Genomic DNA, 227,557 nt, shown 5'->3' with positions numbered 1-227,557 from the left:
GGTCAACTCGGGGAAAAATTCATGCTCACTGGCCAGGTGATGGTGGAAGGTGTCATGCACCAGACGGAACACATCCAGCCCGCCGATGGCCTTGATCGCGTCCACCGCCGTGCGTTTACGGCGCAGCGAGCACTCTTCGAAACCCAGCGGTTCGATAAACCCGAGAATCCCGTGATCGCGCAGGATCGGCGCCAGCTGACTCAACGCCGTGCGCAGGCCTGAAGCGCGCTCGGCTTCGGTACGCGGGTCGGCACGGTCGTTCAACGGGCACATGACCAGCCCTTGCGCGCCGCAGTCCCGGGCATAGGCAGCGAGTTTCGAGGCCTGCTCCCGGCGCTCGTCGTTCCACACATCAAACGGATACAGCGCGTTGATCGAGAGCACGGTGATGCCTTTGGCCGCGCACAGCTCACGCACACGCTCGGGCGCGGTGCCGTCTTCGATTTCGACACCTTTGAGGTCGTTGCGGATCTCGATGGCGTCGGCCTTGAGTGTCACCGCCAACTCGATGAACGCAGGCAGGGACAAACGTGGGGCGACCATACGGTTCAGGGCGAAACGCAGGGGTTTGCTCATTATTGTTGTTCTCCGCACAAGTGAATTATTTGGCTGTCGGCATACTGAATTCAGGGCCCTTGGCGATGCTGTCGGGCCAGCGTTGCATCACGCTTTTGTAGCGACTGTAGAAGCGCATGCCTTCTTCGCCGTAGGCATGGTGGTCGCCGAACAGCGAGCGTTTCCAGCCACCGAATGAGTGCCAGGCCATGGGCACCGGAATCGGCACGTTGATGCCGACCATGCCGACCTTGATGGTGCGGGCGAAGGCTCGGGCAATGCCGCCGTCGCTGGTGAAGCAGGACACACCGTTGCCGAATTCGTGGGCGTTGATCAGCTCCACCGCGCTGGCGAAGTCCGGCACACGCACGATGCCCAGCACCGGACCGAAGATTTCCTGTCGGTAGATGCTCATCTCGGTCGTGACCTTGTCGAACAGCGTCGCGCCAACGAAGAAACCATTCTCGGCGCCCGGCACCTTGAAATGACGACCATCGACAATCAGCTGCGCACCTTGAGCCACACCCTGGTCAATGAAGCCTTCGACCTTGGCCTTGTGCTCGGCCGTCACCAACGGCCCCATGTCGCTGTCGCTCTGCATGCCGTTGCCGACCTTCAGTTGATCGATGCGCGGCAGCAACTTGGCGATCAAGCGGTCGCCGACATCACCCACCGCCACGGCAATCGAAATCGCCATGCAGCGTTCACCGGCCGAGCCGTACGCCGCGCCGATCAAGGCATCCGCCGCTTGATCCAGATCCGCATCGGGCATGACGATCATGTGGTTCTTCGCCCCGCCCAGGGCCTGCACGCGCTTGCCCCGGGAGGTGGCTTGCTGATGGATGTACTCGGCAATCGGCGTCGAGCCGACAAAGGAAATCGCTTCGATGTCCGGGTGTTGCAGCAGCGCATCGACCGCAGCCTTGTCGCCCTGCACCACGTTGAACACTCCATCTGGCAACCCGGCTTCGGTGAGCAAACGGGCCATCAGCAAACTGGCGGACGGATCGCGTTCGGACGGCTTGAGGATGAAGCAGTTACCGGTGACCAGCGCCAGCGGGATCATCCACAGCGGCACCATCACCGGGAAGTTGAACGGCGTAACCCCGGCACAAACACCCAGCGGCTGGCGCAGGTTCCAGTTGTCGATGCCGCCGCCGATGTTGTCGCTGAATTCGGTTTTCAACAGGTTCGGCGCACCGCAGGCGTATTCGACGATTTCGATGCCACGGGTGACTTCGCCCTTGGCGTCGGAAAACACCTTGCCGTGTTCGCGGCTGATGATTTCTGCCAGTTCATCGTGATGGCGGTCGAGCAATTCCTTGAACTTGAACATCACCCGCGAACGGCGCAGGGACGATTGCTCGGACCAGGCTGGAAAGGCTTTCAGGGCCGATGCTACAGCCTCGTCCACGGTGTTCTCGCTGGCCAGCCCGACCCGTGCCTGCACGCTGCCGGTGGCCGGGTTGAAGACATTGCTGAACCGCTCACTGCCGGTGTCTTGCACCTGACCGTCTATGTAATGGCCAATTACCGGGGCGTCGCTCATCGTTATTGTTCTCCGTGCAGATAGTGGAATTCAGACGTTGGAATTCAGAGATCCAGCAGCCAGCTGTGCTGCGGATCGTTATGGAACTGCCAGACGCGTTTCGGGCCGGCCATCACGTTCAGGTAATACGACTCGTAGCCGTACGGCACACTGACCGGGTGATAACCCTTGGGCACGACCACCAGGTCGCTGTTTTCCACAGCCATGGCCTGATCGATGCTGCGATCGTCGGTGTACACCCGCTGGAACACGAAGCCCTGGGGCGGGTTGATCTGGTGGTAATAGGTTTCTTCGAGAAAGCTCTGGTGCGGCAGGTCGTCGGTGTCGTGCTTGTGCGGTGGATAGCTCGAGGAGTGTCCGGACGGTGTGCGCACTTCGACCACCAGCAGTGAATGGGCGGGCTCGGTGTCCGGCAGGATGTCACAGACGTAACGGGTGTTGGCGCCCTTGCCCCGCACGCTGCGCTTCATCGTGTCGGGTTTGATCAAACGTGGGCCGAGGGTTTCGCTGGTCGAACCAGGTGCAGCGCACACGGCGATTTGCACATCACTCAGGGCGACCACCTGGGCTTGACTGCCGGGCGGCAAGTACGCGGCGAACGGAGACTTGTCTTCGAACACCGACTGCCGATCGCCAATGTTGTCCCAGTCGAACGCGCCCTGCCCCGGCGCTTCGCCCTTGATGCTGACCCGACCACTGAGCAGCACCAGGCACAGTTCTTTATCACCCGCAGAGACCGGCAGTGTTTCGCCCAGGCTCAAGCGGTAGGCGGCGAAGCCAACGTATTCCAGCTCACCGTTACCCAACTCGACCATGGTGCGGCCGCGGGCGTTGCTTTTGACCAGCAGGCTCATGACGCGATCCTCTCGTCGAGCAACGCACGCAAGGTGTCGTAGCCTTTTTTCGCGTAGACATAACTTGGCGCCACCGCCGGGTCCTGCTCGGCTTCGACCACCAGCCAGCCGTGGTAATCGGCGGCCAGCAGCACGTCGAGCAATGAGCCGAAGTCGATATCACCATCGCCGGGCACGGTGAAGGTGCCGTTGATGATGCAGTCCGGGAAGCTCCACAGGTTGTTGCGCGCCAGGTGCACCACCGGTTTGCGCACGTCCTTGAAGTGCACGTGGCAGATGCGTTCGATGTGTTTGCGCAGCACCTGCAAGGGTTCGCCGCCGCCCATGTAGCAATGGCCCGAATCGAACAGCAGGCCGACTTCGCTGCCGGTCAGGGCCATCAACTTGTCGATGTCCGCCGGGGATTCGACGTAGGCGCCCATGTGGTGGTGATAGGCCAGGCGCACACCCTGGGACAGGGTGAAGCGCGCCAGTTCGGTGAGCTTGTCGGCGTACTCCTGCCAGGCCTGTTCGGTGTGCAAGCGCGGGCGTTCGACCAGAGGAATGCGCTGGCCCTGGATGGAGTCCGCGACCTCGCCATAGACCAGCACCTTGGCGCCGTTCTTCGCCAGCAGCTCGACATGGCTGCCGATGGCGTCGATTTCCTCGGCCACGGAACGCCGTGCCAGACGGCTGGAATACCAGCCGGACACCAACGCCAGGTCATAGGGCCGCAGCACGTCGCCGACGCCTTTGGCGTCCTTGGGGAATTTGCCGTTGAGTTCAAAACCTTCGTAACCGATTTCCTTGCCTTCGCCGAGGGCGGTGCTCAATGGCGTCTCGCCACCGAGGGACGGCAGGTCGTCGTTGCTCCAGGAGATCGGGTTGATGCCAATTCGGATAGCGGGCATGGCTGCACCTTTTATTGTTTTACACACATCAGTAAGAACGACACGGAACCCTGTGGGAGCGGGCTTGCTCGCGAAAGCGGTGTGTCAGGCGACATCAACGTTGACTGTCAGGCCCCCTTCGCGAGCAAGCCCGCTCCCACATTTGAACTGCGGTGTCACGTCATGCGCGGGCCCTGCGCCAGGCATCGATCAATTCGACAAAGGTGCCCTGCACCTGACGAATCAGCGCCTCATCGTCGATTTCCCCGGCCAACCACGCACGGCTCGGCTCCTGGAAAATCGTCCGACCCACGGCGAATCCGCGGCAGGTCTGGCTCTGGCTGGCCTGTTGAAAGCCTTCGGCCAACGCTGATGCCGGGGCGTTCAAGCCCAGCAGCACCACGCCTCGGCAGTACGGATCGCGTTCCTGGATCAGTTCGTCGAGTTGCTGCCACTCCTCGGCGCTTTGCGCTTCGATCTTCCACCACGCCGGGTAGATGCCCAGGTTGTAGAGGCGCTTGAGGGCGCGATACAGCACGTCCGGGTGGGCCGAGGGGTGATCCTTGGGCGGGATGATTTCCAGCAACAGTTCATGACCGCTGACCTGGGACGCCTGATACAAACCCTTGATCTGCGCTTCCTGTTCCAAGCGCAGCAACGGCTCGTCGTCGGGATGAAATTGCACCAGGCACTTGATGATCTGCTCTTGCGGCCAGGCGATCAGGTTGCTGCCGATGGAGCGACCGTGTTCGAAGGCCAATGGCCGCGAACCCTGGACTTCCACCGGCCGCGCCACCCACCAGCCGCGACCGGTGGCGGCGTTCAGTGAGTCCTGGCCGAAACGTTGATCGGCCAGCAGCCCGACATCGGCGTCGATGCCTTGCTCGCGCAAATCGGCTTCGACCCGCTCCACGGCCTGGATAAAAAGTTGCTTGAGTTCGCAGATGACGTTGAGGTCACGGCCGCCCTTTTGCGCCAGTTCCACCAGTTGCCAACGATGGTCGAAGGCAAAGATGAACAGTTGCTTCCACTGTTTGCGCGGCACGCTGACCTGATGCAGCCGCTGCAACACCGCGTCCTGGTCCGGCCGGGTAATCGGCACCGGGCTGTTGAACAGGTAATCCAGTTCGGCGCGGGTCGGCATCGCCGGGGCGCAGGCATGGCGCGACACCACCAGGCCGCCGCAGGCATTGGCCAACTGGCAGCAGCGCTCATCGCTGGCGTCCTCCAGCCAACCACTGAGGAAGCCCGACATGAAGGCATCGCCGGCCCCCAGCACGTTAAGCACTTCCACACGCACGCCCGGATAAATCGCACCGTCTTCAAGACGGGTCGGGATCTCTCCATGAATCACCGTGCAGCCTTGCGGGCCGAGCTTGACCACCAGGGTCGCCGCGCTCAGGCGCCGGACATTGCGCAGCGCAGTGAGCAAATCCTCGGCACCACCGGCCATCAGGAACTCTTCTTCAGTGCCGACGATCAGGTCGAAACGCGGAAGGATTTTCTGCACATGCTGGCTGACGTTCTGGTCGGCGACGAAACGGGTCTCACCGTCCGCCTTGCCGGCCAAACCCCAGAGCACCGGGCGGTAGTCGATGTCCAGCACCCGTTTGACGTTGTGCTTCTGTGCATAGTCCAGGGCCTGGATGCTCGACTTGTACACACCGTCGGTGGAGAAATGCGTGCCGGTGATCAGCAAGGCTTTACTGGAAGCGATGAAGGCTTCGCTGATGTCTTCGGCCCGCAGTGCCATGTCGGCGCAGTTTTCACGGTAGAAGACCAAAGGAAAGGTTTCACGGTCCTTGAGACCCAGCAGGACCATGGCGGTCAGGCGCTCCGGATCGACCTTGATGCCACTGACATCGCAGCCTTCACGGGTCAGGGACTCAACGAGGAAGCGCCCCATATGGTCGTCCCCTACCCGGCTCAGCATCGCCGACTTCAGACCCAACCGCGCGGTGCCGAAGGCGATGTTGGCGGACGAGCCGCCGAGGTATTTGGCAAAGCTGCTTACATCCTCCAGCCGCGCCCCGACTTGCTGCGCATAGAGGTCGACGCCTAGGCGCCCCAGGCAAATCAGATCCAATTGACGCCCACTGGCAAAACGAGTCTGGCCCATGCTGGCTCCTGTTATTTTTATCAGCCTGCGTTCGGGGCGATGGCCGTACCGAACACTCTTGGTGGATGCAGACTAAAACGACCGGGACCGAACAATCAATAATTATTCCAAATATTTTTACATGGAATATTTTTTCCAATAAGCTTTGGCACATGCGTTCCAGAAGCAGTGCATCGTTTCAGCAAGCTTCACACTGCTGCAAGCTCAAGATTTTATTCGGGCCTACCCTGTAGACTGCGCACAGCCAACCTATTGTCAGGGGACGAGTTGAAAAATCGTCCCTATAAGAACAAGCCAGAAGGATTTCCTCATGTCCCGCACCGATCAGCCGGCTACGACCGAGAGCACGCCCGACAGCGATCTCACCAGCCCCCCGATCAATGCCGAGCGTCTGCTGCAGCTGATCACCGATGAATACGAAAGCCTGCCGCGCCAGCTCAAACGCATCGCCAGCTACATGAGCCAGCAGAGCGACCGGATCATGGTCGACCGCATCAGCGACATCGCTCGCGAGTGCGAAGTGCACCCGTCGGCCATCGTGCGGTTTTCCCAGCGTTTCGGCTTCAGCGGCTTCAGCGAAATGCAGGCGCTGTTTCGCGAGGCCTACACCCACAAGACCACGCCGGTGCAGAACTACCAGCAGCGCATTCGCAGCATGATCGCCAACAAGTCGCAGAAGGCCAGCGGCGGCGACCTGGCGCGCGAATGCATCAATGCCACCCTGTCGGGCATCGAACGGCTGGGGCTGGAACTCGATGACCAGGCCTTCGACAAGGCCGTGGATCTGGTGGTCAACGCTGACAACATCTACGTGGTCGGCGTGCGCCGCTCGTTCGCGGTGGCCGACTACCTGGTCTACAACCTGCAACACACCAACAAGCGCATCCACCTGGTATCGGGGCTCGGCGGCAGTTACCGCGAGCAGATGCGCAGCGTGCGCGCCAATGACCTGGTGATCGCCATCAGCTTCACGCCGTACGGCAAGGAAACCCAGCACTGCCTGCGCATCGCCCAGCATCATCAGGCGAAAACCCTGATCATCACCGACAGTAACCTTTCACCTTTGGCCAAGCGCGCCAACACCGTGCTGCTGGTCAACGAAGGCAGCTCGTTTGCCTTCCGCTCGTTGAGTGCGACCTTGTGCCTGTGTCAGGCGCTGTTTATCGCCGTGGCTTATCGACTGGAATTGAAAGTCGATGAGATTCACGAGCAGGTCGGGTTCGAAGACTGACCGAGACAATGGCGTTACGGCGCCGCGCGCAGCGAAGAACTCTCACGTTTGCACGCGAGCGCTCAGCGGCCGCATGTAAATATTTATTCCATAATTGATGAAAAGGAATTTTTATTCTATAAACGGGTTTCCTGAAAACAAAAACCAAAGGATCCTGTCATGCGCGAACTCGGAATCGGACTTATCGGCACGGGTTTCATGGGGCGTGCCCATGCCCTGGCCTTTCGCAACGTCAGCGCAGCATTCGAACTGCCCTTCACGCTTCGCCTCGCCGCCCTGGCCGACGCCGATCCCGTTCGTGCCCAGGCATGCGCCACTGCCTGGGGCTTTGAGCAGGCCTATGGCGACTGGCAGCAATTGATCGACGACCCCAAGGTCAACCTGATCGCCATCACCACACCCAACCACCTGCACTACCCGATGGCCATGGCCGCGCTTGCCGCTGGCAAACCGGTGTACTGCGAAAAACCGCTGGCGGTGAACCTCGAACAGGCCAACGCCATGCACCTGGCGGCCAAGGATGCGGGCGTGGTCACCCGTGTCGGCTACAACTACCAGCACAACCCGATCATCGGCCTGGCGCGGGAGTTGATTCAGAGCGGCAAACTCGGTGAGATCATCAGCTTTCAAGGCGAATTCAGCGAAGACTTCATGGCCGATCCAGCGTCCCCCTGGTCGTGGCGCTGTGAGGCCGAACATGCCGGTGGCGCGCTGGCGGACCTGGGCAGCCACTTGCTGGGCATGGCGCGCTATCTGCTCGGCAATGTCGAAGCGGTGTGCGCCGATTCCCAGACCGTGCACCGCCAGCGCCCGGCCACAGCCGGTAGCCAGGAACAACGCACAATTGCCGTCGACGACCAGGCCCATGCGTTACTGCGCTTTGCCAGCGGCGCGCGTGGCACCTTCAGCAGCAGTTGGCTCAAGCACGGCTACAAGAATCACCTGAGTTTCGAGATCAGTGGCACCCAAGGGACCCTGTCATTCGATCAGGAGCGCTTGAATGAGTTACGCCTGTGCCGTGTCGGCCAGGACGGCTTCCAGCGCTTACTGGCCGGGCCGAACCTGCCCGGATATGCAGCGTTCAGTCCCGCGCCGGGGCATCAGCTGGGCTACAACGAGTTGAAGACGCTGGAAGTGCAGGAGTTGATCATGGCCTTGGCCGGCCAAGGACAAGCCGGCACCGACTTCGAGCAAGCCCTCGAAGTGGAGCGGCTGGCGACGGCGATTCGATTGGCTGCGCGGGAACAGCGCTGGGTCAATATCAGCGAGGTCTGATCGCCGATAAGGCTGCCGCCAATAGGCGGTAGCAGGACGGACGCCGGGCGAATGTCGGTGGAGCCTGGACCTGTTCACAGCTGATCCCTGCGAAATTCGATTCCGTCGGTGGCAGCCGCAAGCACCGGGGTATCACCGGCCGGGGCCACGCGTTGCGCTTCACCGCGGGAGAGCGTGGCCGGATAAGGACGCCAAGGTGATCAAGTTCATGGTCAATATCGCAGGACTTGCAACCAGTCTTCAGCCAATCGTTCCTGGGACTGGAAAGTGTTGCGGCGCTTGCTTGTGTGATGATGGATCTCAGCGATTATCGCGCTCTTCACGGCACGGCATTGGGAACTCTACAAGCAGTATTGAGCGGACGTTTCGATAAAAACGATTTCGTGTTGCTGCAAGTGCTGAAGCCTTAAGCCTGGTCCAATCATCCCCATTGGCCGCCAGTGTTCGTTAGTTGGTGTTCAACGCGGTGAACAATCAAACCGAGGCTTTTAAATCCACGCCCAGTGCCTGGGCAAATGCCTTCACCAAGGGGCTGCGCACAGTGTTATGGCGCAGGATCAGACTGAACGGCGTGACGATGTTGATCAGGTCCGGGCGCACCGCGCGAAACTCTCCCCGCGCCACCATCGGTGCGGCGTAATGCTGGGGCAGGAACCCCAGGAAACGACCCGTCTTGATCAGCAGCGCAACGGCCTCCACCTGGGTTGCCGAGGCGGAAAAGCTGTCGTAGTGGGCAAATTTCAGTTTGTCGCGATGAATCGCGTAGCGATGGTTGATGCACTCGTAATCCTTGAGCACATTACCACCCATGTCCGCGTCCGCCATGGAGAACAGCGGGTGGCCGAGCGCGCAATAAACCTCCGAGCGTTCTTCGTATAGCTCGTAGTAATCGAACTCTTCGCGTTTTTGATAAACCGGTACAATTCCCGCCACCAACCGCCCCTCGACGACACCTCTTTCAACCTCATCAAGTTGCGTGGCCTGAAGTTGAAATCTAACCTTGGGTGATTGTTCGTTTATACGTCTTAGCGCGGCAACTAACGGCGAATTGGCGTCAGAGATTGTGTTATCAATAACCCCCACGCCAAGATCACCGACAAGTTCGTTTTGCGCTGAACTAAGGCGATCGCGAAAGTTGTCGACCGAGGCAAACAAGTCTATCGACGCCTGATACACCAGACGCCCCTCTTCCGTCAGGTGAAAGCCCTCTCGCCCCCGCGTGCAAAGGCGCATGCCGATACGGATTTCCAGGTCGGAAATCTGTTTGCTGATGGCTGCCAGCCCCACATTCAGCTCATTTTGCGCGGCACTGAAGCCACCAGCCTCGACCACGGCCTTGAACACTTTGAGCAGTTTGAAGTCCAGCCCACTGAGGGCTAACGGTGCCCGCTGCAGCGTTTTCGGCGGCGGGTTTCCGGAATTGGAAAGTGGGGTTTCCATAATGCTTATTTACCTCTGGCGCCCTATTCAACAATCTGTGCCCAACAACAAAAACATAGCTGGCCTAATAATAATGAACACAGAAAACCAGGCTTGGCAACCGCCAATAAATCCCGAACATCAGTGCCAAACCACTGATCTCAAAACATTAAAAGCTGACACTTCGATCAGCTCTCGCAACGATGCAACTGCCCTCTTGAAAACTGCTCTGGCCTGATTTCGTTCGCTGACTTTTTAGCGACGTTGCGGCCCGGCATACCCATTTCAGTTCGCGTTACCGACGAGGAAAACAACAATGTCTCAAACCACCGACCGTCTCTGGGGTGCTCGCTTCAAAAGCGGCCCCTCCGAAGCTTTGGCGGCCCTGTCCCGTTGCCCTGAGCGCTACTTCCGGCTCACCCCGTACGACCTCGCCGGCTCCAAGGCCCATGCCCGGGAACTGCAGCGCGCCGGACTGCTGAGCGAGCAAGAAACCCAGACCATGCTCGACGCCCTTGAGCGTATCGGCGCAGATTTCCGCGCCGGCAGCATCGCCCCGACCCTGGACGACGAAGACGTCCACACCTTCATCGAGCGCCTGCTGACCGAACGCCTTGGCACCCTCGGTGGCAAGCTGCGCGCCGGTCGTTCGCGCAACGACCAGACCGCCAACGACCTGCGGCTGTTCCTGCGTGACCACGTGCGCACCCTGGCCGTTGAAGTGCTGGGCTTGCAGCAGGCGCTGGTGGACCAGGCCGAGCAACACATCGAGAGCATCTGCCCCGGCTTCACCCACCTGCAGCAGGCACAACCGATCGTGTTTGCTCATCACCTGCTGGCCCACGCCCAGTCGATGCTGCGCGACGTGCAGCGCCTGGTGGACTGGGACACGCGTACTTCGCTGTCGCCACTCGGTGCGGCGGCCATGGCTGGCTCGGCTATCGCTCGTTTACCTCAGCAATCGGCAAAAGAAATGGGCTACAGCGGTGTTTGCGAAAACTCCATCGACGCCGTGGCCAGCCGCGATCACGTCGCCGAGTTCCTGTTCATCGCCAGCATGCTCGGCATCAACATCTCGCGCCTCGCCGAAGAGTTCTGCCTGTGGTCGTCGCGGCAATTCCGCTGGGTCGCGCTGGACGATGCCTACGCCACCGGCAGTTCGATCATGCCGCAGAAAAAGAATCCGGACATCGCCGAACTGGCGCGGGGCAAGGCGGGTCGCTTGATCGGCAACCTGACCGGCCTGTTATCCACCCTCAAATCCCTGCCGCTGTCCTACAACCGCGACTTGAGCGAAGACAAGAACGGCGTGCTCGACAGCGTCGACACCCTGCTGCTGGTGCTGCCGGCCATGGCCGGAATGGTCGCGACCATGACGGTCAACGTCGAAGAGCTGCGTCGCCAGGCACCGCTGGGCTTCACCCTCGCCACCGAAGTCGCCGACTGGCTGGCGGTGCGCGGCGTGCCGTTCAAGGAAGCTCACGAAATCACCGGTGCGTTGGTCCAGGCCTGCGAGAAACACGACATCGAATTGTGGGAAGCCTCCCCGGCGCTGCTGGCGGAAATCGACCCACGCCTCACACCAGAAGTACGCGCAAGCCTGACCCTCGAAGCCGCCATCGCCGCCCGCAGCGGCTGGGGCGGGACTGCGCCACAACAGGTGCGCGAACAGATCGGCCGCCTGAAAACCGCCCTCGCCGCCCAGCAGTTATGGACCGAGGACTATCAGGGCTTTCGCCTCTGACTCTATGTGGGAGCGGGCTTGCTCGCGAAGAGGGAGTGTCAGTCCCCATCAATGTTGAATAACACACCGCATTCGCGAGCAAGCCCGCTCCCACAGGGATTGTGTTTGACCTGAAATACCAGCATTCGGAGAACCAACATGAGCCAGACACAGGCAGAACGACTCCAGGCGGAGCGCAAACTGGCGGAAAACCAGTTCGACATCACCCAGTACGATCATGTACCGCGGCGTTACTACGGACGGATTTTCTTCGCCACGGTGATCGTCATCGCGATCATCGGCCTGGTGCGCGCCTTCGCCGAAGGCAAGATCGAATGGTCGTACATCGGCCAGTTCCTCACCTCCCAGGCGATCATGTGGGGCTTGCTCAACACCATCGTCATGGCGGTGCTGGCGATGGCGCTGGGCATCGTGTTCGGCGTGATAACCGCGATCATGCGCATGTCGGCCAACCCGATCCTGCGCTATGTGGCGCTGATCTACACCTGGCTGTTTCGCGGTACGCCGCTGATTCTGCAACTGCTGTTGTGGTTCAACCTGGCGCTGATCTTCCCCACCATCGGCATCCCCGGCCTGTTCGAAATGGACACCGTGAGCCTGATGACCCCATTCGTCGCGGCCCTGCTTGGCTTGAGCATCAACCAGGGTGCCTACACCGCCGAAGTGGTGCGAGCCGGCCTGCTCTCGGTGGACACCGGGCAGTATGAAGCCGCCAAGTCGATCGGCATGCCGCGCCTGCAGGCGCTGCGCCGGATCATTCTGCCCCAGGCCATGCGCATCATCATTCCGCCGGTGGGCAACGAGTTCATCGGCATGGTGAAAATGACCTCGCTGGCGAGCGTCATCCAGTACTCGGAACTGCTCTACAACGCGCAGAACATCTACTACGCCAACGCCCGCGTGATGGAGCTGCTGATCGTCGCCGGTATCTGGTACCTGGCCACCGTCACCGTCCTGTCCTTTGGTCAAAGCCGTCTGGAGCGTCGTTTCGCCCGCGGCGCCGGCAAGCGTTCCTGAGGAGCCGCACATGAGAAGCATCGTCAAGGCCGTGAGCCTGAACAAGTACTACGACCATTTCCACGCGCTCAAGGACATCAACATCGAGGTCGAGCAAGGCGAAGTGCTGTGCATCATCGGCCCGTCCGGCTCCGGCAAGAGCACCTTGCTGCGCTGCGTCAACCAGCTGGAAAAGATCGACAAGGGCGGCCTGTGGGTCGACGGCGAACTGGTGGGTTACCGCATCGCCGGCAACAAACTGCACGAACTCAACGAGTCGCAGATCGCCCGTCAGCGCCTGGCGACCGGCATGGTGTTCCAGCGCTTCAACCTGTTCCCGCACATGACTGTGCTGCAAAACATCATCGAAGGGCCGTGTCAGGTGCTCAAGCGCTCGCCCAAAGAGGCGCACGAAGAAGCCCTGGAATTGCTCGCCCGCGTCGGCCTGGCCGACAAACGCAACAGCTACCCCATCGAACTGTCGGGTGGTCAGCAACAACGCGTCGCCATTGCTCGTGCATTGGCCATGCGCCCCAAGCTGATGCTGTTCGATGAACCCACTTCGGCACTCGACCCGGAACTGGTCGGTGAGGTGCTGTCGGTGATGCGCGATCTGGCGCAGACCGGCATGACCATGATCGTCGTCACCCATGAACTGGGCTTCGCTCGCGAGGTTTCCAACCGCATGGTGTTCATGGACGAAGGACAGATCGTGGAGGCTGGAAGCCCCGAAGAAATACTAATAAGTCCGCAAAACCCACGCACCCAAAGCTTCATTTCTGCCGTTCGAACCTAAGGGCCTGGCTCGCAAATCAAGAGCTGCCTCACAACACTCATAAGAGAACGACCATGAAGAACTTCGTTATTCCAGCTGTACTCGCCGGCGTTATGGCATCCGGCTTCACCTTCGCTGCCGAATTGCCGGCCAGCATCAAGACCAAGGGCGAGGTCGTTGTGGCGATCATGCCGAACTACCCGCCGATGGACTTCAAGGACCCGGCCACCAACACCCTCACCGGCCTCGACGTTGACCTGGGCAACGCCTTGGCCGAACGCCTGGGCGTGAAGATCAAATGGCAGGAAACCGGTTTCGAGCAAATGATCAACGCGCTGACCACCGACCGCGTCGACATGGTGATGTCGGGCATGACCGACACCGCCGAGCGTCAGGCCAGTGTGACCTTCGTCGACTACTTCACCAGCGGTCCGCAGTTCTACACCTTGCAGAAAAACAAGGACACCAACGAGATCATCGACCTGTGCGGCAAGAAAGTCGGCACCAGCCGACGTACCACCTTCCCGGCGGAAATCGCCGAGTGGAGCAAGGCCAACTGCGAAGCCGCCGGCAAGCCTGCGATCAACGTGATCGGCACCGAAGGCTCGGCCGATGCCCGTGCGCAACTGCGCCAGAGCCGCATCGACGCGGCCATGCAGGGCAGCGAAACCCTGCCGTACCTCAAGACCCAGGAAAAGGACATGTACAAAACCGTGGGCCTGCCGATTTCCAAGCAGTTCACCGGGCTGGGCGTGAGCAAGAAAAAGCCTGAGCTGAGTGAAGCGGTGAAAGTGGCGATGCAGAGCATGGTCGATGACGGCAGCTACCAGGCGATCCTGAAGAAGTGGGATCTGGAACTGGGTGCGATCAAGACGGTGACGGTTAACGCCGGGAAGTAAGTTCGCAAGGATAAATGCAATACCTGTGGGAGCGGGCTTGCCCGCGAAGGGGCCATCACATTCAACATTGATGTCGCCTGCGAGTCCGCCATCGCGAGCAAGCTCGCTCCCACAAGGTCTTGTGATTGTTTATAGATCGTCGGAGCACTAACGATGTCCTCCTCCCCCCAACCCACCTGGCCCGGCCGGCACAAAGCCTGCTTGGCCCTGGCCTTCGACCTCGACGGCCCCACCGGCGATGCCATGCTCAACGGCTCGATCTGGCGCAAGCCCGAGTATTTCGGCTTCGGCGGTTATGGCCCGTACCGGGCGCTGCCGCGGATTCTCGATCTGCTCGACGAATTCCGTCTGCCGACGACGTTCTTTGTCCCGGCCTGGGTCGTGGAGAACTGGCCGAAACAGTGTCAGGCGATTGTCGAGCGCGGGCATGAGGTGGCGTATCACGGCTACAAACACGAATCCTTCTACGCCCTGACGCTGGAACAGCAAAAGGACGTGATGAGGCGGTCCCGCGAGGTGTTCTGGAAGCACCTGCACATCCGCGCCGAAGGTTTCCGCACGCCGTCCGGCGACTGGCGGGCCGAAACCCCGGCGATGCTGGTGGAGGCCGGCGTGACTTACTCCAGCAGCATGCGCGGCGATGACCGGCCGTACCTGGTGAATGTACCGGGGCACGCCACGCCGCTGGTGGAAATCCCCGGTCGCTGGGAAATGGACGACTACGCCTCCATCGCCTATACCCGCGCACCGGACTTCCCTTCGGGGCTGGACCGCACCGCCAGCTACGCCCTGACCCTGGACAACTGGTGCCGCGAATACGACGGCGCCATGGATGAAGGGCTGTGCCTGACCACCCTGTTCCACCCCAAGATCACCGGCAAACCAGGACGCATCCTGTTGCTGGAAAAACTCTTCGAACACATGCGCCAACGCGACGACGTCTGGTTCGCCACCTGCCGCGACGTCGCCCAGTGGTGGCTGAAGGAACATCACCATGGTTGATTCCACTGTCTGGCCCAAGGGCTACCGCTGCGCCGTGGTACTGACCGTCGACTACAACGACATCCACGGCATTCTCACCCAGGCCCCGCAAGTTGCCGGACGCGACAAGACCCTGTCGGTCTGGCGCTACGGCACCCAACGCGGCGTGGAGCGTTTGCTCGCTCTGTTCAAGGAGCTCGGTGTTTCCAGCAGCTGGTTCGTACCCGGTATCGTCGCCGAGGAAAACCCCGAGCATATTCGTGCGATCCAGGCGGGCGGGCATGAGATTGCCTGCGCCGGGTATCACCATCAGAACTACGACACCCTCGACCTCGCCGCGCAGAGCGCCGACATCGCCAAAGGATGCGCGGCATTGACGGCGCTGACCGGTCAGCGTCCCACCGGTTTGCGCATCCCCGCCGGCAACGGTGCACCGGGCTTCATCGAGGCGTTGAGGGATCAAGGCATGCGCTGGTCGTCGTCCTGGCGTGGTGATGACTTGCCGTTCGCTCACCCGACCGCGCCCGACGTGATCGAGTTGCCCCTGCATTACGAGCTGGAGGACGAACCCTACTTCGCCTTCAATCTCAGCCCGGCGGTGCCGCCGGCGCAATCGCGGATCGCATCCTACAGCCACACCCTGGGCAACCTGCAAATGGACTTCGCCGGGTTTCATCGCTTCGGCCTGTGCTACGTGTTGCGCCTGCATCCGGAAATCATCGCTACGCCGGGACGGATTGGTGTGTTGCGTGAGTTGCTTGAGGGGATTTTGCAGCACGATGACGTATGGATCGCTACCGGTGCTGACGTCGCCCAGTGGTGGGCGGAATCCGCAACGCCGATCACCGAAGATCATCCGGCGTCGGTGTATGAGCGGCATTATCGGGACTACGTGCTATGACAGAACGCATGCAACGACTGGCGAAATTTTGCGTGGATACGCAGTTCGCGGACCTGCCGCCCGCACTGGTGGAACAAGCCAGGCGCCACATCCTCGATACTTTCGGCGCGACCCTCGCCGGGGCAGACAGCGAAGTCGCGAAAACGGCACGGCAGGTATTCGAAGACGAAACGGGCGACACCCTGGTCTGGAGCACTCGCCAGCGGGTCGGCGCCGCTCAGGCAGCCATGCTCAACGGCATCGCCGCCCATGCCCTGGAACTGGACGACACCGGTGGCTGCGACCACTCCGGCGCCGTAGTGCTGCCGGCGGTCATGGCGGCGGTGTCGATGGCCGGTCAACCGGTGAGCGGCCGCGAGTTCATCACGGCCGTGGTGATCGGTTACGAAGTCGGGCGCCGGGTGCTCGAAGCCTGCGGCGGCTACTCAGCCCATAACGGCGCTGGCTGGCACTCCACGGCGACCTGCGGGGTGTTCGGCGCGGCAGCCGCCAGTGCACGGATTTTTCGATTGAATGCCGGGCAAACCTTGTCGGCACTGGGCATCGCCGGCAGCTTCAGCGGTGGCTTGTGGGCTTTCATCCACGACGGCTCGCAAAGTAAAAAACTGCACAGTGGCCGGGCCGCCGAAGGGGGGTTGCTGGCGGCGCGGTTTGCGCAGCAAGGCATCAGTGGTCCAACAAAGTTGTTCGAAGATGTCTGGGGCGGCTTTTTGCAGACACTTGCCAGCGCCACCTCAACCCCCGAAGCACTGGATGCCGATCTCGGTGCCGTATGGAAACTCGCCCGCTGCTCGATCAAGCCCTACGCCTCGTGTCGCGGCACGCATTCGGCCATCGATGCGTTGGGGCTTTTGCTCGACCAATTGAATGTGCCAGTCGATCAGGTCGAAGACATACAGGTTTCGCTGTGCAGTTTTCTCAAGGACATGTGTGGCGGCCAGGATGTCGGCACCCTCGCGGCGGCGCAGATGAGCCTGGCGTATGCACTGGCGGCACGGCTGGTACATGGCCATTGTCGATTGCAGGCCTATGACGATGAAGCGCGCAACGATCCACGCATCATCCAGTGGATGTCACGCATTCGCCTTGAAGTGGACCCGCTACTGTCCGAGGATGGCGAGCCCGTGGTGACACTGCGGACCGTGGACGGTCGGCAAGCGAGCCTGTGCGTTGAAGTGCCATTGGGCGCGCCGGGTAATCCGCTGAGTGATGAGCTGCTTGCGGAGAAGTTTTTCAGTTTGGCAACGCGGGTCATGTCCCGGGAGCGGGTTGAGGAACTGCTCGGGCAGTTGTGGCGGATTGAAGAACTGGAATCGGTTCGCTCGCTGGATCGGTGGCTGGCTTGAGTATTGCGTTGCTTGTGCCGGCCTCTTCGCGAGCAAGCCCGCTCCCACAGGGGAATGCATTCCAAATGTGGGAGCGGGCTTGCTCGCGAATGGCCGCGACTCGGTACATCGACGAACACCAACCATCTGAATAAGGACATTTGCACCACCGTGGCCACTTACTCGCTCGTTATCCGCCGCTTGATGATCGTCTCACTGACCATCGTGGTCAGCCGCGCCATCACCAGCCCCTTGCTCACGCTGTTCCTGAGCAACAAGCTGGGCCTCAACCAACAGGACGTTGGCTTGCTGCTCGGTATCGCGGTGTTCATCGCCACCCTGCTGGCTCTTTACGGCGGCTATATCATCGACCGCCTGGAAAAGCGCCGGCTGCTGATCCTGGCAATGCTCTCCAGCGCCATCGGCTTCGTGCTGCTGACCTTTGCCGAAAACCTCTACCTGACCACCGCCACCCTGGTGATCACCGAGACCGCGTCAGCGCTGTTCCTCATCGGCTCCAAAGCGATCCTCAGCGAAAACCTGCCCATGGGCCAGCGGGCCAAGGCGTTTTCCCTGCGCTACACGCTGACCAACATCGGCTATGCCACAGGCCCCATGCTCGGCGTGGTGATTGCCGGGGTCTATCCGATCGCACCGTTCCTGATTGCCGGTGGCATTGCGTTCTTCAGCATTTTCCTGATGATAGGCATTCCCAGGGATTCGGCGCAGACACCCGCCATTGGGCAGCCCCCGAGTTTCCTGAAAACCCTGGTCACCCTGAAAAACGACCGCACCCTGATCATGTTCACTTGCGGCTGCCTGCTCAGCACCGTGGTGCACGGGCGTTTCACCCTCTACTTGTCGCAATACCTGCTGGTGACCCACGATTCCAAACGCGCCCTGGAAATCATGGCCGCCCTGCTCGCCTGCAACGCCATCAGCGTGATCCTGCTGCAGTACCAGATCGGCCGGTTCCTCAATCGCGAGAAGCTGCGCTACTGGATTGCCGCGGGCACCAGCCTGTTCATCCTTGGCCTGATCGGCTTCAGCCTGGCCGACAGCATGGTGAGTTGGTGCGTGGCGATGTTCATCTTCACCCTCGGTGAAATGATCATTTACCCGGCCGAATTCCTCTTCGTCGACACCCTGGCCCCGGAAGAGCTGCGCGGCAGCTATTACGGAGCCCAGAACCTGGCGGCCCTCGGTGGCGCCCTGAGCCCGGTGATTTGTGGCTATCTATTGATGCACACTCCCGCGCCCACGATGTTCCATGCCTTGAGCGCACTGACCGCGATGGGTGGGTTCCTGTGCTTCATGAGCGGTCGTCGGGTGGCTATGGTGCAAAAATAATGCACTGGAACTGCATTGATATGAACCTTTCAGCGGCACGAGCGGGTGAACGACAGCGAACCCTGCGCGGATCACGCGCAGACCGTCAGTCCCGCCTTGGGCACCGGGTTAATACATGCACCACGCCATCCGCCAGCACCATCACCCCCGGCACACCCGCCGCACGCAAGGCCTGTTCGTCCAGTCGGGTTACATCACGCAACTGGACCCGCACTCGCGTTATCGCAATGCGCTGTTGCGACGCCAGGTTATCCAGCCCACCCAGCGCGGCGACCACGCTCGACGGCAGGTCCGTAGAAAGCCTGGCAGCCACCTTCGGCTCATCCACCAGCAGATCCGGGGTCAATGCCTTCCAGAACGCCCGTTGCATTTTCTCGAACATGTTCAGTTCTCCAACACCTGTGAAGTTTCGACCATCGCCTGCTGCTGCGAAGACAAGGCCTCGCGGACCTGCTCAGCGCTCTCCAGCCCGAGTATCTGATGCGCGACGGCCTGACAGTCGCTGAGCTCGACCTCGCGAATCGCGGCCTTGATCGCCGGAATCAGCGGCACGCTGACCGACAGTTCATCCACCCCAAGCCCCAGCAACAGCGGCACCGCCAGAGTCTCCGAAGCCAGCGCGCCACACACCCCGACCCACTTGCCATGGGCATGGGCGGCCTTCACGGTGCTGGCGATCAGACGCAGCACCGCGGGGTGAAAACTGTCGGCCTGGCTGGCCAGACGTGGGTGATCGCGGTCCATGGCCAGGGTGTATTGGGTCAGGTCGTTGGTGCCGATGGAGAAGAAGTCCACCTCGGGGGCAAACAGGTCCGCCATCAGTGCCGCGGACGGGACTTCGATCATGATGCCCAGTTTCGGCAGCGACTTGAGCCCGAGCGCCAGCGCCTCTTCTTCCAGCATCTGCCGCGCCAGACGCAGCTCCGACAACTGGCTGACCATCGGCAGCATGATGTGCAGACGGGCCAGACCGGCGCTGCTCAGAATTGCCCGGAACTGCTCGCGCAACAGCTGCGGACGCTCCAGGCACAAGCGAATTCCGCGCATGCCCAGAAACGGATTGGCCTCGCTGTCCATTGGCACGTAAGCCAGCGGTTTGTCGCCGCCCACATCCAGTGTGCGCACCACCAGATTGCGCTCTGGCCCAAGGGCCCGGGCAATGGCGCTGTAAGTGACCGCTTGCTCGTCATGGCTGGGCGCGCTGTTGCGCTCCAGATAAAGAAACTCCGAACGCAGCAGACCGACACCCTCGCCGCCTAGCGCCATCGCCTGTTCGACCTCAAGCAGCGAGGCAACGTTGGCCGTCACCTCGAAGTGATGACCGTCACGGGTACAGGCCGCCAGCGAAGCCTGCTCGAGTTCGCGCTGATGCCGTTGCCGTTGCTGCTGACGTTTGCCGCGCAGCTGTTCGATAGCCGCCAGTTCAGGGTCCAGGTGCAACTCACCCTTGTCCGCATCGAGCAGCACTCGGGTTCCGCTGGCCAGCGACAGCACCTGCACTGGTAAACCACACACCGCTGGCAAACCCAAGGCCTGGGCGAGTATCGCCACATGGCTGGTGGCACCGCCGCCCACGGTGGCGAAACCCAACACCTTGTCGGTATCCAGGGCAGCGGTCTGCGACGGTGTCAGTTGTTCGGCAATCAAAATCGCCTGATCCGGCAACTCCCAGATACCGTCCGGCACCCCGAGAATCAGCTTGAGCACGCGCTGGCCGACATCCATCAGGTCCAACGCGCGCTCGGCCAACAAGGTGTTGCCCAGCGACTTGAACAGCGCAGCGGTGGCTTCGGTAGCACTGTTCCAGGCAAACGCCGCGCTCTTGCCCTCGGCAATCAGGGCCTGGGCTAGCTCCAGCAGACTCGGGTCTTCCAGTAACTCCTGATGTGCCTTGAAGATATCCTCCTGCGCCTGACCTTTCGCGTTGTCGCGCAAGTGTTGCAGTGCCTGCGTCGCGCGGGTCAGCGCATGCTCCAGCGATTCTCGCTCCACGCGTTGATCCGCGGCAAACTCGGGCACCTCCAGGGTGCGCTCAGCCACCTGCACCACCTGCCCAAAGGCCGAACCCGCCGAAGCACAGACACCGCGCAACAGCTTCGTCGACACCTCCGGCGCCTGAACCACCGGTGCTACGACCGCTACCGCAGTCACGGCCTCACCGCAGCCATCCGCCAGTAGTTGGGCCAACGTGCTGATTGCCAATTCGGCATCTGCGCCCACCGCACTGACCTGCAGCGCATCGCCGTGAACCGTCTGCAACGCCATGATCGCCACCAGGGACTTGGCGTTGGCGCTGTCCTGCTGCTTGTGCAGGCAAATGCTTGCCGCAAAACCTTTCGCCGCCTGCGCAAAGATCGCCGCCGGCCGCGCGTGCAGACCATTGGCGTTGGGCAGGTGGACCGGTTTGGAGAACAGCGCTTCGCCCTCCTCCTGCGCAACGCTGGAACGCGGATCGCCGAGGCTCAGGCGCAACACGGGCTGGGCACACGCCACCAGGCCATTGTCAGGTGTCAGCAGGCTGAAGGGCTCGCCACTGACCAACAGCATCAAGGTCAACAGGCTGCGGGCATGCAGGGCTACATAGTCGGCATCGAACTCGATCAACGGCTGTCCGGCCTCGACACGCTGGCCCTGCTCGACCAAGGCGCTAAACCCCTTACCCGCCAGGTTCACGGTGTCCAGACCAATGTGCAGCAACACCTGTACGCCATTGTCATCGGTGATGCTGATCGCATGGCCACTGTGTTGAAGGTTGCTGATCACGCCGGCCAACGGCGCGCAAAGGGTCTGCGAGGTCGGATCGATGCACAGGCCGTCGCCGATCACCCGGCTGGCGAACACCGGATCCGGCACGTGATCAAGTGGCACCAGCACCCCGGACAGCGGCGCCAGCAATTGCAATGGTTGGGTTATGGTCATGACTTCACCTGCGGTTTTGTTCTTTGAAGTGCCGATGGAGCGCGAGCTCCTACAGCATCGCTTATTTCCACCAGTACTCGACTTGCAATCCGACGTTCGCACCATGCAGCGCCGTGCCGAACGCGCCGGTATCGGACAACGCTGAACCTTGTGCCAGTTCATTGGCCGCACGCTTGGCCGCTTCGTTCCAGCTGGCATAGGTGTAGTACAAACGCACTTCGGGACGTTCCCAGAACCCCGGGCCTTTTGGCGACCAGGTCGGGACAAAGGAGAATTTACTCAACTTGCGCGTACCGCCTGGGGCCTCGACCTGATCGTGTCCCAGCTCAGTCACCAACTTGAATTGGTCGGTGATCGCGTAAGCCGGGCGAACGCCCAGGGAAATCCAGTTCTGGCCGTTACCGTCCGGGCGGATATCCTTCTGATAGACCGCTTCGACCTGACCACCAAAACGCGGTGTCACTTGCCAGTCGAAGAACTCCACCAGCCGGTAGCTCCTGTTGCTGTCGTCCAGGCCCACATCGCCGGTGTAACCCAACCCGGTGCCAGGCCCTTCGCCGTATTGCAGCGCCAGTTTGTTCTTACCGCCGAGGAAGTTTTTCTGCACATGCTGGGCGGTGATGGCCCAACCTGCGTGTGCATCGCTGCGGTCAGGCTTTTCGATGTAACTGAGGCCAAACTCCAGTTCACCGCCGGGGTTGGTCTGAAAACCTGCGACGTTGAAATCCTGCCGGGTGACATAATCCTTCTGGTACAGGTTGTCCTTGCGCGAAAAGGCGTAGCTGTATTTCAGGTCGCCGATCTTCACATCCTCGATACCACCACCCGTGGCGCTCTGGTTCCAGTAGTAGAAGTCGGAAATATGGATGTCGTTTCGTTTGTAGTAACGCCGCCCGGCCCACAACGAACCACCATTGAGACTCGGCAAGTTCGACCATTGTGCGTACATCTGCGGCATGCGCACCGAGCCGTTATCACCGTTGAACGTCAGGTCTTTGTCGTACTGGTTGTACAACGAAGCCATGCCGTCGACGCTCAGCACCGAGCCGTCGTCCAGGGTGTACACGTCCTGACGCAACTCCAGCTCGGCGTACTGCTCGCATTCGTTGCCCAAGCGGTATTTCGACTGGGCACCCTGCAGTTGAAAACACTGCTGGGAACCGCTGTTGACCGAAGTCCCGACGCCGCTACGCAAGTAACCGGCGAACTCCAAAGCCTGGGCCGAGAACGGCAACATCAGGCATGCGCACGATGCTGCAAGTTTGCGATTTATTGTTGTTTTCAAGAGGCATCTCATTATTTTTATTGTGCTCATCCGGTAAAATCTGCGCGCAAGAAACCCCACGCAGTGCTCTGCGCGTTGTTTGAAGAGCGTGTTTTTTAGTGGTCGGTCAGGTGCAAGACGAACGATTCGTATGGCCGCAGGAACAGCTGTCGACTACGAGTCTCACAATCCGGGAAGTTGCTGATCACCAGGCGTTGCAACATGCAGTCGGTGATTACCCGCTCCGGCAACTCGACTTCACACGCCGTGCCATAGAAGTTATTCACCACCAGCAGACGCTCGCCTTCGCCTTCACGCAGGTACACCCAGACCTGCGGGTGCGTGGGCAGGAGCTGGCGATACACGCCGTCCTGAATCAGCGGTTCGCTGTGACGCAGGGCAATCAACTGGCGATAGTGGTGCAGCACCGAAGTCGTGTCGTCGAGTTGGTTTTCGACGTTGATCTGCATGGCGTTGGCCGGCACGCCGATCCAGGGTTCGGCACTGCTGAAACCGGCATTGGGTTGCATGTTCCAGTGCATCGGGGTGCGACTGTTGTCGCGGGATTTCTGCATGATCGCGCTCATGCTCGATGCCTCGGACTCCCCGGCATCACGCTTGAGCCGGAAGATGTTCAGCGTCTCGACATCGCGGTACTGCTCGATGCTCTCAAAGCCCGGGTTGGTCATGCCCAACTCTTCACCCTGATAGATGAACGGCGTGCCCTGAAGAAAATGTAGCGCGGTGCCGAGCATCTTCGCCGACACCACGCGGTGTTCGCCGTCATCACCAAACCGCGAAACCACTCGCGGCTGATCGTGGTTACACCAGAACAGTGCATTCCAGCCGCCACCGGCCTGCATGCCGGTCTGCCAGTCGGAAAGGATGCGCTTGAGTTCAAGGAAGTCGAAGTCAGCGCGAACCCACTTCTGCAGGTTCGGGTAATCAACCTTCAGGTGATGAAAGTTGAAGGTCATCGACAGTTCTTTCGAGTCCGCTCGCGAGTAACGAATGCAATGTTCCAGGCTGGTGGAAGACATCTCGCCGACGTTGATCAGGTCATGGCCTTCGAAGACTTCGCGGTGCATTTCCTGCAAGTAGTCGTGCACGTTCGGGCCGTCGGTGTAGAAACGCCGACCGTCGCTGTTGTCCTCGGGAAAGTCTGCCGGTTTCGAGATCAGGTTGATCACGTCCAGACGGAAACCGCCGACGCCCTTGTCACGCCAGAAGCGCATCATCTTGAAGACTTCAGCGCGCACCTGCGGATTATCCCAGTTCAGGTCGGCCTGAGTGTGGTCGAACAGGTGCAGGTAGTACTGGCCGGTTTGCGCCTCGAACTCCCAGGCCGAACCACCGAACTTGGATTCCCAGTTGTTCGGCTGATCGCGCCAGATATAGAAATCGCGGTACGGGTTATCGAGACTGCTGCGGGCCTGCTGGAACCACTGGTGTTCGATGGAAGTGTGATTGACCACGATATCGAGCATCAACTTGATACCGCGTTTGCCGGCCTCGGCGATCAGCAACTCGCAGTCAGCCATGGTCCCGTAGCTCGGGTCGATGGCGTAGTAGTCGCTGATGTCGTAGCCATTGTCGCGCTGGGGCGAACGCAGGAACGGGGTGATCCACAGACAATCGACACCCAGCCATTGCAGGTAATCGAGCTTGGCCACCACCCCGAGCAGATCGCCCGTGGGGTTGCCGGCGTGGCTGTGAAAACTCTTCGGGTAGATCTGGTAGATCACCGAACGCTGCCAGTCTTGCATGGCGTATTCCTTTAATGAGTTTTGCTGTGTCTGGTCTGGCGTCTTCGTCGGATCGCCGCCCGGAGCAAGCCCGCTCCCACAGGGGTACGCATTGAAAAATGTGGGAGCGGGCTTGCCCGCGAATGGATCTATCAGGCGACTCGATATCCAGGCCGGACAATTTTCATGCTCAAGCCACAGGTCAAAACGAACGGCACGACCATGGCGATGACCATCCCGACCACGAACATCGGAATGAACTGCGGGATGATCGAGATGAAACCGGGCAAGCCACCGACACCGATCGCCGAGGCCTGAATCTTGTTCAGCGACAGGAACATGCAGCCCGCCGCCGAGCCGATCAACGCTGCGTAGAACGGAAACTTGTAGCGCAGGTTGACGCCGAACATGGCCGGTTCGGTGATGCCGAAATAGGCGGAAATCGCTGAGGTCGAGGCCATGCTTTTATCCCGCGCACTGCGGGTCATGTAGAACACCCCGAGTGCCGCGCTGCCTTGTGCGAGGTTGGACATGACGATCATCGGCCAGATGAAGGTGCCGCCCTGGGTGGAGATAAGCTGCAAATCGACCGCAAGAAACATGTGGTGCATGCCGGTAATCACCAGCGGCGCATACAGCAGACCGAAAATCGCCCCGCCGACCATCGGCGCCAGGTCAAACAAGGTCACCACGCCTTCGGTGATCAGAATCCCCAGGTGACGGGTCACCGGACCAATCACGGCCAGCGCCAACACCCCGGTCACGACGATCGTGGTAATCGGCACCACCAGCAGTTGAATGGCATTGGGTACCCGCGCCCGCAGCCATTTTTCAATGACGCTCATGACGTAGGCGGCCAGCAGGATCGGCAGAATCTGTCCTTGGTAGCCGACCTTCTCGATCTTGAACCAGCCAAAAATATCGAAATACGGCAGGCTCTGGCCGTCCAGCCCGGCCACCGCCTTGCCGTAGTTCCAGGCGTTGAGCAGGTCCGGGTGAACCAGCATCAGACCCAGCACGATGCCAAGGATTTCACTGCCGCCAAAACGCTTGGCTGCCGACCAGCCGACCAGCGCCGGGAGGAACACGAACGAGGTGTTGGCCATCAGATTGATCAAGCTCCAGACACCGTCCAGCGTCGGGTAGGCCTCAAGCAGGGTCTTGCCGGCAATGAACATGCCTTTGGCGCCGATCAGGTTGTTCACCCCCATCAGCAGGCCGGCAATGATCAGCGCCGGCAGAATCGGCATGAACACATCGGAGAACACCCGCACCAGACGCTGCATGGCATTGGTTTTATCGACGCCCTTTTGTTTCACGTCGGCGATGGTCGACGCAGCAAGCCCTGTCTGCTCGCGCAGCGCGGCGTAAACCTTCTCGACTTCGCCGGGACCGATGACCACCTGAAACAGGCCGCCGGTGAAGAACGAGCCTTTGACCAGGTCGATCTGATTCAGCGTCGTACTGTCGACCCGCTGTGGGTCTTTGAGGGCCAGGCGCAGACGCGTGACGCAATGTGCGGCCTGTTCAAGGTTGTCAGCGCCACCGAGGCTATGAAGCAGCTCGCTGGCGATAGTCGCGTAGTCATGGCTCATGCTTTTCATCCACTGTGTTTTTGTTGTTTGGCAGCACACCGAAGCGAAAAATACTCGTCTGTACGAGTTAAAGCAACAACTCGTACAGACGAGTTTGGGTTTATTTATCGATGACCCACCCAGCGGCGATATTTGCGACAGCCACGACCGCCCCGCCATTTGTGCAATAGACAAACCCTCACGCGTTCCCTAAGGTTCCTCCCTTGAGCACAACGCAGCCATTCCCATGAGCAAATACAGCCAGATCTACAGCGATCTGCTTACCAGCATCACCACCGAACGACTGGAACGCGGCGCCCGACTGCCTTCCGAAACCGAATTGATGGAGAGTTACCGGGCCAGTCGCGGTACTGTGCGCCAAGCCATAGAACTGCTTCAGGAACGCGGCTTCGCGCAAAAAATTCACGGTAAAGGCACCTTCGTGCTGTCGCCCAATCCGATCGAATTCCAGCTCGGCGGTATCGTCAGTTTCCAGGAAACCCACCCAAGGCTGGGCAATGATGTCAGCACCGAGGTGGTGGCGTTCGAGCAGTTCCCCCTGCAAGGTGCCTTGCGTGAACACCTGAAAGCCGAAGAAGGCAGCCTGATCACGCGGATCAAACGCGTGCGTCGAATCGATGGCAAACGGGTCATCCTCGACATCAACCACTTCGTCGCCGATCTTATTCCGGGGCTGAATTGCGAGATTGCCGAGCATTCGATCTATGCCTTCATCGAACAGACGCTGCAACTGCAAATCAGCTATGCCCAGCGCACCATCGAAGCCGTACCGCGAGGCAAGGACGACCAGCAGCACCTTGATCTTGAGGGGCAGAGCCATGTGATTGTGGTCAGCAACCAGACCTTTTTGCAGGACGGCCGGCAGTTCGAGTACACCGAGTCGCGGCATACCCTGGACAAGTTTTACTTTTCGGATGTGGCCAGGCGATGAAGGACTATCAACCTGCCTGCTGCAGAACAAGGTCAAGTCTTACCTTGATGTGGGTTATGACATAAAAGTTGATAAAGGAAACTTCAGTAAGCCGTGCGGTTACGATAGGGATGTTTATAACGGGTTGTTTACCCTGGTCCTGTACTCATAAGCCTTCGATCCACCCTGCCCCCGGTCGTTTCAATGCCCGCGAATGTAGTGTTCCAGTTGCCGGATCAGCTCGGCCTGCTCGACGATGGCTTCTTTGACCAGATCACCAATCGACAACAGGCCAATCAGTTGGTCGCCCTCCACCACCGGTAGATGGCGCAGATGACTGTCGGTCATGACCGCCATGCAACGCTCGATGCTCTGCTGACTGTCTGCTGTCACGACGGGCGCACTCATGATGGCCCGGACCGGCGTACCGACCGAAGAGCGCCCCTGTAGAACGACCTTGCGCGCATAGTCGCGTTCGCTGATAACGCCGACCACCTGCCCCTCCTCTATGACGGGTAGAGCACCGACATTTTTTTCCGCCATCATCTTCAACGCTTCAAGCACCATCTGGTCTGGCGCGATGCTATGCACCCGCCGGTTCTGCACGGCCTTGAGCTTCAGCAGTTGTGCGGCTGTTTTCATACGAACCCCCGATACTGTTTGTCATTGATCATCGACTCCGCCGGAGCCGGGCATACATCATTGATTGAATGAGCGCTCAGACCCCGGCGAAATCCATGTGGTCAGGCCACCGCGACCTCCACCTGGCCTTCGTTCAGCCGCACCGGCCAGACCCGCAGGCGCTGCTGCGGATACTCCAGGCAACTGCCGTCCTCAAGGCGGAAATGCTGTTTGTAGAGTGGCGAGGCAATCACCAGATCGCCCTTGATGCTGCCGATCAGACCGCGACCGATGACATTCGCCCCGGATTGCGGGTCATGATTATCGATGGCATAGAGGGTCTTGCCTTCGGCAGCCGGCAGGTAGAACAGCGCCACTTGTGCACCGTCGAGCCAGACGACGACGCCGGAGTTACTCACCAGATCCTCCTGGCTGCACACCGCTTGCCAGGCATCGGGATTGACCAGGGAGGAACTGGAATAGGCGCGCTGGGTATCGGACTGGCTCATCAGGCAATCTCCTCGATGACAGGGATAAGGTGGAGTTCAGCGGCCATGATCGGCCGGCGCTGACCGCGTTCCTGGACAAAGTGAATGTCCGGGTCCGGGCGTTGATCGTTGACGAAGGTGCGGAAGCGCTTGAGTTTTTCCGGGTCTTTCAGGGCATTGGCCCATTCGCATTCGTAGCGGTTGACCACCAATTGCATCTGCGATTCGAGCTCAAGGCCAAGCCCCAGGCTGTCGTTGATGACCACGTCCTTGAGGTAATCCAGGCCGCCCTCCAGGCTTTCACGCCAGACCGAGGTGCGCTGCAATTTGTCGGCGGTGCGGATGTAGAACATCAGGAACCGATCGATGTAACGGATCAGGGTGGCGTCATCGAGGTCGGTGGCGAACAACTCGGCGTGGCGCGGGCGCATGCCGCCGTTACCGCACACATAGAGGTTCCAGCCTTTCTCGGTGGCGATTACGCCAACGTCCTTGCTCTGCGCCTCGGCGCACTCACGGGTGCAACCGGAGACCGCGAACTTGAGCTTGTGCGGCGAGCGCAGGCCTTTGTAGCGATCCTCGAGGGTCAGGGCCATTTTCACGCTGTCCTGCACGCCATAACGGCACCAAGTGCTGCCGACACAGGACTTCACCGTGCGGGTCGATTTGCCGTAGGCGTGCCCGGTTTCGAAACCGGCCTCGATCAACTCGGACCAGATGTCCGGCAATTGATGCAATTGAGCACCGAACAGGTCGATGCGCTGCCCGCCGGTGATTTTGCTGTAGAGGTCGTATTTCTTCGCCACCACGCCAATCGCGATCAGCTTGTCGGCTGTGATCTCCCCCCCGGCGATGCGTGGCACCACCGAATAGGTGCCGTTTTTCTGCATGTTGGCCATGAAGGTGTCATTGGTGTCCTGCAACGGCACCAGCGACGTGTCCATGATCGGCTGGTTCCAGCACGAGGCGAGAATCGAGCCCACCGCCGGTTTGCAAACGTCGCAACCGGTATGACCACGGCCGTGCTTGGCCAACAGTTCTTCGAAGGTGATCACCCCTTCTACCCGCACCAGCGCATAAAGCTCCTGACGGGTGTAGGCGAAGTGTTCGCACAGGCTTTTATCGACACTGACGCCACGGGCAATCAACTCATGCTCGAAGACTTGCTTGAGCAGGCCCGCGCAACCGCCGCAGCCGGTGCAGGCCTTGGTCTGCGACTTGAGTTGGCCCAGGTCGGTGCAGCCGCCGTCGATGGCCGAACAAATGGAGCCCTTGGTGACGTTATGACATGAGCACACCGTGGCCGACTCGGGCAGCGCACCCGGGCCCAGGGTCGGCGCGCCTTCGGAGGACGGCAGAATCAGGCTGGCGGGTTCTGCCGGCAAGGCGATGCCGTTCTGCATGTATTGCAGCAAGGTGTCGTAATAGCTGTTGTCACCCACCAGCACTGCACCGAGGACGTGCTTGCCACTTGCATCCACCACCAGGCGCCGATAGCTGGCGCTGGTTTCGTCGATGAATTGATAGCTGCGCGCGCCCGGGGTGTTGCCGTGGGCGTCGCCGATGGAGCCGACATCCACCCCCAGCAGCTTGAGCTTGGTCGACATGTCGGCACCGGTGAACGGCTCGGCGACTTCGTTGCACAGACGGGCCGCGACGCTGCGTGCCATCTGGTAGCCCGGCGCGACCAGGCCGAACAGGCTGCCGTTCCATGAAGCGCATTCACCGATGGCGTAGATGTTCGGGTCGCAACTCAGGCACGTGTCGTCGATCACCACGCCACCGCGCGGACCGATCTCCAGCGCGCATTGACGAGCCAGCGCGTCTTGAGCGCGGATACCGGCGGAAAACACGATCAGGTCGGTTTCGAGGAATTCGTCATTGGCGAAGTTCATGCGATAGCGGTACTGCTCGCCCGCGCTGATCGATTGAGTGGCGCGGGACAGGTGTACACCGACGCCCAATCGTTCGATCTGCGCCTTGAGCGCCTGGCCACCGAGGTCATCGAGTTGTACCGGCATCAAGCGCGGCGCGAATTCCACCACGTGGGCTTCAAGGCCCAGGCTCTTCAACGCGTTCGCGGCCTCCAGACCCAGCAAGCCACCACCAACCACCACGCCGCGCCGGGCATTGGTCGCCGCAGCCCGAATGGCATCGAGGTCTTCCAGGGTGCGATAGACCAGGCGCGACTGACCTTCGGCGCCTTCGATTGGCGGAACAAACGGATAAGAACCGGTGGCCAGAACCAATTTGTCATACGTGACGCAACCTTGCGAAGTGACCACCTGGCGACGGACACGGTCGATTTCCAATACCGGCACACCCAGATGCAGCGTAACGCCGGGCGTCTGGTAAAGCGACGCATCGGACAGCGCCAGCGACTCGGCATCACGACCGGAGAAGTACTCGGAAAGGTGCACACGGTCATAGGCGCGCATCGGCTCCTCACTGAAGACGTGCAGCCGGTAATGGTCAAGCGCTCCCCGCTCGATCAGCTGTTCGACACAATGATGTCCGACCATGCCATTACCGATCACGATCAGCGTTTGCATCTTGTTCAACGTGGCAACATTGGAATTCATAGAAAGCACCCAGCCCCAGCCAATCACGGTTTTAAAAGCAAAAAAAACGCCTGAAACCTTTCGGTTCCAGGCGTCTTTGCCTGTTCTTTTGCGGTGTTGAAACCAGACGTCTATGCCTGATCCACCGATGCTGCCCACGACCTGTCCGGCCAATCGATCGTCGTTGACCGAGGGGGCTGTCCACACGAATGCTCTCCAGGTGGACCTGATGACAGCCTTGCAGCCTTTGTGCCAGTCAGCCACAGAGAGACTTCAACTATCTGGAAACACTGACTCTTGAGCCAGGGGGGATTGTCACGGCGACTGCCGTCCAGGCGCGTTTCGGTAAGTGTGAGCCGACTTCCAGGGAAGGTGAATGGTCAAGGGCAACCATTCGAGACGCTGGAGCGACCGCAGGCGAAAACGCTTTGCGGCGCTTCCGACTGGTGCGTTGTTACGCATGGCGCTTTATAAAAGTGCATGTACATCGGTGATGCCGAGCGCGTGGCGCAAGCGGGTTGCGTTCGTCATGCTGACTCCAATGTCGCGACACTTGCCATTCGGCGATAAACACCAGGAACGCGCCTACACTGAGATGAAGAACGATTGAGAGGACATGGAGCTCCACACATGCGCACTAGCGCCCTTGTGATACTCCTTATCAGCTATGCCGTGCTGATGGTGGTTTTTTTCAAGCTGAATGCTCGAAACAATCGACGCCGCAGAGAAAGTCTTTACGAAGCCTTTGAAACTACAATGCGAGAGCATGGGATCAAGTCTTTCGAGATTCTCAAGGAAAGTATTTATATCGGTAACAACTTTCGGCCATCAGAACTGTACCGGGTATTGCTAGACAATTCCGGGCGCTACTTTCTTTACTTGCACGCCAGCAACGCGCAGCCAATTTTAACGCCGCTGACCGAGGAGCGAGCGTTACAGGCTGCACAGGGTGAGATCGGAATTCAGGCATAGACCATCGCAACCGCCGCCACCAGGGACCATGCAGAGGTGGCGGGTGCCCGGCCCAGCGCCGGGCTTTTTGCTACCTGCTACGCTTTTCTTAGACACAGGAGAAGCGGCCATGCCCCTACCAGACGATCCTACCCCCGCCCTACTCAGCCGACTCAATCAGAACATCATGGCCTTGGGTTGCGCCATCGAAGAAATAGGCATCTGGATCAAACAACGCGGAGCCACGGAAGTGTCCGTAAGTATTGAGGATCATCTGGCCGTGATCACCGCAAATGCGGACTTCATAGCTGAAACCATTGCCGAACTGATTGCCAGGTGTGAGCCTGAAGAAGAGGAAGATCCCGAAGACTGAGCCCTCAGCATCGCCATGGTGGCAACTGTCGTCCGATGGGCGCCGCGTTCCCCCGAACCTCTTCATACCAACAGTCACCTCTGGGGAGAGTGTGTGTAACGCAACTGGCGAGGCGAACCAATAAAACCTAGGTCACCTTCAAACGTGCCTTACGCCCTCCATCAGAATTCCACAGTCCACCTACTAGCTTGCCGGCGAACGGCGAATAGTCACCGGCACCACTGCTTCTCACAAGGTATCCCGTCGTAGTCGCCGTCCATTTCCATTCCTGGGCAATTTTGCAGAAAGTTTTTAGCCTCTGCGCACGAGGTCATCTGCGAGCAATATTTGCGCCCATCGCATTTGACTGGAGCCGAGACAGGCTTCGGCGCAGTCACGACCGTAGCGGTGACTTGGGGACTCGATAGCCGAGCCTCAGCCCAGGACTGTAATTCAGGGGAAAGCTTCCAAGCCAACAGACCAACAACAAGCACAATCAAAATCAGTTTCATCTTGATCCATCCATGATGAGAGACCGTTTGTGTTCTCACGTTGCCTGCTTTCCAGCGTAACTCACTAATCCACATACAGCCTGCCGGTGGGAGGCGGCCAACTGCTACGCAGGTTGGAAGGAAGAAGAGATGCCAGGCTTTCGCGAAGTGCGAGCGCTGTCGCTGCCTTTGTACGAGAAAGCCGGAAAAGATGGGCAGAAAATCGCGGGGCATGCGAGCGAAGGCATGACCAAAAACTACCAACGAGACCACGAGGAAATCATCTGGTCAGAGGCGATTTCGGACCTGAATATCAGCGAAATCACCGGGTATTTTTGCGCAAGCCTGAAACGAGAAAGGGGATCAAGCCGCTAAGTGCTTGATCCCCCTTACGAAATATGGCGGGACGGAGTGATTCGAACACTCGACCCCTAGCACCCCATGCACGCAGGCCCCATGCAAGCCCCTTTGTAATGGCCGTTTTTACTGGCGCTCGCTGCAATCGAATGCCTACAAGAGCTTACAAGTGCGTGGGAAAGTCACGCAAAAGTCACGCACGCCTTATTGGCCCATCCCCGGCGTTCTGCCGACCGTCCCCCTATAAATTGTAGAGCTTATGTAACCGCTTTGTACCGCGTATGATACGCACGTGCCAGAAACAGGCCCAATATTAAGCATGGAACACAATCGACAATGACGTCTCTCGCCGAACCGACCAGCACGCTATTAACCCTAAACACCCACAGTACGAAATACCGGCCGGACATTGATGGCCTGCGCGCAATCGCCGTCCTGTCCGTGGTCGGCTTTCACGCCTTCCCGGAATGGGTGACTGGCGGCTTCATCGGCGTAGATATTTTCTTCGTGATTTCCGGGTATCTGATCACCACGATCCTGCTCGAAGGCCTGGCACGCGGGAAGTTCAGCATTCCGGATTTCTACGTTCGGCGCGTCAACCGCATATTCCCGGCCTTGCTTACGGTGATGATCGCCAGCTATGCGTTCGGCTGGGTGACACTGTTCCCCGACGAGTTCCAGCAGCTCGGCAAACACATTGCTGGCGGCTCTGCCTTTATATCCAACCTGGTTCTGTGGAACGAAAGCGGGTACTTCGACACGTCCGCCGAGATAAAGCCGTTCCTGCATCTATGGTCATTGGGCATTGAAGAGCAGTACTACATCTTCTGGCCGGTGATCATGTGGGCCGCTTGGAAAAAACAGTTAAACCTGCTGACCATCGCGGTGTTGTTGCTCGGCGCTTCGTTCGCCCTGAACATGGAGTACATCAAGGAAGACCCTACGTTCACCTTCTACATGCCCCAGACTCGTTGCTGGGAACTGTTGATCGGCTCCGTGCTGGCCTACCTGTCACTCTATAAAATCTCGGCCTTTGATAAAGCCTTTGCAGCGACAGACCGATTTTTAGCCGCGATCATTCACAAGCCGGTACCGGTAGAGAGCGGCCAAATAATCAGAAACGTCCTGTCGTTTATCGGGCTGGGGTTCATTGCCTACGGCCTGGCAACCATCACCAAGGATGATCAATTTCCCGGGTGGCGCGCAATTTTCCCAACAGTCGGTACCGCGCTGATCATCGCCGCTGGCTCGCGGTCTTGGCTCAATCGCTCGATACTTTCCAACAAGCCGATGGTGTGGGTCGGTCTGATCAGCTTCCCGCTGTACCTGTGGCACTGGCCTCTTTTGACATTCGCCCGCATCATTCAGAGCGATGTACCATCCCAAGAAATCAGAATTGCGGCCGTGCTCTCCGCTTTCATTTTAGCTTGGCTGACATATCGCTTTCTTGAGCGCCCTTTACGAAACAACCAAAGTAAATTCAAAACTCCTATTCTTGTCATCCTGATGGCAAGCATCGGCGGTGTGGGTTTTGCAACTTTCAATCTGGGTGGGCTGCCTGACCGCGAGGCAGTCAAAAGCGCGGAAGAGTTCAATAGCCAATTTGTAGGGCCGATATGGAAATTCACCAAAAACGACATGTGTATCAATCGATACCAGTTTAAAGAAGCAGAATCATATGGCTGGTGGTTTTGCATTACAAATAGAGATGAAAAACCAACCTTGCTCTTATTGGGCAACAGCTACGCAAACCATTTGTATCCTGGGCTTGCGACGGAAAACAAAATAAATAATCAGACCATTCTTTCTATTGGTGCCTGCACCCCGAACCAGGGCATTCCATCTGATGAAAATACAGCAACAACGATAAGTCCGTGTTCTGGTTATCGGGCTTACCATCAGAAACTCCTGATCAACAGCATCATTGAAAAAGACAAAACAATAAAATACGCAATTCTAGACGGTCTCGATCCAAAACCGGAAGAAAATGCAATTAAAACAATTGAAGAGCGGATAAGCTATCTTGAAGCCAACGGAATTCAAGTCATACTTTTTGTTCCTCACATCACAACAACCCATGACCTAAAAAGCTGTTTTTCTCGTCCACTTAAAAGTGGACCAGCCTCTTGCGACGTTAGTCCACAAGCAAGGGAAACAGCACTCAATGACTTCAAGCCATTAGTCGATAAAATTTCAAGCAAACACCCAACCGTACGGGTTTTTGATCAGAATGAATTATTTTGCAACTTCCTTGGCTGTTCTCTTACAAAAAATGGGATGCCTCTATTTAGAGATGAATATAGTCATTACTCCGAGTACGCGAGTACAGAACTAGCAAAATTGTTTGTGAAGTGGGCAGAGAAAAACGTACCGGGGATTCTAGAAAAATAATCAAGCAAGCTGCCAAGGCGATCAACCCGTAATCGCCAGTTGTATTTTATTGTTCGCGGAGTGAAATGTAGGCCTGCTCACAGGTCAGTCCCCGGGCTCGGGCTTGGTCAGCCATTGCAGCCAGGTCGCCCGTTCGCGGGTCAGCGCGTTTGAACACGTCGGCAAGCACAGCGGCGGCGCGGGCAGCTGCCTTGCTTGCGGCGGCAGTGCAGGAATTGGCGCTGGCTTCACTGGTTGCGAGTCGACGGGCAAGGTTGTCGGCGGCGAGCTGCACACCGTCAGCAGAAGCGCGAGCGGCAGCAGCATCAGCCGTTGCTTGATCGATGATGCGTTGCCCATCTTGAACTGCCTTGTTGATTGACTGTTGGCAGGCCTGCTCTTTAGCTCGCTCGGCGTCCTCATTGAGCGCTCTCGCCTCGCCGAGCACGTTCTTCAGCTTGATTTCGGCTTCATGACCGGCAGAAATCAGCTGTGGATTCAACCGGTTTTCCTGAACAAGTGGATTTAATGGGTTATGTCCGGCACGACAAAGTGTGCCGGCCACTTCCACCACCGGTGTTTACTTTTTAATGGACACAATCGTGGCTTTGTTGCCGTCTAGCCGAAAGGAGAACGTCACGCGGTCTCCAGCTGTCAGTCCTGCCAGCTGATCTTCCGTTACGGAAAAGGCCATGGTCATCGGTGGCCATTGCACAGCTGGAACAGCGCCGTGAGAGATGGTCACCGTATGCTTCGTAGTATCGATAGCCTTGATCGTTCCGTCGGAGGTGGCCACTGGAGCCTGCTTTGTTTCTTGCTTCATCTGCATGCCCTCCATACCGTCCATTTTCATGCCCGGCATGTCTTCTGCCTGGGCGGAAAAAGACAGCATAACTACGGTGCTAACAGCTGCAATCAGGGTCAGTTTCATACGACTTTTCCTTGAGGTGTGGTGGGTACAAATTGGAGGTGCCGACGGCGCATCAATCGATAGGCTGCCGGAATGACAAACAGGGACAGCAAGGGAGCGGTGATCATGCCGCCAACCATGGGCGCGGCAATGCGGCTCATGACTTCGCTGCCGGTGCCGTTGCCCAATAGGATGGGTAGCAGACCGGCAATGATCACGGCCACGGTCATGGCCTTGGGTCGAACGCGCTGCACAGCGCCTTCACGAATGGCCGCCATCAGCCCACGCTCAGTGCAGTCACCGAGGTCTTCACGTTCGGCCCAAGCATTCTTCAGGTAGAGCAGCATGATCACACCGAACTCGGCAGAAACCCCGGCCAAGGCGATAAAGCCGACCCCGGTGGCGACCGACAGGTTGAAGCCCAACAGATAGAGAAACCATGCCCCCCCAGTCAGTGCGAATGGCAGAGTGGCCATGATCAGCAAGGCCTCATCGAAGCGGGCAAAAGTCAGGTAGAGCAACACGAAGATGATCAACAGCGTGGCCGGCACCACCAGCTTGAGTCGCGCATTGGCTCTTTCGAGAAATTCGAACTGCCCTGAGTAGCTCAGGCTCATACCGGGCTGCAACTTGACCTGATCGCTGACGACCCGGCGTAGATCGGCGACCACCGAGGCAATGTCCCGGCCACGCACGTCGATGTATACCCAACCAGAGGGCCGTGCGTTCTCGCTTTTGAGCATCGGTGGGCCGTCGCTGACCTTGACCTTCGCCACAGTGCCAAGGGTGATCTGGCTACCCAGTGGGGTGTAGATCGGCAATTGCTCCAGGGCGCCGAGCGAGTCGCGCCACTCCCGTGGGTAACGTACGTTGATTGGGAAACGTGCGAGCCCTTCAATGGTCTCGCCGACGTTTTCACCGCCGATAGCACCGGCCACGATGGACTGCACATCAGCGATGTTCAGCCCGTAACGAGCGGCGGACTTGCGGTCGATATCCACGTCGATATAGCGGCCGCCGGTCAATCGCTCGGCCAGCGCCGAACTGACACCAGGCACGTCCTTGGCTACTCGCTCGACCGCCTGGGTGACCGCATCGATTTCCGCCAGATTGGTGCCGGCAACCTTCACGCCAATTGGGCTCTTTATACCCGTCGCCAGCATGTCGATACGGTTGCGAATCGGCGGTATCCAGATGTTTGTCAAACCGGGTACGCGCACCACGCGATCCAGTTCCTCCACCAACTTTTCCTGAGTCATGCCTGGACGCCATTGCTCGTGTGGCTTGAACTGGATCGCGGTTTCGAACATCTCCAGCGGTGCCGGATCGGTGGCGGTTTCGGCACGACCGGCTTTACCGAAGACATGTTCGACCTCTGGCACGGTCTTGATCAGGCGGTCAGTCTGTTGCAGCAGTTGCGCCGCTTTCTGCGCAGACAATCCTGGCAGAGCTGAAGGCATATAGAGCAGGTCGCCCTCGTCCAACGGGGGGAGAAACTCGCCACCCAAACGCGACATTGGCCATAACGCACTGACAAAAACCAACAGCGCCACCAGCAACGTGATCTTTGGTCGACGCAAGACTGCGTCCAGGGCTGGTTGGTAAATTCGAATCAACCACCGGTTCAACGGGTTCTGTTGTTCACTGGGAATTCGCCCCCGAATCCAGTAACCCATCAGCACTGGCACCAACGTCACTGACAATCCCGCCGCTGCGGCCATGGCGTAGGTCTTGGTGAAAGCCAATGGGCCGAACAGTCGCCCCTCTTGTGCTTCCAGGGTGAACACCGGTATGAACGACAGGGTGATGATCAACAGACAGAAAAACAGCGCTGGTCCCACTTCAGCCGCGGCTTCAGTCATCACATGCCAATGATGTTCACCCTTCAGCTCCTCTCCAGGATTGGCCACGTGCCACGCTTCAATCTTTTTGTGGGCGTTCTCGATCATCACCACGGCGGCATCGACCATGGCGCCGATGGCGATGGCGATTCCACCCAAGGACATGATGTTGGCGTTGATGCCTTGGTAGCGCATGACGATGAATGCAATCAGCACCCCCACCGGCAGAGAGATGATCGCCACCAGCGATGAGCGCAAATGCCAGAGAAAGACCCCGCAGACCAAGGCAACGACGATGAACTCCTCGATGAGCTTGTGGCTGAGATTTTCCACCGCACGATCGATCAGCTTGCTGCGATCGTAGGTGGTGACGATTTCCACCCCGGCCGGCAAGCTGCTTTTCAGTTCGTCGAGTTTGGTCTTGACCGCTGCAATGGTCTCGCGGGCATTCTTGCCACTGCGCAAAATCACCACGCCACCGACCGTCTCGCCTTCGCCGTCGAGCTCGGTGATGCCACGGCGCATTTCCGGTCCTGATTGAATCGTGGCGACATCGCCAAGGGTCACCGGCACACCACCCGCACCCAACTTGAGCGGGATCGCCCGAAAGTCATTGAGTGTCTTCAAGTAACCGGAAGCCCGCACGATGAACTCGGTCTCTGCCATCTCCAGCACCGCCCCACCGGTTTCCTGATTGGCCTTGCCGATAGCCTCGGTCACCTCAGCCTGAGTGATACCGAGACTGGCGAGTTTCAGCGGATCAAGCTGCACCTGGTACTGCTTGACCATCCCGCCGACCGTCGCCACTTCCGCAACGTTGGGCAGCGTCTTGAGTTCAAACTTGAGAAACCAGTCCTGAAGCGCGCGTAGTTGCGCCAGATCGTGTCCACCACTGCGATCCACCAGTGCGTATTGATAGATCCAGCCCACTCCCGTCGCATCCGGCCCCAACGCTGGCTTGGCGCTGGCCGGCAACCGACTTTGTATTTGGCTCAGGTACTCCAGCACCCGCGAGCGAGCCCAATACAAGTCAGTGCCGTCTTCAAACAGCACGTAGACAAAGCTGTCACCGAAGAAGGAATAACCACGCACGGTCTTGGCGCCCGGCACCGAGAGCATGGTGGTGGCCAACGGATAGGTCACCTGATTCTCGACAATCTGCGGCGCTTGTCCTGCATAAGGGGTGCGGATAATCACCTGCACATCGGAAAGGTCTGGCAGTGCATCAATGGGCGTGCTCTGCACCGACCAGATACCCCAAGCCGTGACGAACAATGTCGCCAGTAGCACCAGGAATCGGTTGGCCACCGACCAACGAATCAGGGCGGCAATCATGGCTGGCCCCCCGATTTATCCAGGCGCTCGACACGCAAGCCATCGTCGGTCTGGCTCACCGCGACCCGAACCTTGTCACCCGCCTTGAGGCCCTGCATCAGCGCCGGACTGGCAAGTGGGAACGTCATCGTCATGCCAGGCATGCCCAGCGTCTTGAAGGGACCGTGGGCGAGCGTGACGTCTTTGTCGTTGATCTCAACGATCTGCCCATCCGCTTCATGAAAACTGGCGGCGGCCGCACTGGGTGGTGACTCTTCCTCCGAGCTTGCAACGATGCCCTTGAGACTGGCCTCCGAGTCGAGCAGGAACTGACCAGACGTAACCACCTTCTGACCTTCGCCCAGACCTTTCAAAATCGCCGTCTTGCCATCGCTTTCCTGCCCGGGTTGCACCTCCACTGGGCGGTAGTGGCCCGCATCTTCGGCGAGCATCACCAGGGCACGTCGGCCAGTGCGAATCACCGCTTCGCTTGGCACCCACAATACACTTTGCTCAGCTGTACGATTCAGGCGGACCTGCGCCGTCAAACCTGGTCTCAGGCTCCTCCCGTCCGAATTGGGCAGTTCCACCCGCACGCGAAGCGTGCGACTGTCCGGATTGGTTTCAGGCAAAATCGCGTTGACCTTGCCACTGAGCGTTGCCCCTGGAAAGGCTGGCAGGCGCGCTTCGACTGCCTGCCCCACAGTGATGGCTCCGGCATCCGATTCCGGAACGGCCACGGCGAGCCAGACACTGCTCAAGCCATTGACGCGTGCCAGAGTCTCGCCAGCCGCCACGGTCATACCCGCACGTACGTTCAGCTCTTGCAGCACGCCGCTGATGGGACTGGTGAGGGTCAGGTTCGGCTGGACTTTGCCACTGCGCTCTAGCTGGGTGATCAGCGTAGCCGGCATCCCTGTGAGCCGCAGTCGCTGACGGGCCGCCGCCAGCAGGTCGGCATCCCCATTGCGCTTGAGGGCAAGAAACTCTGTCTGGGCGGCCGCCCACTCCGGCACCAGGATTTCCGCCAATGCCGCGTTGGCTTTGAGCACATCACCGGGTGCATGGGCATAGACCCGCTCCACAAAGCCCGGGGTGCGTGCCTGGATCACAGCGACATCACGTTCGTTGAACGCCAGGACACCGGTTACTTCGAGGCTGGACTCAAAGACGCCACGAGTGACAGTCGCAAAACGCAGACCGAGATTCTGGGTCAGACTCGGATCGATACTGACGGTCGCGCGATCCCCGACGCCACTGGCGTATTGGGGGACCAGTTGCATGTCCATGAAGGGGGACTTACCCGGTTTATCGAACTTTTGCTGCGGGTACATGGGGTCGTACCAATACAGAGCCTTGCGTTCATCCGGTGAATTAAGGCTCTGCTCCGAAGCGGTACCTGGTACTCCGTTCATGCGCTGGGGAGCGAACCAGTAACCACCGGCTACACCCAATGCCAGCGAGATGCCTGCCAGCCATGCCCCGTTCCATTTTTCAAGGTTCATTGGCTGGACTCCCCATAGGCAAAAAACAGACGCGCACTGGTCAGTGCTCGCTGTTCTTCCACGTCGATCTGTTTGAGTCGGGCTTCGATGAGTTCACGTCGGGCGGCAACAACGGCGTTTAAATCGCCTTTGCCGGCACGGTAACTGGCCATGCTGAGTTCGACCTTTTCCCTGGCCAGTGGCAACAGGCTTTCCTGGTTCCGGCTTACCGCACGACTCAGGCGCTCATAGTCAGCCAGTTCGTTTTCCAGTTGCTGAGTGTGCTCGCGTGACAGGGCAACGCGCTCAGCCTCAAGCTGACTGAGTTCGGCCTGTTTGGCTGCGATTTTGGGGTTTTGCCGGGCGTCAGGAAACAGCGGCAAGTCCCAGGAAAATTGCACGCTGACCATATCGCCAAACTCACGACCACGGCGCTGGTAATCCAGTTCCCAGCTCCAGTCCGACTGCTTCTGCGACACGGCTTCACGAACCTTGGCTTGCGCTTCGCGGGTCATCGGCGCAAACGCTGCCAACTCGGGGTGGTGTTGCAGTTTATGGGCGTAGCTTGAGGGATCGACAGACCACTCCGGCAAGCTGCCCACAGGCTTGTCATTGGCGGCAGAGCCAATCCAGCGTTTGAGGGCCGCTCGGGCCTGCACGCGCTGGCGAACCAGATCGTCCTGTTGCTCCGCCAGTCGGGCCGCTTCTTGCTTGGGCGTCACCGCATCGGCGGGTTGAGCACGGCCACCGGCAATCTGGGCGCGGACGGTATCGGTCAGCAGGCGGTTTTCTTTGTAGAAGTCCTGGAACAGCGCATCTTTGCGCTCAACCGAGTAGCTGCTGATCCAGGCCACCGCCGTGGACTGGCGTACCTTCAGGCGTTCGACCCGACGCTCTGCCGCAGCTCGATCAACGGCCGCATCGGCGACCTCAATACGCGCTTTGCGCTTGTCACTGTTGGGCATCTCTTGCCTGACCCCGACCATTTGCATGGTCATGAAGTCCTGGTCAATGCTCCAGCGATCCGGGCCGCCGATGGGGTAGTTCTGCACACCTGCCAGCAACTTGGGGTCAGGTAATTCACCCGCTGGAATAGCCGCACTGCTGGCAGCCTGAATTTTGGCGTCTTGTGCGGTCAGCGACGGTGCATTGTTTTCAGCCAGCCGCAACGCTTCATCGAGTGTCAATGCGGCAGCGAAGCCCGGCAATGCCAGTACGCTTGCCGCCAGACCGGCCACGAGGGACCAACCTGTGCAATAGCACTTGGAGTTCATGTTTACGATTCCTGTGATCATCCACTGCACGCGTCAAAAGACATGCGCGCAGCCAGTCCATCCCGCTAATGCGGAATGAGGCTCAATGTTGGACAGGAATCAAACGCGAGGCGGTCGCCATACCCCGGACGAGGTCTGTACGGGTAGGGAATCGCTGAAGAAGGAAAGCACTACGGGGTTGAACACGGTTACAGGGGGCTTGAGGATCGAGACTTGCAGCATGCCGCCCGTCTTGCATTCCTGGCCCGGCTTACAAGGTTTGCCGTGCTCGGAAGGGCTTTTCATATCGTTGCAGCAATCCATCCCCATGTCGTCCATCATCGCCATGCCCATCGTCTGCATTGGGCAAGGCTCTGTCGGTGCCTGAACGCCCGCCATCCCGCTGAGGGGAAGCGTCAAGCTGATCATGAAGATGATACAAAACCGCAGATAGCGTTTCATGGGCTGGAGTGTAGTCGCTGCAAATGGCTCTTACAATTGAATGCATGGTCTCAACGGCCTGCCGACGGCCCTGATTCGGGCGATATCACCGTATCTGAATTAAGCCAGCATTATCGCTAACATATGATTTATGCAGCATTGAGCGTGAAGGCGGTATTGGCCGTTTGCAACTCATAGCGGCAGGTTCCAACCGGCCAAAAACAGTCATTCACTAAGTGCGTGACGTGGCAATGCAACCGAAATCAAAGCTGCAAGCAGCACGAAGGCACTCGATATCCACAAACACGCCCCCAGCCCATACACCTGATAAATCCAGCCGGACAGCACCGTGCCCATCAACCGTCCCATGGCGTTGGACATGTAATAAAAACCCACATCCAGCGACACACCATCCTCCTTGGCGTAGGACACGATCAAGTAGCTGTGCAACGACGAATTCACCGCGAACAGCACGCCAAAAACCATCAATCCACCCAACAGCACCACCTGTTGTGACAGCCCGGTGTTCAGCCCGAGAGCAATTGCCGCAGGCAGACCGGCCAGTGCCAGCGCCCAGAGAAATGCCGCACGACCGTCTGGTACATGCCCACGTTTCTTTCCTGTGATGTTGGGCGCGAAGGACTGCACGATGCCGTAGCCAATCACCCAGGCTGCCAGGAAGCCACCCACCTTCCAGAAGTCCCAACCGAAGACACTACTCAGGTACACCGGCAAGGCCACCACAAACCAGACATCGCGGGCGCCGAACAGGAACATTCGCGCCGCTGAGAGGATATTGATTGCCCGGCTTTTGGACAGGATGTCGCGAAACTTCGGCTTGGCTTTCGCTTTGCCCAGGTCCTTCTTCAACAGGATCAAGCTGCTGATCCAGATCAGCGCCAGGACAGCCGCCATGGCTAGCAAGGCGCCTTTGAAACCAATCAAGGCCAGTAAGACTCCGCCAAGAAAGAAGCCGACGCCCTTGAGTGCGTTCTTCGAGCCGGTGAGGATCGCCACCCACATGTAGAGTTTGCCCTGCTGCCCATCGGGGACCAGGAGCTTGATCGAGCTTTTGGCACTCATCTTGTTCAGATCTTTGGCGATCCCGGACAACGCCTGAGCGCCCATCACCCACGGGATGGTCAACAAGGCCGAGGGCACCGTCAGCATCAACAGCGCCGCGACCTGCATACCCAGCCCGATGTTCATGGTTCGGTTCAGACCCAGCCGAGCGCCGAGGTAGCCACCCACCAGGTTGGTGATCACACCAAAGAGTTCGTAGAACAGAAACAACGTCGCGATTTGCAGTGGGCTGTAGCCCAACGCGTGAAAGTGCAGCACCACCAACATGCGCAAGGCGCCATCGGTGAGGGTGAAGGCCCAGTAGTTGCCCGTCACGAACAGGTACTGCCGCACTTGCGGCGCGAGGGCTGACAACGCTTTCATGACCGCTCCTTAGACTGCCAGACCAACCATTCTGGCCAGTTCGACGGTGCGGTTGGCATAGCCCCACTCGTTGTCGTACCAGGCATAGAGTTTGACCTGGGTGCCGTTGATGACCATGGTCGACAGCGCATCGATGATCGATGAGCGCGGGTCGGTGCGGTAGTCAATGGACACCAGCGGACGCTCCTCGAAACCAAGGATGTCTTTCAGCTCGTTCTCGGAAGCGTCCTTGAGGAACTGATTGACCTCTTCAACAGTAGTGGCACGCTCGACTTCAAAGACACAGTCAGTCAGCGAGGCGTTGGCCAATGGCACGCGCACGGCGTGACCATTCAGGCGTCCACGCAGCTCCGGGAAGATTTCGGCGATAGCCGTGGCCGAGCCGGTACTGGTTGGAATCAGGCTCATGCCTGAAGCACGTGCACGGCGCAGATCCTTGTGCGGCTGATCGAGGATGCTTTGGGTGTTGGTCAGGTCGTGGATGGTGGTGATTGAACCGTGGCGAATACCCAGCTTTTCGTGGATGACTTTCACCACTGGCGCGAGGCAATTGGTGGTGCAGGAGGCGGCAGTGACGATGCGGTGCTGCGCAGGGTCGAAAAGGTGCTGGTTAACGCCCATCACCACGTTCAAAGCGCCTTTCTCCTTGACCGGCGCACAGACCACCACACGTTTCACGCCTTGGTCCAAGTAAGCCTGAAGCACCGCGACGGTTTTCATCTTGCCGCTGGCTTCAATCACCAGATCGCAGCCCGACCAATCGGTATCGGCAATCGCCTTGTTGGCCGTGACTTTGATCCGCTTGCTGTCGATGACGACGCTATCGCCTTCGGCGCTGGCTTCGTTGTTCCAGCGGCCATGCACCGAGTCGAAGTTGATCAAGTGCGCATGTGTTGCCGCGTCACCCGCTGGATCGTTGATCTGCACGAATTCGAACTCTGGCCAGCTCCAGGCCGCTCGCAGAGCGAGGCGACCGATCCGGCCAAAACCATTGATGCCAACTTTGATAGTCATGTTGTTGTGCTCTGTCTCTGTTGTCAGTGGGCGTTCGACTGGGTGTCAAACTGACCGATGTATTCGATATGGGCAGTTTTCCATTCATCAAACTGAGCCTGAAATTGCCTTTCGTCTTCCGCCTGTGCAGCGCCAATCTTGCCTACCGGGGCTACGCGTTGACGAGCGTCTGGTTTGAAGAGCCGAGCCCGGAAACTTGGGAGATATGTAGCGGCCGCATACGTAGCCTCTTTCTCAAGAGTACCGCTTTTGAGTGGCTGTCCGGGTTCGGGATTGGAGAGAAGCCGCTTCCATTTCACAGACTCGGCACACTCCTTGTGCATTGAAAGGAGGATATCTATGTGATTTTCGTACACTTCAACTTCATACGCTGCTTGTTCCAGCGCTTCCATCTTTGCGTACGCTTGAATCGCCCCGGAAATATAGAGGTGCAGTCGTTCGCGACAGGCGCATGTTTTTTCGACGATTGAGAGCTCATCATGAACTTCAAGACTCCGGGATAGCCATTGGCGGTAGCGGCCCCTGCTGGTACTGGCCGGTTGCTCGACGCCTACGGTGGTGACCCTGCAGGACGGCACCCAGTATCTGACCAGGGACATGCCGAAAACCAAGACCAAGGACGGTTCCTTCGAGTTCGAGGATATTTCCGGGGGCGAGGGTAAAGGTCAAGGCTGACGAAGTGAGCACGATTCGTCAGGAAGACTGAAGACTGAAGACTGCGTTATCGTTCATCGCGGACAAGCCCGCTCCACACAAGGTTGGCGCATATCCTGTGGGAGTGGGCTTGCTCGCGATGAGGCCCTGCAGAAGCCGCATCACACTCAGGCGATAACGATCCCGCCGCTGGACAGACTGTCCAGCCCCACGCCAACCAGCGTCACCGAATCATTGCCAAACGTCAGCACGGTATCCTGCCCCACCACCGTGGCATGGGTCCGGAAGTCGTCGTTCGGCGTCACGCCCTGAACCCCGAGAAACACCAGTTTGTCGTTCGCCTGATACCCAACCACCCGGTCCTGGCCGAACGCGCCGCTGAACAGGAACGTATCGATCCCGCCCCCTGACTCCAGCAGGTCGTTGCCTGCCCCGCCGACAAACACGTCGTTGCCCTTGCCACCGATCAGATGATCGTTGCCGTCCAGGCCAAACAACCAATCACCAACAGCCTGTGCCTTTAGCGTATCGGCCCCTGCACCGCCCTTCACCGTTGAGGCGTACTGAGTCAGTTGATTGCCGATCGCGAGGCCATTGGCGGTCACGCTGTGGGTCACGTCATCCTTGAACAGTCCCCACAGGAAACCCGGCTCTTCGGTCACGATGCTACCGATGTCGCGGGTGATGCTGATGCCGCCATTGGCGTCGCGGATGTACAGGTTACCGGCGCCGTCATTGGCAAAATCGAAATTCTTCACCGACTGCTGCAAATCGAACACGTTATTGCCCTTGCCGCCCAGCAGGATGTTGTAGCCGCCGCTGTCTCGAAAGGTGTCGTTGCCGTCACCGCCGTCCAGATAGTCATTGCCCTTGCCGCCCTGAATCAGGTCGCTGCCGTCACTGCCAATGATGAAGGTACTGCCCTTGTGGGTTTCAGCATTGCGGTTCAGGTCCTGGACCCAGGTGTTGGCGCGTGCCGGGTCCGAAAGATTGGCAACGATGATCGTCGAGTCTTTGCTGGTGAGGTCGTAGAACTTCGACTCCAGCACCCGGGTCATGCCGTCGCCGTAAGCGGTGGGCAGGTGCGAAATCCAGGTCGGGATGTTGAGGATGGAAAATGGCAGCAGGTTCCACGCCGTCGACGCGTAGTGGTCGTTGAAGCTGACGATGTTGTTGGTCGCCGAGTCTTGATGGGCATCGTGCACGCCGACCGATGCCAGGTTGAACGATGAGCCGTCGAGCGCACGGAACACCGGATCGTTTTCATAGCCGATATTCAGCACTTTATCGGTGGTGCTTTGGGTCGGTGAGGCATAAGCGACGTAATTCGAGTCCTTGAAGAAACCGCCCCATTTATCGTTGCTCAAATCCGCCAGGCTGTTGACTGCCAGCCCGCCGAGGCTGTGCCCGCTGACCAGTACGTCCTTGCCTGACAGGCCGTTGGCGCTGGCAAACGCGGCAACGTCGCCGAACAGTTTTGCGAAGGCCTCGCCTGCGTAGTTTTTCGCATAATCCTGGGGACCCAATGCCGCCAGCAGGTCATTGATCACATCGCCGATGGAGTCGCTGATCTGGCTTTCCCGAGGGCCGCTGGTGCCGCGAAAGGCGATGCCGATTTCCGTGAGATGACCCTGTGCATCGTACTTGCCGAGGATCTCCACCTGAGCGCTGGTGTACCCGGCCTTTTCACCAAAGAAGGTTCCGCGCGCATCCGTCTTGCCGTCATAGCCCAGTTGCGTGGCGGTGATGGGGGTCCAGCCGGCCTTCTGCACCGCATCCAGTGCGGCCTTTTCGGAATCGGGGTTCCAGGGAATGCCGGGAATCACACCTTGGGAATCGGTGCCGCCAATCAGCGCCGTGACCAGGGTTGCCGGCAAACCTGCGCCGAATCCGTTGTGCTGGTAACCGGTGGCAAAGCCGTTATCGAGGTTGTGATAGGAATACAGCGTGATTGCCATTGCGTCGGTAAACAACGCTTTGGCGTCTGCTGTGCCGAGGTTTTTGTAGTCGTATACACCCATGGGTATTGCCTCTCTCTCTTTGTTGGAATTGTCAGAGATAGCTCACTACCAGGACGCCTCGATCACGAGGTGCCCCGGAGCATCCAGTGCAGTTGTTTGAACCCGTTACGCAAACACGAACCCGGAAGCCGAAAGGTTATCCAGCCCGACGCCTACCAGGGTCACGGAAAAGTCGCCGACCTTGTTGTGCTCTCTCTTCCTTCAAGTCAGAACTGCCAGGCCAGGGTCAGGCCCACACCGTGGTCCTTATCCTTTGAGCCAAGCAGTCCGTTGTAGTCCAGGCTCAAGCGGGTATCGCGTCCCAGCGCCAGACCGGCCCGGGCGCCGACCAACGCAGCATTGCGATCCAGCGACACGCTCTGCACGGTGAAACCGCTGTTGCCATTGGCGAAAGCCAGGTGGCTTTCGGAACTTGTATTGCTCAGGTTGTGCTGCCAGCCAAGCGTGGCCGCCAGTTCCAGTTGTTTGTCCTCGGACATCGCAAAGACCTTGCTGGCCCGCACGCCGAGCGTCGACAGCAGCGCATCGCGATTGTCCTCGCCGCCCTTCAGCGCGGCGGCATCGCCCTTCTCGGTGAAGCTGTCGCTGTGCAAGTGCACGTAGGCCAGATTGGCGAACGGCTCCAGCGCCAAGGGTTGCAGATCGAGGCGATACGCTGCTTCGGTGAACAGCTGCGCGGTGGTCGCATCGCGTTTGGATTTCTGCTGGCCGCTGACCGCGCCCAATTGCAGGTCGCGTTTGACGTCGATGCGATGCCAGCTATAAGCGCCACCGACGCTCAGGCGCAGGGCATCGATTTCATGCCCCAGATATGCACCCAGGTGATAGCTGTCGACCGAGGCCGACGAATGTGTCCCATCGCCCATACTCAATGAGCTGTCGCTATAGCCAGTAACAAAACCGAGCCGGGTATCTTCAGCGACCAAGCCGTCGACACCGGCCAGCAAACCGCCGATGGAGCGAGTGGAATCGGCATTGTCATGCCCACCGTCACTCTTGCCCCAGGCGCCGAGCACCTTGAGCCAGGCGTTGCTGCGATCATCGGTCGGTGCGCCGGCATCGAACAGATCGCGCTCACGCAGACGCTCGCCCACCGCATCGCGCAGGTAACGGCTGTCGTTGATCAGCAGCGTGCCGATCGCCGGGTGAATCTCGCCGGACAATTGCTGGAAGGCTTGTTGCGCGACGGCTGCGGTTGGCGACAGCAGCAAGGTTTCGTACAGCGGATTGCCCGCGCCCAAATGCTCGGCAGCCGCGCCGACGGCACGCTGGTTCGGCGTCAGGCCGACACTGGCGAACGACGCGGCACTGCGTTCCACCGCCAGTTGAATACCGTTCGCCGAATAGTCGAGGGTACCGCCGAGGAACACATAATTGGGCACCACCTCACCGAAGCGCCCTTCGATGCCAGCAGCCGCCTGCAGGATGTTGTACTGGATGCCGAGCAGGGATTTCGCCTCGCTGGTGGTCAGCAGCGTCGGGCTGTTTTCCAGCGCCAAGCTGACGGTGGCGCCTTCAATCACTGCTTTACCGCCCGCAATGATCTGATCGCTGCTGGTTGGCGATAGCTCGATCGCATAGGTCGAACCGGGTTCGAAGGTCACGTCACCGACCACATTCAAGATGCCGATGGAGTTGCCCGGCGCCACGGTACCGCCGCTTTTCGCGGTCAGCGCGCCGATCCGGCCGGAACCTCCGAGGGTGCCGCGGTCATTGACGGTAACGGCCGACGTCAGCGAACCGTAGACCGCCAGCAGACCGCCATTGACCGCGGTCGCGCCACGATAGGTGTTGTCACCGGTGAGAATCAGGCGACCGGCGCCGGATTTGATCAGGCTGCCCTGATAAAGCCGGTTGGCTGCCGCTGCATCACGGGCCATGCCGACCGCGTAGTCGGACTGCTCCTGCTGACTGGCACCCGCCGCAACGCCATGCTGCCAACCCTTGTCTTGCAGGGTTTGCTGCCAGGCGTTGTGTTCGGCGAGGTCTTCGCTCTGCCGCTGAATCAGCGCCTTGTCAGAGATGTCATTGCTCCAGACATCGCTCTGCCCCGCCCCCAGGTTGGCGTCAAACGTCGCGAGCAATTGCCCCGGCCCGCGCATCGCCCGCGCCAGGTTGGCCACACCCCAGCCGATCTGCCCGCCCGGCGCATCAGTGACCGAACCGTCGAGCTGGGTGGCGGTGGTCAGCAACACTTCGAGTGCCTGCTGATTGCTCATATACGGGTAGCGTTCCATCACCAGTGCCAGCGCGCCAGTGGCATGCGGTGCCGCCATCGAGGTGCCGGACTTGATCGCGTAACCGCCGCCGGGAATGGTGCTGTCGATCTTCGCCCCCGGTGTGGTGATGCACCAGTATTTGGCGATGCCGCACTGGTTGTACTTCTGCTGATTGCTTTGGTCCAGCCCCGACACCGCCAGCCAATGGCCCTCGAGATCCGGCTGAAAGTACGGCAGCGCCGAACGCACGCTGGCGTTCGGGTAGCCACTGTTACCAGCGCTGAACACGTTGATCACGCCACGGCGGGACACATCGGCAGCGGCATCGAGCCAGGTGCCTTTATTCCAGTGTTGGGCGTAGGCGTTGTGCAGATCGGCCAGTGTCCGGTAGCTGACGTCAGGCGGCTGACTGCCCCAACTGTTGTTGATCGCCCGCACGCCGGCATCCGCCAGGGCGTTGTACACCGCGCTGAAGTAGCGCGGATCGGGGTTGGGGCCGAACAGGAAACTGTCGTTCTTGTTGGTGTTGCCGACATGGATTTGTGCGTTGTACGCCACCCCGTGCATGCCGGAACCGTCGCGGGAGGCGCCCATGGTGCCGACCACGTGGGTGCCGTGGGAGTCGTTGTTGGCGTTGAGCGAACCGTCGACGTTGAACGCTGAGCCATCAACATACGTGCCGCTGGCCATGACCGCGCGATATCGGTCGGTGGCGAATTCGGGATGGGTGGAATCGAAGCCGGAATCAAGGGCGCCGATCTTCACGTTTTTACCGGTGATACCGGCCGCATAGGCTTGATCGACTTGCATCCGACCCAGGCCCCAGTCGCGCTGAAACTCGGCGCTGCGCCAACTGACGGGATCGCCGAGGGTGCCGGAGTCCAGCCAGGCCGCGGCGGCCGGTTCCGAGCCTGCGCTAATCAAAAGCAATACCATGCCGACCGGGGCCGGTTTGATGCGTACGTCCATGTTGAACACTCACTTTTTTGTTTTTGTGTAGGTTCTGCGCTGTTACCGAGTCCTCGGCCCCTGGCCAAACGCCTCGTCCACCCGAGCCAGATCCTGCTCGCTCAAGGTGCCCGCGTAGTAATGCAACTTGGTCCAGGCCATCAGATAGTCGTAGCGGGTCTGGGCCAGGTCCCGGCGGGTGGTGAACAATTGTTGTTCGGCGTTCAGCGCATCGAGGTTGACCCGCTCACCGCCCAGGATGCTTTGCTTGGTCGACACCACCAGCGCTTCAGCGGAAGTCAGGGCTTTTTGATAGGCCCGCAGCTTGCTCACCCCCGACAGGCAGGCGCTGAACTGCCGACGTAGCTCGATCAGGGTTTCCCGGGTCTTGCCGTCCAGTTCGTACTCGGCCTGTTCCATCGCACGGCTGGCCTGACGGGTCGAGGCCGAGACCCCGCCGCCGGCATACAACGGCACATTGACTTCGATGCCGATGGTGTTGGTGTCGTAACGCTGGTTGTAGGTGTTGCCGCTTTCGGATTCGTTCTGGCGCACCGTGGCGTAGGCGCTGACCTTGGGCAGGTGCCCGGCGCGGTTGCGTTCGACTTCGTGGCGCGCCACCTCCAGCGCCTGACGCTGGGAGGCCAGGTTCGGGTTGTTGGCCACCGCCATCTCGTGCCAGGTGTCGTAATTGGCCGGTTGCAGGGTGAAGGTCTGAAAGTTCTGATCCAGCGGCGCCAGATCGGCGATGTCGATAGTCGGCACGCCGACGAGCGCACCCAGTTCGCGCAAGGACGCATCCTGTTCGTTACGCGCCTCGATTTCCTCGGCAGTCGCCAGTTCATAACGCGACTCGGCTTCAAGTATGTCGGTACGCGTGCCTTCGCCTTGGCGAAACATCTGTTCATTCTGCTGGAACTGTTGCTCGAAGGCTTTTTTCTTGGCCAGGGCAATATCGATCTGGTCCTGGGCGAACAGGGCCTTGGTGTAGTTCTCCAGCACCCGAACCAGCAACTCCTGGCTTTTGCCGCGAAAGTTTTCATCGGCGAACAACGCCTGCGCCACGCCCTTGCGATAAGCGGCGTAGGCCTCGTAGTCGAGCAACGGTTGTTGCAAGGTCAGGCTTGAACCGTAACTGCTGTAGTGGCGGTCATCGGTCTGGTTTTGCCGGTGCTCGTTCAAGTAGGTGGCCTTGGAAGAGTTGCGGCCCTTGTTGTAGTTGTAACCCAGCCTCGGCAACAGCCCGGCGCGGCCGATGGCGCGGTTTTCCAGGCCGGCGTCGCGTTCCTTGATCGCGCCGAGGAATACCGGGTCGTTGCGCAAAGCCTGTTCGTAAATCTCGAACGGCCCCGTGGCCGCTACTGCCGGGTTGCCCGCCAGCAGCAGGAGTGTCGCCCCAAGCATGGAAAACTTATTCATACAACCGAACATCCTTATTCCTCGGTCAACGCGGAGCCTGCCCGGTCGAGCAGCGGTTTGAACAAATAGTTGAGGAGTGAACGTTCACCGGTGCGCACAAACATTTCCGCCGGCATGCCGGGTTTGATCACCAGACCGTTGAGCTTTTCCATGGCCTGATCGCTGACGCTGCTGCGCAGCACGTAATACGGTGCGCCGGTTTTCTCGTCGAGCATCTGGTCGGCGGAGATCAGGCTGACTTCGCCCGGTACTCGCGGGGTGCGGCTCTGGTTGAACGCGGTGAACAGGATGTCCACCGGCAAGTGCGTGCCAACCTTGTCGACCAGGTTGATCGGCAAGTGCCCTTCCACTTCCAGGCGCGTGCCCTGGGGCACGATCTCCAGCAGAGTTTCGCCCTGGCGCACCACCGCGCCGACCGTGTGAACCCCAAGATTGACCGCGACACCATCGGCCGTGGCGAGGATCTCGCTGTGTTGCAGGTCGAATCCGGCGGAGGTCAGTTGTTCCTCCAGGGTCACGCTTTTGAGCTGTGCATCGGCCAGTTGGGTACGGACTTCCTTCTGATACTCCTCGATGTGTTGTTGCAACTTCAGGTGCGATTCGAGGATGCCCTGCTCCACGCGTCCGCTTTCGCCGGTGTTTTCTGCCAATTGTTGTTGAACTTGCGACAGCTGCCGCTGGTACTCCATCAGCCGGTTGCGCGGGATGTAGCCATTGTCCGCCAAGGGCTGGAGATTGCTCAGCTGTTGTTGCAGCGAGTTGGCCTGGGCGCTCAGGTCGGTACGGGCGCGGCGCATGCCGGCCAATTGCGCGCCGGCGCCTTCGATGCTGGCACGCAGGGCCGCTTGTTCGCGGGAGAAAGCATCGCGGCGGCTGCTGAACAACTGGCGCTGGCCTTCCAGCACCAACGCCAGGCGCGGGTCGGGATCGTTGCTCAGCTCGGTGGGGAAACTCACTTGTTTCAGGTTGTCCCGTTCGCTCCGCCAACGCGCCAGGCTGGCCCAGGCCATGCGGTATTGCGCTTGCAGGGATTGCACGTCGGCGGCGACCTGGGTCCGGTCGAGCTGGAACAGCGGCTGGCCCTGTTTCACCACCTGACCTTCGCGCACCAGAATCTGACTAACGACGCCGCTGCTCATCGATTGCACTGCCTTGCGCTTGCCCGACACCACCACCGTGCCTTGCACCGCAATGCCCTGATCGAGCGGCGCCAGACTGGCCCAGGCGAAGAAACTGCCAGCGCCGACGATCGCCAGAATCCAGCCCAGCCGGGCAAAGTAACGTGCGTCGCGCTCAGGACGTTCCGCGAGGTAATCGTGTTCCATCGTGGCTTCATTTTGACTACTCATGTGTGCGCGGCTCATACACCCGAGTTCCTTGTCGTGGGCTGATACTGCCGGCTCATGCTGAGCCCGCCCGGTGTCTGTGGAGCTTTTTCACGTTGCTGTTCCTGGGCGGCGGAAAGTGCCTTGAGTACCTCCTGGCTCGGGCCGAATGCCTGCAAGCGGCCGTCATTGAGCACCAGCAGCTTGTCGGCCTGGGCCAGCGCGCAGGAGCGATGGGTGACCAGAATCACGCTGGTGCCCTGGGCCTTCATTTGTGCGATCGCACCGGCCAGGGCCGCTTCGCCCACGGTGTCGAGGTTGGAGTTCGGTTCATCCAGCACCACCAGGCTCGGTTGGCCATACAGCGCACGGGCCAGCGCCACGCGTTGTTTCTGCCCACCGGACAAACCACTGCCGTCCTCGCCGAGTACGGTGTCGTAGCCCTGGGGCAAACGCAGGATCAGTTCATGCACGCCGGCCTGCTGCGCAGCTTCAACGACTTTATGTGCATCGGCTTCGCGGAACCGCGCGATGTTTTGCGCGATGCTGCCGCTGAACAATTCGATGTCCTGTGGCAGGTACCCGATGTAGGGACCGAGGTCGTCGCGGTTCCAGCGATGGATATCCGCACCGTCGAGCCGCACCGTACCGCCGAGGGTCGGCCAGACACCGACCAGCACCCGGGCCAATGTCGACTTGCCGCAACCCGAAGCGCCGAGCACGCCCAGCACCTCCCCCGCAGCAAGGCTGAAATTGACCATATGCAAGGTTGCCGCACGTTGCCCCGGAGGACCGGCGCTGACTTGTTCGAAGCTGATCTGGCCCTTCGGGGCAGGCAGCGCCATGGCTTCGTCACTCGGTGGAAACGCTTGCAACAAGGCATCGAGACGGCGGTAAGCGAGCTTGGCGCCGCTCCACTGTTTCCACACGGCGATCAACTGATCGATGGGGCTCAGGACGCGGCCCATCAGGATGGAACCTGCGATCATCATCCCGGCAGTCATGTCGCCCTTGATCACCAGCAAGGCGCCAAGGCCCAGTACCAGGGATTGCAGACACAGGCGCAGGGTTTTGCTCAAGGAGCTGATAACGGCACCAGTGTCACTGGCCTGGTTCTGCAGGCCGAGGAAACCTGAATGCACCTGGAACCAGCGGTTGCGCAAAGCCCCCAGCATGCCCATGGCCTGGATGGTTTCGGCGTTATGCAGGTGACTGGTGGCCAGTTGGCTGGACTTCTGGGAAAAACCCGCCGCTTCGCCCAAGGGATTTTTGGTCATCGCCTCATTGAGCCAGGCCAGCCCGATCAGCAGCACCGCACCCGCCGTGGCAAAGATCCCGAGCCAGACGTTGAACAGATAGATCACGAACAGGTAGACCGGAAACCAAGGCGCATCGAAGAAGGCAAACAACGCCGGGCCGGTGACAAACTGACGAATGTGCGTCAGGTCGCCCAATGCCTGCCCGGCGTTACCCTCGCCCTTGAACAGATTACGTTCGAAAGCCGCCTGATAGACCCGCAGGTTGAAGCGCCGCTCCAACTGACTGCCAATACGGATGACGATAAAGCTGCGAATAACTTCCAGCAAACCGATAAAGGCAAAGAACCCGACAACCATCAGCGACAACATGGCCAATGTCGTTTCATTTTGCGAAGACAAGACCCGATCATAGACCTGGAGCATGTAAATAGAGGGCACTAGCATCAGAATATTGATCAGTGCGGTGAAACTGGCGACGCTAATCAAAATACCCTTGTAATCACCCAGCGCTCGAACTAGAGGTGCAGCAGGAGTGGTCTTCGCCATCTTCATTAAACTTCCTTGAGTTGATTACTCACAGGCACAACCCATTACGCCATTCGTTAAACGAACAGACCCGCTTTTTAGATAGAGGCATTGGGCCGCCAACTTGACCTGATGCTTTTACTCTGGCGCTCGCTGCAGCGACACATTGAATCCAACAGGCAATGTCAGCTTATAAAACTCACTCTTCTGTCGACTGAAAAATGCTGTTTTCGAACCTTCATGGTTGGTCAACGCAATCCCGTCCGGCTCGGGAAACCAGCCGGAGGGAGCCTGACCCAGCCAGCGCACCATACAATCGAGTTGCCCGCCCAGCGTCTGGTCCAGTTTCAATTCAATCAGGCAACCATTTGGCTGTCGGTCCTGCAACAACGCGGACGAGCCTTCCCGGACTTGCCATTTTCCGGCGAGTTCCGACGGGTCCGCTAATTTCAGGCTGTTTGCCATGTTGACATCTCCAAAAAACATCATCAGCGTCGCCGATAGCCATACGCTTTTTTTGCAGGTAAAGACGCGTTGCGTCATAGGACGTTTTACTCCCCACCGTAGCTTTGTTCGCCGCGAGGACAGAGGGCGGCGCATGAAGCGCCGTCCTCCTTTCTCACGTCACATCACGCCACGATGTCCGAGTACGCCGCCTGGCCCACGGTGCTGACCAGGAAGTCAGCCACGCCATGCCCGGAGAAGTCCACCGACAACAGGCTGTTACCGCCCGAATTGCTCAACACCGCATCGCCTGCCGCACCGGTGAATGCACTGACAACGTGCAGGCCTGCGCCGTTGGTGATGCCGGTCACGTCGATCTTGTCCAGGCCGCTGACAAAATCGAGTATCTGGTCTACCGCACCGGGTTTCGAGTCGCTGCTGGCCGCGAACACGAAAGTGTCCGAGCCGACGCCGCCCCACAATTTGTCCGCACCACCAGCGCCGTAAAGGATGTCGTTGCCGGCACCGCCCTTCAGCTCGTTGGACACGTTGTTGCCGATCAGCAGGTCGCTGCCCGAACCGCCGATAGCGTTCTCGACAGTGACGCCCTTGGCAATGGAGACGTTACCCACCATGCCACCAACGTCGGAGAACGAGGCCTCATTGAGGTTGATCTTCTGGTTCTGGGTGAAACCGGAGAAATCCAGAGTGTCCTTGCCGCTCGCATCCCACACCGAGAACACCACTTTATCCGACGATGAAGACGCGCCGAGGAAGTCGCGTCCGGCGTTGGAATTGAAGCCGTAGGTGGTGTCGCCGGTACGGAGCGTGGTGTTGGCGCCATAGAGCTTCTGAATGGCTGCGATATCGTCCATCAGCGGGCCGGACGAATAGGCTTCGACGCCACCCTTGCTGAAGTTCTGGCTGGTATTACTTTCACTCCAGTAGCTCATGACGCTGTAGCCGCGGGTGTCTTGCCCGTAGGACGCGTCGTTGTAGGTCTGCGCGCCTTCGCCGGCGTTGTAGTCGCCAGGGTGGGCCAGGCCCAGGGAGTGACCGATTTCGTGGGTCAGGGTTTGCCGGCCATAGTTATTCAGGTCCGGGGTCTTGTTGGGCGTGTAGCTGCTGTTGATCAGGTACCAGGAAGTTCCGTCATAACCGGCGCCCGTGCCAGGCAGGTAAGCAAACGCCGCTGCGCCATCCTGGCCGCCGCTGTAGTTACCGAAGGTCATGTGACCGTCGCCGCCGGCAGTCTTGTCAGTGAAGGTGACATTGGCCACGTCGGCCCAGGATTGCATGGCGAGCACAGCCTGGGCTTTTTGTTGCGCGCTGAACTGACTGAACCCGGTAATCCCGTGCTTGTACAGGGTGCTCGACGAGGCCGAGGTCAGGAACGTATAGGTGAGTTCGATTTTGCCGCTGCCGTCCTTGTCCTGGTAGGCAGCACCGTCGCGCAGCAATTGGGTGGCGGCCTGGTCAACGGAGAACGAGGGTTTGCCATTGACCGTGAGGTTGCCACCCCGATCATATTGATGGCTGAAGCTATTGATCTGGTTGAATGCAGAACTGGCTACAGCCAATGCTTGCAATGGCTGGAATGCCTGTTCGGCGGAATCAATAGCGTGGACTTTTACTTTCGACATAAACACACTTCCTTGTTTAGCTATGGAACAGTTTTTGTCAGATCGCGACAATCTCTGGCGAGATCGCCCTATCACTCGCCCATTGAAGGCGAAAGAAAACTGACACAATTCGAAATCAAACGTCTACTACTTTTTTGACGTCAAATTGTGTTACCCAAGCAAATGCCCGAAAACAATAGGTGTGCTGTAGTCGCTGTTATCTAAAAAATAGGCGGACCGGAATAATTGTCTGACAATCGACAATTTAATTATTAAATAATGGTAAGTTTATTTTGTAGACTCCTTCACACTTCTCACGTTTATTCATAGATGTGCCCGCACACTCTTTTCATTGGATTAAACGTTTAGTGAGTTATCTCGGCGGTGTTCTATCCAACGCCTTGCGAACCCCTCATTTCGCCTTGGATGTGGCGGGTTTTGCGCACTGCCTTACACTGCATTACACCCAATGCGCACCAAGTCGCACGCGGCGAAGACTGTAGCGACTAGTCCTCGAACATGGAACGACGTTAGCCGCCCGATTGGCTCACTGCCAAAACGGGCAAAAAGCCGCTTCTCAAGATCGGCGTGCGCTCTTCCTGGATCTTTTCCTCAGGATTCAACGGTTTTTGCCCTCAATGGCTATTGACGGTTTATGAGCTTACGCACACCCGATGGATTTTCCCGCCGTCAAGACGCAGCCCCTTTGAGGAGTGAAGGAGAGTCGAGTTACGCTTTTCAGTTTGTGCTCCCTCAAGCCCAGATGCTGCTCATCCACGAAACAAATTGGATAAAATGCGTCTTCCTTCGAATTGCCATAGATGCCCGAGCACGGTGACCCGTACGCGGTAGAGATCGTTATTCTTCCGATACTCACGGGTCGCCCCCTAAGAGGTAACCTTCAACATTTTCTAGGGATAGGGCTTCGAGCAGCACTTGCTCCAGGATGGCAAAAAAACATTTGATGTGAGCCTGCTTTAATGCCTGTGGCCGGGTCACCAGATAGACCTCCATATCTGGAAGGTGGAGATCCGGGAACAACCCGATCAGATCCTTCGCCAATATACGGGGCAGTACAGCCACCCCCATACCTCGCCTCACCGATTCGAGCTGCACGGCGAACGAGTTCACGCTGATCTGCGCGCGGTCCAGACCACCGGCCTTTGCCGCACGCATTTGCGGCAACATGTCCAGCGGGGGAAGCAAGGCAACATTGACCGCCGTGGCCTGGGTCACCCCTGGAAACCGCTTCAGATAATCTGCATCAGCGAAGACACCGTAGGCGAGCCGGCCTATTGGTCGATAAATCAGCGAGGGCTCACCCAGATGAGCTGTACGTACAGCAATGTCTGCCACGCCGCGGACGATCTTGTGAAAGTCGGCTGTTACCATCAGCTCCACCGAGCAACGCGGGTGCAGAGAAGTGAAGCGACTCGCGGCCTCCAGCACACAAGACGAGAACCCCTCTCCTGCACTGACCAGGACACTGCCAGACAGCTCTGTGTGTAGCTCGGATATGCCAGCAGTGGTTTGACGCCTCAAGCCAGCTTCCGCAGCCAGGGCAACTTCCACGAGGGATTGGCCCCGTGAGGTCAACCAGCATCCTTCAACGCCCCGCTCGACGAGTGGCTCGCCCAGTGCGACCTCAAGTTGGGTCAGGCGGCGGGACACGGTAGACGCCGCGATACCCAGCAACTGGCCAGCTTGGAGGAAGCTGCCACGCCGCGAGACTGCCAACAGCAGACGAAGATCGTCCCAATTTGCTTGCAACGCCATGCGTCCTGTCCTCCCTGGTCTGCATATGTGCAAATCCATTATGCAGTAGTCGCTGTTTTTCGGGGGAGGCCTCAAAGGTATATCTACAGGCCCTCGAAACGAATGGAATGGATTGTATGACTACTGGCCCCAACGACTATGCGGAACGCGCCTCAAGAGCCTTCAATCGCCGTGATGTGGAGGCGATGCTTGCGTTGGTTTGCGAAGACTTCATCTACCTCGATGGTATGGGGATTCAAACCGGTCGCGAATCCATGCGCAAACGAGAGACTGCGCTGTTCTATGCGTTCCCTGATGCCCAAGTGACCTTCACCCCATTCATGGTCGCTGGCGATCTTTTGGCGCTAACTGCCAAACTGACTGGCACCTTCGCCGCCCCCTTGGTGCTGCCAGGCCGGGTGATTGCACCTCATGGACGCCACATTACCGTGCACTACGCCGCACACTTCACCTTCAGAAACGGACTGGCCATCCGTGAAGAGGCCTTCTTCGACAGTGCGGTGTTGATGCCGTTAGCCGAACAGGGTGAGGGTTGAGCCATGCGCAGCGCATTTGTTACTGGAGCAACCGGCTTGCTGGGCAACAACCTGGTGCGTGAATTGGTCGCTCGTGGCTACACGGTCAAAGGCCTGGTCCGCTCAAGAGCCAAAGGTGAACAGCAGTTCAACAATCTGCCGGGTGTGGAGCTGGTCGTGGGTGACATGGCCGATGTCGACGCATTCGCAGCATCGCTGCAAGGTTGCGATACGGTGTTTCACACCGCGGCGTTCTTTCGCGACAACTACAAGGGTGGCAGGCACTGGAAAGAACTCGAAAAGATCAATGTGTCTGGTACGCGGCGCCTGCTTAACCAGGCCTACCGCGCCGGTATACGACGGTTCGTCCATACGTCTTCCATTGCCGTGCTCGACGGCGCACCTGGTATGTCCATCGATGAGACATGCCTGCGGGCCGACGCCGACGCGGATGACTACTACCGCAGCAAGATCCTCGCCGACCGTGTCGTCTTGTCGTTCCTGGAAGCACATCCCGAGATGCATGCCTGCATGGTCCTGCCCGGTTGGATGTGGGGCCCTGCCGACATTGGCCCGACCTCCTCGGGACAATTGGTCAACGATGTCGTGAACGGCAAGTTGCCCGGGCTGATCCCTGGCACCTTCTCCGTTGTCGATGCCCGTGATGTGGCAGGGGCGCTGATTGCTGCCGCCCAACAGGGCCGACGAGGTGAGCGCTATCTCGCGGCGGGTCGGCATATGACGATGCGTCAGCTGGTCCCTGTTCTAGGACGTATCGCGGGCGTCAAGACGCCCGTTCGACAACTACCGCTGCCCGTTCTATACACCTTGGCAACTGTGCAGGAGATCTATGCGCGCCTGACCGGCAAGCCCATTCTGCTGAGCATGGCCACCTTGCGCCTGTTGATACGAGAAGAGGACCGCACCTGTTTCAACCACCGCAAGAGTGAACAGGAGCTTGGCCTGAGTTTCCGGGCGCTAGAGCTGACAATCACTGACACCGTGGCGTGGTACCGCGATCACGGCTGGTTTGAAAAGCACAGTGCGCGCGCCTCGAAGAAAAAAAGCTCATCGGTCATGGTCGACAACTGACTTTCGCAGACGGGATTACCATCCAGTCCCAAAGCCGATAATCTCGAGCCTCATTGTGCGGTTTTATGCGGGTACGCGAGGCGTACCTTGAGCTCCCGAAACCGCACTTGCTGGTCATTTACCACACACCAGAACAAGGACGTAAAATGGTGAACAGGGAAATCATCCTGATGCGTCACGGCCAGCCAAAACTGGCCGCAACCGACAAAATCTCAGCGCTCGAGATGAATGACTGGATCGAGCAATACGACCGATCCGAAATTACCCACCACCCGGTCCCGCATGCCAGTATGCAACTCGCCGCAACCGCCACGGTGATTGTTTCAAGCAGCGCGCCTCGTGCGCTGACCTCCGTCCAGGCGCTCGGCCTGAAGCCTGCACTGGTAGACGCACTTTTCTGCGAAGCACAACTACCTTGTGGTCATTGGAAACTGCCACGGCTATCGCCGTTTACCTGGGCATTTATCCTTCGAGTCTTATGGTTGTGCGGTTACTCACGCAACGTCGAATCCGCCGGCACCGCGAGGATGCGCGCCAGCACGGCAGCCAAACGATTACAGTCCCTTGCCAGCGATGGACCGGTTCTGCTGCTCGGTCATGGCTTTATGAATCGAATGATCGCCAATCAACTGGTGGCAGACGGATGGGCTCGCCAAAAACGTAACGGCAGCCAGTATTGGAGTGCGACCGTGTATCAGTACGACGGTGTGTAAGAGGCGCCAACTGGTCGGCAGAGATGCCTGCTAAATGTAGCATCGATGACGTGCGCCGGTACCGGCGCTTGGATATCGTAAGGGGCAGCGCGGTCGTTAGTGTTCATTGATAATCGGCACGCTGCAGCTGCATTAAGGGACGATTCATTCAAGGGAGAGAAGTCGTGTCAGCCACATCTGGGAACAGCAACATTTTTCGACTGGCAACCGCCCAGGCATTGGCGGGTGGTAACTCAGTCATCGTCTATGCAACCGGCGCTATCGTGGGAGACATGCTTGCACCGGATAAAGCATTGGCGACGCTGCCTATCTCCATTTTTGTCGTGGGCATGGCGAGCTGCACGCTACCTGCCGGTGCCATTGCGCAGCGCTATGGGCGCAGTCTCGTGTTTATGCTGGGAGCCTTGTGCGGCATCCTGATGGGAGTGCTGGCTGCGATTGGCATTTATTTGTCTTCCTTCTTCATTTTCTGTACTGCGATGCTATTTGGTGGCGCTTATGCCGCTGTGGTGCTGACGTTTCGTTTCGCCGCCGCAGAATGCGTTCCAGAAAACAGGCAGCCCTGGGCGCTTTCAATCGTCATGGCTGCCGGGCTAGTGGCGGGTGTACTAGGCCCACAGACGGTCACCTATACGATGGACCTATGGGAGTCACACCTGTTTATCGCCACTTACGTTGCGGCCGCATTAATGGCAGTGGTTTCGGCGGCGGTGCTACTAGGTATCAATTTGCCACGCCATGAGGCGGCTGTTCGTACTCCAGGTCGCCCGCTTGCGGTGATTGTTCGGCAGCCTCGACTCATCAACGCCATGCTCTGTGGCGTCATAACTTACACCTTGATGAATTTCCTGATGACTTCGGCCCCACTAGCGATGAAGCATGAGGATCTTTCACTGGAATCATCGAATCTGGCATTGCAGTGGCACGTAATTGCAATGTACGCACCCAGTTTTTTCACTGGAAATCTGATCCACCGTTTTGGGGCAAACCGCGTTGTGTTGATGGGGTTGATGTTAACCGGCACTTCTGTTGCTGTCGGGCTTGCCGGTGTGCAGTCCTACCACTTTTATCTATGTTTAGTGCTTCTAGGGATTGGTTGGAATTTCGGTTTTGTCGGCGCCTCTGCGCTCGTCCTTCAGAGCCATAAAACAAGCGAAAGAAACAGTGTCCAGGCGCTCAATGATTTCATTGTCTTTGGCGCCATGGTACTCGGCTCGTTTGCATCGGGAGGTATATTGAATCGATACGGTTGGACCGTTATCTGTGCGCTTGCCTTTGTACCTGTGCTGGTTGCCATAGCGACGTTGATGTTGAGCGAGCATCGCGTCAGGTATTCAACTCAGGAACGCACAAGCTAGTTCCGCGGGACTGGCTTAGCCTCCGGACCATGATTCGATTCACGCTGGATAACCGGTTTTGCGCAGTGGCGATGGCGAGCGCACCTTGTTCAACTTGCTGACGCCTCCTTTGTGTGAGGGTGTGGAATGAAAAAGCCCGGCACTAGGCCGGGCTCTCTGTAGATGGGCCAAATCCCTTTGGCTGACTGCATCATGCTGGGTGGATGTGACGAGGGTGTGACAGGGCATATATGAAAAGCCCGGCGAGGGTGTGATCAAGCGCATATTGCACCCCTGATGATTCTGTCTAGCCGATTGCAGGCTGCTGCCAAACGATCTAACGGTCGATGCTGGATAAAGCATAGACTGAAAAGTAACCTTCTCCGCCAAGGTCAAGGGTAAGGTGATCTAGCGTGCAATCGTTACACGCTCCTGATTTTACGCGCTATAGCATGAGTCTCTTGGTTGGCTCCTGTTGAGGGTAGCCACCATGCTTTCCAGTCTAGAGCTTCGATACCTGGTCGAGAGAAGCTTTCTCCCGATGTATTGCGCATGCTCAGTTTCATCTGACAACTGTCTTACTGTTCGTATCTACAGTCCAGAGACTGGCCGGATAGACCTTTTCTCTACCGGCATCTCCTGTTCCGAGCTCAACAGCAATCGTGCAATAGAGTGTATGCTCGCCAACCTGCGCAATGATCTCAACGCACATACCGAGCAACTTTCGCTCGTGCGTAATCATTGAGCCCCAGAACCCCGACTTGATCGCTACCTGAACTTGCCTGGTTTTTTTTGGAGAGCTTGCGAGCTCAGCAACGCTTGTGGCCAGGGTTGGCGCCGCGTCTTTTTACTTAGACAACTCCTCGGCGTCGGCAACCATGGTCAAGTATGTTTTAGCAGCTGCAGCAAACCTTCCACATCAGCTAGCGCTGGAGCATGGGCTCCGGCATGGCGGCAAGATATGGATGCGCAAGCCGCTGAAAATTGCAGGCGCTCTCTCAAGTCCACGATCCCCAGCAACTGCGCAGCCAGCCAACCAGCCATACAAGCGTCTCCTGCTCCAACCGTGTCTTCCACCTTCACGGCAATCGCCGGCTGATCGAGTTGGCTGTCCGGGGTGTGGAGAATCATCCCGTGTTCTCCTCGGGTAAAAAGGATCTGCGCCTGAGGATTAAGAGCGCGAAGTTCATCCATTGCCTGGTGTTCTGTCAGCCCTGGATAAATTTGCCGAAGGTCTTCATCGGAAAGCTTAATCATGTCAGCAAGGGTGGTCATCGTAGGGAAGGTCTGCTCCCGATAATGGCTATCCATTAAATTGCGCCAGTTCGGATCATAGCTAATCCGTTTACCGGCTTTTTTGGCCTGCTGAGCAATTTTAACCAGCTTGTCTGCGAGTGGCTGTCGAGCCAAACTGATGCAGCTGAAATGACACAGCTCTGCTTGGTTGATCCATCCTTCGGGCATCAGATCCGGATCAAAAAACAGATCGGCATCTCCAGCAAAAAAGTATCTTGGAGGACGGCTCGATGGAACGATGGCAACCAAAGGATCTCGGTCTACCCGTTGGATAAACCTCATATCCATTGCTGCTGCTTCCGACTGCGAAACTATCTCGTCACCCAGTGAATCCATGCTCACCGACCCGGCAAAAGCACTGCTGACACCCAAGCGACTTAGCGCTCGTGCAACGTTCCAGGGAGCACCACCCGGGTAGCCCTTCCACTGTCCAGGAGTGCCTTGGACAAGATCGGTCAGGGCTTCGCCAAACACTATTGCGCGAGGCAATACCATCGTCATTTCCTCAATATTTTGTCAAAGGGAACTGCTGGCTGATCAGCTTCGACCGGCAATCACTTACTCAATGCGCTTCGATGAACGGCAGGGTTTGTTGAAGTTAGAGAAGTTCTCATAGCCAACCGCAAAGCAGATGTTGGCCGGACGCGTTCAAGTATTAAAACCAGGTTTCCATTTGTATACCGTATTGCCATACACCTCCGGCTTTGAAGTCCGTCATGCCAAAGGAGTCTGTGGTACTGAATCCGTCCAGATCCGAAGACCAGTTCATGAAGCTTGCGAACACTCGCAATTCGGGACGGGTAAGAAGATCTCCAACCTCGGGTTTGAATGTCGGGGCGACAGTGAATTTCCAAAAGTTACCGTCGACCGCATTACGTTGTAGATAGCCCTTCGGGTCGAGGTTCATGGTTTGCCAGCTTATTTCGTAGGCCATCTCGAAATTGCTGTTGATTTCATTGGCTAAACGCACGTTCAGGGTCAGCCAGCGGTAGTCGTCACCCTTGACGTATCTATCCTTGCTCTGTTCGGCCAGCAAGCTGGGCCCGATGCGCCAGTCAGGCGCAAGGGGTGTCTCACCGTAAAGTGCCAGACGCAGAGCGCGGGCATCGTCGATGAGTTCGCCATCCGAGCCGATGTTCTTGACCTCGGCTCCCAGACCTTGCCCATAGAGCAGCGCCGTTTTGAAGAAGCCTTCCCTGCCGAAAAAGTTTTTCTGGTGATTGGCCAGCATGCTGTGCAAGCCGGAATCCGCAGGTGTCAAACCCGCTGCATTGGTTCGGGTAGCGAAATCGTTTTTCTTTGCGCCGATGGCATTGAACATCCACTGCCACTGACCATCCTCGAAGAACTGGTTGGAGGTCAGGATGTAGCTTTCCACATCGGCACTAAGATCGCCTTGACTGAAATCCCCGTAGTTACGCCCGATCAAAGAGTAGTTCGAACGCCAATTCTTGTTCATCTGCATATCGTAGATTCCACCCCCGGTGCCGGCCAGATAGACAACGTCCGAGTCCAGCCAGTGGATATCGAAATTATCTCTATCGAATCGCTTGCCTGCCCACAGGGTGGCGTTCTCGAACACTGAATTGCCCTTGAACGCAGCCAGATGGTCAAGCGCTGTGAATACCTGGCGCACGTTCAGTTTGCTTTCGTCGGCCGTCCAGTCATTGGAACTTTCCACACCGTCGGCGATGGAGACCGTGAATTTGGAACGGGTGCCGTTTTGCGCATAGATTTCTTTCGACAGGTCTATACGCATGTAGGTGTCGTCCTCGTTACCGAGTCGCCCGACTGCACCACCGACTGAACCGGCAGGGGTTTCATAAGGGCCGCCACGACCACCCCCCAGCCGATCGTTGATCAGCAATCCGGAGCGGGCGTAGCCGTTGAAGCTGAACCCATCAGTGAGGTGTCCGGTACTGCCCTCTTTCTCCAGGCTTTGCTGACGGGCCTCGAGTTTTGCCAGTCGGGTATCCAAAGCGGGCGCCGAAATTACTGCCGCAGTAGACGCGGCGGGCTGCAAGGGAGCAGTGGCGAGTTTGATCTGCTGCAATTCCCTGGCGAGTGCCTGGGTTTGCTGTTCGGCTGCGGCCGCACGCTTCTCCGCGGCGCTGGCACGGGCTTCAAACGCGACCATGCGTTCTTCCAGAGTCGCGGCCTGAGAGGTTACCGCCGAGGTGCCGAGCACGCCTGCGAGTAGCCAGCTTGATGCTTTCTGCATGTGGATTTCCTGTTTTGTTTTTATTGTTTTGTTCCCGCGACCGGCGATTTTTCATGAGTTGCGAATTGTCGCAATCGACGAAAAAAAAGATGCCTCATCGCAAATACGCTGATACATTTGGCGATGTTAACGTTAACTTTTCTAAAAACAAAAATAAAGAGGGCTTTATGAAACTGCTCAAATCTCTCCTTCCAGCAGCACTACTCACCCTCTGCACCGGGCTTCCGTCCATCTCGAGTGCAGCCGATTTGACGATCTCCTGCGGTGCCGTGGGTGCGGAATTACAACTCTGCAAGGAGGCTGTCGAGGCATGGTCGAAACAGACCGGCAACCACGTCGAGGTGGTTTCCACGCCTAACTCGGCGACCGAGAGGTTGTCGTTCTACCAACAGATCCTCAGTGCGCAGTCCTCCGACATCGACATCATTCAGATCGATATGGTGTGGCCAGGGATGCTGGCCAAACATCTGCTGGATCTGCGCGAGGCGCTTCCCGCCAACGCGACCCAAGGCTACTTCCAGGCACAGGTCGATAACGCCACGGTGAGCGGACGGCTGGTGACGATGCCGTGGTTCACCGACTCAGGCCTGCTGTATTACCGCAAGGACTTGCTCGAGAAGTACAACCAGCAGGTTCCCCAGACGTGGGAGGAAATGACCGCTACCGCCAGGAATATTCAACAGGCCGAGCGAGCTGCCGGGAATCCCAATGCGTGGGGTTACATCTTTCAGGGGCGCGCCTACGAGGGCCTGACGTGTAATGCACTGGAGTGGATCAGCAGCCAACCGGAAGGCGGACTGGTCAATCCACGAGGTGACATCGTGGTCAACAGCCAGGCTTCAAGAACGGCTTTGACCCTGGCGAAAAGTTGGGTAGGAGACATCTCCCCGCGGGGCGTACTCAATTACACCGAGGAAGAAGGCCGGGGTGTATTCCAATCGGGAAATGCGCTGTTCATGCGTAACTGGCCTTATGTCTGGGCTTTGGTACAAAGCCAGGACAGTGCCGTAAAAGACAAAGTCGGGGTCGCTCCCCTGCCCCGCGGCGGCGAGACCGGCAGCCATGCCTCCACCCTCGGTGGCTGGGGCCTGGCGGTATCGCGTTACAGCGCCCATCCAAAACTTGCCGCAGAACTGGTGAGCTACTTGACCCGTGCCCAAGAGCAAAAACATCGTGCCCTGATAGGCGCCTACAACCCGGTTATCGAGTCGCTGTATCAAGACCCCGAACTGCTCGCGGCAATGCCTTATTACGCTCAGCTGCACAGCATTCTCAACGATGGGGTGATGCGTCCCGCCTCCATCACTGCCGATCGCTATCCACGTGTCTCCAATGCGTTCTTCGATCGAGTGCATGGCGTGCTGGCGGGCGAGTTGCCTGTCGATCAGGCGCTGGCCGAACTGGAAAGCGAACTCACGCGCATCAAACGCCGGAACTGGTAAGCCACAAGGAAGGAAATCACCATGTCTGTCTCTACTACTGCCCCCTGTGACGAGCTCCTGCTCACCAGGGAAACGCCTGTGCAGCGTCGTCGAGTACGCGCCGCCTGGCTGTTTTTGACACCGATGTTGCTGTGTCTGGCCCTGGTGGCGGCCTGGCCGCTACTGCGGACATTCTGGTTCAGCCTGACCGATGCCAACCTGGCGGACACCAGTGGCGGATCCTTCGTAGGCTTGAGCAATTATCTGTTCCACAACGGTTCCACCTGGTCGGGCATCCTGGTCGATCCACAATGGTGGAACGCTGTGCGCAACACGTTGCATTTCACCGTGGTGTCGGTGGGACTGGAAGTCGTCCTGGGGCTGCTGGTGGCGTTGCTGCTGAACATCAAGTTCACAGGCCGTTCCCTTGTGCGTGCAATGATTCTGATTCCCTGGGCGATTCCGACCATTGTCTCGGCAAAGATCTGGTCATGGATGCTTAACGACCAGTTCGGCATCATCAATCACATGATGCTGAGCCTCGGCCTGATTGACGCGCCCCTGGCCTGGACGGCCGATGCGGACCTGTCGATGTGGGCGGTGATCCTCGTCGACGTCTGGAAGACCGTGCCGTTTGTCACGCTGCTGATGCTGGCGGCCTTGCAGATGTTGCCGAGCGATTGCTACGAAGCCGCGAGGGTCGATGGCATTCATCCGCTGAAAGTGTTCTGGCGTGTCACCCTTCCCCTGCTGATGCCTGCACTGCTGGTGGCGGCGATCTTCCGCATCCTCGACTCGCTGCGGGTATTCGACGTGATCTATGTGCTGACCTCGAACTCGTCGAGCACCATGAGCATGTCGGTGTATGCCCGCCAGCACCTGGTGGAGTTCCAGGACGTCGGTTACGGCAGCGCGGCCTCGACGCTGCTGTTTCTGGTGGTTGCGGTCATCGCCATGCTTTATCTCTACCTCGGACGCCGTCAACTGGAGGTCCGGTCATGAACCTGCGCCTACTGAAAAAAGCACTGCTGCGCCTCGGGTTCTGGTGCCTGATCGGGGTATTGCTGCTGTATGCGGTTTTCCCTTTCTACTACGCCATCGTGACGTCACTGAAGCCATCCAGCGCCTTGTTCGAGGTGAGCTACTGGATCGAAAGCCCCGACTTCTCCAATTACGCGGCGGTACTCCACCAAGCCTCATTCCTGCGGGCTATCGGTAATTCGCTGGTGGTGGCGCTGTGTGTGGTGACGCTGGCGCTGTTCCTTAGCCTGACCGCCGCCTATGCCTTGGGCCGGGTGAAGTTCCGAGGACGTGGCACGGTGTTGATGATGGTTCTTGGCGTGTCGATGTTTCCCCAGGTCGCCGTGCTGTCTGGCCTGTTCGAAGTGATCCGCGCCCTGGGCCTGTACAACACGTCCTGGGCGTTGATCCTGAGCTACACGATTTTCACCCTGCCCTTCACCGTCTGGGTGCTGACCACGTTCATGGGGCAACTGCCCCATGAACTGGAAGAAGCGGCAATCATGGATGGCGCGTCCCCCTGGGTCACGCTGACCCGAGTGCTGTTGCCGCTGCTCTGGCCCGCGCTGGTCACCACTGGCTTATTGGCCTTCATCGCCGCGTGGAACGAGTTCCTGTTTGCCCTGACCTTCACCCTCACCGACACGCAACGCACGGTGCCGGTCGCCATCGCCTTGATTTCCGGCGGGAGTCCTCATGAGCTGCCTTGGGGGCTGTTGATGGCCGCATCGGTGGTGGTCACCGTCCCACTGGTGATTCTGGTGCTGATCTTCCAGCGCCGAATCGTTTCCGGTCTCACTGCCGGCGCGTTAAAGGGTTGATGCCCGACAACTACAAGGAACAGCATCGTGATCAAATTGAAACTGGACAACGTGAACAAACAATTGGGCGGCGCGCGGATTCTTCGCGACGTCAGCCTGGAGATCGCTGCAGGTGAATTCGTGGTGTTCGTTGGCCCTTCGGGCTGCGGCAAGTCGACCCTGCTGCGACTGATCGCCGGACTGGATTCGATCTGCGGCGGCGACCTGCTGATCGACGGGCGACGGGTCAACGACCTGGAGCCGCGCGAGCGTGGCGTCGGCATGGTGTTTCAGTCTTATGCGCTGTACCCGCACATGAGCGTCTACGACAACATCAGCTTTGGTCTCAAACTGGCCAAGACTGAAAAGAGCAGCCTGCGTGAGCGCGTGCTGAAAACAGCGCAAATCCTTCAATTGGACAAACTGCTGCAACGCAAGCCAAAGGAACTGTCTGGAGGGCAGCGTCAGCGTGTGGCAATGGGCAGAGCCATGGCGCGTGAGCCGGACATTTTGTTGTTCGATGAGCCGCTCTCCAATCTGGATGCATCCTTGCGGGTGCAGATGCGCAACGAAATCGCCCGGCTGCATGATCGACTGGGCTCGACCATGATCTACGTCACTCACGATCAAGTGGAAGCGATGACCCTGGCCGACAAAATTGTTGTGCTTAATGGCGGTCGCGTAGAGCAGGTCGGCTCACCGCGTGAACTCTATGAGCGCCCGGCGAGCCGCTTTGTCGCCGGTTTTCTCGGTTCGCCCAGAATGAACTTTCTGGCGGCACGCCTGCATGCCCCGGGTGAAACCAGCCTGGTCGATACCCCCGTCCTGGGTATGACCTCCCTGCCCTTCGACAGCTCGAACCTGGCGGCGGACGCCCCGCTGAGTCTGGGAATTCGCCCGGAACACATGTCGCTCAAGGTGGCGCAGGGAACTGCCGGCGTCGTCGTGACCGGGGTCGAATACCTGGGCAGTGAAACCTATGTGCACCTGGATACAGGTCAGGACGAGCCACTGATCTGTCGTTGTGAAGTCAACGCCGGATGGCAGGCAGGCGATCGGGTCGAACTGCAGCTGGACATCGACAACCTGCACCTGTTTGACGCCGACGGCGCGACCTTGAGGCGCCACCCACAAGCCTTTGAAACCCTGCCGGATGACGTCTCTCTACGCTCAGTCCGAGCACGCGCCCTATGACCTTATCTTTGAATACCATGAGCGATCCAATGTCTTCTTCCCTTGACCTTGCGCAGCGCGCACTGGGTGACGGCCTGTCTCGCGTCATCCAGGATTACCGACCCGGTTATCATATTTCCCCGCCGGCAGGCTGGATGAACGACCCTAACGGGGTAGTGTACTTTCGTGGCGAATATCACGTTTTCTATCAGCATTACCCCTTCGACGCGAAATGGGGCCCGATGTATTGGGGCCACGCCAAGAGTGCCGATCTGGTTCATTGGCAGCACCTGCCCATTGCGCTGGCACCCGGCGATGACTTCGACCGTGACGGATGTTTTTCCGGTAGCGCAGTGGTGTGTGGCGATACCCTGGCACTGATCTACACCGGGCACACCTGGCTGGGGGACGTGGGTGACGAACGCTCGATCCGCCAAGTCCAGTGTCTGGCCACCAGCACCGACGGCATCCGGTTCGTCAAGCATGGCGCCGTCATCGACACCGCGCCGCAAGACACGATCATGCACTTTCGTGACCCCAAGGTATGGCAAGAGGATGACTGCTGGTACCTGATTGCCGGCGCACGTCTGGGCGATGTGCCGTTGCTCCCGCTGTACCGTTCCACGGATCTGCACGCCTGGGAGTTCCTCGATTATGTGTCCAGCGGCAGTGAGGGCGATGGCTATATGTGGGAGTGCCCGGATCTGTTCCGACTGAACGGGCGCGATGTGCTGCTGTACTCCCCCCAAGGCATGCAACCCGAGGGTTACGAACGGCTCAACAAGTACCAGACCGGTTATCGAGTGGGCCGACTCGACAGCGAATGGCACTTCACGGGCGGGCCCTTTATCGAGCTGGATAACGGCCACGATTTCTATGCCGCGCAAACGCTACTGGCCGCCGACGGTCGGCGCCTTGTGTGGGCGTGGCTCGACATGTGGGAAAGCCCGATGCCGAGCCAGGCCCATCACTGGTGCGGCATGCTCGGGTTGCCGCGCGAACTTGAACTGCATGCAGATCGCCTTTGCGTGTATCCGGCACGGGAGCTCACCGCTCTGCGCAAGGCGCCATTGCCGGGCACGTCCTGGTGGGATGGATCGGGAGCCCGATGGGTGCGGGAAGTGAATGGCGACAGGCTCGAAATCCATGTGCATCTGGATTTGCTCGGCTGCACCGACGGCCACCTGGGAATCGCCTTGCGTTGCAGCGATGATGGTCAGGAAGAAACCCTGCTCTACTACGATGCATCGCTGCAGCGTCTGGTGCTTGACCGCAGCCGCTCGGGTGCACAAGTCACCGGTCAGCGCAGCGTGGCGATAGACCCGACACAAGAGCGACTGGAACTGCGTGTGTTTCTCGATCGCTCGTCCATCGAGGTGTTCGACGAGAACGGGCGCTTCAGCCTCAGCAGTCGCCTCTATCCGCGGCCCGACAGTCTGGGCGTGAAGCTGTTTGCCAGCGGGAGTGGCGGGCGTGTCTCGATTCCCAAGGCATGGCCTCTCGGCGCTGGATGGCTATGAGCAGCGTCATTCGAGTCGCGAGAAGCCCGGGCCCTGTGTCATGATTCTGCGTCAACCTGACCGGGCTCGCCTCGCATGACTTCAGTGAAAGACGTTGCACAGCTGGCCGGCGTGTCCCTGATGACGGTTTCTCGAGCGCTCAACACTCCGGAAAAACTGAGCCCCGAAACCCTTCTGCGGGTGCGTCGCGCCATCGATGAACTGCAATTCGTACCGAGCCTGTCGGCGCGCAAGATGCGCGGCGACAACCTCCAGTCGCGAACCATCGGTGTATTCGCGCTGGACACCGCGACCACACCGTTCGCCGTCGAGTTGCTGCTGTCCATCGAACAGACCGCGCAGCAAGCCGGCTGGAATGTGTTCATCCTTAACCTGTTGAGCAACCCGCCCACCGACCAGAACATCGACCTGATGTTGTCGCACCGCCCCGACGGGTTGATCTTCAGCGCCATGGGGTTTCGCCAGGTATGCATTCCCGAACGATTGAAGAGCAAACCCCTGGTACTCGCCAATTGCCTGGCCGATGACAGTCGCCTGGTGAGTTATGTGCCAGACGACGAAGCGGGGCAGTATCGAGCCGTACATCACGCGTTGAGCCAGGGCTATCGGCGCCCTCTGTGTATCAATCTGCCAAAACAGAGTCTGGCCTGGAACCTGCGACAAAAAGGCATGCAACGTGCCTGTCAGGCATTCGGGCTGTTGCCTGACGCACACCTGCAATACGACCTTTCCGATCATGACGCCTATGGTGAAACCGCAGCCATCCTCGACCGGCACATCATTGAGGGTCGTCCCCAATTCGACATTCTGATCTGTGGCAACGACCGCATTGCCTTTTGTGCCTATCAGCTGTTGTTGGGCCGTGGCCTGAAAATTCCCGACGATGTCGCCGTGCTCGGCTACGACAACATGATCGGTATGGCTGAGCTGTTCATCCCGCCGCTGACCACGGTGCAACTGCCGTACTACGAGATCGGTCGCAAGGCTGCCCGGCACCTGATCGAGACCCTCGACGTATCGGGAGCCCAGCCAGTTGATTGTCCATTGGTGGTCAGGGCATCGCTATAAGATCTAGTTAGTTCGGTGATAGCGCGCCCGCTTGCATTCGATTTGCCACTGGCCTGTCACCGACCGCTTATGGCCCAAAGTGTGCTGCATTCCCTGCACTCCAAGCCTACCCATCCGCTTTTCCTCTGACTTTCGACGCATTACCTACAGTTCTATGTGCACTCGCGGAATCGAACTAATCAAGGCGCAGCTAAGAGCTAGTCTTGATATCTGTGATATGTGGTCGACGGTTTCCTCATATGCTAACTCGGTTAAGCGAGCGATTAGCGTGCTCGGAGACCGCCAGTTGATGGTATTGATGGGCTGAAAGGCTTTTTTCCAGCACAAAAACAAACGCCCCGAACATGTCGGGGCGTTTGTTGGCGCCTTCGCTAGAGTGTTTTCACACAGCCTTCGAAGGGCCTTTTGTACTCAAACCACTATCACTTGCTCAACCAGGACTCGGCGATGTCGGAGCCATACGGCTATTGCACGCGCATACGCTTTATATCCCTCTGAAGCGGCTCACCAAACAGACGGCTGTACTCACGACTGAACTGCGAAGAGCTTTCATCTCCGACCAGACCGCCGGCGCTACTCGCATCTACATTTTGACTTAGCATCATCTGCCGTGCGGCTTGCAGCCTGAGCTGCTTCTGATATTGCAAAGGGCTCATCCCGGTTACCGCACGGAAGTGCTGCCGGAATGTAGACGGGCTCATGTAAACGGTAGCTGCCAAGTCATCCATGCGAAGCGCCTGACTGAAATTGAGCTTAAGCCAGGCGACCGCTTTGGTTATGTGTTGACTTGGGGAGCCAGCGCTGACGACGTGGAGCAGTTGCGGCCCATGGGCTCCACTTAGCAGGCGAACGACTATCTCTTCTTTGATCAAGGGCGCAATGGCAGCGATCAAAGCCGGTTCATCGAGTAGCCCAACCAGCCGCTCAAGAGCGTCCAGCACATTCACTTCCAGTGTCTGCACAGTGACAGGCCTAAACCCATCATCCTTCATACGTTGAGATAGCTGCAGACGCTCGGCTACCTGCATAACCATAGCGCTGTCGAAGGTCAGCATCATGCCTAAAAACGGGTGCGTAAAGCTGGCTTGGGTAACATTCGCTACCACGGGAAGGTCTACGCTCGTGACCATCGATTGCCCAGGGGCATAAGTGAGCACCTCCTCACCCACCATGACTTGCTTGCAGCCTTGCAAGCATAAGCCGATACCCAAGCCATAAATGCAGTGCAAAGGTACTGTAACCACATTGCGGCGATGAAGGCTTAGGCCCGGAATGGCTGTTTGGTGGTCGCAATCGGTGCGCACAATTTGGCTCACCGACTGCTTTTAAGTGGCCGAGAAGGGCCGCTTCAGTCGGTTTCAGCCGGTCGTAGAAGGCAGAAGTCGGCCAAAAGCAGCCCTTGGGCGAACGATAAGTCCATCAATTTCTGCATTAACTAAAGTTCGGCTCGGTCAACACATTGAGCCCTGACTGGCGCAATCGCATGCGAAAAAGATAATCACGAAGATTTGATGTTTTTTTCAGCCATTGCGCACTTTCGGGCACGCGTTCCAAATAATCGAGCATAGGCGTCAGGATCGCGTCCGCCATGCTGTAGTCCGCCCCGCAGAAAAATTGCTGCCCGTCCAATTGCTTCGCCAGCAGCCCAAGTGTCTGGATAGCCATGGGCTCGGCGATAGCCACGGCGTCTCTATCGATTGAGCCTGACGGCTGCGCAGGTGAAACCAGCAGTAAAAGATAACGACGTATCAGTCGATCATCGGCATACATCGCCAAGGTAGCGGACCACTGATCGACCTTCACCTTCTGGGCCAAGTCAGCGGGCCTTGGAGAAGTATGCGCAAAGGCTTCATCCAGGTAGCGGCAAATGGTGGTTGTTTCAATTACGCTCCGCTCTCCATGCAGCAATACCGGGACCTTGCCAAAAGGATGCAGCGCCATGTGTTCAGGGCTGTGGAACCTGATCGTATTACCATCCACGTGCATCCCGTGTGTGTAATCCAGCGCTTTCTCTTCGCAGTAAAGTCTGACACTACGTACGAAGGTGCTAAATCCAGGTCCCAGTATGTGCAATCTCATGTGTAGCTCCTTGAGGGAAGAGTCGCCAATTCTGGTCGGTATGACTTTATGTTCAAGAACATAAAGTCCCGTTTTGTCATACTCCATCTCACGCTTTACTGAGGAGAAGACGAATGCCCTGGCCTGTTACACAGCGCGCAACCACTCGACAGATGATTCTAGATAGCGCCGCGCGACTCTTCGCACTGGAGGGTTTCGAAAAAGTCAGTATCGACTCAATTATGGAGAGTGCAGGATTGACCCGGGGGGCCTTCTATAGTCACTTCGCATCCAAAACGGAGCTATACACCGAAGCTATTAGAAATGCCGCGAACGCGGGGGGCGCGATACTCGAAGAGGCTGGTAAAGATGGTTTGCAGCAGGTAGTGAAAGACTATCTCCGCATGGACCATCGGGATGCAAGCCGCATGCATTGTCCGTTAGCCTTCATGGTCAATGATGCTGCTCAGCAGGACGGAGCCATCCAGGAGAGCTACACCCAAGTGCTCGCAGCTTTCATCACACGTCTAGAGTCCGGGCTGAAAACGACGACAGAGACGAATACACGCCAGCATGCTCTGCAAATTGCCGTAGGGATGATCGGTGGCTTGGCACTGGCTCGAGCTGTGGCCGATGACCAATTGGCACAAGAGATTCTCACAGCCTGTCAACAGGGATGTTTGCAACTCGTTGAGCCATGACATGCCATAACAAACAACGAAACAACCGCGTTGGTCGTTTTCCGCCCTTCGCGACAGGCAACAATCAGGTGATAGCTGCCTTTAATACCGGCGGCTCTCGGCCAGAGGTGGTCTGTTACGTATCCGCGCGGATCGCCCCGATACCGCAGCAGCCGATCATAAAAAAGAACCGAAAACGCGCAAATTGCGTCCTTGATATCCATTGAAGATTCCACCCAGAGCCAGTCATTTTGTAGGGGTAAAAAACTCAATAAATAAAAAGGGGTCGCGAGATAAAATCTCGCAACCCCTTGAATTATATGGTCGGGACGGAGTGATTCGAACACTCGACCCCTAGCACCCCATGCTGGGGCCTGTACGTCGCTAACTTATTGATTTAATACGGATATAACCCGTTTAATGGGTGGCAAAACACCAGCTTTTTTGTGCTTATGCAAACGATAAACCGGGGCCTCTAGGGGAGGTTTTGCGCAACCTTTCCTATCACCCTCGGCGTCCTACCGACGAACACCCTAGCTCATTTTGACTGAGCGTCTTATGGTTATATTTCTACTGTGTCACGCACTCAGGAGAAGATCATGCCTAAATCCGGCGGAACCAAAATCGCATCGGGCGGAGCTGGAAAAGTTGGCGGCGGAGCTAAAGCCCCCATCATCCCAAATCTACCCAGCACCACCGGAAAACCTTCTGGTCCAGGCCGCGGGAATGCGCCTCCGAAGGCCCATTAATTGCAATGTCTGCCGGCGCCTAATCCTTGGGCGCCGGCAGTAGGTTATTTTTGTAGGAGCCGAGCTGATCGCGATCCCCCTCGCCACATATGATGTGCTCTCCGCGCCACTGATACAGACCTTTGGAACCCCCAATTGCAACTGACCGAGTCAGTTAACGCCCTGCGACATCAACAAGGGGGCTGTTACCGGGTGGTGCCGGTCGTGCCAGTAGTTCCGCTGGTACCTGAAGTGCCGCCGGGGCCCGGGGTGGCGTCGTTGCCACCACTACCGCCGCCGCTGGAGATGGCGACACCAGCAGCGATAACACCGGCGCTAATTGCCAGGCCAGTGCCAACCGTTACGCCACCGACGAGTGGAGTCGACAGCGTCAGGCTTGAGGTAGCGCTAGGCACTGCGGCGCTGGCCGCAGGGGCGGTCTCAGCAGCCATCAGAGGCAGGCTGATGGAGGTCGCGAGGACTAAGGCCAGGAGCTGTTTCACGATCATGCTCCTTTGAAAGGATAATCCCTGAGGGCGGTTAGGGATTAAGGGTATTGCAGTAAGTATAGTGTGTTGGAAGCAGGCGGAGCTAAAACCCCTGACCTCATAAATGGACCCAGCGCCACAGGGAAAAATCTGGCGGCGCCCGCAGCAATTGGCCTCCAAAAAGCAAGTAATTGCAATGTCTGCCTGCACCTAATCCTTGGGCGCCGGTCGCTTAGACCCCTACTATGTCAAGGTGATCAAGAAGCCGACGTAAGCAATTGATCTACAAGGAATATATGGCGTTTTTAATGGACCGCAAAACCGCAACATCACCCTATAAAAATCAATAACTTAGCGTTGTACATTCCTACAGTACCGCCCCCATCCGAGGCGTCCTGCCGCCCCTCACCCCCATACAATTCACCAGCGATTCGCTCCTGCTACGCTGAAGACTCCACGGAGGATTCACGATGCCCAATTCTGATCTGCTCCCTTCCCTGTTGTTCAAACTCAACGAAAATCAGCTCGCGCTGGAGGCCGCCATCCTGGAGCTTTCAAACTGGGTAGAACAGCGCGGATCGGCGGATGTTGCCGACAACGTGCGTGGCGCCCTGGGAGCCATCGACAAGAATGAAGAATTCATCAAGATGACGCTTGCGGTCCTGATGACGCCGGAATGACAGCTATCGGCCAATGTTGATTGATCGAGGAAGCTTCGCGAATGCGGACAGGTGAACTGGCATCTATAGGCTCGACTGGCCTGTAAGGCCCGGTCTAGGCATGTCGAGGTCATTTTGATATCATTTTTCTTTTCCTCGTACCTACAAGGATGTTCTTTGTGCCTAAGTTTTTTTATTCGGACTGCGTGATTTCCGACCTCCGCCGGATTGCGCCAGGTAGAGATGTTTTCATGGCGTCCATTGATGGACGTCAAAGCGAGCGTCTGACTATGGAACCTGAGGTTTATCAGTATCTGACCGGGATCGGCAAGGGTACAAAAAACCGCGTATGGTTTTTCGCGCCGGGATTCAAAAAAGTGCTGATGATTACCGGCATGGAAAATGCCGCCGGCGAGCGGCAAGTCATGAAAGAAAAGCTATCTCACAAATTGTATAACCTGACGATTCGCCCGGCCTGTGCGGGTTTCCTGTTCTGGTTTTTAGCCTGGGTAGTATTAGTCATTCCCGTCGCGCTATACGCGTACAAAAAAGCTACTCTTTCGTACAAAGGCCCCGGTGAGTTCATCTATAACGTAATTAATCCGATTGGTATTTATGGCGGTATCGCGCTGGCACTCGGACTAAGCTTTGCAGCTTGGCATTTTTATAAAAAATTGGCCAACCTGGACGCCTGGCAATCAGGTGAAACCACTTCCTACACCAAGGCTGTCAAGCCGGCGTTCGGTTCGGGATTGGCGGCGTCGAAGAAATAGTCATCAATGAGCAGCGGAAGACGCGACATTTAATTATGACGTCAACACGGGGATAGACGGGGACAGGCCCTTGAATTCAAGGGCCCAGTCCAAAGGATTCCCCGCTACACTCCGTCATTCCCCGATAAATTGGCCCAGCCACCTCCGGCGACCTGCTGACTGCAAATCCCTTACGGCACATCCTTGAAGAACACATGGCGGCCAAATTTCAGCGTCTGCTTCGCTCCCACAGCCCAGGCTGGAGGCTTCGGCATGGTGGTAGCGTAGTAGTGCGTGGCGCCACCGGTGGGATCGGGCACCTTGCCATCGATCACCTGGTCAGCGGCAATCCGCGCTTGAGCCAACTCGCGAAACGGGATCACCTTCGCGCCACCCAGGTAAGGGAAGTTCGCGTCATTCTTGTTCCAGCAGCTGAACTGGTAGGGCTTTTGGCACACACCGGCATAGCTCTCTCCCCACCACGACTTGGACTTGCCGTCGTTCACCCGGTTACGAATGGTCCATGCCACGGCGATCTGCCCGGCCAAACTTTCGCCGCGCGCCTCACCCCACAGCGTGCGAGCGAGGATGTCGCGTTCTTTTTCCGTGACGGTCATACGTTTTCTCCAGATGCAAAAACGCCGGCTTTGGCGCCGGCGTTCGGAAGGATCTGCAGCAGTTGCTGCGATGTGATTGGCATAAATTCTCCTGAAATGGGGCGGGCCGCCTAGGCTGACTCAGGCGTCATGGGCGGCGGTGAACTCAGGTAGCATCTTCAGATGCGAGTAAGCCTGCATAATGGGATTTTCGCCCTCCAAGTCGTAATCACATGCATACGATTCCACCTTAAACGGTGCAAGCATGTCGCCTGCTAAATAATGCACTCCAAATTCAATCCGATCTTTTCCTGGCTGGATGGTAGGCATAAAAACCTTGACATACGCCGAAGAAATCTCAACACCGTTAGATTGTGTTGCAACTCTTAAAGCCATACTTTTCCACCCTCAACTTACTTGGATGCTGAAGCACCAAAACCATTATCAATATAAACAGTCCATCTACCCGCCGAGTTAATGATCCCTGCCGGCAAAATATCCGCCGTGTCGCTGGCATTTCGTATGACTATCGGATTAAGAAAGTTTGTAACACGAACATCGAACGAATTTCCTTCATAGTAATCTCCCGCACCCAGAAACAACTTAACCGGCGCCAAGTTCGAGGCCACCTTCACATGATTAATGCACTTCGGAAGTGCAAGATTGGCGTTATCGGCAAAGCCCGTACCATCTTTCCGGAAGGTTGCTCTACGATCTCCTGTGCCTGTGCGCACCTTCAGACAGGTTACCCCTATGTCTACAGCACTAGTGGGGCCAAGGTGACTACCAAAAATGTAATAAGATACGGCGGTGCCGTTAGAGTCGAAATTAAAACTGCCGCTGTCTTGAAAGGTAAGGATATCTAAATTAGTTCCGGTGGTGTTGCTTCTCATCTGGTTGCCCAAGGGCGCACCACTGCCCTCAGAGTTCATGATTGGGCCAAAAAATTGGGAGTTCCTCTCCTTGATCTCCAGCTTGTCCAATGGAATCCGATTCAGATAATAGGTGTTGCTGGCGCAGTTGGCAGAGGACTTGATCCAACGACCAAGGATAGGGGAGTTCTCAAAACGCATGTTAGAGAACGAGTTGTTCTGCATGAACTCCAAGTCAATAGCGTGGCTATCAGCCTCTTCAATATTGATATGAGCAACAATGTTTCCGTTGAAGGGATCGGTCTGACCAGTACCCTTGCGGGTTTTGAGAAATGTCTGCCCACGAAATTCTCTGGCCGAGACCCAATTACCATTAATAAAGCCTTGCGGTCCATCTGGCATGTCGAAGCTCACACCATAACGTGTGTATCGTGCTCGTCCGATATGTACGGCGCAGAAATAAACTCCGTAAGAGGTTTTGCTGAATAACTGGACGCCTACCTTAAAACCAGTGGTATCCCCCAGGTCAACAATGTTGTTATTGCTATCAACTATATTAACCGCGGCTCCGGTAAGGTCTTCCCAGCTGGCGGGTTTGGCGGCAGCACCGGTTGTGATGCTGTGGAAGTAAAATCTACTGTATTGGCAGTTTTCAACAAGCACTCCATCCGGAGTCACCCCGCCACTGACCCGGACAAACTCAGCATAGGATTCGAGTTGAATCTTTGTCTTGCCAATGATGGATATATCCCGAAAGCGGAATTTTCCCCACTTGATAACTGCATGCGTGCCTGTGGGAACAGAGGCGAACATAGCATTGAGGGCCGCATCCCAGATCCATGTCTCAGAGTCATCTGGATCCGGTTTCTCCGTTACCAGGTGCGCGTACTCCCAAGGGCTGATAGGGAGGGTATCGAGCATGCCTTGTACATTTTCGATCTTCTTTCTTAGCTGCTTCCTGCTATAACCTGGCAACTCAGCACCATCGGGCGCAGATAATTCCTGCCTCAGCACATCATCCCCAAGCAACACGAACGCATCGGTCTCGGTCGCCCAGTCGCCTGTTGTGGTGTATGGCACCGACGCCAAGGATGATAGGCGGAAGGGCTGGCCATCCTTCATGACGTATTGGCTGTATCGCTCAATCAGAAGACCCTGGCCGTAGGTGCCGACCAGCGTAAATCCGCTGGACTCCAAGAAGCGATCGAATTGTTCGCTGCGCACTGCCTGCTCTTCGCCAAACTCAGTTTCGCGGCGCACCTGATCTGCGTTGTACTCAACCTCCATTCCCTTCCACGACTTACGGGGCACGCCCTTGCGATCTAGGTAGGACGGATCACTCCCATTGACCAGGTGATCCAGATTCCGGGCGTTATCGGACAAGTCTTTTGGTGAAGTTGAGCCAGTCGCGTTGCCGGTGTTGTAGGCCATGGTTATGTTGCTCGCAGAGTACGCCAACGGCGCCGCAAAGGAGGCGGTGCCGAGAGCGCTGAGTTTTAATAATTGCCGGCGATTAACCATGACGACCAAACCTAGAAACGGGGAAGGCCGGCAGTATACCGGTGGGATGTCGTGTGTTTGTGAAGGCCAGAGCTGGCCGGCACTGAGCGTTACTCGTCGAAATGGCGAGGCCATTCCTGATTCATGGCCCTGTCGAAGATGCTGGAATAGAGAACGTACTCTGGAGCAATCATCGCCCACTCTGGGTCTATGAGGGGCCGTTTGAGTAGCCAGAGTTCCGCGGTAAATCGCCAATGATCAACGCCCACCAACACTGGCCCGCGGTATATATCGTTGAAGTTTGCCTGGTAGTTTTCGAGCCCCAGCGGTGATTTGAGTGGACACTCAAATGGCAGCGTTCCGGAAATCAGAACATGCTCAAACCAGCCTTCAAACAATTGCGCCTCGGATGCACTGAGCAACCAGGTGACAGAAGTTCTGGTCGGCACATTCTGATAGGCGCGGCGCCGGATTTTCCTTCCGGTCACCAGTGGCGTACTGACCATCGGACTGACAGGATCAAAGCCATACCCCTCCCTCAACGGGAGCGGCAGACCTTCCGGGTATTGGATCATGTGTCGTCCTTACGGTGCCGTAGCGCTGTCGTAGGTGTAAACGCGATCGTCGTAGGGCATCCCCTTCAACGCCACGTTGCCGTTGGATGGAGATGAGCTATTCACCAGGACCGGATAAGCCCACTTGCTTGCCGGGCCAATTAGCAGCTGCGGCAGCTCCAGGGTCATGCTGGTGTCCGGTTCGAAGTCGAGATCGACGATTTGTAGGTGGTATTCGTCAATTGCGGTGACCGGAAATGGGCCAGAGAGAGAGCCATCAGGACGGCTAATGCCGACCCGGTAGGCCTCGGGCGCTGACCAGTCGATAGGCTCGGTCGATTCCAGCAGGAAACCACCATCAACTGCCGTGACGCTGCGCAACTGAGCGCTTTGGCACAGACCAGGGGTGTCGCTGGCCACGGCACAGAAGCTCAGGTAGCCCGAGTTCATGCCTGCCAACTCGGTTTCCCAGCTATAGGTGTCCTGACGAAACAGCTGGTGCCCGCGACGCCGCATGCCGAACCGGTACGCTCGGTCGCGATCGCCGACACCGGAAAGCTTGATCTTCTCCACTTTCAGGCCTGCATCGCCCGGCCATCGGCACGGCACCGTTTCCCATGCCCACGTCAGGTTCGAGTAATACTCAACGTCGACCCCGTCGAAGTCGTTGATCGATGGCAGCGGGCCGTCGATCTTTAGGGGCTTTGTCATGTTCTGCGGTGAGTAGGTCTGTGTCTTTGGCCCGTACGTGATATCGAATGCCGCGCGCGGCTCGTCACGCACCAGACTGACCAATCCGTTTTTGATGGTCAGCTCGGCATAACCGCACGCCAGCGCATCGTTGATCCGGTCCTTGGCCGTGCTGGTGTCGTCGATGACCTCGTCGTAGTACTGACCGGCGGCCTCAAAGACCGTGTGCAGGCGATCCCACTCCGGAAGATCGATATCGGCATCGGTGTAGCCGAGTGACTTCAGCACGTTCAGGCACCAAGGGGCGATGCCTCTGGTGGGTGTCGGCGCAGTCCAGGCGCCTCCTGTGTAGACCGGAAGAACCCGGCACCCAATCAGATTGACCTGGCTTTCCGATTGCGCGGACAACCTGTCTCCACCGCGGATCTGAAGGGCAATCGTGGTCATCCCTGGGTAACTTGAGGGTCGGTTCTGGCGCAGACCTCGCAAGCCGTACCAGGACATATCATCATTGACCTCAGACGAGTTTTCGCCACCAACCTTGGAATGGCGCTTAATTCTGGCTTCTGGGCGCATCGGGTACGGCAGCGCATGCCGGAAAGTGAAGCCGAGCGAGTCGCGCGTATTCCCGGATAGTGCCTGTGGCAGCACCGTCCAGGCCCCCGCTACATCCATGTCTCGATACTCAAAATCGTGCCCAGTCGGGACTGTGTAGGTATCACCTTTTCGTCCAAGGCCAATGATTCCGTTTTGAGCAAACACCGTGTACTCAATGTGCGTGACCAGCTCACCTTTCGGGCTGCAAGCGAACGGCCCTCGGTAACCGCCTTCGAGGTTGGAAGGGTCGAGAATGACCATGCCGCTGACTGTTTCGTTGAACACAAACCCCGGCCAGCTTGCATCGACTGCCCCGGAAGACGTCAGCCTATCCACGACCATAAGATCGGCACTAAAGGCTGTGATTCGATACCGCAGGCCACGAGGACCGATCGTTGAAAAACTGGCACCGATAGCCAGACCGCTTACTGGCGACCCTCCGTCGTAGTTGATGGTCATCTCTGCCAGCTGCTCAGGCGTTCCGGGATCTGCGGCCGTGCCGATGGTATTGGTCGGGCTGGAACCGAGCACGTCGGAGCCGCCGGACGACACAAGGGTCAGGCCGGAGAAGGCGCCGATCTCGGTTATCAGCAGTCGACCCGATGAGGCGCTGGCCAGAAATGGAGCCGAGCCCTTCGCGGTGTTTACAGCAGACACCAAGCCGGCCAGGTCGGTAGTGGCCACGCTCAGCGCGACGGAATACGGAGTTGTCCCGAGTGTGACGGTAAAGGTCAGCGGCGTGACGTCGTAGTCGTAGCGCGCCGGGACACTCGAACCGAGAATAGTCGAGGCCGTTCCGGCAGTTGGCGGAATAGCGGCCGCATACGGCGTATAGGAGTTGACGACGTAAAGACCGGCATTGTCTCCGCTGATCTCGATCAGTTGACCGGGATATGGGGCCAGCATTTCCAGGGGGCCGCGAACGATGTCACGGCCAGCGCCGCCATCGACCACGTTGTACAGGTACGGCGACAGCACTCGGACTATCAATCCAGTTGACCAGTCAGCAGGGAATGAGCCGGCGCCAGACGGGATGGCGATAGTCACGCCATTGAACTGATAGGCCGACGCACTCGATGAAGGCGTTAGCGGATTGGCGATGGTCAGGTCCAGGCCTGCCGAGCCGCTTGAACTTGAGCCAACCTCCGGGACGTTGTACCAGAGCATTGACGCCGTGTGGCCTGTTACGTCGGCGCCAGGCGGGAAAATTGTGTAGTTGGCATCAGCCCCGAGTGAAATAATGGGCGTCTCACCCACCGAAATATCGCTTGGCTCAACCCATACGCTGCCAGCTGTGATGTACAGCAGCATTTCTACCCACTGCTCGCGTGGATCGGCGAAAAATGTACGCGGCTCAGCTAGGTAGGACGGGTACAGCTTCTGCAGGCCGGCCAGGCTTCTGATCGGATCGCCGAGCTTGACCTTGTTGCCCTTAGCGCTGGCTTCGTCGAGTGGGTTGCCCTGAACCATGCCAGAATTAGACGGCATGCCGGGCATCTTCGGCGCCATAATCTTGCTGACGACCACAGCTGCAGCAAGAATCATCAAGCCATAGCCAATGGTCTCTAGACCCTTCGGCTCATGCCAAAACTGGACGTGATCGGACGGCTTGAATTTGACCTTATGCCAAAGCGTCGGGCAGATCAGTTCGTCGTTGATCGCTACGCTGATTGGCTGCACGTCCGACCGCTGGTACTCAGTCGTCTGCTGCTGAATCCACCCCTCAATCGTCATCCGCTCGCGGGTGGCGAAAGTGGCCAGCGGTGCCGTGTTGGCCAGCTTATTCGCGAAAAATTCTATCATCGGTAATACACCACTCGTTGAAAGCACGACTCGAAGTCGCGCACGGGGCGAATGCGGGGGCCGCCTGGGTTGGTGTCGAGCACTTTCAACTGACCATCCAAGTGAACGACCACGCCGACGTGCGCCATCAGCTCGCCCGCGAAGACGGCCGCAATGGCTCCAGGCTCTGGCGAGCACTCTTCCATGCCGGTCTTGAGCTCCAGATAGGCCCGAGTGTTTTCGCGCAGACGGCCCCGCCCTACGCCGCCCAGCGAGGGAAGCAATGGCAGACCAAACACTTCATGCCGAACGGCAATGACCAGTCCATAGCAGTCGTAAGCCAGCGGACCGCGCGCGCCATCCTTGTAGGGAGCTGACTGGTACTTGCTGAGCGGGCTCATATGTAGAGCAACCCAGGGGCGACACTGGTGGTCAGTTGCTCGCGCGGGAACGCTGTGCCGAGCAGGTCGAACAAGCCGCAAGTCAATGTCGCTGTGACCCCTTCGTACTGACGACTCAGTAGCGACATGCGGTAGTGCTCAGCCGGATAGGTCAGGTCGTTTTCCAGGTATCGACGACATGTCAACACAACCCGAGCATTCGCCGCCTTGGCCTTCTCGATCTGGATCTGCACCGCGCCTGACGTGTTGTCCAGGGCGATGATCAGGTTCTGGAAGGCGCTGTTGTCCTGATTGGGCAACCCCTGCTCGTAGGCCATGGCGGTGAAGACGAGCGTCCGTGAATCCTCGGTACCGCAGACGCGATCCTCGTAGCCGTCACAGATCAGGATCGGGGCTGGCCAGATATCGCAGGTCGCCTCGATGGTGTTGATCGGTAACGGCCCGCCGGAGGCGTAGCAGATGGCAATAGGGTTGCTCATTCAATCCTCCTTAAGTTCCCTGCGAGCTAAGTCCGTACTTCGCGCGCATGGCGTCGTGCAGCTCGCCTTCACCGAAAATGTTCGCGACGGCGACCTGAATAAACTCCTGGTTATCCTGCGTGCGCCTAGTAACCTGCCCAGCTTTGCTGGCATCCTCGACCAGTTGAACCGTTATCGGTCTTTCCGAGGCGGTGACGTTGCCGCCGCCTCCCGATGCAGCCGAACTTCCACCACCAGAACCGATGATCGCTGGCCTGCCGTTGCTTAGCGCCTCCAATGTGCCCACGCCAATGCGTGCCGTCGCCTCTGCGTCGAACACGTATTCTCCGCGGTGAACCGGTCCGGCAATTTCATCTTTTGGGCCGACACCAGTGAATCCGCCTTCCATGAAGCCAACGCCAGCCATGGCGGTCATACCAACTGCTGCGGCAAGCGGGCCGGTAATTGAGAGCGCCGTAGCCATCGCGGCCGGGGCGAGAGCAGGCCCCACAATTGGAATGGCGGCCGTCGAGGCAAATGCGGCCAACCCTGCCTGCAAAGACGTCGCCGACGCGTTCGCCCCCATTACGCCAGCCGCACTGGCTTGGGTGGTTTTACCCACCAACATTTGCACGCCTTGGTAGATCAGCCACTGGGCTGCCATATCGCTCAATGCGTTGAGCATCGACTGGGCGAAGTTACCGACCATGTCGCCAAGAGCATCGTCGGCATCTTTGGCACCGCTGGCGACATCGGAGAAGAACGTCCCTAATTCACTGGTCGCGCTCCCCAAAGCCTCGCCCGTCAAGTCGGCTGCGTTCTGCGAATAGTTCTGGGCCGCATCGGCGTAGTTGGCCCAGGCCTCATGCACACCGTTGATCCAATCCGCTTGGTATTCATCGATCTTGGCGTAGTAGTTTTCCTGAGCAGAAAGGCGCTTGGCCAACTCGTCCTGCAGCACGATTGTTTCGCTGGCATATAGCTCTGGACTGATCTGCCCGGTATTGCGCTGCTCATTCAGACTGGCCACGTCGGCGGCGTATTTCTGCCGAAGGGCAAGGTCGGCTCTCATGCGATCCCGGGCTTTCTCGCCCAAGCCGATCCCTGCAAGCTCTTGATCGAATCCGTTCTGAGTGGTCTGCGTACCAGTGGCCTGGGCATTCTTGAATGCGGTCAGCTTCAAGTCGTCTTCGTTGGCCTTCTTGATTTTGTTCAGAGCGTCCAGCTCTGCGGCCATGCCCATCAGGCGCTTCTTCTGGGCGTCGCTCAACTTACCGAGCTTCCCCTCCTGAAGCTCAAACGAGAGCTTCTGAACCTCGGTCGCGTCCTTCTGCTTGTCACCCGTGGTGTTGATCAGTTCGATCTGGCGCTTGTAGCCCTCCTCGGTGGACTCGAAAGCCTTGAGCTGCTGCTTGGTGGCCGACTCCGCCGTGCTGGTGTTCTTTTTGAGCGCCTTCGCGGCAGCATCGTCGGCGGCCTTTTGCGAATCCTTGGCAGCAGCAGCCGAGCGGATGGCAACAATCATCCCCTCGGTGAGGTCGGTGTTGTCGGCAATGAATCTGTTGGCGGCTTCAAGGGCTGTTTTGTCCTTGGCTACGCCGAGCTGCTTTTGCAACTGCTCAAGGTATTTCTGGCCTACCTGGTCGGCAGCAGCTATCGCAGCGTTGTTTTTGCCGCGCGCAGTGGTGTTGGCATCCGTCTCTGCGGTCAATTCGGCAAGCGTCTGCCGCTGCTTGTCGAGGATTACGGACAGGTCCGACACTTTGATCTGCCCTGTCTCAATCGACTGAGCCATCTCTTCAGTGACGCCGGGAATCAGCCGGACCTGGTCCGCAACCGACTTCCAATCTACAACCTGTCCTTTGGCAGAGTCAGCAACAGCTCTGTTGACGATGTCCATCGCCGACTGAAACTCAGCGGATAGCGGAACGATGCCCGCCATGAACGCTGAAGCCCCTGCCAGCCCAGCGTTCGCCAGGCTCGCCTGGAACTCGAAAGCGATTGAGCTCGCAGCCCCGGCAAGATCCTGCTCTGTGTCCGTAATTGAGGCGCGCAACTCGCGCAACGTCACCGACTGGGTGGCGCGATTGAGCTTATTGAAGCGCTCAGCCAATTTGTCGAGTGGGTCGTTCAGATCACCCAGCTTTTCCTCAAGAACGCTGGTGTTGTCTCGTAAAGTGATGAACGCAGTAGCAGCTCCAATCGCCAGAGCTGCCACACCGACTGGCCCACCGAGCATCCCGAGTAGGCCGACACCTGCACGACTCACACCAGCCTGAGCGGCCGCCACTGCATTCGTGGCTCTGGTCTCAACCATGCGAGCCTCAGCAAGCTGCAGCGACATCTGCGTCTGCACCGCAGTGCCGCGCGCAGCCACCGCCTCTTTCTGAGCCAGAAAGACAGTGGTCTGGGCTTTTTGCTGTTCAGCCTGAGCCGCGAGCAAAACAGCGGTCGCCTGGGCCTTTCGAGCCACCACGTCCGTATATGCGGAATAGGCGGCCTTGGCAGCAGAGGCTGCAGCACTTGCCCCATAGCGTGCGAGCGCGGCTATGGCGGTGACAATGGCAACATCTGCTAGGGTTTCGAAGTTGTCGCCCAGAGCGCCAATCCCTTTCCCCAGCACCCCAGTGAAATCGGTAGTCTCATTCAGTCGGCCGACATAAACCCCGAACGCGTTCGACAGGTTCTGCAAGGCGTCGCGAACCGCGACGCTCATGCTGTCGGCCAGAACGCCGTTTGCCTCGGCGGACGCTTGCAAGCCTTCGGTCAGTACGTCAAGGCTGAGCTTGCCCTGTGCCCCAAGGCTGCGAATTTCCTCCGCAGTGTTGCCTGTTGACTGGGCAATCGTATCGACCACTGTCGGCATCGCCGCGAGAATAGACTGCCATCCGTCAGCCTCAACCTTCCCAGTTTGGAGTGCCTTCGAGTAAGCATCGATTGCCGAACTGGCCTTGTCTGCCGAGGCAGAGTTTGTAACCAGCAAAAAGCTGAAGCTATCCATCACATCCAGCGCTTGGCTGGTGTTATAGCCCATCGACTCCAGGCTGTCGGCCGTCCGGATGTATAGCTCTTGGGCCTCGCTGAGTGGACGGTACGTCCGCTTTGCCGTCTCCAGCAGACGCTGCTGCACCAGGTCATATTCGCCAACGCTGCTGGTGGCCATGCCAATGCGATCAGACATTTGGCCGTAGGAGTCAGCAGTCTCGATGATCTTGCTAATGGATGCTGCGCCGATGGCGGCAGCGAGCGCGGTCTTGATCAGGCTAGCAGCACTTTGCGCACTATCGCCGGCACGGTCGAAGGCCTCATCGACACGCCCCAAGCTTTTATCGATCTTCCCCGACGCCTGAGCGACGCTGGAATCCGCACGGGCCATTTCCTGGCGGAGCTGGGCCGTGGTCGCCTCGATGCGGACCAGCATCCCCTGTACGTCGGTATCGGCCATGGTTTTCTCCGGGCATAAAAAAACCAGCGCATGGCTGGGGTCAATCAGTTGCTATTGCGGGGTAAGGCCTGGCCCATCATCCGGTTCGGCGGCTCGCCAAGGCTTGGCGAATCTTGGCCGCTACAGTCGACGGCTTGGGCTTCTCTTTGTTCGCACCAGTTTTGCTGCCAAATGGATTGGTCATTTGCACCCATTCAATCCGGGCGTCTATGGCCATGAACAGCTCCGGCAGCGGTGTGCCCCAGGCGATCTCAGGTGACCAACCAAGCCAGCCGGTGGCGATCGAATAAAGCCAATCAACATAGCTGCCGTCCTCGACAGCGTTTAACCCTCCGCCACCGCCGGCTTTCCCGCGGCAGCACCTTTCGGGTTGTAAAGCGCAGTCAGATAGCCGTTGAGCTGAACAGATACATCCAACACCCCCGCTTGCCAAACTTTCTCGGCTACCACATCTGCGTCCTTGCCTTTTAGCCCGGCGCCAGCAATAAGGATTGCTGCACAGCCGTCGATACTCAGGGCATTGATAGCCTGCGAAGCCCCGCGCAGGCCGCCGAACCGGGCTTCGATAGCGCGTACCGCCGCCAGCGTGGGCACCAGTTCATAGTCTTCGCCGTCGAGCGAAATAGTGGTGGTGCCGAACAGAGTTTTACTCATCGTTCAATTCCTGGAGAGACAGGGCCGGAGCCCCGCCAGATTAAGGCGCGACTGCGACCGGGGGAATTTCGAGGATCTCGGAGTTGATGCCAACGGTGACGTTGCGACGAACGACGTTGTCCGCAGTGCCGGCAGCGACCGTGTTGTTCATTACCTTGCCGCGCATGTAAAACGTGGTCGGGGTAATGACCGGAGTCGCGCCAGGGTCACCATCGTTGAGGGTGATTTTGATGTTGTAGTCGCCGGTAGTTCGATCTTTGTGTGCAACTTTGAGCGCGGCTTGGCCGGCATCGCCATTGTCCAGCCCCACAGTCAAGGTCAGGTCGCCAGCATCGGCCAAGCCCTTGAACTTACGGACACGACCGTCGCTAAGAGACGAGAAAGTTACAGAGCTGAACGTATCGCCGAATTCGCCCAGGTCTTCGATTTCACCCACTTCGACATAGGTGTCCGCCTTGAAGTCGGCTTCGGTGTCGGCGCCGGTCTTCCCGCCGAGCGAGAATCGGCAGCCGGCGGCTGTATTGAGGTTGTCTTCGGCCATGGGGGTTCCTCCAAAGGCACATTGGATAAAGCCGCTGGGCGGCGTTGTTTGGGTTCAGTGGGTGGTGATAACGCGGACCGTGATCGATCCCTGATACGTGACGCCGTCAGCATCGCGCTGGGCGTCGGCCTGCTCGACCCTGACCGAGACAGCGCGGCCAACCGTCAAAGGCAATTTGCGCTCGTCCAGGGCAGCAACAATCTCTCCAATGATGCGCTTCACTTCGGCCTGGCCATGAGCATCGGACCAGACAGACAAATAGATCAGGCGCTGCTCGCGCTTCCTGCCAGCGATGGGTGAGCTATTGGTAGAAATTTCCCGATCAAACGAGACATACGGCATGGGCGTATCCATTGGCGCGCCGTCGTAAACCTGACACGAAACTTCGGCCTCCAACCGCGCGAACAACGCTTCCTGCAATGCAACAGATGGATCAGCCATTGCTCCCCCCTTCACTCGCCTTGCGCAGTGCATGAGCAACAGCCGCGCGGATGTTCGCCAGCACAAAATCCCGATTCACATCTTTTGATGGGCGCAGCCAGGGGTGAGCCGGTCGGGCCGGGATATCCGGGTACTTGCCAAAGAAGGTGGTTCCGTCCGACTTGTTCTTGGTGTCCCTGGCGCGCAAAGCATTGCGGCGCCCAGACAGCTTCGATTTGTCGCGGTTGTTGGTGTGTTCACCACCTACCGCGTTTCGATCCGCTCGCCGGTAGAGGGTGCCGCTGTAGCCTTTCGTCCCGTACTCGAGGAAGCGCAGGTAGAAAAAACGCTGGGTGTCGCGCTTTCCGCGGATGCCGATCTCCGCATTCAGACCACTCTTGGAAACAAACACCCTCAGGGCGGCAGAGGCGGCGCCGGTATCCGTGGGGATCAGTTGCCTCATCGTGGCCAAGATCCGGTCAGCGCTCTCCTTCATCACGCCAACGAGCTCGTTGTCCATCGTGGCGTGGATGTTGCGCAAGGTCCGTCGCAACTTGAAGTCGCCGAACATGCGGGAGCGCCGCGCAGCCATGGTCTACTCCTTGGCCTTCGCCGGTTTTTCGGCAGCAGGAGCGACCTCAGCGACTGGTTCCACCAGGCCGCGCTTGACCAGGTCGGCGCCGAGCTTGGCATCTACCGTGAATTCTTCACCTTTCTCCCGGTCGCCGGTGGCACCGGACAGATTGCCCTGGGCAATGACTTTCATGATTCACCTCTATGGATTGGGTACGTTTGAACACAGCAGTCGAAGCATGGTGCTCTCGTTGTCGAGCAGCGAGGCCTCGATCAGGTAGGTGGTGGTGAAACCGCCGACTACCTCCACAAGGCGGCAGCCGGCGACCACATCCCGCCGCGGACGGACACGGATCTCGGCGGTGACAATGGCCGTCACCTGCTCAGCCACCGGCGCGATACGCCCGGTGGGCAGTGTGATCTCTGCCCACAGCTTGCCGATCTCTGCCCAGGTCACATTGAAACCGCCGGAACCGTTGGGGACGCGCACCTGCGTCTGAAGCGCGCAACGGTGACGCATTGGGCCGGCTCTCATACATTCACCCAGCGATGAGGTTTCCAGAGCGCATTGGTTGCCATTGGCAGCTCCGCGGTGATGGTCCCGATCACCACAGTTTCACGGCTGCTGTACCAGTGACCGATCAGCAACAGTGCCCCCTGCTTGATCGCCTTGGTCATCAACAGCGCGTTGCCGACGGGATCTGGCAAAGCTTCGCTAGGGTCGATCAGCGTGCGATTGGTCCAGGTCTCGAATGCGCTGAGGGCTGCCTCCGTGTAGCCCTCAATCAACGAATCTTCATCGTCATGGTCGACCCGTAAGTGAGCCTTGACGATGGGCAGATCAAGCACTGGTAGGTACCAATGCCTGGAGCGCTGCCTTATTGGCACCGGCGTCGAAGTCGATACCCTTGGCGGTAAGCCATTCCTTCAGCTTGGGCACCAACATTTTGAGCGGATCAGTTTCGGTACCGCCTTCGTCATCGAGCAACGTTGCGTACCCCAAGTGCTCAACGGCGACCAGCGCGCAGCGATCAGAAACCTCCTGCTCGCCGACTTCGATTTGAATGACTTCGTTGCCGTCAACCGCAAAGGGGAATGGCTTGGTCACATTGATTGTTGGCATGTTGCTCTCCTGCGGGCCGGGCGCCCGAAGACGCCCGCCACGATTACGCAGCGCTGAGGGTCAGAACCTTCACGGCTTGGGAGTCGACCAGCATGCCGCCGACGCGTTTGGTGGTGTAGAAGCCGACGTAGGGCTTGTTGGTATAGGGGTCGCGCAGCACGCGGGTGCCGATGCGATCCACGATGGTGTATGCACGCTTGAAGTCGCCGAATGCGATGGCGTTGGCATCGGCCGCGACATCCGGCATGTCCTCGTTCTCGGTGATGCCATAGCCCAGCAGAGTCGATGGAACGCCAGCCTCCAGGCCTGGGCGCCACAGATAGTTCCCCTCGCTGTCTTTGAGCTTGCGCACATAAGCCACGGTCAGATTGCCCATCATGAATGTGCCGTTGGCGCGATAGCCGGCTTTGAGCGCATGAATCAGATCAATCAGCTTGTCGCCGGTGATACCGCCGGCCACACCGGTGATCAGCTTCTGCAAAGTGCCGAAAGCGCGAGCATCATCGGCAGTGGTCAGCATCGGGTAGGCCAGGAAACCTTTCGGCTTATTGATGCCGTCGCCGGAGGTGAAGGCGCTGCCTTCTTTTTCCGTAAACTCGCGCGCCGCTTCGGTGTTCAGCCAGCCCTCGGCATCGAAGAACATATCGTCCAGGCTGGTTTGGGTTGCCTGCGGGTTGCAGTAAATCTCCCCCATGAATGCCGAGATCTGACCGAGAGTCGGGGTTCCGGTCGCCGGGCGAGCAGCAGTCTCGCCAACCCAGCCAGAGCCTGCGCCACCAAGACTCACCAGACGCTTATAGTCCGGGGAGCCGACGGTGATTTGGTTGCACACCTGGCGCATCGGCGAAGTGTCCTTCAGCAGCTCGATAATGCTGCGATCCAGCTCTTCAGGAACCGCGTAGCCGCCATCGGCCTCAGTACCGATTTGCAGCGCCTTGGCTTGCAGATCGCCCAAGCCGGTATCGATACCCTTGCGCACAAACTGCATAAACGCTGTCTTGTGTTCGCTGGCCGCCTTCGTGCCGGTACCGTCAGGCCGCTTGAGGCCAGCCAGTTCCTTTTCCAGAGCGGATTTCAGCTCGTCCAATTCACTCAGCTTTTCGTTGAGCGTATCGACCTGGCCGGACAGCTTGCCCTTTTCTTCTTCCAAGCCGTCAATGCGCTTGTCGTTGATCTTTTTGAACTCGTCGAACTTCTTGCCAAAGGCGTCAACGACGTCTTCGATATCTTTCTTTTCAACAGCCATGAGAGGCTCCTTACATTCGGTCAATCAGGGATTTGAGGGATTGCAGTGCGTCGTCGGCATCCGCCTCTCGCGGTAATACTGCGCCGTAGCCTTTAGCCATGAAGGCCTTAGCCTGGGAGCCAGAAAACCCAACCTCTCGAAGGGCTCGCTCCACTTTGCTCGGTGGCGGTGTTTCACCGCGTGCCAGCAGAGATTTCACGTCAGTGATCCGGGCTTCATCGTTTGCCGGGAAGGTGACCAGGGAGACTTCCCACAGGTCGATTGCCTTCAGCAGCCAGATGCCCTTTTCCTTGTCGTATTCGTAATCGTCGAGCATGTAGCCGATGGACATGCCGGTCAGGCTGCCGGCCTTCATGTGTCCGTGGGCACGCTTGGCCAATGGGTCTGCGTCGATCAGCAATTGGCCTTTGACGTACAAACCGACATCGTCCTCGCGCATCTCGGTGTAAATTCCGATCGGCTCGCTCATGTTGTGTTGCCACAACATCGCCGGTAGACGCCCCTTCTCTTTCCACTTGGCTAGGCTGACTGCGAATGCACCGCGGATGACCACGTCGCCGTAGCTGTCTTCGACACCGAACACGGAGCCATAGCCTTCGAACTCGCCGCTGTCGCTGACCGATTTAATGGTGAGCGGCAGGTCAAGACGCTGTTTTGTCTGCATCGCCGGCAGCCTCTGGGTTGGTGGTCATGTTCATAGGGGTGAGGTAGATGTCGCCACCTTCACGGGGGTTTTCGTCCTCGAGTTCGCGGCAGTCGTTGGGGCTCAAGATCCCCCACTGAATACCCTTGCCGTAGGACTCATACCGCCCTTTCAGATCGCCACGCATCAAGGCGCCTGCGTTGAATTTGGCGTAGTGGGTCAGGCGGTCTTTCTCGCTGAGCAGGCCGACCTGAATGCGGTGCTCGATGCGGGTCATGATCGGAACCAGCGAGTAGTTCACGAAGCTCATGCCCATGTGCTCGATGTTGTTGAGCGTCATCTTTTCCATGCTGGCCACCAGGTGCGGCGGCACACGGAACAAACCGCAGATCTGCGCCTCGGTCAGCTTTTTCGATTCGATGAACTGGGTGTCTTGGGCGTTGAGGCTGATGGGCTTCCAGTCGAGTCCCATCTCCAGAATCATGGGTTTATAGGCGTTTGCCACCCCCATGTGCTCACCTTGGAACTCCGTCTTAAGCCGACCGAATGCTTCGTCGGTAAGCTGCTGCTCGGTTCGCAGAACACCGCTGGTTACGGCGCCGTTGGTGAATAGCTTCGCGGCATGCGCATCCATCGCCTGGCCCAGGCCAAGCGCCTGACGGGCATAAGCAATCGGATTCAGCCCGTTGAGCCCGTCCAGGGTGAACAGCCGGACATGCCAGATCTCATCTTGTGTGAGCGTCCGCTCGCCGGATTTGAAGTTGACCTTGTACTCAACAGACCAGTCATCCTTGAGTTTTGGCGTGACGATGTCCGGGCTGAGTGGAAGAAGCTCGACCACGTTTCCCAGCGCCATCACCTTGTATGCGTAGAAGTTGCCACGCAGACACAGGCACGCGACCAGCATTTCCCAGAACTCTTGGGCCGTCATGTAGCTGTTTGGGGCCATGGTAATCAGCGGATACAGCCGGTGAGCCGTAGCAGGCAATCGAACCCGGCCTGTCTGCTTCAATAGCCGGCAGGGAAGCATCCCCATCGACTCGGCCAGCACCCGCACGCAGTTGAATACAACCAACTGCTGCATGGCGCTGGTGGTGGTCACACGCTGGCCGGCATTAGTTTCATACCCAGCACCCAGGGCCTGGGCGAGTTTCTCCGGCGTATCGATGACCTGAACGCCCCCTTTTCTTCCAAGGAGTGCACGGAGCATCAGCGGCCACCTCGCACTATCGAGACAACGGACAAGGCAATCAGTAACGATCCACAGACAGTCAATGCCAATGGCTCACCCATCCAAGCCCAAAGGCCGCGAGTCAGCAGCCCAAGCCCAAGCACACCGACGAGATCGGGCAAAGCCTCTTTCAGCGCCTCCAGCTTCGGCGCCTTGGTTTCATCGGTCATAGGGTTCGAATTCCGTGTTTAGAGATGTGGTCAGAAAGGCTCTCCGCCGTCTTCTCCGTGGCGTTGGCTGCACCAACGGCCATGGCCATGGCGACAGCACCGTCAATGCGGCCGGTCTTTTTGCGTTTAGAAAAGATCCGGTTTTCTTGGGCGTCAGCCTCCATCACTGCTGATGCCACGTTCCAGGTAAGGCAGGGGTTCTCAAGAACCTGTATTTGCCCGGTGAGGATCAGGTCCTCGACCAGGTCAATGGAGTGAGTCATCCAAAGGTTGGATTCTCGAGCCGGCCGGAAGCCTTGGCCGTGCGGCACCAGGTTCAATTCAATGCCCTGAGCCTCAAGCTCAACTTCCAAATAAGTCATGTGATACGGGTCAAAGGCCAAGGCCTTGATGTCGTACTTCGCGGCCAACTCCCCCAACCGCTTGGCGACAAACGCGTAATTGATCGCCTTCCCCGGTGGCGCATGGATATGCCCATCCTCAAGCCAGATGTCATAAGGCACACCGTCAATCGCGGCACGATCAAGTAGGGTGTCTTTAGGCGTCCAGAATTCCGAAATGGACTTACCCAGCTCAGGAAAGTAGAGATTCAACGCGGTCAGATCTCGCTTGCCAGACAAGTCGAGTCCGCCGTAGCAGGACTGGCCGGCCAACTTCTCGGGGTCAAACTTGGCGCAACACGAAAGCCAGACGTCGATATCGACCCAAGGGTTTGCCGCATCCACCCACTGGCAGAAGTTCAGGCGGCGAACCGTGCTCGCCTTGGCCGGCATGCCTTTAGCGTCGGTGACCTGCTCGCGCAAATACTTCGGCTGGAAGGTGTGGCCAAGTGAAGGGTTGGCCTTACCCCAGCACTTCTCATCCTTGAATGGGTCATCCCCTTTATCCAAGGAGCAAATGAACGCAAAGAAACCATCGTTGAAGTGGCGGTGCCGCTTGGTCACCCCCTTTGAGCCAGACTCACAAACGTTTACGCCGAGCTGGTGATAGCTGTAGCAGACCGAATTTCGGTCGTGGCCGCTGTTGGTGATCATCAGGATCAACGCCTGACGCCGCCCCTTGGTACCGGCCCGCATGAACTCAACGGTCTTGTTGTTCTTGTGCTCGTGAACTTCGTCGATCAGCGCGCAGTGTGGACGCGGGCCAGACTGCCCGTCGTCGGAACTGATCGGCCTGAAGAACGAACCGGTTGCGAGGTAAGCGAGGTTCCAGACCTTCTCATCGCGACCAGACTTCTTGATTTTCTTCATCAATGATGGCGACTGATCGACCATCGCGACCGCATCGCGGAACAGGATCATTGCCTGGTCACGCTTTGTTGCCGCGGCGTAGACCTCGGCTCGCGCCTCACCATCAGAGGTCAGGCAGTACAGACCAATACCGGCCGCCAGGGGCGACTTGCCTGAGCCCTTGCCCGACTCAATGTAGACCGTACGGAAACGGCGAAAACCATCGGGGGCCATCCAGCCGAAGATCGATCCAACAATAAACGCCTGCCAAGGCAGGAGAACAAAGGGCAAGCCTTCATGCTCGCCACCATTGAGCTTGAGTACCGTCTTGAAGTAACGGATAGCGCGGTTGGCTTTCTCCAGATCCCAAGTCAGACCACGCTTCGGACCGTCTTCAAGGTCACGAAGATGGCGACCGCATGCATTTCGAATATCGGGGCCGGCCAAAACTTTGCCGGTATAAACCTCTTGAGCCCAGGCCGTTACTGGGTCGACCGCATAGGAAACCTTCTTGACCTCAATTGAAGAACTCGTCTTCCGGGTCTTTGCTTGGAGGTTCGCCAATGGCCTGGACCTTGGATCGGGCGGCGGGTGTCATGCCGAAATGGGTAAGGTAAGAGAGCAGCCGGCGGTCGGCGTCAGCCGCCATCGCCACAGCCGGATGCGCTTTGATCAGCCCGGCGTCGGTCGAATAGGTATGGCCTGCTACTGATATAACCTTGGTGAGGCGGCGAACTTCAGCGGCGACTTCGCACAGGCGTTCGAGGGTTTGAAGATCGGCTTCGGTGAGCACGCCCATCGACGCGGCAAGTGGGCAGAAGATTTTCCAGACTGCTTTTCCTTCGGCGGTCATGCTCGTTGGCGGCGTCTGATAAGACGCGACAGGCAGCTGCGGTTCGCGCTTGTTGTCCCTGGTCGGGCGCGCGGTGCCGGTGACCTTTTTCTGGGTCGAGGGGACCGGAGTTCTACCCTTCAAAAAAAGTCTCCAATTCTGGTTTTTTGCGTAAAGAGGGTCGAGGGCGGTCCTATGTGGTGGATTCCCGAACTTTTGACCCTCCCCCTAGGGGCAGTGGCGTGCCACACCGAATCGAAGCGAAACTGATGGAAATATTCTCATTTTCGCCGGTTCCAGTGGTGATTCGGGTCGATTGGCAGCCCGTTGACGTCGCAGCCGACCACGACGCCGGACTTTTCCTCGCGCTGCTTGGCACTGTCGTGGCAGAGCTTGCAGAGGCTCTGCAAGTTGGTCGCATCGAAGAAGAGAGTCACGTCGCCTCGATGGGGCTTAACGTGGTCAGCGATGCCGGCGGCAACCGTTCGGCCTTGCGAGGCGCAGCGACGACACAGCGGCTCGTCCTGTAGCTGCTTCCACCGGAGCCGGAACCACTCCTTCGTCTTGTAGAGGTGATGCCAAGGTGACGTGTTGGCCATCGCGGATTACTTACTCAGCTTTGGCTGCAGCACTACTCGAGCAATCATCACCAGGAGGCCGAGCACACCATAGGCGATCGGCGGCAAGACCACCTGTAGCGATGGCATTAGCTGTTCAGCCACACCCAATGCTGCGATAGCACCGCCAGCTTGAACGCTGGTCATGTTCAGCGCTTGTTTCCAGTTGTCGATCAGTTGCATGGGTGTCCCCTTATGAATTCTGTTGCGGATGTACTGCGTCGGTGACCGTCTTGCGCAGGTCGGTCAGGTCTGTAGCCAACTCGGCCAGATCCTTGTCGCGACGCTTCTCGGCCCACTTGAACCAGGCGCGCACCAATACCCATGCAGGCAGGCCGCAAACAAAGATGATTCCGCCCAGGGCGATAACCCCAACGTCGTCATTCGCCCATGAGCCAAGGCCCAGCCACCGGATGACGAAGGCGCCGCCGCAGATGCTGGATACCGATGTACTGATCATTGCGACGACGAACTCGCGCACGGTCTTCGGCAGCGTCATCGCCATAACGACGACGGCGGCCAAGACAGCCAAGAAGCCGAAGGCCCCCAGCTTGTACAGCGCGATACCGCCAGCGGCAGTGAGTGGACCGGGCTCGGACATAGATTGATATCTCATGGCGCCTCGGTATCTCGGCGTTGTGATTGGTCCGGCGCTCCATGCTGTCCTCTTCCGCTCGGAGAAAAGATGATTGCGTGGGCGCCAGATACGGAAAGGCCCCGCACGATGGCGAGGCCTGGAAATTAGCTAATGTCTTAGTCTGAACACGACAGCAATTGCCGAGGGAAGACATGAGCGAAGAAAAATTCACGCTGGATCAGGAAGATTTCATTAGATGCTTTATCAATGGCTGGATCGTGGATGCCCGGGATGGGGGGCTTATAGTTGGTCGCAGCCATGAAGACGGGCACATAGTGATGATGCAAGGTACGAGCACTTTCGGCAAGTTCGAGCAAATCGGCTTCGTCGAGGGAGGTGAGTACATAATGAGCACGGATGCCACGGAAGCGCACTACGACCGGCTGAAAGAGATTAACGAAGACAACAGCCCTTGCGGTGACGAAATCAGCGTCTCGTCAGATAGCCAGATCATCAACACGAGAGCTGAGCCGCACGATAAATTTCTCGTCATCCAGCGCCAATACATCATCAACATTAATTCTACGAGAAGACACTTCAAGGAATTGGAAGATCTAAATAGGCCTCACCGGTATCACCGCGGGCGAATTCTTTCAGACGAAGTCATCGAGGCAATCACTGAGCCTGGATTCGTAAAGTACTAAGACCCCAGATCACCAGGCGGTCAGCTAATTGCGGCGAGCTTCTGTCGCTGTAACTCGCAGATCAGCTTCAGATGGTCCTGAAGAATCACTGCTGTCAAACCGACCGATTCGCTCGCCGCCTGTGCGGTGCTGGAGATCGCCGATTCCAGCGGATCAATGGAGTAACCAGTCGCAACTCCGCACTGCAACTCCTCTCTGCAATCTCGAGCTTCAGCGCCGGGTGCAGCGATATCGGTCTTCATCGCCTCTACGGCTTGATTGCGAGCATCTGCGTCACCGGTATACCCGCCGCCCGTAAAGTCTTTCAGTTCGCCAGTACGGAGCATGCATCCTCTCCTTCCCAATCAGTGGAGCCGAAAACGAAAAGCCCCGCACGATGGCGAGGCCTTGGAATAGAAAGCAAAAAGCCCAGCGGATGACTGGGCTTTGTGTATCGTCTCTCATAACGCGCAAGATCGACATGATGGGCTTAAATTACGATCATTTCGCCACCACGTCAAGCAGCATCAATGAAGATTTCTTCCCGGTCGAATATCTCAGTCGCATGGATGACTGCGGCCTCTTCCAACGACTCAAGGCGCTTTGCGATGCCGGTCTTCCAGCGCCGACGTGTCGACTCTGGCTTGCCCTCCATGTCCCAGGTGTTCATGTCGTAGAACTCGGCCGGCAGGACGATCATGTCGGTGGAGCGCTTGTCGGTCTGGACACCCTTCAGCTTGGGAATGGCCCACGCAGTGAGCGCCTTATAGATGAACAGTTGCGGTGCAGGGGAAACCATACGAGCAACCAGGCGGCCGATAGCGGCAACCTTGTTCGCCTTGTGTGTGGAGTATTTGGCGACCAGCACATCCCACTGAGCTGGCTCAAGCTGACGGTGCAGGAGCGCGTAGAGGCAGCAGTCATAGTCGAATTTGTCACGCACGGACAAGGTACTACCCGTACCGCCAGAGCGAAGGTCAGCGTCGATCAGCTTCTGCCACGACTGCTTGGTGCTGTTGTCGATGTTGTCGGCTGCCAGTACTCGGACCAGCGTGCCCATTACGTCCTTATAAATACCCATGTCTCAATCCCCCTTATAAGACGAGCCACCCGGGCCACGCCGATTGATGTCCTGGTACTGCGCAACGGCTCCATCTACTGCCGGCGCTGCCTTCAAGCTGTGACGCTCCCGGCGCAGCAGCATGCCCAACTGCACCACCAACTCTTCGATCGGCAGCGGCTCCAGGGTGATGGCGTGCACCTGGCCCGAAGCGTGGCAGCCGATGCAATCTAACTTGTGAAACAGGCCTTGGATGACTCCCTTCCCGGCGCACGATGGGCAGTCGGTGAGCGGGATCAGGCGACGCGCAAAGGCGGGGCCGTGGGTCTTTTTATCCATTTTTAAACCTCGCCTATGGTTGTTTCTTGAATGGCCTCGCAGCCCCTGTGTTCCGTGGCTTGCAGCGCATTACCAGAATCTTCAAATCTAAAGCCGGTCAATCCGTGAATGACTGCAAACCCTTTCTGATCTAGATGCGCGTGCCATTGCTCCAGCGCATCACGCTTGCGAGCCATGACGTCGGACTGTATGTACACCTTCACGTTGTGGCCCATCGCGTGGTTGATCAGCAGCTCACCGATCAGGTGGTCAACGCCGAGGTCTGCCCAACCGGTGCGGGCCACCTTGCGCAGGTCGTGACTGGTCCACTCGCCTTTGCCCAGCCGACGGAACACGGCGCAGCCCTGAGCCTCACCGAGTGCCTTGCCATTGCGCGCAGGGAACAGGAACTGGCCGTCATAGCCTCGGGCATACTGACCGTTGCGGTACTTGATCAGCAGCGCGCAGGCCTGCTCGGTCAGGGGCAGGTGATGCTCGACGCCGGTCTTGGTGTGCTCGGCCGGGATGAACCACTCGCGCTCGGCCAGGCTGATGTGCGACCAACGCGCCATGCGGGTTTCGCCGATCCGCGTGCCGTGGCACAGCATCATCAGGGCCAGCATCGAATCCAGCGGCGCAGCGGGCATGACCTCGGTCAAATGCGCCAGCAGGCCTTCCAGTTGAACGCCACGCAGACGGGACGGCTTGATCCCGACCTTCGCTTTGGAGAAGTCGTTGAACTTGATCGCCGTCATTGGGTTGGCCGTGATTAGGCCCAACTTGAAGGCCTGACGGAAAGCCAGGGCCAGCAACTGGAACACCGAGCGCACGTAGTCGATGGAAATGCTTTCTTGCAGCGGCCACATCAGCTCGCTATCGAGCGCGGCCTTGTCGATGCCGGCCAGCGGCAGTTCACCGAGACGCGGGATCAGGTGGCATTTGATCATCGAGGCGCCGGTCTTTTTGCGTTTGCTGGACAGGTTCCGGTCTCGCGCCATGCGCTCGGCGTACCAGGTCATCAACTCGCCGGTCGAGACCCACTTCGACAGGTTCGAGCCGGTACCGGCCTCCAGTCGCAAGCGAATCGCCGGCAACGCGGCAATGACCTGCTTCGTGTTGAGGTCGGGGAAGCTGCCGATGAGATTCCACTTGCCCTTCACCACCAAATACCAAGACGCCCGGGCGCGGGCCTGAGTGAAACGCAGGTACAGGCCGCGATTCTCGATGTCGCGCAGGTCCCGGACATCGCCGGCGGCCTGCCGCTTGATCTCGGCATCGGTGATCTTTACTGCCGCTGAACTCATGCCGCCACCACAGTTGGTGCCATGCGCAGATAAGCGCGAATCTGCTCCATCGCGTCGAAGTGGCCACGACACACTACCGCGAGATAACCCTGCTCGTTGAGTTTGCGGATACGTTCGTGCTGGCTGGCCGAGATCGCGGCGTCGTTCGGTGGCGTGGCCTTGAACTCGATGTACAAGCCAAAATAGCCGCCGCGCGCCATGGTCAGCACCAGATCAGGAATGCCGGCCTTCACGCCCTGGGCTTTCAACTTGCCGGCGACCGCCTTGACGCGGTGCCCACCGTTGGGGACGTGATACATCAACTCGAACACCGCGGGGTACCGCAACTCCAGTTCGCGCATCAATGCGGCCTGTTCCCGCCCTTCCCGGTCGACTGGCTTGGCGCGCACGGCCCTTTGCTTGAACAGTTTGGGTTTGGCGGGAGTCATACTTTTTCTCCAGTAGATCGGTCGATCACTTCAAAGGTCGTAGGCCACAACCGTGCACCGTAGGTTTTTGCCATTTGGACGCATCTGAAAATGGCGACAGCTCGGTCTGGCTCGTAGGTGAGATCCCACTTGTAACCGCAGCAGTGCACGGCGTAGCGGTAGTCGTCTGGGTTGGTTTGTTCGAGGTACGGATCAAGCATGGTGAGCGCTCCCTACGACACGGGCTGAAGGCTTCAAACCGAACCGGCGCAGGAGCTGCTCACGGGCAGACTGGCCGTCTGTGGATATCCCCATCCTCGAAACCTGCGCCTGGGCAACCCGCTCGGTCAGTTCGGAAGCCCACTCAACCGCTGACTTGTTTCCGTCATGACCAATGCCAACGGCGATGTCCTCCAGAGGGAGGCCCTGCACCAATCGGCGAATCGTGATGTCGTAAGCGCGGTCAAAGACCTTGCTGGCTTTCTCAGGGATCTGGTCACACAGGTTGTGGATTTCACACTGAAGCGCGGCGTGTCTGATGGCGGGATGGGACCAGGTACGCTCACCAAATCGGCTCGGATGGGAATTCTCCAACGCCTCACGAAAGGCCCGGTCGTGCGACGGAATACCCAACATCTCCGGTGTCGGCTGGCACAGCTTGATGAACTTGCCGACACTCGGCATGAAGTCCGTTCCCAGCGATCTGCAACGTTCAATACCGAACCGGATCTGCTCAAGCTGGCTGATCCCCTCGACGATGAAGGCCTTGGTCCAACTGCGCTTGGCGGTATTCAAAGCGGAATCCGTCGGCCAGGCCTGTTTCCACGCCGGAAAGATCGCCTGCAGCTCCTTGAAAAGGGCGTTGACGACATCAATCGTTCCGGGCGGCAACGTCTTCGGGATAACGGGCATGGCTGGGGGCTGATAACTGCCAACAGCGGCGCGCAGGTCTGTGGTGGCGCCTGCTGCTTTCATGAGTTGGGCCGCACTCCTCAGCGGCTGTGACTTGTTCACAGGACACCGTCCAAGTCGTCCGCCCAGTCACGGCTGTCGAAGTCAGGAGATGCCGCCGAGCGCTGAGGGAACTGCTTCACATTCGAAGCCGCTGCCCGCGCCTTGTCGTTGTTCACCCACTTGACCAGCATGCCCACCCATTCAGCCTGGGTGTTGACCTGGTGCTGAGGTTCGTAGTGACCAGTGAATGCGACGCGAACTTGCTCAGTGAACAGGTCAAGCGACAACCCGCGGTGCAAGGCGTAGGTTTTCAGCAGTGTTTCATCCGGCATCCAGTCGAGAGTCATTTCGCTTGGCATGCGAGGATCGACGGGCTCCTGCGCAGAGAGAGGTTCTTTATTCTTCTCTACATCTTCTTTAGGTAACGCACCGCTAACGCTCGCAGCGTTACTTTTACCGTTACTTGCTTTGTGATTTGCCACCCGCTTTGCTGTGAGAAGCCTGTTTTTAGCAGTCTTCCCGTTATGACGCTCGAAATGTGGAAGGCTGATCACGCCGTCGAGTTCGATCATCCAAGCGACCGATTTCATGTGCTCGCAGAAACCGATAACGCCTACGAGACGATCCAGTAACTTTTTGCTAACGCTTGGAGCGTTACCGTTTTCGGTTTGTTGGTCGAACCAACCCCACACACGCATCAGCTTTCCGACGACAGCGTCAGGGTCGATATCGGCCAGGTCTGCGATCTGGCAGACCTCAGGTTTATCCAGGGTGGTGAGTTCGAATTTAATCCAGTCGCCGGCCATTACGCAGCCTCCTGCAAAAGTTCAGCAAGGCGGGTAAGGCCTTTCGGGGTGACCATAGGGTCGAAGGCAGCTCGCTCTACTCCGGTTTCCGGATCAGGCTTCAGGGCTGTTACTTTGTGCGTCATGTGGCCGGAGGTAATGCGCGGCTGGAAGGCAACCCAGCGTTTGCCCCCGTGGCGCCGGAAGATCCAGCGGTGCTGCTCAAGCCAGCCAAACAGGCGAGACGGAGCCATACCGAGCTGTTTGGCGGCATCAGTGATGCAGATTGCGCCACCAGCTGCAGCGAGCCGCTTGATGGCAGCGACCTTCGGGGCCTGGTCGGAAATCAAACGCTGAAGCTCACCGTTCTTATCTGCCAAATCAGCAGCAAGACGCAGGGCTTCGGGAAGAGACTGCGGAATCGTGACAACCTGTCGTGACACGTTTTCAAGCTCGCTCAAACGTGTCACGACACGATGGCGAAGGGGGATGCTGTATCCGGTAAGCTGGGTTTCAGTCAGGACACGGTCAAGGTGAAATTCGGCGGTGTAACCCCGGCTGTCCTTGACCTCGTGGAGATGGCGCAGATCTGCGCCATCATCTGACAGCGCCTTGCGCATCACGCGGATGTCACGGATGACGTCCTTGTGCTGCTTGCCAGTGAGATCGGCGATCTCACTGCTCGACATGGTGACCGTATTGCTTGGAGCGACGATCGTGTTCATAATGGCCCCTCAAGTGTTTGTGTTGTGAAGAAGCCGGTCTAGCCACCGGCTTTTTTGTGTCTGCGATTCAGGCGATTACTTTTCAGCAGACGCGACCAATCCCGCCGACTGAGCTACCGCTCTCAGCGTTCAATGTCCCCACACGTCCTGATGTATTACCGTCCATTCCATTTCCTCTAATGATCTTCCTGGTTTAAGCGACCTAGCTGATAGCTATGGCTTCATTGCAATCGGCCCCCGCCGATGTATTGCTTTTGCTGAGCTTTTCTACTGGATGCATCAACAGCTAAATCCAGAGTGCTGCTCTAAGGACGCCGCCGGCGGATAATTTCCCCAGGCTTTCGAATCAAGGCTCAGACTTTTTCAGTGACTGCGAAGGAAAAGGGCGTACTTCTTCGGCGACGTAGGCCCCGTCTAACTTTCTGGTCACGTAAATATCGCGACCAACGCGCAAGGCTTTGTTCAGGGCACCTTGACTCATGCCTAGCAGCGCTGCGGCCTTGGTTTGGCCATGTTCGATAGAAAACTCATTCAAAGTGATGCGGCACATCGCCTTATCTCCACGGGCATGTATGGCGCGATAATATCTCCCATGGAGATATTTAGCAACTCCATTGGAGATGGTGGATTATTGCCACGGGGAATATTCTTTGCGAATGACTACAGAACGACGACCGCTTGAAGACTGGGAAAAGGCTGAATGTGCAGCTCTGAAGGCTGAACTACAGGCTTTCAATGCACGATCGCCGAAAGAAAAGAGGCTCACCCAAGAAGAGGTTGCGCATAGCTTGCGCATGAGCCAAGGAACGCTCAGCAGCCACCTGAACGGTCATCGAGCAATCAACCTCGAAATGGCCTCCCAAATGGCTCGGCTTCTCGATATCCCTGTCGAGCGCTTTAGCAAGCGGCTGGCCAGCGAGATCGGCGAACTGAGCAATGTTCCGAGGACAAATGCAGCCGTCCGTTCAACCGAAGGCGCGGCCAGCAAAGTAATGGAGATGCTTCGCAAGCACTCTGGAAAGAAGCTCGATGAGAGTGCGCAATCCAAGATCATGAGAGCAGTCACAGAGACCCTGCATGATGTGGACAGGAACAATGTTATCCAGGCTGACTTCTCTGGATTGCGTCCCCGCAACAGTGAAATCCTTATCCCTCAGTACGACATACGCGCGGCCATGGGCGATGGCCAGGTGCCGGCTGACTACAATGAGGCGATCCGAAACCTGGTTGTGAGAGAAGATCTACTCCGGGAGAAAGGAGTCTCCTATACCTCGAACTCGGCCTTGGCGATGGTGACCGGCTGGGGACAGAGCATGGAAGGCACAATTGAGGACAAGGATCCTGTAATAGTTGATCGCGGCGTAACCGAATATATTGGCGAGGGCGTCTACCTGCTGACTTGGCACGGCGAGCTTTTCATCAAGCGTATTCAGCGGAAGGACGAAGACCACTTGTGGTTAATCTCCGATAACAAAAATTACGAAAAGCAGAGCGCCAGGCTGGATGATGTGACCATAAAGGCCAAGGTGCTGATGGTATGGAATGCCAGAAAGGTTTGAATAGCTGAAATCGAAAGCCCGCCACCGAGCGGGCTTTTTTGTGTCTGTCAGTAAGGTGGTTCGTCATCTATCACGCACAGCTCGCCATGCTCCTCTACTGCCGGGTCCTCTTCGTCGAGAGCCTCCCATCTAAGCGTCACCGAATCATCATCATTGAAGGTCATCTCCAGGACCACCGTTTCGGATAGCAGGCCCATCACCTCTTCCCACTCCCTTTCCCCGTCTGTATCAAGGCGATGGATTGTGACCCAACGCTGCTGCTGAGCAACGGGATGATTGATCATCGCGGACACCCGCAGGCCAAGGCGCTCAAGCCCTATCATCTCCTGACGCACCTTTTCAACGATCTTCTTCGGCTTTGCCATGCAACCCCTAAACTGTATATCCATCCAGTTGTTTTTAGATCATAGCCGAGCAGTTTGGAAAAGTTAACCCCTCGTTCCTCGACCAGATTCGCGACCTGCTGGAAATAAATATCTCCACTGGAGTTGACTTAAATATTTCCATGGGAGATATTTGTGCCATCGCCGGATAACTACCGGTCACGACAAGCCGGAGACTCGCCGGCTACCACGCCAGGGGGGAATCCCGGGCCCAGCCCCCGACAAGGGGATCGACTGGCTCATTAATGAGATCGCTCTTTAGAACCGAATTTTTCACTGATGCACCTGGTAGTCCGGGTGCATTGGGAAAACAACCGGGAGTCAAAACGATGGAAACAGAAATCGTAAATGGCACATGGAAGGGTCACCTCGGTCGTGGCCTGGCACCACGAGAGCTTCAGTTTCTTCTCTGGGTTGCCCTCGGGCTCACCGCGAAGGAAATCGCACGGGAAGTGGGTATTTCGCCGGCCACCGTAGCGAAACGCCTTACCAACGCAATGTTCAAGCTCGGCGTCACCCGCCGCGCCGCCTTGGTGGCCGAAGCGATGCGCCGCCAGATCATTTCGCCAATGTGCTTCGTACTGGCTGCGCTGATCGCCATGCACGCAATGCTCGATGGCGACTCAATGCGCCGTGACCGCCGCGTCCCTGAGCGCCGCATCGCCCAGATCAGGACGACAAAGCGCGCCGAGGCATACGACTACCACGCATAAGCATCACTGAAGCACCTTCTCGCGAGGGTGCTTTGGGATGACAAAGAAGGAGAATCGCTATGCAGCAGCAAGCACGCAGTTCCGAGGAACTGCAGCGAGTGGAATCACCATCACTGACCTCTCGGATAGAGGCCGCTCTTATGACGCTGGCTCAGCAAGGCGAGCCAGGTCTTCGGACGAAGATGACGCTAATGCACCCAAGCACTGAACTTGATAAGGACAGCTGCTTGAAGTACTCAACGATCGTGCTTAGTCGGACAATAGCTGCTTCATTACAAGCTTTGCCTCTTCAGGATTTTGAGACGACTTCGAAAGAGTTAGCTGAATATCTCGCTTCAGAATTCGAATGTCCGTGACCCCATACCAGAAGCCATCCACCAACTCGATTGCGTCACCGACTTTGATCGGCTGATCAGTCTCGTGGTGCGTTGGATTCATGTCGTCGGAGTCATGCTTGAACTTCAGTTTGAACTTGCGCATTCGCCGTAAGCCCTCCTTTGCAGGCTGTGTTGTGTGAGAGCGCTCAGCCTAGCGCAAAGCCCGTCACCTGGGCAGTGGTGAGCTGGCCGCTGGCCACCCTACCCCAGCGAGGCAATCTCTGATGAAGCACGCAACAGCAATCGCCCAACTCGAAATCCACGCTTCCAACTGCGAGAACAATGCCGCGATTCAGGAGGCCGAAGGCCAATTCGAAGACGCGGCGAACAACCGCACCAACGCTGCCGACTACCGCCAGGCGATCGAAGCGCTCCAGGCTGGATAAGCATCACTTCTGCCCATTCACTGAGTGGGTAGCGGGATGCGGATGACTCTGCACCGCGCAACGCGGCCCCCTGCATATCAACCAACCCAGCACGGAGGATTGGCAGCCATGTAACCGACAGATATCGAAGCCCGCCCAATGGCGGCACCTGCGATCACGTAGGGAGGTCTTCGTGACGCAAACAAAAGCCCGGTTCCGATCGGGCTTTTTTACGCCTGCCTTTATCCGCCAGCACTCTCCCCTGCGCCCAGCGGCAGCCAGCAGGAGGCCCGAGTGCTGACGAATAAACGCAACCCCACAGCAAGGAATCGCCATGCATCAATTACTTCAGCAGCGAGTCGACGGGGTTGCCGCCCTGCGTGCTCGTGCAAGCATTGCCACCGCCGCGTTCTACGCCCTGATTGGCAAGGAGCAGCCTGTGCAAGAAATTCGCTACCAGGTCGTCACCAAGGGCAACGCCTATCACATTGTCGAGCGTTCCACCGGCTTGACCAAAGGCTTTCGCTGGACGTGGAAAAAAGCCATCAACTTTGCTCAGGTTTTGGAAGCGCGCGCCGATGGCATCAAGTTCCCGGGGCAGCCGTGAGACGAATCAGCAACCAGGTGCGCCAGCGACGACGACAGACATGGCTGGATCTACCGGCCCACGGAATTGAAGAGGCAGGCCATAGCCAAGAGCAACGCGGATATTCAGCGGGACAAGCGCGCCAAGGAGAGAGCTTTGCTGGACCGGATCGGCGCCGAGAAACGGTCGCTGATTGTGTCGAAAGCGCTGGATGATGCGCTCCGGGTGTTGGGCGAGCGGCACGACTTCGAGGAATGGCAGGAGACGGTGTCCACGCTCCTCATCAACCTTGCAGCTGCGCCCGCCGAAGATTCCGCCCGCTTCGCCATCATGTCGCGACACAAATTCACGATCAGTGAAAACGTGTCGCGCAAACTTGAGCTCGCCTACAACCGCGAAGCCTTGCGCATCTGTCACGAAAATTGAGCTCGCCCTGCAAGAAATTTTTCTCTTGCAGCGACAATTCTTTCGATCAGCGCGGGGGTCTGAGTATTGCCGCACTCATCAACAAGGATAAGGGTGAAAGAGCACTTACAGCCAATGTCGTTTCCGTCTTCCTCCATCCACGCCCGGATTTCGTCAGCCGTGTATAGCCGGCCGTGACGCTCAGCGTGCGAGTCTCTTGTAGTCGGTGAAAGTGCAGACATGTGCATGAACCGATGCGAAATCTGGAGCCTCTGGCAGTCCTTCTCGTCCATCTCCAGACGGATCAACCTCATTTTTTGTAGCGCGGAGTCGCTCACTTGTTTGGACATTGCTCTGCCCCCCCTGAAAAACCGTCATAAAACAACATCCACCCACAAACTTCCACTGTCGCATCCGGTCACGGAGGGCGGCGCCTACCCGAGGTAACCGCTACGCCAATTGCAACAGATACCGCCGAGTTCCTTGAATAACTGAACGGCGGCTCATTCGCCAAGCTGACACTCGGCACCTTCGATCCAAAATGAAAAATAGGTAACCCGTCCGATACAGCGGGTTACCCCTTCAACCGGATGGCTCACCTATATTTGTTGCATCCGGCCGCGGAGGACTACTCCATCTTGATTGATGGTCGATCGGCGCAACTCTGGATCGTTTGCATCAAGGCAGCGGAATTGCAGCTCGGCATTGGCGTAGCGACCGTATCCCGAATCTCGCGATGCCTCTTTCACTGGCATCAGCTGCTTCCCTTTGCTGTCACAGAAAGCATTGGCTTCCTGGTACAGCTCGGCCTTTACGGCTCCGCCGCCAAAGGTAGTGAAGCTGCCATCCTTCGCAATCATGTATGTGTCTCGCCCCATCGGCACAACACTTGGTCCTGAACAACCGGTTATGAACAGGGCAATCGTTGAAACCAGTAACAGCCGCATTTGCGCGCTCCATGCATGAGTGATGGCGAATCATATGGCTATCACCTTGTCGCTTCACCATTTTTCATATTGCCGCATCCGGTCACGGAGGGCGGCGCCTGTGACTGGAGATAACCCAATGAGCATTCCCGCAAATGCTTTGAGCGACGAAGAGTGCCTGCACTATGCCGCGCTTGATCCGGCGGCCGCCGCCGAACTGACTCGCCGCTTCACAGCGCAAAGCATCGATCCAAGCGCCGAGCGCGAAGAGTTGCGCGAAGACATCCGCCGCCTCGAAAGCCAGGCGAGCGATGACGAAGACGAGTTGGCGAATCTTCGGGATGACGCGGGCGAGGCCTGCACCTGGATCAAGCGAGCGATGGACCCGGACGACCGGGAGCTTTCACTGAATGCGCTACTTCAAAAAGCGCTCGACTGCCTGGAGTAAAGCCATGAGCACATTTGCCGTATTCGGAATGAATGAGCACTTCGCCCGCGAAGAGGCGAAGCGCAAGGTTCGGGACTTCAAGATCGAGAAAGGTCAGCGGATCGAGCTTTCAATGAGCCAGTGGCTCCAGGCTGTCGAAGAGCGCGTGATCAAGATCATGGACGGCAAGCGGGTCGCCCAACTCAGCAGCATGTTTGATGCCCCCCAGTACGCCGCCGAGTATGCGGAGCGCATCCGCAAGCTTGGTCGATGCCGCGACGTGATTATCAGGGCGAAGATCAAGCTGCCGCAGAACGATGCGAAGCGGAAGTCGGCGACCAAGCTTTCGTGGATGGACTACTCGCCTGAGTCAACAGCGGCCGCCTGACCCATCCTCACCGATTGTACTAAGAGCGTAAGAGCAGCTCATTTTTTTGCGGGCAGTGGCGGCGGTGGAGGTGAGGAAGGTCTTTGGGATACCACGACTTTTTTCGATGAGCCGTCATTTGCGACCTTAACCTTATCTCCTCCACGGACATTCCCTTCTCTAAACTTGTCACTCATGGTCTTTGGCTCCATTGGCTCTTAGGGATCAACTCAATAACAATACTGCCGAATGGCTTGCAGAGATAGACAAAAGGAACCTCATAAAGAAATTCCGAATCGCTGTACCTATACACTTTCACGTCTGCAAGCACCACCTCGTGACACGACGGATTCTCAGCGAAGGAAATCACCTGCCCTTCGTAAGTTAGATCATCAGGCTTATCTCGTATGTAGATCCAATCTACATCTTTACCACCCATGAAATATGAAAAAAGGTTCTCATCACCGAATTTTGTTGAAACTCCCAACCGTCTTGCGACCCTGTTGAAAACCTTATGGTTTACACAGAAGGATGAAACAAGTGCTACCGGAAAGGCAAATGCTGTTGCCCAGAACACTTCGCTTGCGTTTACCCCGGTCTCGGCCTTTAAAGCAGCCTGCCATATGCCTAGCCAGCTCCACTGCGCCGGAAAGCCTTCCGCGCGCACCAAATCAACAACAAGGTAAAAAGCTTGTAATCCGACATATGACAAAACCCCTAGTACAAGGGAATACAAGCCAAACTTAAAAGAGTCCCACTTGGCATGAAAAGTTATTTTGTCACTGATAATTGCCGCAATAATCCCCGGAAGCATTATCACAATTAACGTAACTACAAGCTGACTCATATCCACTTCCATAAAAATGGTCGTTCCAGTTTATTTATTCGATCACAGTAGTGCACCAGCACAAATTGAGCCAGATAGTCCAAAAACTTTTTTATCTGCCCCCTCTTATACCTCCCCTGCACCGCCCGGGCATGCCCCGGCATAGGACGCCCCATGCCCACAGAAAACAAACCGGCCGAGCCGTTTCAGCGCGAAGACCGCTACATCGTCATCAAGCGCAGCGATGTCGCCAACTTTTGGCGTGACGATGTGCGGGAACAGTTTATGGCAGCTCTTGAGCGCCTGAACGAACATCACGTACGCATCCCGCAACGGCAGTACGTGGTGATCGAAAGCGACTGGCCCGAGTACGAGCCGGTCTGGCAGATGATCGAGCGACGCATGACTGGGCAGCCGCCAGTGACAGCAGTAGAGGAACTGGATGCGGTTCCGCACTGGCGCGACAAGCATGCCCTGGCCATCAAAGAACGTGACGCCCTGCAGCAGCGCCTGAACGCAGCCGATCAGCGGATTGATGACTGCGCCGGTACCTGCGAGTGGAGTCGGGAAGACGACAGCGGCATCTGGAATAGCGGCTGCGGCGTGACCTGGTCATTCCATGATGACGGTCCGGAAGAGAATGGCATGCACTTCTGCCACTCCTGCGGGAAGGCGCTGATTGTTGAAGCCGCTGACGCAGACTCGGTAGAAGCTGGCGACTGGCACATGAACCCATGCAAGCAAGGTCACCGGGATGTCGGCGCTGCTGGTGGCGTAGCGCACTGCTACACCTGCGACGAGAAGATCACGGCGGCCACCACTCAGGAAGCGTTTGAACTCTGGAACGCAACTCATCCAGCCGGTGCACAGTCAGCCGAATCCCGATAGGAGTACATCTGTACTCCACCCCATCTGTAACTCCCCCCCCCCTTCAAAGTCAGCCGCTATAGCGGCAAGGACGAAGTCATGCCTGAAGAAATAGTTTTGATCCAGTCCGTCCCTGTTGTGCGTGAGCCAGATGGCTGGTGGCATCACCCCGATCTGCCGATGTTCGAGGAAGACCAAGGCGAAGAATCGCGGCAGTGGGTCAAGGCTCAAGGCCTGACCATTGTGACCGCCGAAATGGAATACGAGGTCGATACCGACGACGACCCGTATTTCGAACAAGGAGAAGGCTCCTGCGCGCACTGGGAGCCGAGCAAACCCGACGGTGATGGCTGGTTTGTACTCGCGATCTCAGATACCGATGACGGCCCAGTCTGCTGGTGGGCTCGCCGCGAGGTCACGCCATGATTTTCGCCCCGCTCTACATGCTCTGGCTCATCTACAAGGGGCCGCGTCGGTAAGGGTTCACCCCGCCAGTCCCCTCAGGGGAGAAAGCGTGTACGCAACTGGCGAGGTGAACCAATAAACCGTAGCTCACCTTCAACGTGCCCTTCACACCCTCCATCTGAAATTTACGTAACCACCCACTGCCGCCCCGGGCGGCTTGGAGCACCCAATGAGAAAAGAACTGATCAAGATCAGTGAGTTTCAGCGCCGGCGCTGGGGCGAGAACGGTACACCACAATGCCCCCAGGCGATTCGCAACCACATCCGTAACGGCGTTGTACCGGGCGAGCAGATCGGAAAACTCTGGTACGTTGACTGGACCGCATTCACCCGCTCGGACGGCAACGACCTGGTGGCGATGGTATTGAAAGGAGCTGCATGATGGCACCACGGCCGCGCAATACTGCGAACAAAAGCCTTCCGCAGAACCTGTACTTCGATGCGCGGCGCTCGACCTATCGCTACCGCCGGCCTACCGACGGGAAGTGGTTCCAGTTTGGTACCGACCGCATCAAGGCCATCGACGCTGCGAAACAGTTGAACCTGGAGTTTATGCGTGGTGCCGACCTGGTCGGTGCTGTGCTGAACAACTCTGCTGAATCGTTTGCCGGCTTCCTCGATACCTACGAGCGCGAAGTGCTGCCGCCGCGAGAACTGGCCAAGGGCACGCTGAACCTGTACGCGGTGCACTTCCGGCGCTTTCGCAAGCAGTTCGAGGGCAAGGCCGTCGACCAGATCACGATCCGCATGGTCGCGGAGATGCTGGATGCCCTCACCCCTCGGACGGCAAACCAATGCCGGGCGCTGCTGATCGATATTTTGAATCACGCTGCCGCCAAAGGCCTGTGCCCGGACAACCCGGCGGCCAGCACAATCAACCGCATTGAGAAGAAACAGCGCAAACGCCATACCGTCGAAGGCTTGAAAGCCATCCGGGAGAAATCGCCAGCCTGGCTAAAAAATGCGATTGACCTCGCCCTGATCACTGCCCAGCGCCGGACGGACATTCTGGACATGCGCTTCGACGGCGTTCGGGAGGGGTTCCTGTACTTGGTACAGAAGAAGACGGCAAAGGCCAGTGACGCGGCGTGGATCCGCTTCCGGGTGACACCTGAGTTGCAAGCCGTGATTAGCCGATGCCGTGACGACACTGCTTCGCCGTACCTGGTGCACCGCAAGCCTGATCGCCTGAAACAGAAACAGGCACAGACCAAGGACCACTGGACGAAGATTGAAGAGCGGTATTTGACGCGAGCATTCAAGGATGCCAGGGAGGCGGCAAACTGCTACGCGGGATGGAAGGAAGAAGAGATGCCGGGCTTCCACGAAGTGCGAGCGCTATCGCTGCACCTGTACAAGAAAGCCGGAAAGGACGGGCAGAAAATCGCAGGTCATGCGAGCGAAGGCATGACCAAAAACTACCAGCGGGACCACGAGGAAATCGTCTGGTCTGAGGCAATTCCAGACCTGAATATCAGCGAAATCACCGGGTAGTTTTGCGCCAGTTTTGCGCGGGTTTTGCGCAGGCACAAAAAAGCCGATCTATCTGATCGGCTTAAGTGTCTGATTTTACTCAGTAAATATGGTCGGGACGGAGTGATTCGAACACTCGACCCCTAGCACCCCATGCTAGTGCGCTACCGGACTGCGCTACGCCCCGACTAGGCGTGAAACCTGTTCCTCATCTCGAGGAACGCTCAAGAATATATCGCAAGCTTTTGAAAACTGGAAGTATTTAAAAGCGAGAATTTATTTCTTGAGTACCACCAGAACATCTTCCAGCTCGGCGATCATCTGGCGGATCATTTGCTTGTATTGGGTGGTGTCGTCTTTGGCTTCATCACCGGACAAGCGCAGGCGCGCTCCGCCGATGGTGAACCCCTGATCGTAAAGAAGCGCGCGGATCTGCCGGATCATCAGCACGTCCTGGCGCTGATAATACCGGCGGTTTCCGCGGCGTTTGACAGGGTTGAGTTGAGGAAACTCCTGCTCCCAGTAGCGCAGCACGTGTGGTTTTACCGCACACAGCTCGCTGACTTCACCAATGGTGAAGTAGCGTTTGCCCGGGATGACGGGGAGCTCGTCGTTATGACTTGGTTCCAGCATAAGCCTCAACTCGGGCCTTCAACTTCTGCCCTGGACGAAAGGTGACCACACGGCGAGCCGTGATCGGGATTTCTTCCCCCGTTTTCGGATTGCGGCCAGGCCGCTGGCGTTTGTCCCGAAGGTCGAAATTGCCGAAACCGGACAATTTGACTTGTTCGTTGTCTTCGAGAGCGTGCCTGATTTCTTCAAAAAACAGTTCGACCAATTCCTTGGCCTCCCGTTTGTTCAGGCCCAGCTCTTCATACAGACGTTCCGCCATCTCAGCTTTCGTCAGAGCCCCCATACGTCACTTCCTTAACGTGGCGTTCAACCTTTGTTCGAGCGAGGTGAGGATGTTTTGCGTTGCGGTATTCACCTCATCGTCATTAAGAGTGCGCGATGGATGCTGCCAGGTCAAGCCGACTGCGAGGCTTTTTCTATCAGGATCAATGCCTTTACCCTGATACACGTCAAATAGCCTGAGGTCTGTCAGCCATTCGCCTGCATTTTCACGGATTACGTCCAGTACAGCCGTGGCTGCAACGTCTTTGTGAGCAATCAGCGCAAGGTCACGACGCACTTCAGGAAAGCGCGATAACTCGTGGAATTTTGGCATTTTGCCCGACGCCACTTCCGCCAGAACCAACTCGAAGACGAAGACCGGACGGTCGAGACCGAGAGTTTTCGACAATTCAGGGTGGATCGCGCCAATGAAGCCGACCAGGCGACCGTCACGCTCGATGCGCGCGGTTTGACCCGGGTGCAGCGCTGGGTGTTTGCCCGGCACGAAAGTGAACGCATCCAGGGCACCGGCAAAACCCAGAACCGCTTCCACGTCAGCCTTGACGTCGAAGAAGTCGACGGTATCGCGACCCTGCGCCCAGCCTTCCGGCAAGCGACTGCCGCAAACAACACCTGCCAACATCGGCTCTTGCTTCAAACCTTCAAGCTGACCAACGAAACGCAGGCCGCTTTCGAACAGGCGCACGCGATCCTGCTGGCGGTTCAGGTTGTGCTGAAGCGCCTTGACCAGACCCGGCCACAGCGACGAACGCATGGCGGCCATGTCATTGGAAATCGGGTTGGCCAGCAGCAACGGTTCAACACCCGGATTAAACAGTTCGAACTGTTTCGGATCGATGAAGCTGTAGGTAATTGCTTCCTGATACCCACGGGCAACCAGCAGGCGGCGCAGTTCAGGCAGGTCGCTACGGGCTTCTGCCTTGGCTTGCGGCGCCAGACGCGCTTGCGGATAACGAACCGGCAAACGGTTGTAGCCGTACAGGCGTGCCAGCTCTTCGATCAGGTCGACTTCCAGGCTGATATCGAAGCGATGGCTTGGCACTTCTACACGCCACTGCCCTGCCCCGTCGGCAGTAATGGTCAGGCCCAAGGCATTGAGCAGACGCTCCACTTCGGCCGAATCCATTTCCATACCCAGCATCTGGGTAATGCGCTGGGCACGCAGGGTGATCGGAGCAATTTTCGGTAGGTGCTGTTCGCTGACGGTCTCGATGATCGGGCCCGCTTCACCACCGGTGATTTCCAGCAGCAAGCCAGTCGCGCGCTCCATGGCTTCGCGGGCCAGCTGCCAGTCCACGCCACGCTCATAGCGATGCGATGCATCGGTGTGCAGGCCATAGGAACGGGCCTTGCCTGCTACGGCGATCTGGTCGAAGAAGGCGCTTTCCAGGAACACATCGCGGGTGGTCGCGGAAACACCGCTGTGCTCGCCACCCATGACGCCGGCGATTGCCAGTGCGCGGGAGTGGTCGGCAATCACCAGCGTATCGCTACGCAGGCTGACTTCCTGACCGTCGAGCAGCACCAGCTTCTCGCCCTCTTCAGCCATGCGCACACGGATACCACCGTTGATTTCGGCGAGATCGAAGGCGTGCAGCGGCTGACCCAGCTCCAGCATCACGTAGTTGGTGATGTCGACGGCAGCGTCGATGCTGCGCACATCTGCACGACGCAGGCGCTCAACCATCCACAGCGGCGTAGGCCTGGACAGGTCGACGTTACGAATCACACGACCGAGGTAGCGCGGGCACGCGGCGGGCGCCAGCACTTCTACCGAACGCACTTCGTCGTGCGCGGCAGGAACCGAAGCCACCACCGGACGGACCACCGCAGCGGCGTACAGGGCACCCACTTCACGGGCCAGACCGGCCAAGGACAGGCAGTCGCCACGGTTCGGGGTCAGGTCGACCTCGATGCTGGCGTCTTCCAGGTCCAGATAAACGCGGAAATCCTGACCTACCGGCGCATCGGCCGGCAGCTCCATCAGGCCGTCATTGCCTTCACCGACCTGCAGCTCGGATTGCGAGCACAGCATGCCGTTGGACTCAACGCCACGCAGCTTGGCCTTCTTGATCTTGAAGTCGCCTGGCAGCTCGGCGCCGATCATGGCGAAAGGAATCTTCAGGCCCGGGCGCACGTTTGGCGCACCGCAAACAACCTGGAAGGTTTCCGAACCGTTGCTGACCTGGCACACGCGCAGTTTATCGGCATCCGGGTGCTGCTCGGTGCTCAGCACCTCGCCAACGACCACGCCACTGAAAACACCGGCGGCCGGCGTTACGCTATCGACCTCAAGACCGGCCATCGACAGACGAGCAACCAGCTCGTCGCGACTTACCTGCGGGCTAACCCAGCCACGCAGCCATTGTTCACTGAATTTCATCCTGCTCTCCTAAGAATTCGTTACGACTAGCGAAATTGCGCGAGGAACCGCAAGTCGTTGTCGAAGAACAGACGCAAGTCGTTCACGCCGTAACGCAGCATGGCCAGACGCTCTACGCCCATGCCGAAGGCAAAGCCCGAGAACTCTTCCGGATCGATACCGGACATGCGCAGCACGTTGGGGTGAACCATGCCGCAGCCCATCACTTCCAGCCAGCCGGTCTGCTTGCAGACGCGGCAGCCTTTACCGCTGCACATCACGCATTCCATGTCGACTTCAGCGGATGGCTCGGTGAACGGGAAGTACGAAGGACGGAAACGCACCGCCAGTTCCTTTTCGAAGAACACCCGCAGGAACTCTTCGATGGTGCCTTTGAGGTCGGCGAAATTGATGTCGCGATCGATCAGCAGGCCTTCGACCTGGTGGAACATCGGCGAGTGGGTGATATCGGAGTCGCTGCGGTACACACGGCCTGGGCAGACGATGCGGATCGGTGGCTGTTTCGACTCCATGGTGCGGACCTGTACCGGCGAGGTATGGGTGCGCAACAGCATGTTCGCATTGAAATAGAAGGTGTCATGCATCGACCGGGCCGGGTGGTGGCCTGGGATGTTGAGCGCTTCGAAGTTGTGGTAGTCGTCTTCGACCTCAGGGCCTTCGGCGATGCCGTAGCCAATACGGGTGAAGAACTGTTCGACACGTTCCAGAGTGCGGGTAACCGGATGCAGACCACCGGAGGTCTGACCACGGCCAGGCAGGGTCACGTCAATGGACTCGGCGGAGAGTTTGGCAGCCAGATCGGCTTCTTCAAACAATGCCTTGCGCGCATTGAGGACCTCTGTGACACGCTCCTTGGCAACGTTGATCAGCGCACCGACCTGCGGACGCTCCTCTGCCGGCAAATTCCCCAGGGTCTTCATCACCTGAGTCAATTCACCCTTCTTGCCAAGGTAGTGAACCCGGATTTGCTCCAGGGCATTGATATCTTCAGCGCTTTGCACAGCCTCTAGAGCTTGAGAGACGAGCGCATCCAGGTTTTCCATGTACAGACTCCAGATACAAAATAGGGGAAGAGCTTGAAGGCTCTTCCCCTATTTATGACGTTTAACACCTGGCCCCACAGATGCGAGGCCGGGTGACTGTCGGGGGTACTTAAGCCAAGGTGGCTTTAGCTTTCTCGACAATCACAGCAAACGCCGCTTTTTCGTTCACTGCCAGATCAGCCAGAACCTTACGGTCGATCTCGATGGACGCTTTTTTCAGGCCGGCGATGAAACGGCTGTAGGACAGACCGTTGATACGAGCACCAGCGTTGATACGAGCGATCCACAGAGCGCGGAACTGACGTTTTTTCTGACGACGGTCACGGTAGGCGTATTGGCCTGCCTTGATTACCGCTTGCTTGGCAACACGGAATACGCGGGAGCGTGCGCCGTAGTAGCCTTTAGCAAGTTTCAGAATTTTTTTGTGACGCTTACGGGCAATGACGCCACGCTTTACACGAGCCATGAGTTACTTCCTCTATTCTTGACTAAAATTAACGAAGGCGCAGCATGCGCTCGACTTTTGCCACGTCAGACGGATGCAGCAAGCTGCTACCGCGCAGTTGACGCTTACGCTTGGTCGACATTTTGGTCAGGATGTGGCTCTTGAAAGCGTGCTTGTGCTTGATACCGTTAGCAGTTTTCAGAAACCGCTTAGCAGCACCACTTTTGGTCTTCATTTTTGGCATGTTCGGATACTCCGCATTCAGTTGATAAACATAATCAGAAGGCCTGCCGTGCCCTGTTGATTACTTCTTCTTTTTCGGGGCGATGACCATGATCAGCTGGCGTCCTTCCATCTTAGGATGCTGTTCGACCGAACCGTACTCGAGCAAGTCACCTTCAACTCGCTTGAGGAGTTCCATCCCCAGCTCCTGGTGGGCCATCTCACGGCCGCGGAATCGCAAGGATACCTTGGCCCTGTCCCCATCACTCAGGAAACGTACCAGGTTGCGCAGTTTTACCTGGTAATCCCCTTCCTCCGTCCCTGGACGAAACTTGATTTCTTTAACCTGAATCTGCTTCTGGTTTTTCTTGGCCGCGGCAACCTGCTTCTTCTTTTCGAAGATCGATTTGCCGTAGTCCATCAGTTTGCAAACAGGGGGTACTGCATCGGCGGAAATTTCCACCAGATCCAGCTTGGCCTCTTCAGCCTTAAGAAGCGCGTCTTCAATTGACACAATCCCAAGCTGTTCACCTTCAGCCCCAATTAACCGAACCTCGCGTGCCGAGATATTCTCGTTGATCGGGGCTTTCGGTGCAGCTCGTTTATCTTGTCTCATTTCACGCTTAATAATAATTACTCCGAATCTGGGCGACCACGCCGGGAAACCGCTTGCGCGAGAAACTCAGCGAACTGGGCGACGGGCATCGAGCCCAGGTCAGCACCTTCACGAGTACGCACAGCGACAGTCTGCATCTCGACTTCCCGATCTCCGATAACCAAGAGATAAGGAACCTTGAGCAAAGTATGCTCGCGGATTTTAAAGCCGATCTTTTCATTTCTCAAGTCAGACTTGGCACGAAATCCGCTTTCGTTGAGGGTTTTTTCAACTTCAGCGGCAAAATCGGCCTGTTTATCAGTGATATTCATCACCACTGCCTGGGTCGGCGCCAGCCACGCAGGGAATGCACCCTCGTAGTGCTCGATCAGAATTCCGACGAAACGTTCGAAGGACCCCAGGATCGCCCGGTGCAACATGACCGGGTGCTTGCGGCTATTGTCTTCGGAGACGTATTCGGCTCCCAGACGGACAGGCAGGTTAAAATCGAGCTGCAGGGTACCACATTGCCAGACGCGACCGAGGCAATCTTTCAGCGAGAACTCGATCTTCGGACCGTAGAACGCACCCTCGCCCGGCTGCAGATCGTACGGCAGGCCCGCGCTATCAAGGGCTGCGGCCAGTGCAGCTTCAGCGCGATCCCAAAGTTCGTCGGAACCTACGCGTTTTTCCGGACGAGTGGACAGCTTCATCTCGACATCTTTAAAGCCGAAATCGGCGTAGACGTCCATGGTCAGCTTGATAAACGCGGCGGATTCGGCCTGCATCTGCTCTTCGGTGCAGAAGATGTGGGCGTCGTCCTGAGTGAACGCGCGCACGCGCATGATGCCGTGCAAGGCACCCGATGGCTCGTTACGGTGGCATGCACCGAACTCGGCCAGGCGCATCGGCAGTTCGCGGTAGCTTTTCAGGCCCTGGTTGAACACCTGCACGTGGCAAGGGCAGTTCATTGGCTTGATCGCGTAGTCGCGGTTTTCCGACTGGGTGGTGAACATGTTGTCGGCGTAATTGGCCCAGTGCCCGGATTTCTCCCACAGGCTGCGGTCAACGACTTGCGGCGTCTTGATTTCGAGATAACCGTTGTCGCGCTGAACCTTGCGCATGTACTGCTCAAGCACCTGGTACAAAGTCCAGCCGTTCGGGTGCCAGAACACCATGCCCGGCGACTCTTCCTGGGTGTGGAACAGGCCCAGGCGCTTGCCGATCTTGCGGTGGTCGCGCTTTTCGGCTTCTTCAATGCGCTGGATGTAAGCCGCCAGTTGCTTCTTGTCCGCCCATGCGGTGCCGTAGACGCGCTGCAATTGCTCGTTCTTGGCATCACCGCGCCAGTAGGCGCCGGACAGCTTGGTCAGCTTGAAGGATTTCAGGAAGCGGGTGTTCGGCACGTGCGGACCGCGGCACATGTCGACGTATTCTTCGTGATAGTACAGGCCCATGGCCTGCTCGTTCGGCATGTCTTCGACCAGGCGCAACTTGTAGTCTTCGCCACGGGCCTTGAACACTTCGATCACTTCGGCGCGCGGAGTGACTTTCTTGATCACGTCGTAATCTTTTTCGATCAGCTGCTGCATGCGCTGTTCGATGGCGGCCAGGTCGTCCGGGGTGAAAGGACGCTCGAAGGCGATGTCGTAATAGAAACCTTCGTCGATGACCGGACCGATGACCATTTTGGCGGTCGGGTACAACTGCTTGACCGCATGGCCAACCAGGTGGGCGCAAGAGTGGCGAATGATCTCCAGCCCCTCTTCATCCTTTGGCGTGATGATTTGCAGCGACGCGTCGCTGTCGATGATGTCGCTGGCGTCGACCAGCTTGCCATCGACCTTGCCGGCAACGGTGGCCTTGGCCAGGCCAGCACCGATGGATGCGGCGACCTCGGCTACGGAAACCGGGTGATCGAATGAACGTTGACTGCCGTCGGGAAGAGTAATAGTTGGCATGGCGCCTCCTCTCCTAGTGGTGACCCCTACCAAAGGTCACGTGGGTTGGGATGAGCCAGTACAAGATCCGGTCCAGGCCGTTCAATGACGAACGCCTGCCTTACAGCGGCAGGAGCCTTGCGGCCAACCGGGAAACCGAACCAGAGTGACTGGGATTCAAATCAGGGTTAATCGTGCATCTGCCGCCACCGGGACTGAGGGTCCGTCGGAGCCTGCAAACGCCCGAGCCACGCATGCTAGCACAGATGAACGGTTGCCACGGTGCGCAGGTTTTGCGGCAGGGTAAATTGGCTGTTTTTATGCCAGAGTGCTGAACTTGAAGCGCACTCTCCCCCTCAGATAACAAGATGTTTGACCCACAAGGAGTATCTCAGCATGCGTCTGAATCGTTTGTTCGCAGTAGTCGCCCCCGTCATTCTCCTGCTGCCACTGGTCGCCCACGCAGAATGGCCGAAAGGCGAACGAGAGAAATACATGGCTCAGTGCGTTCCTGCCGCTGCCGAGAAGATTGGTACGCCAGCAGCGAAATCCCACTGCGCCTGCGGTGCCGATGCTATCAAATCGTACCCTGCCGCCGATATTCAGGCCCTGATGAACAACACGGCCAGCGACACATTGAAGCAACAGGCACTGAGCAAAATTGCAGCCTGCAAGGCCACCAAAAAAGAGCAAAAATAAGCTCGCCACCGCGCTTTCAGCCCCTGAAATACTGTTAAAAAGCTGCTGAAACAGGTCCTTTCGTACAATTTATTCAGGTTTTTCAGCTTTTTTTATCGCCTTAACTTTCGGCCGTAAGCCTTATAGAACGGGGCTTTCAGCCGCTAAAGGACACAAAGAAAACACGACTGGATGGCAAACAGTGCGTCCGGGGGGCTCCCAAAGCGAACATTTCGACTATGATACCCGGGTGTGCCCAGTTGGCCTGAGCAGCACAGTACTACTGAAAATATATGTTTCTTGGAGATACACCATGTCTAATCGCCAAACCGGCACCGTTAAATGGTTCAACGATGAAAAAGGCTTCGGCTTCATCACTCCTCAAGGTGGCGGTGACGACCTGTTCGTACACTTCAAAGCTATCGAAAGCGACGGTTTCAAAAGCCTGAAAGAAGGCCAGACTGTTTCCTTCGTGGCTGAGAAAGGCCAAAAGGGTATGCAAGCTGCTCAAGTTCGCCCAGAGTAATTTCCAGGCGCACTAAAAAAACCCCGTCCATGTGACGGGGTTTTTTATGGGTGAAACAAAAGCCGGGCGATCAACCGCAGTTGACGCGGGTCACTACCCGGCTGGCATCGGTGTTCAGGTTCAGGCGATCGGAACGGTACTCCAGCGTCACCATATCGGTTGGCAGCAGGAACCGTGCACTTTGCGCGCCTGCGCGGGTACGCGCCTGCTCGAGCAGCTGCGGCGATGCCTGTTTACCGATGGTGAACTCGGCAGCCTTTGCCTCACAGCGACTGTGACCCGTGTCAGTCGTCGCAACATCCGTTGTTGCCGGCTCCGTAGAGGCAGTGCTGCAACCGGCCAGCGTGGCAACGGCCAACAAAGTACCCAATGACGCGAGCTTCCAAGGCATGAAGCCTCCTTTTTCAATGATTGAGCTGAGATCGTGCGACAACCAGACTGACGTTTGGTTTCACAGGGAGCACTGGCACCCTGCCCATGATCCGGACGAGCCGCGATTCTGCCTGAGCGCCGCCCTGCCCTTAATCATTGAATCGTGACTGAATATGAAAAACGCTCAATAGATGTCGATATAGTCGAAAGGTGGATTGGGCCAGTTCTCTTTCAAGGCATTGAAGATTTGCATGACCCAGACTTCATCGCTGGCTGCGACCCGCCCGACATAGCCTGAGCCCTTGGCCCAGGTTTCGAGCCGGAACAACAACCCGTCGATATCGGTGCCGCCCACGACACCCGAGGAGATGTAGGCAATGCCGCCTTTGGTGACCCGCAACTGGGTGTGCTCATCGTCACTGGCGCTGGCCAGCAACTGACGCACCGCCTCAAGGGTCAGGCCATCCGGGGAGTTCAAATCGATCTGCACAGCGCATTCCTTGAATATTCGTCAGAGACCAAGTGTCGCACAGCCCTCCTTTCATGCCTAAGTCGAGGTGTCAAAAGCCCCGCAAAATGGTTAACTCGGCACTCAGACTTCCCCGACCTCACGAGCGCCATCATGACCACCGTAAGCATCGACGCTGACATCAAGGCCAAGTGGCAAGACGGCCACAGCTCCTACAGCCCAGGCAGCACGGAAGAGCTCGCCATTATCGGTATCGACCTGCTGGTCAGGGACCTTGGAACCGAAGCCGCCCAATCGTTCATCGAGCAGATTTTCGAGAAACACCTATCGGATCAAAAGACCTAAGCGGTTAGCGCGAGGGAGTAAAACCACCTGCAGGAGATGATGCTTACTTCAGGCGGGCCAGGCGCTCGGTCAGCAGATCGAAGAAGCCCTGGGCGTCGCCGCTTTCTACCCAAAAGGCGTTCTTTGGCGCTTTCAAGCCGTCATACCAGTCGACGATGGTTTGTCCAAAGGTCGGTCCCTCGCGGCTGTCGACCACCACGTTGACCGAGCGACCGCTGAACAATTGCGGCTTGAGCAGATAAGCGACAACCGTGGCGTCATGCACCGGGCCGCCTGGAAGACCGTAGTGCTCCATGTCGCCCTTGATGTACTCATTGAGAATGTCGCTCACCAATCGGCTGGCGTTGTTATTCAGCGCGGCAATCCGGTTCAGGCGTGCTTCGCTGGTAAGGACCTTGTGGGTCACATCCAGCGACAGGTAGGTCAGCTTCACGCCACTGTTGAGCACCACTTCGGCCGCTTGCGGGTCGGCGAACAGGTTGAACTCGGCCACCGGTGTGATGTTGCCGCCGTTGAAGTGCGCACCGCCCATGACCACCACTTCCTTGATGCCCTGAACGATACCCGGCTCCTGGATCAGCGCCAGGGCCAGGTTGGTCTGTGGGCCTAGCATGGCGATGGTAATGCTGTGGGGCCTGGCCGATTTCAGGGTATCGATCAGGTAGGTGATGGCGCTGCCCTTGGCCAGGCCTTGCCTGGGCTCATGCACGGCAATGCACGACAATCCTTCCTTGCCATGAATGTCCTCGGCGTATATAGGTGTGCGCATCAGGGGTTTGGGCGCCCCCGCATAGACCGGGACCTCTTCGCGCCCCGCCCACTCCCGGGCCAATCGCGCATTGCGCGAGGTCTTGTCCAGGCGAACGTTGCCGGCAACGGTGGTCAATGCGCAGACATTCAGCTCGTCCGGCGACGCCAGGGCGAACAACAGCGCAACAACGTCGTCAGCCCCCGGATCGGTGTCGATGATCAGGTCGATCTTTGGTGCCGCCAGGGCGTTGGTTGCGGTAATCAGGGACAAAAGCAGCAGACTCCGGTGCAATGGGTGCAGTTTCTAAGCATAGCGATACGGGGAGCACTCCTTGTGCCAGGGACATCAAAACGCGGACAACCAGTCAAAACGTAACGCCGGCGACCAGCACAATGTTGCAGTACGGCTGGCACTCGCCTGTACGAACAATCGCCTTCGCTTGTCGGCTCAGGACCTTGAATTGTTCATGGGTAAGCACTTCACGCCGACCCAACGCGCCTTCGCCGTTCAGCTCTTCCAGCGCGACCAGGGCCGACGGCTTTTTATCGAAGACTTCCTGAGCCAGCACATGGCTTTCGACCTGCATCTCGCTGAGCACGACCTTCAAGGTGCTGACAAAATCCGGAATGCCATGGGTCAAGGCCAGGTCGATCAATTCAACGCCCGGAGGAACCGGCAGCCCCGCATCCCCGATGACGACCAGGTCGCCATGCCCCAATGAAGCGATCAGCCGCGACAGCGCAATGTTGAGCAGGGGTGTCTTTTTCATGGAATTTTAAACGCCTGTACATCACTCAAGGCGGGAATCGACGGTTGCGCGCCGGCACGGGTGACCGACAGCGCCGCGGCCACCTGTCCGAAGCGGATCGCCTGTGCCTCATCCTTACCCACGGCCAGCGCCGCGGCGAAACCGCCCACAAACGTATCGCCGGCCGCCGTGGTATCGACCGCCTTTACCACGGGCGCCGGGAAATGTTCGAAGCGTTGGCCATCGGCAAACAGCGAGCCTTGCGCACCGAGGGTGATGATCACCTTGCCGGCGCCCAGGGCAATCAGGCGCGTCGCCGCCGCTTGCGCGGTGTCCAGGGAGTCCACCGACAGTCCGCTCAGGGCCGACGCTTCGCTCTCGTTGGGAATCAGGTAATCGATAGACGCGTACCAGTCCGCTGGCAGCGGACGGCTGGCCGGTGCCGGGTTGAGGATAACTGTCTTGCCCAGTTCGCGGCCGCGCTTGAGCGCATGGCCAACAGAAGCATCGGGCACTTCCAGCTGACAGATGAGCACGTCCGCCGCGCGTATCACCGAATCAAAACGGTCAATGGCTTCAGCAGTCAACGCCCCGTTGGCACCGGGGACGATCACGATGCTGTTCTGACTGCTGTCGTCGACCACAATCAACGCCACGCCGCTGGAACCGTCAACGGTGCTCACCGCCTGGCAATCGATCTGCTCGGCCAACAGCGCCCCGCGCAGCGCCTCACCATAAGCGTCATTGCCCACGCAGCCGATCATCGAGACCTGGGCTCCCAGGCGCGCCGCAGCCACGGCCTGATTGGCGCCCTTGCCGCCGGAGACGGTGGTAAACGACTGACCAATCAGCGTTTCACCGCCCTTGGGCAAGCGTGGTGCCCGGGTCACCAGGTCCATGTTCAAACTGCCTATTACCACTACTTTTGCTGGCATACATTGCTACTCATCGATTCTGTTTCGGCGGCGCTTTTGATTCAGCGGCTTTCTGTTTTCAACGGCTTTTTGTTTCAACGGAATTGGGCAAACACGCCGGCCAGCGGCGCCGTCGATTCGCGCATGACGATACTCGGCGTCACGATCCGCTGATCGGTCGCCAGGCCCGGCGTGGCGATTCGCCGTAAAAGCACTTCGGCGGCCATTTCGCCGAGTTGCAGGATCGATTGCCCGACCGTGGTCAACGACGGGTAGACATAGCGACTCATCTGGATATCGTCGAAGCCGATCACCGACAACTCGCTCGGCACGCGAATGTTGCGCTCGGCGGCGGCCCGTAGCACGCCGATGCCGATCATGTCGTTGGCGGCAAAAATGGCGCTAGGCGGATTGCTTTCCAGCAGAATCGCGGCGGCACTGTAACCGCCGGTGCTGGTGAAATCGCTTTCCAGCATGCGCTCGGGAGAGACTTCGACGCCCGCCTCCTTCAAGGCCCGGCGATAACCCGCCAGACGCATCTGCGCCACACTGGTGTTTTCCGGCCCACTGATCGTCGCGATATCCCGGTGCCCCAACTCCAGCAGGTGCCGGGTCGCCAGATACGCGCCGTATTCATGGTCGATGCGCACCAGGTCCGCATCGACACCGTCCAGTCCGCGGTCGACGATCACCATCGGAGTGCGGACGCCTTTCAGGCCTTGTGCCAAGCCACTGTCGCCACCGGCCGAGGCGACAATCAGGCCGTCGATGCGTTTTTCCAGCAGCACACGCAGGTAGCTGCGCTGCTTGTCCGGATTGTCGTCGGAGTTGCACAGGATGACGCAGTAACCGTTTCGCTCGCAGTAATCCTCGATACCCCGGGCCAGTTCGGCGAAATACGGGTTGAGGCTGTTGGGCACCAACAGGCCGATTGTCGCCGTGGTCTTGGCCTTGAGCGAACGGGCCACCGCGCTGGGGACGTAGTCGAGGGTCTGGATTGCCGCCTCGACCTTGATCCGGACTTCTTCACTGACCGGGCGGGTCTTGTTCACCACATGGGAAACCGTGGTGTAGGAAATGCCGGCAAGGGCTGCCACATCTTTGATAGTCGCCATGACTCAGGTCCGCCGGCTTGCGCGTTGACTGCGATAAGTATCCAGCACCACCGCCACCACGATCACCGCGCCGGTAATGATGCGTTTGGTCGGCTCGGTTGCCCCGATCTGCGCCAGCCCCGCGGCCAGCACGGAAATGATCAGGACGCCAAAAAACGTGCTGATCACCGAACCGCGCCCGCCCATCAGGCTGGTGCCACCGATCACGACGGCTGCGATCACCTGCAACTCAAGGCCGGAACCGGCATTCGGGTCGGCGGCTTCCAGGCGAGAAATCTGGAACAACGCGGCAATACCGGCCAGCAACCCCATCAGGCTGAAGACCAGGATTTTGTAAGGCTTCGGATTAATCCCCGCCAGCCGCACGGCCTCTTCGTTGGTGCCGATACCGATCAGGTAGCGACCGAACACCGTGCGGGTCAATACGGCCTGGGCGATGAAAATGATCAGCAACGCGATGATGAACGACGGCGAAATGCCGAAGGCAATCGGATTGGACAACCAGGCGAACGCATCGCCAATGTAGGCCGTACGCGAACCGGTCATCTGGTACGCCACACCGCGAGCCATTTCCAGCACGCCCAGGGACACGATGAACGACGGAATCCGCCACGCCACCGTGATCGAGCCGGTGACGGTACCGGCGAGCGCCGCGACAGCCATACCCAGCAGCGCTGCCGGCAGCACGCCCCAGCCCCAGCCAAGCATCGCCACGCTCACGGTCGAAGCCGCCAGGGCCAGCACCGAGCCAACCGACAGGTCGATGCCACCGATGATCAACACAAAGGTCATGCCGACCGCCAGCACCATCAGGTCCGGAATCTGGTTGGCCAGGGTGCTGAAAGTATCGTAGGACAGAAAATGACTGCTCAGCACCGAGAACAGCACGATCATCGCCAACAAGGCACCTGCCAGCCCCAGATAGGTGCCCAGGCCGTAGAAGTTGCCACTGCGATTGCCGGCGAAAGAAGCGGTTTTCATGGAAGATCCCTAGGCGCGGCTTCAAAGAGCTGCGCATCACGTTTTTGGTAGCCGGCGAAAGCAGCGGCGAGCAACTCATCCTGGGTCCAGCTGTCGCGATCGAAGGTATCGATCAGGCGCCCCGCCGACAGCACGCCGATCCGGTCGCAGATCAGCATCAGCTCGCGCAAGTCGCTGGAGACCACCACCAGCGCCTTGCCCTGGCGGGTCAATTCGCCGAGCAGGTTGTAGATATCGAACTTGGCGCCGACGTCGATGCCGCGGGTCGGCTCGTCGAACAGCAGTACCGAGCAATCGCGTTCCAGCCAACGGCCGATGACGACCTTCTGCTGATTACCGCCGGACAGCTCGGACACCAACTGTGCCGGACCGGAACTGCGAATGCGCATGGCATCGATCTGACGCTGGGCCAAGGCGTTTTCGCCATCGTTGTCGACAAAGCCCGCACTGGAGATGCCGGGCATGTTGCCCAAGGCGATATTGGCGCCGATCGACTGTGTCAACAAAAGGCCTTCGCCCTTGCGATCTTCAGTGATCAACGCGATGCCATGCCCGACCGCATCCACCGGCGAACGCACATTGATGACCTGCGCCGGCGAACCCAGGGCAATCGTGCCGCTGTCGGCAATATCGGCACCGAAGATCAGGCGCAACAACTCGGTGCGCCCCGCGCCGATCAAACCGGAAATGCCGAAAATCTCTCCGGCACGGACTTCGAACGACACGTCGCGAACCTTGTCGGCACGGTTCAGGCCCTTGACCGTCAACACCGGAGCGCCGATCTTGCGCGCCCCCATATCGATGTGTTCGCCAAGTTCGCGCCCGACCATCAAGGTAACCAGTTGCTCACTGTTGTAGTTGGCCATCGGCTCGACACAAACCAGGTTGCCATCGCGCAGCACGGCAATGCGTTGCGCGACCCGCGCCAGCTCTTCGAGGCGATGGGAGATGTAGATGATCGATACGCCACGAGCCTGCAGGCGGGTGATCTGCTCGAACAGCATTTCGACTTCACGGGCAGTGAGCATCGCGGTCGGCTCGTCGAGAATCAGCACATGACAATCGCCAATCAGGTTGCGGGCGATCTCGACCATTTGCTGGTGGCCGATGCCCAGTTCGCCGACCAGGGTGTCCGGGTCAATGGCGTCGAGCCCGACATGCGCCATGGCCTCGATGGCAGCCTTGCGCAACTGCTTGCGACTGATCCAGCCACCTTTGCTGGGCAGGTTGTCGAGAAACAGGTTTTCCGCCACCGACAAGGTCGGCAGCAGATTGAGTTCCTGCATGACCATGCGGATACCCAGCGCTTCAGCCTGAGCCCGACTACCCGGACGATAGTCCTGCCCCTGAAACTGCATCTGGCCGGTGGTCGGCGTGACCAGCCCGCCAATAATCTTCGAAAGTGTGCTTTTGCCTGCACCGTTCTCGCCGGTCAACGCCAGCACTTCCCCGCGCATGAGCGTCAGGTCGATGCCGGTAAGAACCGGTTGGGCGTAGGTCTTGCCGATACCGCTGACCGAGAGGACAGCGTTCGGAGCGCAAACTGACATAAAAACTCTCCATGCGCGCGTCCGGCTGGACGAGCGCCGTTACGTCGCCAGAAGGCTACTTGGTGACCAGCTCTACCGGCGTTTCGATCACGCCATTGGCGCCGCCGTCGACCTGCTCGCCCTTGAGAATCTTCAATGCAGTCTCGATGCCGAACACCGCCTGTTTGGCCGCAAACTGGTCCGCGGTGGCCAGCACGCGACCGTCCTTGAGCATTGGCTGGATGGCATTGATGTTGTCGTAGCCGACCACTTGCACCTTGCCGGCCTTGCCCGCGGCGCGCACCGCGGATACCGCACCGACCGCCATGCTGTCGTTGCCGGCCAACAGGGCCTTGGTTTGCGGGTATTCGCTGAGAATCGACGCGGCTACCTTGTTGCCCTTGTCGATCTCCCAGTCACCGGATTGCAGGGACACGACCTTGATCTGCGCCGCCTCCATCGCATCCTTGAATCCCGCTGTGCGCTGCTGGGCATTGGTGGTGGTGGACACACCTTCGATGATGCCGACCTCGTCACCGGCCTTCAGCTGTTTGGCCAGGTAATCCCCCACCAGCCGCGCGCCCTTGCGGTTGTCCGGACCTACGAACGGAACATTGATGTTTTTGCTTTTGACGACGGCGGGGTCCAACTGGTTGTCGATGTTGATCACGGTGATACCGGCATCGATGGCTTTCTTGATCACCGGGACCATGGCTTTGGAGTCCGCCGGCGCAATCACCAGAGCGTTGACCTTGGCCAGGATCATTTGCTCGACGATGCGCGTCTGGCCTGCGGTGTCGGTTTCATCCTTGATACCGTTGGAGATGAGCTCGAATTCGCCGGAGTGATCTTTCTGGTAGGCCTTGGCGCCGTCTTCCATGGTCAGGAAGAACTCATTGGCCAGGGATTTCATGACCAGTGCGACTTTCGGCTTTTCAGTGGTTTCAGCAAAAGCCGAGGAGACAGGCAATGCAGCGGATGCGGCAGCCAGCATAGCGACAGCGAGAAGACGTCCAGCGAATGGCAGCTTCATGGGTTCACTCCGATCTTATGATTATTGTGAGCAACGCTTGCGCTGACGTAAGCTTCACGACCCAGCGCGATGAAAAGTCATCACTGGCGTCGCGCAAACGTTTGCGTGAACAAAACTATGCGAACCCTGCCGGTATTTGTCAACGACCGGAAAAGTGCTTTCACGGATATTTAGCGAAAAACGGCATTCAGTTCATGCCGTGGTGTTGACCACCGATCCCGTGCCAGAACCCTTGGCCAGTTCTTTGATCAGGCTCGCGCTCACTTGCAGGATGGCGCCGTTGGTGTCGGCAACTTGTCCTTGAATGGCCGCTACCGCGGTGGTCTTGGCTTGCGGAGTCGGATAGGACGCTGCCTGGGCTTGCGCCAGTTGCTGCTGTTGCTCGCGCAATTGCTGCTGCAGCTCCTTCAGACGCTTGAGCAAGACCTTCACCGTGACACTGGTGTTATCGCCGGTTTGCGATTCGGCCTGTGCGCCGGCACTTTCTCCCAGACCTACCGGGCCCGTTTTGACCTGGATGCCGTCGCTGTCCTTTGCACCCGGCGTTTGAGCAGCCGCATCAGCTGTCGCATCGCCTAAATCACGAATAGTCGTCGCAGCCTTTCCCCCGATGGTGATGCCCGCGGCATTTGGGAAGCCAATAGATAACGACATGTGAACTCCTGCAGAAAAAGATCCCTTGAAGGAGCATCGACCGACGCGGGTGTTTCTTGAATGGTTACTGATGATTTGACGCGTTGAAATCTTAAACAGAACTGCAATCCGTTTCGGAGAGCCGAACGCAAAAGCTGCATTTGTTCGGCAATCCGAACACCCAGACTCCAAATCACACCGGACACAAACAGCAATACCATTACAAATCATTAACTTAAGCGTGTTTTTCGATTCAGAGTATTACTGGTACAGATCCTGCTCTTCCCCTCACACCCCAGCGTTCAGATTCGTCTGGGGCGCATCTAGATGAACTTGCATCTGCACCGCCTCACAACTAGAAGAGAAAAATAATGATATCTGCACTCAAGACCTTTGTTCCGGGCGCCTTGGCCCTCCTGCTGCTTCTGCCCACTGCCCTTCAGGCCAAAGAAGCCGAAACCCAACAGAAACTGGCCAACGTGGTAATCCTGGCCACGGGCGGCACCATTGCCGGCGCGGGCGCCAGCGCCGCCAACAGCGCGACCTATCAAGCGGCGAAAGTCGGCATTGAACAGTTGATCGCCGGCGTTCCAGAACTGAGCCAACTGGCTAACGTTCGCGGTGAACAGGTCATGCAAATCGCCTCCGAAAGCATCACCAACGAGAACTTGCTGCAACTGGGTCGCCGCGTAGCCGAACTGGCCGACAGCAAAGACGTCGATGGCATCGTGATCACCCACGGCACCGACACCCTGGAAGAAACCGCATACTTCCTGAACCTGGTGGAAAAAACCGAGAAGCCGATCATCGTCGTGGGCTCCATGCGCCCGGGCACCGCGATGTCCGCCGATGGCATGCTGAACCTGTACAACGCGGTGGCCGTGGCCAGCAGCAAAGACGCGCGGGGCAAAGGTGTGCTGGTGACCATGAACGATGAAATCCAGTCGGGTCGCGACGTCAGCAAAATGATCAACATCAAGACCGAAGCGTTTAAAAGCGCCTGGGGTCCGCTGGGCATGGTAGTAGAAGGCAAATCCTACTGGTTCCGCTTGCCAGCCAAGCGTCACACCATGGATTCCGAGTTCGACATCAAGACCATCAAGAGCCTGCCTGACGTCGAGATCGCCTATTCCTACGGCAACGTCAGCGATACCGCCTACAAGGCCCTGGCTCAATCGGGCGCCAAAGCCATCATCCACGCTGGCACCGGCAATGGCTCGGTATCGTCGCGGGTGGTCCCGACCCTGCAAGCCCTGCGCAAGGACGGCGTGCAGATCATTCGCTCCTCCCACGTCAACGCTGGCGGTTTTGTATTGCGCAACGCCGAACAGCCTGACGATAAATACGACTGGGTCGTGGCTCACGACCTGAACCCGCAAAAGGCGCGGATCCTGGCGATGGTCGCGTTGACCAAAACCAATGACAGCAAAGAACTGCAACGGATGTTCTGGGAATACTGATTCGCCCTCGCCCGACCGGATCCGGTCGGGCACCCCGTGCGCCATTCGCCAGCCTTGGCGAGTGACTGCCGCCGGATCTGACAAAAAAACTCCCTTCGTCTTACGCCAAACGGAACAAACCGCTGTCAGAGGGTTTTCTTGTTTTTTAAGCAGTTGCGAAATGGCCTACAGTTAAATACTGTATGCACGTACAGCTTAATAAGGATAATTCCGTGGACACCACCTCTGTCTCTCCTGACACCTATGTACGCATGGGCCTGCGCGTTCAGAAAATCATCAACTCTCCCACCGCACAAAAGGCCAGGGCAGCTTTGATCTTCCGCCTGCCTGACGAACCGATGGATGAGTGGGAACGCTTGCTGGAAGAAATCGACGAGAACGACAACGTCACCCTCGCCTATCGCGACGATGGCGGCGTGCAGATTTTCTGGGTCTTGCCGAAGGAAGATTGAGTCGATGAGTGCCCGCTGGTTTGCTTTACTGTTCCTGTTTTTTGTCGTGGGCGCGCAAGCCGACGCCCCGCGCACCTTCACCGAAGCGAAAAAGGTGGCGTGGAAGCTCTACGCCCCCCAATCCACCGAGTTTTACTGTGGTTGCAAGTACACCGGCAACCGGGTGAACCTTGCCGCCTGCGGTTATGTGCCACGTAAAAATGCCAAACGCGCAGCCCGCATCGAGTGGGAGCATATTGTTCCGGCCTGGCAAATCGGCCATCAACGCCAGTGCTGGCAACAGGGCGGCCGCAAGAACTGCACCCGCTACGACCCGGTTTACCAGAAGGCCGAGGCTGATTTGCACAACCTGGTGCCCAGCATTGGCGAGGTCAATGGCGATCGCAGCAACTTCAGTTTCGGCTGGCTGCCCGAGCAGTCGGGGCAATATGGTTCCTGCCTGACCCAGGTCGACTTCAAGGCAAAGAAAGTCATGCCCCGCCCTTCCATTCGCGGCATGATCGCCCGGACCTACTTCTACATGAGCAAGCAATACGGCTTGCGCCTGTCGAAACAGGATCGGCAACTGTATGAAGCCTGGGACAAGACCTATCCGGTACAGGCCTGGGAGCGCCAACGCAACCAGAGCGTGGGGTGCGTCATGGGACGCGGCAACGAGTTCGTCGGCCCGGTAGACATGAAGGCCTGCGGTTGAATCCAGGTCAATGAAACAAAAAAGGCCTCGGAGCCAAACACCCCGAGGCCTTTTTTTGTTTCTTCAACGTCTGCGCTACAGAACGTTATTGAGCGACCGGACGCTCAAGCACCAGCAATTCGATGTTCTGCTTCTTCGCGCGAGTGAGCGCCGCGCGGACTTCATCCTGCTTGGCTTCGGCTTCGGCTTTCGAATTGAACGGCCCCATCAGGACTCGGGTATTTCCATTCTCCTTGACGACGCTGGACATGAAGCTGTGTTCGATCAGCCAGCCACTCAGATCGCTGACCGCTTGAGGGGTTTCACCTCGCACTTCAAGATCCCATTGCGGGCCGGACACTGGCGCGGATACCACAGCCATGGCCGGCTTAGGCTTCGGCGCATCCACACTGCTGCCCTCACCACATCCCGCCAGTGCCAATATCGCGATTACCAAAACCATTTTGCGCACGACGCTTCCCTCCAAATGCATAAAGCGGAGATTTTAACATCCATGAATACTTCGCGAGTGCCGTAAAATGGGCTCAAAACAACGAGATTGATGGTTGCGGCCTCTGTATAGTTACGCCTTGGGAATTAATGCCGCGTCTGCGCGTCAGAAAGAGGCACCCAAACCGTGAGACTTCGCACTAATCTATACATACCACCGACCTCTGCACTGTCCGAATCAGGTGCCCCACAAAGCAATCAAGGAGAAGACCATGCTGATACTCACCCGCAAAGTCGGTGAAAGCATAAACATTGGTGATGACATTACGATCACCATCCTGGGCGTAAGCGGCCAGCAAGTCAGGATCGGCATCAACGCCCCGAAGGACGTTGCAGTGCATCGTGAAGAAATTTATCAGCGTATTCAGGCCGGCCTCACCGCCCCGGAAAAGCCGCAACCCTGAATTCTGCTGCAGTCAGTAGCCAGCCCGTTCAGCCCGGAACCACGGCTGGCTAAAGATTCATCACCCCATCGCCCTCCGCTTGCGCCCCCCACTCAAACCCCAGGGGCCGATACTAGCGGCAAGCTCCACTCTTTTGCTGTCAGACGTTTCTGGTTTACCCCAGGGAAGGACGCGTTCGCTGCGTGGTTAACCAAGCATCACGCCACGTGCCATGCCAGTCGCCGCCACTACCATCAGCAGCACCAGCAACGCCTCGATATGACTGATCCGTGCAAACAGCTTCGCACGTCCGGTATCGATCGCCACTTTACGGCCAAGCGCTATCCGCCACTTGATCAGCGTCACCATGGGTGCAACTTCCAGCAGCAAGATCAGGACGAACAGCGTCATCTTCAGATGAAACAGCGGCTGATGCAGGTAATAGTCCGTGCCTTTCTCGTACCCGCCAAAGGCTCGCACCCCCCCACTGATCAGTAAAACGACAGCTGAAATACCCCAGATATTGTCCGCCATCAGAACACTGCGCACTTGTGCCGCCCCGTCGGCCAAACGCCGAAAAGCCGTGCCTCGAACCAACACCGCCCAAAATCCCAAGGCCAAAGCCAGAAGATGAACCGCCGCCAGAAACCAGTGAGTCAGCATCGAGAAACTCCTGCCAGGTCGAAGTTGTATGAGCCTGTCAGTAGTAGCCCATGAAATGGCTGCTTGCACGGCATCTGTGGACAATGTCCGGAACACAAAATGACAGACCAACTAGACTCCACTGCGCTGGCATTGAGCGTCCGTGGCAGTACCGGCCCCGACAGCAACTCACTCTCACCGCATTGAACTGAGTAAACAAAATCATGTGTGAATCATGTGATTCAAGCTCTGCTTCAAACACAACAGGCCGTCGTCGTTTTCTTCAATTTGCCGGATTGAGCGCAGGCGCCCTGCTGCTGACCGGCATACTGCCCGGCAAGATCCTCCAGGCAGCCGAAAAAACGTCAGCCCCACCCAAACCTCAAAACGTAATCAGTCCCGATATGGCGTTGAAAAGACTGATGGAGGGCAATGAACGATATGTAGGCGGTACTTCCAAGACGCATGATTTCAAGGCCGAGCGAGAGGCCCTGGTGTCCGGTCAGAATCCGTTCGTGGCCGTGCTGAGCTGCTCTGACTCGCGCATCGCTCCGGAATATGCGTTTGACACCGCACGAGGCGATCTTTTCTCCATCCGCGTCGCCGGCAACTTCGTTACCCCGGAAGGCTTGGCCAGCCTTGAATACGGGGTTGCCGTGCTTGGCGCCCCGCTGATTCTCGTACTTGGACATGAGAGCTGCGGCGCCATCGAGGCCGGTATCAAGGCCGTCAAGGACCAGACGATTTTCCCCGGCCATATCCCGAAACTGACTGACGCACTCAAGTCAGCCGTCGAGGCAGTACTCAAGCAGCCCGGGAACCTGATGGAGAACGCCACCGCGCAAAACGTCAAGAATTCGGTCAACAGCCTGAAACAGGCCTCGCCACTGCTGACTGATGCGCAGAGCAAAGGCGCGCTGAAGATCGTGGGCGGTATCTATCGCCTGGCAAGCGGCAAGGTAGAGCTGATCGTTTGACCCACAACGCGCACATCACCAGCATCGGTGCATATCCGCGTATGCGAAGAGCCCAGCGCGAAGGCTGGGCTCTGGTTATTTTCGATTTTCCATCATTTTGTCGGCGAGGGTTTTGGCCCTCTCGATCAACAGGTTCTGCCTGTCTTCGTGAGTAGCCCCACCAACAACCGGGGCAGTCAAATTGCTTTCGGCAATCAATGCAGCGCAGAAGTATTGATCCCAGACAGCCCTGTCCACAGATGCCGGTTTGATGATTTGATCGACGTTCATAGGCGGCTCCTTTCAATGAGGCAGCACCACTAGTTTACGCCCGAATGACCAAGAATCCTGGTCATCACTCACAGTGGCCCGCCATTCGTCGCCTGCCAAAACACAACGAGGAATTCGCCCGCATCCATGGCTTGTGGCTTGCACAGATCGCGTGTCGCAGCGCCGGAGCGCCGGAGCGAGATGATTCTGACGCAGCGGCCACTCAATCAATGCTTAAGGACGCCAGCGATACGCTTGGTCAGTCACCGGGAGATGTAACGTGTCAACGCTCAACGAAATCGCAATGAACCACGCGAGAATGGCCAAGGAAAAAGCAGAAAAGTCGACCGAACTGAGCGAGCGCCACCTTCAGATCGTAGGGAGCTTCGAGGTACCGCCCTACTTTACTCATCCGGGCATCTCGTCTTTCAAACACAGCGAAGTGACTGCCAACTGGATGCCAGGCTCAGCAAATAACACGCAATTACTTGTGGATTGAAAATCCATGGACTAGACATAACCCCAAAGTCAGCTTCCCCACAAACCAATAATGATTCTTGGTACTTGTAAGGGTTTTATGCTCCTTGCCGTACGAGCAAAAAAACGAGGTCCTTCAGCGCATCGAAATTGTTAAGCCTGGCACTACAGCAGGCGCTGTCTGTAGCAGTAGGCATCCTTGGATAAAACAAGGTGCGTTATGCGAGCCCGTGCCTTGAGCAAACGCTAGCGCCTGATTCGCAGTTAGTCGACCTACTCACTTATCCGGCTTGACGAATGGAGATGCATGTTCATGAATAACCCACTACCGAGAGCCCTTGGCGGTACGGTGATATTGCTGGCGTCATTCATATCCACTTTCACCCACGCAGCTGATATCACTCCCGCTGAAATGAAGGCTATCGCCACGGAAGGCTACATCTACGGCCTGCCCATTGTGATGAACTACGCGATCATGTACGACTACGCCGTAGACAAAAACTCCGGACAGTTCAAGGCGCCGTTCAACCAGATTCATAGCCTGCACCATGTCGCGACCTACATGGACACAGCTGTAATATCGCCAAACAGCGACACGCCCTATTCGATGGTATTCATGGACCTGCGCAGCGAGCCAATGGTGTTATCGGTTCCGGCGGTAGAGAAACCGCGGTATTACTCGGTACAGCTCATCGACGGCAACACCTACAACTACGGTTACATCGGCAGCCGCGCCACCGGCAACGAAGCTGGCGACTACATGGTAGTCGGACCCGACTGGAAGGGCGCGACCCCACCGGGCATCAAGAAGGTTTTTCGTTCCGGCACGCAATTCCCCTTTGCGCTCTTTCGCACCCAGCTCTTCAACACGGCTGACCTGCCGAACGTAATAAAGGTCCAGTCAGGCTACAAGGCACAGCCGCTTTCAGCCTTTCTCAAGCAACCTGCGCCGCCTGCCGCGCCGGCGATCGACTTCCCGAAGATCAACACGGACCTCGCGAAGACCGGCTTCTTCAAGTATCTCGACTTTGCCTTGCAGTACGCCCCGGCCGCACCGGATGAAGTGGCGATCCGGGAGAAACTTGCCCGGATCGGCATTGGCGCTGGCAAGGACTTCAACTTCCAGGATCTGTCCGCCGAGCAAAAGGCCGCAGTGGTTCAGGGCATGCAGGCCGGGCACGCACAGGTCGAGGAAGGGATCAAGAATCTCGGTACGAAGATCAATGGCTGGAACATTGTCGGTGCCGGCGGCGACAGCGCCTTCTACAACGGCGACTGGCTCAAGCGTGCCGCCGTCGCGCAAGCGGGCATCTATGCCAACGATGCCGAGGAAGCCACGTATCCGCTGTCCAAAACCCTGCCCGATGGCGAGCCGCTTGACGGCAGCAAGCACAACTACGCCATCACCCTGCCCGCCGGACAATTCCCGCCAGTCAACGCCTTCTGGTCAGTGACCATGTACGACGGTAAATCGCAACTGCTGATCAAAAATCCGATCAATCGCTACCTCATCAACTCGCCGATGCTGCCCGAGATGAAGAAGAATGCGGACGGCTCGTTGACGCTGTACATCCAGAAGGATTCACCGGGCGCGGATAAGGAAAGCAACTGGCTGCCCGCACCGAATGATCTGATCTACCTCGTCATGCGGCTGTATTGGCCGAAGACGGAAACGCCTTCCATCCTGCCTCCCGGAAAAGGGACGTGGAGTCCGCCAGAGATCGTCAAAGTCGATTGACCAAGTTTTTGTACCGCCAACCACTCAGGTGCCAACAAAGATTATGGGGACTCGGATGCGAAAAAAGCGCATTCGACCAGGTCTTAACTCAGGGTCATACGTTAATTATGACCCTGTAGCCTTGGTTACAGAATTGATTACCAGCGCATGTTTTTTAAGTGTTTACGACGTCATGAACATTCTGCAAGAAATCCAGGACAACAAAAAAGGGCCCACCTTTCGGTGAGCCCTTCCAGACCGCCCGGTAGAGCGGATGTTGTTTGTTGGACACGACGGCCATTTGGTTGATAGCTGAAAGCTACTTCACCACATACCTCGCGCCCTGTGGATCGTTAAGTTTTGCCTGCAATATCCCCCACTCGCGCTGAATGATCGAGTAAGGAATGAAAATGCTGATCCTCTCAGCCCCCTTTACGCCGGAGTTATTGCTCACATCGTTCAGAGTGGTTGAATAGAAACCGATATTGATGCCGACAATACAGCCGTCACTGGTGAGGACCGGCCCACCCGACATACCCTTGACCAGCGGGGCATCATGGATGGCATAGAGATCACCGCTGTGTTCATCGGCATTGACGAACGGCGTTTGATACACCTTGCCTTTCCCGGTAGCGGTCATGAGGTAAGGACTCGCCCCAACGGCAGTGATGCTCTCGCCCACACGCGGTGCGCGCCATGATGGGTAGCGGCCGTTGGCCTTGTGCAGGATGAAGACGAGATCGCAGCCTGTGCTGCAGCTGTACTTCACGTTGGGGATGAACGGAGTGTGGCGGGTGGTTACCGCATAGTCATCGTTCCATTGCACGGCCGAGGCCATGTATAGATACGGTGCGGGAAACCCCGAATAGACTGAAAAGTATGAATCATTGGCAGGACCCGAAAAGTCGGGTTTTACGATGCCGTTGCATCCTGCAGTTACAGCTCCAATTAAAAAGTAGGCCATGATCTTGATCATGATATATCACCGACTTAATTGGGAGAATGTGACTGTTTTTTGTTGTCAGTATTTTGGCTTTTGTCGGGTTGCAATACTCCTCGCCGCTTTTTCTAGTTGGACGTTTTCTTACTTATGGCTGAGTTTGTAATGACGCGTATGAATAAATCGCGCTAAGGCCAATTGCTTTTCGATCAACTCCAAAGTTCAAATATTTGGCGCCTGAAAAATGTTAAAGATGAGAGAAAAAAACAAGAGTTTCTATAGACTCCTTCGTTAATGGCGCCTGCCTGAATCAATCGCTATGCCTGTCACCCACAAGAGCGACAACAAGGCTATTGGTAGTCCAATCGTCCTGCCCGCAGCAGCGCCACAACTGGCTTTATATTCCGCCAAGTTGGACATGATTCATCCTGCTCAAGGAAACTTAAAAAACATTGTCTTGGGGTCAACATAACCAGAGGTAAATATGACTGATAGCAAATCAACTCAACTGTGAAATTATTCCACATGTAAAAGTCCTGATTGATCCCGACCAGGAATCTTCTCTTATTCCTTTCGTACCTCGTGGCACAAGCAGTTGCTGCTCTCGGCCCATCTGGCGGAACCGTGCCACTTTGGGCTTGAACGTGCGTAGCAAGCACTCTGGTGATTCCAAGAGGAGTAATTATCCAAGACGAGAACCCCTTGGTATCTATCCTGCTATGGCAAGCGGGATCAAACGTAGACTTTGTGACATCTGAAAACTTCTCGGCCTTTACCCGCACCAGCCTGCCAGTTGCAATAGATAGCCGGGCGCCCTCTTGGTTCGAATCAAGAAACGCTCAAGTCAATGGCAACAGAGTAAATAACGATATCGGCCGGGTATGCTGCGTCTATGGTGCCGGTACGATAATAGATCACGTTGTAATCGGATGGGGCACTCGTGGTGGCCGTTAAACCGAGTGCGCAACTAACACATCTAACAATGTTTCGGTTGCACGCGACAATAACGGAGACGGCTGGATAAACCGCGAACCGCATAATGTCCACTGGCATGCGAAATGAAGGCTGGAACTATTTCAGTGAGGTTCTCGAAGGAACATACAAAAGAGCACCCACTTATTGCACTATTCTACATTGCTTTCAGGGAGACATGAGCTGGACAAGTGCAAGCGGTTGCAAGCGGTCAGATTACTGCGGATGGCGGCTCGTTAGAAACTAATGCGGGATCGTGTTTGAACTCAAATCTTAACCAGTATTCACCGACCATGGAGCCGACATGGTTACATATTACGGGCTCTCGCAACATGATTGGAGTGTGGCGAGGCCTCGCTTGCGCGGCAGGGTCTACAGTCGAGCCAGATGCCTGGGTCACCAGGATCACCGGGGACTTTAACCGCGTCGGTGTTATGCAGAAGCTGAACTACCTGGCTTGTCACCTGCATCTTGCCTGAATGGGTGCCCACCCTGACCAGTTGCTGGCCATTCAGTAATCCGTCTGAAACACACCAGGCCGGGCGAGCGGTCATGACTTTACCCAGCACAGAGCCAAGTGTCCCGAACACAATCCTGAACAAAATTAACATTGAGCCTGCAGTTGAATGGCGGGCGAGGACCGCGTGTGAATACTTATCGACACACCAATCGGCAAAACCGGCAGGACGGGGCTCGCTTCCTTGCCGGGCGGCATGCGCCGGTGTCGTTCACGCGCCAAGACGACATGGGCATTGTCGCTGATGCCTGCCAGTCGTTCGTCTTCGACAACGGTGCATTTTCGATCTGGAAAAAAGGCGGCAGCCTGGACGTTGATGGGTACATCCGCCGGATCGAGCAATGGCACCTGGCGTTTTGAGTGGGGCTTTTGCAAAAATTTTGCAAATCGCAGACAACAAAAAAGGGCCCACCTTTCGGTGAGCCCTTCTAGACCGCCCAGCAGAGCGGATTTTGTTTGGTAGGCGCGATTGGACTCGAACCAACGACCCCCACCATGTCAATGTCTGCTTGAGCAAGCTGCAAGCGTTGGTGCTCAAGGGTTTCACAGAACGCCCATTCACAACATGAGGCGTCAAAAATGGCCACTTTCCGCTTACTTCCGTCCGGCAACTGGAATGCTCAGGTACGGGTTAAAGGCAAATCTCCCCAGTCGAAAACCTTCAGCACCAAGGCAGAAGCTGAGTCATGGGCGAACCATCTCGAAGCCGTGACGGTGGATCGCAAGCATCACACTATCTGCGCATTGTGCAGGTCAAAGCGCCCATTCGTGGCCTTCTCCAACGACCTGGTGCGTTTCGCTGACAACGATGAGCGCCTTGAAGGCAATGTGTCAGCCCCGGTTCGTGCCCAGGCTGTACGCGCAAGCGGATCTGGCAAATCTCTCCCTTCGCAAGGGCGACAAGCTCCTCGAAGGAAGTCGGCGATGCGAGAATGGCTTGTCGATCGGGGTCGACGCTGTCCGCGTAGAGCCAAGCTGCGAGGTCACGGTATATCAAACAAAGAATCAGGCCATAGAAAATGGCATGACCAAAGAAATATGCATTGTAGAGGGCAGCAGTGCATTTAGTTTCGACCACAGCACTGAAGGTGCAATCAAAAACCATATCAACAAATTATGCCAGTGCGGAGTTAGAAACGCTTACATTGAGTCAGCCCACACAGAGTCCCAAATGGGTATGAAGGGCATATCCTACATAAATCTGGTTGGGTTCAAATAGCACCTAACAAACAATGCGTATATGGACTCTCATCACAAGTAGTGAGTAAAGCTCTTCCAACCCTGTCGTCAGTGCGGTTGCATTCGTATATTCGGCCTGTACTGGACGTTACCGCCCTGGCCACTCTGTAGTTCGCGCAGCGGGGATAACCAGGGACAGTCCACGATTAGTCAGACAAGATCGAAATAGATAACCGTTGTCTGTCCCCGATTGTCACGACCCCTTTGCAGCGTGATGGCACCGAAGATCGACACCAGCATCACCACCTCGGCGTGTTCGACCGCTTCATTGGTGGCTGCCATCACGCCCAGCGCCGAAGCCTACGTCGTCAAGCCGTCATACTCGCAGGCACGCCGATAGCCAAAGCCATCCCGGACAGACTGATCATTCGTCCGATAGATTTCAACTGCTTGCTCCTCAGTTGTCCGCATTGAGCCCGTTGAAATGCGGACGGTACGTTCCAAAGTCCTTCGCCTTGGAGGCTAAGTGACCCTTAGGATTTCGATGCCCCGGGCCGTCCGGGCCGGGGCCATCCGTTGTGTTCAGAACCAGCAGGAAGCCTTCACGCCGAACTCGCGCACCATGGTCACCGACAGGTCTGGGCACAATTTGAACCTATCTGGCACCGGCCGTTGCCTCGGGGCGATCTCTCAACGTGACCAACCCGTTCCGCACGCCGGCAACCATCACACCGCCAGGCAGGAAATTGATTGACAGCATCGGGCTGTCCAGCCTCTTTCCACTTCCAATAAATATTTCTGAAGCTAGTTTGCCAGTCTGGAAATCGAGGGCACTGAGATAAAATGCGTCCAGCTTGTCTCCAGCGCCCGATTTCATAGTGTATTGATAAACATAACCATCGGCAGTCGAAAGTTTGGGTGGAACCTTTGACGAAACCGAGTAATTCTCCCAGATCGTGTTGCATCCACTGTATCCAGGCCTGACATCGACTCTCGCAAGCCCGGGTTCGGATGCTGCCGGTTCAAAGAACTTCGACCCATAATTATTTTGAATTACAAGTGACTTTCCGTAACCCACAAATGTATTATCAAGATATCCTCTATCTTCTTTAAACACGGGATGCTCACATACGACCCTGGAGCTGCTTGCCATTGCTGCGCCGTCGGTTTTAAGTACCAGCACCCTCGCAAAGCGATGCGAGTCATCGTTCAAACCGAATGAGATCAACTTACCTTCATCGAACAGCGTCGGAGCGGTCAAATCACCACTTGAGTTGGACTGTCCATATTCATATCGCCAGCGAGTGATAATCTTTCCATCATCATCTATTTCAAAGCGATAAAGTGCCATGGTAGTGAGTACGAACGTCGCATCCGCGTTCAATGCCAGTGCCGTACCTGAAACCTCACCCCCCGGAAGTTTCATACGTTCTATCTTGCCGGTCATTTGGTTGATGTAGCCGACATAGCCATACATCGTGCTAAACCAGAGATTATTTTTCCAGTCAGGATGAACATCTGAAATTGGTTGGCCATCAGGCAAGGCGCTGCTTAGGTCATACTCTTTTTCAAGAGACCATTTGTATTGGTCATTGCTTCCAACAATAGAATATATCTGAACTTTTTGTTCCGGGTTCGCCACGATGGCCCGACCCAGAGCGTCGAGGCCGGTGTACCACCCCATTCCCGGCTCCAGGAAATTCATTTTCCTGCTGGTCGTGGCGACCTGCGCCGCGACCTTGAAATTGTTCTTGGGATCAAAAAGCACCAGCTGGCTCGGATTGCCCAAGCCGACGCACAAGGACGCCAGTTTTTCACCGGGCGTCATGAGCATGGGCGTGCACATCGAAATCTCGTTGCCGAGGCGTGTCGGCACATATGTCGCTATTGGCGCGATCCCGAGAGGCCCCGCATATGGCGTGGTACTGGAATTATACGTATCCCCATGAACCCCGCCGCTCGCGGTTTCATCCATAAGAAATGGATGGTCTGGCATAGGCAGTCTCGGCAGGGGGTGCGGAATCAGCGGGTGGCTTCCAACCAGCGTTGGCACCCTGATTCCGTCTGCCACTTGAAATTCGCGGTTTGCCGATCCATTGGCCAGGTGGCCAATATCGCCTGCCCCCCCGAGGATCTCCCGAAAGGCGGTCAGCGAGAGGGGCAGCTTATCCGCAACCAGGAACTTTATACCAATACAGGCCAGCACCAGCATCGAAGCTGACAGAAGAATATAGATCTTTTTCCTGGACCTGCGCTCATGGATATTTGTTGGCATGATTGGCAAATTCCGGATTAATTGAGAAGCCGCCATTGTCGAGCGCGCGCAAGCATCACTCATCGTCCAATGGGACTATTCCAAGGCCCGCTCGAGTCGCCTCCGTGGAAGTCTTTCCTGGAGGCGCTCAAGGAGCACCAGTCGGTAGGCGTGGCGGCTAGGCATCCCCAGTTCGAACCCGCTGTCATCGATCAAATCGTCTTCCATCACGCACGCACCATAAACTGTGTATACATACAGTATCGTGATAGACGATGCAGTTCAATCCGTAGGGGATGGGTGGCAAACCGGACACTTACGACCAAACCAATGCAGCGGCGTAGAACGCACGCCGCCTCCACTACATAAGTTGAAATTCTGCCTGCTGCACGATCACCTGGTAGACAGCAGCCTGACCCGCGACGCAGATCTGCTACGACCGGAACTCTGCCCGCACACCATCCTCGACCTATTGCAAAATCCGATAGTCGTCGTACTAATAGCCACCTGACATCAAGGCTGGACCCCCACTCAAGGAGAGGCGGAATGCATAGCGCACTGACGAATATAAAGAATGAACTCACCGGCATTATTGGTCAGTTGCAGGCAAAGATCCCCAGCGATGAGCCGTTTAACATAGGCCACGGCAACTGGTCCTTTCCTGGTTTAGCTAAAACGGACTTGATTGATGACGCCCAGGATCTTATTGATCTTATCGACCAGTACGGAAGCGACGACCTCGGTAGCTGTGAACCAACCCTCAACGATTACCATCGACGCCTTCAGTACCTGCAAACACAGACCATCCCGAACATTTGGCCAAGTCCAGCTGCGGCAGTACCTGCCTACACCATTACGCTTAACGGCCTCCGTAGAGCACTTGCTACGCTGAAGCCGCTGGACAATCGGGCGGAAGTGTTAATCGACCTGCGAAAGGCAACAACTCAGGTTCGAGGGATGGAAGCAAAAATCAACGGCTTGCAGCCCCGCACAGCTTCACTCACTGACATGGTGGGACGAATTGAACAGGCTTACCATGCGGCTGATCAACTTCCGACTGATTTAGCCACACTTTCGGAAGCGCGCTCTCAGATTGCTGACTTGGTTCAAGAGGCAGAGCAAGACCAAACAAAACTGGCAGCCTTCCACCAAGCAGCAACCGAAATAGACGCAACACTGAAGAAAAAGCTGGAGGACGCGGAAGCAGTTCTCACCCGCTGCGAGACCGCCTACTCGGCTGCAACGAGCGTCGGATTAGCTGCCGCATTCTCAGAACGATCCAAAAGCCTCGCTAACTCGATGTGGGTTTGGGTAGGCGGACTGATTAGCGCCCTAGCAGTAGGTAGTTACTTCGGTTCAACCCAACTTCACAACCTATCAGAGCTGCTAAAGCTGCCTGACGCACCCGCCTCAATTGTACTGTTGAATCTATTGCTATCACTGCTTTCTGTTGCCGCACCAGTGTGGTTCGCATGGTTATCAACTAAGCAAATCGGGCAGCGATTCCGCCTCGCAGAAGACTACGCTTTCAAAGCTTCGATATCACGAGCCTACGAAGGCTTCCGTCGAGAGGCTGCACGTTTCGACAAGGACATGGAGGCCCGCCTCCTTGGATCAGCCCTAGCCCGCCTAGACGAGCTTCCTTTACGCCTAGTAGAACCGGATACCCATGGCAGCCCATGGCATGAATTAGCCTCATCCGACCTTGTGAAGCAGGCACTAAAAGCAGTCCCTAACTTCGCGGATCAAGTCAGGGAATTAGCAGGAACGGCGATGACTAAAACGATTCCAGCCGTTGCAGCAGCAGTGAGACCAGTACCAGCCGCTGCGAACTCACCAGATGCCGCGACCACCCCATCTCAAAGCTGAGAATTCTGGCATGGCCATCTGAGATCGCAGTGCTAAACACGGACAAGATGGCCGTACCTTCAAGCTACATAGCTTTCTTTAAAGACTTTGAAGCCCCATGAGCATCCCCGACGCAATCATCGAAAACATTCAAGCGAACTGTATCCAAAGCTGCGGCGTTCACATTGCCCAGTGTGAACGAACCCTATAATTTGTGAACGTTCTGAAGAAATCCAAGACAACAAAAAAGGGCCCACCTTTCGGTGAGCCCTTCTAGACCGCCCAGCAGAGCGGATTTTGTTTGGTAGGCGCGATTGGACTCGAACCAACGACCCCCACCATGTCAAGGTGGTGCTCTAACCAACTGAGCTACGTGCCTGCTGTGAGGCGGCATTCTACGGAATTCCGGAGGGGTGTCAACACCTTTTTTCGAGCTAACCCTATGAATATGCAAAATATTTAATTTCACCGGTACAAAGAAGATTTTCCGGGTGGCTGGCGGGCGATTTTCAACTCGGGTAGGATCAACGCACTCGTAAAATATATTAAACAGAGGCTGCCGGATGGCTAACACTCCCTACCCCGAGTCCTACTACGCCGCATCGGCCAATGCGGTTCCGTCGCGCACGGCGTTGCAGGATGACGTGGAGACCGATGTCTGTGTGATTGGCGCCGGTTATACGGGGCTGTCCTCTGCCCTGTTTCTGCTGGAGAACGGCTTCAAGGTCACGGTGCTCGAAGCCGCCGGGGTGGGTTTCGGGGCGTCCGGGCGTAATGGCGGCCAGATCGTTAATAGCTATAGCCGCGATATCGATGTCATCGAGCGTACGGTCGGCCCCAAGCAGGCCCAGTTGCTGGGGCAGATGGCGTTCGAGGGTGGGCGAATCATTCGTGAGCGAGTCGCCAGGTACAACATTCAGTGCGACTTGAAGGATGGTGGCGTGTTCGCCGCGATGACCGCCAAGCAGATGGGGCATCTCGAATCCCAGAAGCGCCTGTGGGAGCGTTTCGGACATACCCAGCTTGAGCTGATGGATCAACGCCGCATTCGCGAAGTAGTGGCTTGTGATCAATACGTCGGCGGCATGCTCGACATGAGTGGCGGCCACATCCATCCGCTTAACCTGGCACTGGGTGAAGCGGCGGCGGTCGAGTCCCTGGGCGGGACGATTTATGAGCAGTCGCCGGCGGTGCGCATTGTGCGCGGCGCCAACCCTGTTGTGCACACGCCGCAGGGCAAGGTCCGGGCCAAATTCATCATCGTCGCCGGCAACGCTTATCTGGGCAACCTGGTGCCGGAACTGGCCGCCAAGTCGATGCCTTGCGGTACACAGGTGATTACCACCGAGCCATTGGGCGAAGAACTGGCGAAGACCCTGCTGCCCCAGGATTACTGTGTCGAAGACTGCAATTACTTGCTCGACTACTACCGCCTCAGCGGCGACAAGCGCCTGATTTTCGGTGGTGGCGTGGTGTATGGCGCGCGGGATCCGGCGAATATCGAAGCGATCATCCGGCCGAAGATGCTCAAGGCATTCCCACAACTCAAGGACGTGAAGATCGATTACGCGTGGACGGGCAATTTCCTGCTGACTCTGTCGCGCCTGCCCCAGGTCGGACGGCTGGGCGACAACATCTACTATTCCCAGGGTTGCAGCGGCCATGGCGTGACCTACACGCATTTGGCGGGCAAGGTGCTGGCCGAAGCGTTGCGCGGCCAGGCAGAATGTTTTGATGCGTTTGCCGAACTGCCACACTATCCGTTCCCGGGCGGCCAGTTGCTGCGCACACCGTTTGCGGCGTTGGGTGCGTGGTATTACGGATTGCGGGACAGGTTCGGGTACTAAGCGACAGGCAATACATTGTGGGAGCGAGCTTGCTCGCGATGAGGTCGTAACATCCAACATATTCGTTGGCTGCCAGACCGACATCGCGAGCAAGCTCGCTCCCACAGGTTTTGGGGGGTTAGAGACGATCCCGGGGGATACCGCTGCGAATCCGCAGGATGTCGGCCAGTACCGCCAGCGCAATTTCCGCTGGCGTCTTGCTGCCCAGGTTCAGCCCGATTGGCGCATGAATCCGCCCCAGCTCGACATCCCCCAGCCCACCAATACGCCGCAAACGCTCGAAGCGCTTTTGCGAGGTCTGCATGGAGCCCATCACACCGATGTAAAACGCCTCGGTGCGAACCGCCTCCATCATCGCCAGGTCATCGATACGCGGATCGTGGGTCAACGCCACCACCGCCGTGTCGCTGTGACAGCCTCCATCGGCGATGAACACCGACGGCAGCTGGCGCCGAATCTCCACGTTTTCCAGCACGACGCCTTCCAGCACTTCGTCCCGCGGGTCACACAGAATCACCTCGAACCCAAGCCCCACGGCAAACTCCGCACAGGCCTGGGCGACACTGGAATACCCCGCCAGCAGCAAGCGCTGGGCCGCGCCGACGCGCACGCGCACCCGGTCGATTTCACGTTCGATTCGCACACCCTGTTCACGATCATCGAACAGGCTGCGCGCACCGCTGAGCAAATCAACCTCGCGGATCAACCGACGTCGGCCCAGCAGCGCCGACTCCAGTTCCCGCAGATGCGCTTGCACCTCGCAATCAGCGTCAAGCTTTTCGACCAGCACATCCAGCACCCCGCCACAGGGCAGGCTGACGCGCGAGCGTGGGTTGTCGCCTTCGCCGTAACGAACAACGCTGACCGGCTCCAGAAACGCGCCCTCGGCCACTCGCTCAAGAAAGTCTTCCTCGACACAGCCACCGGACAGCGAGCCAATCCAGCGCCCCTGCGTGTTCACCGCCAGCAGCGAACCCGGTGCGCGCGGTGCCGAGCCATAAGTGGCCAGCACCGTACACAGCCAGATGCGCTGACCGGCCGCCGACCACTCCAGCGCCCGGCGTATCACTTGCAGATCCAGATGCTGCATATCAGTGGGCCTTGTGCTCGAGCGGCGGCGCATCGGCCCGCAACTTCTGCACGTCGTTCACTGCCAGATCATTCGGCTGACCGCCCCACCCCTGACGCAGGTAGTTCAGTAGATCCGTGAGTTGCGCGTCGCTCAACTTGTCGACAAATCCCGGCATCGGTTGCATGTGTTCGAACCCGGAGAACTTCTGCTCACCGATACCGTCGTCGATCACCCGTACCAGGTTGCGCGGATCTTCCAGGCGTAGCGTGGTGTTACCGCGCATGGCCACGGCGATGTGCGGTTTGCCCTCACCGCCCGGCGCATGGCAACCGGCGCAGACGTTCAAATATTCCTGACGGCCACGCTGGGCGCTCGGGCTCAGCTTGTCCAAAGGCACTTCGGTGAGCACTTTCGCCGCTGGCGGCTGATCGCCGAGCAGGAAAGTCGCCATCGCCGCCAGATCCGGATCGCTGAGGCCCTGGGTGCTGTTGTGGAACACCGGGAACATTTCGTTGAACATCGTGCCCTGGGCGCTCATGCCGTGCTTGAGGAACGAGCTCAGGTCCTGATGATTCCAGCCACGGGCCGCCAGGTCAGTGGCCAACAGGCTCGGTGCCAGATAGCCATTGAGAATGCCGCCGGTCATGCGCTTGTCCATCTGCATCGCACCCGGCAGGCCGCGTGGGGTGTGGCATTCGCCACAGTGCCCCAGCACGTCGACCATGTACTGGCCGCGCTTCCAGGCTTCGCTTTTGCCTTCAACCGGCTCCAGCTTCACGTCCTTGCCGTACATCATGTTCCAGCCCATCAGGCCCAGGCGCACGTTGAACGGGAAGCTCAGGCTGGTGACCGGTGCTGCACGCTCGATCGGCTCGACGGTTTTCAGGTAGGCATGAATCGCGTCGGAATCCGCACGCGGGATCAGGTGGTACGAGGTGTAGGGCATCGCCGGATACAGGTTCGCGCCATCGCGGCGCTTGCCTTCGGTCAGCGCGGCGAAGAACTCGTCATCGTTGTACAGGCCGATGCCGTGCTCTTTGCTCGGGGTGATGTTGGTGCCGTAGATCGTGCCGAACGGCGACACGATCGGCAGGCCGCCCGCATAGGGCGCGCCACCCGGTGCGGTGTGGCACGCCATGCAGTCGGCGGCGCGGGCGAGGTACTCGCCTTGCTTGACCTGTGCATCATCGGCGTGAGCCGCCACCACAGGCGCAGCCAGACCAACCGCCAACGCCAGGCGGCTAAGTAGAAGCTTCATGCTTAACCCTCCTTGACCAGGCCGAGATCGGTCAGCACGTTGCGGGTGGCGCTGTAGTAGCGCACGTACCCGGTGCAACGGCAGATGTGATGACCGAGGCTGTCCTCGATGACTTTTTCCAGCTGGCTTTTGACGATCGGCTGACGCTGCAGCTTCTCCACCAACACCGTCGCGGCATTGACGAAGCCCGGCGCGCAGTAGCTGCACTGGAAGGCGAATTCGTCGACGAAGCGCTGCTGGATCGGGTTCAGCTCGGTGACCTTGCCCTGCTCGTCGCGGGTCGCATGGCCTTCGATGGTCCGCACCTTCTTGCCTTCGAAATAGTGTGCGCCGGTGATGCAGGTGCGCACTTCTTCGCTGGTGCCGTCGGGGTTGTCGACGATCACCACACAGGCGTGGCAGATGCCCTGGCCGCAGCCCAGGCGCGAACCGGTGAGGTTCTTGTATTCGTGCAGGTAGTCGATCATCGGCAGATCATCAGGGATGTCCACCGGGCCGACGGATTGACCGTTGAGGGTCAGTTGAAGCGGACGGTTAGCCATTGAGGGCCTCCTTGATGCGTGCAGAAGTGATAGGCAGGTCGCGGACACGTTTACCGATGGCATGGGCCACGGCGTTACCGATGGCACCGACCACCGGGATCATCACCACCTCGGCGATGCCCTTGGACGGGTCGCTCGGCGACAATGGCGGCAGGATGTCCGCCGTCTGTTTCCACACCGCAACGTGCCGCGCCATTGGCAGGCGGTAACGGTTGAAGTTCCAGTCCCCCTCCCCCGGCCCGCCTTCGTACAGCGGCATCTCTTCCATCAGCGCATGGCCGATGCCCATGGCGATCCCGCCTTCGAGCTGGCCCCTGACCAGTTCTTCCACCAGCACCCGACCGCACTCGACCCACGAGTGATGGTTAAGTACCGACACTTCGTTCGAACCCTTGTTGACCTTCACTTCCACCAGCGTCGCGACCGGGCTGTAGTAAGTCACCGCCGCGTTGTTCAGCTGGGTCGCCGGGTAGGCGATGCCCTGCCGATCCAGCAGATGGAAACCGGCGCTGTTCATCTGCGCCTTCTTCGCCTTCGGTGCACCGTCGCCGTACTTCACGGCCAGGCCGTCGAGCGGCAAGCGCTCACGCACGCCGTCGATGCTGAACTCGGCCTCGGCCCAGCTCCAGCGGTTGAAACCGTGCACGGTGGCGCCGCTCACCAGGCCACGCTCGTGAACGCGCTTGGCGAGCATGGCGAATGGCAGTGGCTCCATGCCGTTGGCGGTGAGCTTGCCGTCGACCCAATGGGCGTCTTCGCGGCGCACCACGTAAGGGTTGGCCTGACCGCCGTAAGGGCCTTGGCGCCAGATCTCCAGCGCCGCCGGCCACAGGCCGTGGTTGAACAGCACGCGCGCCGCTTCACGGGTGGCGTGGCTGAAGTAGTACGCCGAGTTGGTGGCCGACGAAGCCGAAGCGACCTTGCCGACCCAGCGCGGATTGCGCAGGAAATTGTCCTGCTCGGCCTGGCTCATGATGTACGGGTTGCCGCCACTGATCAGCTGTAACTCTTTCCATTCGGTTTCGCCGGTCTTCACTTCGTGCGCCGCAATACCGAGGAAATCGGCCACGACCATGGCTTGCGAGGTGGACATGCCGGTGCCGATTTCGATACCGATGTGGCGCAGGCTGATGCGACCTCCGGCAGTGAATTCAATGCTGGCCATCGGCGCTTCGGAACCGGTGCCGAAGTCTTTCTGGCAGATGGCGAAACCCACCCCGTACCAGTTGTCAGGATCGGCGGCTTCGCGCTGTTTCTTGATAGCGTCGCGGTTTTTCCAGGTGTCGTGGACGGCCGCCTTGTCGAGAATCTCGTGCAGGCGCAAGGCACCGGCCGGGATCGCGCCCTGGGTGTTTTTCATGCCCGAGCGCAGTGCGTTCTTGCGGCGCAGTTCGATGGCATCGACACCGAGGCGACCGGCGATTTCGTCGACCATCATCTCGGTCGCCGCCATGCTTTGCAGGGTGCCGTAGCCACGCATCGACCCGGCTTCAACGGCGCGGGAGTGATAGGCCGTGACCTGCAGATCGTTCTGCGGCATGTAGTAGATCGACTGTGCCGCCGTGGCGCCCACCGCAGCCACGGACGGGCTGTAGTTGATTCGCCCGCCACCGTCGACGCTCATCTCGGAGCGGAAAATCTTGAAGCTGTGATCGTTCTTGTCCACCGCCAATTGGTAGCGAATGTCGAACGGGTGACGCTTGATGCCGCTCTGGAACTGCTCGTAGCGGTCGTTGGCCAGGCGTACCGGCACACCGGCGCCGTACAACGCCGCCAGCGCTGCGTAGTAGACGAAAATATTGTGGTCCTTGGAGCCGTAACCGACGGTGTAACCCGGGTGTATGTTCAGGTTGGCCAGGCCGAAACGCGACGGCGCGATCATCTTCGCAGTCTCGGTCGCGGTTTCCAGCGGGCACTGTGTCGCCACCACGAAATGCAGAGTCTTGGTGGCCGGGTCGTACCAGCCATTGCCGTTGTCCGGCTCCAGGGCGGCCGGTTCGATCGACGGGGTCTTGTAGCGTTCGTCGAACACCAGCCAGTTGTCCGGCGGCGCATCGATCTGCTGCTTCATGCGCTCGGCGTAGAACAACCCGCGCTCGGTCAGGTTGCCGTGCAGGTTCGGCTGGGCATTCCACACCGGACGACGGTTTTTCAGCATCGGGAACAGGATCGAATCCTTGAGGCTGGCGAACTCGTCTTCGTCCGCCGAGGTCGCGCCGCCAACGCGCACGTAGCGGAAGCTGCCGTAAGGATCGCCTTCATAGAACGGCGCTTTATCGCCGTAGCGGATTGCCTTGTCATTGAACTTGAGTTGGTTCTTGGCCTGACGGAAGCGCTCGAAATCGTTCCAGATCAGGATCGCCACCGGGTGCCCGATGAACATCGGCACCTTGCCGGCCGGCAACAGCGGATCCGGGGCGTGCTCCTCAGGGAACACGATACCGTCCTTGACAAGGTCTTCGGCGGTGACGATGCGGTCCGGCTGCAACCCGGCACCGAGCCACGACAGGTCGATGCCGGCAAAGATGTGGTCGGCCTTGATGGTTTTGAGCAGCATGGCGTGGCCTTGCTGCTGCGGCCAGCCCGGCATGTCCTTGGCGCGGATGTCACGGGCAAAGACCTTGCTGCCGCAGACCTTGGACAAGGCATCGTTACGGGCGCGCGCCTTGCCATTGTTGCCGAGCCACTGCTCGGACGGCACGGTCACGCTGTTTTCCATCAAGGCGGCCAGCGCCTGGCTGCTCAATGGCGTGAGCGTCACGCTCACACCCGCTACCAGCCCGCCCTGAAGGAACGAGCGCCGGGATATATCACGGTTGGACATGGATCATCCTCTGGGCGGTTATGGGGTCCGCCCTTCTGCTTATGTTCTGGAAATCTCGAGTCTTGCAGAAGCCCTTTTCGACGATGCAAAGGGCTGTTGTTGACAGTGCAAAGCTGACCGAAAGGTTAAGTTTATAGGCTTATGCCTTCGCGGAAAACCAAAAACTGACCAAGGAATCAAAAAACCGCGACTTTTCGACGCAGCAGATCGATGAACAACCCCAACTCCCGGCTGATGTGCTCGCCCTTGCGCAACAACAACCCGAATGGCGCCATCTGCACATCCAGTTCCACCGGCAACGCCACCACCAAGCCCATTTTAAGATAGTCGCGCAATGCGGTTTCCGACAGCACCATGATCGCGTCGGTCAGCTGAATCAGTTGCTGCATGGAGTACACCGAACTGCATTCGATGATGTCTGCCGGCAACGGCAACGCCAGGCGCTGCAACGCCTGATCCAGACCGATGCGCGCCGGACTGGTTTCCGGTTGCAGGATCCACGGCCAACCGCTGACCAGCTCCGCCATCTCCAGTTTTTTGCGCCGGGCCAGCGGGTGGCCGGCGTGCACCACCACCAGCAAGCGTTCGTTACCCAATTGCTCGAAGACGTAATGCTCGCTGTCCGTGGCGGCATTGCGCCGGGCGATGGCGAGGTCGATGCGACCCTGTTCCAGCAACTGGATCACCTGGTCGCTGGTATCGCCCATGATGCGAATCCGCAGCTGCGGATTGAGCGCCTTGATCTCGGCTATCGAATCCATCACCAGATCCGGGGCCGCGCCCATGATGGTACCGATCGACAGATAGCCGTAGCCGCCCTGCTGCCGCGCCATCAGGTCCTCGGCACAACGGTCGAGGCCACTGATGGCCGACTCGGCAAAGCGAATCAGCTCCTGACCCAGCGCTGTCGGGCGCATCCCCCGCGGCAGGCGTTCGAACAGATCGCAGCCGAACATGTCTTCAATCTCATGGAGCATGCGGGTTGCCGCCGGTTGCGACATGTTCAGGCTTTGCGAAGCACGGTGCAGATTCTGGCTGGTGCTGAGCGTCACCAGCATGTGCAGATGCTTGTAGCGCAGGCGATTGAGCAGGCTGCGGGAGATGGTCGGCGTGGTCATGGCGGGCCTTTTTTATCGATACCTTGAGGGTATCAGTTGTGAGCTAGATTCGATTTGTAACGCATCGATCAGCGGCCGTACAGTCTTCCCCATAAGAACAAATGCCCTACCAAAGGAAAACTGCGATGAAGACTCTACCCGCGCCTCTGCTCGCCAAAATTTCCTGGCGGCTGCTCCCGTTTCTCCTGCTGATGTACATCATGGCCTTCCTCGACCGCGCCAACGTCGGGTTCGCCAAACAAGCCTTCCAGGCCGACACCAACATCAGCGATGCCGCCTTCGCCTTCGGCGCCGGCGTGTTCTTCGCCGGTTACGCACTGCTCGAAGTGCCCAGCAACCTGATCCTGCACCGCGTCGGCGCCCGCCTGTGGATGTGCCGGATCATGGTCACCTGGGGCCTGGTCTCCGCCGCCATGGTCTTCGCCCACACTGAAACCAGCTTCTACGTCCTGCGCTTTCTGCTGGGCGTGGCCGAAGCCGGCTTCTTCCCCGGCGTGATCCTCTACCTCACCTACTGGTTTCCCAGCGCCGTACGCGGCAAGGCCATGGGTTTCTTCTATTTCGGTGCGCCCCTGGCGTTCATCTTCGGCAGTCCGCTGTCCGGCCTGCTGCTGGAACTGGACGGCTTCGCCGGCTTCCACGGCTGGCAGTGGCTGTTCGCCGTTGAAGGTTTGATGGCGACGGCGGTGGGCATCTGGGCCTACTGGTACCTGGACAACCGTCCGGCCGATGCCAAGTGGCTGACCGTCGAGGAACGCCAGCAAGTGCAGAGCCTGCTCGATCAGGAAGACAGCCATAAGCAGAACCACGGTCGCAGCCTGCTCAACGTGATTTGCCAACCCTCGGTGCTGTACCTGTGCCTGATCTACCTGTTGATCCAGGCCAGCGTCTACGGCGTGGTGTTTTATCTGCCGAGCCAGGTTGGCGGACTGCTGGGGACCAAGGTCGGGCTGATGGTCGGCCTGGTCACGGCAATCCCGTGGATCTGCGCATTGATCGCCGCCTACCTGATTCCCGGCTACAGCGACCGCACTGGCGAACGCCGCCGCACCGCGTGCCTGACCTTGCTCATGGCCGCCGCCGGGATCGCCTGCTCGGTGACCTTCAGCAACCCGCTGCTGGGGATCATCGCCCTGTGCTTCGCCGCCTCCGGCTTCATCGCCGTGCAACCGGTGTTCTGGACCTTCCCCTCCAGCTACCTCGCCGGCAGCGCCGCCGCGGCCGGGATCGCCCTGATCAACTCGTTCGGCGCCCTCGGTGGCTTCATCGCCCCGGTGCTCAAGAACTGGGCCGAAGGCGCCTTCCATTCACCGGCAGCAGGCTTGTACGTGCTGGCCGCTACCACCGTCATCGCCGCGTTGCTGGTGCTGGGCATACGCGCGCCCGGCCATAAAGCCTCGAACAAACCGGCCACCGTTTAAACCTGACCGCCGTTTAACAAAAGGAATCACACCATGGGCATTCCAACCATCAAACACGTCCGCGCTTTCACCTTGCGTGGCGGCGGCGCGGATTATCACGACCAGGCCGACGGCCACTGGATCGACGATCACATTGCCACGCCAATGAGCAAATACCCCGAGTACCGCCAGAGCCGCCGCACCTTCGGCATCAACGTACTCGGCACCCTGGTGGTGGAAATCGAAGCCAGCGACGGCACCGTCGGTTTTGCCGTGACCACTGGCGGCGAGCCTGCCGCCTACATCGTCGAGAAGCACCTGGCGCGCTTCCTCGAAGGCGCCCGGGTCACCGACATCGAAAAAATCTGGGACCAGATGTACCAGTCGACCCTGTATTACGGGCGCAAGGGCATCGTCATCAACACGATTTCCGGCGTCGACCTGGCGCTGTGGGACTTGCTCGGCAAGATCCGCCAGGAGCCCGTACACCAGTTGCTCGGCGGTGCGGTGCGCGACGAGTTGCAGTTCTACGCCACCGGCGCCCGCCCGGACCTGGCACAGAAAATGGGCTTCATCGGCGGCAAGATGCCGCTGCACCACGGCCCGGCCGAAGGCGAGGAAGGCCTGCGCAAGAACCTCGAAGAACTGGCGACCATGCGCGAACGCGTCGGCCCGGACTTCTGGCTGATGCTCGATTGCTGGATGAGCCTGGACCTCAACTACGCCACCAAACTGGCGGTTGGCGCCCACGCATACGGCTTGAAATGGATCGAAGAAGCCCTGCCGCCGGACGACTACTGGGGCTACGCAGCCCTGCGCAACAACGTGCCCAAGGGCATGCTGGTGACCACCGGCGAACACGAAGCCACCCGCTGGGGTTTCCGCATGCTGCTGGAGATGGGCTGCTGCGACATCATCCAGCCGGATGTCGGCTGGTGCGGCGGGATCACTGAACTGGTGAAGATCTCGGCCCTGGCCGATGCCCACAACGCGCTGGTCATCCCCCACGGTTCTTCGGTGTACAGCTACCACTTCGTCGCCACCCGGCATAACAGCCCGTTCGCCGAGTTCCTGATGATGGCGCCGAAGGCCGACGAAGTGGTGCCGATGTTCCACCCGCAATTGCTCGGTGAGCCGGTGCCGGTCAATGGCCGCATGCGCCTGTCCGCGCTCGACCAGCCAGGTTTCGGCGTGACCCTCAACCCCGAATGCCAACTGCATCGGCCGTATAACCGCTGAGAAAGGAGTTCGAAATGAACATGCCGCACAACGCGTTCAAGGCCGCGCTGAACAACTCAGCGACCCAATATGGCATCTGGGCCGGGTTCGCCACCGGCTACGCCGCCGAGATCGTCGCCACCACCGGTTACGACTGGATGCTGATCGATGGCGAGCACGCACCCAACACAGTGCCCGGCGTACTTGCCCAGTTGCAGGCCGTGGCGCCTTACTCGACTGCGCCAGTGGTGCGCGCGGTGAATGGCGATGCCAACCTGATCAAGCAACTGCTGGATATCGGCGCGCAGACGCTGATGATCCCGATGGTCGAAACCGCCGAACAGGCACAGGCACTGGTGCGCGCCATGCGCTACCCGCCCCACGGCATTCGCGGGGTCGGCGGCGGACTGACCCGCGCCACCCGCTGGGACGGTGTGCCCGATTACCTGAATACAGCCCACGAACAACTGTGCCTGATCGTGCAGGTGGAATCGCGCACCGGCGTGGAAAACGTCGCAGCGATTGCCGCCGTCGAGGGCGTGGATGCGGTGTTTATCGGCCCGGCGGATTTGTCGATCGGCCTGGGCCACGCCGGCAACCCCGGCCATCCGCAAGTCCAGGAGCAGATTCAACACGCCGTGAACGCCACGCTGGCGGCCGGCAAAGCCTGCGGGATTCTCGCCCCCAACGAAGAAGACGCCCGCCGCTACCAGCGCTGGGGCTGCCAGTTCATTGCAGTGGCCATCGACATCAGCCTGCTGCGCCAAGGCGCCATGGCCACCCTCGCTCGCTACCGCGAACCCGCCACCACTCAAGCGCCGTCACGCACTTACTGATCTGCCAAGGAGTCGCACCATGTCATCCGTGCCTGTTTACGAAAACTTCATCGACGGCCAGTTCGTGGCCAGCGCTGCCCACCTCGATGTGATCAACCCGGCTACCGGCGCCCTGTTGTCGAAAGTCCCGGCCTCGACCGCCGAGGACGTCGAGCGCGCCCTCGCTGCCGCCCGTGCCGCGCAGAAGGACTGGGCGCGCAAACCGGCGAATGACCGCGCCGGTTACTTGCGCCGGATCGCCGCCAAACTGCGGGAAAACGTAGCGCACCTGGCACGCACCATCACTCTGGAACAAGGCAAGATCAGCGGGCTGGCGGAAGTCGAAGTCAACTTCACCGCCGACTACCTCGACTACATGGCCGAATGGGCCCGGCGCATCGAAGGCGAGATCATCACCAGCGATCGTCAGAACGAAAACATCTTCCTGTTCCGCAAACCGTTGGGCGTGGTGGCCGGGATCCTGCCGTGGAATTTCCCCTTCTTCCTGATCGCCCGCAAGATGGCCCCGGCCCTGCTGACCGGCAACACCATCGTCATCAAGCCCAGCGAAGAAACCCCGAACAACTGCTTCGAATTTGCCCGACTGGTGGCCGAAACCAACCTGCCGCCCGGCGTGTTCAACGTGGTCTGTGGCGACGGCCGAGTCGGCGCGGCATTGAGCGGACACAAAGGCGTGGACATGATCAGCTTCACCGGCAGCGTCGACACCGGCTCGCGGATCATGGCCGCCGCCGCGCCAAACATCACCAAGCTCAATCTGGAACTGGGCGGCAAGGCGCCGGCCATTGTGCTGGCGGATGCAGACCTCGACCTGGCGGTCAGGGCGATCCGCGATTCGCGCATCATCAACAGCGGCCAGGTGTGCAATTGCGCCGAGCGGGTGTACGTCGAGCGCAAGGTGGCGGATCAATTTATCGAGCGCATCGCGACAGCGATGAGTGCGACCCGCTATGGCGATCCGATTGCCCAGCCCGACGTGGAGATGGGCCCGCTGATCAACCGCCAGGGGCTGGACAGCGTCAATCGCAAAGTCCGCACCGCGTTGAGCCAGGGCGCAAGCCTGATCAGCGGCGGACAGATTGCCGACCTGCCGAATGGCTTCCACTTCCAGCCCACCGTTTTGGCCGGTTGCCGCGCGGACATGGAGATCATGCGCGAAGAGATTTTCGGTCCGGTGCTGCCGATCCAGATAATCGATGACCTGGACGAAGCCATCGCCCTGGCCAACGACTGCGACTATGGCCTGACTTCGTCGATCTACACCCGCGACCTGAGCAAAACCCTGCAGGCGATGCGTGAGCTGGATTTCGGCGAAACCTACGTCAATCGCGAGAACTTCGAAGCGATGCAGGGGTTCCACGCCGGCGTGCGCAAGTCCGGCATCGGTGGCGCGGATGGCAAACACGGGTTGTACGAATACACCCATACCCACGCGGTCTATCTGCAAGGCTGAGCCACGCACCCTCTGTGAAGAGCACGCGCCTATGCCATCGCTTGGGCGCCTGCCCCATCACCCTGAAATGGACATCTCATCGGCATTTCCCCGGTCGTAGCAATGGGCAGGTCGAACAGTACTCAGCGGGTTCGGTGGCCAGGTAATAAAAGCAACAGGTTCGGCGAAAGCGGATGCTCCGCTGCCCTTCGTCCACCAGCGTCGGCGGTCGGCGGAAATGGCTCAGCGGGTTGTAATCGAGGCCGAACAACGCAGGCTCGGCTTGTGTCAGCAACCAATTGAAGTCCGCTTCACAGCGCTCGCGAATTGAAGAGTCTTCTATTTTCGCCATGCGCTTTTCATACAGCGAATAAATACGCACGGCGGTGTTTTCCCAGAGAATGCGCCGGGAAACTCCGGTGACACGATTGAAGGTTTGCCACAACGGTTTCAGCAGTCCGGCGAACAGTCCTTGCACCAGCATTTCCCGCCAAGCTTCGCGCTCATTGAGGCCATAGGTCAGCGGCTCACCGTGATGCAGCGGCATCGAAGACGTCCACAACCCGTCATCGTGGCCGTATTCAATCACCGTGTTGTCGAGCGTCAGCAATAGCCCTTTGTCGTACACCGACATCGCATACAAACAGGCGCCGGTCGCCAGAAACGACAAGCGCTTGCCCAACAGCGAGGCCGTGATCGCCCGGGTCGGCGAACCGATCACCGGGCCCAGCGCATCCAGCAGTTGCTCGCACACGTCTTCCTGCAACAAGTCCCGGGCCTTCATCGAACGCAACGGGTCGCGCTCGTCGCTGTCCTTGAGCCGCAAGCCACCGGACAACAGCGCCCACTCCGACGCCGTGAAATGACAGGCCAGATTCATTGCGGCAACTCCCGGCCAAACGGAATGCACAGCGGCGTTGCGAAGAACGGATCGGGAATGATTCGGCAATTGAGGTCGAACACGGTCTTGACCAGGGCCTCGGTCAACACTTCGTCGGGCCGCCCCTGGGCAAAGGCCGTCCGGTTGTGCACCGCAACCATGTGGTCGGCGTAACGACAGGCCAGGTTGAGGTCGTGCAGCACCATGATGATGGTTTTGTTTTCGAGCCGGTTGAGGTCGCGCAGCAGGTCCAGCACTTCGATCTGATGCGCCAGGTCGAGAAAGGTAGTGGGTTCGTCGAGCAGCACGATACCGGTGTCCTGGGCCAGGGTCATGGCGATCCACGCGCGCTGGCGCTGGCCACCGGACAACGCGTCCACCGGTCGGTCCGCCAGGGCCAGCAGACTGGTTTGCGCCAGCGCGCGGTTGACCATGGCTTCGTCTTGCGCCGACCACTGTTGCATCCAGCTCTGATACGGATAACGCCCCAGCGCCACCAACTGGCGGACGGTGATGCCCTCCGGCGCGCTGGGAGTCTGAGGCAAAATGGCCAACTCCCGAGCCACGGCGGCCGTGGACTTTTGCTGGATATCCACACCGTTGAGAATCACCGAGCCCTGCTGCGGCTTGAGCAGTCGGGCGAAGGATTTGAGCAAGGTGCTTTTGCCGCAGCCGTTGCTGCCAATCAGTACCGAAATTTTGCCTTGGGGCAGTTGCATGTCCAGCGCGTCAATAATCACCTGGCGCTGATAACTCAGGGTCAGGCCGCGACTTGCAATCGACGTCATACGTTGAATTCCTCAATGACGCTGTTTGATCAACAAATAAAGAAAAAAGGGTGTGCCCAGCACGGCGACAAAAATCCCGGCCGGCAGATCCAGCGGCAAAAACAGCACACGCCCGACGAGATCGGCCAGCACCACGAGGTTAGCCCCGACCAACGCCGCCATCAGCGCCTGACCGCCGAAACCCGGGGCCACCAGACGTTTGGCAATGTGCGGCGCAATCAGCCCGACAAACGCTATCGCCCCGCCCCAGGCAATCGCCGCACCGGCCAATGCCACGCTTACCAGCAACAAACCGGCGCGCAACCACTGCACGGGAACGCCAATGCCTTGGGCTAGTTGGTCATCCAGCTGTTGCACCATCACCTGCCGGGCCAGCAGCACCAGCAGCGGGCAAATACCCAACAACCAGCCACCCAGCGCCAGCGGTTCCGGCCAACTGGCGCCGTACACGCTGCCAGTCAGCCAGACATAAGCCGACAGGGTCGTGGTCAGCGGACTGAAGACCAGAATGAAGGTGGTCGCGGCGGTCAACATCGCGCTGATGCCGACCCCGATCAACACCAGGCGCAGCGGGGAAGCCCCCTGTTTCCAGACCAGCAGATAGATCGCCAATGCCGCCAGCCCCGCGCCCAGCATCGCCGCCAGCGGCAGATACTGTTGGCCCAGTGCGACGGAGAAAAACGACAGGTACAGCACCGCCGCCGCACTGGCGCCGCTGGTGATACCCAGCAGGTCGGGCGATGCCAGCGGGTTGCGGATGATGCTTTGCAGAATCAGCCCCGACACCGCCAACGCCGCGCCCACCAGCGCCGCCAGCAGCATCCGCGGAAAGCGCAGTTGCTCGACGATGAACGTCAGGCTGGGGTCCTGGCTCGACAGCAAAATGCGCAGCACCTGCAGCGGCGACAGCATGACTTTACCCAACGACAGCGAGCCGAGCATGATCAGCGCCGTCACCATCAACGCCGCCAGCAACCGCCACAGCGTGGCGACATTGATCCGCCGGGAAAACCCGCTGCGGCGCCAAATCAGGACCTTATCCATAACGACCTCCACGCCGGGCCAACAGGATGAAGAACGGTGCGCCGAACAACGCCGTCATCACCCCCACCGGTACCTCCTGCGGCAGGATCAACACCCGCGACAAGGTATCCGCCAGCAGCAGGACAATCGCCCCAAGCAGCGCGCAACCCGGCAGCAACCAGCGATGATCGATGGACAAACCCTTGCGCACCATGTGCGGCACCAGCAAGCCGATAAACCCGATGCTGCCGGCCAATGCCACGGCACTGCCCGCCAGACAGACCACCAGCACGCTCATCAGCAGCCGGATCAAACCGGTGCGCTGACCCAGGCCGGTGGCAATCTCCTCTCCCGCGCTCAGCACGTTGACCTGCCCCGCCAGCAACATCGCGCCGAACAGCCCGAGTACGCCACACATCAGCAGTGGTGCGGCGACCGACAGGCTGCGCTCGGTCAACGAGCCCGCCAGCCAGAACAGCACCGTGTCCAGGCCATCCTGATTGACCACCAGCAACGCCTGGCTGAACGCGGAGAACAATGCGGCCATCGCCGCACCCGCCAGCACAATACGCAACGGGCTGAGACTGCCCTGCACCATGTTGCCGATCAGCCACACCAGGCTGCCGGCCACGGCCGCGCCGATGAACGCGCACCACAGCCAGGCATCCGGGGATGACAGGGAAAACAGCGAGGAACACAGGATGATAAAAAAAGTCGCGCCGGCATTGATCCCGAACAAACCGGGGGACGCCAGCGGATTGCGCGTCAGCGCCTGCATCAAGGCCCCCGCCACGGCCAGGCTCGCGCCCACGGCCATTGCCATCAAGGTTCGCGACAGGCGTGTGGTGGTCACCAGCACATGGCTGACGCTCAGCGGATCGGGATGCACAAAGGCTGCGGCAATTTGCGAAAGCGGAATCCAGGTCGCTCCGACTGCCAGGCTCAGCACACTGCTGAGCAGCAACACGACCCCGGCACAGCACAGCTTCAACCCATTGCTCATCAGGCCACATCCGCCGTGACCAACCGCGCAACATCATCGAGCATCAGGTTTGCCCCGAGCATTCCGCCCGACAGGCTCCAGGCCACGCCGTCGACCCGCCACACCTGCCCCTGCTGCGGCGCACGCATTTGCTGCCACAGCGGATGCTGCACCAGGCTTTCATAATTTCGCTGCACCGCCGGTTTCTCCGCGCGCAAGAAGACAAAGAAAATATCGGCATTCACCACCGCCAGACTTTCCTTGCTGGTGAGTTTGATCGATACCCCGCTTGCCGCCCGACTGGCCTCACTCCAGCCCAACCCCAGTTCAGTGACTACCGAACCTGGAAAACTGGCCGGCAAATAACTACGGATATGGTCTTCGCGGACATCCAGAATCGACACCGTAGGCGGCCAGCGCCCGGCAAACTTCTGCTGCAGTTGCCGGCGCAGTTGCGCCGTACGCAGTTGCCAGCGGGCCAACACCTCGTCGGCCCGCTGCTGGCGGTGCAAGGCCAGGCCCATCAACGCCAGGGTTTTCTTGAATTCGAACACCTCCTCCAGCATCACCACCGGGGCGATCTGCTTGAGCAAGGGTGCGATGCGCTCATGGCGAAAACGCGAGGCAATGATCACGTCCGGCTTCAGCAGCGCGATGTCTTCAAGGCTCGGCTGGGTTTCCAGCCCGACATGGGGCACCGGCTCCAGCGACGAGCGCAGATAGCGATAGGTGGGCTTTTCACTCCAGGAATCGACGATGCCGCAGGGTGTAATGCCCAACGCCACGGCGCTGTCGGTGGCGCCCTGAAACAGGGTGATCACCCGCAGCGGCGCGGCGTCGGCCAGAGCCCACGCCGATGGGGTAAACCTCAGTGCAAGCACGCCCAGGGACAGGCGCAGCAGCGTGCGCCTGGAGGGCGTGTTGACCTGTTCGTTCTTGAGCGGGTTAGTGAGGCTGGGCATGCTCTGGTCCTCTGCAATCGATGCATGACACAACTCGGCAGCGCCCTTCCCTGTGGCGCAACGCACGGTTGAATCGATTCAGAAGTCGACGGTCGCCGAAAGCAGGTAGGTGCGTGGCGTCGCGAGCGTCAATCCAGGCTCGCTGTCATCCGAGGCCCCGGCGGAACTCCAGTAGCGCTTGTCGGCCACGTTCTCGACATTGGCACGCAGGGTGATGTTCTTTTCTTCGACCTTGAACGCGTAGCGCGCGCCCACGTCGACACGCGTCCAGGCATCGATTTCCTTGTTGTTGGACTGGTCCAGATACTGCGAGCTGGAATAGATGCTGCGGCTGGTCAGGGTCAGGCCTTGTACATTCGGCACGTCCCACTCGGCCCCCAGGTTGACGTTGTATTCCGGCGTGGCGGGAGCACGGTTGCCGTCAAAGGTGCCGTTGGTGGTATCGGTCAGCTCGCTATCGATGTACATGACGCCGCCGAGCAGGCGGAAGCCTTTGAGCGGCTCACCGAACACACTGACTTCCACGCCCTTGTTTTCGCGTTTGCCGTTCGGGCCGAACACTCGCGTCGTGGCATTGGTTTCATAAGCCGGCTGCTTGATCCGGAACACCGCGGTGGTAATGGCGAACGCACCCGCATCATATTTGGCACCGACCTCGACCTGCCGACTGATGAACGGCGGGAAGATCTCGTCCTCGTTCACCGAGGTCGACGGCGCGATCTTGCCCTGGCTCAGGCCTTCCATGTAGTTGGCATACAACGAGAGCTTATCGGTGGCCTTGAACAGGATGCCGCCCGAGGGCGAAACCTTTTCTTCATCGTAGCCCGTATCGCCTTTGACATCATCCGTCCAGTCGTCAACCTGCACTCGCTGCCAGCGGGCGCCGAGGGTCAACAGTACCCGATCATCGAAGAACCCCAATGTGTCGGACAACGCCACGCTGCTGGAACGGTTCTCGGTATACACCTCAGAATCGAGTCGCGTGGGAGTGATGGGCGTCGGTGTTTGCACCGGGTTGTAGATGTTGCTCGGGGCGGCGGCATAACGGGCGCCGCCGTTTTCGAAGTCCATGTAGAAATAGCTGGCAGCCAGGTTGATCTCATGGCTCACCGGACCGGTATGGAACCAGTTGCGCACCCCGGCATTGGCCGTGCGGACATTTTCGTCACGGGTGAAGTCACGTGGCAGAACGCTGAAATTACCCGCGTCGTTGGTGACCGCTACGGCGTGCCGGAGGAAGTCATGATTACTTTTACGCGCGCCCGCACCGGCGTACACCATGACGGAATCGCTGACATCGTACTCGCCGGTCACCGTACCGAAGGTGTCCTTGGTACGCGCCTTGCTCCACGGCTGCGCATAGTTGTGGCGAACATCGCTGGCATGCGGAACCTGAGCGTTAGCGCCCACCTGCACACGCTCCTGCGGGGCGTCGGTGTCACGCTCGTTATGTCCGACGTCCGTCGAGAGCCGCAGGCGTTCACCGCGAAAATCCAGGCCCAGCACAGCCATCTCGCGGTCAACGCTCTGGTGATCCCATTCGGTGCCGCCGGACTGCTTCACGCCGTTGAAACGCACACCGAACATGTCCCCCTCACCAAAGCGCCGACCGATGTCCACGGCCCCGCCGACCTGGCTGTCGGAAGCGTAGTTGCCGGTAAACGAAGTAATGGGCACGTCGGTGGCGCGCTTGGGCACCACGTTGATCCCGCCACCCACGCTGCCCCGCGGCGAGATGCCATTGATCAGCTGGCTCGGGCCCTTGAGGATGTCGACGCGGTCGGCCATTTCCATGTCGATGGTGTACGTCGGCAGAATGCCGTAGAGACCATTGTAGGAGACATCACTGTTGAACAGGCTCATTCCGCGAATGGTGAACTGCTCATACCGCCCACCCGCCGGGTTGGTGGCGCGAACCGAGGGATCGCTGGCCACGAGGTCGCCCAAGGTACGCGCCTGCAGGTTTTTCACCAACTCACTGGTGTAGGTGGTCTCGCTGAACGGCGTCTCCATGAAATCTTTCGAGCCCAGCAAGCCTTGCGATCCACGGCGTGCCACCTGCCCGCCGACATACGGATCACCGTGCGCCGTGTCCGCCGTCGCATAAATAGAGGTAGCGCCCAATTGCAGGCTGCTGCCTGTTGGCACCGGGGTCAGCATGTACGCCTGTTCGCCCACCGGCTGCAGTTGCAGACCGGAACCCTGCAGCAGCCGGGCGAAGCCCTCCTCCACCGCGAAGTCGCCGGACAGACCGGGGCTGGTGCGCCCGCTCACCAGTGCCGGGTCCACTGACAGATTGACCCCGGCCAACCCGGCGAAACGGGTCAGCGCAGCATCGAGGCTACCGGCTGGCACCTGATAGCTGCGGCGCGGCGCGTCTTCGGCCCAACCGGCAGTGATGAACAACGGACAGGCACTCAGGCTCAACAACAGACTCAAGTGCAACAACGGGCGCAACCTGGATGGAGCCGGACGCATACTGCTAGACATCACTGCGGGCATTGTGAATCTCTCTGATTTCGTTTCGCTTACCTTGAATGACCAGCGAGGCGAAAAAAGGGGACACGCTTTAAACACTATTTTTGCGCGGTACCAGCGTTACCCAGTAACGCGTACGCGAATGCACCTCCAGCGGCAGGCTGGCCGCCAGCAGCGCCAGAATGCGACCGGTGTCTTCAAGACGAAAACTGCCGGTGATGCGCAACGATTCCAGCTCGGGCTCCCAACGCAATACGCCCGGACGATAGGTGCTGAGTTCCCGCAGAAAATCCCCCAAGGGCTGGTTCTGCGCCATCAGCACTCCTTCACGCCAGCCCGGGGCCAGCACGTCGAATGGCTCCACGGCACCGGCACCCGCCGTTTGAAGGCTGACCTGCTGGCCGCCGCGCAACAAAAAGACCGGTCCGTGCAGAGGCTGCAACTGCACCGTGCCTTTGAGCACCGAGACCTTGCAGCCCGCCTGCCCCTGACGAACACACACTTCGCCCTGACTGACGACCACTTGCCCGAAGCGCGTGAGAATCGTCAGCGGCGAGCCCCCGGGCACATTCAGCGCCATTTCGCCATCCACGAGGGTCAGGCGTCGGTTCTTCAGGTCGATATCGACGGCACTGGCAGTGTTCAGTTGCACAGCGCTGCCATCGGCCAATTGGACTTTTTTGCTTTCCCCGGTGGCGGTCCGCAGGTCGGCACTCCAGGCATCCAGAGGCAACTGTCGACTGATCAGCCAGGCGGTCGGCAGCAACGCCACCGCGCCGACGGCGCGTTTGAGCACGGTACGTCGACTGACTTGTGGCCGGTCCAGGCTGGCCATGGCCAGGGCCGATGGCAGGTCGGCAAAGCGTTGGCGCAAGAGTTGTGCTTTCTGCCAGGCCTGCTCGTGACTGCAATGACTATCGCGCCAGTTCTGCAGCTGCGCCCGGTCCTGCTCATTGGCGCAGCCGGATTCCATGAGGGCCAGCCACTGCGCGGCGGCCCGCACGACTTGCCGAGCCTGGGCCGAAGGTGCCGAACCGTTCACAGGTCCACCAGCAGGCAATGTTCGTAGGCTTGAGCCATGTAGCGCTTGATCGTGCGTTCCGATACTTGCAGGCGCTCGGCAATCTCTTGATAGCCCAGGCCTTCCAGTTGACTCAAGAGAAACGCGCGTCGTACCGCGCCCGGCAATCCATCGAGCAGTTCGTCCAGGGCTTGCAGGGTTTCCAGCAGGATCCAGCGTTGCTCGGGGGACGGCACGCAGTCCTCGGGCAGCAACGCCAATGCATCGAGATAGGCTTGCTCCAGGCTGCGGCGCTGGTAGAAGTTGGCCAGCAGCCGCTTGCCGACTGTCGCCAGGTAGGCGCGAGGCTCTTGCAGGTCGGCGATGCGCTGAGAGCTGGCGAGCAAACGAACGAAGGTATCCTGGCTCAGGTCCGCCGCGTCGCTGCCATTGCTCATGCGTCGTCTCAACCATCCTTCGAGCCAGCCCCGGTGATCGCGGTACAGGTCGTGGAAGGTTTGCTCCGGCGGCAACGCTGCATCACTCATCTAAAGAAACCCTGCACGAAGAAATATTTTAAATGCGACTCATTCTAATTAGTGTTGAGAGATCAAACCAAGCCCTTTGTGCGAATTGCACCCGGTAAATGCTTGAATAATTTGATCACGAGCAGATATTTCGGCCGCGCGGTGCCGGTTTATCAAGGCTGCGAATTATTGAGGGGGAATTTCAGGAGGCATCGCAATTCACTGGCCATCCGCGCATGGTCGGCAGATGCGAAACCGTGAGGGTCGTGAGGAGGGAGAAAAAGCCAAATTGCAGACACAAAAAACCCCGGTCTTTCGACCAGGGTCTTTGCTATCGACTCGAAGTAACCAGTGGTTTCTTCGTAGCTCCAAGGCGTTCAGTGGGCCTCGGGGCAGATATGGCGCAGCGGACGGGACTCGAACCCGCGACCCCCGGCGTGACAGGCCGGTATTCTAACCGACTGAACTACCGCTGCGTATCGCTTTGAGCTGACGCTCAATTAACTCGTCTGATTAAAAGCTCTGAGACTTTTCAATCTCTCTTTTAATCTCGAATCAGGGCGGACCTGACTCGGAAAATATGGCGCAGCGGACGGGACTCGAACCCGCGACCCCCGGCGTGACAGGCCGGTATTCTAACCGACTGAACTACCGCTGCGCGTCGGTGGAGGCATTTCAGCCTACCTCTTGCTTTCGCAAGTATCTCGGAAGTGGTGGGTGATGACGGGATCGAACCGCCGACATTCTGCTTGTAAGGCAGACGCTCTCCCAGCTGAGCTAATCACCCGTTTGCATCTCCGAGGCCGCGAAATTTACGCAGGTAGCGAACCTAAGTCAATAGCAGGATTGAAGTTTTTCTGAAAAAGACAAAATTATGTATGTGCAGCAAGAGCGCTTTCGTCGGAACGCCGCCCGGAGCAAGCCCGCTCCCACAGGGGAATGCATTCCAAATGTGGGAGCGGCGGTGCGACGATTCGACTTGCTCGCGAAAGCAGCACATTCAACATCAATCCCGGAGCTTACTCGCTGTAAATCATTTTCTTGGTCATGCCGCCATCGACCACGAATTCCTGGCCGGTGACAAACCCGGCGTTCCTCGACAGCAGCCAGGCCACCATCGCCGCGACATCCTCGACCGTCCCTACCCTGCCCGCCGGATGCTGGGCATGATCGGCTTCGGTCAACGGTTCGGCACGCCGCACCCAGGGGTCACGCGCATCGATCCAGCCTGGACTGACGGCATTGACCCGGATCTCCGGGCCAAGGCTGATGGCCAACGCATGCGTCAGGGCCAACAGACCGCCCTTGCTCGCCGCATAGGCCTCTGTGTCGGGTTCCGACTGCCCGGCGCGGGTCGAGGCCAGATTGACGATGGCACCGCTGTGAGCGCGCAGGTACGGTGCACAGTGCTTGGCCAGCAACATCGGCCCACTGAGGTTCACCGCCAACACCCGATTCCAGTGGACCAGGTCGAGGCTTTCCAGGGTGATGTTGTGCGGATCGGCAACCGCTGCGTTGCATACCAGCGCATCCAGGCGCCCGAACTGGCCGAGCACCTCGGCCACGCCCAGCGCGACTTGCCCTTCATTCGAGACATCCATGGCGATGAACCAGGCGTTATCGCCCAGCACTTTCGCCACTTTCGAACCGCGCTCCCGGTCCAGGTCCGTCAGCACGACTTGCCAGCCTTCGCTGATCAGCCAGGCCGAGATCCCCAGGCCAATGCCCCGCGCAGCACCGGTCACCAGCGCTACGCGGCCATTTGAGCCGGTGGTCGGCACAGGCAACTCGATCACAACGCTGCCAGGCCGCGCGCCAGATCGGCTTGCAGGTCCGCCACGTCTTCCAGGCCGACCGCAACGCGGATCAGGCTGTCACGAATGCCCGCCGCTTCACGCTCCTGCGGCGCCAGGCGACCATGGGAGGTGGTGCTCGGATGGGTGATGGTGGTCTTGCTGTCGCCCAGGTTGGCGGTGATCGAAATCAGGCGCGTGGCATCGATAAAGCGCCAGGCGCCCTCTTTGCCGCCCTTGACCTCAAAACTGACGACCGCACCGAAACCCTTCTGCTGGCGCAGCGCCAGTTCGTGCTGCGGATGACTCTTGAGGCCGGCGTAGTGGACTTTCTCGATGCCTTCCTGCTGCTCCAGCCACTCGGCCAGTTGCTGGGCGTTGGCGCAATGGGCCTTCATCCGCAGGTTCAGGGTTTCCAGGCCCTTGAGGAAGATCCAGGCGTTGAACGGGCTCAGGGTCGGCCCAGCGGTACGCAGGAAACCCACCACTTCTTTCATCTGCTCGCTGCGGCCGGCGACCACTCCGCCCATGCAACGGCCCTGGCCGTCGATGAACTTGGTGGCCGAATGCACGACGATGTCCGCACCCATTTTCAGCGGCTGCTGCAAGGCCGGGGTGCAGAAGCAGTTGTCGACCACCAGCATCGCGCCTTTGGCGTGAGCGATTTTCGACAGCTCGGCGATGTCCACCAATTCGGCCAGCGGATTGGATGGAGACTCGACGAACAGCAATTTGGTGTTGGATTTAATCGCCGCATCCCAACCGGACAAGTCCGCCAGGGCCACGTAATCGACTTCGATACCGAAACGCTTGAAGTACTTCTCGAACAGGCTGATGGTCGAGCCGAATACGCTGCGCGACACCAGCACATGATCACCGGCGCTGCACAGGCTCATCACCACGGCCATGATGGCCGCCATGCCGGTGGCCGTGGCCACGGCCTGCTCGGCGCTTTCCAGCGCGGCGATGCGCTCTTCGAACGCGCGTACGGTCGGGTTGGTGTAGCGTGAGTAAACGTTGCCCGGCACTTCCCCGGCAAAACGCGCGGCGGCGTCGGCAGCGGTGCGGAATACATAGCTGGAAGTGAAGAACATCGGATCACCGTGTTCGCCTTCCGGCGTACGGTGCTGACCGGCGCGTACGGCCAGGGTATCGAACGCTACACCTTCGAGGTCGCTGTCCAGCCGACCGGCATCCCATTCCTGACTCATGCTGTCACTCCTTGCCCTGCTCTTGATAGATGAAAGTCTTTTTGCCAGATACAAAACCGGCCCCTCAGGGCCGGTAGTAACTCAGTTGTTGTACAGATCGATGATCGCACTGACTGCCTGCGTCTTGACCTTGGAGGCATCGTTGCGTGCCTGCTCGATCTTGTTCAGGTAAGCCTCGTCGACGTCGCCGGTGACGTACTGGCCGTCGAACACCGCGCAATCGAACTTGTCGATCTTGATCTTGCCGCCACCGACCGCTTCGATCAAGTCAGGCAAGTCCTGATAGATCAGCCAGTCGGCGCCGATCAGGTCAGCCACGTCCTGGGTCGAACGGTTGTGGGCGATCAGCTCGTGAGCGCTCGGCATGTCGATGCCGTAGACGTTCGGGTAGCGAACCGCTGGCGCCGCGGAGCAGAAGTAGACGTTCTTGGCGCCGGCTTCGCGGGCCATCTGGATGATCTGCTTGCAAGTAGTACCGCGAACGATGGAGTCGTCCACCAGCATCACGTTCTTGCCGCGGAATTCCAGCTCGATGGCGTTGAGCTTCTGGCGTACGGATTTTTTCCGCGCGGCCTGGCCCGGCATGATGAAGGTCCGGCCGATGTAGCGGTTCTTCACGAAGCCTTCGCGGAACTTCACGCCCAGGTGGTTCGCCAGCTCCAGCGCCGCGGTGCGGCTGGTGTCCGGAATCGGGATGACCACGTCGATGTCGTGATCCGGACGCTCGCGCAGGATCTTCTCGGCCAGTTTCTCACCCATGCGCAGGCGGGCCTTGTAGACCGACACGCCGTCGATGATCGAATCCGGACGCGCCAGGTAGACGTGTTCGAAGATGCACGGTGTCAGGGACGGGTTGGTCGCGCACTGACGGGTGTACAGCTTGCCCTCTTCAGTGATGTAGACCGCTTCGCCCGGTGCCAGGTCGCGAATCAGGGTGAAGCCGAGCACGTCCAGGGAAACGCTTTCCGAGGCGATCATGTACTCGACGCCTTCGTCGGTGTGACGCTGGCCGAACACGATCGGGCGGATGCCGTGCGGATCGCGGAAGCCGACGATGCCGTAGCCGGTGATCATCGCTACAACGGCATAACCACCGACGCAACGGTTGTGCACGTCGGTGACGGCGGCGAAAACGTCTTCTTCGGTCGGCTGCAACTTGCCGCGCTGGGCCAGTTCGTGCGCGAACACGTTGAGCAGCACTTCCGAATCGGAACTGGTGTTGACGTGACGCAAGTCAGATTCGTAAATCTCCTTGGCCAATTGTTCAACGTTGGTCAGGTTACCGTTGTGCGCCAGGGTGATGCCGTAAGGCGAGTTGACGTAAAACGGTTGAGCTTCAGCCGACGTCGAGCTGCCCGCGGTTGGATAACGCACATGGCCAATGCCCATGTGACCGACCAGCCGCTGCATGTGACGTTGCTGGAACACGTCACGCACCAGGCCGTTGTCCTTGCGCAGGAATAACCGGCCATCATGGCTGGTCACGATACCGGCAGCGTCCTGGCCGCGGTGCTGGAGGACGGTTAGCGCGTCATACAGCGCCTGATTGACGTTCGACTTACCGACGATACCGACGATGCCACACATGCGACGCAACCCCTACTTAATGGATCTGAACTGAGCACTACTCACTGAGGCGTTTTGGCCATCGGCAAGAGTTGCTCCTTGAACGGAATATCAGCGGGTACGCTGATTCCGCTGGCAAGCCACTGACTGCTCCACCCGAGGATCAGGTTTTTGGACCAGTCTGCAACCAATAGAAATTTTGGCACGAGCTGTGACTCTTTCCACCACCCGTCCTGCTGTACCGGCCCCAGGCTCAACAGCCCGACGGCGATAACCACCAGCAACCCGCCACGCGCGGCGCCGAAGGCCATGCCGAGGAATCGGTCGGTCCCGGAGAGCCCGGTGACGCGAACCAGTTCGCCGATAAGATAATTGATCATTGCGCCTACGATTAAAGTGGCGACAAACATGATGGCACAGCCCGTGATTATACGTGCCGATGGCGTTTGAATGTACCCGCCGAGGTACTCGGACAGTGAGCCACCGAACATCCAGGCTACGACTCCTGCGATGATCCAGGTCAGCAGCGACAGTGCTTCTGTGACGAAGCCGCGGCTCAGACTGATCAATGCGGAGATGGCGACGATTGCAACGATCGCCCAGTCAACCCAGGTAAATGGCACAGTGCAGCCTACAGACGGATAAGGCGGCGCATTTTAGCAGAGCCCATGCTTATCGGTAAGCTGCGATTGTCTGTGCATTTCAAATCGGGGCGATAGTTTTAGCCACGTTCTGGCTGAAAGCGCACGACAAACCCCTTGAGATTCTGCTGGCGGTTCAGCAAGTCACGCAGCCGGTCGGCTTCAGCACGCTCGATCAGCGGCCCGACAAACACCCGGTTTTTGCCGTCGGCGGTACGGATGTAGGCATTGTAACCCTGGCTGCGCAGGGTTTTCTGAAGCTTTTCCGCGCTTTCACGGTTCGACAGGCTGGCCAGTTGCACCGACCAGCTGACAGACAAGCCATTGGCATCGACACGGCTTTGCGTGGTGTCCGGCTTGCCCGGTGCCGTCGTGATGGGCTGGGCAGGCGCTGTCGCAGGTTTAGCCGCCAAAGCCGGGGCCGGCGCGGGCGCAGCCGGCTTGGCTGCTGGCGCTGGAGCCGCAGGCGCCGGGACCACCGGCGCAGTTGGCACCGCCGATTCCTGCTGGGCGATTTCGTCATCGCTCGGCACGGGTTCCTGAGGCAAGGCTTGCGGTTCAGGCACCACCACGGGCTCGACCTGTACCTGGGGCATCGCTGGCGCCTGCGGAGCCGCAGGCGCTTCGACCGTCACCTGGCGCTGTTCGTCCTGGCGGGAAAACAGCATTGGCAGAAAAATCACCGCCAGCGCGACCAACACCAGGGCGCCAACCATGCGCTGCTTGTATGCCTTATCCAGCAATGCCATTCGCCGCGTCCTCCGTGGAGCGCCGGGCCAGCCATTCAAGGGCCTCGGCGACACAATAAAATGATCCGAACAACAGGATTTCGTCGTCGTTCGTGGCCTGCGCGCACTGCCCTTCCAGGGCGGCCGCTACGCTGCCGTATGACGTGACCGACGCACCAAGACCTAGCAACGCATCTTGCAAATCCGCAACCGGACGCGCCCGAGGTGAATCCAGCGGTGCGACAGCCCAGTGCTGGACACTAGCATTCAATTCGCCGACAACACCACCCAGGTCTTTGTCCGCCAGCAGCCCGAACACCGCCAGACGCCTGCCGACCGGCGGGCGACTGGCCAGGCGACGAGCCAGATACTCCGCCGCATGGGGGTTATGCCCCACATCCAGCAATAGATTCAAGCGTTTGCCTTGCCACTCGAACTCGCGGCGATCCAGGCGACCGACCACCCGGGTGGCCCGTAGCGCCTCGATAATCTGCGCATCCACCCAAGGCAAGCCGAGCAGCAGGTACGCCTGCAACGCCAGTGCAGCGTTTTCCATCGGCAGATCGAGCAGTGGCAGGTCGCGCAGTTCAACCGCGCGCCCTTGCGCATCGACACCGCGCCATTGCCATTTGAGATCGGTCACACCGAGGTCAAAATCGCGCCCCCGCAGGAAAAACGGGCAATTGAGCTCGCGCGCCTTGTCCAGCAGAGGTTGGGGAGGATTCAGATCGCCGCAGAGCGCAGGCGCGCCCTGACGGAAAATACCGGCCTTCTCGAAGGCCACGGACTCTCGGGTATCACCGAGGTAATCCGCATGATCGACGCCAATACTGGTGACCAGCGCCATGTCGGCGTCCACCACGTTGACCGTGTCCAGACGACCGCCCAGACCGACTTCCAGTACCACTGCATCGAGCCCGGAGCGCTGGAACAGCCAGAATGCCGCCAGGGTGCCCATTTCGAAGTAAGTCAGGGAAGTGTCGCCGCGCCCGACCTCTACCGCGGCAAAGGCCTCGCACAGCTCGGCGTCCGTAGCTTCGACGCCATTGACCGTTACCCGCTCGTTGTAGCGCAGCAGGTGCGGGGAGTTGTAAACCCCCACTTTCAAGCCCTGGGCTCGTAGCAAGGACGCCACGAACGCACAGGTGGAACCCTTGCCGTTGGTCCCGGTGACCGTGATCACCCGAGGCGCCGGCTTGCCCAGTCCCATGCGGGACGCTACCTGCTGCGACCGCTCCAGGCCCATGTCGATGGCCGAAGGGTGCAACTGCTCAAGGTAGGCGAGCCATTCGCCAAGGGTACGTTGGGTCATAGGCTGGCGGGTACCGGTGGAACCACGATCGGCTCGATGGGTGCAGCCACGAACTTCGGCGTCGGCAGGCCCATCATTTGCGCCAGCAGGTTGCCCAGGCGCGGACGCAGTTCCTGACGGTCGATGATCATGTCGATGGCACCGTGTTCCAGCAGGAACTCGCTGCGCTGGAAGCCTTCCGGCAGTTTTTCACGCACGGTCTGCTCGATCACGCGCGGACCGGCAAAACCGATCAACGCCTTCGGCTCGCCGACAATCACGTCGCCCAGCATCGCCAGACTGGCGGAAACGCCGCCGTAGACCGGATCGGTCAACACGGAGATGAACGGGATGCCTTCTTCACGCAGACGAGCCAGCACCGCGGAGGTCTTGGCCATTTGCATCAGGGAAATCAGCGCTTCCTGCATCCGCGCACCGCCGGAAGCGGCGAAGCAGATCATCGGGCAACGTTTTTCCAGGGCGTAGTTGGCGGCGCGCACGAAACGCTCACCGACGATGGCGCCCATCGAACCGCCCATGAAGGAAAATTCGAACGCCGAAACCACCACCGGCATGCCCAGCAAGGTGCCGCTCATGGAAACCAGTGCGTCTTTTTCGCCGGTCTGCTTTTGTGCAGCGGTCAGGCGGTCCTTGTACTTCTTGCCGTCGCGGAATTTCAGACGGTCAACCGGCTCCAGGTCTGCACCCAACTCGGTACGACCTTCAACGTCGAGGAAGATGTCGATACGGGCGCGGGCGCCGATACGCATGTGATGGTTGCACTTGGGGCAAACGTCCAGGGTCTTTTCCAACTCCGGACGATACAGCACAGCCTCGCAAGACGGGCATTTGTGCCAAAGACCTTCAGGCACCGAGCTCTTCTTGACCTCGGAACGCATGATCGAAGGGATCAGTTTGTCTACTAACCAGTTGCTCATGCTTTCTTTCTCCAGTACCGGTGGCCCGAACGCTCTGGTTCGCAGCCCCGTGTATGCCCTAGCGCTAAATTCATGTGTGCGAAGAGGGTCGATGGACTGCCACGGTCAGCGCGAAACATGACCTGCGTGCAACCACAAACCCTCGGATCTGCCTGCTGTGTGCAGTGCATCCGCTTTGTACAGTGCAGTGGACGGCGGCAGTCTGCCAGCCGTCACATCAACAGGTGCTACCGCGTACCGCTTTGATAAATGCCTGAATCCTTGCGTGATCCTTGATGCCCTTGCTCGCCTCTACCCCGCCGCTGACATCCACGGCATAAGGCCGAACGCGGGCAATCGCTTCGGCGACGTTATCCGGCGTCAGACCACCCGCCAGAATGATCGGCTTGCTCAAGCCTTGCGGTATCAGTGACCAGTCAAACGCCTCGCCGGTTCCTCCGGGAACGCCTTCGACATAGGTATCGAGCAGGATTGCGCTGGCACTGGCATAGGCATCACAGGCTGCGGCGATGTCATCGCCCGCCTTGACCCGCAGCGCCTTGATGTACGGGCGGTGCCAACCTTCGCAATCCTCTGCGCTTTCATCACCGTGAAATTGCAGCAGGTCCAGGGGTACCGCGTCGAGGATTTCACCCAATTCGCAACGGCTCGCATTGACGAACAAGCCCACGGTGGTCACGAACGGCGGCAGCGCCTTGATGATCGAGCGCGCCTGCTGGAACGTCACCGCACGGGGGCTTTTGGCGTAGAACACGAACCCGATGGCATCCGCCCCGGCCTCGACGGCTGCCAACGCATCCTCTATGCGGGTAATCCCACAGATCTTGCTGCGAACGGCTGACATGTCGACACAACTCCAAGACAAATCCGGGAAAGTCCCGGATGGTAACAAAAGCATTCGAGGGCGTCAGCCGCCAAGTTCCGAGAAACCGGTCAGGAAGTGTGGACCGATGTAACGCTCGGGCAATTGGAACTCGTCACGGTACTCGACCTGAACCAGATACAAACCGAATGGATGTGCCGTTACGCCACCGGTCCGTCGAATCCGGCTCTCCAGCACCTCTTTCATCCACTCCACCGGACGCTCTCCGGCGCCAATGGTCATCAGCACGCCGGCAATATTGCGCACCATGTGATGCAGGAAGGCGCTGGCGCGAATATCCAGCACGATCATCTTGCCGTGACGGGTGACGCGCAGGTGATGCAGTTCCTTGATCGGCGACTTGGCCTGGCACTGGCCGGCGCGAAAAGCGCTGAAATCATGGGTGCCGAGCAGGTACTGGGCGGCCTCGGCCATGCGCTCGACGTCCAGCGGACGGTGATTCCAGGTGACTTCTTCGTTCAGGTGCGCCGGGCGGATCTGATCGTTGTAGATCACGTAGCGATAACGCCGGGCAATGGCCTTGAACCGCGCATGGAAATGCGCCGGCATGACCTTGGCCCAACTGACACTGACGTCGTGGGGCAAGTTGATGTTGGCGCCCATGGTCCAGGCCTTCATCGAACGCTCGACCTGGGTGTCGAAATGCACCACCTGTCCGCAGGCATGCACCCCAGCGTCGGTACGCCCGGCACACATCAGCGAAACGGGTGAGTCGGCGACTTTGGACAAGGCGTTTTCGAGGGTTTCCTGCACGGTGAGCACCCCGGACGCCTGGCGCTGCCAGCCGCGGTAGCGCGAGCCTTTGTATTCGACGCCCAGCGCGATCCGGAAAAAGCCGTCGGCTGCCATTTCGGCGGCCGGGTTATCTATATTTGCCAAGGAGGGACAGCCTGATGATGTATCAAAGGCAGGCATTATAAGGCCGCCGGGCGGGGATGCCAGAGGGATCTCCTTTGACTGTTCCGGCCTCTTCGCGGGCAAGCCCGCTCCCACAGGTTTTGTGGGCAACATAAATCACTGTGGGAGCGGGCTTGCCCGCGATGAGGCCCGAGCAAACAACATCAATTCATGGACCAAACAAAAACGGCAGCCTCAATGGGCCGCCGTTCTGTTTACAACCTACCGATCACTCAAGCCAGGCGCGAAAGCATTTCCTCGGCTTCACTCTTCTGCTCGGCACTGCCTTCGCTTACCACCTCATTGAGGATGTCGCGAGCACCGTCGCTGTCGCCCATGTCGATATAGGCCTGGGCCAGATCGAGCTTGGTAGCGGCTTCGTCAGTACCCGAGAGGAAGTCGAAGTCATCATCGTCACCCAGTGCTGCATCAGCTTCGGTAAACGTCGGCTCGCCGATACTGCTGGACAAGCTCTCCAGCTCGGCGTTGACATCATCCAGCTCGGCTGCGAACGCATCCGGTGCGTCCAGCTCGTCGGCCAGCGACAGATCGAAATCGGCCGGCAATTCCAGGTCATCCAGCGCGACCTCGGGAATAGCCGGGGTTTCGGCGACCGGAAAATCCTTCACACCCTCACCCAGATCCAGCAGGAAATCGTCTTCAGCCAGCATCGCTGGCGACGATTGCGCACCGAGATCCAGGTCGAGGTCGAAGTCCGACAGATCGTCGAGGTTTTCCTTGATTTCAGTCTGTTGCTGCAACACCGACTCAAAGCTCAGATCGTCATCCAGCGGGAACTCGTCCAGGCCTGCCAGCGCCGCTACTTCAGGCTCCGGCTCCGGCTCCGGCGCAGGTGCAGGCGCCACAGGCGCAATCGCGTCCAGATCATCCAGGCTCAAGTCGAAGGCGCTGTCGAGGTCATCCTCGAACGGCGCTGGCACTGGCTCTGGCACCGCTGCTTGCGGCTCATCGAGCAACAGATCCTTGACGTATTGCGCGTCCAGCTCGGCAGCAACGGCGGCTGCGGCGATGCCACCGGCAGCGACCAGCGCCATGGCCGGGAAGCGGCTTTTGAGTTTTTCAACCTGGGCGAAGTTGTCGCCATTGGCCACCAACTGACGCTCCTGGCCGACGAACGCATCGCGGTCGCCTTGCTGGCCGTAGACTTCCATCAGTTTCAAGCGCAAGTCGCTGCGCTTCGGCTCTCGCTTGACGCCGTCCTCCAGCAACGCGGCAGCCTGGTTCAGGCGACCGGCATTGATGTGCGACTGAGCCTGGCCCAGCACGTCGTCGGAGCGCTCGGCAGCCGGCGCCACCAATGGTGCGGCAATCGGCGTGGTCATCACCACCGGAGCAACCACCGGCGCTGGCGCGGGAGCAGGCGTCGGGGCAGTCGCCAGCTTCACACTCGGCGACGGAACTTCAAGGCCTTCGAAGCTGCTTTCCGGCAAGTCGAAATCGGCCGGGAACGGCTGTTCTTCGGCCAGGGCACGGGCCATGCGCATATGCTTTTCGGCTTCTTGCTGGGCTTTGCGGCGGCGCGCCAGCAACAGCAGCAGGAGCAGCAGAATCACCGCACCGCCACCCACCAGGCCGAGCAGCGCCGGATTGGTCAGCAACTCATTGAATTTCTGATCGTCGGATGCCGCCGGTGTCGCCTCAACGGGCTTCTCGGCCGGCGCCGCAGTTGCCTCGGGCGCTGATGCAGTGTCAGCCGGACCAGGCGCTGCCGGGTTGGCAGCCAGCTCGGCCGACATCGCCGGAGCTGTCGCAGCCGCTGGTGCACCCGCAGCGCCCTCGGCCTGCAACTTGGCCAGTTGATTGTTCTTCAACTCGATCAGGCGTTGCAGCTTGTCCACCTGGCTTTGCAGATCGGTCATGCGGCTTTGCAGTTCGGCGTTATCACGACGGCTGCTGTCGAGACTTTCCTGGGTCACCGCCAACTTGTTGCTGAGGGCCTTGGCATCTCCGGCAGCCCCTTTGCCACGGCTCTTGCCGGACTCGGCAGACACCAGGCTCAGCTTGTCGGTGGTCGCTTGCGCCGGAGCACCATCGGTACGAGCGCGACTGGTGGCGTCAAGCTGTTGCTGCCCTGCCCCGGGTTTCGCCACGTAGCGACGCCCCTGGCGCCATGCGGTGTTCTGCGCAGCCACTTCGGCAATGGCCTTGGCTTGCGGCAGGCCCGTGCTCTGTGCCTGGTCCGGCAGGCGCAGCACCTGGCCGGTTTTCAGGCGGTTGATGTTGCCGTCGATAAAGGCATCCGGGTTCAGCGCCTGGATGGCCAGCATGGTTTGCTGGATCGAACCGCCATTACGCGCCTTTGCGGCGATTTCCCAAAGGGTATCGCGCGGCGTGGTGGTGTATTGGGGCGGCTTGGTCGCACCGGTGACGGGCGCGGCAACCGTTGACGTCGGTTGCGCAGCCGCTTCAGCGGTTTGCGGCGAGAATTTGGACGGATCGAGCAGCACACTGTAGTCGCGCAGCAAACGACCGTTCGGCCACATGACCTGAACCAGGAACTTCACCATGGGTTCGGAAAGTGGCTTGCTGGAGGTCACGCGCAGGATGCTTTTGCCGCTGGCGTTAAGCACCGGGGTAAAGGTCAAGTCGTTGAGAAACGCCTGGCGGTCGACACCGGCCTTGGCGAAATCGTCTGGTGAGGCCAAGCTCGGCACCACTTCGGCGGCGGTGAGATCCTTGACATCGAGCAGCTCGATTTCCGCTACCAGCGGCTGGTTGAGCGTCGATTTCAGGGTCAGTTCCCCGAGCCCGAGGGCATGCGCCATACCGGAGGACAGCGCCGAGGCGGCCGCTATTGCTAACACCAGTTTGCGAACTTGAACCATTAGCTCATCCTTAGTTTGAACATTCCTCGGCCAGCGAGAAGGTATTGATAGTCGCTGCCGTAAGGCATTGCGCGCAACGGCGAGGGTCGTCGCGCGCGATCATTTCATTGATGCCCGGCAAAGCCCTGCAGAGTGGCTCGCCTTCAGCACTCCGGCAAGCATAGGCTCGCGGGGAATCATTCGACAAATTGTTGCAAAGTATCTTTTACAGCAGGTCTTTAAGCAACAACTCGGCCAGCTGCACAGCGTTGAGCGCCGCGCCTTTGCGTACGTTATCTGACGTCAGCCACAGATTAAGTTCCGACGGGTCGTCAATACCCTGGCGAACCCGACCGACGTAGACCACATCCTGCCCTACCGCATCGCCCACCGGGGTCGGGTAATCGCCGGCTTCCACCAGCTCGATGCCGGGTGCGTCTTCCAGGGCCGCATTGATTTTCGACAGGTCGATTTCACTCGCGGACTGCAGGGTCACGTTATAGCTATCGCCAAAAAACACCGGGGCTTGAATGCAAGTGACGGAAATCTTCAATGAAGGCCGCGCCATGACCTGGCGCAACTCACGCACCAGGCGTTTTTCCAGCAACGTATGACCTTGCTCATCCGGCTTGCCGACCTGGGCCAACAGGTTGAAGGCCATCTGCCGATCAAAGAATTTCGGCTCCAGCGGCCGCACATTCAGCAGCTCGGCGGTCTGCCGGGCGAGCTCGCTCACGGCTTCGCGGCCTTGGGCCGATACCGCGAGGCTGGCGGTCAGGCTGATGCGCTGCAAGTCGAGCAAATCCATCAGCGGCGCGAGTACCACCGCCAGGGTGGTGGCCGACGGGCTTGGGCTGCTGACCTGAAAGGGTTTTTTCAAGCCGGCCAACACCTGGGCGTTGGCCTCAGGCACGACCTGTGGCGCCTTTTCGGCCGGAAGGGCACCGGAGAGATCGATCACCGAGCAACCGGCGTCTGTCGCCCGGGAAGCATAACTCAACGAGACCGCCGGGCCGGCGGCAAAGAATGCCAACTGCACCTTACTGAAGTCGAACTCATCGACCTCCCGCACCCGCACGTTCTTGCCGCGAAACGGCACCGAACTGCCGGCGGATTCGCTGCTGGCCAACAGGTGCAGGTTGCCGATCGGGAAATCGCGCTCTTCGAGAATCTGCACGAGTGTTTCGCCGACAGTACCGGTGGCGCCGATCACGGCAATATCAATGGACTGGCTCATGGTTTGACCTCTGGCGAAACGGGGGGAGCGGCACTTTACCGGGTGGTGGGGATGCAGGCAATTCGGCGGGAGATTTGTGGTGTTCGTGCCGGCCTCATCGCGAGCAAGCTCGCTCCTACAAGGATAAAAAAACCCGCGCCTCTTTCAAGGCGCGGGTTCTTTCATTGCATCAACCGATCAACGCTCGAGCAGGATCCGCAGCATGCGACGCAGCGGTTCGGCCGCGCCCCACAGCAACTGGTCGCCGACGGTGAACGCGCCGACGAACTGCGAACCCATGTTCAGCTTGCGCAGACGGCCAACCGGAATGTTCAGGGTGCCGGTGACCTTGTTCGGGCTCAGCTCCTGAATGCTGGTTTCGCGGCTGTTCGGCACCAGTTTGACCCAAGGGTTGTGCTGGCTGATCAGCCCTTCGATATCGGCGATCGGTACGTCTTTGTTCAGCTTGATGGTCAGCGCCTGGCTGTGGCAGCGCATGGCGCCGATGCGTACGCAGATGCCATCGACCGGAATCGGGCTCTTGAAGCGACCGAGGATCTTGTTGGTCTCGGCCTGGGCCTTCCACTCTTCGCGGCTCTGGCCGTTCGGCAGTTCCTTGTCGATCCACGGGATCAGGCTGCCGGCCAACGGTACGCCGAAGTTTTCGGTCGGGTACGCGTCGCTGCGCATGGCTTCGGCCACACGACGGTCGATGTCGAGGATCGCGCTGGCCGGATCGGCCAGTTGATCGGCAACAGCGGCGTGGGTCGCGCCCATTTGCTTGATCAGTTCACGCATGTTCTGCGCGCCGGCACCGGAGGCCGCCTGATAGGTCATGGCGCTCATCCATTCCACCAGGCCAGCCTCGAACAGGCCACCGAGGCCCATCAGCATCAGGCTGACGGTGCAGTTGCCGCCGATATAGTTCTTGGTGCCCGCATCCAGCTGCTGGTCGATCACCTTGCGGTTGACCGGATCCAGAACGATCACCGCGTCATCCTGCATGCGCAGGCTGGAAGCGGCGTCGATCCAGTAACCCTGCCAGCCGGCTTCACGCAGCTTGGGGAAGACTTCGCTGGTGTAGTCGCCACCCTGGCAGGTCAGAATCACGTCGAGGGTTTTCAGCTCTTCAATGCTGTAAGCGTCCTTGAGCGGAGCAATGTCCTTGCCCACGGACGGGCCTTGGCCACCGACATTGGAGGTGGTGAAAAACACCGGCTCGATAAGATCGAAATCCTGCTCTTCCAGCATCCGCTGCATGAGCACGGAACCGACCATACCGCGCCAACCGATCAGACCTACACGTTTCATCGCAACTACACCTTCTTGAAATGTGGGCCGCTACCTTGTCTTGAATTTGGCAGCGGGCCCGAGAGATTACAGATTCCGCAGCGCGGCGACTACTGCGTCACCCATTTCCTGCGTACCGACTTTAGTGCAACCGGCCGACCAGATGTCGCCGGTGCGCAAGCCCTGATCCAGCACCAGGCTGACGGCTTTCTCGATGGCATCGGCCGCGGCCTGCTGGTTGAAGCTGTAACGCAGCATCATCGACACCGACAAAATGGTCGCCAACGGGTTGGCGATGCCCTTGCCCGCGATGTCCGGCGCCGAACCGTGGCACGGCTCGTACATGCCTTTGTTGTTGGTGTCCAGGGACGCCGACGGCAGCATGCCGATGGAACCGGTGAGCATCGAGGCCTGGTCAGACAGGATGTCGCCGAACATGTTGTCGGTGACGATCACGTCGAACTGCTTCGGTGCGCGCACCAGCTGCATTGCGGCGTTGTCGACGTACATGTGGCTCAGTTCGACTTCAGGATAATCCTTGGCCACTTGTTCGACCACTTCACGCCACAGTTGGCTGGAGGCCAGTACGTTGGCCTTGTCCACCGAGCACAGCTTCTTGCCACGGACCATGGCCATGTCGAAACCGACACGGGCGATACGGCGGATTTCGCTTTCGCTGTACGGCAGGGTGTCGTAGGACTGACGCTCGCCGTTTTCCAGGGTACGGGTACCGCGTGGCGCGCCGAAGTAGATGCCGCCGGTCAGCTCACGCACGATCAGGATGTCCAGGCCGGCCACGATTTCCGGCTTCAGGCTGGAAGCCTCGGCCAGTTGCGGGTACAGGATCGCCGGACGCAGGTTGCCGAACAGGCCCAGTTGCGCACGGATCTTCAGCAGGCCGCGCTCAGGGCGGATGTCACGTTCGATGGCATCCCATTTCGGGCCGCCAACGGCGCCCAGCAACACGGCGTCGGCCGTACGGGCACGTTCCAGGGTCTCGTCGGCCAACGGCACGCCGTGCTTGTCGATGGCAGCGCCACCGATCACGTCATGGCTCAACTCGAAGCCCAGGGCGAACTTGTCACTGGCCAGCTCCAGCACCTTGACCGCTTCGGCCATGATTTCCGGGCCAATACCGTCACCTGGGAGAATCAGAATCTGCTTGCTCATGCTTTCCTCATGTCATCAGTCGGTGCGCCCATGGACGCACCCGGAAAAATTCTATCGTTCAGCCATCAGCACCAGTACATCGGTACTGAACGAACCATCGGCCTCAATCTCGAAATATTCGCGTACTTCATTGCCCATCGACTGCTGCAACTCGCGGATCGCCGCGCGCATCACTTCAGGTGTGCGCATGCGCTCGACCCAGCTGTTGTACTCCAGGCGCAGACGCTGACGAGTGGTACTGCGGGTGTGCAGCCCCGCCTCGCTGACCTGGCGCAACCACTCGCCGGCGGAATAATCGCGCACATGGCTGGTGTCGCGCAGCACTTCGACGCTTTGCAGGTAAGTGTCGAACAGCGGGCTACCCGGTGACAATACATCGACGAACGCCGCCACACCGCCCGGTTTCAACACCCGGCGCACTTCCCGCAACGCCACGCCCAGATCGCTCCAATGGTGCGCCGAATAACGGCTGAAGACGAAATCGAATTCACCATCAGCGAACGGCAGGCGCTCAGCGGCACCATTGACCGTGGTCACGTTGCTCAAGCCACGATCGACAGCGGCAGCGGTCACCACGTCGAGCATCTGCTGCGACAGGTCGTAGGCCACCACTTCTTTCACCAATGAAGCTACGTGAAAACTCACGTGACCGGCACCGCAGCCAAGGTCCAGAACCCGGGCATCGCCCTGCCCGGCCAGTTCGGCCTGTAGCAGCGCGAATTCAGTGCCTTGAGCGTGGACGGCGCTGCTCAGGTAGGCCGAGGCCTGTTCACCGAATTGCTTCTGGACTACCTGGGTGTGCTGGGCGGTGCTGGTCATAGTTATGTCCTGATATTTGTGTTGTCTGATCTGCCGCCTTCGCGAGCAAGCCCGCTCCCACATTTGAAATGCATTCCAATGTGGGAGCGGGCTTGCTCGCGAAGAGGCCGGCCCTACCTACATCAATTTCGGATCAATCACGCATCGCGAAACAACCACGGCTGGCTCGCACGGTGTTTGGCTTCAAACGTGGCAATCGCCTCGTGGTCCTGCAACGTCAGGCCGATATCGTCCAGGCCATTGAGCAGGCAGTGCTTACGGAACGCGTCAATCTCAAAACTCAACACCTTGCCATCCGGACGGGTCACGGTCTGAGCTTGCAGATCAACCTGCAACTGGTAGCCCGGATTGGCCTCGACCTGCTGGAACAGCTCATCGACTTCGGCATCGCTCAAGATGATCGGCAGCAAGCCGTTCTTGAAGCTGTTGTTGAAGAAGATGTCGGCATAGCTCGGCGCGATGATGCTGCGGAAACCGTACTCTTCCAGCGCCCACGGCGCGTGTTCACGGCTGGAGCCGCAACCGAAGTTCTCCCGGGCCAGCAACACGCTGGCGCCCTGGTAACGTTCGGCGTTGAGGACGAAGTCCTTGTTCAGCGGACGCTTGGAGTTGTCCTGGTAAGGCTGACCCACATCCAGGTAACGCCATTCATCGAACAGGTTCGGGCCAAAACCGGTGCGCTTGATCGACTTCAGGAATTGCTTCGGAATGATCTGGTCGGTGTCGACGTTGGCACGATCCAAAGGCGCGACAAGTCCAGTGTGCTGGGTAAAAGCTTTCATGCTGCGCTCCTTTAGATCAATTCACGGACGTCGATGAAACGACCGTTCACAGCGGCGGCGGCGGCCATGGCCGGGCTGACGAGGTGGGTACGACCACCGGCGCCCTGACGGCCTTCGAAGTTACGGTTGGAAGTCGAAGCGCAATGCTCGCCGGACTCCAAACGGTCCGGGTTCATCGCCAGGCACATCGAGCAACCTGGCTCGCGCCATTCGAAACCGGCTTCGAGGAAGATCTTGTCCAGGCCTTCCGATTCGGCCTGCGCCTTAACCAGACCCGAGCCCGGCACGACGATGGCCTGCTTGATGGTCGAGGCCACTTTGCGGCCCTTGGCGATCACGGCCGCGGCACGCAGGTCTTCGATCCGCGAGTTGGTGCAGGAACCGATGAACACACGGTCGAGCTGAATGTCGGTGATCGCCTGGTTGGCGGTCAAACCCATGTATTTCAAGGCGCGCTCGATGGAGCCGCGCTTGACCAGGTCCATTTCCTTCGCAGGATCCGGCACGTTCTGGTCCACCGCCAACACCATCTCAGGCGAAGTGCCCCAGCTGACTTGCGGCTTGATCTGGGTGGCGTCGAGCTCGACCACGGTGTCGAACACCGCATCGGTATCGGACACCAGGTCTTTCCAGGCTTCAACGGCCAAGTCCCATTCCGCGCCTTTCGGAGCAAATGGACGGCCCTTTACGTAAGCCACGGTCTTTTCATCCGCGGCCACCAGGCCTACGCGAGCGCCGGCCTCGATGGACATGTTGCAGATGGTCATGCGGCCTTCGACGGACAAGTCGCGAATCGCGCTGCCGGCGAACTCAATGGCGTGGCCGTTACCGCCGGCGGTGCCGATCTTGCCGATCACGGCGAGCACGATGTCCTTGGCGGTCACGCCGAATGGCAGTTGGCCTTCGACGCGCACCAGCATGTTTTTCATTTTCTTGGCGACCAGGCACTGGGTGGCGAGCACATGCTCGACCTCGGAAGTGCCGATACCGTGCGCCAATGCGCCGAATGCGCCGTGGGTCGAGGTGTGGGAGTCGCCGCAGACCACGGTCATGCCCGGCAAGGTTGCGCCCTGCTCCGGGCCGATGACGTGGACGATGCCTTGGCGAACGTCGTTCATCTTGAACTCGACGATGCCGTATTCATCGCAGTTGTCGTCGAGGGTCTGCACTTGCAGGCGCGAGACCTGGTCAACGATGGCGTCGATGCCGCCCTTGCGCTCCGGCGTGGTCGGTACGTTGTGGTCCGGGGTCGCGATGTTGGCATCGATGCGCCATGGCTTGCGCCCGGCCAGACGCAGGCCTTCGAAGGCTTGCGGCGAGGTCACTTCGTGAATGATGTGACGGTCGATGTAGATCAGCGCAGAGCCATCGTCGCGCTGCTTGACCAAATGCGAATCCCAGAGCTTGTCGTAGAGCGTTTTGCCGGCCATCAGACGGTTCCTCATCAGCTTGTTTCTATGCCCCGGGCTTTGAAAGTCTCAATAACCCTTTGGCTTGTGAGGCTGATCCTATGGGGTTACATTAAATAACTCAAATTCATATTTTTTATGCTTTGGATAACCAACTGGAATACAACCATGGACCTGGCCAACCTCAATGCTTTTATTGCCATCGCCGAGACCGGAAGCTTCTCCGGCGCCGGCGAACGGCTGCACCTGACCCAACCGGCGATCAGCAAACGTATCGCCGGGCTGGAGCAGCAATTGAAGGTGCGGTTGTTCGACCGCCTGGGGCGTGAAGTGGGCCTGACCGAGGCCGGGCGCGCCCTGCTGCCGCGGGCCTACCAGATTCTCAATGTCCTCGATGATACGCGCCGTGCCTTGACCAACCTCACGGGTGAAGTGACCGGTCGTCTGACCCTGGCCACCAGTCACCATATCGGCCTGCACCGTTTGCCGCCCTTATTAAGGGAGTTCACCCGACGCTACCCACAAGTGGCGCTGGATATTCAGTTCCTCGATTCGGAAGTGGCCTACGAGGAAATTCTCCATGGCCGCGCCGAACTGGCGGTCATTACCCTGGCGCCGGAACCCCATGCGCTGGTCAAGGCCACCCCGGTGTGGGACGACCCGCTGGATTTCGTGGTTGCCCCGGAGCATTCGTTGCTCAATAACGGCAAGGTCAGCCTGGCGGACATCGCCCGACACCCGGCGGTCTTCCCCGGCGGTAACACCTTTACCCACCACATTGTGCAGCGGCTGTTTGAAGCCCAGGGCCTGACGCCCAACATCGCCATGAGCACCAACTACCTGGAAACCATCAAGATGATGGTCTCGATCGGCCTGGCCTGGAGCGTTTTGCCGCGCACCATGCTCGATGACCAGGTGGCGCGCATACCTTTGCCGGGCATACAGCTCACTCGCCAGCTAGGCTATATCCTGCACACGGAAAGGACGCTGTCGAACGCCGCGCGGGCTTTCATGGCCTTGCTGGATGCTCAACTCGATCCGCCAGGGACTCAAGGCTGACTTGTGCTACTCCTATAGAGCCGCGAACTCCTGTGCCAAACGCCCATTCAGCCTAAGGCTTGCCAATGCCCAAATCTGTCGATCGTATTCCGCCAATGCCGCGTATACAGGCACTTGACCCGAAAAACTCCGAACAGAGCTGGGAAAGTGCCTCGCAACTGTTGGCCGCGCTCAACGGCGCGCGCCTGGGTGCCTGGTATTGGGACATCGAGCGCGGGCAGATCAGCTGGTCCCGGGGTACGCAGGCGCTGTTCGGCTTCGACCCCCGCAAACCGTTGCCGCGGGATCTGGAATACCTCGACCTGCTGCCCCCGGAAGATCGCGCGAAAACCCTTCGCGCATTCCACGCGGTCATCGCTGGCGCGCCACTGGAGCAAGCGATGCATCACCGCATCCGCTGGCCCGATGGCAGCCTGCACTGGCTGGAAATCAACGGCAGCCTGTTGCCGGACAAGCACGGCCGGCCACGGATGATCGGCGTAATCCGCGAGATTACCCACCAGCGCCAGCGCGAACAGGCGTTGAGCAGCTCGGAAAAACGCTTCGCCACCCTGTTCCACCTGTGCCCGAACATGGTCCTGTTGACCCGCCAGGAAGACGGCCTGATTTCCGAAGCCAACCAGTATTTCGAAAGCCTGTTCGGCTGGCCGGTGCAAAACGCGATCGGCCGCACCACCCTGGAACTGGGCCTGTGGGTGCATCCCGAACAACGGGCCGACCTGGTCAAGGCCACCAAAGCCAAAGGCGACCTGGTCAGCATGGAAGTGCAGTTTCGCGCCAGCAATGGCCAGGTCCACGACGGCATCCTCAGTGCGCAGAAAGTCGAGCTCGAAGGCCAGCCCTATCTACTGAGCACGTTCCTTGACACCACCGAACGCAAAGTCGCCGAACAGGCCCTCAAGGACAGCCAGGAACGCCTCGACCTGGCCCTGGATTCGGCGCAACTCGGCACCTGGGACTGGCACATTCCCAGTGGCATGCTCTACGGGTCGGCACGGGCCGCCCAACTGCATGGCCTGGACGCCAAACCTTTCCACGAGTCCTTCGACGAGTTCTTCGAAGGCGTGCCCGGCGAAGAACGCGACACCATGCGCGACGCTTACCGCAGCCTGCGCGAAGGCCCGGCCGGCAACTATCAATTGACCTACCGCGTGCAATTGCCCGACGGCAGCTCGCGCTACCTGGAAAGCCGCGCCCGCCTCTACCGCGATGACAACGGCGTGCCGGTGCGCATGGCCGGCACATTGCTCGACATCACCGACCAGGTGGAGCGCGAACAACGGCTGGTGGCCTCCGAAGAAAAATTCGCCACGCTGTTCCAGGTCAGCCCCGATCCGATCTGCGTCACCCACCAGGACACCGGCCAGTTCATTGAAATCAACTCCAGCTTCACCCAGACCTTCGGCTGGAGCACTGCTGACGTGATCGGCCGCAGCGCCGACGAAATCGGCCTGTGGGACGCTTCGGCGAAAAGCCTGCGACGGATCGAACAAGTGATCCGCGAACAAGGCCTGAACAACGTGGCCATTCTGGTCCAGCACAAGGACGGACAGGTCCTGACTTGCGTGATTTCCAGCCGCCAGATCAGCGTCGGCGACCAGGCCTGCATCGTCACCACGCTGCGCGATATCACCCAGCAACAGCGCTCGGAAGCGGCGCTCAAGGCCAGTGAAGAGAAATTCGCCAAGGCCTTCCACTCCAGCCCCGACGCCATCACCATCACCGAGCGCGACACCGGACGCTATCTGGAGGTCAACGACGGTTTCTGCCGCCTGACCGGTTACCGCGCCGAGGAAGTGGTGGGCCGCACGGTGTATCAGGTCGGGATTTGGGCTGAAGAAAAACAACGCTCGGCGCTGCTGGCCGAATTGCAGATCAAGGGTCGGGTTCATCACCAGGAAATGCTCGGGCGCAACAAGCGCGGCGAACTGCTCACCGTCGAAGTCTCGGTGGAACCGATCACCCTCAATGAAACCGCCTGCCTGCTATTGACCGCGCGAGACGTCAGCCTGCTGAAAAACGCCGAAGCGCAGATCCGCCACCTGGCCTACCACGACCCACTGACCAACCTGCCCAACCGCGCCTTGCTGATGGACCGCCTGAGCCAGCAGATCGCCCTGCTCAAACGGCATAACCTGCGCGGCGCGCTGATGTTCCTCGACCTCGACCATTTCAAGCACATCAACGACTCCCTCGGGCACCCGGTGGGCGATACCGTGCTGAAAATCATCACCGCGCGCCTGGAGGCCAGCGTGCGCATGGAAGACACCGTCGCGCGCCTGGGCGGTGACGAATTCGTGATACTACTCAGCGGCCTTGAAGGCTCGCGCAGCGAGGTCAGCGATCAGGTTCGCGAACTGGCCGACACCATCCGCGAACTGCTGTCCGAACCAATGTTCCTCGACGGCCAGCGCCTGCAAGTGACGCCAAGCATCGGCATTGCGCTGATCCCCGATCACGGCTCGACCCCGACCGACCTGCTCAAGCGTGCCGACATCGCGCTTTATCGCGCCAAAGACTCTGGTCGCAATACCGCGCAGATGTACCACAACACCATGCAGAAGGCCGCGAGCGAACGCCTGCGCATGGAAACCGACCTGCGCCTGGCGCTTTCCCGGGGCGAGTTTCGCGTGCATTACCAACCCCAGATCGACGCCCGGGGCGACCGCATCGTCGGCGCCGAGGCACTGGTCCGCTGGAATCATCCGGAGCTCGGCGCGCAATCACCCGCCGAGTTCATCAAGGTGCTGGAGGACAGCGGACTGATTCTGGAGGTCGGCACCTGGATCCTCGACGAAGCCTGCCAGGCCTTCAAGCAATTGATCGACGATGGCCTGGTGAATCCGTACAAATTCAGCCTGTGCGTGAACATCAGCCCACGCCAGTTCCGCCAGAACGACTTCGTCGAGCGCGTCGAAAACAGCCTGACCAGCTATGGCCTGCCCTGCTCCCTGTTGAAGCTGGAAATCACCGAAGGCATCGTCATCCAGAACCTGGAAGACACCATCAGCAAAATGCGCCGCCTGAAAAAACTCGGCGTGAGCTTCGCCATGGACGACTTCGGCACCGGCTACTCCTCGCTGACCTACCTCAAGCGCTTGCCGGTCGACACCCTGAAAATCGACCAGTCGTTCATCCGCGACGCCACCAGCGACCCGAACGACGCCGAGATCATCCGCGCCATCGTCGCCATGGCCCACAGCCTGGATTTGAAGGTGATTGCCGAAGGGGTGGAAACAGCCGAGCAGCTGGAGTTCTTGCAGGGGTTGGAGTGTCACTTCTACCAAGGGTATTTGCACAGCCCGCCGTTGCCGGTGGAAGAGTTTCAAAAACTGCTGAAGTGACGGGCACAAAAAAGGGCGCCAATGGCGCCCTTCTTCTTGCTCCGACTTAGTGTTGCAGAGCCGGCTTCTGCGCTCCGTTGATCGGGATGCGCTTGGCTTTCGCCTCTTCCGGGATCACCCGCAGCAGGTCGATGCTCAACAGACCGTTGCTCAGGCCGGCAGCCTTGATCTCGATGTGGTCCGCCAGACGGAAGGACAGTTTGAAGGCACGTTGCGCAATGCCCTGATACAGATAAGTGACGTCTTCGTTCGCGTCACGCTTGCCGCCACTGATGGTCAGCACACCTTTCTCGACTTCGAGTTCCAGATCTTCTTCCTGGAAACCTGCCGCGGCAATGACGATGCGGTATTGATCGTCACCGTGTTTTTCCACGTTGTAGGGCGGGTAAGTGCTGCCTGGCTCATTGCGCAGGGCGGTCTCGAACAGGTCGTTGAAACGGTCGAAACCTACCGAGGAACGGAACAGTGGGGCCAGGGAAAATGCAGTACTCATGGTTCAAATCTCCTGAAAACAATCAGCAAGGTTTTTTGTCTCCGCGACCCGAATTCGGCATCGCGTAACCCTTAGATAGGGACCGCTGATTGCATTTCAAGAGATTATTTTCTGCTTTTTTTATAAAAAGTTTCAGGCCGCCTCTGCCACCGGCAGACCCAACAAACGCGAGACATTATCCAGCTCGGTCTCACGACGCAGCACGGTGAACAGCTCCACCGCCTCGGGATAATTGCGGGTCAGCATCGCCAGCCATTGCTTCAGGCGACCCGGCGACTGGCGTGGCGTCATCTGTGCCTTGGCTTGCAGCCAGAAGTCTTGAATCAACGGCAGCAACTCGGCCCAGGTCATCTCGACCACTTCTTCACCGGCCCGCGCCGCGGCGATCTGCCGAGCAAGGTCCGGACGCGAAACCAGGCCGCGACCGAGCATGATGTCTTCCACGCCGCTGATCTCGCGGCAGCGACGCCAGTCTTCAACGCTCCAGATGTCGCCGTTGGCGAACACCGGCACCTTGACCACGTCCTGCACCCGCGGAATCCACTCCCAGTGCGCCGGCGGCTTGTAGCCATCCACCTTGGTCCGCGCGTGCACCACGATGTGTTCGGCGCCGCCTTCGGCCAGGGCCGTGGCACACACCAGCGAACCGTCCGGGCTGTCGAAGCCCAGGCGCATCTTGGCGGTGACCGGAATGTGCGCGGGGACGGCACGACGGACGTGTTCGACGATCTGGTTGAGCAGCTCGGGTTCCTTGAGCAATACCGCGCCGCCACGGGATTTGTTGACGGTCTTGGCCGGACAGCCGAAGTTCAGGTCGATCACTTCGGAACCCAGCTCGCAGGCCAGCGCGGCATTTTCCGCCAGGCACACCGGATCGGAACCGAGCAATTGCACACGCAGCGGCACGCCGGAGGCCGTCCGGGCACCGTTGAGCAGCTCCGGGCCGAACTTGTGGAAATAGGCAGGTGTCAGCAACTGGTCGTTGACCCGAATGAACTCGGTCACGCACCAGTCAATACCACCCACGCGGGTCAGCACATCGCGCAGGATGTCGTCGACCAACCCCTCCATGGGCGCCAAAGCAATTTGCATGAAAAACACACTCGAGGAAAAACGTGCGGCAGTTTACTGGGTTCAGAGAAAATCTGCAGAACATCGCAGATCCATTGTGGGAGCGGGCTTGCTCGCGAAGGCGGTGTGTCAGCGAATTAAATGTTGACTGACACGGCGCCTTCGCGAGCAAGTCGGACCGCCGCACCGCCGCACCGCCGCTCCCACATGGAATCAGGGTTGTACCAACTCCTGCGCCTGAATCGCCGGGCCATAGCCCTCGATGAACTCCGTCGGCATGCGCTTGGGCTTGCCGGTGGACAGCTCGATGCAGACGAACGTGGTCTGCGCGCGCAATAGCGTGGTGTTGTCACTGGGGCGGATCAACTGGAATTGCCGGGTCATTTTCAAGCGCTGGTCCCAATCGACGATCCAGGTCGCCAATTGCAACTCGTCTTCCTCATAGGCTGCCGCCAGGTAATCGATCTCATGGCGCACCACCGCCATCGCCCGGTCCAGCCGCCGATATTCGACCAGGTCCAGGCCAAGGCGCTGGGAGTGGCGCCAGGCACAGCGTTCGAGCCAGGTCACGTAGACCGCGTTGTTCGCGTGCCCCAACCCGTCAATGTCCTCGGCGCTCACTTGCAGATCAATGATGAACGGCGTTTCCCGATCCCAGCCCATGCCCGACTCCCTGGTCAGATAATTTCGACCGGGGCAGTGTAACGGAAGCTCAGGCGGATTGGCGTGATTGCAGACTGCGCCCGGCCAGCAGTGATAACACGCCATCAATCACCCGCGGGTCGGCCAACACTCGCTGATGACCACCGTCCTTCAAACGCAACAAGCGGCTGTCGAACCACGCTTCGTGAATCAGCTGGGACTCCTTCACCGAGACAAGGTTGTCGTCTTCGGCATGGACAATCAGGCCAGGCATGTCGAGTTGATAGTGCGCGACATCCAGCGTCGCGGCTCGCATGCCGACGTCTTGCTCGACCTGGCGAATGAACGCCGAGCGGGCCTTCGGTGGCAGCCCGACATAGCGGGCAAAACCACGCAACACGCCGAGAATTCGCGCCGGAGCGGCAATGGAGACCAGGGTTTCGGTGCGCAAGCCCAACTGGACCGCGAGCATCGCACTGGCGCCGCCCATGGAGTGGCCGATGACCGCTTGCAGGGGTGGCAGTTCGGCGGCCGCTTCAAGCATGGCGCGGGCGAACAGCACCACATTCGCCTCACTGCCCGGTGAGCGACCGTGGGCCGGACCATCCAGGGCCACGACCGAGTAACCGGCATCGACCAGCGCGGTGATGAGGCTGGCAAACTGCGTCGGCCGCCCTTCCCAACCATGCATCAGCAAGACTGCCGGGCCTTGGCCCCAGCGCAAGGCCGAGAGGCCGAAACGCAGGGTGATCCGCTCGGACCTCGCCAACAGTGGCAGCTCCCAGTCACGCAGCGGCAGATCCCGTGGCGTCATGAACGCCTGTCGCATTTTGCTGGCGACCAGTTGCGGGGCAAACCAGCCCAAGGTGCCATTAACGCCACGAACCCACTTTAACGCGCTCATCGCATTCTCCTCAGGCCGCAGCCTTCAGGTCAACGCACTGCCGATTTGGCGGCGCGCAGTAATCGATCGGACAACTCTCCTGGCCCCAGCGCCCGCGCCAGAGCCAGCCCACCCACCATCAAGGCCATGTCGGCCAGAGCTTTTTCGGTTTCTTCAGGGCTGGCCGCCAACTGCGCGACCATCAATTCCACATGCTCATTGAGCGCAACACGAAACGCTTCCGGCAGCCGCCCCAGTTCGCCGACCGATGCCGGGATCGGACAGGCCGATTCGGAGGAGTCACGGTGCTTGCGCGACAGATAAAACGCAGCCACCAGCGCGCGGCGCTCTTCACCCGTCAACTCCGAGTCCATGTCGGCAATCAGGTCACGGCGGTGACCGAGCAATTGCCTGAACGCCTCGAGCATCATCGCGTCCTTGCTTTCGAAGTGGGCGTAGAAGCCGCCGACCGTCAGGCCTGCCGCGCCCATCACTTCGCCAACACTTGGCTCGGCCGGGCCGCGCTGAATCAGCGCTGCGCTGGCAGCCTTGAGGATGCGTTCGCGGGTTTGAGCTTTTTTATCGTTCATCGTTGCCTCCGAATATTACGATTGAAATATTATTCTCATAATAAATTTTAGCAAGTCATGGGCGTGACCGCTGGTCTGAAGAACAGTTTTTTTTGGAAATGGAGGAATTTGGCCAAACGCCAGACAAACAAAAGGGCCATTCAATAATTGAATGACCCTTATAAAATCCCGCAGAGCGGGTAATCGTGGCGTCCCCTAGGGGACTCGAACCCCTGTTACCGCCGTGAAAGGGCGGTGTCCTAGGCCACTAGACGAAGGGGACACAAACCCTTCTATACAACTGATCAGTGCTGAGTGCTGATCGATTCAAGGCCGGTGTGGCCAGACCTTGAACTGTAAAATTGGTGGAGCTAAGCGGGATCGAACCGCTGACCTCCTGCATGCCATGCAGGCGCTCTCCCAGCTGAGCTATAGCCCCGGATTTTTCGCCTCGCGGCGGAGCGACATCTTGCAACATCGCTTCTGTAAAACTGGCGTCCCCTAGGGGACTCGAACCCCTGTTACCGCCGTGAAAGGGCGGTGTCCTAGGCCACTAGACGAAGGGGACGCAAACCCTTCTATACAACTGATCAACGCTGAGTGTTGATCGCTTCAAGACCGGTGTGGCCAGGCCTTGAAGTGTAAATTGGTGGAGCTAGACGGGATCGAACCGTCGACCTCTTGCATGCCATGCAAGCGCTCTCCCAGCTGAGCTATAGCCCCTCATCGTTGATGTCATCGCTGAGGACGGGGCGAATCTTAAGGGCGTATCGAAAGTCTGTCAAACTTATTTTTCAAAAAATTTAAAGTTTTTTGCCGACATAACAACCACTTACCGCCCTCCCCCCATAAATTCGGGGGAAAACGCCGGAGGACAGGAACAAAAGATCCCGGCCTCCGACGGCTACCGCAGAGTCAGACGTGCTCAGGCGATAGCGCCCAGCAGCTTTTCCCACTCTTTGTTTTCTTTCTTCGACACGCCGCCCAGCAGGTCAATCGCCTGGCGCAGACGGAAACGGGTCAGGTCCGGCCCGAGGATTTCCATCGCATCGAGCACCGACACCGAACTGGCCTGGCCGGTGATCGCAGCGAACATCAGCGGCATGGCATCACGCAGCTTCAGCTCCAGGGACTCGACCACCGCCTGAATGGTCGCGGTGATGCTGTCCTTCTCCCACTGACGCAGGCTTTCGAGCTTCCACAGGATCAACTGCATCAACTGACGAACCTGATCACCCGAGAGCTTCTTGGATTCGAACAGCTTGGCATCCGGATTCACGCCACCGGCAAAGAAGAACCCGGCCAGTGGTGCCACCTGGCTGAAGGTTTCGACCCGGCCCTGCACGTGCGGTGCGATCTTCATCATGTATTCGGAATTGAACGCCCACTTCTGCACGCGCGCGGCGAACTCTTCCACCGGCAGGTCACGCAGCCACTGGCCGTTGAGCCACGACAGCTTCTCGATGTCGAAGATCGGCCCGCCCAGGGACACGCGCTTGAGATCGAAGTTGTCGACCATTTCCTGCAACGAGAACTTCTCGCGCTCGTCCGGCATCGACCAACCCATGCGGCCCAGGTAGTTGAGCATCGCTTCCGGCATGAAGCCCATGCGCTCGTAGAAGGTTACCGAGGTGGGGTTCTTGCGCTTGGACAGCTTGCTCTTGTCCGGGTTACGCAGCAGCGGCATGTAGCACAGCTCCGGTTGTTCCCAGCCGAAGTACTCGTACAGCAGGATCAGCTTCGGTGCCGATGGCAGCCACTCTTCGCCACGCAATACGTGGGTGATGCCCATCAGGTGGTCGTCGACCACGTTGGCCAGGAAGTACGTCGGCAGGCCGTCGGTCTTCATCAGGACTTGCATGTCCATGCGGTCCCACGGGATTTCAACGTCGCCACGCAGCATGTCCGGCACCACGCAGACGCCTTCGCTCGGTACTTTCATGCGGATAACGTGCGGCTCGCCAGCCGCCAGGCGACGGGCGACTTCTTCCTTGGACAGCAGCAGCGCGCGGCCGTCGTAACGCGGGGTTTCACCGCGAGCCATCTGCTCGGCGCGCATCTGGTCCAGCTCTTCGGCGGTGCAGAAGCACGGGAAGGCATGACCGAGCTCTACAAGCTGCTGGCAATACTTTTGATAAATATCGCCGCGCTCGCTTTGACGGTACGGACCGTGCGGGCCACCGACGTCCGGGCCTTCGCTCCAGTCGATCCCGAGCCAGCGCAAGGCGTCGAAAATCTGCTGTTCGGACTCGCGGGTCGAACGCAGTTGGTCGGTATCTTCGATCCGCAGGATGAACTCACCGCCGTGCTGCTTGGCAAAGCAGTAGTTGAACAAGGCGATATAGGCGGTACCTACGTGGGGATCCCCGGTAGGCGATGGCGCGATGCGAGTGCGGACGGTGGTCATGGCATGTCTCGAAAAGAATAAAAGCGAAGTTCAAACAAGGCGCGAATGGTAACAGGCGACACCCGCCCGGCTCCAGTGAACAGGGCATTTAAGCCAAGGTTGCGTCTGTAACGCCAGTATAGGGAGGTGAATGGCCGAATATCGGCCGATGGCATTTACCGCTTATCGGCTGTATGCCAGATTTGCCTGCTGATAACTTCTCTTACAATTTCTCGACTACAGTTTGCCTCATGCCTGCCCAACTCAAGCGTCGCCTCTTCACGTTCCTGCTGATTGTCCTGTTGATTGCCGGGGGCCTGTTTGCCCATTGGCTCTTGAAGGGGCGCTTTTATGAAAGCACCGACAACGCCTATGTCCAGGGCGAGATCACCCGCGTGTCGAGCCAATTGGGCGCGCGTATCGATCAGGTACTGGTGCAGGACAACCAACATGTCGAGAAAGGCCAGTTGCTGGTCAAACTCGAAGGCGACGACTTCCGCCTCGCTGTCGACCGCGCCAATGCCGCCTTGGCCACCCGCGAGGCCGAGCGCCTGCAAGCCCAGAGCAAACTGACCCAGCAGGCCAGCCTGATTGCCGCCAGCGAAGCGCAAGTCGCATCCAGCCAGGCCAGCCTGGGTCGCTCGCAGATCGACCTGACCCGCGCCGAGACCTTGCGCAAACCCGGCTATATCTCGGAAGAACGGGTGACCACCCTCTCCGCCGACAACCACATCGCCCGCTCGCAAGTGGCCAAGGCCCAGGCCGATGCGCAAAGTCAGCGCCAGCAAGTCAACGCACTCACCGCCGAGATCAAACGCCTTGACGCACAGATCGCCAACGCAAAAACCGATCTGGCCCAGGCCGAACTGAACCTGACCCGCAGCGAAATCCACGCGCCCATCAGCGGCCTGATCGGCCAGCGTGCAGCCCGCGAAGGCCAATACGTGCAGGCCGGCGCTTACCTGTTGTCGATCGTGCCGGACGAAGACATCTGGATTCAGGCCAATTTCAAGGAAACCCAGATCGGCCACATGCAGCCTGGCCAGGAAGCCGAACTGACCTTCGACGCCTACAGCGACACCCCGATCAAAGCCCGGGTCGACAGCCTGTTCGCCGCCTCGGGGGCGCAGTTCAGCCTGTTGCCGCCGGACAATGCCACGGGCAACTTCACCAAAGTCGTCCAACGGATTCCGGTAAAACTGACCTTCGCCGCGGACAATCCGCTGCGCGGCAAGATCCGCCCGGGCATGTCGGTCACCGCCAAGGTGAACATCAAGGACGCCCCTGAAGAAATCACCCCCAAAGTGAGCCACAAAGACGCCCCTGACGATGGCCGGTGATCAACTGATCCGCCCGGTCGGCGAACCGACCCGGCGGGACTGGATTGCGGTGATGAGCGTGATGCTCGGTGCGTTCATGGCGGTGCTGGACATCCAGATCACCAACTCCTCGCTCAAGGACATCCAGGGTGCGCTGTCGGCGACCCTGGAAGAAGGTTCGTGGATTTCCACCTCGTACCTGGTGGCGGAAATCATCATGATCCCGCTGACCGCCTGGCTCGTGCAGTTGCTGTCGGCCCGGCGCCTGGCGGTGTGGGTGTCCCTCGGATTCCTGGCCGCGTCCCTGCTCTGCTCCATGGCGTGGAGCCTGGAAAGCATGATCGTGTTCCGCGCCCTGCAAGGCTTTACCGGTGGCGCGCTGATTCCGCTGGCGTTCACCCTGACCCTGATCAAGCTCCCGGAGCACCACCGCGCCAAAGGCATGGCCATGTTCGCCATGACCGCCACCTTCGCACCCTCCATCGGCCCGACCCTCGGCGGCTGGCTGACGGAGAACTGGGGCTGGGAATACATTTTCTACATCAACATCCCGCCCGGCCTGATCATGATCGCCGGCCTGATGTACGGCCTGGAGAAAAAAGAAGCGCACTGGGAACTGCTGAAAAGCACCGACTACGCAGGCATTCTCACCCTCGGCGTCGGGCTCGGTTGCTTGCAGGTATTTCTGGAGGAAGGCCATCGCAAGGACTGGCTGGAGTCGAGCCTGATCGTGACCCTGGGCAGCATCGCACTGGTCAGCCTGATCAGCTTTGTCATCGTGCAGTTTTCCAAACCCAACCCACTGATCAATCTCGGCATCCTCGGCAACCGCAACTTCGGGTTATCCAGTATTTCCAGCGTCGGGATGGGGGTCGGGTTGTACGGTTCGATCTACCTGCTGCCGCTGTACCTGGCGCAGATCCAGAACTACAACGCCCTGCAGATCGGTGAAGTGATCATGTGGATGGGCGTGCCGCAGCTGTTCCTGATCCCGCTGGTGCCCAAGTTGATGAAGTATGTCTCGCCGAAATGGCTGTGCACCCTGGGCTTCGGGCTGTTCGGGCTGGCGAGTTTCTCTTCGGGCGTGCTGAACCCGGACTTCGCCGGGCCGCAGTTCAATCAGATCCAGATCATCCGCGCCCTGGGCCAACCGCTGATCATGGTGACCATCTCGCTGATCGCCACCGCCTACATCCTGCCCCAGGATGCGGGATCGGCCTCGAGCCTGTTCAACATCCTGCGCAACCTCGGCGGCGCCATCGGCATCGCCCTGCTCGCCACGCTGCTGGACGCGCGGACCAAGGTTTACTTTGACTACCTTCGTGAATCTATTGTGCCGAGCAATCCGCAGGTGGCCGAACGTATTGCCTCGCTGGCTGATCGGCTGGGCAACGAAACGGCAGCACTGGGCAAACTCAGCGAGATCGCCCACCAACAGGCGTCGATCATGGCCTACAACGATGCGTTTCATTTTGTCGGGATTGCGTTGGGGATCAGCATGCTGGCGGTGTTGTTGACCAGGAAATTGCCAGAGGGGTTGAAGGCGGGTGAGGCGCACTAGTCAAGTATTGTGGCGCCAAGACTGGCCCCTTCGCGAGCAAGCCCGCTCCCACAGGGATCACACTGAACCTTGTGGGAGCGGGCTTGCTCGCGAAGAAGCCCGCACATTCACCGCAAATCTCAGACAGTCAGCAACCGCTCACGCAACTTGGCAATCTCGTCGCGCATCTGCGCCGCCGCTTCGAATTCCAGATCGCGGGCGAGCTGGTACATCTTCTCTTCCAGGGCCTTGATACGCTTGGCGATCTCGCCCGGCGAGCGCAGTTCGGCCTCGTACCGGGCGTTTTCCTCGGCGGCCTTGGCCATGCCCTTGCGCTTTTTACTGCGCGAACCGGGCACGGTGGCGCCTTCCATGATGTCGGCGACGTCCTTGAACACACCTTTGGGGGTGATGCCGTTGGCCAGGTTGAAGGCAATCTGCTTGTCGCGACGGCGCTCGGTTTCGCCGATGGCCCGCTCCATGGAACCGGTGATCCGGTCGGCATACAGAATCGCCCGGCCATTGAGGTTACGCGCCGCCCGGCCGATGGTCTGGATCAGCGAGCGCTCGGAACGCAGGAAACCTTCCTTGTCGGCGTCGAGAATCGCCACCAGCGACACTTCCGGCATGTCCAGGCCTTCGCGCAGCAGGTTGATCCCTACCAGCACATCGAAAGTGCCGAGGCGCAGATCGCGGATGATCTCGACCCGCTCCACGGTATCGATGTCCGAGTGCAGGTAACGCACGCGCACGCCGTGGTCGGCCAGGTAATCGGTCAAATCCTCGGCCATGCGCTTGGTCAGCGTGGTGACGAGCACCCGCTCTTCCAGAGCGACACGCTTGCTGATTTCCGAGAGCAAATCGTCGACCTGGGTCAACGCCGGGCGAATCTCGATTTGCGGGTCCACCAGCCCGGTCGGGCGCACCACCATGTCAATGACGCGCCCGGCGTGTTCGGCTTCGTAGTTGCCCGGGGTCGCCGAGACGAAAATCGTCTGCGGGCTGATGCTTTCCCATTCATCGAAACGCATCGGCCGGTTGTCCAGTGCCGACGGCAGACGGAAGCCGTACTCGACCAGCGTCTCTTTTCGCGAGCGGTCGCCTTTATACATGGCGCCAACCTGCGGAACGCTGACATGGGATTCGTCGATCACCAGCAAGGCATCGGCCGGCAGGTAATCGTAAAGGGTTGGTGGCGCCGCGCCGGCTTCGCGGCCGGACAGATAACGCGAGTAGTTTTCGATGCCGTTGCAGTAACCCAGCTCGAGGATCATCTCCAGATCGAAACGGGTGCGCTGCTCCAGGCGCTGGGCTTCCACCAGTTTGTTGTTGGAGCGCAGGTATTCCAGACGCTCCTGCAATTCGACCTTGATGCCTTCGACCGCGCCCATCAGGGTTTCCCGTGGCGTCACGTAGTGGCTCTTCGGGTAGAAGGTGAAGCGCGGCAGCTTGCGAATGACTTCGCCGGTGAGCGGATCGAACGCCGACAGGCTTTCCACTTCATCGTCGAACAGCTCGATGCGGATCGCCTCGAAATCGGATTCCGCCGGGTGGATATCGATCACATCGCCACGCACGCGGAAGGTCGCACGGGCAAAATCCATGTCGTTGCGGGTGTATTGCAGGTCCGCCAGGCGTCGCAGCAATTCACGCTGATCGAGCCGGTCGCCGCGATCCACGTGCAACACCATCTTCAAATAGGTTTCCGGGCTGCCCAGACCGTAGATGCAGGACACCGTGGTGACGATGATCGCGTCCTTGCGCTCGAGCAAGGCCTTGGTCGCCGACAGACGCATCTGCTCGATGTGGTCGTTGATCGAGGCGTCTTTCTCGATGAAGGTGTCCGAGGACGGCACGTAGGCTTCCGGCTGGTAGTAGTCGTAGTAGGAAACGAAATATTCCACCGCGTTGTTCGGGAAGAATGCCTTGAACTCACCGTACAACTGCGCCGCCAGGGTCTTGTTCGGCGCCAGCACCAGGGTCGGGCGCTGTACCTGGGCGATCACGTTGGCGATGCTGAAGGTCTTGCCCGAGCCGGTCACACCGAGCAGCGTCTGGTGCGCCAGCCCGGCTTCGATGCCCTCGACCATCAGGCGGATGGCTTCCGGCTGATCGCCGGCGGGCTCGAAGCGGGTGACTAGCTGGAATTCAGACATGAAATACCTCTGGATCACTCTTGCCGGTAAAACCGGCACGAACGAGAAAGACCGCAAACGACCGATGTCGCCCGAGGAAAAAACTGGATTGTGCTCAATGTGGAGCCGATTGCCAGCGCTTTCAAGGCAAACGTCCTACATCACGCTAAACCTTTGCCGACGCCATTCGACTAACGGTCGATAAATAATCGGAAAAACTTACCCGAAATGCTGATTCGCCTGTCGCCAGCCATCGCCGATGGCCTCTATACTAGCTCCCCGTTTGTGCACCGCTCTAGTGCATTCGGCTGGAGCGCGACACGTCCCTCCACACTCCATTCAGAGCCGCCGCAATAATGAGCCTGTTCTCCGCTGTCGAAATGGCACCACGCGATCCAATCCTGGGCCTCAACGAAGCATTCAACGCAGATACCCGGACCAACAAAGTCAACCTGGGAGTCGGTGTTTACTGCAACGAGGAGGGGCGAATTCCACTCCTGCGCGCCGTTGTCGAAGCCGAAACCATTCGCGCCGCTCAACACGTTTCCCGTGGCTACCTGCCAATCGACGGTATCGCCGCCTACGACCAGGCTGTGCAGAAATTACTGTTCGGCAATGATTCGCCGCTGATCGCTGCCGGCCGCGTCATCACCACCCAGGCCGTCGGCGGTACCGGCGCACTGAAAATCGGTGCCGACTTCCTCAAGCAACTGCTGCCGAACGCCGTTGTGGCGATCAGCGACCCGAGCTGGGAAAACCACCGCGCCCTGTTTGAAACCGCCGGTTTCCCGGTGCAGAACTACCGCTACTACGACGCCGCCACCCACGACGTGAACCGTACCGGCATGCTGGAAGACCTGAACGCGCTGCCAAACGGCTCGATCATTGTGCTGCACGCCTGCTGCCACAACCCGACCGGCGTGGACCTGAGCCCGGCGGACTGGAAAAACGTCCTGGAAGTCGTTAAAGCCAAAGGCCACGTGCCGTTCCTCGACATGGCGTACCAGGGCTTTGGCGATGGCATCGACGAAGATGCCGCTGCCGTACGCCTGTTTGCTGAATCGGGCCTGACTTTCTTCGCTTCCAGTTCGTTCTCCAAGTCGTTCTCGCTGTACGGCGAGCGCGTTGGCGCCCTGTCGATCGTCAGCGAATCGAAAGAAGAAAGCGCGCGCGTGTTGTCGCAAGTCAAACGCGTGATCCGCACCAACTACTCCAACCCGCCAACCCACGGTGCCAGCGTTGTCGCTGCGGTGCTGAACAGCCCGGAACTGCGCGCCCAGTGGGAAGCCGAACTGGCCGAAATGCGCCTGCGCATTCGCGGCATGCGTACCCAGATGGTCGACCTGCTGGCACAAAAAGCGCCTCAGCGCGATTTCAGCTTCGTCGGTCGTCAGTGCGGCATGTTCTCCTACTCCGGCCTGACGGTTGAGCAAGTTCACCGTCTGCGCAACGAGTTCGGCATCTACGCCCTGGACACCGGCCGCATCTGCGTGGCCGCGCTGAACCAGAGCAACATCAAGGTTGTGACGGACGCTATCGTCCAAGTCATCTGATTACGCCTTGATTTGAAAACGGGAAGCCATGTGGCTTCCCGTTTTTTATTTACTTCAGATAATTCTCAACGCAACGACGCAGCCCTCTAAACTCCACACAATTCAAAATGGGGGAGCGGGCTTGCTCGCGAAGACAATCTGTCTGTGACATTGATGCCAAATGTGCCGCCGCTTTCGCGAGCAAGCCCGCTCCCACAGGTTATGCGTACACTCTGTTATTCCGATGAGAACCCACATGAAAAACGATGACCTGCGCGCCGACCGCGATGACCTGGATGACCTGGATCACTTCACCCCCCGCGCCCCGACAAAACGCGGCAAAAACCTGGTAATGCAAGTCGCTGCTGGTGTATTCCTCGGCGGCCTGGCCCTGTGGCTGGTGCAATTGGGGGCCACGGCGCTCTACGCCAAACTGATGCTTGCCACGATTACCTTCGGCGGTTAAGCCAGTTCGGTCGCACGCTGGCTGGCAGCGTCGTCGTAGGCGACATACAGCGATTCCGCGACCTGGCTCTTGATCGCTTTAGTGCTTTCCAGGCCCAGGACAAACCCTTCGGCCTTGCCACCGGCGCGATTCAACTCATCAGCGGTGCTGGCCTGAGTGATCGCGTCGAAGAGTTTTTCGGCGTGCGGGCCGACACCTTTGGGCAGGCTGATTTGTGCGATGCTCATGCGAGCACCTCGTTGTTTTCGGGCGTTGTGATGGTCAAGCGAGACATGGCGCGTACCTTTTCGGCGAATGGCCGGCAGCGCGTGTAACCACTTCCGGGCAGCCATGGTAGACCTCGCCGGCGATTCTGGTAACCGCCAATCACCGATAAACCACCGTCCGTCCCGATGAATCCGCCGAGTTGTGATCAGGCGCTTGACTTCTCTTTTTGAATCAGTAACATAGGCGCCATTCCGCGATAGCTCAGTTGGTAGAGCAAGTGACTGTTAATCACTGGGTCCCTGGTTCGAGTCCAGGTCGTGGAGCCAGACAAGGTTCGGAGATCAAAATCTCTGACCACAAAAAACCCGCCTTCTGGCGGGTTTTTTCGTTTTGGCGTTTCTTGTTCATGCCTGAGACTTCATCGTCTGCCTGGGCAACTCTCCAAACCGCTGCCGATAGTAATTGGCAAACCGCCCCACATGCCCGAACCCGAACTCCAGCGCCACTTCAGTCACACTGGCGTGCGGCCGCGCCAGCAAGTATTCCCTCGCGGCTTCAAGCCGTAATCCGCGCAAGCGGTCCATCGGGCTTTGCCCGTATTCGCGCTGGCATAGCGTGTTCAAGCTGCGAATGCTCACCCCGGCGGCTACCGCGAGCTCAGCCAGGCTGATGCCCTGCGCAAGGTGTTCGCGCATACAACTGTCGATTTTTTGCAGTTGGCGGGTAGGCTGCCGCGGCGAAGGCGACTCTTGTTGCGCAACGCTACAATGGCTGAGCAGAAACAGCGGCAGGCTTTGCTCCAGATGCTGCAACCAGCGCGAAGGCGTTGCGCTCGTTTCGCCCTCGGGCAAGTGCTCCAGCAACTCGCTGACCAGTCGAAACCAGCGCATCGCCAGTGGGCGTTGCAGGCGGCTGACCGGCGCCAGCGCGAAGCCCGACGGCAAGTCATCGGCCAGTGCCCTCTGGCTGGCATCGAGCAATGCCCGGGGCAGCTTGAGGATCAGTTGCTCACAGCCCTCCTCCCACACCACTCGCGCGTGTTCACGCGGGGACAGAATCGCCACTTCTCCGGGGCTGACGCCATAACCCATGCCGTCGGACTCAAGGGTGGCATTGCCGCGTAGCGGCATCTGTACCAGCACGAAATCTTCGAAAGGCTGCGGCCGGATTTCTACCTGGCCGCCGTAGCGCAGCGCATACAGTTCGCAACTGGCGACCTGGCCACGATAGAACGCCGTATCGACACCGCCCCGCGGCCAATCCAGCTCATGCTCCACCAGCACTTGCCTCATCAACCGCTGGGTTTCCTGTGCCGAGCGGCTGGTAAAGACCGGCTCGCGGCACATCAGCGACAAGTTCAGGCCCACGCTGTTGGCGGTGGCGGCTTGTAAGGTCGTCATCTCAAAGCGACCGATTGCGACGGGCTTCGCTGCGTTGCAGAGTGGCGCTGGGCGTTTCGTTGAACAGCTTGCGGTACTCGCTGGCGAACCGGCCCAGATGCGAGAACCCCCAGCACATCGCGATCACCGAGATGTTGCGCACCGAGGCGTCTTCGAGGATTTCCTGGCGCACCGCGCCGAGGCGATACTTTTTCAGGTAAGCCATGGGCGAGACACCGAAGTGCTTGCGAAAACCTTCGAACAGTTTGAAGCGGGACACACCTGCTGCCGCCTCGATGTCTTCCAGGTGCATGTCTTCGCGGGCGTTGCTTTCGATGAAGTCCTTGGCGCGTACCAGGTAGTACGGCAACTTGACGCCCAGTTGGTCACGCAGTTCGGCACTGTAGTTGTTGGGCTGGGAAAGGATCAGGCCCTTGATCAGCGCGCTTTCGATATCGCGGGTGAAGAACACTTGATTGAACAGATCCTGGCCGCGCTCCAGCTCATCGATGTAGTAACGGGCCAGCCGCCACCAGGAGGCAGAGGCACCGTTGACCGCATCCATCACCGGCTCGAATTTCAGCGGCATTTCCAGCGGGCGCTGCAGCATGCCTTCCAGGGTCTGACGCATGGCCATGCGGGTGATCACCACGGAGATCTTGTGGCAGTCACCGGCCATGGTCAGTGCCTGGGTTTCGTGGGGGGTCACGATCAAGCCCTGGTCCTGGTTGGAGTACAACCGGCGACCGTCCTTGAGCAGCTCCTGTTCGCCGCGAATCGGCAGGCTGAGGCTGTAGCAATTGAGGTGTTCGGCATCCTCGACGCCGATGGTCACGTCGGTGCCGTATTCCATCCGGCCCAAGGTCGTAGACATGGATTTGAACACATTGGCCTTGTGGTGAAACTGAATCCGGTTTGGCTGGCTGGTCTGCAGTTCGTGCGGCCCGCAAATACCGGCCATCCACGCACGGGCACCGGCCAGGTCGTAGCGATCTATGCGGATATCTCGAAACTGGGCAACATTTGGTTCGGTCATTTCAGTACACCCACGGCATTGGACATCGACACGCTCTTCGGCGCGTATTTTCATTGGGTTTGCAAGGGCTATGCCCAGCCGGTGCGAACAGGCGATATCCGCATTTTTTGGCTAGTAATCGGAAACTATCTGGATATCGAACGCGTTGAGCGGCGTAGACGCGCACAGCAACGGTGCCGGCCATGGTCAACGCCATGGGTAATGCGCTACCCAAGGCGTCACTTCAGCGCACAACCGCGTTCGATTTGAGGGCAGGACGTTACCAAAATTTCCAGGTGTAAGTGGTGATCAGGCGGTTCTCCACCCAGTCATTGCCGTGGCTGAATTTGGCAACGACGTTGCCGGCCTCCACCCCCACGCCTTTGAGCGGGCCACTTTGCACCACATAAGACAGCACCAGGTCACGCTCCTGCTCCGCCGCCTGGCTGAGGTTGTCGCCACGGTCCACCGACGTACCCTTGAAGTAGCGGGTCATGAAATTCAGGCCGGGCACGCCGAGGGCGGCGAAATCGTAGTCATAACGGGCCTGCCAGGATTTTTCGTTGGGCTTGATGAACCCGACCCGCGACCAGTTCACCAGAAACGGCTGCGGGACATAACCGCCCAGGGTCGGAAAGTTGCTGTCACCGAGCATGCGCTGGTATCCCACGCCGAAGCGGTGCCCGCCCTTTTTCAGCCAGGTCATGGCACCGTAGGAACGGTTGTCGATGTCGCCGTAGAGGGCATCGCCGTCTTCGCTGTTGTTGAAGTAACGCAGGTCGGTCTTTAGCGAATAACCGTCGCCCAGATCAGCCAGATGGGTGATACCCAGGTAGTGCTGTTGATAGATGTCTTCCAGTTGCGCGTAGAAGTAGGTGCCGGTCAGCGAAGGGGTGAAGGCATAACTGGCGCCGGCGAGGTTAAGGCCGTCGCTGCCGTGGCGCACGCCGGAACCGGTCTGCAGGTACAGCTTTTCGTAGTTGGAGGAATTACGCGCCCCGATCTCCGTCAGCCGTCCGACGGTCAATGTCAGACGGTCGACTTCCTTGGACTCGAGCAAGGCACCGCGATAGGTCGTGACCAGTTGGCGCGAATCGTCAATGATCACCACTGGCAGGAGCGGCCGCAACTCACCGACTTTCAGCTCGGTTTTCGAATAGCGCATTTTTAGCGTCACACCGCCACGGCCGTATTCATCGGCCTGCTCCTGACGGCTCTGGCTGTAAGGGATGATGGTGTCATCGCCGCGCCCGCCACCGCCGTCCAGACGATAGGCATACTGCGCCTCTGCATCGAGGCCGAACTGTACCGGGCCTTCGGTATAGCCGGAGGCGAAACGCAGGTCGAAACCCTGGGTCCAACTGCCCACTCGCGAATGGGGCGGGTTGTTCTCCTTGTAATCCCGATCAATGTAAAAGTTGCGGGTACCCAACGTCAGCTTGCTGTCGTTGACCACATCCGCCTGTGCCAACAATGGCGTCAACAAGCCAACTGTTTGAACCCCCCGAACTAACCACGCTTTATGCAACATATTATTTCTTCCCCCTGCCGCTTATATAGCAACACATGAATAGAAGGCACTTCTGGTACGGAACCCAAGGCCATGAGAGATGGCAGTTTCCAGCGACCTGCAGCGAGACACTCTGGTGGTGCTTCGATTGAAATTAAGCCGCAACAAGTTCGTCAGCGGCTATCCCGTTACTGAACGACAAATAGCCATTTGCTCAGCCGACAAGCGCGACAAAATCCAGTGTTTACGGGGATAACTCGCCAACAGATGAAGAACAGGACTTATTTTCCGGATGGGTTTCCACTATTAAGCGGATAGACCCTGCCAGCCACCACGGCATTAAATGAACCCATGAATTAGCCCATTGGCCGAGGACTGGGATATGACAACTGCACGAAGTGTCGAACAGTGGAAAAATTACATAGAAAGTTGCCTGGACTTCCGCCCGCAAGACGGTGTTTATCGTATTGCCCGCGATATGTTTACCGACCCGGAATTGTTCGATCTGGAAATGGAACTGATTTTCGAGAAGAACTGGATCTACGCCTGCCACGAAAGCGAGATCGCCAATAATCACGACTTCATGACCATGCGTGCCGGGCGCCAGCCGCTGATCATCACCCGCGACGGTGAAGGTCGTCTCAACGCCCTGATCAACGCCTGCCAGCACCGCGGCACCACCCTCACCCGCGTCGGCAAGGGCAACCAGTCAACCTTCACCTGCCCCTTCCATGCCTGGTGCTACAAAAGCGACGGCCGACTGGTGAAGGTCAAGGCGCCGGGCGAATACCCCGAAGGCTTCGACAAGGCCACCCGCGGCCTGAAAAAGGCCCGCATCGAAAGCTACAACGGCTTTGTGTTCGTCAGCCTCGACGTGGCGGGCACCGACACCCTGGAAGACTTCCTCGGTGACGCCAAGGTGTTCTTCGACATGATGGTGGCGCAGTCGCCTACCGGTCAGCTCGAAGTGCTGCCGGGCAAGTCGGCCTACACCTACGACGGCAACTGGAAACTGCAGAACGAGAACGGCCTGGACGGTTATCACGTGAGCACTGTCCACTACAACTACGTGGCCACCGTGCAGCACCGCCAGCAGGTCAACACCGAAAAAGGCCTGAGCGCCGGCGACACCCTGGACTACAGCAAGCTGGGTGCCGGCGACAAGGAAACCGACGACGGCTGGTTCGCCTTCCACAACGGCCACAGCGTGCTGTTCAGCGACATGCCCAACCCTGCCGTGCGCCCAGGCTACGCCAGCATCATGCCGCGCCTGGTCAAGGAACATGGCCAGGGCAAGGCCGAGTGGATGATGCATCGCCTGCGCAACTTGAACGTCTACCCGAGCATGTTCTTCCTCGACCAGATCAGCTCGCAACTGCGGATCATCCGCCCGCTGGCCTGGAACAAAACCGAGATCAACAGCTTCTGCCTGGGCGTGGTCGGCGAGTCGGATGCCGATCGGGAAAACCGCATTCGCCAGTTCGAAGACTTCTTCAACGTGTCCGGCATGGGCACCCCCGATGACCTGGTGGAGTTTCGTGAAGCCCAGCGCGGCTTCCAGGCCCGCCTGGAACGCTGGAGCGACATTTCCCGTGGCGAAGGCAAGTGGGTCAAAGGCGCCACCCGCAACAGCGAAACCATTGGCATCGCGCCGGCACTGACCGGCACCGAGTTCACCCATGAAGGCCTGTATGTCAACCAGCACGCCAACTGGCAGCGCTTTTTGCTCGAAGGTCTGGCGCGCAAGGCGGCCGAACAACAACCGTTGAAACTGCGTGAGGTGTGAACATGAATTCGCAACTGCAATACCGCATCGAGCAATTTCTTTACCGCAACGCCGAGGCCTGCGATGCCCAGGACTGGGACACTTACCTCGACATGTTCAGTGACGACAGCGAGTTCCACCTGCCGCAATGGGATTCGGAGCACGTCTACACCACCGACCCGAAAAAAGGCATGTCGCTGATCTACTACCCCAACCGGGGTGGCCTGGAAGACCGGGTGTTCCGCATTCGCACCGGCAAGGCGGCGTCGACCATTCCGATGCCGCGCACCCTGCACCTGATCAGCAACGTGCGCATCGTGCCGCTGCAGGATGATGAGCTGGAGGTGCGCGTCAACTGGAGCACCCTGTATTACCGCATGCAAACCGCCGAGCAATTCTTCGGCCGCGCCACCTATCGCCTGCGCCCCGACGGCGAGAGCTGGAAGATCGCCCGCAAACACGTGGTGCTGCTCAACGACACGATCAACTCCGTACTCGATTTCTACCACCTCTGAACCCTGCGGATTAACGCCCATGACGTACAAGGTCGCCTTCAGTTTCGCCGACGGCAAAACACTCTTCTGCAACGTGCAGAACAATGAAATCCTGCTCGACGCGGCCCTGCGCAGCGGGATCAAGATTCCGTTGGATTGCCGCGAAGGGGTTTGCGCGACCTGCCAGGGCCGCTGTGAATCCGGGCAGTACACCCAGGACTACGTGGACGATGAAGCCTTGTCGGCCAGCGACCTGGCTGAACGCAAGGTGCTGAGCTGCCAGACACGCGTGCAGTCGGATGCCGCCTTCTACTTCGACTTCGACTCGAGCCTCTGCGGCAGCAGCGGCCCGAGCAGTCTGCAAGGCACCGTGAGCGAGGTGCGACAGGTCTCCCCGACCACCGCGATCGTGCACGTGGAAGTCGGCGCAGCAGGCGCGGCGCTGGACTATCTGCCGGGCCAGTACGCACGCCTGCAAGTACCGGGCACCGAGCATCGGCGCTCGTACTCCTTTGCCTGCGCGCCGGGCAGCAGCAACCTGCAGTTCCTCATTCGCCTGCTGCCCAGCGGTGTGATGACCGACTATGTGCGCGATCGATGCCAGGTCGGTGACGTGATTCACATGGAAGCGCCATTGGGTGCCTTTTACTTGCGCCATATCGACCGCCCGCTGGTGATGGTGGCTGGCGGCACCGGGCTGTCGGCGTTCCTCGGCATGCTCGACCAGATCGCCGGGCAGCATGGCTGCGGTCACCCGGTACACCTCTACTACGGCGTGCGCGAGGCCGCGGACCTGTGCGAGGTCTCGCGCATCGAGGCCTATGCCGCAAGGATCCCGGGGTTCCGTTTCACACCCGTGGTCAGCAACCCCGACCCCGACTGGCCGGGCAAGACCGGCTATATCGCCGAACACCTGGAGTTGGCCGAGCTGCGTGACCAGCCGTTCGACCTGTACCTGTGCGGCCCGCCGCCGATGGTCGAGTCGATCAAGGACTGGCGCCAGCAGCACGGCCTGGATCAAAGCCGCCTTTACCTGGAGAAGTTCACCGAGAGCAACAGCTGACACAGCGACCCATAACAACAATCAATCGGCCCGACCGAACACTGAATCACTGCCCTCATCGACATCTACCGTGCGTTGGCACGACCTACTTCATAGGCCGCCTCATGAAAAACCTGGTATTGCGTGCATGTCTGGCAACCTCCCTCTGCGCAGCGACGGCTGCCCAGGCCGTGGAGCCTGTCCGAATCGGCTTCATCACCACCCTCTCCACCCCCGCCGGCTACCTGGGCGAAGACTCGCGAGATGGCTTTCAGCTGGCGATCGATCAGGAAGGCGGCAAGCTCGGCGGCGTGCCGGTGCAACTCATCGTGGAAGATGATGGTCTGCAACCGGCCAAGGCCAAGCAGATCGCCGACCGCATGAGCCTGGACGGTATCTCGCTGTACACCGGGGTGATTTTTTCCAACGTGCTGGCGGCCGTGATCAACACCGCCACCAAGGATGGTTTCTACGTCAGCAACAACACCGCGCCCTCGACCCTGGCCGGTGAAAAGTGCATGGCCAACTACTTCGTCGGCTCCTACCAGAACGACACCCCGCACGAAATGGCCGGTGTCGCCGCCAATGAGCTGGGCTACAAAAAGATGGTGATCCTGGCGCCCAACTATCAGGGCGGCCGTGACGCACTGGCCGGCTTCAAGCGCACCTTCAAGGGCGAAGTGACCGAGATCTACACCAAGCTCAACCAGCTGGATTTCTCGGTGGAGCTGGCACGCGTGCGTGCGCTGGCGCCGGATGCGATCTTCCAGTTTCACCCGGGCGGCGGCGGTATCAACTTCGCCAAGCAATACGGCGGCTCGGGCCTGTCGGCGCAAATCCCGATGGTGGTGCCGGTGTTCTCCATGGATGAACGCATGCTCGCCGCCACCGGCGAAGTGGCCAAGGGCACCAACATCGTCACCCTGTGGAACCCGCAATCGGACAACCCGGCCAACCAGGCCTTCGTCAAGGCTTTCACCGAGAAATACAAGCGCGTCCCGACGGTGTATGCCGCCCAGACTTACGACACGGCACGGCTGATCGGCGCCGCCCTGAAAACCTCCCAGGGCAACCTCAAAGACCAGGCGGCCTTCCGCGCGGCCATGAAGAACGTCAAGTTCGATTCCATTCGCGGTGACTTCAGCTTCGCCCAGAACCAGCACCCGGTGATCGACTGGTACCTGCTGCAAGTGCAGGCTGGCGCCGACGGCAAGCTGATCGAAGTGCCGATCAAGACCCTGGCGACCCGCCACGTCGACAGCTACGCCGCTCAATGCTCGATCTGACCGGCACCTGAATCCCGTCCTCGCCCTGCAGCACAACTGCGGGGCGTTTTCATGAGGAACGCAGCAATGCTATTGCTCGAACAGATTCTCAACGGCCTGCAATACAGCGCCTTGCTGTTTCTGCTGGCCTCAGGCCTGACCCTGATTTTCGGCATCATGGGCGTGATCAACCTGGCCCACGGTGCCTTCTACATGGTCGGCGCTTTCTGTGCCGCCTACACCGCCATGGCCACCGGTTCGTTCTGGCTGGGTGGCCTGGCCGCGCTGATCGGCTCGGCCTGTTACGGCGCGCTGATCGAAACCTCGATCATGCGCCGCCTCTACAATCGCGATCACCTGGATCAGGTGCTGGCGACTTTGGCCGTGGTGTTTTTCAGCAACGAACTGCTGACTGTGATCTTCGGCCGCAGCCCACCGGCGATGCCCACGCCCGAATGGTATTCAAGTTTTGTCGAAGTGCTGCCGGGGCTGATGTACCCGGTCAGCCGGCTGCTGTTTATCGCCGCAGGGCTCGTGGTGGCAGTCGGCATGTGGCTGCTGATCAACCACACGCGCCTGGGCATGCTGATTCGCGCCGGTGCCGACGACCATGAAATGGTCGGCGCGCTGGGCGTCAACATCGCCCGGCTGTACACCTTGGTGTTCGTATTCGGCTGCGTGCTGTGCGGCCTGGCCGGTTTCATGGCGGCACCGCTGCTGTCGGTGGAGATCGGCATGGGTGAAAAGATCTTGATCACCACTTTCGTGGTCATCGTCGTCGGCGGTGTCGGCTCGGTGCGCGGCGCGTTGGTGGGCGCCTTGCTGATCGGCATGGTCGATAGCCTGGGCCGTGCCTACATTCCGCCGCTGCTGGACCAACTGCTGCCCAGCGAAACCAGCGGCACCCTGAGCGCCGGGCTGATTTCCGCCAGCGCCTACATCGTCATGGCCCTGGTGCTGCTGGTGCGTCCGCGCGGCCTGCTGCCGGCCCGAGCCTGAGGAGAACGCTATGTCACCACGCCTCATCATCGACCTTGCGTGCCTGGCGACCTTCGCCTGCATGCCGCTGCTGGCCCACTGGTTGCACGAACCTTACCTGGTCAGTTTTTTCACCCGCCTTGCAATCTACGGCATGGCGGCCATCAGCCTGGACCTGCTGATCGGCTACGGCGCCATGGTCAGCTTCGGCCATGCCGCGTTCTTCGGCCTGGGCGGTTACATCGTTGGCATCATTGCCTTTCACACCTCGCAAGGCCTGCCGCTGTGGGGCTGGGAAGGCAGCAACAGTGCGCTGGTGGTGTGGCCGCTGGCCCTGCTGGTGTGCGCGCTGCTCTCGCTGCTGGTGGGTTACCTGTCGCTACGCACCAGCGGCGTGCAGTTCATCATGATCACACTGGCGTTCGGCCAGATGCTCTACTTCGTGCTCGGCTCGCTGTCGCTGTACGGCGGCGACGACGGCATTCTGCTCAACGAGCGCAATACCTTCGGCGCACTGGATCTGGGTGACGCCAACCACTTCTACTACCTGTGCGTGGTCTTGCTGGCCGGCTGGTTGCTGCTGTGCCGGCGACTGGTCAATTCACGATTCGGTTTTGTCCTGCGCGGGCTCAAGCAGAGCGAGCGGCGCAGCGTCAGCCTGGGCCTCAAACCCTTGCGCTATCGCCTGACGGCGTTTGTGATCGCCGGCACCGGCGGTGGCCTGGCCGGGATTCTGTGGGCCAACTACGCGCTGTTCGTCAGCCCCGACATGGGCGCCTGGCACAAGTCCGGCGAGCTGATGGCGATGGTGATCCTCGGCGGCGTCGGCACCCTGCTCGGCCCACTGCTGGGCGCGGCCACTTACCTGGGCCTTGAACAGGTACTGAGCCAGTGGACCGAGCACTGGATGCTGATCTTCGGCCCCCTGCTGTTACTGGTGGTGCTGTTCGGCAAGAAAGGCGTCTACGGATTGCTGCTGAGCCTGTTGCAGCGCAAGCCGAAGGTGGTTGCCGTCAAACCGAACGCCGCCGTGGAGGCACGCCCGTGAGCGCACAACTATCGATTCGTGATCTGCACAAAGCCTTCGGTGCAGTAAAAGCCACCAACGGCGCCAGCCTTGAACTGGCCAAGGGTGAGTTGCACGCCATCATTGGCCCCAACGGCGCCGGTAAATCCACGCTGATCGCACAGATCGCCGGGGAAGTTTTCCCCGACCACGGCCAGATTCACCTCAACGGCCAGGACATCACCCGCATACCGGCCTGGCAGCGGCCGCGCCTGGGATTGGCGCGGGCCTTCCAGGTCAGCCAGCTGTATACCGAGTTCACCCTGCTGGAGAACGTCGCCCTGGCCATCGCCGCCCGCGACGGCAAGGCGTTCGGCATGTGGCGTCCGCTGAGCCGCGACACCCGCCTGCTGGAACCGGCGCTGGGCTACTTGCAGCAGGTGGGCCTGGGCCTTCGCGCGCAAGACCCGGTCCACGAACTTTCCCATGGAGAACGGCGGCAACTGGAGATCGCCCTGGCACTGGCTCAGGAAGCTTCGGTGCTATTGCTCGATGAGCCGATGGCCGGGATGGGGGCCGACGAATCCGCGCGGATGACCGAGCTGCTGCACAGCCTCAAGGGCCGCTACGCGATCCTGCTGGTCGAACACGACATGGACGCGGTATTCGCCCTCGCCGACCGCATCACGGTGCTGGTGTACGGCCAGACGGTGCTGACCGGAAGCGTCGAACAAGTGCGCAACGACCCGCAAGTGCGGGCCGCTTACCTGGGAGAAGAACATGCTTGACGTTCAAGGCTTGAAAGCGGGCTATGGCTTGAGCCAGGTGTTGTTCGACATGCACCTGAGCATCGAGCAGGGCCAGGTGGTGTCGCTGATCGGCCGCAACGGCATGGGCAAGACCACCACGGTCAAATCGATCATGGGATTGCTCAAGCCCAGCGCCGGCAGCATCCGCATCAACGGCACGGAAATGCGCGGTGCAGCGCCCTATCGCGTCGCCAAGGCCGGCCTGGGGCTGGTGCCGGAGGGCCGACGCGCCTTCGGCACCTTGAGCGTGCGGGAAAATCTGCTGGCCACCGCCACGCGGGGCAAGTGGGATTTGGCGCGAGTCTATGAACTGTTCCCGCGCTTGCTGGAGCGCCAGGAGCAGCTGTCACGCACCCTGTCGGGCGGCGAGCAGCAGATGCTGGTGGTCGGCCGCGCGCTGCTGACCAACCCCAGCCTGCTGATTCTCGACGAAGCCACTGAAGGCCTGGCGCCGATCATTCGCGAACAGATCTGGAGTTGCCTGGCCACCCTCAAGACCGAGGGCGAGACGATTCTGGTGATCGACAAGAACCTCAAGGAAATGGCGCGAGTGGTCGACCGTCATCACATCATCGAGAAAGGACGACAGGTCTGGGCTGGCACACCGCTGGAGCTGGCCGCTCAACCCGAACTGTCGCAACGCTACCTGGGAGTGTGAGCAGCCATGGACCTCAATCAGGCCTACAACAACGTCGCAGCCGTGGGTAATTTTCCACAGATCATGCAGCGTTTTCGCCAGCGCAGTGCCCAGACCTATGCGAGCCGCGCCTGGCAGCGTGACGTGGCGTATGGCAACGCCATGCGCGAGCGTTTCGACTGGTATGCCCAGGCGAATGCCGGGATGCCGACACTGCTGTTCATACATGGCGGTTACTGGCAGGCCTCGGACAAGGACGACTACGCCTTTATCGCCGAGGGCCTGATCGAAGCGGGTTTCAATGTCGGGTTGCTGGAGTACACCCTGGCGCCCGAGGCAAGCATGGGCACCATCGTCGGCCAGATCGGCAAGGCACTGGACTACCTGCTGGCGCATCGCGAAGCCTTGAACATCGGTCAGCAGGTGGTGCTGTGCGGGCACTCGGCGGGTGGCCATCTGACCGCGCTGTATCGCCGGCATCCGCTGGTGACCCTGGCCATGCCGATCAGCGGCCTGATGGAGCTGGAACCCATCAGTCGCTGCTGGCTGAACGACAAGCTGCAACTGAGCGCAGAGGACATCGAGCGCTATAGCCCGCAAAGGCTGATCGGCGATGGCGCACCGTTGTTGGTGACCGTGGGCGGGGATGAGTTGCCGGAGTTGATTCGGCACTCGCGCGAATACGTCAGTGCCTGCCTTGAGGCCGGCCAAACCGCAAGCCTCGTCGAGCTTGCAGGGTGTCATCACTTTGCGGTTTTGGACGATCTGGCCAACGCTGATGGCGAACACTTGCGTGCACTGTTGAGACACCTGCCCCCTCATTCCCTGTAGGAGCGAGCTTGCTCGCGATGAACCAGAGAACACCGCGGGGAATCAGGATCCCCGTGTCATCGTTGACAACCATCGCGAGCAAGCTCGCTCCTACAGGGTACGGGGTGCAGTATCCAGATTGCGCGCGATGTTTTCAGGAAGTGAATCACTCTCGCCAGATGTGGATACCGGTTTGCCGTTTGCGGCTTTTTTGACCCCCTCAAGCTTCATAAAGTGAATACGAATTCAGACAGGAATTGCGTATGTCCAGCCTCTCGCTCAGGGTCCAACAGATCGAGCCTCTGACCCCCAGAATCCGCCGCGTGCTGCTGATGTCCAGCAACGTCCAGCCACTGCCGGGTTTCACCGCCGGGGCGCACCTTGAGTTGCATGTCCCAGGCAGTCGCGCTCAACGCCGTGCCTATTCGCTGGTCAACCTGCCCGACGGCGAACACTACGAAATTGCCGTTCAGCTCGAAGAGGCGAGTACAGGTGGATCGCGCTGGGTGCACTCGCTCAAGGTCGGCGATGAACTGCTGGCCGATGCGCCACGCAACCACTTCCCACTGTGTGAAAACTCCGAACACGCCCTGCTGATCGCCGGTGGCATCGGCATCACGCCCATGCTTGGCATGGCCAGGTCGCTGCAAGCGGCGGGCAAGCCCTTCACCCTGCACTACGCCGGTCGCGATGAAGCACAGATGGCCTATCTGCCAGAGGCCCGCGCCTGCCTGGACAACCATTGCTGGATCAGCGGCGGCGACCCGCAAAAGCGCTTTCCAGCCGCCGCAATCCTGGCCGCGCCAAGACCCGGCCTGCACCTCTACATCTGCGGCCCGAGCGCCATGCTCAACAGCGTGCTGGCCTGCGCTCGCGAACAGGGTTGGGCAGAAGATCACCTGCATTACGAACTGTTCAGCGGTGCCCTGGAAGTGGCCGGCGATCAAGGCTTTGAGGTGCACCTGCGCGAAAGCGGCGTGAACCTGCAAGTGGCCGCCGGGCAAAGCGTACTGGAGGCCATGCTCCAGGCCGGCCTGGACCCGATGTTCGACTGCCGACGGGGTGACTGCGGGGTGTGCGTCGCCCAAGTCATCGGCGGTCAGCCCGATCACCGCGACATCTGCCTGTCGGAGCGCGACCGCGCCAGCGGCAGTTTCTGCACCTGTGTCTCCCGTGCCAGCAGCGCGCTGCTGGTGCTCGATCTGTGACAAGCCGAGGACATCCCGTGATACCGACCAACGAGCAAATCGCTGCCTTGATCCGCGAGGACAGCGTACACAAGAGCGTCTACACCGACCCGACCCTGTTCAAGCTGGAGATGGAGCGCATCTACGGCAACGCCTGGATCTACGTCGGCCATGAAAGCCAGGTCAAGAACCCCGGCGACTATCACACCACGCGCATCGGCGATCAGGACGTGATCATGGTGCGCGGCGCCAACCAGCAGGTCAGCGTGCTGTACAACCGCTGCCCGCACAAGGGCGCCAAACTGGTGGCCGACGGCGACGGCAGTGTCGGCAAATTCTTCCGCTGTCCGTACCACGCCTGGACCTTCAAACTCGACGGCCAGCATCTGTCGGCGCCGCTCAAGAGCGGTTTCGAAGGCACTTGCTACGACCCCAGGCATCCGGATTTTTCCATGGTCAGCGTCGCTCGCGTCGAGACCTATCGCGGCTTCGTGTTCGCCAGCCAGGCGGCGTTCGGACCGGACCTGAAAACATTTCTGGGCGGCGTCATCACCTCCATCGACAACCTGTGCGACCGCTCACCGGTCGGTGAAGTCGAGGTGGCCGGCGGCATCTTCCGTGTTCAGCAGCGCTCGAACTGGAAAGTGTTCTACGAGAACCTGCATGACACCATGCACGCCCGCGTGACCCACGAATCGTCGGTAGACGCTGCGCGTGGCGAAGCCGAAGCCATCGGTGAAATGCCCTTCGAGCTGCTGATCATGGACGGTAACGGCGAACCCTACGACTTCTGGGAAAAGCTCGAACTGCGCGCCTACCACAACGGCCACGGCTACATGGAAGCGATCTTCGACCCGGCCGCCGCCGAGCGCGACGAGGTCTCCCGCGCCCACTTCGAATGCCTGAGCCAGGCCTACGGCGAGCAGCGTGCCAAGGAGATCCTGGGCATGAACCGCCACAACACGGTGATTTACGGCAGCGGATCGCCGCACACGGTGTTCATGCAATTCCGGGTCATTCGCCCCATCGCCGTGGACCAGACCATGGTCGAGATCCAGACCTTCCGCTGCAAGGGTGCTCCGGATGCCGTGTTCGACCGCGCGCTGACCTACGCCAATGTCATCAACTCGCCCTCCTCCAACGTGATGCCCGACGACGTCGAAGTCTATGCCCGCTGCCAGGAAGGCAACATGACCCGTGGTGGCGAGTGGATCAGCATGCACCGCTACGCCGGCACCGATAAGCCGCTGGAGGACGGTGCAGTGTCCACCAACGGCACCAGCGAACTGCCGATGCGCAACCAGTTCGCCGCCTGGAAACAGTTCATGACCGCCACCCTGATTGCCAAGGAAAGCACCCATGCTGCTTGACCGCCGAATCGACGTCGACACCCGCCAATTGACCCCTGCCCAGGTCCCTGCCGAGACCCTGCGCCAGATCGAACAGTTTCTTTATCAGGAGGCGCGCCTGCTGGATGAGCGGCGTTTCTGGGAGTGGGACAAGCTGTTCACCGACACCGGCATGTATTGGGTGCCGCACAAACACGAGCAAGCCAACCCGTTCGACCATATCTCGCTGTTCTGGGAAAACCGCATGCTGCGCGAAGTGCGGATCCGGCGGGTGGAAAACGCCCGCAACTGGTCCCAGCAACCGCAGACCCAAACCGCGCATCTGGTCGGCAACGTGATGGTCGAAGGTCTCGACGCCCAGGGCCTGCTGGTGGTCAGCGCCAGCTTCCAGTACAGCGAATGGCGCCTGGAACAACGCCAGCTCGCCGGTCGCTACACCTACAAGTTGGCCGCCCGGGACGGTGGTGGCTGGCAGATCCAGCTCAAGCGCGTGGACCTCATCAACTGCAACGATGTGTTCGCCAACCTTGAGGTGTTCGTGTGATGAACGCGCCGCTGGTGATCACCCTGCACTATCAGAACGACGTGTTGCACCCCGAGGGCAAGATTCGGGTCGGGCTGGGGGCCGATGACAGCGTGCGTTCCGCGCTGCTCGATGCTGCCGGTCGATTGCTCGCCGGCGCACGCGCCAAGGGCTGGCCGATCGTCCACGTGCGTGTGGCGTTCCGACCGGACTACGCCGACCTGATCCAGAACGCGCCGATCCTGCGCACGGTCGCCGCCCTTGGCGCGGTCCGGGAAGGCAGTTGGGGCGCGGAGTTCCTCAGCGCTCTGGCCCCACTGAACAGCCGCCACGAGTTCGTCGTCACCCATAACCGGATCAATGCGTTTTATGGCTCACCGCTGGAAACCGTGGTGCGCCGGTTCAATCCCTCGCACTTGTTGATCGCCGGCGTGGCGACCCACTCGGTGGTGGAAAGCACCGTGCGCCATGCGGTGGATTGCGGTTTCGAGGTGACGGTCGCAGCGGATGCCTGCGCCAGCGCGGACAGCGGCGCACACGCGGCCTCACTGGCGAGCATGGCGCTGATCGCCCGTATCAGTCACGTCAACGAAGCTCTGGAGGACTTGTCATGATGCTCGAAGGCAAAGTGGCGATTGTGACCGGCAGCACCCAGGGGCTGGGTCTGGACATCGCTCGGCAGCTGTTGGCCGAGGGTGCCCGGGTGATGCTGGTGGGGCGCAACGCCGACAGTGGCCAGGCATTGGCGCAAGCGCTGGATTGCGGATTCTGCGCCTGCGATGTGGAGCGCGACGAAAACATAGACGCGTGCATCGCTGCCACGCTGGCCCGCTTCGGCAGGCTCGACATACTGGTCAACAACGCTTGCCTGTACGCCGATCAGGGGCTGGCCTCGGACCGCGCACAGTGGCTGAAAACCCTGAACGTCAATCTGGTATCGGCAGCCATCTTCACCCAGAAAGCCGCCGTGCACCTGCCCAGCGGTGGCGTGGTGATCAACATCGGCAGTACCGGCGGCAAATTCGGCGCAGCCGGGCGCGCGCTCTACCCCGCTTCCAAGGCCGGCATCCTGCAACTGACGAAAAACCTGGCCATGACCCTGGCCCCGGAGCAAATCCGGGTGCTGAGCGTATCCCCGGCCTGGACCTGGTCGCCCAGCGTCGCCGAGTTCAGCGATAACGATCCGCAGCTGGCCGATCGGGTCGGGGCGCCCTTTCATCCGCTCGGGCGCATCGGCCGGGGTCATGAGATCGGCAGCGTTGTGGCCTTTCTGTGCAGCGCCGGTGCCGCCTGGATGACCGGTGTCGATGTGCCAGTGGACGGCGGCTTTTCGATTCTCGGGCCAGACCGCGGTGTGTCGCCGCGCGTGTGGTTCCAACAACACCGTGACAGCCAATAAATCTGATAACCGAATGAGGTAGATGACATGGGCAAGATGATTGAGATCCGGGCAACGGACAGCAGCGCCACGTTCAGCGGTTACCTGGCCCTGCCGGCCAGCGGCAAGGGCCCCGGGGTGGTGATCGGCCAGGAGATTTTCGGGATCAACGCCAACATGCGCGCCGTGGCCGATTTCTATGCCGAGGAAGGCTATGTAGCGCTGGTGCCTGACCTGTTCTGGCGCCTGCAACCGGGCATTGACCTGGGCTACACCGAAGCCGATTTTGCGCTGGCCATCGACCTGTTCCAGCGCCTGGATGTGGACAAGGCCGTCACTGACATCGACGCCAGTTTCAACGCCCTGCGTGCACTGCCTGAAGTCGAAGGCGCGGGCCTGGGTTATGTCGGCTTCTGCATGGGTGGCAAGCTGGCCTGGCTGACCGCCACGCGCACCGATGTGGCTTGCGCCGTCGGCTACTACGGCATGGGCATCGAACACCTGCTGCACGAATCGGAAAACCTCAAGGGCCGCCTGGTCCTGCATTTTGCCGAAAACGATGACTACTGCGACGCCAGTGCCCGCGCCCAAATCAGCCAACACCTGGCCGGCAACGACAAAGCCGAAGTCTACGTGTACCCAGGCGTCGACCACGCCTTCGCCCGGGCCGGGAGTTCACACTACGACAAACCGGCCTCGCTGATGGCCCATGAACGCAGCATCGCCGCCCTCAAGCGCGAGATCGGCCCCCACTTCAACCTGTCAGCCCTGTGGGAAGACCACATCCGCCACGAGTTCGAGACCCGCGACGTACCTGCCACCATGGCGACCATGGTCGCCGAGCCCTACGTCAACCATATTCCCACCATGACCGGCGGCGTCGGCGCCAGGGAACTCAGCCGCTTCTACCAACACCATTTTGTCCACGGCAATCCGCCGGACATGAAGCTCATCCCGATCTCGCGCACCATCGGCGCCTTGCAGATCGTCGACGAATTCATCATGTGCTTCACCCACAGCACCGAAATCGACTGGATGCTGCCCAACGTGGCACCGACCGGGAAGTACGTCGAGATTCCGATGCTGGGGGTGATCAAGTTCCGGGGGGACAAGCTGTACCACGAGCATATCTACTGGGATCAGGCCAGTGTGCTGGTGCAGATTGGCTTGTTGAACCCTGAAGGGCTCCCGGTGGCCGGGGTGGAAACGGCGAGAAAGCTGTTGGATGAACAACTACCGTCCAATACGTTGATGGGGCGCTGGACGCAAAGCGAGCAATAGAGACCGCATGAATGCAAAAGGCCGATCTGTCATTCAACAGATCGGCCTTTTTTCATCCGTCTAAACGTCAGACATGCTCACTGCTTTTCGCATGCACCGCGCGTGGCTCGCCATGCTCGTGGTCCACCTCAACCACCGGAATTTCCTTGCCATCGCAGTCGTGAAGCTTTCCGTCGCTGAAGTAGTCCCCTTCACGCAACGCCGCCAGATCCTGATAACGCAGCACCCGCTCGGTACCGGCCGCAAACACCGATTGCTGGTCGGAGTTACCGGCGGTGAGGTGGTTGAAGGTCAGGTTCAGCACGATGGCCATGATCGCCGAAGAACTGATGCCCGAATGGAAAATGGTCGCGAACCAGCTCGGGAAGTGATCGTAGAAGCTGGGGGCCGCGATCGGGATCATGCCAAAGCCAATCGAGGTAGCGACGATGATCAGGTTGACGTTGTTGCGGTAGTCGACCTTGGACAAGGTCCGAATGCCGCTGGCCGCAACGGTACCGAACAGCACGATGCCGGCGCCACCCAATACGGAGGTCGGTACGGCGGCGATGACCCGGCCCATGAATGGCAGCAGGCCGAGGATCACCAGGAACAGACCGCCAGTGGCTACCACGTAGCGGCTCTTGATGCCGGTGACCGCCACCAGACCGACGTTCTGGGCGAAGGCGCTCTGGGTGAAGGATCCAAAGATCGGCGCGAACATGCTCGACAGCATGTCGGCGCGCAGACCGTTGCCCAGGCGTTTGGAGTCAACCTTGGTGCCGATGATCTCACCGACGGCCAGAATGTCCGCCGAGGTTTCCACCAGCGTCACCATCACCACGATGCACATCGACAGGATCGCAGCGAAGTGGAAGGTCGGCATGCCGAAGTGGAACGGCGTCGGGAAGCCGAACATCGGGCCCTGGGTTACGGACGAGAAATCCGCCATGCCGAGGAACACCGCGATGATCGTGCCGATCACCATCGCCAGCAGAATCGACAGGCGAGAGATGGTCGCACTGCCGATTTTGCTCAGCAGCAGCACCAGCACCAGCGTTACCGCCGCCAGACCGATGTTCGCCATGCTGCCGAAGTCCGGCGCATGACTGTTGCCACCCATGGCCCAGCGCGCGGCTACCGGCATCAGCGTCAAGCCGATGGTGGTAATCACGATGCCGGTCACCAGCGGCGGGAAGAACCTGGTGATACGCGAGAACACCGGGGTTATCAGCAAACCGATCAGGGACGCCGCTATGACCGCCCCCAGCACCGATTGAAACCCGCCCTCCCCGCCACTGCTGACAATCGCCACCATGGTCG

The 227,557-nt window shown here is 59.0% G+C and carries 221 protein-coding genes, 10 tRNA genes and 5 pseudogenes (1 of these 236 cut by a window edge); 84 read left to right on the top strand and 152 right to left on the bottom strand.

The window, feature by feature from the left end:
- The 5 genes from KGB28_RS26800 to KGB28_RS26780 form a co-directional block, all read right to left on the bottom strand.
- Nucleotides 1-576, bottom strand: the 5' portion of a protein-coding gene (locus KGB28_RS26800) for a TIM barrel protein (RefSeq protein WP_223448556.1). The gene continues 246 nt to the left of window position 1, outside the view; the window shows 576 of its 822 coding nt (coding positions 1-576); the start codon lies at nt 574-576; the stop codon falls past the left edge of the window.
- Nucleotides 577-601: 25 nt separating this feature from the next.
- Complete coding sequence (locus KGB28_RS26795) at nt 602-2,104, bottom strand: CoA-acylating methylmalonate-semialdehyde dehydrogenase (RefSeq protein ID WP_223448555.1); 1,503 nt, start codon at nt 2,102-2,104, stop codon at nt 602-604.
- A 44-nt stretch (nt 2,105-2,148) separates the two neighbouring features.
- Nucleotides 2,149-2,958 carry a 5-deoxy-glucuronate isomerase gene (iolB, locus tag KGB28_RS26790; RefSeq protein ID WP_223448554.1) on the bottom strand — a complete coding sequence of 270 codons (810 nt, stop codon included), beginning with the start codon at nt 2,956-2,958 and terminating at the stop codon, nt 2,149-2,151.
- Nucleotides 2,955-3,848: a myo-inosose-2 dehydratase gene (gene iolE / locus KGB28_RS26785; protein WP_223448553.1), complete on the bottom strand. Its 894-nt coding sequence runs from the start codon at nt 3,846-3,848 to the stop codon at nt 2,955-2,957. Before iolE ends, iolB begins: the two co-directional genes overlap by 4 nt.
- A 160-nt stretch (nt 3,849-4,008) precedes the next feature.
- Nucleotides 4,009-5,946 carry a bifunctional 5-dehydro-2-deoxygluconokinase/5-dehydro-2-deoxyphosphogluconate aldolase gene (locus tag KGB28_RS26780; protein WP_223448552.1) on the bottom strand — a complete coding sequence of 646 codons (1,938 nt, stop codon included), beginning with the start codon at nt 5,944-5,946 and terminating at the stop codon, nt 4,009-4,011.
- A 310-nt stretch (nt 5,947-6,256) separates the two neighbouring features.
- Between KGB28_RS26780 and KGB28_RS26775 the strand changes: the two genes are divergently transcribed.
- The 3 genes and pseudogenes from KGB28_RS26775 to KGB28_RS26765 form a co-directional block, all read left to right on the top strand.
- Nucleotides 6,257-7,177 (top strand): MurR/RpiR family transcriptional regulator, encoded by a 921-nt coding sequence (locus tag KGB28_RS26775; protein ID WP_223448551.1) that lies wholly within the window; start codon nt 6,257-6,259, stop codon nt 7,175-7,177.
- Nucleotides 7,178-7,336: 159 nt separating this feature from the next.
- Nucleotides 7,337-8,452 (top strand): Gfo/Idh/MocA family protein, encoded by a 1,116-nt coding sequence (locus KGB28_RS26770; RefSeq protein WP_223448550.1) that lies wholly within the window; start codon nt 7,337-7,339, stop codon nt 8,450-8,452.
- Between the two features lie 184 nt (nt 8,453-8,636).
- Nucleotides 8,637-8,862, top strand: a pseudogene (locus KGB28_RS26765) (glycosyltransferase); the annotation flags it as partial.
- Between the two features lie 64 nt (nt 8,863-8,926).
- Here KGB28_RS26765 and KGB28_RS26760 read toward each other — a convergent pair.
- Entirely contained in the window at nt 8,927-9,892 is a 966-nt protein-coding gene (locus tag KGB28_RS26760) for a LysR family transcriptional regulator (protein WP_150727270.1), read from the bottom strand.
- Nucleotides 9,893-10,187: 295 nt separating this feature from the next.
- On the opposite strand from KGB28_RS26760, the gene argH reads away from it, so the two are divergent.
- From argH to KGB28_RS26720, 8 genes are all read left to right on the top strand, one after another.
- The gene (argH, locus tag KGB28_RS26755; protein WP_223448549.1) at nt 10,188-11,615 is read left to right on the top strand and encodes an argininosuccinate lyase; all 1,428 of its coding nucleotides are present in this window, start codon (nt 10,188-10,190) and stop codon (nt 11,613-11,615) included.
- Between the two features lie 138 nt (nt 11,616-11,753).
- The gene (locus KGB28_RS26750; RefSeq protein WP_150727268.1) at nt 11,754-12,632 is read left to right on the top strand and encodes an amino acid ABC transporter permease; all 879 of its coding nucleotides are present in this window, start codon (nt 11,754-11,756) and stop codon (nt 12,630-12,632) included.
- 10 nt (nt 12,633-12,642) lie between these two features.
- Nucleotides 12,643-13,407 (top strand): amino acid ABC transporter ATP-binding protein, encoded by a 765-nt coding sequence (locus KGB28_RS26745; protein WP_150727267.1) that lies wholly within the window; start codon nt 12,643-12,645, stop codon nt 13,405-13,407.
- Nucleotides 13,408-13,460: 53 nt separating this feature from the next.
- Nucleotides 13,461-14,285 carry an ABC transporter substrate-binding protein gene (locus KGB28_RS26740; RefSeq protein WP_223448548.1) on the top strand — a complete coding sequence of 275 codons (825 nt, stop codon included), beginning with the start codon at nt 13,461-13,463 and terminating at the stop codon, nt 14,283-14,285.
- A 153-nt stretch (nt 14,286-14,438) separates the two neighbouring features.
- Nucleotides 14,439-15,287 carry a polysaccharide deacetylase family protein gene (locus KGB28_RS26735; RefSeq protein WP_223448547.1) on the top strand — a complete coding sequence of 283 codons (849 nt, stop codon included), beginning with the start codon at nt 14,439-14,441 and terminating at the stop codon, nt 15,285-15,287.
- Entirely contained in the window at nt 15,280-16,167 is an 888-nt protein-coding gene (locus KGB28_RS26730; RefSeq protein WP_223448546.1) for a polysaccharide deacetylase family protein, read from the top strand. Before KGB28_RS26735 ends, KGB28_RS26730 begins: the two co-directional genes overlap by 8 nt.
- A complete protein-coding gene (locus KGB28_RS26725) occupies nt 16,164-17,513 on the top strand; it encodes an MmgE/PrpD family protein (RefSeq protein WP_223448545.1) in 1,350 nt (449 codons plus the stop codon). Before KGB28_RS26730 ends, KGB28_RS26725 begins: the two co-directional genes overlap by 4 nt.
- Nucleotides 17,514-17,663: 150 nt before the next feature.
- Nucleotides 17,664-18,842 (top strand): MFS transporter, encoded by a 1,179-nt coding sequence (locus tag KGB28_RS26720; RefSeq protein ID WP_223448544.1) that lies wholly within the window; start codon nt 17,664-17,666, stop codon nt 18,840-18,842.
- 85 nt (nt 18,843-18,927) lie between these two features.
- On the opposite strand, the gene KGB28_RS26715 is transcribed toward KGB28_RS26720, so the two are convergent.
- From KGB28_RS26715 to treP, 5 genes are all read right to left on the bottom strand, one after another.
- Entirely contained in the window at nt 18,928-19,224 is a 297-nt protein-coding gene (locus tag KGB28_RS26715) for a PTS transporter subunit EIIB (RefSeq protein WP_223448543.1), read from the bottom strand.
- A gap of 2 nt (nt 19,225-19,226) precedes the next feature.
- On the bottom strand, nt 19,227-21,761 hold the full coding sequence (gene ptsP, locus KGB28_RS26710; protein ID WP_223448542.1) for a phosphoenolpyruvate--protein phosphotransferase: 2,535 nt from the start codon (nt 21,759-21,761) through the stop codon (nt 19,227-19,229).
- Nucleotides 21,762-21,822: 61 nt separating this feature from the next.
- Nucleotides 21,823-23,046 carry a maltoporin gene (locus KGB28_RS26705; protein ID WP_223448541.1) on the bottom strand — a complete coding sequence of 408 codons (1,224 nt, stop codon included), beginning with the start codon at nt 23,044-23,046 and terminating at the stop codon, nt 21,823-21,825.
- 95 nt (nt 23,047-23,141) lie between these two features.
- Nucleotides 23,142-24,791, bottom strand: a complete 1,650-nt coding sequence (gene treC, locus KGB28_RS26700) for an alpha,alpha-phosphotrehalase (protein ID WP_223448540.1) — start codon at nt 24,789-24,791, stop codon at nt 23,142-23,144.
- A gap of 131 nt (nt 24,792-24,922) precedes the next feature.
- Nucleotides 24,923-26,365 (bottom strand): PTS system trehalose-specific EIIBC component, encoded by a 1,443-nt coding sequence (treP, locus tag KGB28_RS26695; protein WP_223448539.1) that lies wholly within the window; start codon nt 26,363-26,365, stop codon nt 24,923-24,925.
- A 226-nt stretch (nt 26,366-26,591) separates the two neighbouring features.
- Here treP and treR point away from each other — a divergent pair, with 226 nt between their 5' ends.
- Entirely contained in the window at nt 26,592-27,296 is a 705-nt protein-coding gene (treR, locus tag KGB28_RS26690) for a trehalose operon repressor (RefSeq protein ID WP_150727256.1), read from the top strand.
- Between the two features lie 180 nt (nt 27,297-27,476).
- On the opposite strand, the gene KGB28_RS26685 is transcribed toward treR, so the two are convergent.
- The 3 genes from KGB28_RS26685 to nirB form a co-directional block, all read right to left on the bottom strand.
- A complete protein-coding gene (locus KGB28_RS26685) occupies nt 27,477-27,917 on the bottom strand; it encodes a CBS domain-containing protein (RefSeq protein ID WP_150727255.1) in 441 nt (146 codons plus the stop codon).
- 101 nt (nt 27,918-28,018) lie between these two features.
- Nucleotides 28,019-28,405 carry a nitrite reductase small subunit NirD gene (gene nirD / locus KGB28_RS26680; RefSeq protein ID WP_223448538.1) on the bottom strand — a complete coding sequence of 129 codons (387 nt, stop codon included), beginning with the start codon at nt 28,403-28,405 and terminating at the stop codon, nt 28,019-28,021.
- A complete protein-coding gene (gene nirB, locus KGB28_RS26675; RefSeq protein ID WP_223448537.1) occupies nt 28,405-30,966 on the bottom strand; it encodes a nitrite reductase large subunit NirB in 2,562 nt (853 codons plus the stop codon). Before nirB ends, nirD begins: the two co-directional genes overlap by 1 nt.
- A gap of 355 nt (nt 30,967-31,321) precedes the next feature.
- On the opposite strand from nirB, the gene KGB28_RS26670 reads away from it, so the two are divergent.
- The 3 genes from KGB28_RS26670 (at nt 31,322) to KGB28_RS26660 (ending at nt 32,269) form a co-directional block, all read left to right on the top strand.
- Nucleotides 31,322-31,555 carry a hypothetical protein gene (locus tag KGB28_RS26670; RefSeq protein ID WP_223448536.1) on the top strand — a complete coding sequence of 78 codons (234 nt, stop codon included), beginning with the start codon at nt 31,322-31,324 and terminating at the stop codon, nt 31,553-31,555.
- Nucleotides 31,556-31,575: 20 nt separating this feature from the next.
- Complete coding sequence (locus tag KGB28_RS26665) at nt 31,576-31,917, top strand: hypothetical protein (protein ID WP_223448535.1); 342 nt, start codon at nt 31,576-31,578, stop codon at nt 31,915-31,917.
- Nucleotides 31,918-32,026: 109 nt separating this feature from the next.
- Nucleotides 32,027-32,269, top strand: coding sequence for a hypothetical protein (locus KGB28_RS26660; protein WP_223448534.1), 243 nt, complete (start codon nt 32,027-32,029; stop codon nt 32,267-32,269).
- 209 nt (nt 32,270-32,478) lie between these two features.
- Here KGB28_RS26660 and KGB28_RS26655 read toward each other — a convergent pair whose 3' ends face one another.
- Nucleotides 32,479-32,760: an excalibur calcium-binding domain-containing protein gene (locus tag KGB28_RS26655; protein WP_223448533.1), complete on the bottom strand. Its 282-nt coding sequence runs from the start codon at nt 32,758-32,760 to the stop codon at nt 32,479-32,481.
- Between the two features lie 90 nt (nt 32,761-32,850).
- On the opposite strand from KGB28_RS26655, the pseudogene KGB28_RS26650 reads away from it, so the two are divergent.
- Both KGB28_RS26650 and KGB28_RS26645 read left to right on the top strand, forming a co-directional pair.
- Nucleotides 32,851-33,114 (top strand): annotated as a pseudogene (locus KGB28_RS26650) (hypothetical protein); the annotation flags it as partial.
- 318 nt (nt 33,115-33,432) lie between these two features.
- The gene (locus KGB28_RS26645) at nt 33,433-35,487 is read left to right on the top strand and encodes an acyltransferase family protein (protein ID WP_223448532.1); all 2,055 of its coding nucleotides are present in this window, start codon (nt 33,433-33,435) and stop codon (nt 35,485-35,487) included.
- A gap of 46 nt (nt 35,488-35,533) precedes the next feature.
- Here the strand turns inward: KGB28_RS26645 and KGB28_RS26640 are convergent, their stop codons facing one another.
- The 9 genes from KGB28_RS26640 to KGB28_RS26600 form a co-directional block, all read right to left on the bottom strand.
- Nucleotides 35,534-35,956, bottom strand: coding sequence for a DUF2514 family protein (locus tag KGB28_RS26640; protein WP_223448588.1), 423 nt, complete (start codon nt 35,954-35,956; stop codon nt 35,534-35,536).
- 90 nt (nt 35,957-36,046) lie between these two features.
- The gene (locus KGB28_RS26635; RefSeq protein ID WP_223448531.1) at nt 36,047-36,397 is read right to left on the bottom strand and encodes a copper-binding protein; all 351 of its coding nucleotides are present in this window, start codon (nt 36,395-36,397) and stop codon (nt 36,047-36,049) included.
- A complete protein-coding gene (locus KGB28_RS26630; RefSeq protein WP_223448530.1) occupies nt 36,394-39,552 on the bottom strand; it encodes an efflux RND transporter permease subunit in 3,159 nt (1,052 codons plus the stop codon). The genes KGB28_RS26635 and KGB28_RS26630 overlap by 4 nt, the downstream gene beginning before the upstream one ends.
- Nucleotides 39,549-41,036: an efflux RND transporter periplasmic adaptor subunit gene (locus KGB28_RS26625; protein ID WP_223448529.1), complete on the bottom strand. Its 1,488-nt coding sequence runs from the start codon at nt 41,034-41,036 to the stop codon at nt 39,549-39,551. The genes KGB28_RS26630 and KGB28_RS26625 overlap by 4 nt, the downstream gene beginning before the upstream one ends.
- Nucleotides 41,033-42,289: a TolC family protein gene (locus KGB28_RS26620; RefSeq protein WP_223448528.1), complete on the bottom strand. Its 1,257-nt coding sequence runs from the start codon at nt 42,287-42,289 to the stop codon at nt 41,033-41,035. Before KGB28_RS26620 ends, KGB28_RS26625 begins: the two co-directional genes overlap by 4 nt.
- 99 nt (nt 42,290-42,388) lie before the next feature.
- Complete coding sequence (locus tag KGB28_RS26615; RefSeq protein ID WP_223448527.1) at nt 42,389-42,730, bottom strand: hypothetical protein; 342 nt, start codon at nt 42,728-42,730, stop codon at nt 42,389-42,391.
- 204 nt (nt 42,731-42,934) lie between these two features.
- Nucleotides 42,935-44,155: an organoarsenical effux MFS transporter ArsJ gene (arsJ, locus tag KGB28_RS26610; RefSeq protein ID WP_223448526.1), complete on the bottom strand. Its 1,221-nt coding sequence runs from the start codon at nt 44,153-44,155 to the stop codon at nt 42,935-42,937.
- 9 nt (nt 44,156-44,164) lie between these two features.
- Nucleotides 44,165-45,169: an ArsJ-associated glyceraldehyde-3-phosphate dehydrogenase gene (locus KGB28_RS26605; protein ID WP_223448525.1), complete on the bottom strand. Its 1,005-nt coding sequence runs from the start codon at nt 45,167-45,169 to the stop codon at nt 44,165-44,167.
- 23 nt (nt 45,170-45,192) lie between these two features.
- The gene (locus tag KGB28_RS26600) at nt 45,193-45,561 is read right to left on the bottom strand and encodes a hypothetical protein (protein ID WP_223448524.1); all 369 of its coding nucleotides are present in this window, start codon (nt 45,559-45,561) and stop codon (nt 45,193-45,195) included.
- A 114-nt stretch (nt 45,562-45,675) separates the two neighbouring features.
- Between KGB28_RS26600 and KGB28_RS26595 the strand changes: the two are divergent.
- Nucleotides 45,676-45,875 (top strand): annotated as a pseudogene (locus tag KGB28_RS26595) (YgdI/YgdR family lipoprotein).
- Nucleotides 45,876-45,990: 115 nt separating this feature from the next.
- Here KGB28_RS26595 and KGB28_RS26590 read toward each other — a convergent pair.
- From KGB28_RS26590 to KGB28_RS26555, 8 genes are all read right to left on the bottom strand, one after another.
- Nucleotides 45,991-47,844 carry a polyurethanase gene (locus KGB28_RS26590; protein ID WP_223448523.1) on the bottom strand — a complete coding sequence of 618 codons (1,854 nt, stop codon included), beginning with the start codon at nt 47,842-47,844 and terminating at the stop codon, nt 45,991-45,993.
- Between the two features lie 206 nt (nt 47,845-48,050).
- Complete coding sequence (locus KGB28_RS26585; RefSeq protein ID WP_411740606.1) at nt 48,051-51,032, bottom strand: autotransporter domain-containing protein; 2,982 nt, start codon at nt 51,030-51,032, stop codon at nt 48,051-48,053.
- A 42-nt stretch (nt 51,033-51,074) separates the two neighbouring features.
- A complete protein-coding gene (locus KGB28_RS26580) occupies nt 51,075-52,442 on the bottom strand; it encodes a TolC family outer membrane protein (protein ID WP_223448522.1) in 1,368 nt (455 codons plus the stop codon).
- 2 nt (nt 52,443-52,444) lie between these two features.
- On the bottom strand, nt 52,445-53,779 hold the full coding sequence (locus KGB28_RS26575) for an HlyD family type I secretion periplasmic adaptor subunit (RefSeq protein WP_411740605.1): 1,335 nt from the start codon (nt 53,777-53,779) through the stop codon (nt 52,445-52,447).
- 11 nt (nt 53,780-53,790) lie between these two features.
- Complete coding sequence (locus tag KGB28_RS26570) at nt 53,791-55,566, bottom strand: type I secretion system permease/ATPase (protein ID WP_223448520.1); 1,776 nt, start codon at nt 55,564-55,566, stop codon at nt 53,791-53,793.
- 111 nt (nt 55,567-55,677) lie between these two features.
- Nucleotides 55,678-56,082 carry an AprI/Inh family metalloprotease inhibitor gene (locus tag KGB28_RS26565; protein WP_223448519.1) on the bottom strand — a complete coding sequence of 135 codons (405 nt, stop codon included), beginning with the start codon at nt 56,080-56,082 and terminating at the stop codon, nt 55,678-55,680.
- Between the two features lie 86 nt (nt 56,083-56,168).
- A complete protein-coding gene (locus KGB28_RS26560; protein WP_223448518.1) occupies nt 56,169-57,626 on the bottom strand; it encodes a serralysin family metalloprotease in 1,458 nt (485 codons plus the stop codon).
- 852 nt (nt 57,627-58,478) lie between these two features.
- Nucleotides 58,479-59,381 (bottom strand): LysR family transcriptional regulator, encoded by a 903-nt coding sequence (locus tag KGB28_RS26555; protein WP_223448517.1) that lies wholly within the window; start codon nt 59,379-59,381, stop codon nt 58,479-58,481.
- A 116-nt stretch (nt 59,382-59,497) separates the two neighbouring features.
- Between KGB28_RS26555 and KGB28_RS26550 the strand changes: the two genes are divergently transcribed.
- From KGB28_RS26550 to KGB28_RS26530, 5 genes are all read left to right on the top strand, one after another.
- A complete protein-coding gene (locus KGB28_RS26550) occupies nt 59,498-59,917 on the top strand; it encodes an ester cyclase (RefSeq protein ID WP_223448516.1) in 420 nt (139 codons plus the stop codon).
- 3 nt (nt 59,918-59,920) lie between these two features.
- Nucleotides 59,921-60,988: an SDR family oxidoreductase gene (locus tag KGB28_RS26545; RefSeq protein ID WP_223448515.1), complete on the top strand. Its 1,068-nt coding sequence runs from the start codon at nt 59,921-59,923 to the stop codon at nt 60,986-60,988.
- A gap of 170 nt (nt 60,989-61,158) precedes the next feature.
- Nucleotides 61,159-61,701 carry a histidine phosphatase family protein gene (locus tag KGB28_RS26540; RefSeq protein WP_223448586.1) on the top strand — a complete coding sequence of 181 codons (543 nt, stop codon included), beginning with the start codon at nt 61,159-61,161 and terminating at the stop codon, nt 61,699-61,701.
- A 164-nt stretch (nt 61,702-61,865) separates the two neighbouring features.
- Nucleotides 61,866-63,059, top strand: coding sequence for an MFS transporter (locus KGB28_RS26535; RefSeq protein WP_223448514.1), 1,194 nt, complete (start codon nt 61,866-61,868; stop codon nt 63,057-63,059).
- A 469-nt stretch (nt 63,060-63,528) separates the two neighbouring features.
- Entirely contained in the window at nt 63,529-63,783 is a 255-nt protein-coding gene (locus KGB28_RS26530) for a DUF1652 domain-containing protein (RefSeq protein WP_080932635.1), read from the top strand.
- Nucleotides 63,784-63,920: 137 nt separating this feature from the next.
- Here KGB28_RS26530 and KGB28_RS26525 read toward each other — a convergent pair whose 3' ends face one another.
- Entirely contained in the window at nt 63,921-64,829 is a 909-nt protein-coding gene (locus tag KGB28_RS26525) for a carbohydrate kinase family protein (protein WP_223448513.1), read from the bottom strand.
- A gap of 160 nt (nt 64,830-64,989) precedes the next feature.
- Nucleotides 64,990-66,555, bottom strand: coding sequence for a carbohydrate porin (locus KGB28_RS26520; protein ID WP_223448512.1), 1,566 nt, complete (start codon nt 66,553-66,555; stop codon nt 64,990-64,992).
- Between the two features lie 167 nt (nt 66,556-66,722).
- Between KGB28_RS26520 and KGB28_RS26515 the strand changes: the two genes are divergently transcribed.
- From KGB28_RS26515 to KGB28_RS26490, 6 genes are all read left to right on the top strand, one after another.
- The gene (locus KGB28_RS26515; RefSeq protein WP_223448585.1) at nt 66,723-67,997 is read left to right on the top strand and encodes an ABC transporter substrate-binding protein; all 1,275 of its coding nucleotides are present in this window, start codon (nt 66,723-66,725) and stop codon (nt 67,995-67,997) included.
- Nucleotides 67,998-68,018: 21 nt separating this feature from the next.
- Entirely contained in the window at nt 68,019-68,978 is a 960-nt protein-coding gene (locus KGB28_RS26510; RefSeq protein ID WP_223448511.1) for a carbohydrate ABC transporter permease, read from the top strand.
- On the top strand, nt 68,975-69,817 hold the full coding sequence (locus KGB28_RS26505) for a carbohydrate ABC transporter permease (protein WP_223448510.1): 843 nt from the start codon (nt 68,975-68,977) through the stop codon (nt 69,815-69,817). Before KGB28_RS26510 ends, KGB28_RS26505 begins: the two co-directional genes overlap by 4 nt.
- Before the next feature lie 27 nt (nt 69,818-69,844).
- The gene (locus KGB28_RS26500; protein ID WP_223448509.1) at nt 69,845-70,990 is read left to right on the top strand and encodes an ABC transporter ATP-binding protein; all 1,146 of its coding nucleotides are present in this window, start codon (nt 69,845-69,847) and stop codon (nt 70,988-70,990) included.
- Nucleotides 70,987-72,489 (top strand): glycoside hydrolase family 32 protein, encoded by a 1,503-nt coding sequence (locus tag KGB28_RS26495; protein ID WP_223448508.1) that lies wholly within the window; start codon nt 70,987-70,989, stop codon nt 72,487-72,489. The genes KGB28_RS26500 and KGB28_RS26495 overlap by 4 nt, the downstream gene beginning before the upstream one ends.
- A gap of 75 nt (nt 72,490-72,564) precedes the next feature.
- Nucleotides 72,565-73,557: a LacI family DNA-binding transcriptional regulator gene (locus tag KGB28_RS26490; protein WP_223448507.1), complete on the top strand. Its 993-nt coding sequence runs from the start codon at nt 72,565-72,567 to the stop codon at nt 73,555-73,557.
- 464 nt (nt 73,558-74,021) lie between these two features.
- Here the strand turns inward: KGB28_RS26490 and KGB28_RS26485 are convergent, their stop codons facing one another.
- Both KGB28_RS26485 and KGB28_RS26480 read right to left on the bottom strand, forming a co-directional pair.
- Nucleotides 74,022-74,873 (bottom strand): AraC family transcriptional regulator N-terminal domain-containing protein, encoded by an 852-nt coding sequence (locus KGB28_RS26485; protein WP_223448506.1) that lies wholly within the window; start codon nt 74,871-74,873, stop codon nt 74,022-74,024.
- 115 nt (nt 74,874-74,988) lie between these two features.
- Nucleotides 74,989-75,636 carry a glutathione S-transferase family protein gene (locus KGB28_RS26480; protein ID WP_223448505.1) on the bottom strand — a complete coding sequence of 216 codons (648 nt, stop codon included), beginning with the start codon at nt 75,634-75,636 and terminating at the stop codon, nt 74,989-74,991.
- Between the two features lie 113 nt (nt 75,637-75,749).
- On the opposite strand from KGB28_RS26480, the gene KGB28_RS26475 reads away from it, so the two are divergent.
- Complete coding sequence (locus KGB28_RS26475) at nt 75,750-76,316, top strand: TetR/AcrR family transcriptional regulator (RefSeq protein WP_053156159.1); 567 nt, start codon at nt 75,750-75,752, stop codon at nt 76,314-76,316.
- Nucleotides 76,317-77,229: 913 nt separating this feature from the next.
- Here KGB28_RS26475 and KGB28_RS26470 read toward each other — a convergent pair.
- Nucleotides 77,230-77,532, bottom strand: coding sequence for a hypothetical protein (locus tag KGB28_RS26470; protein ID WP_263296940.1), 303 nt, complete (start codon nt 77,530-77,532; stop codon nt 77,230-77,232).
- A 449-nt stretch (nt 77,533-77,981) separates the two neighbouring features.
- Between KGB28_RS26470 and KGB28_RS26465 the strand changes: the two genes are divergently transcribed.
- Both KGB28_RS26465 and KGB28_RS26460 read left to right on the top strand, forming a co-directional pair.
- Nucleotides 77,982-78,191 carry a hypothetical protein gene (locus KGB28_RS26465; RefSeq protein WP_223448503.1) on the top strand — a complete coding sequence of 70 codons (210 nt, stop codon included), beginning with the start codon at nt 77,982-77,984 and terminating at the stop codon, nt 78,189-78,191.
- Between the two features lie 158 nt (nt 78,192-78,349).
- Nucleotides 78,350-78,943, top strand: a complete 594-nt coding sequence (locus KGB28_RS26460) for a hypothetical protein (protein ID WP_223448502.1) — start codon at nt 78,350-78,352, stop codon at nt 78,941-78,943.
- A 170-nt stretch (nt 78,944-79,113) separates the two neighbouring features.
- On the opposite strand, the gene KGB28_RS26455 is transcribed toward KGB28_RS26460, so the two are convergent.
- The 27 genes and pseudogenes from KGB28_RS26455 to KGB28_RS26325 form a co-directional block, all read right to left on the bottom strand.
- Complete coding sequence (locus tag KGB28_RS26455; protein WP_223448501.1) at nt 79,114-79,539, bottom strand: cell wall hydrolase; 426 nt, start codon at nt 79,537-79,539, stop codon at nt 79,114-79,116.
- A 2-nt stretch (nt 79,540-79,541) separates the two neighbouring features.
- Nucleotides 79,542-79,622, bottom strand: a pseudogene (locus tag KGB28_RS26450) (glycoside hydrolase family 19 protein); the annotation flags it as partial.
- A gap of 37 nt (nt 79,623-79,659) precedes the next feature.
- Nucleotides 79,660-79,914: a hypothetical protein gene (locus KGB28_RS26445; RefSeq protein ID WP_223448500.1), complete on the bottom strand. Its 255-nt coding sequence runs from the start codon at nt 79,912-79,914 to the stop codon at nt 79,660-79,662.
- Between the two features lie 17 nt (nt 79,915-79,931).
- Nucleotides 79,932-81,911 (bottom strand): hypothetical protein, encoded by a 1,980-nt coding sequence (locus KGB28_RS26440; RefSeq protein ID WP_223448499.1) that lies wholly within the window; start codon nt 81,909-81,911, stop codon nt 79,932-79,934.
- Between the two features lie 89 nt (nt 81,912-82,000).
- Nucleotides 82,001-82,465 (bottom strand): hypothetical protein, encoded by a 465-nt coding sequence (locus KGB28_RS26435; RefSeq protein ID WP_223448498.1) that lies wholly within the window; start codon nt 82,463-82,465, stop codon nt 82,001-82,003.
- A 9-nt stretch (nt 82,466-82,474) separates the two neighbouring features.
- Nucleotides 82,475-85,534, bottom strand: a complete 3,060-nt coding sequence (locus KGB28_RS26430) for a host specificity factor TipJ family phage tail protein (RefSeq protein ID WP_223448497.1) — start codon at nt 85,532-85,534, stop codon at nt 82,475-82,477.
- Nucleotides 85,531-85,914: a hypothetical protein gene (locus KGB28_RS26425; RefSeq protein WP_223448496.1), complete on the bottom strand. Its 384-nt coding sequence runs from the start codon at nt 85,912-85,914 to the stop codon at nt 85,531-85,533. Before KGB28_RS26425 ends, KGB28_RS26430 begins: the two co-directional genes overlap by 4 nt.
- On the bottom strand, nt 85,911-86,393 hold the full coding sequence (locus KGB28_RS26420; protein ID WP_223448495.1) for a DUF1833 family protein: 483 nt from the start codon (nt 86,391-86,393) through the stop codon (nt 85,911-85,913). The genes KGB28_RS26425 and KGB28_RS26420 overlap by 4 nt, the downstream gene beginning before the upstream one ends.
- 10 nt (nt 86,394-86,403) lie before the next feature.
- Entirely contained in the window at nt 86,404-89,817 is a 3,414-nt protein-coding gene (locus KGB28_RS26415) for a phage tail tape measure protein (RefSeq protein ID WP_223448494.1), read from the bottom strand.
- A gap of 76 nt (nt 89,818-89,893) precedes the next feature.
- On the bottom strand, nt 89,894-90,034 hold the full coding sequence (locus tag KGB28_RS26410) for a hypothetical protein (RefSeq protein ID WP_223448493.1): 141 nt from the start codon (nt 90,032-90,034) through the stop codon (nt 89,894-89,896).
- Between the two features lie 107 nt (nt 90,035-90,141).
- Nucleotides 90,142-90,471 carry a hypothetical protein gene (locus tag KGB28_RS26405; protein WP_223448492.1) on the bottom strand — a complete coding sequence of 110 codons (330 nt, stop codon included), beginning with the start codon at nt 90,469-90,471 and terminating at the stop codon, nt 90,142-90,144.
- A 40-nt stretch (nt 90,472-90,511) separates the two neighbouring features.
- On the bottom strand, nt 90,512-91,012 hold the full coding sequence (locus KGB28_RS26400; protein ID WP_223448491.1) for a phage tail protein: 501 nt from the start codon (nt 91,010-91,012) through the stop codon (nt 90,512-90,514).
- Nucleotides 91,013-91,066: 54 nt separating this feature from the next.
- Nucleotides 91,067-91,453: a DUF3168 domain-containing protein gene (locus KGB28_RS26395; RefSeq protein ID WP_223448490.1), complete on the bottom strand. Its 387-nt coding sequence runs from the start codon at nt 91,451-91,453 to the stop codon at nt 91,067-91,069.
- Entirely contained in the window at nt 91,446-92,024 is a 579-nt protein-coding gene (locus KGB28_RS26390; protein ID WP_223448489.1) for an HK97 gp10 family phage protein, read from the bottom strand. The genes KGB28_RS26395 and KGB28_RS26390 overlap by 8 nt, the downstream gene beginning before the upstream one ends.
- A gap of 3 nt (nt 92,025-92,027) precedes the next feature.
- Nucleotides 92,028-92,198, bottom strand: a complete 171-nt coding sequence (locus tag KGB28_RS26385; RefSeq protein ID WP_223448488.1) for a hypothetical protein — start codon at nt 92,196-92,198, stop codon at nt 92,028-92,030.
- A 9-nt stretch (nt 92,199-92,207) separates the two neighbouring features.
- The gene (locus KGB28_RS26380) at nt 92,208-92,525 is read right to left on the bottom strand and encodes a head-tail adaptor protein (protein WP_223448487.1); all 318 of its coding nucleotides are present in this window, start codon (nt 92,523-92,525) and stop codon (nt 92,208-92,210) included.
- 11 nt (nt 92,526-92,536) lie between these two features.
- Entirely contained in the window at nt 92,537-92,854 is a 318-nt protein-coding gene (locus KGB28_RS26375; protein ID WP_223448486.1) for a head-tail connector protein, read from the bottom strand.
- Nucleotides 92,847-93,128, bottom strand: coding sequence for a HeH/LEM domain-containing protein (locus tag KGB28_RS26370; protein ID WP_223448485.1), 282 nt, complete (start codon nt 93,126-93,128; stop codon nt 92,847-92,849). The genes KGB28_RS26375 and KGB28_RS26370 overlap by 8 nt, the downstream gene beginning before the upstream one ends.
- A 43-nt stretch (nt 93,129-93,171) precedes the next feature.
- Complete coding sequence (locus KGB28_RS26365; RefSeq protein WP_223448484.1) at nt 93,172-94,374, bottom strand: phage major capsid protein; 1,203 nt, start codon at nt 94,372-94,374, stop codon at nt 93,172-93,174.
- Between the two features lie 10 nt (nt 94,375-94,384).
- Nucleotides 94,385-95,038, bottom strand: coding sequence for an HK97 family phage prohead protease (locus KGB28_RS26360; protein WP_223448483.1), 654 nt, complete (start codon nt 95,036-95,038; stop codon nt 94,385-94,387).
- Nucleotides 95,016-96,227 carry a phage portal protein gene (locus KGB28_RS26355; RefSeq protein WP_223448482.1) on the bottom strand — a complete coding sequence of 404 codons (1,212 nt, stop codon included), beginning with the start codon at nt 96,225-96,227 and terminating at the stop codon, nt 95,016-95,018. The genes KGB28_RS26360 and KGB28_RS26355 overlap by 23 nt, the downstream gene beginning before the upstream one ends.
- Nucleotides 96,227-96,418, bottom strand: a complete 192-nt coding sequence (locus KGB28_RS26350) for a hypothetical protein (RefSeq protein ID WP_223448481.1) — start codon at nt 96,416-96,418, stop codon at nt 96,227-96,229. The genes KGB28_RS26355 and KGB28_RS26350 overlap by 1 nt, the downstream gene beginning before the upstream one ends.
- Nucleotides 96,415-98,211, bottom strand: a complete 1,797-nt coding sequence (locus tag KGB28_RS26345; protein WP_223448480.1) for a terminase large subunit — start codon at nt 98,209-98,211, stop codon at nt 96,415-96,417. Before KGB28_RS26345 ends, KGB28_RS26350 begins: the two co-directional genes overlap by 4 nt.
- On the bottom strand, nt 98,165-98,500 hold the full coding sequence (locus tag KGB28_RS26340; RefSeq protein ID WP_223448479.1) for a phage terminase small subunit P27 family: 336 nt from the start codon (nt 98,498-98,500) through the stop codon (nt 98,165-98,167). Before KGB28_RS26340 ends, KGB28_RS26345 begins: the two co-directional genes overlap by 47 nt.
- 260 nt (nt 98,501-98,760) lie before the next feature.
- A complete protein-coding gene (locus KGB28_RS26335) occupies nt 98,761-99,078 on the bottom strand; it encodes an HNH endonuclease (RefSeq protein WP_223448478.1) in 318 nt (105 codons plus the stop codon).
- 6 nt (nt 99,079-99,084) lie between these two features.
- On the bottom strand, nt 99,085-99,279 hold the full coding sequence (locus KGB28_RS26330) for a hypothetical protein (RefSeq protein ID WP_223448477.1): 195 nt from the start codon (nt 99,277-99,279) through the stop codon (nt 99,085-99,087).
- A gap of 10 nt (nt 99,280-99,289) precedes the next feature.
- On the bottom strand, nt 99,290-99,697 hold the full coding sequence (locus KGB28_RS26325) for a hypothetical protein (protein WP_223448476.1): 408 nt from the start codon (nt 99,695-99,697) through the stop codon (nt 99,290-99,292).
- A 188-nt stretch (nt 99,698-99,885) separates the two neighbouring features.
- Here KGB28_RS26325 and KGB28_RS26320 point away from each other — a divergent pair, with 188 nt between their 5' ends.
- Entirely contained in the window at nt 99,886-100,377 is a 492-nt protein-coding gene (locus KGB28_RS26320; RefSeq protein WP_223448475.1) for a hypothetical protein, read from the top strand.
- A 20-nt stretch (nt 100,378-100,397) separates the two neighbouring features.
- On the opposite strand, the gene KGB28_RS26315 is transcribed toward KGB28_RS26320, so the two are convergent.
- The 10 genes from KGB28_RS26315 to KGB28_RS26270 all read right to left on the bottom strand — a co-directional run bounded on the left by KGB28_RS26315 (nt 100,398) and on the right by KGB28_RS26270 (nt 106,459).
- Complete coding sequence (locus KGB28_RS26315) at nt 100,398-100,703, bottom strand: hypothetical protein (RefSeq protein WP_223448474.1); 306 nt, start codon at nt 100,701-100,703, stop codon at nt 100,398-100,400.
- A gap of 170 nt (nt 100,704-100,873) precedes the next feature.
- A complete protein-coding gene (locus tag KGB28_RS26310) occupies nt 100,874-101,437 on the bottom strand; it encodes a hypothetical protein (RefSeq protein ID WP_223448473.1) in 564 nt (187 codons plus the stop codon).
- A 3-nt stretch (nt 101,438-101,440) separates the two neighbouring features.
- Nucleotides 101,441-101,755 carry a hypothetical protein gene (locus KGB28_RS26305; RefSeq protein ID WP_223448472.1) on the bottom strand — a complete coding sequence of 105 codons (315 nt, stop codon included), beginning with the start codon at nt 101,753-101,755 and terminating at the stop codon, nt 101,441-101,443.
- Nucleotides 101,756-101,757: 2 nt separating this feature from the next.
- Nucleotides 101,758-103,038, bottom strand: a complete 1,281-nt coding sequence (locus KGB28_RS26300) for a tyrosine-type recombinase/integrase (RefSeq protein WP_223448471.1) — start codon at nt 103,036-103,038, stop codon at nt 101,758-101,760.
- Nucleotides 103,035-103,466 (bottom strand): VRR-NUC domain-containing protein, encoded by a 432-nt coding sequence (locus KGB28_RS26295; RefSeq protein WP_223448470.1) that lies wholly within the window; start codon nt 103,464-103,466, stop codon nt 103,035-103,037. The genes KGB28_RS26300 and KGB28_RS26295 overlap by 4 nt, the downstream gene beginning before the upstream one ends.
- Entirely contained in the window at nt 103,463-103,666 is a 204-nt protein-coding gene (locus KGB28_RS26290; protein WP_223448469.1) for a hypothetical protein, read from the bottom strand. The genes KGB28_RS26295 and KGB28_RS26290 overlap by 4 nt, the downstream gene beginning before the upstream one ends.
- Nucleotides 103,659-104,420: a replication protein P gene (locus KGB28_RS26285; RefSeq protein WP_411740604.1), complete on the bottom strand. Its 762-nt coding sequence runs from the start codon at nt 104,418-104,420 to the stop codon at nt 103,659-103,661. Before KGB28_RS26285 ends, KGB28_RS26290 begins: the two co-directional genes overlap by 8 nt.
- A 35-nt stretch (nt 104,421-104,455) precedes the next feature.
- A complete protein-coding gene (locus tag KGB28_RS26280) occupies nt 104,456-105,205 on the bottom strand; it encodes a DnaT-like ssDNA-binding domain-containing protein (RefSeq protein ID WP_223448468.1) in 750 nt (249 codons plus the stop codon).
- Nucleotides 105,205-105,909, bottom strand: a complete 705-nt coding sequence (locus KGB28_RS26275; RefSeq protein WP_223448467.1) for a phage antirepressor KilAC domain-containing protein — start codon at nt 105,907-105,909, stop codon at nt 105,205-105,207. The genes KGB28_RS26280 and KGB28_RS26275 overlap by 1 nt, the downstream gene beginning before the upstream one ends.
- A gap of 346 nt (nt 105,910-106,255) precedes the next feature.
- Nucleotides 106,256-106,459, bottom strand: a complete 204-nt coding sequence (locus tag KGB28_RS26270) for a Cro/CI family transcriptional regulator (RefSeq protein WP_223448466.1) — start codon at nt 106,457-106,459, stop codon at nt 106,256-106,258.
- A gap of 106 nt (nt 106,460-106,565) precedes the next feature.
- On the opposite strand from KGB28_RS26270, the gene KGB28_RS26265 reads away from it, so the two are divergent.
- The gene (locus tag KGB28_RS26265; protein WP_223448465.1) at nt 106,566-107,468 is read left to right on the top strand and encodes a S24 family peptidase; all 903 of its coding nucleotides are present in this window, start codon (nt 106,566-106,568) and stop codon (nt 107,466-107,468) included.
- Nucleotides 107,469-107,515: 47 nt separating this feature from the next.
- Here KGB28_RS26265 and KGB28_RS26260 read toward each other — a convergent pair whose 3' ends face one another.
- Nucleotides 107,516-107,833 carry a DUF1654 domain-containing protein gene (locus tag KGB28_RS26260; protein ID WP_223448464.1) on the bottom strand — a complete coding sequence of 106 codons (318 nt, stop codon included), beginning with the start codon at nt 107,831-107,833 and terminating at the stop codon, nt 107,516-107,518.
- Between the two features lie 347 nt (nt 107,834-108,180).
- Here KGB28_RS26260 and KGB28_RS26255 point away from each other — a divergent pair, with 347 nt between their 5' ends.
- Nucleotides 108,181-108,564, top strand: a complete 384-nt coding sequence (locus KGB28_RS26255; protein ID WP_223448463.1) for a response regulator transcription factor — start codon at nt 108,181-108,183, stop codon at nt 108,562-108,564.
- 249 nt (nt 108,565-108,813) lie between these two features.
- On the opposite strand, the gene KGB28_RS26250 is transcribed toward KGB28_RS26255, so the two are convergent.
- Entirely contained in the window at nt 108,814-109,044 is a 231-nt protein-coding gene (locus KGB28_RS26250) for a hypothetical protein (protein WP_223448462.1), read from the bottom strand.
- A gap of 121 nt (nt 109,045-109,165) precedes the next feature.
- Between KGB28_RS26250 and KGB28_RS26245 the strand changes: the two genes are divergently transcribed.
- The 3 genes from KGB28_RS26245 (at nt 109,166) to KGB28_RS26235 (ending at nt 110,318) form a co-directional block, all read left to right on the top strand.
- The gene (locus KGB28_RS26245) at nt 109,166-109,327 is read left to right on the top strand and encodes a hypothetical protein (protein ID WP_223448461.1); all 162 of its coding nucleotides are present in this window, start codon (nt 109,166-109,168) and stop codon (nt 109,325-109,327) included.
- Nucleotides 109,328-109,640: 313 nt separating this feature from the next.
- A complete protein-coding gene (locus KGB28_RS26240) occupies nt 109,641-109,913 on the top strand; it encodes a hypothetical protein (protein ID WP_223448460.1) in 273 nt (90 codons plus the stop codon).
- Between the two features lie 81 nt (nt 109,914-109,994).
- Nucleotides 109,995-110,318 (top strand): hypothetical protein, encoded by a 324-nt coding sequence (locus KGB28_RS26235; protein ID WP_411740607.1) that lies wholly within the window; start codon nt 109,995-109,997, stop codon nt 110,316-110,318.
- Nucleotides 110,319-110,896: 578 nt separating this feature from the next.
- Here KGB28_RS26235 and KGB28_RS26230 read toward each other — a convergent pair.
- A complete protein-coding gene (locus tag KGB28_RS26230; RefSeq protein WP_223448458.1) occupies nt 110,897-111,244 on the bottom strand; it encodes a hypothetical protein in 348 nt (115 codons plus the stop codon).
- A gap of 118 nt (nt 111,245-111,362) precedes the next feature.
- Between KGB28_RS26230 and KGB28_RS26225 the strand changes: the two genes are divergently transcribed.
- Nucleotides 111,363-111,671, top strand: coding sequence for a hypothetical protein (locus KGB28_RS26225; RefSeq protein ID WP_223448457.1), 309 nt, complete (start codon nt 111,363-111,365; stop codon nt 111,669-111,671).
- Between the two features lie 4 nt (nt 111,672-111,675).
- Nucleotides 111,676-112,038, top strand: coding sequence for a hypothetical protein (locus KGB28_RS26220; protein ID WP_223448456.1), 363 nt, complete (start codon nt 111,676-111,678; stop codon nt 112,036-112,038).
- A gap of 172 nt (nt 112,039-112,210) precedes the next feature.
- On the opposite strand, the gene KGB28_RS26215 is transcribed toward KGB28_RS26220, so the two are convergent.
- The gene (locus KGB28_RS26215) at nt 112,211-112,864 is read right to left on the bottom strand and encodes a hypothetical protein (RefSeq protein ID WP_223448455.1); all 654 of its coding nucleotides are present in this window, start codon (nt 112,862-112,864) and stop codon (nt 112,211-112,213) included.
- Between the two features lie 153 nt (nt 112,865-113,017).
- Here KGB28_RS26215 and KGB28_RS26210 point away from each other — a divergent pair, with 153 nt between their 5' ends.
- From KGB28_RS26210 to KGB28_RS26195, 4 genes are all read left to right on the top strand, one after another.
- Nucleotides 113,018-113,731 carry a hypothetical protein gene (locus tag KGB28_RS26210; protein ID WP_223448454.1) on the top strand — a complete coding sequence of 238 codons (714 nt, stop codon included), beginning with the start codon at nt 113,018-113,020 and terminating at the stop codon, nt 113,729-113,731.
- A 78-nt stretch (nt 113,732-113,809) separates the two neighbouring features.
- Nucleotides 113,810-114,136, top strand: coding sequence for a hypothetical protein (locus tag KGB28_RS26205; protein WP_223448453.1), 327 nt, complete (start codon nt 113,810-113,812; stop codon nt 114,134-114,136).
- A gap of 208 nt (nt 114,137-114,344) precedes the next feature.
- Complete coding sequence (locus KGB28_RS26200; RefSeq protein ID WP_150715352.1) at nt 114,345-114,557, top strand: hypothetical protein; 213 nt, start codon at nt 114,345-114,347, stop codon at nt 114,555-114,557.
- The gene (locus KGB28_RS26195) at nt 114,557-115,669 is read left to right on the top strand and encodes a phage integrase Arm DNA-binding domain-containing protein (protein ID WP_223448583.1); all 1,113 of its coding nucleotides are present in this window, start codon (nt 114,557-114,559) and stop codon (nt 115,667-115,669) included. The genes KGB28_RS26200 and KGB28_RS26195 overlap by 1 nt, the downstream gene beginning before the upstream one ends.
- 89 nt (nt 115,670-115,758) lie before the next feature.
- On the opposite strand, the gene KGB28_RS26190 is transcribed toward KGB28_RS26195, so the two are convergent.
- The 9 genes from KGB28_RS26190 to thrS all read right to left on the bottom strand — a co-directional run bounded on the left by KGB28_RS26190 (nt 115,759) and on the right by thrS (nt 123,212).
- Nucleotides 115,759-115,835: transfer RNA gene (locus KGB28_RS26190), tRNA-Pro, on the bottom strand.
- An 89-nt stretch (nt 115,836-115,924) separates the two neighbouring features.
- Nucleotides 115,925-116,281, bottom strand: coding sequence for a MerR family transcriptional regulator (locus KGB28_RS26185; protein ID WP_003179985.1), 357 nt, complete (start codon nt 116,279-116,281; stop codon nt 115,925-115,927).
- Nucleotides 116,262-116,564 carry an integration host factor subunit alpha gene (ihfA, locus tag KGB28_RS26180; RefSeq protein WP_002553164.1) on the bottom strand — a complete coding sequence of 101 codons (303 nt, stop codon included), beginning with the start codon at nt 116,562-116,564 and terminating at the stop codon, nt 116,262-116,264. The genes KGB28_RS26185 and ihfA overlap by 20 nt, the downstream gene beginning before the upstream one ends.
- Nucleotides 116,565-116,567: 3 nt before the next feature.
- Entirely contained in the window at nt 116,568-118,946 is a 2,379-nt protein-coding gene (gene pheT, locus KGB28_RS26175) for a phenylalanine--tRNA ligase subunit beta (protein ID WP_223448452.1), read from the bottom strand.
- A gap of 26 nt (nt 118,947-118,972) precedes the next feature.
- Nucleotides 118,973-119,989 (bottom strand): phenylalanine--tRNA ligase subunit alpha, encoded by a 1,017-nt coding sequence (gene pheS / locus KGB28_RS26170; protein WP_007975711.1) that lies wholly within the window; start codon nt 119,987-119,989, stop codon nt 118,973-118,975.
- A gap of 109 nt (nt 119,990-120,098) precedes the next feature.
- Nucleotides 120,099-120,455, bottom strand: coding sequence for a 50S ribosomal protein L20 (rplT, locus tag KGB28_RS26165; protein WP_223448451.1), 357 nt, complete (start codon nt 120,453-120,455; stop codon nt 120,099-120,101).
- Nucleotides 120,456-120,483: 28 nt separating this feature from the next.
- Entirely contained in the window at nt 120,484-120,678 is a 195-nt protein-coding gene (gene rpmI / locus KGB28_RS26160) for a 50S ribosomal protein L35 (protein WP_002553160.1), read from the bottom strand.
- A 60-nt stretch (nt 120,679-120,738) separates the two neighbouring features.
- Nucleotides 120,739-121,290 carry a translation initiation factor IF-3 gene (gene infC, locus KGB28_RS26155; RefSeq protein ID WP_172668659.1) on the bottom strand — a complete coding sequence of 184 codons (552 nt, stop codon included), beginning with the start codon at nt 121,288-121,290 and terminating at the stop codon, nt 120,739-120,741.
- The gene (gene thrS / locus KGB28_RS26150; protein WP_046041582.1) at nt 121,290-123,212 is read right to left on the bottom strand and encodes a threonine--tRNA ligase; all 1,923 of its coding nucleotides are present in this window, start codon (nt 123,210-123,212) and stop codon (nt 121,290-121,292) included. Before thrS ends, infC begins: the two co-directional genes overlap by 1 nt.
- A gap of 375 nt (nt 123,213-123,587) precedes the next feature.
- Here thrS and KGB28_RS26145 point away from each other — a divergent pair, with 375 nt between their 5' ends.
- On the top strand, nt 123,588-123,890 hold the full coding sequence (locus KGB28_RS26145) for a hypothetical protein (protein ID WP_223448450.1): 303 nt from the start codon (nt 123,588-123,590) through the stop codon (nt 123,888-123,890).
- A gap of 292 nt (nt 123,891-124,182) precedes the next feature.
- A complete protein-coding gene (locus KGB28_RS26140; RefSeq protein ID WP_003179963.1) occupies nt 124,183-124,395 on the top strand; it encodes a cold-shock protein in 213 nt (70 codons plus the stop codon).
- 70 nt (nt 124,396-124,465) lie between these two features.
- On the opposite strand, the gene KGB28_RS26135 is transcribed toward KGB28_RS26140, so the two are convergent.
- Nucleotides 124,466-124,786 (bottom strand): I78 family peptidase inhibitor, encoded by a 321-nt coding sequence (locus KGB28_RS26135; protein WP_223448449.1) that lies wholly within the window; start codon nt 124,784-124,786, stop codon nt 124,466-124,468.
- A gap of 165 nt (nt 124,787-124,951) precedes the next feature.
- Entirely contained in the window at nt 124,952-125,257 is a 306-nt protein-coding gene (locus KGB28_RS26130) for a hypothetical protein (protein WP_223448448.1), read from the bottom strand.
- A gap of 132 nt (nt 125,258-125,389) precedes the next feature.
- On the opposite strand from KGB28_RS26130, the gene KGB28_RS26125 reads away from it, so the two are divergent.
- On the top strand, nt 125,390-125,581 hold the full coding sequence (locus tag KGB28_RS26125; protein WP_150752671.1) for a hypothetical protein: 192 nt from the start codon (nt 125,390-125,392) through the stop codon (nt 125,579-125,581).
- Nucleotides 125,582-125,624: 43 nt separating this feature from the next.
- Here the strand turns inward: KGB28_RS26125 and KGB28_RS26120 are convergent, their stop codons facing one another.
- The 8 genes from KGB28_RS26120 to KGB28_RS26085 form a co-directional block, all read right to left on the bottom strand.
- Nucleotides 125,625-126,602, bottom strand: a complete 978-nt coding sequence (locus KGB28_RS26120) for a nucleoside hydrolase (protein ID WP_411740603.1) — start codon at nt 126,600-126,602, stop codon at nt 125,625-125,627.
- A gap of 94 nt (nt 126,603-126,696) precedes the next feature.
- A complete protein-coding gene (gene rbsD, locus KGB28_RS26115) occupies nt 126,697-127,101 on the bottom strand; it encodes a D-ribose pyranase (protein ID WP_223448447.1) in 405 nt (134 codons plus the stop codon).
- Nucleotides 127,098-128,015 carry a ribokinase gene (gene rbsK / locus KGB28_RS26110; RefSeq protein ID WP_223448446.1) on the bottom strand — a complete coding sequence of 306 codons (918 nt, stop codon included), beginning with the start codon at nt 128,013-128,015 and terminating at the stop codon, nt 127,098-127,100. Before rbsK ends, rbsD begins: the two co-directional genes overlap by 4 nt.
- Before the next feature lie 74 nt (nt 128,016-128,089).
- Entirely contained in the window at nt 128,090-129,109 is a 1,020-nt protein-coding gene (locus KGB28_RS26105; protein ID WP_223448445.1) for a LacI family DNA-binding transcriptional regulator, read from the bottom strand.
- Between the two features lie 3 nt (nt 129,110-129,112).
- On the bottom strand, nt 129,113-130,090 hold the full coding sequence (locus KGB28_RS26100) for an ABC transporter permease (protein ID WP_223448444.1): 978 nt from the start codon (nt 130,088-130,090) through the stop codon (nt 129,113-129,115).
- On the bottom strand, nt 130,087-131,640 hold the full coding sequence (locus KGB28_RS26095) for a sugar ABC transporter ATP-binding protein (RefSeq protein ID WP_223448443.1): 1,554 nt from the start codon (nt 131,638-131,640) through the stop codon (nt 130,087-130,089). The genes KGB28_RS26100 and KGB28_RS26095 overlap by 4 nt, the downstream gene beginning before the upstream one ends.
- A gap of 55 nt (nt 131,641-131,695) precedes the next feature.
- Nucleotides 131,696-132,652: a sugar ABC transporter substrate-binding protein gene (locus tag KGB28_RS26090; RefSeq protein ID WP_223448442.1), complete on the bottom strand. Its 957-nt coding sequence runs from the start codon at nt 132,650-132,652 to the stop codon at nt 131,696-131,698.
- Between the two features lie 192 nt (nt 132,653-132,844).
- Nucleotides 132,845-133,306: a hypothetical protein gene (locus tag KGB28_RS26085; RefSeq protein ID WP_223448441.1), complete on the bottom strand. Its 462-nt coding sequence runs from the start codon at nt 133,304-133,306 to the stop codon at nt 132,845-132,847.
- Between the two features lie 350 nt (nt 133,307-133,656).
- On the opposite strand from KGB28_RS26085, the gene KGB28_RS26080 reads away from it, so the two are divergent.
- The 3 genes from KGB28_RS26080 (at nt 133,657) to KGB28_RS26070 (ending at nt 135,891) form a co-directional block, all read left to right on the top strand.
- On the top strand, nt 133,657-134,745 hold the full coding sequence (locus KGB28_RS26080; RefSeq protein ID WP_223448440.1) for an asparaginase: 1,089 nt from the start codon (nt 133,657-133,659) through the stop codon (nt 134,743-134,745).
- 182 nt (nt 134,746-134,927) lie between these two features.
- Complete coding sequence (locus KGB28_RS26075; RefSeq protein WP_223448439.1) at nt 134,928-135,197, top strand: DUF1654 domain-containing protein; 270 nt, start codon at nt 134,928-134,930, stop codon at nt 135,195-135,197.
- 4 nt (nt 135,198-135,201) lie between these two features.
- A complete protein-coding gene (locus KGB28_RS26070) occupies nt 135,202-135,891 on the top strand; it encodes an endonuclease (RefSeq protein WP_223448438.1) in 690 nt (229 codons plus the stop codon).
- 85 nt (nt 135,892-135,976) lie between these two features.
- Here KGB28_RS26070 and KGB28_RS26065 read toward each other — a convergent pair whose 3' ends face one another.
- Nucleotides 135,977-136,342: an SPOR domain-containing protein gene (locus tag KGB28_RS26065; protein WP_223448437.1), complete on the bottom strand. Its 366-nt coding sequence runs from the start codon at nt 136,340-136,342 to the stop codon at nt 135,977-135,979.
- A 250-nt stretch (nt 136,343-136,592) separates the two neighbouring features.
- On the opposite strand from KGB28_RS26065, the gene csrA reads away from it, so the two are divergent.
- The gene (gene csrA, locus KGB28_RS26060; RefSeq protein WP_053161267.1) at nt 136,593-136,784 is read left to right on the top strand and encodes a carbon storage regulator CsrA; all 192 of its coding nucleotides are present in this window, start codon (nt 136,593-136,595) and stop codon (nt 136,782-136,784) included.
- A gap of 186 nt (nt 136,785-136,970) precedes the next feature.
- Here the strand turns inward: csrA and KGB28_RS26055 are convergent, their stop codons facing one another.
- Entirely contained in the window at nt 136,971-137,426 is a 456-nt protein-coding gene (locus tag KGB28_RS26055; protein WP_223448436.1) for a DUF2214 family protein, read from the bottom strand.
- Nucleotides 137,427-137,629: 203 nt separating this feature from the next.
- Between KGB28_RS26055 and KGB28_RS26050 the strand changes: the two genes are divergently transcribed.
- Nucleotides 137,630-138,382 carry a carbonic anhydrase gene (locus KGB28_RS26050; RefSeq protein ID WP_223448435.1) on the top strand — a complete coding sequence of 251 codons (753 nt, stop codon included), beginning with the start codon at nt 137,630-137,632 and terminating at the stop codon, nt 138,380-138,382.
- 75 nt (nt 138,383-138,457) lie between these two features.
- On the opposite strand, the gene KGB28_RS26045 is transcribed toward KGB28_RS26050, so the two are convergent.
- Nucleotides 138,458-138,652, bottom strand: a complete 195-nt coding sequence (locus KGB28_RS26045) for a hypothetical protein (RefSeq protein ID WP_223448434.1) — start codon at nt 138,650-138,652, stop codon at nt 138,458-138,460.
- A gap of 259 nt (nt 138,653-138,911) precedes the next feature.
- Between KGB28_RS26045 and KGB28_RS26040 the strand changes: the two genes are divergently transcribed.
- The gene (locus KGB28_RS26040; RefSeq protein WP_223448433.1) at nt 138,912-139,130 is read left to right on the top strand and encodes a hypothetical protein; all 219 of its coding nucleotides are present in this window, start codon (nt 138,912-138,914) and stop codon (nt 139,128-139,130) included.
- Nucleotides 139,131-139,421: 291 nt separating this feature from the next.
- Entirely contained in the window at nt 139,422-140,846 is a 1,425-nt protein-coding gene (locus KGB28_RS26035; RefSeq protein ID WP_223448432.1) for a DUF1254 domain-containing protein, read from the top strand.
- Nucleotides 140,847-141,144: 298 nt separating this feature from the next.
- Here the strand turns inward: KGB28_RS26035 and KGB28_RS26030 are convergent, their stop codons facing one another.
- A complete protein-coding gene (locus KGB28_RS26030) occupies nt 141,145-141,801 on the bottom strand; it encodes a serine protease (RefSeq protein WP_223448431.1) in 657 nt (218 codons plus the stop codon).
- A gap of 1,582 nt (nt 141,802-143,383) precedes the next feature.
- On the opposite strand from KGB28_RS26030, the gene KGB28_RS26025 reads away from it, so the two are divergent.
- A complete protein-coding gene (locus tag KGB28_RS26025) occupies nt 143,384-143,614 on the top strand; it encodes a hypothetical protein (RefSeq protein ID WP_223448430.1) in 231 nt (76 codons plus the stop codon).
- A 1,029-nt stretch (nt 143,615-144,643) separates the two neighbouring features.
- On the opposite strand, the gene KGB28_RS31545 is transcribed toward KGB28_RS26025, so the two are convergent.
- Complete coding sequence (locus KGB28_RS31545) at nt 144,644-144,775, bottom strand: hypothetical protein (protein WP_257605568.1); 132 nt, start codon at nt 144,773-144,775, stop codon at nt 144,644-144,646.
- 313 nt (nt 144,776-145,088) lie between these two features.
- On the bottom strand, nt 145,089-146,744 hold the full coding sequence (locus KGB28_RS26020; RefSeq protein ID WP_223448429.1) for a hypothetical protein: 1,656 nt from the start codon (nt 146,742-146,744) through the stop codon (nt 145,089-145,091).
- A gap of 316 nt (nt 146,745-147,060) precedes the next feature.
- On the opposite strand from KGB28_RS26020, the pseudogene KGB28_RS26015 reads away from it, so the two are divergent.
- Nucleotides 147,061-147,159, top strand: a pseudogene (locus KGB28_RS26015) (histone deacetylase); the annotation flags it as partial.
- 74 nt (nt 147,160-147,233) lie between these two features.
- Nucleotides 147,234-148,556, top strand: a complete 1,323-nt coding sequence (locus KGB28_RS26010; RefSeq protein ID WP_223448428.1) for a hypothetical protein — start codon at nt 147,234-147,236, stop codon at nt 148,554-148,556.
- A 281-nt stretch (nt 148,557-148,837) separates the two neighbouring features.
- Here the strand turns inward: KGB28_RS26010 and KGB28_RS26005 are convergent.
- Nucleotides 148,838-148,914, bottom strand: a tRNA-Val gene (locus KGB28_RS26005).
- A 184-nt stretch (nt 148,915-149,098) separates the two neighbouring features.
- Between KGB28_RS26005 and KGB28_RS26000 the strand changes: the two genes are divergently transcribed.
- Nucleotides 149,099-150,382: an NAD(P)/FAD-dependent oxidoreductase gene (locus tag KGB28_RS26000; protein WP_223448427.1), complete on the top strand. Its 1,284-nt coding sequence runs from the start codon at nt 149,099-149,101 to the stop codon at nt 150,380-150,382.
- 118 nt (nt 150,383-150,500) lie between these two features.
- On the opposite strand, the gene KGB28_RS25995 is transcribed toward KGB28_RS26000, so the two are convergent.
- From KGB28_RS25995 to KGB28_RS25975, 5 genes are all read right to left on the bottom strand, one after another.
- A complete protein-coding gene (locus KGB28_RS25995) occupies nt 150,501-151,472 on the bottom strand; it encodes an XdhC family protein (protein WP_223448426.1) in 972 nt (323 codons plus the stop codon).
- Nucleotide 151,473: 1 nt separating this feature from the next.
- The gene (locus tag KGB28_RS25990) at nt 151,474-152,712 is read right to left on the bottom strand and encodes a cytochrome c (protein WP_223448425.1); all 1,239 of its coding nucleotides are present in this window, start codon (nt 152,710-152,712) and stop codon (nt 151,474-151,476) included.
- A 2-nt stretch (nt 152,713-152,714) separates the two neighbouring features.
- Nucleotides 152,715-153,254, bottom strand: coding sequence for a (2Fe-2S)-binding protein (locus tag KGB28_RS25985; protein ID WP_007982256.1), 540 nt, complete (start codon nt 153,252-153,254; stop codon nt 152,715-152,717).
- Nucleotides 153,247-156,078, bottom strand: a complete 2,832-nt coding sequence (locus KGB28_RS25980; protein ID WP_223448424.1) for a xanthine dehydrogenase family protein molybdopterin-binding subunit — start codon at nt 156,076-156,078, stop codon at nt 153,247-153,249. The genes KGB28_RS25985 and KGB28_RS25980 overlap by 8 nt, the downstream gene beginning before the upstream one ends.
- 176 nt (nt 156,079-156,254) lie before the next feature.
- Entirely contained in the window at nt 156,255-157,196 is a 942-nt protein-coding gene (locus KGB28_RS25975; RefSeq protein ID WP_223448423.1) for a LysR family transcriptional regulator, read from the bottom strand.
- A 125-nt stretch (nt 157,197-157,321) separates the two neighbouring features.
- On the opposite strand from KGB28_RS25975, the gene KGB28_RS25970 reads away from it, so the two are divergent.
- Genes KGB28_RS25970 through aldA form a run of 4 tightly spaced genes read left to right on the top strand, consistent with a single transcriptional unit; the run spans nt 157,322 to nt 162,103 of the window.
- Complete coding sequence (locus KGB28_RS25970; protein ID WP_223448422.1) at nt 157,322-158,617, top strand: MFS transporter; 1,296 nt, start codon at nt 157,322-157,324, stop codon at nt 158,615-158,617.
- Nucleotides 158,618-158,650: 33 nt separating this feature from the next.
- The gene (rhmD, locus tag KGB28_RS25965; RefSeq protein WP_150756462.1) at nt 158,651-159,835 is read left to right on the top strand and encodes an L-rhamnonate dehydratase; all 1,185 of its coding nucleotides are present in this window, start codon (nt 158,651-158,653) and stop codon (nt 159,833-159,835) included.
- 14 nt (nt 159,836-159,849) lie between these two features.
- The gene (locus KGB28_RS25960) at nt 159,850-160,650 is read left to right on the top strand and encodes an aldolase/citrate lyase family protein (RefSeq protein WP_223448421.1); all 801 of its coding nucleotides are present in this window, start codon (nt 159,850-159,852) and stop codon (nt 160,648-160,650) included.
- Nucleotides 160,651-160,669: 19 nt separating this feature from the next.
- A complete protein-coding gene (gene aldA / locus KGB28_RS25955) occupies nt 160,670-162,103 on the top strand; it encodes an aldehyde dehydrogenase (RefSeq protein ID WP_223448420.1) in 1,434 nt (477 codons plus the stop codon).
- Nucleotides 162,104-162,179: 76 nt separating this feature from the next.
- Here the strand turns inward: aldA and KGB28_RS25950 are convergent, their stop codons facing one another.
- The 27 genes from KGB28_RS25950 to leuC all read right to left on the bottom strand — a co-directional run bounded on the left by KGB28_RS25950 (nt 162,180) and on the right by leuC (nt 190,202).
- On the bottom strand, nt 162,180-162,962 hold the full coding sequence (locus tag KGB28_RS25950) for an IucA/IucC family C-terminal-domain containing protein (RefSeq protein WP_223448419.1): 783 nt from the start codon (nt 162,960-162,962) through the stop codon (nt 162,180-162,182).
- Nucleotides 162,959-163,750, bottom strand: coding sequence for an ABC transporter ATP-binding protein (locus KGB28_RS25945; protein ID WP_223448418.1), 792 nt, complete (start codon nt 163,748-163,750; stop codon nt 162,959-162,961). The genes KGB28_RS25950 and KGB28_RS25945 overlap by 4 nt, the downstream gene beginning before the upstream one ends.
- 12 nt (nt 163,751-163,762) lie before the next feature.
- Nucleotides 163,763-164,794 carry a FecCD family ABC transporter permease gene (locus tag KGB28_RS25940; RefSeq protein ID WP_223448417.1) on the bottom strand — a complete coding sequence of 344 codons (1,032 nt, stop codon included), beginning with the start codon at nt 164,792-164,794 and terminating at the stop codon, nt 163,763-163,765.
- Complete coding sequence (locus KGB28_RS25935; RefSeq protein WP_223448416.1) at nt 164,787-165,776, bottom strand: FecCD family ABC transporter permease; 990 nt, start codon at nt 165,774-165,776, stop codon at nt 164,787-164,789. Before KGB28_RS25935 ends, KGB28_RS25940 begins: the two co-directional genes overlap by 8 nt.
- Entirely contained in the window at nt 165,776-166,717 is a 942-nt protein-coding gene (locus KGB28_RS25930) for an ABC transporter substrate-binding protein (protein ID WP_223448415.1), read from the bottom strand. The genes KGB28_RS25935 and KGB28_RS25930 overlap by 1 nt, the downstream gene beginning before the upstream one ends.
- Before the next feature lie 78 nt (nt 166,718-166,795).
- Nucleotides 166,796-169,219 carry a TonB-dependent receptor gene (locus tag KGB28_RS25925; protein WP_223448414.1) on the bottom strand — a complete coding sequence of 808 codons (2,424 nt, stop codon included), beginning with the start codon at nt 169,217-169,219 and terminating at the stop codon, nt 166,796-166,798.
- A 67-nt stretch (nt 169,220-169,286) separates the two neighbouring features.
- Complete coding sequence (locus tag KGB28_RS25920) at nt 169,287-170,237, bottom strand: FecR domain-containing protein (protein WP_223448413.1); 951 nt, start codon at nt 170,235-170,237, stop codon at nt 169,287-169,289.
- The gene (locus KGB28_RS25915) at nt 170,234-170,743 is read right to left on the bottom strand and encodes a sigma-70 family RNA polymerase sigma factor (protein WP_223448412.1); all 510 of its coding nucleotides are present in this window, start codon (nt 170,741-170,743) and stop codon (nt 170,234-170,236) included. The genes KGB28_RS25920 and KGB28_RS25915 overlap by 4 nt, the downstream gene beginning before the upstream one ends.
- A gap of 378 nt (nt 170,744-171,121) precedes the next feature.
- Nucleotides 171,122-171,198: transfer RNA gene (locus KGB28_RS25910), tRNA-Asp, on the bottom strand.
- A 105-nt stretch (nt 171,199-171,303) separates the two neighbouring features.
- Nucleotides 171,304-171,380, bottom strand: a tRNA-Asp gene (locus tag KGB28_RS25905).
- A 53-nt stretch (nt 171,381-171,433) separates the two neighbouring features.
- Nucleotides 171,434-171,509: transfer RNA gene (locus KGB28_RS25900), tRNA-Val, on the bottom strand.
- Between the two features lie 232 nt (nt 171,510-171,741).
- Nucleotides 171,742-172,518, bottom strand: a complete 777-nt coding sequence (locus KGB28_RS25895) for an SDR family oxidoreductase (protein ID WP_223448411.1) — start codon at nt 172,516-172,518, stop codon at nt 171,742-171,744.
- Nucleotides 172,515-173,726 (bottom strand): O-succinylhomoserine sulfhydrylase, encoded by a 1,212-nt coding sequence (locus KGB28_RS25890; RefSeq protein ID WP_223448410.1) that lies wholly within the window; start codon nt 173,724-173,726, stop codon nt 172,515-172,517. Before KGB28_RS25890 ends, KGB28_RS25895 begins: the two co-directional genes overlap by 4 nt.
- An 81-nt stretch (nt 173,727-173,807) precedes the next feature.
- Entirely contained in the window at nt 173,808-175,313 is a 1,506-nt protein-coding gene (gene purF, locus KGB28_RS25885; RefSeq protein ID WP_007975670.1) for an amidophosphoribosyltransferase, read from the bottom strand.
- Nucleotides 175,314-175,354: 41 nt separating this feature from the next.
- Nucleotides 175,355-175,915: a CvpA family protein gene (locus tag KGB28_RS25880; protein ID WP_150727110.1), complete on the bottom strand. Its 561-nt coding sequence runs from the start codon at nt 175,913-175,915 to the stop codon at nt 175,355-175,357.
- Nucleotides 175,916-176,013: 98 nt separating this feature from the next.
- The gene (locus tag KGB28_RS25875; RefSeq protein WP_223448409.1) at nt 176,014-176,682 is read right to left on the bottom strand and encodes an SPOR domain-containing protein; all 669 of its coding nucleotides are present in this window, start codon (nt 176,680-176,682) and stop codon (nt 176,014-176,016) included.
- Nucleotides 176,666-177,973: a bifunctional tetrahydrofolate synthase/dihydrofolate synthase gene (gene folC / locus KGB28_RS25870; protein WP_223448408.1), complete on the bottom strand. Its 1,308-nt coding sequence runs from the start codon at nt 177,971-177,973 to the stop codon at nt 176,666-176,668. Before folC ends, KGB28_RS25875 begins: the two co-directional genes overlap by 17 nt.
- On the bottom strand, nt 177,970-178,890 hold the full coding sequence (accD, locus tag KGB28_RS25865; RefSeq protein WP_223448407.1) for an acetyl-CoA carboxylase, carboxyltransferase subunit beta: 921 nt from the start codon (nt 178,888-178,890) through the stop codon (nt 177,970-177,972). Before accD ends, folC begins: the two co-directional genes overlap by 4 nt.
- Before the next feature lie 217 nt (nt 178,891-179,107).
- Nucleotides 179,108-179,734 carry a phosphoribosylanthranilate isomerase gene (locus KGB28_RS25860; RefSeq protein ID WP_223448406.1) on the bottom strand — a complete coding sequence of 209 codons (627 nt, stop codon included), beginning with the start codon at nt 179,732-179,734 and terminating at the stop codon, nt 179,108-179,110.
- Nucleotides 179,735-179,797: 63 nt separating this feature from the next.
- The gene (gene truA, locus KGB28_RS25855) at nt 179,798-180,622 is read right to left on the bottom strand and encodes a tRNA pseudouridine(38-40) synthase TruA (RefSeq protein ID WP_095943676.1); all 825 of its coding nucleotides are present in this window, start codon (nt 180,620-180,622) and stop codon (nt 179,798-179,800) included.
- Between the two features lie 281 nt (nt 180,623-180,903).
- Nucleotides 180,904-183,516 carry a FimV/HubP family polar landmark protein gene (locus KGB28_RS25850; RefSeq protein ID WP_223448405.1) on the bottom strand — a complete coding sequence of 871 codons (2,613 nt, stop codon included), beginning with the start codon at nt 183,514-183,516 and terminating at the stop codon, nt 180,904-180,906.
- Nucleotides 183,517-183,721: 205 nt separating this feature from the next.
- Nucleotides 183,722-184,732 carry an aspartate-semialdehyde dehydrogenase gene (locus KGB28_RS25845; RefSeq protein ID WP_223448404.1) on the bottom strand — a complete coding sequence of 337 codons (1,011 nt, stop codon included), beginning with the start codon at nt 184,730-184,732 and terminating at the stop codon, nt 183,722-183,724.
- A 177-nt stretch (nt 184,733-184,909) separates the two neighbouring features.
- Nucleotides 184,910-186,022 carry an aspartate-semialdehyde dehydrogenase gene (gene asd / locus KGB28_RS25840; protein WP_007975660.1) on the bottom strand — a complete coding sequence of 371 codons (1,113 nt, stop codon included), beginning with the start codon at nt 186,020-186,022 and terminating at the stop codon, nt 184,910-184,912.
- A gap of 66 nt (nt 186,023-186,088) precedes the next feature.
- Nucleotides 186,089-187,171: a 3-isopropylmalate dehydrogenase gene (gene leuB / locus KGB28_RS25835; protein ID WP_223448403.1), complete on the bottom strand. Its 1,083-nt coding sequence runs from the start codon at nt 187,169-187,171 to the stop codon at nt 186,089-186,091.
- A gap of 51 nt (nt 187,172-187,222) precedes the next feature.
- On the bottom strand, nt 187,223-187,990 hold the full coding sequence (locus tag KGB28_RS25830) for a class I SAM-dependent methyltransferase (RefSeq protein WP_223448402.1): 768 nt from the start codon (nt 187,988-187,990) through the stop codon (nt 187,223-187,225).
- A gap of 137 nt (nt 187,991-188,127) precedes the next feature.
- Nucleotides 188,128-188,772 carry a 3-isopropylmalate dehydratase small subunit gene (gene leuD, locus KGB28_RS25825; RefSeq protein WP_157711688.1) on the bottom strand — a complete coding sequence of 215 codons (645 nt, stop codon included), beginning with the start codon at nt 188,770-188,772 and terminating at the stop codon, nt 188,128-188,130.
- Between the two features lie 11 nt (nt 188,773-188,783).
- Nucleotides 188,784-190,202: a 3-isopropylmalate dehydratase large subunit gene (gene leuC / locus KGB28_RS25820; protein ID WP_223448401.1), complete on the bottom strand. Its 1,419-nt coding sequence runs from the start codon at nt 190,200-190,202 to the stop codon at nt 188,784-188,786.
- A 147-nt stretch (nt 190,203-190,349) separates the two neighbouring features.
- On the opposite strand from leuC, the gene KGB28_RS25815 reads away from it, so the two are divergent.
- Together KGB28_RS25815 and KGB28_RS25810 are read left to right on the top strand one after the other, a co-directional pair.
- Nucleotides 190,350-191,240 (top strand): LysR family transcriptional regulator, encoded by an 891-nt coding sequence (locus tag KGB28_RS25815; RefSeq protein WP_008047336.1) that lies wholly within the window; start codon nt 190,350-190,352, stop codon nt 191,238-191,240.
- 65 nt (nt 191,241-191,305) lie between these two features.
- Complete coding sequence (locus tag KGB28_RS25810; RefSeq protein ID WP_223448400.1) at nt 191,306-194,584, top strand: PAS domain S-box protein; 3,279 nt, start codon at nt 191,306-191,308, stop codon at nt 194,582-194,584.
- Nucleotides 194,585-194,630: 46 nt separating this feature from the next.
- Here the strand turns inward: KGB28_RS25810 and KGB28_RS25805 are convergent, their stop codons facing one another.
- The 10 genes from KGB28_RS25805 to gltX form a co-directional block, all read right to left on the bottom strand.
- Nucleotides 194,631-195,077, bottom strand: a complete 447-nt coding sequence (locus tag KGB28_RS25805; protein ID WP_223448399.1) for an Hsp20 family protein — start codon at nt 195,075-195,077, stop codon at nt 194,631-194,633.
- Between the two features lie 132 nt (nt 195,078-195,209).
- Nucleotides 195,210-196,169: a tRNA dihydrouridine synthase gene (locus KGB28_RS25800; protein WP_008050845.1), complete on the bottom strand. Its 960-nt coding sequence runs from the start codon at nt 196,167-196,169 to the stop codon at nt 195,210-195,212.
- A 192-nt stretch (nt 196,170-196,361) separates the two neighbouring features.
- Nucleotides 196,362-196,811, bottom strand: a complete 450-nt coding sequence (locus KGB28_RS25795; RefSeq protein ID WP_223448398.1) for an acyl-CoA thioesterase — start codon at nt 196,809-196,811, stop codon at nt 196,362-196,364.
- 49 nt (nt 196,812-196,860) lie between these two features.
- A complete protein-coding gene (locus KGB28_RS25790) occupies nt 196,861-197,694 on the bottom strand; it encodes an alpha/beta fold hydrolase (protein WP_223448397.1) in 834 nt (277 codons plus the stop codon).
- A gap of 29 nt (nt 197,695-197,723) precedes the next feature.
- The gene (locus KGB28_RS25785; protein WP_056722152.1) at nt 197,724-198,263 is read right to left on the bottom strand and encodes a TetR/AcrR family transcriptional regulator; all 540 of its coding nucleotides are present in this window, start codon (nt 198,261-198,263) and stop codon (nt 197,724-197,726) included.
- Nucleotides 198,264-198,449: 186 nt separating this feature from the next.
- Nucleotides 198,450-198,525, bottom strand: a tRNA-Glu gene (locus KGB28_RS25780).
- A gap of 80 nt (nt 198,526-198,605) precedes the next feature.
- Nucleotides 198,606-198,681, bottom strand: a tRNA-Ala gene (locus KGB28_RS25775).
- 53 nt (nt 198,682-198,734) lie between these two features.
- Nucleotides 198,735-198,810 (bottom strand) — tRNA-Glu (locus KGB28_RS25770).
- A gap of 79 nt (nt 198,811-198,889) precedes the next feature.
- A tRNA-Ala gene (locus KGB28_RS25765) sits at nt 198,890-198,965 on the bottom strand.
- Nucleotides 198,966-199,167: 202 nt separating this feature from the next.
- Entirely contained in the window at nt 199,168-200,649 is a 1,482-nt protein-coding gene (gene gltX / locus KGB28_RS25760) for a glutamate--tRNA ligase (protein ID WP_007997532.1), read from the bottom strand.
- A 230-nt stretch (nt 200,650-200,879) separates the two neighbouring features.
- Here gltX and KGB28_RS25755 point away from each other — a divergent pair, with 230 nt between their 5' ends.
- Together KGB28_RS25755 and KGB28_RS25750 are read left to right on the top strand one after the other, a co-directional pair.
- Nucleotides 200,880-201,968 carry an HlyD family secretion protein gene (locus tag KGB28_RS25755; RefSeq protein WP_223448396.1) on the top strand — a complete coding sequence of 363 codons (1,089 nt, stop codon included), beginning with the start codon at nt 200,880-200,882 and terminating at the stop codon, nt 201,966-201,968.
- 49 nt (nt 201,969-202,017) lie between these two features.
- Entirely contained in the window at nt 202,018-203,508 is a 1,491-nt protein-coding gene (locus KGB28_RS25750) for an MDR family MFS transporter (RefSeq protein WP_223448581.1), read from the top strand.
- A gap of 119 nt (nt 203,509-203,627) precedes the next feature.
- Here the strand turns inward: KGB28_RS25750 and uvrB are convergent, their stop codons facing one another.
- Nucleotides 203,628-205,643, bottom strand: coding sequence for an excinuclease ABC subunit UvrB (uvrB, locus tag KGB28_RS25745; RefSeq protein ID WP_223448395.1), 2,016 nt, complete (start codon nt 205,641-205,643; stop codon nt 203,628-203,630).
- Nucleotides 205,644-205,978: 335 nt separating this feature from the next.
- Between uvrB and KGB28_RS25740 the strand changes: the two genes are divergently transcribed.
- Both KGB28_RS25740 and KGB28_RS25735 read left to right on the top strand, forming a co-directional pair.
- The gene (locus KGB28_RS25740) at nt 205,979-207,175 is read left to right on the top strand and encodes an amino acid aminotransferase (RefSeq protein WP_008050829.1); all 1,197 of its coding nucleotides are present in this window, start codon (nt 205,979-205,981) and stop codon (nt 207,173-207,175) included.
- A gap of 235 nt (nt 207,176-207,410) precedes the next feature.
- Complete coding sequence (locus tag KGB28_RS25735) at nt 207,411-207,620, top strand: hypothetical protein (RefSeq protein ID WP_223448394.1); 210 nt, start codon at nt 207,411-207,413, stop codon at nt 207,618-207,620.
- Here the strand turns inward: KGB28_RS25735 and KGB28_RS25730 are convergent.
- A complete protein-coding gene (locus KGB28_RS25730; protein WP_008007186.1) occupies nt 207,617-207,847 on the bottom strand; it encodes a hypothetical protein in 231 nt (76 codons plus the stop codon). The two genes, KGB28_RS25735 and KGB28_RS25730, sit on opposite strands and share 4 nt — an antisense overlap.
- Nucleotides 207,848-208,077: 230 nt before the next feature.
- Here KGB28_RS25730 and KGB28_RS25725 point away from each other — a divergent pair.
- Nucleotides 208,078-208,153 (top strand) — tRNA-Asn (locus KGB28_RS25725).
- Between the two features lie 78 nt (nt 208,154-208,231).
- On the opposite strand, the gene KGB28_RS25720 is transcribed toward KGB28_RS25725, so the two are convergent.
- The 3 genes from KGB28_RS25720 to KGB28_RS25710 all read right to left on the bottom strand — a co-directional run bounded on the left by KGB28_RS25720 (nt 208,232) and on the right by KGB28_RS25710 (nt 211,752).
- Nucleotides 208,232-209,227, bottom strand: coding sequence for an AraC family transcriptional regulator (locus KGB28_RS25720; protein WP_223448393.1), 996 nt, complete (start codon nt 209,225-209,227; stop codon nt 208,232-208,234).
- Nucleotide 209,228: 1 nt separating this feature from the next.
- Entirely contained in the window at nt 209,229-210,242 is a 1,014-nt protein-coding gene (locus KGB28_RS25715) for an AraC family transcriptional regulator (protein ID WP_223448392.1), read from the bottom strand.
- A gap of 259 nt (nt 210,243-210,501) precedes the next feature.
- Nucleotides 210,502-211,752 carry an OprD family porin gene (locus KGB28_RS25710; RefSeq protein ID WP_223448391.1) on the bottom strand — a complete coding sequence of 417 codons (1,251 nt, stop codon included), beginning with the start codon at nt 211,750-211,752 and terminating at the stop codon, nt 210,502-210,504.
- 361 nt (nt 211,753-212,113) lie between these two features.
- Between KGB28_RS25710 and antA the strand changes: the two genes are divergently transcribed.
- The 15 genes from antA (at nt 212,114) to KGB28_RS25635 (ending at nt 226,255) form a co-directional block, all read left to right on the top strand.
- Nucleotides 212,114-213,517, top strand: coding sequence for an anthranilate 1,2-dioxygenase large subunit (gene antA / locus KGB28_RS25705; protein WP_223448390.1), 1,404 nt, complete (start codon nt 212,114-212,116; stop codon nt 213,515-213,517).
- A 2-nt stretch (nt 213,518-213,519) separates the two neighbouring features.
- Complete coding sequence (gene antB / locus KGB28_RS25700) at nt 213,520-214,011, top strand: anthranilate 1,2-dioxygenase small subunit (protein ID WP_223448389.1); 492 nt, start codon at nt 213,520-213,522, stop codon at nt 214,009-214,011.
- A gap of 19 nt (nt 214,012-214,030) precedes the next feature.
- On the top strand, nt 214,031-215,053 hold the full coding sequence (antC, locus tag KGB28_RS25695; RefSeq protein WP_223448388.1) for an anthranilate 1,2-dioxygenase electron transfer component AntC: 1,023 nt from the start codon (nt 214,031-214,033) through the stop codon (nt 215,051-215,053).
- A gap of 104 nt (nt 215,054-215,157) precedes the next feature.
- Nucleotides 215,158-216,318 carry an ABC transporter substrate-binding protein gene (locus KGB28_RS25690; protein WP_223448387.1) on the top strand — a complete coding sequence of 387 codons (1,161 nt, stop codon included), beginning with the start codon at nt 215,158-215,160 and terminating at the stop codon, nt 216,316-216,318.
- Nucleotides 216,319-216,384: 66 nt separating this feature from the next.
- Nucleotides 216,385-217,296, top strand: coding sequence for a branched-chain amino acid ABC transporter permease (locus tag KGB28_RS25685; RefSeq protein ID WP_223448386.1), 912 nt, complete (start codon nt 216,385-216,387; stop codon nt 217,294-217,296).
- A 10-nt stretch (nt 217,297-217,306) separates the two neighbouring features.
- Nucleotides 217,307-218,323, top strand: coding sequence for a branched-chain amino acid ABC transporter permease (locus KGB28_RS25680; protein ID WP_150755155.1), 1,017 nt, complete (start codon nt 217,307-217,309; stop codon nt 218,321-218,323).
- Entirely contained in the window at nt 218,320-219,069 is a 750-nt protein-coding gene (locus tag KGB28_RS25675; RefSeq protein ID WP_223448385.1) for an ABC transporter ATP-binding protein, read from the top strand. Before KGB28_RS25680 ends, KGB28_RS25675 begins: the two co-directional genes overlap by 4 nt.
- Nucleotides 219,062-219,748, top strand: coding sequence for an ABC transporter ATP-binding protein (locus KGB28_RS25670; RefSeq protein ID WP_223448384.1), 687 nt, complete (start codon nt 219,062-219,064; stop codon nt 219,746-219,748). The genes KGB28_RS25675 and KGB28_RS25670 overlap by 8 nt, the downstream gene beginning before the upstream one ends.
- A 6-nt stretch (nt 219,749-219,754) precedes the next feature.
- The gene (locus tag KGB28_RS25665; RefSeq protein WP_223448383.1) at nt 219,755-220,558 is read left to right on the top strand and encodes an alpha/beta hydrolase; all 804 of its coding nucleotides are present in this window, start codon (nt 219,755-219,757) and stop codon (nt 220,556-220,558) included.
- Between the two features lie 242 nt (nt 220,559-220,800).
- Entirely contained in the window at nt 220,801-221,745 is a 945-nt protein-coding gene (locus tag KGB28_RS25660) for a PDR/VanB family oxidoreductase (RefSeq protein WP_223448382.1), read from the top strand.
- Between the two features lie 17 nt (nt 221,746-221,762).
- Nucleotides 221,763-223,094: an aromatic ring-hydroxylating dioxygenase subunit alpha gene (locus KGB28_RS25655; protein WP_223448381.1), complete on the top strand. Its 1,332-nt coding sequence runs from the start codon at nt 221,763-221,765 to the stop codon at nt 223,092-223,094.
- On the top strand, nt 223,084-223,617 hold the full coding sequence (locus KGB28_RS25650) for an aromatic-ring-hydroxylating dioxygenase subunit beta (protein ID WP_108230047.1): 534 nt from the start codon (nt 223,084-223,086) through the stop codon (nt 223,615-223,617). The genes KGB28_RS25655 and KGB28_RS25650 overlap by 11 nt, the downstream gene beginning before the upstream one ends.
- Nucleotides 223,617-224,210, top strand: coding sequence for a cysteine hydrolase family protein (locus tag KGB28_RS25645; protein ID WP_223448380.1), 594 nt, complete (start codon nt 223,617-223,619; stop codon nt 224,208-224,210). The genes KGB28_RS25650 and KGB28_RS25645 overlap by 1 nt, the downstream gene beginning before the upstream one ends.
- Nucleotides 224,207-224,995 carry an SDR family oxidoreductase gene (locus KGB28_RS25640; protein ID WP_223448379.1) on the top strand — a complete coding sequence of 263 codons (789 nt, stop codon included), beginning with the start codon at nt 224,207-224,209 and terminating at the stop codon, nt 224,993-224,995. The genes KGB28_RS25645 and KGB28_RS25640 overlap by 4 nt, the downstream gene beginning before the upstream one ends.
- A gap of 27 nt (nt 224,996-225,022) precedes the next feature.
- Complete coding sequence (locus KGB28_RS25635) at nt 225,023-226,255, top strand: dienelactone hydrolase family protein (protein WP_223448378.1); 1,233 nt, start codon at nt 225,023-225,025, stop codon at nt 226,253-226,255.
- Nucleotides 226,256-226,322: 67 nt separating this feature from the next.
- Here KGB28_RS25635 and KGB28_RS25630 read toward each other — a convergent pair.
- A partial coding sequence (locus KGB28_RS25630; protein WP_223448377.1) for a nucleobase:cation symporter-2 family protein occupies nt 226,323-227,557 on the bottom strand: 1,235 nt, incomplete at its 5' end.

The organism is Pseudomonas sp. BF-R-19 (assembly GCF_019956445.1).
GTDB lineage: Bacteria > Pseudomonadota > Gammaproteobacteria > Pseudomonadales > Pseudomonadaceae > Aquipseudomonas > Aquipseudomonas fluorescens_BH.
This window is presented reverse-complemented; position numbering and strand designations above follow the sequence as displayed.

Excerpts from the sequence above, each read along its gene's own strand:
- KGB28_RS26795 (WP_223448555.1), bottom strand. The coding sequence starts at position 2,104 with ATGAGCGACGCCCCGGTAATTGGCCATTACATAGACGGTCAGGTGCAA.
- iolB (WP_223448554.1), bottom strand. The coding sequence starts at position 2,958 with ATGAGCCTGCTGGTCAAAAGCAACGCCCGCGGCCGCACCATGGTCGAG.
- iolE (WP_223448553.1), bottom strand. The coding sequence starts at position 3,848 with ATGCCCGCTATCCGAATTGGCATCAACCCGATCTCCTGGAGCAACGAC.
- KGB28_RS26780 (WP_223448552.1), bottom strand. The coding sequence starts at position 5,946 with ATGGGCCAGACTCGTTTTGCCAGTGGGCGTCAATTGGATCTGATTTGC.
- KGB28_RS26775 (WP_223448551.1), top strand. The coding sequence starts at position 6,257 with ATGTCCCGCACCGATCAGCCGGCTACGACCGAGAGCACGCCCGACAGC.
- KGB28_RS26770 (WP_223448550.1), top strand. The coding sequence starts at position 7,337 with ATGCGCGAACTCGGAATCGGACTTATCGGCACGGGTTTCATGGGGCGT.
- KGB28_RS26760 (WP_150727270.1), bottom strand. The coding sequence starts at position 9,892 with ATGGAAACCCCACTTTCCAATTCCGGAAACCCGCCGCCGAAAACGCTG.
- argH (WP_223448549.1), top strand. The coding sequence starts at position 10,188 with ATGTCTCAAACCACCGACCGTCTCTGGGGTGCTCGCTTCAAAAGCGGC.
- KGB28_RS26750 (WP_150727268.1), top strand. The coding sequence starts at position 11,754 with ATGAGCCAGACACAGGCAGAACGACTCCAGGCGGAGCGCAAACTGGCG.
- KGB28_RS26745 (WP_150727267.1), top strand. The coding sequence starts at position 12,643 with ATGAGAAGCATCGTCAAGGCCGTGAGCCTGAACAAGTACTACGACCAT.
- KGB28_RS26740 (WP_223448548.1), top strand. The coding sequence starts at position 13,461 with ATGAAGAACTTCGTTATTCCAGCTGTACTCGCCGGCGTTATGGCATCC.
- KGB28_RS26735 (WP_223448547.1), top strand. The coding sequence starts at position 14,439 with ATGTCCTCCTCCCCCCAACCCACCTGGCCCGGCCGGCACAAAGCCTGC.
- KGB28_RS26730 (WP_223448546.1), top strand. The coding sequence starts at position 15,280 with ATGGTTGATTCCACTGTCTGGCCCAAGGGCTACCGCTGCGCCGTGGTA.
- KGB28_RS26725 (WP_223448545.1), top strand. The coding sequence starts at position 16,164 with ATGACAGAACGCATGCAACGACTGGCGAAATTTTGCGTGGATACGCAG.
- KGB28_RS26715 (WP_223448543.1), bottom strand. The coding sequence starts at position 19,224 with ATGTTCGAGAAAATGCAACGGGCGTTCTGGAAGGCATTGACCCCGGAT.
- ptsP (WP_223448542.1), bottom strand. The coding sequence starts at position 21,761 with ATGACCATAACCCAACCATTGCAATTGCTGGCGCCGCTGTCCGGGGTG.
- treC (WP_223448540.1), bottom strand. The coding sequence starts at position 24,791 with ATGCAAGACTGGCAGCGTTCGGTGATCTACCAGATCTACCCGAAGAGT.
- treP (WP_223448539.1), bottom strand. The coding sequence starts at position 26,365 with ATGAGCCATGACTACGCGACTATCGCCAGCGAGCTGCTTCATAGCCTC.
- treR (WP_150727256.1), top strand. The coding sequence starts at position 26,592 with ATGAGCAAATACAGCCAGATCTACAGCGATCTGCTTACCAGCATCACC.
- KGB28_RS26685 (WP_150727255.1), bottom strand. The coding sequence starts at position 27,917 with ATGAAAACAGCCGCACAACTGCTGAAGCTCAAGGCCGTGCAGAACCGG.
- nirD (WP_223448538.1), bottom strand. The coding sequence starts at position 28,405 with ATGAGCCAGTCCGATACCCAGCGCGCCTATTCCAGTTCCTCCCTGGTC.
- nirB (WP_223448537.1), bottom strand. The coding sequence starts at position 30,966 with ATGAATTCCAATGTTGCCACGTTGAACAAGATGCAAACGCTGATCGTG.
- KGB28_RS26670 (WP_223448536.1), top strand. The coding sequence starts at position 31,322 with ATGGTCAAGGGCAACCATTCGAGACGCTGGAGCGACCGCAGGCGAAAA.
- KGB28_RS26665 (WP_223448535.1), top strand. The coding sequence starts at position 31,576 with ATGCGCACTAGCGCCCTTGTGATACTCCTTATCAGCTATGCCGTGCTG.
- KGB28_RS26660 (WP_223448534.1), top strand. The coding sequence starts at position 32,027 with ATGCCCCTACCAGACGATCCTACCCCCGCCCTACTCAGCCGACTCAAT.
- KGB28_RS26655 (WP_223448533.1), bottom strand. The coding sequence starts at position 32,760 with ATGAAACTGATTTTGATTGTGCTTGTTGTTGGTCTGTTGGCTTGGAAG.
- KGB28_RS26645 (WP_223448532.1), top strand. The coding sequence starts at position 33,433 with ATGACGTCTCTCGCCGAACCGACCAGCACGCTATTAACCCTAAACACC.
- KGB28_RS26635 (WP_223448531.1), bottom strand. The coding sequence starts at position 36,397 with ATGAAACTGACCCTGATTGCAGCTGTTAGCACCGTAGTTATGCTGTCT.
- KGB28_RS26630 (WP_223448530.1), bottom strand. The coding sequence starts at position 39,552 with ATGATTGCCGCCCTGATTCGTTGGTCGGTGGCCAACCGATTCCTGGTG.
- KGB28_RS26625 (WP_223448529.1), bottom strand. The coding sequence starts at position 41,036 with ATGAACCTTGAAAAATGGAACGGGGCATGGCTGGCAGGCATCTCGCTG.
- KGB28_RS26620 (WP_223448528.1), bottom strand. The coding sequence starts at position 42,289 with ATGAACTCCAAGTGCTATTGCACAGGTTGGTCCCTCGTGGCCGGTCTG.
- KGB28_RS26615 (WP_223448527.1), bottom strand. The coding sequence starts at position 42,730 with ATGAAACGCTATCTGCGGTTTTGTATCATCTTCATGATCAGCTTGACG.
- arsJ (WP_223448526.1), bottom strand. The coding sequence starts at position 44,155 with ATGAAAGCGTTGTCAGCCCTCGCGCCGCAAGTGCGGCAGTACCTGTTC.
- KGB28_RS26605 (WP_223448525.1), bottom strand. The coding sequence starts at position 45,169 with ATGACTATCAAAGTTGGCATCAATGGTTTTGGCCGGATCGGTCGCCTC.
- KGB28_RS26600 (WP_223448524.1), bottom strand. The coding sequence starts at position 45,561 with ATGGAAGCGCTGGAACAAGCAGCGTATGAAGTTGAAGTGTACGAAAAT.
- KGB28_RS26590 (WP_223448523.1), bottom strand. The coding sequence starts at position 47,844 with ATGGGTGTATACGACTACAAAAACCTCGGCACAGCAGACGCCAAAGCG.
- KGB28_RS26585 (WP_411740606.1), bottom strand. The coding sequence starts at position 51,032 with ATGGACGTACGCATCAAACCGGCCCCGGTCGGCATGGTATTGCTTTTG.
- KGB28_RS26580 (WP_223448522.1), bottom strand. The coding sequence starts at position 52,442 with ATGTTCGGTTGTATGAATAAGTTTTCCATGCTTGGGGCGACACTCCTG.
- KGB28_RS26575 (WP_411740605.1), bottom strand. The coding sequence starts at position 53,779 with ATGAGTAGTCAAAATGAAGCCACGATGGAACACGATTACCTCGCGGAA.
- KGB28_RS26570 (WP_223448520.1), bottom strand. The coding sequence starts at position 55,566 with ATGAAGATGGCGAAGACCACTCCTGCTGCACCTCTAGTTCGAGCGCTG.
- KGB28_RS26565 (WP_223448519.1), bottom strand. The coding sequence starts at position 56,082 with ATGACGCAACGCGTCTTTACCTGCAAAAAAAGCGTATGGCTATCGGCG.
- KGB28_RS26560 (WP_223448518.1), bottom strand. The coding sequence starts at position 57,626 with ATGTCGAAAGTAAAAGTCCACGCTATTGATTCCGCCGAACAGGCATTC.
- KGB28_RS26555 (WP_223448517.1), bottom strand. The coding sequence starts at position 59,381 with ATGGCGTTGCAAGCAAATTGGGACGATCTTCGTCTGCTGTTGGCAGTC.
- KGB28_RS26550 (WP_223448516.1), top strand. The coding sequence starts at position 59,498 with ATGACTACTGGCCCCAACGACTATGCGGAACGCGCCTCAAGAGCCTTC.
- KGB28_RS26545 (WP_223448515.1), top strand. The coding sequence starts at position 59,921 with ATGCGCAGCGCATTTGTTACTGGAGCAACCGGCTTGCTGGGCAACAAC.
- KGB28_RS26540 (WP_223448586.1), top strand. The coding sequence starts at position 61,159 with ATGCGTCACGGCCAGCCAAAACTGGCCGCAACCGACAAAATCTCAGCG.
- KGB28_RS26530 (WP_080932635.1), top strand. The coding sequence starts at position 63,529 with ATGCTTTCCAGTCTAGAGCTTCGATACCTGGTCGAGAGAAGCTTTCTC.
- KGB28_RS26525 (WP_223448513.1), bottom strand. The coding sequence starts at position 64,829 with ATGGTATTGCCTCGCGCAATAGTGTTTGGCGAAGCCCTGACCGATCTT.
- KGB28_RS26520 (WP_223448512.1), bottom strand. The coding sequence starts at position 66,555 with ATGCAGAAAGCATCAAGCTGGCTACTCGCAGGCGTGCTCGGCACCTCG.
- KGB28_RS26515 (WP_223448585.1), top strand. The coding sequence starts at position 66,723 with ATGAAACTGCTCAAATCTCTCCTTCCAGCAGCACTACTCACCCTCTGC.
- KGB28_RS26510 (WP_223448511.1), top strand. The coding sequence starts at position 68,019 with ATGTCTGTCTCTACTACTGCCCCCTGTGACGAGCTCCTGCTCACCAGG.
- KGB28_RS26505 (WP_223448510.1), top strand. The coding sequence starts at position 68,975 with ATGAACCTGCGCCTACTGAAAAAAGCACTGCTGCGCCTCGGGTTCTGG.
- KGB28_RS26495 (WP_223448508.1), top strand. The coding sequence starts at position 70,987 with ATGACCTTATCTTTGAATACCATGAGCGATCCAATGTCTTCTTCCCTT.
- KGB28_RS26490 (WP_223448507.1), top strand. The coding sequence starts at position 72,565 with ATGACTTCAGTGAAAGACGTTGCACAGCTGGCCGGCGTGTCCCTGATG.
- KGB28_RS26480 (WP_223448505.1), bottom strand. The coding sequence starts at position 75,636 with ATGAGATTGCACATACTGGGACCTGGATTTAGCACCTTCGTACGTAGT.
- KGB28_RS26475 (WP_053156159.1), top strand. The coding sequence starts at position 75,750 with ATGCCCTGGCCTGTTACACAGCGCGCAACCACTCGACAGATGATTCTA.
- KGB28_RS26470 (WP_263296940.1), bottom strand. The coding sequence starts at position 77,532 with ATGATCGTGAAACAGCTCCTGGCCTTAGTCCTCGCGACCTCCATCAGC.
- KGB28_RS26465 (WP_223448503.1), top strand. The coding sequence starts at position 77,982 with ATGCCCAATTCTGATCTGCTCCCTTCCCTGTTGTTCAAACTCAACGAA.
- KGB28_RS26455 (WP_223448501.1), bottom strand. The coding sequence starts at position 79,539 with ATGACCGTCACGGAAAAAGAACGCGACATCCTCGCTCGCACGCTGTGG.
- KGB28_RS26445 (WP_223448500.1), bottom strand. The coding sequence starts at position 79,914 with ATGGCTTTAAGAGTTGCAACACAATCTAACGGTGTTGAGATTTCTTCG.
- KGB28_RS26440 (WP_223448499.1), bottom strand. The coding sequence starts at position 81,911 with ATGGTTAATCGCCGGCAATTATTAAAACTCAGCGCTCTCGGCACCGCC.
- KGB28_RS26435 (WP_223448498.1), bottom strand. The coding sequence starts at position 82,465 with ATGATCCAATACCCGGAAGGTCTGCCGCTCCCGTTGAGGGAGGGGTAT.
- KGB28_RS26430 (WP_223448497.1), bottom strand. The coding sequence starts at position 85,534 with ATGATAGAATTTTTCGCGAATAAGCTGGCCAACACGGCACCGCTGGCC.
- KGB28_RS26425 (WP_223448496.1), bottom strand. The coding sequence starts at position 85,914 with ATGAGCCCGCTCAGCAAGTACCAGTCAGCTCCCTACAAGGATGGCGCG.
- KGB28_RS26420 (WP_223448495.1), bottom strand. The coding sequence starts at position 86,393 with ATGAGCAACCCTATTGCCATCTGCTACGCCTCCGGCGGGCCGTTACCG.
- KGB28_RS26415 (WP_223448494.1), bottom strand. The coding sequence starts at position 89,817 with ATGGCCGATACCGACGTACAGGGGATGCTGGTCCGCATCGAGGCGACC.
- KGB28_RS26410 (WP_223448493.1), bottom strand. The coding sequence starts at position 90,034 with ATGGCCATAGACGCCCGGATTGAATGGGTGCAAATGACCAATCCATTT.
- KGB28_RS26405 (WP_223448492.1), bottom strand. The coding sequence starts at position 90,471 with ATGAGTAAAACTCTGTTCGGCACCACCACTATTTCGCTCGACGGCGAA.
- KGB28_RS26400 (WP_223448491.1), bottom strand. The coding sequence starts at position 91,012 with ATGGCCGAAGACAACCTCAATACAGCCGCCGGCTGCCGATTCTCGCTC.
- KGB28_RS26395 (WP_223448490.1), bottom strand. The coding sequence starts at position 91,453 with ATGGCTGATCCATCTGTTGCATTGCAGGAAGCGTTGTTCGCGCGGTTG.
- KGB28_RS26390 (WP_223448489.1), bottom strand. The coding sequence starts at position 92,024 with ATGGCTGCGCGGCGCTCCCGCATGTTCGGCGACTTCAAGTTGCGACGG.
- KGB28_RS26385 (WP_223448488.1), bottom strand. The coding sequence starts at position 92,198 with ATGAAAGTCATTGCCCAGGGCAATCTGTCCGGTGCCACCGGCGACCGG.
- KGB28_RS26380 (WP_223448487.1), bottom strand. The coding sequence starts at position 92,525 with ATGCGTCACCGTTGCGCGCTTCAGACGCAGGTGCGCGTCCCCAACGGT.
- KGB28_RS26370 (WP_223448485.1), bottom strand. The coding sequence starts at position 93,128 with ATGCCAACAATCAATGTGACCAAGCCATTCCCCTTTGCGGTTGACGGC.
- KGB28_RS26365 (WP_223448484.1), bottom strand. The coding sequence starts at position 94,374 with ATGGCTGTTGAAAAGAAAGATATCGAAGACGTCGTTGACGCCTTTGGC.
- KGB28_RS26360 (WP_223448483.1), bottom strand. The coding sequence starts at position 95,038 with ATGCAGACAAAACAGCGTCTTGACCTGCCGCTCACCATTAAATCGGTC.
- KGB28_RS26355 (WP_223448482.1), bottom strand. The coding sequence starts at position 96,227 with ATGCTCCGTGCACTCCTTGGAAGAAAAGGGGGCGTTCAGGTCATCGAT.
- KGB28_RS26350 (WP_223448481.1), bottom strand. The coding sequence starts at position 96,418 with ATGACCGATGAAACCAAGGCGCCGAAGCTGGAGGCGCTGAAAGAGGCT.
- KGB28_RS26340 (WP_223448479.1), bottom strand. The coding sequence starts at position 98,500 with ATGACCGCCGAAGGAAAAGCAGTCTGGAAAATCTTCTGCCCACTTGCC.
- KGB28_RS26335 (WP_223448478.1), bottom strand. The coding sequence starts at position 99,078 with ATGGCCAACACGTCACCTTGGCATCACCTCTACAAGACGAAGGAGTGG.
- KGB28_RS26330 (WP_223448477.1), bottom strand. The coding sequence starts at position 99,279 with ATGCAACTGATCGACAACTGGAAACAAGCGCTGAACATGACCAGCGTT.
- KGB28_RS26325 (WP_223448476.1), bottom strand. The coding sequence starts at position 99,697 with ATGTCCGAGCCCGGTCCACTCACTGCCGCTGGCGGTATCGCGCTGTAC.
- KGB28_RS26320 (WP_223448475.1), top strand. The coding sequence starts at position 99,886 with ATGAGCGAAGAAAAATTCACGCTGGATCAGGAAGATTTCATTAGATGC.
- KGB28_RS26315 (WP_223448474.1), bottom strand. The coding sequence starts at position 100,703 with ATGCTCCGTACTGGCGAACTGAAAGACTTTACGGGCGGCGGGTATACC.
- KGB28_RS26310 (WP_223448473.1), bottom strand. The coding sequence starts at position 101,437 with ATGGGTATTTATAAGGACGTAATGGGCACGCTGGTCCGAGTACTGGCA.
- KGB28_RS26305 (WP_223448472.1), bottom strand. The coding sequence starts at position 101,755 with ATGGATAAAAAGACCCACGGCCCCGCCTTTGCGCGTCGCCTGATCCCG.
- KGB28_RS26300 (WP_223448471.1), bottom strand. The coding sequence starts at position 103,038 with ATGAGTTCAGCGGCAGTAAAGATCACCGATGCCGAGATCAAGCGGCAG.
- KGB28_RS26295 (WP_223448470.1), bottom strand. The coding sequence starts at position 103,466 with ATGACTCCCGCCAAACCCAAACTGTTCAAGCAAAGGGCCGTGCGCGCC.
- KGB28_RS26290 (WP_223448469.1), bottom strand. The coding sequence starts at position 103,666 with ATGCTTGATCCGTACCTCGAACAAACCAACCCAGACGACTACCGCTAC.
- KGB28_RS26285 (WP_411740604.1), bottom strand. The coding sequence starts at position 104,420 with ATGAAAGCAGCAGGCGCCACCACAGACCTGCGCGCCGCTGTTGGCAGT.
- KGB28_RS26280 (WP_223448468.1), bottom strand. The coding sequence starts at position 105,205 with ATGGCCGGCGACTGGATTAAATTCGAACTCACCACCCTGGATAAACCT.
- KGB28_RS26275 (WP_223448467.1), bottom strand. The coding sequence starts at position 105,909 with ATGAACACGATCGTCGCTCCAAGCAATACGGTCACCATGTCGAGCAGT.
- KGB28_RS26270 (WP_223448466.1), bottom strand. The coding sequence starts at position 106,459 with ATGTGCCGCATCACTTTGAATGAGTTTTCTATCGAACATGGCCAAACC.
- KGB28_RS26265 (WP_223448465.1), top strand. The coding sequence starts at position 106,566 with ATGACTACAGAACGACGACCGCTTGAAGACTGGGAAAAGGCTGAATGT.
- KGB28_RS26260 (WP_223448464.1), bottom strand. The coding sequence starts at position 107,833 with ATGGCAAAGCCGAAGAAGATCGTTGAAAAGGTGCGTCAGGAGATGATA.
- KGB28_RS26255 (WP_223448463.1), top strand. The coding sequence starts at position 108,181 with ATGGAAACAGAAATCGTAAATGGCACATGGAAGGGTCACCTCGGTCGT.
- KGB28_RS26250 (WP_223448462.1), bottom strand. The coding sequence starts at position 109,044 with ATGCGCAAGTTCAAACTGAAGTTCAAGCATGACTCCGACGACATGAAT.
- KGB28_RS26245 (WP_223448461.1), top strand. The coding sequence starts at position 109,166 with ATGAAGCACGCAACAGCAATCGCCCAACTCGAAATCCACGCTTCCAAC.
- KGB28_RS26240 (WP_223448460.1), top strand. The coding sequence starts at position 109,641 with ATGCATCAATTACTTCAGCAGCGAGTCGACGGGGTTGCCGCCCTGCGT.
- KGB28_RS26230 (WP_223448458.1), bottom strand. The coding sequence starts at position 111,244 with ATGCGGCTGTTACTGGTTTCAACGATTGCCCTGTTCATAACCGGTTGT.
- KGB28_RS26225 (WP_223448457.1), top strand. The coding sequence starts at position 111,363 with ATGAGCATTCCCGCAAATGCTTTGAGCGACGAAGAGTGCCTGCACTAT.
- KGB28_RS26220 (WP_223448456.1), top strand. The coding sequence starts at position 111,676 with ATGAGCACATTTGCCGTATTCGGAATGAATGAGCACTTCGCCCGCGAA.
- KGB28_RS26215 (WP_223448455.1), bottom strand. The coding sequence starts at position 112,864 with ATGAGTCAGCTTGTAGTTACGTTAATTGTGATAATGCTTCCGGGGATT.
- KGB28_RS26210 (WP_223448454.1), top strand. The coding sequence starts at position 113,018 with ATGCCCACAGAAAACAAACCGGCCGAGCCGTTTCAGCGCGAAGACCGC.
- KGB28_RS26205 (WP_223448453.1), top strand. The coding sequence starts at position 113,810 with ATGCCTGAAGAAATAGTTTTGATCCAGTCCGTCCCTGTTGTGCGTGAG.
- KGB28_RS26200 (WP_150715352.1), top strand. The coding sequence starts at position 114,345 with ATGAGAAAAGAACTGATCAAGATCAGTGAGTTTCAGCGCCGGCGCTGG.
- KGB28_RS26195 (WP_223448583.1), top strand. The coding sequence starts at position 114,557 with ATGGCACCACGGCCGCGCAATACTGCGAACAAAAGCCTTCCGCAGAAC.
- KGB28_RS26185 (WP_003179985.1), bottom strand. The coding sequence starts at position 116,281 with ATGCTGGAACCAAGTCATAACGACGAGCTCCCCGTCATCCCGGGCAAA.
- ihfA (WP_002553164.1), bottom strand. The coding sequence starts at position 116,564 with ATGGGGGCTCTGACGAAAGCTGAGATGGCGGAACGTCTGTATGAAGAG.
- pheT (WP_223448452.1), bottom strand. The coding sequence starts at position 118,946 with ATGAAATTCAGTGAACAATGGCTGCGTGGCTGGGTTAGCCCGCAGGTA.
- pheS (WP_007975711.1), bottom strand. The coding sequence starts at position 119,989 with ATGGAAAACCTGGATGCGCTCGTCTCTCAAGCTCTAGAGGCTGTGCAA.
- rplT (WP_223448451.1), bottom strand. The coding sequence starts at position 120,455 with ATGGCTCGTGTAAAGCGTGGCGTCATTGCCCGTAAGCGTCACAAAAAA.
- rpmI (WP_002553160.1), bottom strand. The coding sequence starts at position 120,678 with ATGCCAAAAATGAAGACCAAAAGTGGTGCTGCTAAGCGGTTTCTGAAA.
- thrS (WP_046041582.1), bottom strand. The coding sequence starts at position 123,212 with ATGCCAACTATTACTCTTCCCGACGGCAGTCAACGTTCATTCGATCAC.
- KGB28_RS26145 (WP_223448450.1), top strand. The coding sequence starts at position 123,588 with ATGCGTCTGAATCGTTTGTTCGCAGTAGTCGCCCCCGTCATTCTCCTG.
- KGB28_RS26140 (WP_003179963.1), top strand. The coding sequence starts at position 124,183 with ATGTCTAATCGCCAAACCGGCACCGTTAAATGGTTCAACGATGAAAAA.
- KGB28_RS26135 (WP_223448449.1), bottom strand. The coding sequence starts at position 124,786 with ATGCCTTGGAAGCTCGCGTCATTGGGTACTTTGTTGGCCGTTGCCACG.
- KGB28_RS26125 (WP_150752671.1), top strand. The coding sequence starts at position 125,390 with ATGACCACCGTAAGCATCGACGCTGACATCAAGGCCAAGTGGCAAGAC.
- rbsD (WP_223448447.1), bottom strand. The coding sequence starts at position 127,101 with ATGAAAAAGACACCCCTGCTCAACATTGCGCTGTCGCGGCTGATCGCT.
- rbsK (WP_223448446.1), bottom strand. The coding sequence starts at position 128,015 with ATGCCAGCAAAAGTAGTGGTAATAGGCAGTTTGAACATGGACCTGGTG.
- KGB28_RS26105 (WP_223448445.1), bottom strand. The coding sequence starts at position 129,109 with ATGGCGACTATCAAAGATGTGGCAGCCCTTGCCGGCATTTCCTACACC.
- KGB28_RS26100 (WP_223448444.1), bottom strand. The coding sequence starts at position 130,090 with ATGAAAACCGCTTCTTTCGCCGGCAATCGCAGTGGCAACTTCTACGGC.
- KGB28_RS26095 (WP_223448443.1), bottom strand. The coding sequence starts at position 131,640 with ATGTCAGTTTGCGCTCCGAACGCTGTCCTCTCGGTCAGCGGTATCGGC.
- KGB28_RS26090 (WP_223448442.1), bottom strand. The coding sequence starts at position 132,652 with ATGAAGCTGCCATTCGCTGGACGTCTTCTCGCTGTCGCTATGCTGGCT.
- KGB28_RS26085 (WP_223448441.1), bottom strand. The coding sequence starts at position 133,306 with ATGTCGTTATCTATTGGCTTCCCAAATGCCGCGGGCATCACCATCGGG.
- KGB28_RS26080 (WP_223448440.1), top strand. The coding sequence starts at position 133,657 with ATGATATCTGCACTCAAGACCTTTGTTCCGGGCGCCTTGGCCCTCCTG.
- KGB28_RS26075 (WP_223448439.1), top strand. The coding sequence starts at position 134,928 with ATGCACGTACAGCTTAATAAGGATAATTCCGTGGACACCACCTCTGTC.
- KGB28_RS26070 (WP_223448438.1), top strand. The coding sequence starts at position 135,202 with ATGAGTGCCCGCTGGTTTGCTTTACTGTTCCTGTTTTTTGTCGTGGGC.
- csrA (WP_053161267.1), top strand. The coding sequence starts at position 136,593 with ATGCTGATACTCACCCGCAAAGTCGGTGAAAGCATAAACATTGGTGAT.
- KGB28_RS26055 (WP_223448436.1), bottom strand. The coding sequence starts at position 137,426 with ATGCTGACTCACTGGTTTCTGGCGGCGGTTCATCTTCTGGCTTTGGCC.
- KGB28_RS26050 (WP_223448435.1), top strand. The coding sequence starts at position 137,630 with ATGTGTGAATCATGTGATTCAAGCTCTGCTTCAAACACAACAGGCCGT.
- KGB28_RS26045 (WP_223448434.1), bottom strand. The coding sequence starts at position 138,652 with ATGAACGTCGATCAAATCATCAAACCGGCATCTGTGGACAGGGCTGTC.
- KGB28_RS26035 (WP_223448432.1), top strand. The coding sequence starts at position 139,422 with ATGAATAACCCACTACCGAGAGCCCTTGGCGGTACGGTGATATTGCTG.
- KGB28_RS26030 (WP_223448431.1), bottom strand. The coding sequence starts at position 141,801 with ATGATCAAGATCATGGCCTACTTTTTAATTGGAGCTGTAACTGCAGGA.
- KGB28_RS31545 (WP_257605568.1), bottom strand. The coding sequence starts at position 144,775 with ATGGCAGCCACCAATGAAGCGGTCGAACACGCCGAGGTGGTGATGCTG.
- KGB28_RS26020 (WP_223448429.1), bottom strand. The coding sequence starts at position 146,744 with ATGGCGGCTTCTCAATTAATCCGGAATTTGCCAATCATGCCAACAAAT.
- KGB28_RS26010 (WP_223448428.1), top strand. The coding sequence starts at position 147,234 with ATGCATAGCGCACTGACGAATATAAAGAATGAACTCACCGGCATTATT.
- KGB28_RS26000 (WP_223448427.1), top strand. The coding sequence starts at position 149,099 with ATGGCTAACACTCCCTACCCCGAGTCCTACTACGCCGCATCGGCCAAT.
- KGB28_RS25995 (WP_223448426.1), bottom strand. The coding sequence starts at position 151,472 with ATGCAGCATCTGGATCTGCAAGTGATACGCCGGGCGCTGGAGTGGTCG.
- KGB28_RS25990 (WP_223448425.1), bottom strand. The coding sequence starts at position 152,712 with ATGAAGCTTCTACTTAGCCGCCTGGCGTTGGCGGTTGGTCTGGCTGCG.
- KGB28_RS25985 (WP_007982256.1), bottom strand. The coding sequence starts at position 153,254 with ATGGCTAACCGTCCGCTTCAACTGACCCTCAACGGTCAATCCGTCGGC.
- KGB28_RS25980 (WP_223448424.1), bottom strand. The coding sequence starts at position 156,078 with ATGTCCAACCGTGATATATCCCGGCGCTCGTTCCTTCAGGGCGGGCTG.
- KGB28_RS25975 (WP_223448423.1), bottom strand. The coding sequence starts at position 157,196 with ATGACCACGCCGACCATCTCCCGCAGCCTGCTCAATCGCCTGCGCTAC.
- KGB28_RS25970 (WP_223448422.1), top strand. The coding sequence starts at position 157,322 with ATGAAGACTCTACCCGCGCCTCTGCTCGCCAAAATTTCCTGGCGGCTG.
- rhmD (WP_150756462.1), top strand. The coding sequence starts at position 158,651 with ATGGGCATTCCAACCATCAAACACGTCCGCGCTTTCACCTTGCGTGGC.
- KGB28_RS25960 (WP_223448421.1), top strand. The coding sequence starts at position 159,850 with ATGAACATGCCGCACAACGCGTTCAAGGCCGCGCTGAACAACTCAGCG.
- aldA (WP_223448420.1), top strand. The coding sequence starts at position 160,670 with ATGTCATCCGTGCCTGTTTACGAAAACTTCATCGACGGCCAGTTCGTG.
- KGB28_RS25950 (WP_223448419.1), bottom strand. The coding sequence starts at position 162,962 with ATGAATCTGGCCTGTCATTTCACGGCGTCGGAGTGGGCGCTGTTGTCC.
- KGB28_RS25945 (WP_223448418.1), bottom strand. The coding sequence starts at position 163,750 with ATGACGTCGATTGCAAGTCGCGGCCTGACCCTGAGTTATCAGCGCCAG.
- KGB28_RS25940 (WP_223448417.1), bottom strand. The coding sequence starts at position 164,794 with ATGGATAAGGTCCTGATTTGGCGCCGCAGCGGGTTTTCCCGGCGGATC.
- KGB28_RS25935 (WP_223448416.1), bottom strand. The coding sequence starts at position 165,776 with ATGAGCAATGGGTTGAAGCTGTGCTGTGCCGGGGTCGTGTTGCTGCTC.
- KGB28_RS25930 (WP_223448415.1), bottom strand. The coding sequence starts at position 166,717 with ATGCCCAGCCTCACTAACCCGCTCAAGAACGAACAGGTCAACACGCCC.
- KGB28_RS25925 (WP_223448414.1), bottom strand. The coding sequence starts at position 169,219 with ATGCCCGCAGTGATGTCTAGCAGTATGCGTCCGGCTCCATCCAGGTTG.
- KGB28_RS25915 (WP_223448412.1), bottom strand. The coding sequence starts at position 170,743 with ATGAGTGATGCAGCGTTGCCGCCGGAGCAAACCTTCCACGACCTGTAC.
- KGB28_RS25890 (WP_223448410.1), bottom strand. The coding sequence starts at position 173,726 with ATGAGTCAGGAATGGGATGCCGGTCGGCTGGACAGCGACCTCGAAGGT.
- purF (WP_007975670.1), bottom strand. The coding sequence starts at position 175,313 with ATGTGTGGCATCGTCGGTATCGTCGGTAAGTCGAACGTCAATCAGGCG.
- KGB28_RS25875 (WP_223448409.1), bottom strand. The coding sequence starts at position 176,682 with ATGGCATTGCTGGATAAGGCATACAAGCAGCGCATGGTTGGCGCCCTG.
- folC (WP_223448408.1), bottom strand. The coding sequence starts at position 177,973 with ATGACCCAACGTACCCTTGGCGAATGGCTCGCCTACCTTGAGCAGTTG.
- accD (WP_223448407.1), bottom strand. The coding sequence starts at position 178,890 with ATGAGCAACTGGTTAGTAGACAAACTGATCCCTTCGATCATGCGTTCC.
- KGB28_RS25860 (WP_223448406.1), bottom strand. The coding sequence starts at position 179,734 with ATGTCAGCCGTTCGCAGCAAGATCTGTGGGATTACCCGCATAGAGGAT.
- truA (WP_095943676.1), bottom strand. The coding sequence starts at position 180,622 with ATGGCAGCCGACGGCTTTTTCCGGATCGCGCTGGGCGTCGAATACAAA.
- KGB28_RS25850 (WP_223448405.1), bottom strand. The coding sequence starts at position 183,516 with ATGGTTCAAGTTCGCAAACTGGTGTTAGCAATAGCGGCCGCCTCGGCG.
- KGB28_RS25845 (WP_223448404.1), bottom strand. The coding sequence starts at position 184,732 with ATGAGCCAGTCCATTGATATTGCCGTGATCGGCGCCACCGGTACTGTC.
- asd (WP_007975660.1), bottom strand. The coding sequence starts at position 186,022 with ATGAAACGTGTAGGTCTGATCGGTTGGCGCGGTATGGTCGGTTCCGTG.
- leuB (WP_223448403.1), bottom strand. The coding sequence starts at position 187,171 with ATGAGCAAGCAGATTCTGATTCTCCCAGGTGACGGTATTGGCCCGGAA.
- KGB28_RS25830 (WP_223448402.1), bottom strand. The coding sequence starts at position 187,990 with ATGACCAGCACCGCCCAGCACACCCAGGTAGTCCAGAAGCAATTCGGT.
- leuD (WP_157711688.1), bottom strand. The coding sequence starts at position 188,772 with ATGAAAGCTTTTACCCAGCACACTGGACTTGTCGCGCCTTTGGATCGT.
- leuC (WP_223448401.1), bottom strand. The coding sequence starts at position 190,202 with ATGGCCGGCAAAACGCTCTACGACAAGCTCTGGGATTCGCATTTGGTC.
- KGB28_RS25815 (WP_008047336.1), top strand. The coding sequence starts at position 190,350 with ATGGACCTGGCCAACCTCAATGCTTTTATTGCCATCGCCGAGACCGGA.
- KGB28_RS25810 (WP_223448400.1), top strand. The coding sequence starts at position 191,306 with ATGCCCAAATCTGTCGATCGTATTCCGCCAATGCCGCGTATACAGGCA.
- KGB28_RS25805 (WP_223448399.1), bottom strand. The coding sequence starts at position 195,077 with ATGAGTACTGCATTTTCCCTGGCCCCACTGTTCCGTTCCTCGGTAGGT.
- KGB28_RS25800 (WP_008050845.1), bottom strand. The coding sequence starts at position 196,169 with ATGCAAATTGCTTTGGCGCCCATGGAGGGGTTGGTCGACGACATCCTG.
- KGB28_RS25795 (WP_223448398.1), bottom strand. The coding sequence starts at position 196,811 with ATGGGCTGGGATCGGGAAACGCCGTTCATCATTGATCTGCAAGTGAGC.
- KGB28_RS25790 (WP_223448397.1), bottom strand. The coding sequence starts at position 197,694 with ATGAGCGCGTTAAAGTGGGTTCGTGGCGTTAATGGCACCTTGGGCTGG.
- KGB28_RS25785 (WP_056722152.1), bottom strand. The coding sequence starts at position 198,263 with ATGAACGATAAAAAAGCTCAAACCCGCGAACGCATCCTCAAGGCTGCC.
- gltX (WP_007997532.1), bottom strand. The coding sequence starts at position 200,649 with ATGACCACCGTCCGCACTCGCATCGCGCCATCGCCTACCGGGGATCCC.
- KGB28_RS25755 (WP_223448396.1), top strand. The coding sequence starts at position 200,880 with ATGCCTGCCCAACTCAAGCGTCGCCTCTTCACGTTCCTGCTGATTGTC.
- uvrB (WP_223448395.1), bottom strand. The coding sequence starts at position 205,643 with ATGTCTGAATTCCAGCTAGTCACCCGCTTCGAGCCCGCCGGCGATCAG.
- KGB28_RS25740 (WP_008050829.1), top strand. The coding sequence starts at position 205,979 with ATGAGCCTGTTCTCCGCTGTCGAAATGGCACCACGCGATCCAATCCTG.
- KGB28_RS25735 (WP_223448394.1), top strand. The coding sequence starts at position 207,411 with ATGAAAAACGATGACCTGCGCGCCGACCGCGATGACCTGGATGACCTG.
- KGB28_RS25730 (WP_008007186.1), bottom strand. The coding sequence starts at position 207,847 with ATGAGCATCGCACAAATCAGCCTGCCCAAAGGTGTCGGCCCGCACGCC.
- KGB28_RS25720 (WP_223448393.1), bottom strand. The coding sequence starts at position 209,227 with ATGACGACCTTACAAGCCGCCACCGCCAACAGCGTGGGCCTGAACTTG.
- KGB28_RS25715 (WP_223448392.1), bottom strand. The coding sequence starts at position 210,242 with ATGACCGAACCAAATGTTGCCCAGTTTCGAGATATCCGCATAGATCGC.
- KGB28_RS25710 (WP_223448391.1), bottom strand. The coding sequence starts at position 211,752 with ATGTTGCATAAAGCGTGGTTAGTTCGGGGGGTTCAAACAGTTGGCTTG.
- antA (WP_223448390.1), top strand. The coding sequence starts at position 212,114 with ATGACAACTGCACGAAGTGTCGAACAGTGGAAAAATTACATAGAAAGT.
- antB (WP_223448389.1), top strand. The coding sequence starts at position 213,520 with ATGAATTCGCAACTGCAATACCGCATCGAGCAATTTCTTTACCGCAAC.
- antC (WP_223448388.1), top strand. The coding sequence starts at position 214,031 with ATGACGTACAAGGTCGCCTTCAGTTTCGCCGACGGCAAAACACTCTTC.
- KGB28_RS25690 (WP_223448387.1), top strand. The coding sequence starts at position 215,158 with ATGAAAAACCTGGTATTGCGTGCATGTCTGGCAACCTCCCTCTGCGCA.
- KGB28_RS25685 (WP_223448386.1), top strand. The coding sequence starts at position 216,385 with ATGCTATTGCTCGAACAGATTCTCAACGGCCTGCAATACAGCGCCTTG.
- KGB28_RS25680 (WP_150755155.1), top strand. The coding sequence starts at position 217,307 with ATGTCACCACGCCTCATCATCGACCTTGCGTGCCTGGCGACCTTCGCC.
- KGB28_RS25670 (WP_223448384.1), top strand. The coding sequence starts at position 219,062 with ATGCTTGACGTTCAAGGCTTGAAAGCGGGCTATGGCTTGAGCCAGGTG.
- KGB28_RS25665 (WP_223448383.1), top strand. The coding sequence starts at position 219,755 with ATGGACCTCAATCAGGCCTACAACAACGTCGCAGCCGTGGGTAATTTT.
- KGB28_RS25660 (WP_223448382.1), top strand. The coding sequence starts at position 220,801 with ATGTCCAGCCTCTCGCTCAGGGTCCAACAGATCGAGCCTCTGACCCCC.
- KGB28_RS25650 (WP_108230047.1), top strand. The coding sequence starts at position 223,084 with ATGCTGCTTGACCGCCGAATCGACGTCGACACCCGCCAATTGACCCCT.
- KGB28_RS25645 (WP_223448380.1), top strand. The coding sequence starts at position 223,617 with ATGAACGCGCCGCTGGTGATCACCCTGCACTATCAGAACGACGTGTTG.
- KGB28_RS25640 (WP_223448379.1), top strand. The coding sequence starts at position 224,207 with ATGATGCTCGAAGGCAAAGTGGCGATTGTGACCGGCAGCACCCAGGGG.
- KGB28_RS25635 (WP_223448378.1), top strand. The coding sequence starts at position 225,023 with ATGGGCAAGATGATTGAGATCCGGGCAACGGACAGCAGCGCCACGTTC.